The 230,686-nt window shown below is 46.8% G+C and carries 167 protein-coding genes, 3 tRNA genes, 2 other RNA genes and 8 pseudogenes (1 of these 180 only partly in view); 74 read left to right on the forward strand and 106 right to left on the reverse strand.

Annotation, left to right across the window (positions count from 1 at the left end; genetic code table 11):
• A protein-coding gene (locus AC0VXX_RS11135; RefSeq protein WP_475514290.1) for a DUF2057 domain-containing protein crosses the window boundary here: on the forward strand, window positions 1-540 show its 3' portion. It extends 144 nt beyond the left edge of the window; 540 of the gene's 684 nt are visible here — the last part of the coding sequence; the start codon falls outside the window, past its left edge; its stop codon occupies window positions 538-540.
• A gap of 267 nt (window positions 541-807) precedes the next feature.
• Complete coding sequence (locus AC0VXX_RS11140) at window positions 808-1,080, forward strand: late competence development ComFB family protein (protein WP_475514291.1); 273 nt, start codon at window positions 808-810, stop codon at window positions 1,078-1,080.
• 301 nt (window positions 1,081-1,381) lie between these two features.
• Here the strand turns inward: AC0VXX_RS11140 and ffs (AC0VXX_RS11145) are convergent.
• Window positions 1,382-1,474: signal recognition particle sRNA small type (gene ffs / locus AC0VXX_RS11145), an RNA gene on the reverse strand.
• A gap of 216 nt (window positions 1,475-1,690) precedes the next feature.
• On the opposite strand from ffs (AC0VXX_RS11145), the gene AC0VXX_RS11150 reads away from it, so the two are divergent.
• The gene (locus AC0VXX_RS11150) at window positions 1,691-2,854 is read left to right on the forward strand and encodes a nucleoid-associated protein (RefSeq protein ID WP_475514292.1); all 1,164 of its coding nucleotides are present in this window, start codon (window positions 1,691-1,693) and stop codon (window positions 2,852-2,854) included.
• A complete protein-coding gene (locus AC0VXX_RS11155; protein ID WP_475514293.1) occupies window positions 2,847-4,115 on the forward strand; it encodes a hypothetical protein in 1,269 nt (422 codons plus the stop codon). Before AC0VXX_RS11150 ends, AC0VXX_RS11155 begins: the two co-directional genes overlap by 8 nt.
• On the opposite strand, the gene AC0VXX_RS11160 is transcribed toward AC0VXX_RS11155, so the two are convergent.
• From AC0VXX_RS11160 to AC0VXX_RS11180, 5 genes are all read right to left on the reverse strand, one after another.
• Window positions 4,105-4,575: a hypothetical protein gene (locus AC0VXX_RS11160; RefSeq protein WP_475514294.1), complete on the reverse strand. Its 471-nt coding sequence runs from the start codon at window positions 4,573-4,575 to the stop codon at window positions 4,105-4,107. The genes AC0VXX_RS11155 and AC0VXX_RS11160 overlap by 11 nt on opposite strands.
• Before the next feature lie 12 nt (window positions 4,576-4,587).
• On the reverse strand, window positions 4,588-5,475 hold the full coding sequence (locus AC0VXX_RS11165; protein ID WP_475514295.1) for an IS982 family transposase: 888 nt from the start codon (window positions 5,473-5,475) through the stop codon (window positions 4,588-4,590).
• A 70-nt stretch (window positions 5,476-5,545) separates the two neighbouring features.
• Window positions 5,546-5,743 carry a DUF6538 domain-containing protein gene (locus AC0VXX_RS11170; RefSeq protein ID WP_475514296.1) on the reverse strand — a complete coding sequence of 66 codons (198 nt, stop codon included), beginning with the start codon at window positions 5,741-5,743 and terminating at the stop codon, window positions 5,546-5,548.
• Between the two features lie 73 nt (window positions 5,744-5,816).
• An RNA gene (gene ffs, locus AC0VXX_RS11175) (signal recognition particle sRNA small type) lies at window positions 5,817-5,913 on the reverse strand.
• 174 nt (window positions 5,914-6,087) lie between these two features.
• On the reverse strand, window positions 6,088-6,387 hold the full coding sequence (locus tag AC0VXX_RS11180; RefSeq protein WP_475514297.1) for a ComEA family DNA-binding protein: 300 nt from the start codon (window positions 6,385-6,387) through the stop codon (window positions 6,088-6,090).
• Between the two features lie 398 nt (window positions 6,388-6,785).
• On the opposite strand from AC0VXX_RS11180, the gene AC0VXX_RS11185 reads away from it, so the two are divergent.
• Complete coding sequence (locus AC0VXX_RS11185; RefSeq protein WP_475514298.1) at window positions 6,786-8,177, forward strand: SLC13 family permease; 1,392 nt, start codon at window positions 6,786-6,788, stop codon at window positions 8,175-8,177.
• A 56-nt stretch (window positions 8,178-8,233) separates the two neighbouring features.
• On the opposite strand, the gene AC0VXX_RS11190 is transcribed toward AC0VXX_RS11185, so the two are convergent.
• The 6 genes from AC0VXX_RS11190 to pspA form a co-directional block, all read right to left on the reverse strand.
• The gene (locus tag AC0VXX_RS11190) at window positions 8,234-9,412 is read right to left on the reverse strand and encodes a trans-sulfuration enzyme family protein (protein ID WP_475514299.1); all 1,179 of its coding nucleotides are present in this window, start codon (window positions 9,410-9,412) and stop codon (window positions 8,234-8,236) included.
• Window positions 9,413-9,518: 106 nt separating this feature from the next.
• Window positions 9,519-10,610 (reverse strand): YcjF family protein, encoded by a 1,092-nt coding sequence (locus AC0VXX_RS11195; protein WP_475514300.1) that lies wholly within the window; start codon window positions 10,608-10,610, stop codon window positions 9,519-9,521.
• 40 nt (window positions 10,611-10,650) lie between these two features.
• Window positions 10,651-12,093, reverse strand: a complete 1,443-nt coding sequence (locus AC0VXX_RS11200; protein WP_475514301.1) for a YcjX family GTP-binding protein — start codon at window positions 12,091-12,093, stop codon at window positions 10,651-10,653.
• Window positions 12,094-12,196: 103 nt separating this feature from the next.
• Window positions 12,197-12,592 (reverse strand): envelope stress response membrane protein PspC, encoded by a 396-nt coding sequence (pspC, locus tag AC0VXX_RS11205; protein WP_475514302.1) that lies wholly within the window; start codon window positions 12,590-12,592, stop codon window positions 12,197-12,199.
• Window positions 12,579-12,818, reverse strand: a complete 240-nt coding sequence (gene pspB, locus AC0VXX_RS11210) for an envelope stress response membrane protein PspB (RefSeq protein ID WP_110456720.1) — start codon at window positions 12,816-12,818, stop codon at window positions 12,579-12,581. Before pspB ends, pspC begins: the two co-directional genes overlap by 14 nt.
• 20 nt (window positions 12,819-12,838) lie before the next feature.
• The gene (pspA, locus tag AC0VXX_RS11215) at window positions 12,839-13,534 is read right to left on the reverse strand and encodes a phage shock protein PspA (protein WP_110456815.1); all 696 of its coding nucleotides are present in this window, start codon (window positions 13,532-13,534) and stop codon (window positions 12,839-12,841) included.
• A gap of 178 nt (window positions 13,535-13,712) precedes the next feature.
• On the opposite strand from pspA, the gene pspF reads away from it, so the two are divergent.
• From pspF to fabV, 7 genes and pseudogenes are all read left to right on the forward strand, one after another.
• Window positions 13,713-14,780 (forward strand): phage shock protein operon transcriptional activator, encoded by a 1,068-nt coding sequence (gene pspF / locus AC0VXX_RS11220; protein ID WP_475514303.1) that lies wholly within the window; start codon window positions 13,713-13,715, stop codon window positions 14,778-14,780.
• Window positions 14,781-14,868: 88 nt separating this feature from the next.
• Window positions 14,869-16,512 (forward strand): annotated as a pseudogene (locus AC0VXX_RS11225) (ABC transporter substrate-binding protein).
• Window positions 16,512-17,543: an ABC transporter permease subunit gene (locus AC0VXX_RS11230; protein WP_475514304.1), complete on the forward strand. Its 1,032-nt coding sequence runs from the start codon at window positions 16,512-16,514 to the stop codon at window positions 17,541-17,543. Before AC0VXX_RS11225 ends, AC0VXX_RS11230 begins: the two are co-directional and overlap by 1 nt.
• Window positions 17,530-18,420 (forward strand): ABC transporter permease subunit, encoded by an 891-nt coding sequence (locus tag AC0VXX_RS11235; RefSeq protein ID WP_475514305.1) that lies wholly within the window; start codon window positions 17,530-17,532, stop codon window positions 18,418-18,420. The genes AC0VXX_RS11230 and AC0VXX_RS11235 overlap by 14 nt, the downstream gene beginning before the upstream one ends.
• 12 nt (window positions 18,421-18,432) lie before the next feature.
• On the forward strand, window positions 18,433-19,446 hold the full coding sequence (locus AC0VXX_RS11240) for an oligopeptide/dipeptide ABC transporter ATP-binding protein (RefSeq protein ID WP_475514306.1): 1,014 nt from the start codon (window positions 18,433-18,435) through the stop codon (window positions 19,444-19,446).
• The gene (locus tag AC0VXX_RS11245) at window positions 19,421-20,206 is read left to right on the forward strand and encodes a peptide ABC transporter ATP-binding protein (RefSeq protein ID WP_110456726.1); all 786 of its coding nucleotides are present in this window, start codon (window positions 19,421-19,423) and stop codon (window positions 20,204-20,206) included. The genes AC0VXX_RS11240 and AC0VXX_RS11245 overlap by 26 nt, the downstream gene beginning before the upstream one ends.
• Before the next feature lie 104 nt (window positions 20,207-20,310).
• On the forward strand, window positions 20,311-21,513 hold the full coding sequence (gene fabV / locus AC0VXX_RS11250) for an enoyl-ACP reductase FabV (protein WP_475514307.1): 1,203 nt from the start codon (window positions 20,311-20,313) through the stop codon (window positions 21,511-21,513).
• A gap of 1,052 nt (window positions 21,514-22,565) precedes the next feature.
• Here fabV and AC0VXX_RS11255 read toward each other — a convergent pair.
• Complete coding sequence (locus AC0VXX_RS11255) at window positions 22,566-23,453, reverse strand: IS982 family transposase (protein ID WP_475514308.1); 888 nt, start codon at window positions 23,451-23,453, stop codon at window positions 22,566-22,568.
• Window positions 23,454-24,389: 936 nt separating this feature from the next.
• On the opposite strand from AC0VXX_RS11255, the gene AC0VXX_RS11260 reads away from it, so the two are divergent.
• Both AC0VXX_RS11260 and AC0VXX_RS11265 read left to right on the forward strand, forming a co-directional pair.
• The gene (locus AC0VXX_RS11260) at window positions 24,390-25,241 is read left to right on the forward strand and encodes a hypothetical protein (protein WP_475514309.1); all 852 of its coding nucleotides are present in this window, start codon (window positions 24,390-24,392) and stop codon (window positions 25,239-25,241) included.
• A gap of 559 nt (window positions 25,242-25,800) precedes the next feature.
• Window positions 25,801-26,876, forward strand: a protein-coding gene (locus AC0VXX_RS11265; RefSeq protein WP_475514310.1) for an IS3 family transposase whose coding sequence is annotated in 2 segments (ribosomal slippage) — window positions 25,801-26,053 and window positions 26,053-26,876 — 1,077 coding nt in all. Because the reading frame shifts where the segments join, the coding sequence is not laid out codon by codon here.
• A 593-nt stretch (window positions 26,877-27,469) separates the two neighbouring features.
• On the opposite strand, the gene AC0VXX_RS11270 is transcribed toward AC0VXX_RS11265, so the two are convergent.
• The 9 genes and pseudogenes from AC0VXX_RS11270 to AC0VXX_RS11310 all read right to left on the reverse strand — a co-directional run bounded on the left by AC0VXX_RS11270 (window position 27,470) and on the right by AC0VXX_RS11310 (window position 36,490).
• On the reverse strand, window positions 27,470-29,335 hold the full coding sequence (locus tag AC0VXX_RS11270) for a SurA N-terminal domain-containing protein (RefSeq protein WP_475514311.1): 1,866 nt from the start codon (window positions 29,333-29,335) through the stop codon (window positions 27,470-27,472).
• Between the two features lie 216 nt (window positions 29,336-29,551).
• A complete protein-coding gene (locus AC0VXX_RS11275) occupies window positions 29,552-29,824 on the reverse strand; it encodes an HU family DNA-binding protein (RefSeq protein ID WP_011866302.1) in 273 nt (90 codons plus the stop codon).
• Between the two features lie 257 nt (window positions 29,825-30,081).
• Window positions 30,082-32,439: pseudogene (lon, locus tag AC0VXX_RS11280) on the reverse strand (endopeptidase La).
• A gap of 126 nt (window positions 32,440-32,565) precedes the next feature.
• Window positions 32,566-33,846 carry an ATP-dependent protease ATP-binding subunit ClpX gene (gene clpX, locus AC0VXX_RS11285; RefSeq protein ID WP_475514312.1) on the reverse strand — a complete coding sequence of 427 codons (1,281 nt, stop codon included), beginning with the start codon at window positions 33,844-33,846 and terminating at the stop codon, window positions 32,566-32,568.
• An 82-nt stretch (window positions 33,847-33,928) separates the two neighbouring features.
• Window positions 33,929-34,540 (reverse strand): ATP-dependent Clp endopeptidase proteolytic subunit ClpP, encoded by a 612-nt coding sequence (gene clpP, locus AC0VXX_RS11290; RefSeq protein WP_110456621.1) that lies wholly within the window; start codon window positions 34,538-34,540, stop codon window positions 33,929-33,931.
• A gap of 89 nt (window positions 34,541-34,629) precedes the next feature.
• Complete coding sequence (gene tig / locus AC0VXX_RS11295) at window positions 34,630-35,934, reverse strand: trigger factor (RefSeq protein WP_475514313.1); 1,305 nt, start codon at window positions 35,932-35,934, stop codon at window positions 34,630-34,632.
• A 256-nt stretch (window positions 35,935-36,190) separates the two neighbouring features.
• Window positions 36,191-36,266 (reverse strand) — tRNA-His (locus AC0VXX_RS11300).
• A gap of 7 nt (window positions 36,267-36,273) precedes the next feature.
• A tRNA-Arg gene (locus AC0VXX_RS11305) sits at window positions 36,274-36,350 on the reverse strand.
• A gap of 63 nt (window positions 36,351-36,413) precedes the next feature.
• Window positions 36,414-36,490, reverse strand: a tRNA-Pro gene (locus tag AC0VXX_RS11310).
• Window positions 36,491-36,942: 452 nt separating this feature from the next.
• On the opposite strand from AC0VXX_RS11310, the gene folD reads away from it, so the two are divergent.
• Window positions 36,943-37,797, forward strand: a complete 855-nt coding sequence (gene folD / locus AC0VXX_RS11315; protein WP_475514314.1) for a bifunctional methylenetetrahydrofolate dehydrogenase/methenyltetrahydrofolate cyclohydrolase FolD — start codon at window positions 36,943-36,945, stop codon at window positions 37,795-37,797.
• Between the two features lie 78 nt (window positions 37,798-37,875).
• Here the strand turns inward: folD and cysS are convergent, their stop codons facing one another.
• Complete coding sequence (gene cysS / locus AC0VXX_RS11320; RefSeq protein ID WP_475514315.1) at window positions 37,876-39,255, reverse strand: cysteine--tRNA ligase; 1,380 nt, start codon at window positions 39,253-39,255, stop codon at window positions 37,876-37,878.
• A gap of 256 nt (window positions 39,256-39,511) precedes the next feature.
• On the opposite strand from cysS, the gene AC0VXX_RS11325 reads away from it, so the two are divergent.
• Together AC0VXX_RS11325 and AC0VXX_RS11330 are read left to right on the forward strand one after the other, a co-directional pair.
• Window positions 39,512-40,006 carry a peptidylprolyl isomerase gene (locus AC0VXX_RS11325; protein ID WP_475514316.1) on the forward strand — a complete coding sequence of 165 codons (495 nt, stop codon included), beginning with the start codon at window positions 39,512-39,514 and terminating at the stop codon, window positions 40,004-40,006.
• 48 nt (window positions 40,007-40,054) lie between these two features.
• Window positions 40,055-40,771 carry a UDP-2,3-diacylglucosamine diphosphatase gene (locus AC0VXX_RS11330; protein WP_475514317.1) on the forward strand — a complete coding sequence of 239 codons (717 nt, stop codon included), beginning with the start codon at window positions 40,055-40,057 and terminating at the stop codon, window positions 40,769-40,771.
• A gap of 78 nt (window positions 40,772-40,849) precedes the next feature.
• Here AC0VXX_RS11330 and miaE read toward each other — a convergent pair whose 3' ends face one another.
• Entirely contained in the window at window positions 40,850-41,614 is a 765-nt protein-coding gene (miaE, locus tag AC0VXX_RS11335) for a tRNA isopentenyl-2-thiomethyl-A-37 hydroxylase MiaE (protein WP_475517003.1), read from the reverse strand.
• A gap of 251 nt (window positions 41,615-41,865) precedes the next feature.
• Between miaE and AC0VXX_RS11340 the strand changes: the two genes are divergently transcribed.
• The gene (locus AC0VXX_RS11340; protein WP_475514318.1) at window positions 41,866-42,462 is read left to right on the forward strand and encodes a Yip1 family protein; all 597 of its coding nucleotides are present in this window, start codon (window positions 41,866-41,868) and stop codon (window positions 42,460-42,462) included.
• A gap of 197 nt (window positions 42,463-42,659) precedes the next feature.
• Here AC0VXX_RS11340 and glnS read toward each other — a convergent pair whose 3' ends face one another.
• The 3 genes from glnS to AC0VXX_RS11355 all read right to left on the reverse strand — a co-directional run bounded on the left by glnS (window position 42,660) and on the right by AC0VXX_RS11355 (window position 47,044).
• Window positions 42,660-44,330 (reverse strand): glutamine--tRNA ligase, encoded by a 1,671-nt coding sequence (gene glnS / locus AC0VXX_RS11345; protein WP_475514319.1) that lies wholly within the window; start codon window positions 44,328-44,330, stop codon window positions 42,660-42,662.
• A gap of 187 nt (window positions 44,331-44,517) precedes the next feature.
• A complete protein-coding gene (feoB, locus tag AC0VXX_RS11350) occupies window positions 44,518-46,812 on the reverse strand; it encodes a Fe(2+) transporter permease subunit FeoB (RefSeq protein WP_475514320.1) in 2,295 nt (764 codons plus the stop codon).
• Window positions 46,805-47,044 carry a FeoA family protein gene (locus AC0VXX_RS11355; protein ID WP_475514321.1) on the reverse strand — a complete coding sequence of 80 codons (240 nt, stop codon included), beginning with the start codon at window positions 47,042-47,044 and terminating at the stop codon, window positions 46,805-46,807. Before AC0VXX_RS11355 ends, feoB begins: the two co-directional genes overlap by 8 nt.
• A 400-nt stretch (window positions 47,045-47,444) precedes the next feature.
• Here AC0VXX_RS11355 and AC0VXX_RS11360 point away from each other — a divergent pair, with 400 nt between their 5' ends.
• The 9 genes and pseudogenes from AC0VXX_RS11360 (at window position 47,445) to AC0VXX_RS11400 (ending at window position 64,568) form a co-directional block, all read left to right on the forward strand.
• Window positions 47,445-48,407: a DmsE family decaheme c-type cytochrome gene (locus AC0VXX_RS11360; RefSeq protein WP_475517004.1), complete on the forward strand. Its 963-nt coding sequence runs from the start codon at window positions 47,445-47,447 to the stop codon at window positions 48,405-48,407.
• 15 nt (window positions 48,408-48,422) lie between these two features.
• Entirely contained in the window at window positions 48,423-50,531 is a 2,109-nt protein-coding gene (locus AC0VXX_RS11365; protein ID WP_475514322.1) for an MtrB/PioB family decaheme-associated outer membrane protein, read from the forward strand.
• Between the two features lie 32 nt (window positions 50,532-50,563).
• Window positions 50,564-52,486 carry an OmcA/MtrC family decaheme c-type cytochrome gene (locus AC0VXX_RS11370; protein WP_475514323.1) on the forward strand — a complete coding sequence of 641 codons (1,923 nt, stop codon included), beginning with the start codon at window positions 50,564-50,566 and terminating at the stop codon, window positions 52,484-52,486.
• A gap of 80 nt (window positions 52,487-52,566) precedes the next feature.
• Complete coding sequence (locus AC0VXX_RS11375; protein ID WP_475514324.1) at window positions 52,567-54,714, forward strand: OmcA/MtrC family decaheme c-type cytochrome; 2,148 nt, start codon at window positions 52,567-52,569, stop codon at window positions 54,712-54,714.
• Between the two features lie 601 nt (window positions 54,715-55,315).
• On the forward strand, window positions 55,316-57,592 hold the full coding sequence (locus tag AC0VXX_RS11380) for an OmcA/MtrC family decaheme c-type cytochrome (protein ID WP_475514325.1): 2,277 nt from the start codon (window positions 55,316-55,318) through the stop codon (window positions 57,590-57,592).
• A gap of 371 nt (window positions 57,593-57,963) precedes the next feature.
• Window positions 57,964-60,087: an OmcA/MtrC family decaheme c-type cytochrome gene (locus AC0VXX_RS11385; protein ID WP_475514326.1), complete on the forward strand. Its 2,124-nt coding sequence runs from the start codon at window positions 57,964-57,966 to the stop codon at window positions 60,085-60,087.
• 118 nt (window positions 60,088-60,205) lie between these two features.
• Window positions 60,206-61,153: a DmsE family decaheme c-type cytochrome gene (locus AC0VXX_RS11390; RefSeq protein ID WP_475517005.1), complete on the forward strand. Its 948-nt coding sequence runs from the start codon at window positions 60,206-60,208 to the stop codon at window positions 61,151-61,153.
• A 12-nt stretch (window positions 61,154-61,165) separates the two neighbouring features.
• A pseudogene (locus tag AC0VXX_RS11395) lies at window positions 61,166-63,265 on the forward strand (MtrB/PioB family decaheme-associated outer membrane protein).
• Window positions 63,266-63,413: 148 nt separating this feature from the next.
• On the forward strand, window positions 63,414-64,568 hold the full coding sequence (locus AC0VXX_RS11400; protein ID WP_475514327.1) for a sugar diacid recognition domain-containing protein: 1,155 nt from the start codon (window positions 63,414-63,416) through the stop codon (window positions 64,566-64,568).
• A gap of 59 nt (window positions 64,569-64,627) precedes the next feature.
• Here AC0VXX_RS11400 and AC0VXX_RS11405 read toward each other — a convergent pair whose 3' ends face one another.
• Window positions 64,628-66,310, reverse strand: coding sequence for an RluA family pseudouridine synthase (locus tag AC0VXX_RS11405; protein ID WP_475517006.1), 1,683 nt, complete (start codon window positions 66,308-66,310; stop codon window positions 64,628-64,630).
• Between the two features lie 613 nt (window positions 66,311-66,923).
• On the opposite strand from AC0VXX_RS11405, the gene AC0VXX_RS11410 reads away from it, so the two are divergent.
• The gene (locus tag AC0VXX_RS11410) at window positions 66,924-67,808 is read left to right on the forward strand and encodes a LysR family transcriptional regulator (RefSeq protein ID WP_475514328.1); all 885 of its coding nucleotides are present in this window, start codon (window positions 66,924-66,926) and stop codon (window positions 67,806-67,808) included.
• A 204-nt stretch (window positions 67,809-68,012) separates the two neighbouring features.
• Here the strand turns inward: AC0VXX_RS11410 and AC0VXX_RS11415 are convergent, their stop codons facing one another.
• From AC0VXX_RS11415 to AC0VXX_RS11425, 3 genes are all read right to left on the reverse strand, one after another.
• Window positions 68,013-68,579 carry a chalcone isomerase family protein gene (locus AC0VXX_RS11415; RefSeq protein WP_475514329.1) on the reverse strand — a complete coding sequence of 189 codons (567 nt, stop codon included), beginning with the start codon at window positions 68,577-68,579 and terminating at the stop codon, window positions 68,013-68,015.
• A 48-nt stretch (window positions 68,580-68,627) separates the two neighbouring features.
• On the reverse strand, window positions 68,628-69,467 hold the full coding sequence (locus AC0VXX_RS11420; RefSeq protein WP_475514330.1) for a hypothetical protein: 840 nt from the start codon (window positions 69,465-69,467) through the stop codon (window positions 68,628-68,630).
• Between the two features lie 117 nt (window positions 69,468-69,584).
• Window positions 69,585-70,550, reverse strand: a complete 966-nt coding sequence (locus tag AC0VXX_RS11425) for a DUF5692 family protein (RefSeq protein WP_475514332.1) — start codon at window positions 70,548-70,550, stop codon at window positions 69,585-69,587.
• Window positions 70,551-71,249: 699 nt separating this feature from the next.
• Here AC0VXX_RS11425 and AC0VXX_RS11430 point away from each other — a divergent pair.
• From AC0VXX_RS11430 to AC0VXX_RS11440, 3 genes and pseudogenes are all read left to right on the forward strand, one after another.
• Window positions 71,250-71,477 (forward strand): annotated as a pseudogene (locus tag AC0VXX_RS11430) (SDR family oxidoreductase); the annotation flags it as partial.
• A gap of 381 nt (window positions 71,478-71,858) precedes the next feature.
• The gene (locus tag AC0VXX_RS11435) at window positions 71,859-72,113 is read left to right on the forward strand and encodes a GlsB/YeaQ/YmgE family stress response membrane protein (RefSeq protein ID WP_475514333.1); all 255 of its coding nucleotides are present in this window, start codon (window positions 71,859-71,861) and stop codon (window positions 72,111-72,113) included.
• Window positions 72,114-72,169: 56 nt separating this feature from the next.
• On the forward strand, window positions 72,170-73,543 hold the full coding sequence (locus tag AC0VXX_RS11440) for a DUF2254 domain-containing protein (RefSeq protein ID WP_475514334.1): 1,374 nt from the start codon (window positions 72,170-72,172) through the stop codon (window positions 73,541-73,543).
• Between the two features lie 894 nt (window positions 73,544-74,437).
• Here AC0VXX_RS11440 and AC0VXX_RS11445 read toward each other — a convergent pair.
• The 4 genes and pseudogenes from AC0VXX_RS11445 to AC0VXX_RS11460 form a co-directional block, all read right to left on the reverse strand.
• Window positions 74,438-75,549 (reverse strand): IS3 family transposase gene (locus AC0VXX_RS11445; protein WP_475514335.1). Its coding sequence is split into 2 segments (ribosomal slippage): window positions 74,438-75,288 and window positions 75,288-75,549, totalling 1,113 coding nucleotides; the frame shifts between segments, so codons are not numbered across the junction.
• A gap of 73 nt (window positions 75,550-75,622) precedes the next feature.
• Window positions 75,623-76,024, reverse strand: a pseudogene (locus tag AC0VXX_RS11450) (IS91 family transposase); the annotation flags it as partial.
• On the reverse strand, window positions 76,021-76,302 hold the full coding sequence (locus AC0VXX_RS11455) for a tyrosine-type recombinase/integrase (protein ID WP_475514336.1): 282 nt from the start codon (window positions 76,300-76,302) through the stop codon (window positions 76,021-76,023). The gene AC0VXX_RS11455 and the pseudogene AC0VXX_RS11450, both read right to left, overlap by 4 nt.
• Before the next feature lie 496 nt (window positions 76,303-76,798).
• The gene (locus AC0VXX_RS11460; protein WP_475514337.1) at window positions 76,799-77,206 is read right to left on the reverse strand and encodes a hypothetical protein; all 408 of its coding nucleotides are present in this window, start codon (window positions 77,204-77,206) and stop codon (window positions 76,799-76,801) included.
• 293 nt (window positions 77,207-77,499) lie between these two features.
• On the opposite strand from AC0VXX_RS11460, the gene AC0VXX_RS11465 reads away from it, so the two are divergent.
• The 3 genes from AC0VXX_RS11465 to panP all read left to right on the forward strand — a co-directional run bounded on the left by AC0VXX_RS11465 (window position 77,500) and on the right by panP (window position 81,980).
• Window positions 77,500-78,858 carry a GntP family permease gene (locus tag AC0VXX_RS11465; RefSeq protein WP_475514338.1) on the forward strand — a complete coding sequence of 453 codons (1,359 nt, stop codon included), beginning with the start codon at window positions 77,500-77,502 and terminating at the stop codon, window positions 78,856-78,858.
• Window positions 78,859-78,981: 123 nt separating this feature from the next.
• The gene (locus tag AC0VXX_RS11470) at window positions 78,982-80,169 is read left to right on the forward strand and encodes a glycerate kinase (protein WP_475514339.1); all 1,188 of its coding nucleotides are present in this window, start codon (window positions 78,982-78,984) and stop codon (window positions 80,167-80,169) included.
• A gap of 167 nt (window positions 80,170-80,336) precedes the next feature.
• Window positions 80,337-81,980, forward strand: a complete 1,644-nt coding sequence (panP, locus tag AC0VXX_RS11475) for a pyridoxal-dependent aspartate 1-decarboxylase PanP (RefSeq protein WP_475517007.1) — start codon at window positions 80,337-80,339, stop codon at window positions 81,978-81,980.
• A 41-nt stretch (window positions 81,981-82,021) separates the two neighbouring features.
• On the opposite strand, the gene AC0VXX_RS11480 is transcribed toward panP, so the two are convergent.
• From AC0VXX_RS11480 to AC0VXX_RS11490, 3 genes are all read right to left on the reverse strand, one after another.
• Window positions 82,022-82,429 (reverse strand): thiol-disulfide oxidoreductase DCC family protein, encoded by a 408-nt coding sequence (locus tag AC0VXX_RS11480; RefSeq protein WP_475514340.1) that lies wholly within the window; start codon window positions 82,427-82,429, stop codon window positions 82,022-82,024.
• Window positions 82,430-82,568: 139 nt separating this feature from the next.
• Window positions 82,569-83,033: a GyrI-like domain-containing protein gene (locus tag AC0VXX_RS11485; protein WP_475514341.1), complete on the reverse strand. Its 465-nt coding sequence runs from the start codon at window positions 83,031-83,033 to the stop codon at window positions 82,569-82,571.
• Window positions 83,034-83,328: 295 nt separating this feature from the next.
• Complete coding sequence (locus tag AC0VXX_RS11490) at window positions 83,329-85,431, reverse strand: amidohydrolase (RefSeq protein WP_475514342.1); 2,103 nt, start codon at window positions 85,429-85,431, stop codon at window positions 83,329-83,331.
• A 191-nt stretch (window positions 85,432-85,622) separates the two neighbouring features.
• Here AC0VXX_RS11490 and AC0VXX_RS11495 point away from each other — a divergent pair, with 191 nt between their 5' ends.
• Window positions 85,623-86,270 carry a TetR/AcrR family transcriptional regulator gene (locus AC0VXX_RS11495; RefSeq protein ID WP_475514343.1) on the forward strand — a complete coding sequence of 216 codons (648 nt, stop codon included), beginning with the start codon at window positions 85,623-85,625 and terminating at the stop codon, window positions 86,268-86,270.
• 407 nt (window positions 86,271-86,677) lie between these two features.
• On the opposite strand, the gene AC0VXX_RS11500 is transcribed toward AC0VXX_RS11495, so the two are convergent.
• The 3 genes from AC0VXX_RS11500 to AC0VXX_RS11510 form a co-directional block, all read right to left on the reverse strand.
• The gene (locus AC0VXX_RS11500) at window positions 86,678-88,438 is read right to left on the reverse strand and encodes a phospho-sugar mutase (protein WP_475514344.1); all 1,761 of its coding nucleotides are present in this window, start codon (window positions 88,436-88,438) and stop codon (window positions 86,678-86,680) included.
• Window positions 88,439-88,650: 212 nt separating this feature from the next.
• The gene (hdhA, locus tag AC0VXX_RS11505) at window positions 88,651-89,412 is read right to left on the reverse strand and encodes a 7-alpha-hydroxysteroid dehydrogenase (protein ID WP_475514345.1); all 762 of its coding nucleotides are present in this window, start codon (window positions 89,410-89,412) and stop codon (window positions 88,651-88,653) included.
• A gap of 246 nt (window positions 89,413-89,658) precedes the next feature.
• Window positions 89,659-90,618: a sensor domain-containing diguanylate cyclase gene (locus AC0VXX_RS11510; protein WP_475514346.1), complete on the reverse strand. Its 960-nt coding sequence runs from the start codon at window positions 90,616-90,618 to the stop codon at window positions 89,659-89,661.
• Between the two features lie 398 nt (window positions 90,619-91,016).
• On the opposite strand from AC0VXX_RS11510, the gene AC0VXX_RS11515 reads away from it, so the two are divergent.
• Window positions 91,017-91,865, forward strand: coding sequence for an RluA family pseudouridine synthase (locus AC0VXX_RS11515; protein ID WP_475514347.1), 849 nt, complete (start codon window positions 91,017-91,019; stop codon window positions 91,863-91,865).
• A 59-nt stretch (window positions 91,866-91,924) separates the two neighbouring features.
• On the opposite strand, the gene AC0VXX_RS11520 is transcribed toward AC0VXX_RS11515, so the two are convergent.
• The 4 genes from AC0VXX_RS11520 to AC0VXX_RS11535 form a co-directional block, all read right to left on the reverse strand.
• Window positions 91,925-93,886, reverse strand: coding sequence for a monovalent cation:proton antiporter-2 (CPA2) family protein (locus AC0VXX_RS11520; protein ID WP_475514348.1), 1,962 nt, complete (start codon window positions 93,884-93,886; stop codon window positions 91,925-91,927).
• Window positions 93,886-94,509 carry an NAD(P)H-dependent oxidoreductase gene (locus AC0VXX_RS11525; protein ID WP_475514349.1) on the reverse strand — a complete coding sequence of 208 codons (624 nt, stop codon included), beginning with the start codon at window positions 94,507-94,509 and terminating at the stop codon, window positions 93,886-93,888. Before AC0VXX_RS11525 ends, AC0VXX_RS11520 begins: the two co-directional genes overlap by 1 nt.
• A gap of 245 nt (window positions 94,510-94,754) precedes the next feature.
• Window positions 94,755-95,696 (reverse strand): homoserine O-succinyltransferase MetA, encoded by a 942-nt coding sequence (metA, locus tag AC0VXX_RS11530; protein WP_475514350.1) that lies wholly within the window; start codon window positions 95,694-95,696, stop codon window positions 94,755-94,757.
• 122 nt (window positions 95,697-95,818) lie between these two features.
• Window positions 95,819-96,220, reverse strand: a complete 402-nt coding sequence (locus AC0VXX_RS11535; RefSeq protein WP_475514351.1) for a YbaY family lipoprotein — start codon at window positions 96,218-96,220, stop codon at window positions 95,819-95,821.
• Between the two features lie 205 nt (window positions 96,221-96,425).
• Between AC0VXX_RS11535 and AC0VXX_RS11540 the strand changes: the two genes are divergently transcribed.
• On the forward strand, window positions 96,426-97,220 hold the full coding sequence (locus AC0VXX_RS11540; RefSeq protein WP_475514352.1) for an SDR family NAD(P)-dependent oxidoreductase: 795 nt from the start codon (window positions 96,426-96,428) through the stop codon (window positions 97,218-97,220).
• A 292-nt stretch (window positions 97,221-97,512) separates the two neighbouring features.
• On the forward strand, window positions 97,513-99,252 hold the full coding sequence (locus tag AC0VXX_RS11545) for an AMP-binding protein (protein WP_475514353.1): 1,740 nt from the start codon (window positions 97,513-97,515) through the stop codon (window positions 99,250-99,252).
• Between the two features lie 207 nt (window positions 99,253-99,459).
• Here AC0VXX_RS11545 and AC0VXX_RS11550 read toward each other — a convergent pair whose 3' ends face one another.
• Together AC0VXX_RS11550 and AC0VXX_RS11555 are read right to left on the reverse strand one after the other, a co-directional pair.
• The gene (locus AC0VXX_RS11550; protein ID WP_475514354.1) at window positions 99,460-101,331 is read right to left on the reverse strand and encodes a methyl-accepting chemotaxis protein; all 1,872 of its coding nucleotides are present in this window, start codon (window positions 101,329-101,331) and stop codon (window positions 99,460-99,462) included.
• 523 nt (window positions 101,332-101,854) lie between these two features.
• Window positions 101,855-102,391 carry an N-acetyltransferase family protein gene (locus AC0VXX_RS11555; protein ID WP_475514355.1) on the reverse strand — a complete coding sequence of 179 codons (537 nt, stop codon included), beginning with the start codon at window positions 102,389-102,391 and terminating at the stop codon, window positions 101,855-101,857.
• Window positions 102,392-102,959: 568 nt separating this feature from the next.
• On the opposite strand from AC0VXX_RS11555, the gene AC0VXX_RS11560 reads away from it, so the two are divergent.
• Window positions 102,960-104,669 carry a proline--tRNA ligase gene (locus AC0VXX_RS11560; RefSeq protein WP_475514356.1) on the forward strand — a complete coding sequence of 570 codons (1,710 nt, stop codon included), beginning with the start codon at window positions 102,960-102,962 and terminating at the stop codon, window positions 104,667-104,669.
• A 378-nt stretch (window positions 104,670-105,047) separates the two neighbouring features.
• Here AC0VXX_RS11560 and AC0VXX_RS11565 read toward each other — a convergent pair whose 3' ends face one another.
• From AC0VXX_RS11565 to AC0VXX_RS11600, 8 genes are all read right to left on the reverse strand, one after another.
• The gene (locus AC0VXX_RS11565) at window positions 105,048-106,277 is read right to left on the reverse strand and encodes a phenylacetate--CoA ligase family protein (protein ID WP_475514357.1); all 1,230 of its coding nucleotides are present in this window, start codon (window positions 106,275-106,277) and stop codon (window positions 105,048-105,050) included.
• Between the two features lie 11 nt (window positions 106,278-106,288).
• A complete protein-coding gene (locus tag AC0VXX_RS11570; protein WP_110458636.1) occupies window positions 106,289-107,107 on the reverse strand; it encodes an ABC transporter ATP-binding protein in 819 nt (272 codons plus the stop codon).
• A gap of 66 nt (window positions 107,108-107,173) precedes the next feature.
• Entirely contained in the window at window positions 107,174-108,418 is a 1,245-nt protein-coding gene (locus AC0VXX_RS11575; RefSeq protein WP_475514358.1) for an ABC transporter substrate-binding protein, read from the reverse strand.
• A 185-nt stretch (window positions 108,419-108,603) separates the two neighbouring features.
• Window positions 108,604-109,677 (reverse strand): branched-chain amino acid ABC transporter permease, encoded by a 1,074-nt coding sequence (locus tag AC0VXX_RS11580; protein ID WP_475514359.1) that lies wholly within the window; start codon window positions 109,675-109,677, stop codon window positions 108,604-108,606.
• 57 nt (window positions 109,678-109,734) lie between these two features.
• Window positions 109,735-110,628 (reverse strand): branched-chain amino acid ABC transporter permease, encoded by an 894-nt coding sequence (locus tag AC0VXX_RS11585; RefSeq protein ID WP_110458633.1) that lies wholly within the window; start codon window positions 110,626-110,628, stop codon window positions 109,735-109,737.
• On the reverse strand, window positions 110,625-112,586 hold the full coding sequence (locus AC0VXX_RS11590; protein WP_475514360.1) for an AMP-binding protein: 1,962 nt from the start codon (window positions 112,584-112,586) through the stop codon (window positions 110,625-110,627). Before AC0VXX_RS11590 ends, AC0VXX_RS11585 begins: the two co-directional genes overlap by 4 nt.
• On the reverse strand, window positions 112,586-113,383 hold the full coding sequence (locus tag AC0VXX_RS11595; protein ID WP_475514361.1) for an ABC transporter ATP-binding protein: 798 nt from the start codon (window positions 113,381-113,383) through the stop codon (window positions 112,586-112,588). Before AC0VXX_RS11595 ends, AC0VXX_RS11590 begins: the two co-directional genes overlap by 1 nt.
• 155 nt (window positions 113,384-113,538) lie before the next feature.
• Window positions 113,539-114,579 (reverse strand): DcaP family trimeric outer membrane transporter, encoded by a 1,041-nt coding sequence (locus AC0VXX_RS11600; RefSeq protein ID WP_475514362.1) that lies wholly within the window; start codon window positions 114,577-114,579, stop codon window positions 113,539-113,541.
• Between the two features lie 352 nt (window positions 114,580-114,931).
• Here AC0VXX_RS11600 and AC0VXX_RS11605 point away from each other — a divergent pair, with 352 nt between their 5' ends.
• Window positions 114,932-118,429, forward strand: coding sequence for a sensor histidine kinase (locus AC0VXX_RS11605; RefSeq protein WP_475514363.1), 3,498 nt, complete (start codon window positions 114,932-114,934; stop codon window positions 118,427-118,429).
• A 203-nt stretch (window positions 118,430-118,632) separates the two neighbouring features.
• On the opposite strand, the gene AC0VXX_RS11610 is transcribed toward AC0VXX_RS11605, so the two are convergent.
• Complete coding sequence (locus tag AC0VXX_RS11610; RefSeq protein WP_475514364.1) at window positions 118,633-119,292, reverse strand: response regulator transcription factor; 660 nt, start codon at window positions 119,290-119,292, stop codon at window positions 118,633-118,635.
• A gap of 450 nt (window positions 119,293-119,742) precedes the next feature.
• Here AC0VXX_RS11610 and AC0VXX_RS11615 point away from each other — a divergent pair, with 450 nt between their 5' ends.
• The gene (locus tag AC0VXX_RS11615; RefSeq protein WP_475514365.1) at window positions 119,743-120,867 is read left to right on the forward strand and encodes a patatin-like phospholipase family protein; all 1,125 of its coding nucleotides are present in this window, start codon (window positions 119,743-119,745) and stop codon (window positions 120,865-120,867) included.
• On the opposite strand, the gene AC0VXX_RS11620 is transcribed toward AC0VXX_RS11615, so the two are convergent.
• Window positions 120,854-121,693 carry an SGNH/GDSL hydrolase family protein gene (locus AC0VXX_RS11620; protein ID WP_475514366.1) on the reverse strand — a complete coding sequence of 280 codons (840 nt, stop codon included), beginning with the start codon at window positions 121,691-121,693 and terminating at the stop codon, window positions 120,854-120,856. The two genes, AC0VXX_RS11615 and AC0VXX_RS11620, sit on opposite strands and share 14 nt — an antisense overlap.
• Before the next feature lie 70 nt (window positions 121,694-121,763).
• The gene (locus AC0VXX_RS11625; RefSeq protein WP_475514367.1) at window positions 121,764-123,713 is read right to left on the reverse strand and encodes a monovalent cation:proton antiporter family protein; all 1,950 of its coding nucleotides are present in this window, start codon (window positions 123,711-123,713) and stop codon (window positions 121,764-121,766) included.
• Window positions 123,714-124,003: 290 nt separating this feature from the next.
• Between AC0VXX_RS11625 and dgcS the strand changes: the two genes are divergently transcribed.
• On the forward strand, window positions 124,004-124,882 hold the full coding sequence (gene dgcS / locus AC0VXX_RS11630; RefSeq protein WP_475514368.1) for a diguanylate cyclase DgcS: 879 nt from the start codon (window positions 124,004-124,006) through the stop codon (window positions 124,880-124,882).
• A gap of 96 nt (window positions 124,883-124,978) precedes the next feature.
• Here dgcS and AC0VXX_RS11635 read toward each other — a convergent pair whose 3' ends face one another.
• The 18 genes from AC0VXX_RS11635 to rpsB form a co-directional block, all read right to left on the reverse strand.
• On the reverse strand, window positions 124,979-125,563 hold the full coding sequence (locus tag AC0VXX_RS11635) for a class I SAM-dependent DNA methyltransferase (RefSeq protein ID WP_475514369.1): 585 nt from the start codon (window positions 125,561-125,563) through the stop codon (window positions 124,979-124,981).
• Between the two features lie 83 nt (window positions 125,564-125,646).
• Window positions 125,647-127,017 (reverse strand): tRNA lysidine(34) synthetase TilS, encoded by a 1,371-nt coding sequence (gene tilS, locus AC0VXX_RS11640; RefSeq protein ID WP_475514370.1) that lies wholly within the window; start codon window positions 127,015-127,017, stop codon window positions 125,647-125,649.
• 1 nt (window position 127,018) lies between these two features.
• Window positions 127,019-130,492: a DNA polymerase III subunit alpha gene (gene dnaE / locus AC0VXX_RS11645; RefSeq protein ID WP_475514371.1), complete on the reverse strand. Its 3,474-nt coding sequence runs from the start codon at window positions 130,490-130,492 to the stop codon at window positions 127,019-127,021.
• Between the two features lie 119 nt (window positions 130,493-130,611).
• Complete coding sequence (rnhB, locus tag AC0VXX_RS11650; RefSeq protein WP_475514372.1) at window positions 130,612-131,232, reverse strand: ribonuclease HII; 621 nt, start codon at window positions 131,230-131,232, stop codon at window positions 130,612-130,614.
• A gap of 1 nt (window position 131,233) precedes the next feature.
• Complete coding sequence (lpxB, locus tag AC0VXX_RS11655) at window positions 131,234-132,382, reverse strand: lipid-A-disaccharide synthase (RefSeq protein ID WP_475514373.1); 1,149 nt, start codon at window positions 132,380-132,382, stop codon at window positions 131,234-131,236.
• A 212-nt stretch (window positions 132,383-132,594) separates the two neighbouring features.
• Window positions 132,595-133,362 carry an acyl-ACP--UDP-N-acetylglucosamine O-acyltransferase gene (lpxA, locus tag AC0VXX_RS11660; protein WP_475514374.1) on the reverse strand — a complete coding sequence of 256 codons (768 nt, stop codon included), beginning with the start codon at window positions 133,360-133,362 and terminating at the stop codon, window positions 132,595-132,597.
• The gene (gene fabZ, locus AC0VXX_RS11665; RefSeq protein WP_475514375.1) at window positions 133,359-133,820 is read right to left on the reverse strand and encodes a 3-hydroxyacyl-ACP dehydratase FabZ; all 462 of its coding nucleotides are present in this window, start codon (window positions 133,818-133,820) and stop codon (window positions 133,359-133,361) included. The genes lpxA and fabZ overlap by 4 nt, the downstream gene beginning before the upstream one ends.
• 38 nt (window positions 133,821-133,858) lie before the next feature.
• Complete coding sequence (gene lpxD / locus AC0VXX_RS11670) at window positions 133,859-134,875, reverse strand: UDP-3-O-(3-hydroxymyristoyl)glucosamine N-acyltransferase (RefSeq protein WP_475514376.1); 1,017 nt, start codon at window positions 134,873-134,875, stop codon at window positions 133,859-133,861.
• Window positions 134,876-134,881: 6 nt separating this feature from the next.
• The gene (locus tag AC0VXX_RS11675) at window positions 134,882-135,376 is read right to left on the reverse strand and encodes an OmpH/Skp family outer membrane protein (RefSeq protein ID WP_475517008.1); all 495 of its coding nucleotides are present in this window, start codon (window positions 135,374-135,376) and stop codon (window positions 134,882-134,884) included.
• Window positions 135,377-135,444: 68 nt separating this feature from the next.
• Entirely contained in the window at window positions 135,445-137,928 is a 2,484-nt protein-coding gene (gene bamA, locus AC0VXX_RS11680) for an outer membrane protein assembly factor BamA (RefSeq protein WP_475514377.1), read from the reverse strand.
• Window positions 137,929-137,959: 31 nt separating this feature from the next.
• Window positions 137,960-139,321 carry a sigma E protease regulator RseP gene (gene rseP, locus AC0VXX_RS11685; protein WP_475514378.1) on the reverse strand — a complete coding sequence of 454 codons (1,362 nt, stop codon included), beginning with the start codon at window positions 139,319-139,321 and terminating at the stop codon, window positions 137,960-137,962.
• Window positions 139,322-139,333: 12 nt separating this feature from the next.
• Window positions 139,334-140,527 (reverse strand): 1-deoxy-D-xylulose-5-phosphate reductoisomerase, encoded by a 1,194-nt coding sequence (gene ispC / locus AC0VXX_RS11690; protein WP_475514379.1) that lies wholly within the window; start codon window positions 140,525-140,527, stop codon window positions 139,334-139,336.
• Between the two features lie 2 nt (window positions 140,528-140,529).
• Window positions 140,530-141,387, reverse strand: coding sequence for a phosphatidate cytidylyltransferase (locus AC0VXX_RS11695; RefSeq protein ID WP_475514380.1), 858 nt, complete (start codon window positions 141,385-141,387; stop codon window positions 140,530-140,532).
• Between the two features lie 19 nt (window positions 141,388-141,406).
• A complete protein-coding gene (locus tag AC0VXX_RS11700; protein WP_475514381.1) occupies window positions 141,407-142,201 on the reverse strand; it encodes an isoprenyl transferase in 795 nt (264 codons plus the stop codon).
• 81 nt (window positions 142,202-142,282) lie between these two features.
• Window positions 142,283-142,840: a ribosome recycling factor gene (gene frr, locus AC0VXX_RS11705; RefSeq protein WP_110458612.1), complete on the reverse strand. Its 558-nt coding sequence runs from the start codon at window positions 142,838-142,840 to the stop codon at window positions 142,283-142,285.
• A gap of 48 nt (window positions 142,841-142,888) precedes the next feature.
• Window positions 142,889-143,635 (reverse strand): UMP kinase, encoded by a 747-nt coding sequence (gene pyrH / locus AC0VXX_RS11710; protein ID WP_475514382.1) that lies wholly within the window; start codon window positions 143,633-143,635, stop codon window positions 142,889-142,891.
• Window positions 143,636-143,768: 133 nt separating this feature from the next.
• Entirely contained in the window at window positions 143,769-144,617 is an 849-nt protein-coding gene (gene tsf, locus AC0VXX_RS11715) for a translation elongation factor Ts (RefSeq protein ID WP_475514383.1), read from the reverse strand.
• Between the two features lie 119 nt (window positions 144,618-144,736).
• A complete protein-coding gene (rpsB, locus tag AC0VXX_RS11720) occupies window positions 144,737-145,465 on the reverse strand; it encodes a 30S ribosomal protein S2 (protein WP_110458609.1) in 729 nt (242 codons plus the stop codon).
• A gap of 290 nt (window positions 145,466-145,755) precedes the next feature.
• On the opposite strand from rpsB, the gene map reads away from it, so the two are divergent.
• From map to AC0VXX_RS11740, 4 genes are all read left to right on the forward strand, one after another.
• Window positions 145,756-146,553 (forward strand): type I methionyl aminopeptidase, encoded by a 798-nt coding sequence (gene map, locus AC0VXX_RS11725; RefSeq protein WP_475514384.1) that lies wholly within the window; start codon window positions 145,756-145,758, stop codon window positions 146,551-146,553.
• Window positions 146,554-146,658: 105 nt separating this feature from the next.
• Window positions 146,659-149,229 (forward strand): bifunctional uridylyltransferase/uridylyl-removing protein GlnD, encoded by a 2,571-nt coding sequence (gene glnD, locus AC0VXX_RS11730; protein WP_475514385.1) that lies wholly within the window; start codon window positions 146,659-146,661, stop codon window positions 149,227-149,229.
• Between the two features lie 46 nt (window positions 149,230-149,275).
• A complete protein-coding gene (gene dapD, locus AC0VXX_RS11735) occupies window positions 149,276-150,100 on the forward strand; it encodes a 2,3,4,5-tetrahydropyridine-2,6-dicarboxylate N-succinyltransferase (RefSeq protein WP_475514386.1) in 825 nt (274 codons plus the stop codon).
• Window positions 150,101-150,384: 284 nt separating this feature from the next.
• A complete protein-coding gene (locus AC0VXX_RS11740; protein WP_475514387.1) occupies window positions 150,385-150,729 on the forward strand; it encodes a DUF3718 domain-containing protein in 345 nt (114 codons plus the stop codon).
• A 254-nt stretch (window positions 150,730-150,983) separates the two neighbouring features.
• Here AC0VXX_RS11740 and purU read toward each other — a convergent pair whose 3' ends face one another.
• From purU to AC0VXX_RS11765, 5 genes are all read right to left on the reverse strand, one after another.
• Window positions 150,984-151,817, reverse strand: coding sequence for a formyltetrahydrofolate deformylase (purU, locus tag AC0VXX_RS11745; RefSeq protein ID WP_475517009.1), 834 nt, complete (start codon window positions 151,815-151,817; stop codon window positions 150,984-150,986).
• Window positions 151,818-151,889: 72 nt separating this feature from the next.
• Window positions 151,890-153,323 (reverse strand): PTS transporter subunit EIIC, encoded by a 1,434-nt coding sequence (locus AC0VXX_RS11750; RefSeq protein ID WP_475514388.1) that lies wholly within the window; start codon window positions 153,321-153,323, stop codon window positions 151,890-151,892.
• Window positions 153,320-153,781 (reverse strand): flavodoxin, encoded by a 462-nt coding sequence (locus tag AC0VXX_RS11755; RefSeq protein WP_475514389.1) that lies wholly within the window; start codon window positions 153,779-153,781, stop codon window positions 153,320-153,322. The genes AC0VXX_RS11750 and AC0VXX_RS11755 overlap by 4 nt, the downstream gene beginning before the upstream one ends.
• 685 nt (window positions 153,782-154,466) lie before the next feature.
• Complete coding sequence (gene truC / locus AC0VXX_RS11760) at window positions 154,467-155,264, reverse strand: tRNA pseudouridine(65) synthase TruC (RefSeq protein WP_475517010.1); 798 nt, start codon at window positions 155,262-155,264, stop codon at window positions 154,467-154,469.
• A 22-nt stretch (window positions 155,265-155,286) separates the two neighbouring features.
• Window positions 155,287-155,607, reverse strand: coding sequence for a YqcC family protein (locus AC0VXX_RS11765; protein WP_475514390.1), 321 nt, complete (start codon window positions 155,605-155,607; stop codon window positions 155,287-155,289).
• A 149-nt stretch (window positions 155,608-155,756) separates the two neighbouring features.
• On the opposite strand from AC0VXX_RS11765, the gene AC0VXX_RS11770 reads away from it, so the two are divergent.
• Complete coding sequence (locus AC0VXX_RS11770; RefSeq protein ID WP_475514391.1) at window positions 155,757-156,770, forward strand: DUF3549 family protein; 1,014 nt, start codon at window positions 155,757-155,759, stop codon at window positions 156,768-156,770.
• Complete coding sequence (locus tag AC0VXX_RS11775; RefSeq protein WP_475514392.1) at window positions 156,767-157,156, forward strand: DUF3301 domain-containing protein; 390 nt, start codon at window positions 156,767-156,769, stop codon at window positions 157,154-157,156. Before AC0VXX_RS11770 ends, AC0VXX_RS11775 begins: the two co-directional genes overlap by 4 nt.
• Window positions 157,157-158,568: 1,412 nt before the next feature.
• Here the strand turns inward: AC0VXX_RS11775 and AC0VXX_RS11780 are convergent.
• A complete protein-coding gene (locus AC0VXX_RS11780; RefSeq protein WP_475514393.1) occupies window positions 158,569-158,892 on the reverse strand; it encodes an Mpo1-like protein in 324 nt (107 codons plus the stop codon).
• Window positions 158,885-159,535: a GNAT family N-acetyltransferase gene (locus tag AC0VXX_RS11785; protein ID WP_475514394.1), complete on the reverse strand. Its 651-nt coding sequence runs from the start codon at window positions 159,533-159,535 to the stop codon at window positions 158,885-158,887. Before AC0VXX_RS11785 ends, AC0VXX_RS11780 begins: the two co-directional genes overlap by 8 nt.
• A gap of 272 nt (window positions 159,536-159,807) precedes the next feature.
• On the opposite strand from AC0VXX_RS11785, the gene AC0VXX_RS11790 reads away from it, so the two are divergent.
• Window positions 159,808-160,038 carry a DUF2789 domain-containing protein gene (locus AC0VXX_RS11790; RefSeq protein ID WP_475514395.1) on the forward strand — a complete coding sequence of 77 codons (231 nt, stop codon included), beginning with the start codon at window positions 159,808-159,810 and terminating at the stop codon, window positions 160,036-160,038.
• 141 nt (window positions 160,039-160,179) lie between these two features.
• On the opposite strand, the gene AC0VXX_RS11795 is transcribed toward AC0VXX_RS11790, so the two are convergent.
• Entirely contained in the window at window positions 160,180-160,584 is a 405-nt protein-coding gene (locus tag AC0VXX_RS11795; protein WP_475514396.1) for a DUF3192 domain-containing protein, read from the reverse strand.
• 115 nt (window positions 160,585-160,699) lie between these two features.
• On the opposite strand from AC0VXX_RS11795, the gene AC0VXX_RS11800 reads away from it, so the two are divergent.
• The gene (locus tag AC0VXX_RS11800; RefSeq protein WP_475514397.1) at window positions 160,700-161,035 is read left to right on the forward strand and encodes a hypothetical protein; all 336 of its coding nucleotides are present in this window, start codon (window positions 160,700-160,702) and stop codon (window positions 161,033-161,035) included.
• Entirely contained in the window at window positions 161,035-161,808 is a 774-nt protein-coding gene (locus tag AC0VXX_RS11805; protein WP_475514398.1) for a Zn-ribbon-containing protein, read from the forward strand. The genes AC0VXX_RS11800 and AC0VXX_RS11805 overlap by 1 nt, the downstream gene beginning before the upstream one ends.
• 114 nt (window positions 161,809-161,922) lie before the next feature.
• Here the strand turns inward: AC0VXX_RS11805 and syd are convergent, their stop codons facing one another.
• The gene (syd, locus tag AC0VXX_RS11810; protein WP_475514399.1) at window positions 161,923-162,585 is read right to left on the reverse strand and encodes a SecY-interacting protein; all 663 of its coding nucleotides are present in this window, start codon (window positions 162,583-162,585) and stop codon (window positions 161,923-161,925) included.
• Window positions 162,586-162,645: 60 nt separating this feature from the next.
• Here syd and queF point away from each other — a divergent pair, with 60 nt between their 5' ends.
• Window positions 162,646-163,503 (forward strand): NADPH-dependent 7-cyano-7-deazaguanine reductase QueF, encoded by an 858-nt coding sequence (queF, locus tag AC0VXX_RS11815; protein WP_475514400.1) that lies wholly within the window; start codon window positions 162,646-162,648, stop codon window positions 163,501-163,503.
• Between the two features lie 222 nt (window positions 163,504-163,725).
• Here the strand turns inward: queF and AC0VXX_RS11820 are convergent, their stop codons facing one another.
• From AC0VXX_RS11820 to AC0VXX_RS11830, 3 genes are all read right to left on the reverse strand, one after another.
• Window positions 163,726-164,730, reverse strand: coding sequence for a 4'-phosphopantetheinyl transferase family protein (locus AC0VXX_RS11820; RefSeq protein WP_475514401.1), 1,005 nt, complete (start codon window positions 164,728-164,730; stop codon window positions 163,726-163,728).
• A 365-nt stretch (window positions 164,731-165,095) separates the two neighbouring features.
• Window positions 165,096-166,289 (reverse strand): NO-inducible flavohemoprotein, encoded by a 1,194-nt coding sequence (hmpA, locus tag AC0VXX_RS11825; protein WP_475514402.1) that lies wholly within the window; start codon window positions 166,287-166,289, stop codon window positions 165,096-165,098.
• Window positions 166,290-166,504: 215 nt separating this feature from the next.
• Window positions 166,505-166,861, reverse strand: coding sequence for a RidA family protein (locus AC0VXX_RS11830; RefSeq protein ID WP_475514403.1), 357 nt, complete (start codon window positions 166,859-166,861; stop codon window positions 166,505-166,507).
• Between the two features lie 238 nt (window positions 166,862-167,099).
• Between AC0VXX_RS11830 and AC0VXX_RS11835 the strand changes: the two genes are divergently transcribed.
• On the forward strand, window positions 167,100-167,576 hold the full coding sequence (locus tag AC0VXX_RS11835; protein ID WP_475514404.1) for a cupin domain-containing protein: 477 nt from the start codon (window positions 167,100-167,102) through the stop codon (window positions 167,574-167,576).
• A 140-nt stretch (window positions 167,577-167,716) separates the two neighbouring features.
• On the opposite strand, the gene AC0VXX_RS11840 is transcribed toward AC0VXX_RS11835, so the two are convergent.
• Window positions 167,717-169,885 carry an OmcA/MtrC family decaheme c-type cytochrome gene (locus AC0VXX_RS11840; RefSeq protein ID WP_475514405.1) on the reverse strand — a complete coding sequence of 723 codons (2,169 nt, stop codon included), beginning with the start codon at window positions 169,883-169,885 and terminating at the stop codon, window positions 167,717-167,719.
• 1,039 nt (window positions 169,886-170,924) lie between these two features.
• Between AC0VXX_RS11840 and AC0VXX_RS11845 the strand changes: the two genes are divergently transcribed.
• On the forward strand, window positions 170,925-171,779 hold the full coding sequence (locus AC0VXX_RS11845; protein WP_475514406.1) for a PA4780 family RIO1-like protein kinase: 855 nt from the start codon (window positions 170,925-170,927) through the stop codon (window positions 171,777-171,779).
• 108 nt (window positions 171,780-171,887) lie between these two features.
• Here the strand turns inward: AC0VXX_RS11845 and fusA are convergent, their stop codons facing one another.
• Entirely contained in the window at window positions 171,888-173,936 is a 2,049-nt protein-coding gene (gene fusA / locus AC0VXX_RS11850) for an elongation factor G (protein WP_475514407.1), read from the reverse strand.
• A 434-nt stretch (window positions 173,937-174,370) separates the two neighbouring features.
• Here fusA and AC0VXX_RS11855 point away from each other — a divergent pair, with 434 nt between their 5' ends.
• The 5 genes from AC0VXX_RS11855 (at window position 174,371) to pfaD (ending at window position 192,905) form a co-directional block, all read left to right on the forward strand.
• Entirely contained in the window at window positions 174,371-175,249 is an 879-nt protein-coding gene (locus AC0VXX_RS11855) for a transposase family protein (protein WP_475514408.1), read from the forward strand.
• On the forward strand, window positions 175,249-183,081 hold the full coding sequence (locus tag AC0VXX_RS11860) for an SDR family NAD(P)-dependent oxidoreductase (protein ID WP_475514409.1): 7,833 nt from the start codon (window positions 175,249-175,251) through the stop codon (window positions 183,079-183,081). The genes AC0VXX_RS11855 and AC0VXX_RS11860 overlap by 1 nt, the downstream gene beginning before the upstream one ends.
• A complete protein-coding gene (locus AC0VXX_RS11865) occupies window positions 183,081-185,285 on the forward strand; it encodes a PfaB family protein (RefSeq protein ID WP_475514410.1) in 2,205 nt (734 codons plus the stop codon). Before AC0VXX_RS11860 ends, AC0VXX_RS11865 begins: the two co-directional genes overlap by 1 nt.
• Window positions 185,285-191,191 carry a hotdog fold thioesterase gene (locus AC0VXX_RS11870; protein WP_475514411.1) on the forward strand — a complete coding sequence of 1,969 codons (5,907 nt, stop codon included), beginning with the start codon at window positions 185,285-185,287 and terminating at the stop codon, window positions 191,189-191,191. The genes AC0VXX_RS11865 and AC0VXX_RS11870 overlap by 1 nt, the downstream gene beginning before the upstream one ends.
• Window positions 191,192-191,282: 91 nt before the next feature.
• Entirely contained in the window at window positions 191,283-192,905 is a 1,623-nt protein-coding gene (gene pfaD / locus AC0VXX_RS11875) for an eicosapentaenoate synthase subunit PfaD (protein ID WP_475514412.1), read from the forward strand.
• Between the two features lie 118 nt (window positions 192,906-193,023).
• Here the strand turns inward: pfaD and AC0VXX_RS11880 are convergent, their stop codons facing one another.
• Window positions 193,024-195,324, reverse strand: a complete 2,301-nt coding sequence (locus tag AC0VXX_RS11880) for a penicillin acylase family protein (protein ID WP_475514413.1) — start codon at window positions 195,322-195,324, stop codon at window positions 193,024-193,026.
• Window positions 195,325-195,487: 163 nt separating this feature from the next.
• On the opposite strand from AC0VXX_RS11880, the gene AC0VXX_RS11885 reads away from it, so the two are divergent.
• The gene (locus AC0VXX_RS11885) at window positions 195,488-195,739 is read left to right on the forward strand and encodes a hypothetical protein (RefSeq protein ID WP_475514414.1); all 252 of its coding nucleotides are present in this window, start codon (window positions 195,488-195,490) and stop codon (window positions 195,737-195,739) included.
• A gap of 278 nt (window positions 195,740-196,017) precedes the next feature.
• Window positions 196,018-196,824 (forward strand): molybdate ABC transporter substrate-binding protein, encoded by an 807-nt coding sequence (locus AC0VXX_RS11890; protein WP_475514415.1) that lies wholly within the window; start codon window positions 196,018-196,020, stop codon window positions 196,822-196,824.
• Between the two features lie 98 nt (window positions 196,825-196,922).
• Here AC0VXX_RS11890 and AC0VXX_RS11895 read toward each other — a convergent pair.
• The 4 genes and pseudogenes from AC0VXX_RS11895 to AC0VXX_RS11910 form a co-directional block, all read right to left on the reverse strand.
• A pseudogene (locus AC0VXX_RS11895) lies at window positions 196,923-199,358 on the reverse strand (TonB-dependent receptor).
• 274 nt (window positions 199,359-199,632) lie between these two features.
• On the reverse strand, window positions 199,633-200,163 hold the full coding sequence (locus AC0VXX_RS11900; protein ID WP_475514416.1) for an outer membrane beta-barrel protein: 531 nt from the start codon (window positions 200,161-200,163) through the stop codon (window positions 199,633-199,635).
• 263 nt (window positions 200,164-200,426) lie between these two features.
• Complete coding sequence (locus AC0VXX_RS11905; RefSeq protein ID WP_475514417.1) at window positions 200,427-201,164, reverse strand: cytochrome b/b6 domain-containing protein; 738 nt, start codon at window positions 201,162-201,164, stop codon at window positions 200,427-200,429.
• A 123-nt stretch (window positions 201,165-201,287) separates the two neighbouring features.
• Window positions 201,288-202,121 (reverse strand): choice-of-anchor H family protein, encoded by an 834-nt coding sequence (locus AC0VXX_RS11910; protein WP_475514418.1) that lies wholly within the window; start codon window positions 202,119-202,121, stop codon window positions 201,288-201,290.
• Window positions 202,122-202,564: 443 nt separating this feature from the next.
• On the opposite strand from AC0VXX_RS11910, the gene AC0VXX_RS11915 reads away from it, so the two are divergent.
• The 3 genes from AC0VXX_RS11915 to AC0VXX_RS11925 are packed head-to-tail and all read left to right on the forward strand — an operon-like array spanning window position 202,565 to window position 205,118.
• The gene (locus tag AC0VXX_RS11915; protein ID WP_475514419.1) at window positions 202,565-202,885 is read left to right on the forward strand and encodes a PepSY domain-containing protein; all 321 of its coding nucleotides are present in this window, start codon (window positions 202,565-202,567) and stop codon (window positions 202,883-202,885) included.
• Window positions 202,886-202,912: 27 nt separating this feature from the next.
• The gene (locus tag AC0VXX_RS11920) at window positions 202,913-203,590 is read left to right on the forward strand and encodes a response regulator transcription factor (protein WP_475514420.1); all 678 of its coding nucleotides are present in this window, start codon (window positions 202,913-202,915) and stop codon (window positions 203,588-203,590) included.
• Window positions 203,591-203,597: 7 nt separating this feature from the next.
• Entirely contained in the window at window positions 203,598-205,118 is a 1,521-nt protein-coding gene (locus tag AC0VXX_RS11925) for an ATP-binding protein (RefSeq protein WP_475514421.1), read from the forward strand.
• A gap of 264 nt (window positions 205,119-205,382) precedes the next feature.
• On the opposite strand, the gene AC0VXX_RS11930 is transcribed toward AC0VXX_RS11925, so the two are convergent.
• Both AC0VXX_RS11930 and AC0VXX_RS11935 read right to left on the reverse strand, forming a co-directional pair.
• Window positions 205,383-206,939, reverse strand: coding sequence for a methyl-accepting chemotaxis protein (locus AC0VXX_RS11930; RefSeq protein WP_475514422.1), 1,557 nt, complete (start codon window positions 206,937-206,939; stop codon window positions 205,383-205,385).
• A 262-nt stretch (window positions 206,940-207,201) separates the two neighbouring features.
• A protein-coding gene (locus tag AC0VXX_RS11935) for an IS3 family transposase (protein ID WP_475514423.1) occupies window positions 207,202-208,277 on the reverse strand; the annotation gives its coding sequence in 2 pieces (ribosomal slippage) (window positions 207,202-208,025 and window positions 208,025-208,277; 1,077 coding nt in all).
• 608 nt (window positions 208,278-208,885) lie between these two features.
• Between AC0VXX_RS11935 and AC0VXX_RS11940 the strand changes: the two genes are divergently transcribed.
• Window positions 208,886-210,319, forward strand: a complete 1,434-nt coding sequence (locus tag AC0VXX_RS11940) for a DUF3300 domain-containing protein (protein ID WP_475514425.1) — start codon at window positions 208,886-208,888, stop codon at window positions 210,317-210,319.
• Between the two features lie 94 nt (window positions 210,320-210,413).
• Here the strand turns inward: AC0VXX_RS11940 and AC0VXX_RS11945 are convergent, their stop codons facing one another.
• Entirely contained in the window at window positions 210,414-211,157 is a 744-nt protein-coding gene (locus tag AC0VXX_RS11945) for a pseudouridine synthase (RefSeq protein WP_475514426.1), read from the reverse strand.
• Window positions 211,158-211,326: 169 nt separating this feature from the next.
• Here AC0VXX_RS11945 and AC0VXX_RS11950 point away from each other — a divergent pair, with 169 nt between their 5' ends.
• Window positions 211,327-211,677: a putative quinol monooxygenase gene (locus AC0VXX_RS11950; RefSeq protein ID WP_475514427.1), complete on the forward strand. Its 351-nt coding sequence runs from the start codon at window positions 211,327-211,329 to the stop codon at window positions 211,675-211,677.
• A gap of 109 nt (window positions 211,678-211,786) precedes the next feature.
• On the opposite strand, the gene nqrF is transcribed toward AC0VXX_RS11950, so the two are convergent.
• From nqrF to AC0VXX_RS11980, 6 genes and pseudogenes are all read right to left on the reverse strand, one after another.
• Entirely contained in the window at window positions 211,787-213,004 is a 1,218-nt protein-coding gene (nqrF, locus tag AC0VXX_RS11955) for an NADH:ubiquinone reductase (Na(+)-transporting) subunit F (RefSeq protein WP_475514428.1), read from the reverse strand.
• A gap of 51 nt (window positions 213,005-213,055) precedes the next feature.
• Complete coding sequence (gene nqrE / locus AC0VXX_RS11960; protein WP_119977828.1) at window positions 213,056-213,664, reverse strand: NADH:ubiquinone reductase (Na(+)-transporting) subunit E; 609 nt, start codon at window positions 213,662-213,664, stop codon at window positions 213,056-213,058.
• A 9-nt stretch (window positions 213,665-213,673) separates the two neighbouring features.
• Window positions 213,674-214,297: an NADH:ubiquinone reductase (Na(+)-transporting) subunit D gene (locus AC0VXX_RS11965; RefSeq protein WP_110458565.1), complete on the reverse strand. Its 624-nt coding sequence runs from the start codon at window positions 214,295-214,297 to the stop codon at window positions 213,674-213,676.
• A 1-nt stretch (window position 214,298) separates the two neighbouring features.
• Window positions 214,299-215,069 (reverse strand): annotated as a pseudogene (locus AC0VXX_RS11970) (Na(+)-translocating NADH-quinone reductase subunit C).
• 114 nt (window positions 215,070-215,183) lie between these two features.
• Window positions 215,184-216,398, reverse strand: a pseudogene (locus AC0VXX_RS11975) (NADH:ubiquinone reductase (Na(+)-transporting) subunit B).
• Window positions 216,398-217,759, reverse strand: a complete 1,362-nt coding sequence (locus AC0VXX_RS11980; RefSeq protein WP_475514429.1) for a Na(+)-translocating NADH-quinone reductase subunit A — start codon at window positions 217,757-217,759, stop codon at window positions 216,398-216,400. Before AC0VXX_RS11980 ends, AC0VXX_RS11975 begins: the two are co-directional and overlap by 1 nt.
• Window positions 217,760-218,155: 396 nt before the next feature.
• Between AC0VXX_RS11980 and AC0VXX_RS11985 the strand changes: the two genes are divergently transcribed.
• A complete protein-coding gene (locus AC0VXX_RS11985) occupies window positions 218,156-219,448 on the forward strand; it encodes an O-acetylhomoserine aminocarboxypropyltransferase/cysteine synthase family protein (protein WP_475514430.1) in 1,293 nt (430 codons plus the stop codon).
• A gap of 163 nt (window positions 219,449-219,611) precedes the next feature.
• Here the strand turns inward: AC0VXX_RS11985 and AC0VXX_RS11990 are convergent, their stop codons facing one another.
• Window positions 219,612-220,340 (reverse strand): DUF599 domain-containing protein, encoded by a 729-nt coding sequence (locus tag AC0VXX_RS11990; RefSeq protein ID WP_475517011.1) that lies wholly within the window; start codon window positions 220,338-220,340, stop codon window positions 219,612-219,614.
• Window positions 220,341-220,600: 260 nt separating this feature from the next.
• Here AC0VXX_RS11990 and AC0VXX_RS11995 point away from each other — a divergent pair, with 260 nt between their 5' ends.
• The 3 genes from AC0VXX_RS11995 (at window position 220,601) to AC0VXX_RS12005 (ending at window position 223,786) form a co-directional block, all read left to right on the forward strand.
• A complete protein-coding gene (locus tag AC0VXX_RS11995; RefSeq protein ID WP_475517012.1) occupies window positions 220,601-222,193 on the forward strand; it encodes a S41 family peptidase in 1,593 nt (530 codons plus the stop codon).
• 9 nt (window positions 222,194-222,202) lie between these two features.
• Window positions 222,203-222,613 carry a hypothetical protein gene (locus tag AC0VXX_RS12000; protein ID WP_475514431.1) on the forward strand — a complete coding sequence of 137 codons (411 nt, stop codon included), beginning with the start codon at window positions 222,203-222,205 and terminating at the stop codon, window positions 222,611-222,613.
• Window positions 222,614-222,769: 156 nt separating this feature from the next.
• Entirely contained in the window at window positions 222,770-223,786 is a 1,017-nt protein-coding gene (locus AC0VXX_RS12005; RefSeq protein WP_475514106.1) for an IS110 family RNA-guided transposase, read from the forward strand.
• Between the two features lie 345 nt (window positions 223,787-224,131).
• Here AC0VXX_RS12005 and AC0VXX_RS12010 read toward each other — a convergent pair whose 3' ends face one another.
• Complete coding sequence (locus AC0VXX_RS12010) at window positions 224,132-224,383, reverse strand: DUF2496 domain-containing protein (RefSeq protein WP_475514432.1); 252 nt, start codon at window positions 224,381-224,383, stop codon at window positions 224,132-224,134.
• 275 nt (window positions 224,384-224,658) lie between these two features.
• On the opposite strand from AC0VXX_RS12010, the gene AC0VXX_RS12015 reads away from it, so the two are divergent.
• From AC0VXX_RS12015 to AC0VXX_RS12030, 4 genes are all read left to right on the forward strand, one after another.
• The gene (locus tag AC0VXX_RS12015; RefSeq protein WP_475514433.1) at window positions 224,659-224,910 is read left to right on the forward strand and encodes a hypothetical protein; all 252 of its coding nucleotides are present in this window, start codon (window positions 224,659-224,661) and stop codon (window positions 224,908-224,910) included.
• Window positions 224,911-225,294: 384 nt separating this feature from the next.
• Entirely contained in the window at window positions 225,295-227,580 is a 2,286-nt protein-coding gene (locus tag AC0VXX_RS12020) for a hypothetical protein (protein ID WP_475514434.1), read from the forward strand.
• Between the two features lie 9 nt (window positions 227,581-227,589).
• The gene (locus AC0VXX_RS12025) at window positions 227,590-227,883 is read left to right on the forward strand and encodes a hypothetical protein (RefSeq protein ID WP_475514435.1); all 294 of its coding nucleotides are present in this window, start codon (window positions 227,590-227,592) and stop codon (window positions 227,881-227,883) included.
• Between the two features lie 210 nt (window positions 227,884-228,093).
• The gene (locus tag AC0VXX_RS12030; RefSeq protein WP_475517013.1) at window positions 228,094-230,370 is read left to right on the forward strand and encodes a toxin-antitoxin system YwqK family antitoxin; all 2,277 of its coding nucleotides are present in this window, start codon (window positions 228,094-228,096) and stop codon (window positions 230,368-230,370) included.
• Window positions 230,371-230,686: the final 316 nt, after the last annotated feature.

Consider the following 230,686-nt stretch of genomic DNA (forward strand, 5'->3'; position numbering starts at 1 on the left):
GCCGATTTAAGCCTAGATAACGGCACTCACAAGATTGCTATCCGTTATCACGATATGGTGCAAGATGATTTCAGTGACAGCGAAAGTTTTATCAAATCATCCCCCTTTATTGTTACCCTTAATGTCGACGGCGATTATCAGTACCAATTACAACCCGCCGAAGGCAAAGTGATTAAACGTCCGAAAGAGTTTGCTAAATCACCCGAGGTCATTATCACGCGTGCCGATGGTGGTAAAGTCAGCTACCAAGTAGCACAAACCGATATTACTGAGGCTTCGTTTGTAGGTCGACTATTGGGCGATGACAGCGGTCAAGATGTTGAAGTTGCTGCAGCCGTTGCAACAGGCAGTGCTATGGCAGCCAGTTCCGTACCCGCAAAGCCTATAAGTGCAATAGAAGCCGCGACATTACCCGCAACAGCAACGCCCACCAACAAGAGTGAAGCTGAACATGCTCAGCAAATGCTGCAATACTGGTGGTTACACGCCGATGAAAAAACTCGCAAAGAGTTTATGAGCTGGGCTATCAAACAGTTGTAATAAGGTTGTAAATACCACAGGCTGAGTCACGCTGGCAAGATGTTGGCGTGACGCTCCCCATATCGAAATCGCCCCCAATTTCGCCTCGAACAATATACCGCCTCACACCTTTCTCGCGTTTACACTTAATAACATTGTCAGTATTACCTTACTTTGCATCACGTACCTGACTATCACGCAACGCTAAATAGTTATTGCGGCTAAGCCAATATGATTGCAAACTAGACAAACGATATAAGCCAAGCCCCTCATCGTGGAGATAGATGCATGCAACTAGAAATTCGAAATTATTATGAAGTACTGTTACTCGAGATGCTGTCTGATGAAGGGCTGATGGATGAGTTACCTGAAGACTATCTCGCCGATTTATGCTGCGTAACACTCAATCAGCTACCGGTACGCTATATTCGTCATCTCGTCGATACCTATTTTTTTGAAGATTATGACGAACTCAAGCAGATGAAAGCTGAGATCCAATCCGCCTTAGAAAAATCTCGTGCATTTTTAAAAACCAAGCTCCCCCAACAAGAGAACCAGTAAGTCTAACCAAGGATTTCAATTAAAGGGGGGGGGCGCCTTGGTATTCACGCGCTCGCTACTTTCTAGACATACCCCAGGCATAGCCCAGACATCAAAAGTCACACAGATGGGTATTTCAGCATTTATAACGGCACGGCATTAAACAAAGATAAAACGGTGAATTTAAAACAAGATAGGGAAATTTAAACAAATAGGGAGAGTTTTTTTGCTAACCGATTTCTCATCGAGTGTACCACCAAGTGTACCACTTGCGGCCTTTCTGAGATAAGCCTTTGATTAGACTTTAATTTGGAGGTTTCCCTAGAGCCACACCCCGGCACATGAGTCGCCTGCTGCGGTTGCTCCCTTCCGGGCCTGGCCGAGTTCACAAGTTATCATTGCGGGTGATGCAAGGAAGCATCCATTAACTAGTTCAGAAATGACCCAAGGTGGATTAAGTCGATAATGTAGTGCAGGGGATCAGTCAACTATTCGCCACAAATATTAGACTGCAAGTGATTAACCATATAATATAATTATAAAATCATGGAAGATATTCAAAATAGGTGTATGGACACACTCCTACAACACCGCCTCTTCCTCTCTGTGTAGCTAAATGTGGACAATAAATATGCTTGATTGCACTGAATGCGGTGAAACCTTCGATAAATCACTTGATAACTGCCCAGAATGTGAAGCTTTAGCGCCCACTGAACGCCCTAAATTTATATCAATTGCAGCTATCACTGCAGAATTTATCACCCAAACCGGCAGCTCAAGCCTTTCATCAAAAATAGGCAATGAGTGGCCTCAGAATGATGACATCTGCTACAGGCTGATTGTAGAGGTAGAGAATAAATTTAAGCGCAGGAACAAGTATCACAGCTATTACGATGAAGACTTATCACCATTATCCACTCCAGCCAGACTAACATCCTACGTTAATGGAGCTTTACCATTTAAAGAACTTGTTAAGCTTCTTATGGACTCCTTAGTCAATGCGGCCAAAGAGGCGGGAGCTTACAAGGTTGCTGGGGGCAACATCGTATTTATGCACTACAAAGGGCATGAAGAAGATGAAATTGGTCGACTAATGGCCATAATGGTAGACAAGAAAGATGGATTCAATTTTGATGAAAACCTTGTACCAACGGACTCAGAGCATATAAACCTAGAGGCGATGCGGCAAGCCGCTCTATTTGACCTCACTCTTTTTGATTCAACTTACCCTGAGATTCCAAAAGAGGAGACCTACCTCAAGTTCATCAAAGGCGCTTCTAAAGGGTTGTTTTTTAGAGAAGCGTTTGGTTGCATCATTAGGGCTGAAAATGCTCATTCTATAAATCAACTTTTTGATGCTCTTAGTCAATTTCAACTAAAACATAGTTTACCTGAATCTTTTTATGACAAGGCTTGCGATGCTCTTGATGTTATCCTAGTGAAGGCAGCAAAAGATAAAAAACCGGTTCCGGCCACACTGCTATTTGAGACCATAGAAAGCGCGCTTGAAATAGACTCACCTTTACGCGGCACCTTTCAAACTTTCGTTAACTCGAATGGTTTTGAGATTAATCATCATATTGAGCCTACTGCAAACTCGGTAGAAGCGGAAAAGTGGATTAATATTGAAGCAAGTGATGAAAGCTTTGTTGCAAAGGTCTTCAAAAAAAGTGTTGGCAGATCGGGAACAGGTGAAGTAGTGCAGTACGATTCAGAGAACCACAAACTTATACTTCAAATCTCCGATGAGGCAACAAGAGCTTCATTGCTAAAACTCATGAATAAAGATGACTGAGATGACTGTAAGACCTGATTTATTTGAATCACTCAAAGCGTTAACATTACTTGACGAATCGACGGATGCTTTACTGATTTTTGATGGGGTAACGAGTCAAAATACTCCCTTTTTAAAAGAAGGCTTAACTTCTCTCGGTTTCAACTTTGATCCCAGACGAAGTATTCGTGGCACCCGTTTATACGTTCAATTGACAGCCCCTCAGTGGAGTGACAAGTGCCCAATATTTATTAGTTGGGAAGGCCTCTTCAAGAAAGTTAATGATACGCTTTCTATACCAGAAACTTTTCTGATTATTTCAGACTTACAACAGACCGAAAATCTTGATGAAGATAATATAAAAAGGCTTCAGATTCTATGTGGCACTCGCCGCATTCTCTCAACGTTATGTGACCACTGCGAACCACCTAAAGGGCCAGCTAAAGGCTCAGAGAGACTCTTGTTTTTAATAGAGTCAGAACAGGAAAACCCTTCACACCGTTACGACTTCAAACCCGAAACAACGTGGACAAAGCTATTAGAATTGACTCAGTTAAGTGAATCAATTGTCTCCATATCCAAACTTGAAGAAACGCTGGCTATAGACGATAAACAGGCTGATGAGCGTAAATCAGTAATGCGATCCTCTTTTGGTGAGTTCATCAATAAATGTGAGTCTTCCTCAACTATTTTTAACTATATGCTCAACTCATTAGTTCAATTTCAAAAGAAGTATGATGAGCATCATGAAATGTTTATTCAGCGCTTCAGTGTAAACAAGGTGCTTCATGAAATAAGCAAACAAGACCTCGAGTACACATCAAAAATCAATGAGATAGTATCCAGCGGTCAAGCGAGAGCTTTAACCATTCCAGCCTCATTGGCAGTGATAGGTGCGGTAATGAAAATAGACGCTATAAGTGACGCACTTGCTGTGGCTATTGGTTTACTCATCACCACCATAATGATTGTAAAATCTCTTGATGTACACAGTAAGACTTTTGAGCACATTGGGAAACGAATTAAAGCTGAATTCCAAAGGTATGATAGTTTAGCTGAGCAGGCTGAGGTCAGAAAGCAAGCCATCAAAATCCAAGATGACCTAACTGACCTCGTCATTAAAGCAAGCAACAACCTAACCTTCGTAAGACGCGTAGTGATTGGTACATTAATTGTGGGGTTCGCATACATCACCTACTCCACCTACAACTCGTTAAACCAACCGATTAAAGCTGAAAACTCAGTAGAAAAGGTACATGTTAAACAGGATTTTAAGATTTAGACGCCTTAACCTTAGCCGACACCTTAATACTTAAACCTGCCATAGGGTTATTAGTACCGTAATGAATAGTCGCCCATTGCAACAACGCTGAGACTCGCGTCAATCGCTTATTAACGGTAGATACCGCAAGGTCTGCTTTAGATGAGAAGTGTCGTTTATATTCCAATGCCTTAGCCAAGGTGAACTCATCTAAGCGTAAGTTACCTAAAAGACTGATCATATCCTTAAACGTCTGTCGATTGACCTGCTCACTATGTGGCGACCAAGCGCCTTGCTTAAGCTTCTCTTGGCAAAACTCTTCAACAACCTGACTGAGCCTAGGGAGCTTAGGGTGTTGATTATGAGAATTATTGCTTTGACGGGTAATAGTGGGCGCTGGAAGCTTAACTGGTCTTTGCTCTTGGCCCTTCTGGGCGCTGTCTTGAGATACCCCTTCGACAACACTTCGTAATTTACTCAACCTCAGATCGGTTTAACGTAACACTGAAATCACGTTGAATTCTGCTGATGTAATATTGAGTTGTGGCTTATTCTCTTTGAGTTGATAAGCCACTAAACCTCCTATCACATTAAGCATGAAACCATGTACGCTGCGGTGCCGCGTATGCTCTATTTGTGAGATGTTTTTTAGCTGGTCATTGATTGTTTCGATAATAAATCGTCTAGAAAGCATGGCTCTATCCCATAATGATAAAGCCTTTGCTTTCATGTTTTTACGCACGTTATTAACGATAGTTACCCCACGTTCTAATAGGTCGCCTGCTAACGCTTTGCCGATATACCCCTTATCAGCATAGAGTTTATCCATTGATTCAACGACCATACCTTTTACGGGTTTCGTGTCATGCACATTCGCAGGTGTTATTTTGGCTGCAACGATGCCGCCTCGATGGTTCACAATAAGATGAAGTTTAAAACCATAGAACCAGCCCATCGTGCCTTTTCCTCGGCTGGCGAGACCTGCTAGCGTTTTATGCCTTGGAATTCGTAAATTATGACAAACCTTAATGCTCGTTGAGTCAACGAATTCGATGCCTGTTGGGGCGCTTTTTAAAGAGGAAAAATAACTGCACATTGGAATGACTGTACTCGGCATGACTTCAAGAAATCGAGTGTAGCTGAGTAAGTTTGGAAAATCAGATTTGTAGAAACGAGCCAGATATCCTGTGTAAAAATTCTTGAAGTCACGATGATTAGACATATGGAAGGCAATGATAATTGTCATAATTTCACTCATCGTCATTCTGCCAGCGCGCTTACGCTTGCGGGTTCCATCAGTTAGACACTGTTGTTCCCATTGAGGAATAAAAGCATTACAAAAATCATCGACATCACAAAATACATCCACTAAATTATTCATATGCCCTCTGCGTGATTGATTAATCTTGGTCGAGAGATCTGATCACAAAGAGGGCTATTAGTTCAATTTCTTATCCCGAGTTCAGGTTACTCAACACTTGCCAAGACTTACGAATAGCTTCAAGACGGTCTCTCGTCGCTAACGACTTTCTAATTTCACGCTTACCAAGAGAGCTTTGCTGAGCTTCAGGTACGACTATACGCGCATACCAAATGCCATGACGAGATTGAAACAAATAGGGGGAGTTTTTTGCTAACCGATTTCTCATCGAGTGTACCACCAAGTGTACCACTTGCGGCCTTTCTGAGATAAGCCTTTGATTAGACTTTAATTTGGAGGTTTCCCTAGAGCCACACCCCGGCACATGAGTCGCCTGCTGCGGTTGCTCCCTTCCGGGCCTGGCCGAGTTCACAAGTTATCATTGCGGGGGGACCCTAGGGTCACCATAGATTCTTAAAGCGTGTTATCTCTAAGACGGGGGCATTATCTATCATGCAGGACATGCGATCAAGGGAATATCTGCATATGAGGCATTCTTTATGCCTGAGTGGTGAATCTATAAACAAATACCCACAAGCGCGGGTATTTTTTAATAAAACAAGTGTCAATCATTTACAATTTAATATTGGCGCGATTGTCCTCCAGTAGTTTGGGGCCTATGCCTTTAACTTCAGATAATTGATTGATATCTGTAAATTTACCGTGAGTATTACGATATTCAATAATCGCCATCGCCTTATTTTCGCCAATTCCTTTTAATTGACTTAACTGCTCTACAGTGGCGGTATTGATATTAACAGCTTGCGCCTGAACTGGTGCATTCACAGGGACTGGCTCCACCTTTTCGGCGCCATAAGCCGAACTGAGTGCCAATGTGGCCGCGATTAAACAGCCCAATAATGTTGCTTTCATAACCAACTCCTTGAGTATCCATTAGGGGATGACCAGCATTCCTTTTCCTTGGTCACGTTAAAAACATAGAACAAACTCATACCTTGCGCAAATACGTGACAGGCACCAATGACAGCTTAAGCACGCAGTGACGGCGATCACACAAAATAACTTTCAGTTTATTTCATAACTGGATGAAATCTGTTGCAAGCGATTCACTATGAAAAAAAATGTGATCCACCCCTTACTTTAAAGCGTGATTCAGGTAACATTAGGCCGCATTTTATTGCGCTACTGCACATATACAGCTGAAGTACAAAGTAATTTAACTACAAATAAAAAGCTTTGTGCCGATCTCACGCTGGGATAATGTTGTGCGCCTAACAACAAGTACTAACAACAAGAATATGGACCCTTTAATGTCTCACGAAACCACGCAGGCTCAGCCACTGCTTCCAGAAAAGCCGGCACAATCTAAAAATATGCTTATATTGTTTGCCGATATCTGTTTATTCATATTGATGTATCACTTTTTGCCTTTTGAGCAGAGCATTAATATCGGACTCGCTATTCTCGTTTTTGCCGCAATTTTATGGCTGACTGAAGCCATCCATATTAGCGTGACCGCAATAATGATCCCTATTCTAGGGGTCGTATTAGGTGTATTTGAAACCAAAACGGCAATGAGCAATTTTGCTAACCCGATTATTTACCTGTTTTTTGGTGGCTTTGTCCTTGCTGCTGCCTTGAATCATCAAGGTATCGACCGCCGCATTGCTCAGAAAGTGCTTACCGCCTCTAAAGGTAAACTGAGTATTGCTTGCATGATGTTGTTCGGCATCACCGCCCTACTATCGATGTGGATCAGTAATACTGCTACAGCGGCAATGATGCTGCCGTTAGCTCTGGGCATTTTGCAACAGCTAGACATTAAAGAGCATCGCAATACCTACCTCTTTATGCTGCTTGGCATTGCCTACTCGGCCAATATTGGCGGCATAGGTACTTTAGTGGGCAGTCCGCCTAATGCTATCGCAGCGGCTCAAGTGGGTTTAAGCTTTGCCGACTGGTTAGAGTTCGGTCTGATCACTGTGGCGCTGATGTTGCCCAGTATGCTTATCGCGCTTTATCTTTATTTGAAACCCAATCTTAATGTGGTTTGCGAGATCCCAAACGACAGCCAAAAATTAAATTTTCAAGGTAAACTCACCCTCATCGTCTTTTTAGCAACCGTATGTTGCTGGATATTCAGTAAGCCTATTTCTGGCGCTTTAGGCGGCATCAAACAGTTCGATACCATAGTGGCATTAAGTGCCGTGGTATTACTGGCTGGTTTAGGCTTAGTGCAGTGGAAAAAAATAGAAAAAACGACAGATTGGGGCGTGCTCATCCTCTTTGGTGGTGGTTTAACGTTAAGTGCTATTTTAAAAACCACAGGTACAAGTGTATTTTTGGCGCACTGGGTCACCGACATTTTTGGTAACACTCACATGGCGTTATTCACCTTTGCGGTGATCTTTTTTGTGGTGATGCTGACCGAATTTGCCAGTAATACCGCTAGTGCTGCTTTATTGGTACCTGTATTTGCCGCGATTGCTGAAGCTCTGGGACTATCACCTGTAATGCTGTCGGTATTAATTGGTATTGCTGCTTCTTGTGCCTTTATGCTGCCAGTGGCGACGCCGCCCAATGCGATTGTGTATGGGTCAGGTCACATTAAGCAATCAGAGATGATGCGAGCAGGCGCAATAATCAATTTTATCAGTATGTTGGTACTGTACATCATTGCTCACCTGTTCTGGACTATCTAAGCGTAATCCATTCACCCATCAGTGGCCTACTCGATAATGAGTTGGCCACTGATGGACTACGCCCCTTCTAACGCTTGGCGTAAATCGTCAAGAATATCTTCAACCGCCTCTAATCCTACCGATATACGCAATAGATTATCGCTAATCCCTGCCGCAAGTCGCTCCTCACATGAATAGGGCGAATGGGTCATCGAGGCCGGATGCTGAATAAGTGACTCAGGGTTCCCCAAACTGACCGCAATAGTAAATAACTTAAGTCGATTAACAAATGCAACAGCACCATCAAAGTGACTATCAAGTTCAAAGGCCACCACTCCCCCAGCTCGGCGCATCTGCGAGCCGATAAGATGATGACCACTATGATGACTTAAACCTGGATAATAAACTCGGCTAATTTGCGGGTGTTTATCCAGATATTCGGCAATCACCTGGGCATTATCACAATGACGTGCAAGTCTGACATCTAAGGTTTTTAGCCCGCGTAAGATAAGCCAGGCATCGTGTGGTGATAATATCGCGCCGATGTCTTTGAGGATTTCTGTTTTGAGTTTGGTTATCATCTCCTCGCTGCCACACACTATGCCGGCAATCACATCGCCGTGGCCATTAAGGTATTTAGTGGCGCTATGCACCACCATATCAATGCCCAACGAGATAGGTTGCTGCAGCAACGGGGTCATAAAGGTGTTATCGACAATACTCACCAGATGATGCAGCTTCGCTATATGAGCAATGGCGGTTAAGTCATAAACATCGAGATGGGGATTCACTGGAGTTTCACAAAACAGCACTTTAGTGTTGGGCTTAATGGCGCGCTTTATCGCATCAATATCATTAAAATCCACCAAAGTGGTTTCAATACCAAACTTACTCAACTGTGTGGTCATCAAGGCAAAAGTGCAACCATAGACAGCTTTGGCGGCAACGAGATGATCGCCACAGCATAAATGGGTTAATAATGCGGCCGATACCGCCGCCATCCCCGATCCCGTGGCAGCTGCGGTTTCACTGCCCTCTAGTATCGCTAACTTACGCTCCAGCTCAGCCGTGGTGGGATTACCTAAGCGGGTATAAATATAGCCTTGCTGCTCACCAGCAAAGCACGCGCTGCCTTGCTCTGCGTTATCGAATGCAAAAGTTGCACTTTGATACAGTGGTGAAACTAATGCACCCGTTGCATCCCTTTGATGCCCAGCGTGGATAACTTGAGTCGCCTGCAGCCATTTTTGTTGCATTATCTCTCTCCAAAGTGCTCATTGGTTGAATAAAGCTCAACACCCGCCTTGACCTACCTTGGACTGTTTTGCGCTTGAGAGTAAAGCCACGACAACAGATTAAGCCCTAACGTGATGTAAAATCTTTGTTACGGGTTGTGCGCTTACCTAACGCGGCTAGAGAGAAGTCTTTGAGTTCACCCAGTAGTGCGGTGTGGATCTTGGTTAACTTGGGGCGGGTCTCATGACTAAATACCACGGGCCGACACAATGCCATGGTCTGATAACCTAACCTTGCGGTGAGTAATCCCCCGCCTAAGCCTTGCGCCATCCGCGTCGATACCTTGCCGGACACTTCCAGTGACAGCAACTGGGTACCAATATCGGTTACCACCTCACTGGCGCCCGCATAAATAATATTGGTTATCACCGAACGAATAAGCTTAATGCGGCTCCAATAACCCAGCTCAATACCATAGCAGCTGGCTAATTCGCGGATCATCTTCTGGTTACGCCATAAAATAATCGCCATATCGAGCATGGCCAACGGGCTTGCGGCTAACAATAGTGCCGATTCTGTGGCATAACGATGCACTAATTTTTTAGCTTTTTTATCGATTTCAGTTAACACCAGCGACTCAAACAACAGCACTCGCTCGGCATCGTTATGCTCATCACGCACATGATCACGGTAGTTTTGGGTGTCGATATCTGTGGGTAATTTAGCCAAAATACGCTCGATAAACGGGTCGGCCTCACCAATCTGCATGCTGAGAGCTAAGCGCTCACTCACTTGCTGTGCCTCCTCAATCCCCTTTAATCGCTTCAGCTGACGCCATTCACTAAAGGTTATCCGCCCAGCCCACAAGATAACCAAAGCCAGAACACTGGCATATAAACCAAATAGCCAAGGGCTGTCGGTCCATGCTTGTGACAAGGACAACCCGGTTTGGGTCAGTACTAAGATGATAAGGCCAAGCAACATGCTTTTAGTCAACCATGACCAGCGGCGACGCTTACTCACCATCAAGGTGCGCTTCGCGCTATGGTCAATATCTAATAATTGTGCAAGCTGCTCCTCGTCACTCTCGCTGGATAGTATGTGTACAGGTTCAGCATCAAAATGCCTTGCCTGTTGTAGCCTTGGCTGAGTCGAGGGATCATCATCTCCTAGCTCGAATAACTGTTTTTTTTCTATCGAATCTGAGGGTTGTGTCATTATCGTTCCTATCATCAATCAAGATGTAAATCAGGGATAGCTAAGTTAGCTTATCGCCAATTAAATACTGCAATAGGTGATCTAAGCGAATATGCTCAAAATGCACATCCTTAGCAGTACTGGCGATTTGAGGCGGCGCAAAATTAACAAATTCAAACCCTTGTTGCTGCCAAAATTCACTGCGAGGCAGCTGCTTGGGCACTTCGCCAGGAAACAAAGTGACCGCTTTACCACTTGCCATATCGCGTCCCTTAACCACCTCTATCTGTTTAGTGTCAACTTGCACCATGCCATGTTGTGTGGCTTTTATAGCACTGATCGCCATCACCTCAACATCGCAACCTTCAAACTTGGCATGTTGCTGACTGCGGTTAACCAGCTGGGTCAATAGCGATAACACATTACCCTGCTGATCGCGGGTAATATGGTCCACTTTACTGGCAGCAAATAACAGCTTATCAATACGAGGAGAAAATAGCCTTTTCAATAAGTTAGATTGACCAAAATGAAAGCTAGCCATGATGCCGTCTAGCGCCTGACTCATATCATCAAACTGCGCTTTACCACGATTAAGCGGCGTAAAACAGTCAACTAATAATAATTGACGGTCAAACTTGGCAAAGTAATCGCGGTAGAAGGGTTTAACAACCTGGATTACATAGCTGTGATAACGTTTTTTAAGTACATGGTAATAGGAGTCTTTAGGGCTTTTTTCTAATGCATCGCACTGCCCCTCACTTAAGCCGAGTAGAGGAAAAAACGCTAACACTGGCGTATCGGCCAGCTCACCTGGCAATAACATGCGCCCAGGTTGGGCATTATAAAACCCATGGGTATGTACACTGTCACACAGCAGTTGTTGATACAGGCTCGACACCTGTTTGAGTTGCAGCTCTTGCGCCGGTGATGCTAAAGGCAGCTCGGCGCAAGCGTCGATAAAGGGCGTGTAATACTCGCTGAGCGACAACAAGCTGCTACGCAGACTTTGACGCTGACACCACTGTAGATAGGTGAGTTTTAACATAGGTAAATCGAGTAACCACTCACCTGGGTAGTCAACAATATCAACATATAAGGTGCTATGGTCAGTCAGTTTTGCCAGCAGCCCTTTTTGCGGCTGGTATTTAATCGCTAACCTCAGCTCACTGATATTACGCGTGGACGCTGGCCAGTGAGGTTCACTAGAGGTTAAGGCCGCCATGGCGCCTTCGTAATCAAAACTGGCAATGGTCATATCGGGCTGTAAGGTGCGCTTTACCCCATAAAGGCGCTCATCTCGCGCCACTTGCCACAAGGGCAACGCATTATGTTGCCCAACGGTACCACTGTGTAGGAGTTGATTCACTAATCCGGTGATAAAAGCGGTTTTGCCTGCGCCAGACAAACCCGTTACCGCTAGGCGTACATGATTGTCTGTGGTTCGTTTGACCAAAGATTTTGACTGTTGTGATAGCTTATGAAGTGAGCGATTGAGTGAGTTCATAGCACCTATCTTGGCCCCTATAATATCCGTATTCGAATCGTAGCCATGTTTAAGGGCGGTATTCACCGCCCTTATGCCTTATGTAAGTCATGATGAATCAAGCTTACAGGTTGTTGATCTCCCGTTTGAGATCGAAACTATCAGAGGTGACATGACGTTCAAGCTGTTGAAGCCTTACCTCTAATTGTCTAAATTGGCTGCTGACATCCCGTAACGCTGCCTTAGCGGGTTCGCCAGCCTGCCAGACCTTCTTTTTAACCTCAATCTCTTTATGCTGGTGTTTGTTCTTTGTGCTGCCAGGCTTGATATCTAATATCATCCACAGTAGCACATAGATGATAAAGATGATGCCCGATCCCCCAAGTAAAAATATCGATGCAGCCACCACCCTGACTAACCAGGTTTCAAAGTTAAAGTAATCGGCTATTCCGGCGCAGACCCCAGCGATTTTGCCTGATTCGGGAATGCGATATAAGGGACGTCCATTAGATGCGCTCATCTCGATGCCTCCATTGTGGCGCCTCGCTGTCTAAAATAGCTTCCAAGGTTTCTATGCGTTGGGCCATTTTATCGGCTTTGCTAATTAACTCATTTAGCTGAGTAAACTCTTCTTCAGTGAGTCCTTGGCTCACTTGGCGTTTACTACGGTAATGTAGGATCAGCCAAATGGGTGCCACCACTATCATGAAGATGATGATCGGGGCTATTAATAAATCCATATCCATAACTCACCTCTGAATCGTTTCTATTTAGTTGTTTTAGTCGTCTGTTTTTTCGCGTTGCTGGCTTTAACCTTGGCTTTTAATGCTTCCAACTCGGCGTTGACTGAATCTTCGGCTTCTAAAGCGGCGAACTCATCGTTAAGTGTTTTAGGATTACCTAAATCATAGGCTTCAACCTGTGACTCTAGCCCTTCAACACGGCGTTCATATTGCTCAAACTTACTCATGGCGCTATCTATTTTGCTTGAGTCAAGTTGACGCTTAACCTCAAGACGAGAAGAGGCTGTCTGCTTGCGCATGATAATCGTCTTCTGACGCGCCTTAGCATCAGCCAGCTTTTCTTGCAGCAGATTAACTTCCTCTTTGAGGCGAGTAATATGTTCTTCGACGACCATTAACTCCTTTTCAAGCGTAGCGGCCAGTTCGCTGGCTTTCTGCTTTTCAAGTAATGCTGCTTTGGCTAAGTCTTCGCGATCTTTCGATAACGCTAACTCAGCTTTATCTTGCCAATCTTGTACTTGCTCTTGCACCTTTACGATACGACGCAAGATCTCTTTTTTCTCTGCAAGTACTTTGGCAGAGGTTGAACGAACTTCGACTAAGGTATCTTCCATCTCCTGGATGATCAAACGAACCATTTTTTCAGGATCTTCGGCCTTATCGAGTAACGCGCTGATATTAGAATTGATGATATCTGCGAAGCGAGAGAAAATGCCCATAATACTGTCCTCTAAATTAACGTTGGTGTCGCAAACAATAATACATTTAGTGTGCCAACTTTCGATATCCATTACAATACATAGACTTAAACATTATTTTAACTTTTGCTTTATTTTGTAACCGCAGCCACATATTATAAATTTCACCAATTATTAGCGTGAAAGACTAAAACTTATCGTGGCGAATCAATTCCAACAAGATAATCTCATCGGCCAATCGAATGCGTTATTGGAAGTACTAGAGCACGTTTCAAAAGTTGCTCCCTTATCTAAACCTGTACTCATTATTGGTGAGCGCGGTACGGGGAAAGAACTCATAGCAGAGCGATTGCACTACCTATCGACGCGCTGGGAGCATAATTTTATCAAACTGAACTGCTCTTCCTTGAGTGAAAATCTACTGGAAAGTGAACTCTTTGGCCATGATGCAGGCGCGTTTACTGGGGCCAATAAAAAGCATGAAGGTCGCTTTGAGCGCGCCGATGGCGGGACACTTTTTTTAGATGAATTGGCCAATACCTCAGGGCTCATTCAAGAAAAGTTGCTCAGAGTCATTGAGTACGGTGAATTTGAACGAGTGGGCGGCAGTAAAACGGTACAAACCGATGTGCGCTTAATCTGTGCTGCCAATGAGGATCTTCCTTCACTTGCCCAAGCCGGAGAATTTAGACCAGACTTGCTAGATCGCTTAGCCTTTGATGTGATCACCTTACCGCCACTGCGTCATCGCCCCGAAGATATTATGCCGCTGGCAGAATATTTTGCTATCGGCATGGCGCGGCAATTAAAACATGAACTGTTTGACGGTTTCTCCCCCCGCGCTGTCGAGCAATTAATGCAATATGATTGGCCTGGCAATATTCGCGAACTCAAAAACGTGGTGGAGCGCAGCGTTTATCGTAATACTGATCTGCATACCGCTATCGATCATATCGTCATTGATCCCTTCGCTTCGCCCTACCGCCCCATGCACAGAGTAAAAACGACCTCGCGCCAAGCTATACCGCAGCCCAATGCGACGCCTGTCGCCCCCCTTGAGCCAGAATCAGCGCCGCAACCACACCAGGCTGCCGCAATTGAGTTTCCGTTAGACTTTAAAGAACACTGTGAATCCCATGAAGTGCAGTTACTCAGTAAAGCCTTGGAAGCTGGGCAATACAACCAGAAAAAAACCGCCGAATTACTGGGACTCAGTTACCATCAACTGCGAGGAATTTTGAAAAAATACAATTTATTGGATAAATAAATCTCGCTTAAAGCAGATGAAGTTTGCTCCTAGCTCTGTAGCACTGTTAAAATGAAATTATTCATTCAAACAACGATTACATCTACTGATGACAGAGCTGCTTAAGCGTCTCACATTAGGGTCGGTTCTTTGCTGCGTTGTACCATTATTAGCAGCCTGTGGCCCTTCTCGGGTTCCTTCTGGTCTGGTTTATTGTTCTGAAGGTAATCCAGAGTCCTTTAACCCACAATTAGTGACCTCGGGCACCACAGTCGACGCCACTTCACAGCAACTCTATGACGGACTTGTCGATTATGATGCGACCTCCGGCCAGTTAGTCCCCTCGCTAGCCACAGCGTGAACCATCAGTGACGATGAGCGCGTATACACTTTTTCGTTGCGCACTGGGGTGCGTTTCCATCATTCGAACATATTTACCCCAACGCGTAATTTCAACGCCGACGATGTCCTGTTTTCCTTTAATCGTATTATCAACAGCACTCATCCGTATCATGATGTGGCTAAAAGTGGCTACCCTTATTTCCAAAGTATTGGATTTTCAGAGTTAATCGACAAAATTGAGAAAGTAAACGACTATCAAGTTGCCTTTCATCTCACGCAAAAAGACGCCTCGTTTTTATCCAACCTTGCCACAGGATTTGCCGTCATACTGTCGCAAGAGTATGGCTTACAACAGCTACAAGCTGACGAGCCTGAACTCGTCGATAAACTGGCGATTGGCACCGGCCCTTTTAGGCTGGTCGACTATGTAAAAAATGATTTTATTCGTTATTATCGCAACCATCATTACTGGCGCTTAACCCCTGAAGTTGAGCAGCTAGTATTTGATATTACCCCCAAAAGTACCACGCGACTGGCTAAGCTCATTACAGGCGACTGCAACATTTCTGCGCTGCCTAAAGCCGGTGAGTTACCTGTGGTGATCGACAAGCCCAATTTAGAGGTCGATTCCATCCCAGGTTTTAATGTCGCTTTTTGGGCATTTAATACCGAACGTATTCCCTTTAATGATGTGCGGGTACGGCAAGCATTAGCCCATGCGGTGGATAAAGAAAATATCCTGCGGGCGGTATACCATCAAACGGCAGTCGAAGCCGTTGGCCTACTGCCCCCGCTATCATGGGCCTATTCGAGCAATAAAAGCTTAATCGACTATAACCCAGAAAAAGCACGTAAGTTACTCAGCGATGCCGGTATCAGTGACTTAAGTATTGATATCTGGGCAATGCCGGTTGCACGCATTTATAATCCTAATACCCACAAAACCGCTGAATTAATTCAAGCTGATTTGGCACGTATTGGGGTCAAGGTCAACATAGTCAGTTATGACTGGAGTGTGTTTAACCAGAAACTCAGTCGGCAAAATTACGACTCAGTGTTAATTGGATGGAACGCCGATAACAGTGATCCGGATAATTTTTTCACCCCCATTTTAAGCTGCGCATCAGTAGACTCTAACAGTAACCGCTCACGTTGGTGCGCACCGGAATTTGACCGTATTCTTCAGGCGGCTAAGTCAACCACAGATCGTGTAGAGCGCACTGCGCTATACCAACAAGCCGAACAATATGTCGCCGAGCAAGTTCCGATGCTGCCTTTTGCTCACGCCACCCGCATGGTGGTCAAACAAAAACGGGTAACGCAATCTAAACTAACCCCTTTTGGTGGTATCTCTTTCACTAATACCACTAAGGTGACACCAGCCATTGTGGCTATTGAGGAGCCGAACTGATGGCACGCTATCTTGCTCGCCGCTTAAATCTATTTCTTGCCACATCACTGGTGTTGTTTATAGTGATGTTTAGTGTCACCGCTCAATTTCCGGTCGATCACACCGTCGCCCTCACAGGTATCCACGCTCCTACGGCTGAAGAACAAGCCAGCATTAATGAGGCTTATCGTCTGGATAAAGGCCAAGTGAGCCAGTTTATTGCCTATTTAGAACAACGTTTATCTGGTAACCTAGGGATCTCTGTCACCTCGCAAAATCCGGTGTTTAATGAATTAACCGCCGTACTCAGCGCCAGTTTCGAATTGGCCTTTGTCGCCGGTGCAATTGCACTACTACTCGGGATCCCTCTAGGGGTTTTAGCGTCGTTAAGTAAACATAAAATTACCCAACACACCATTATGGCAATCACCTTAACGGGCTACTCAATTCCCGTATTCTGGCTCGGATTGAGCCTGTCACTGTGGTTTGGCGTGCGCCTAGGTTGGCTGCCCATCTCAGGTCAAATCAATCTACTTTATGAGATAAAGCCAGTAACGGGGTTTCTGCTCATCGATATTTTGCTATGGGACTCTCGCTATGCTTGGTCAGCTTTTGTTGACGCCCTGCAGCATATTGTCTTGCCCGCGGTCACCTTGGCTGTACTGCCTTTTACTGTGGTAGTGCGTATCACCCGCAGCGCCATGATGTCGATTATGGAAAAAACCTATATTAAGGCCGCCGAAGCTCGCGGCCTGAGAACCTATACCATAGTGATGCGCCACGCACTGCCCAATGCCTTTATTCCTGTTCTTAAAAATCTGGGGCTCATGCTCGGGGCATTTGCCAGTTACGCGATTGTGGTTGAGGTGATTTTTAGCTGGCCGGGGGTTGGTGCTTGGTTAGTCTCGGGGATCTACCAACGCGATTATACCGTGATCCAAGGGGGGATTTTGGCAGTGGCATTGATCATCATCTTTTTAAGCATCTTAATTGAAGTGTTACATACGGCGATCAATCCGCTCAGTAGGAAAAAACTCTATGCCGCCCATTAAAATTTATCAGGTGGGCCATATCCCCTCGCCTTTGCGACGCATCTGGAATGCGTTTACCGACAACCCATTTGCGTTTGCCGGTTTTTGGGCGATTTGCTGCCTCATATTACTGGCACTATTTGGACCGCTTATTGCGCCATTTTCTGCTGCACATCAAGATCCTCAGGCATTATTACTGCCTCCCTCTTGGGATCCTGCTGGCACGGTTGAACATTTTTTGGGGACTGACGATCTGGGCAGAGACATCTTTAGCAGATTGCTGCATGGGGCGCACCTGACCTTTGGTATGGCGCTAGCGATTGTTGCCACGGCCTTGGTGATAGGCTTTGTAATAGGGTCTATTTCGGGCATGATGACGGGCTTAAAATCGAGTATATTGAGTCATTTACTCGACGCACTTCTCTCTATCCCTTCATTATTGATGGCAATATTGGTGGTGGCTGTCACCGGACCAGGGCTGAGCAATGTATTTTGGGCGGTAGGCATTGCATTAACGCCTCAATTTGTCAGGGCAATCCACCAAGCGGTACATGAAGAGTTGCAAAAAGAGTATGTGACCGCCGCAAGGCTAGATGGAGCCAACCCAATACAGATTTTTTGGTATGTGATTTTACCCAATGTCTTGGACACCATGATTATTCAAACCACCTTAGGTATTTCGGCAGCAATTTTGGATATCGCCGCCTTAGGTTTCTTGAATCTGGGGGCACAAGCACCGAGCCCAGAATGGGGCGCCATGGTGGCACAAGGGTTAGATAACCTCTTAACGGCGCCATGGACAGTCACCATCCCTGGCGTAGCCATCCTATGCTGTGTACTGGCGATTAACCTCGTTGGCGACGGTCTGCGCTCTGCACTTTCACCCATTCGCCATTAATGAGAAACCAACATGCCATTATTGGACATTAGAAACCTCACCATAGAACTCGATACGCCCCACGGCCGAGTAAAGGCGCTAGAGCGAGTAAGCTTAACCCTTAACCCAGGTGAAATTCATGGTCTACTGGGTGAATCAGGCTCGGGGCGAACCTTACTGGCAAAAGCCATTATGGGGATCCCTGGGCATAATTGGACAATACAAGCCGATCGCATGATGTGGGATGGTCAAAACTTATTGGACATGAGCACTAAAGCACGCCGCGCCTTAATGGGCAGCGAAATGGCGATGATTTTTCAAGATCCCATTAGTAGCTTAGACCCCACCATAGTGGTCGGCGTGCAAATTATCGAAGCCATGCCCGAAAACAAGGCGTTACCTTGGTGGCGACGTGAGCAAGACAAACGTAAAACCGCACGGCAATGGCTACATAAGGTGGGCATTAAAGAAACCCAAAAAGTGATGTCAAGTTACGCCTGGGAGCTGTCTGACGGTGAATGTCAAAAAGTGATGATTGCCATTGCGGTCGCCAATCAACCACGATTATTGATCGCCGATGAGCCGACCAACTCGATGGAAGTCAGAACCCAAGCGCAAATATTTCGCCTGCTGAGTAAATTAAATCAATTACATAATGTGTCGATTTTATTGATTAGCCACGAGCTAGAAAACTTGTCGCAGTGGTGCGACCGTTTATCAGTCATGTACAGTGGCCAGATAATGGAATCGGGCCCCACTGCCGATGTGATTGCTCAACCATATCACCCTTATACCAAGGCGATACTGGACAATATCCCTGATTATTCTAACCCTGAGCTGCATAAAACCATGATGCAAACCCTGCGTGGCTCGGCGCCATCACTACAACACCAACCCATTGGTTGCCGTCTTGGTCCCCGCTGCCCTCAGGCGCAAAAACACTGTGTGAATCAGCCCAAATTGAGCCATCATAAAGATCGCTATTTTGCGTGTCATTTCCCTTACTATAATGAGCCAAGTCATGACGAGCCCCTTACTAAAAGTTAGCCAACTCAGTAAAACCTTTTTTGCTGGCTACAAAGGTTTTAAGCGTCAATATAATCAAGCGCTTGGGCCAATATCATTTGAGCTTAACAGCGGCGAAACACTGGCCATTGTGGGCGAAACGGGTTCGGGTAAGAGTACCCTAGCGCGCATTCTTGTGGGCGCAGAGCAGCGCAGCGCGGGGGAGATTTACTTTGAAGGTGAACGCCTTGATAGCCGTGATCTTAAACAGCGTTGCAAGTTAATTAGGATGATTTTCCAAGATCCCAACACTTCATTAAACCCTAGTTTGACTGTGGGTGAACTGCTCGATGAACCGCTACGCTTTAATACCGACTTAGATAAACACAGCCGCCGTGCACAAGTGATTGACCGTTTAAGGAAGGTTGGCTTACTGCCTGAGCACGCCGATTTTTATCCCCATATGATTTCAGAAGGGATGAAACAGCGCGTCGCGGTTGCCAGAGCCTTGATGTTAGACCCCAAAATCATTATCGCCGACGAAGCATTAACCGCATTGGATCTATCGGTGCGATCGCAAATTTTAAATCTGTTGCTCAAACTCCAGCAAGAGATGGGGTTGTCTTATATTTTTGTATCACACAACATGAACATTATTCGCCATTTTAGCGACAAAATTATGGTGTTACATCAGGGTGAAATGGTGGAGAAGGCCACTACGGAGAATTTATTTAATTCGCCGCAACATGAATACACCCAGCGACTGATCCAGGAGCAAACGATGTTCTCCTACAAACGCTAAACTGCTCCAACCACTAGGACTTATGTGCCTAATTATTAAAAAACATGTGCCATTTCATCTTGCTTTAATTATCCTAATGGCACTTTTTCAAGAGAAGCAGAAACATGATAATCAAACCCAAAACACGTGGCTTTATTTGTACTACCACTCATCCGGTCGGCTGTGAAGCAAATGTACTTGAGCAAATCAACCTAACTAAGGCAAACGGACCTGTTGCCAACGGCCCTAAAAAGGTACTGGTTATCGGCTCTTCAAGCGGCTATGGTCTATCTTCACGTATTGCAGCGGCTTTCGGTAGCGGTGCTGCAACCCTCGGCGTCTTTTTTGAAAAACCAGGAACCGAAACCAAACCTGGTACCGCAGGTTGGTATAACTCTGCGGCATTTGATAAATTTGCTAAACAAGCTGGTTTATACTCAAAGAGTTTAAACGGCGATGCTTTTAGCCATGAGGCTAAACAACGCGCCATTGAAATAATCAAACAAGATCTTGGCCAAGTTGACATGGTGGTCTATTCGCTGGCCTCACCAGTTCGAAAACTGCCTGATAGCGGCGAGTTAATCCGCTCGGCTCTTAAGCCGATAGGTGAAACCTATACCGCAACAGCGGTTGATACCAACAAAGATATCATTATCGAAACCAGCGTTGAGCCCGCCACAGAGCAAGAGATCCAAGACACTATTACCGTTATGGGCGGTCAAGATTGGGAGCTATGGATCAACGCCCTAGCCGATGCAGGTGTATTGGCCCCTAACTGTAAGACCGTTGCTTATAGCTATATAGGCACCGAATTGACTTGGCCTATCTATTGGCATGGCGCTCTTGGCAAAGCCAAGATGGATCTTGACCGTGCAGCCCATGAACTTAACGCTAAGCTGTCAGCTACCGGCGGCAGCGCTAATGTTGCCGTGCTTAAGAGTGTCGTCACTCAAGCTAGCTCTGCTATTCCGGTCATGCCCTTGTATATCGCAATGGTCTTTAAGAAGATGCGTGAAGAAGGCCTACATGAAGGCTGCCAAGAACAGATTAACCGTATGTTCAGAGAACGTTTATTCCGTGAAGATGGTACAGCACCACAACTTGATGAAGCTAATCGTCTGCGCCTAGATGATTGGGAACTCAAAGAAGAGATACAACAGCATTGCCGTGACTTATGGCCGTTAGTCACCACAGAAAATCTCTGTGAGCTCACCGATTATCGCGAATATAAACAAGAGTTCTTAAAGCTATTTGGTTTCGGCGTAGAGTCAGTTGATTATGACGCTGATGTTAACCCTGAAGTCAACTTCGACGTAGAACAGATATAGGACGTAAAACAGATCTAGTCGGGACTAATACATATAGTCCGGCGCTGACTAAAGTGTTTAGCTAGCAACACTGTCTACTAGCAATACTGTCTGCTAAAAACAGTGCTTTGTTAAAAACAGTGCCTAGCTAATAAAGTCTAACAAAAAACCACGATTGGTTACTATCGTGGTTTTTTATTTACCTGAATAGGTTCGAACTTCATCAGACAAAACTCCTTAGCCGAGCGCGATCAAATCTAATAGTCGTAGGGTGTTAGATTTGCTCGCTCCTGATCACGAGCGGACATTCAGGTATAACTCGTTTCTGCCCCAAAGTTTGTTACCTTCGAATGAAGGCTTGGCATTTTTTTAAGTTTACTTGAGCAGCGTTATGCTGAATTTTCATTTATTGATGTGCTATGAAAACGCACCTTAATGGCAATTAATAGCCTGCCGCAGGCTTTATGTGCAAGCGCTCTTTTGGCTCGGTGAGTGAAGCATAGCTTCGTGCTTATGAACGAGAGACAGGGATTGTCGAACTGGCTTTTAGATAGGGATATCGTTGTGCGCCATCCCTATACGCTCCACGGCGGCATCTGACCTCCATGGATGGAGGGAATGCCAAAAAATGTAAGGAACATTTTTGGCCATGCCGCCAAGGGCCAAAACCGCGCTTACACCTATCTCTAACGCTTCTTCGATTGGACTTCATTTGATACGACTAGTGAGTTAAAGGCTAAGAAGCTTTTGCCCCAAAGTGTGCTGGTCTTGGAATGAAGGCTTGGCATTTTTTTAAGTTTACTTGAGCAGCGTTATGCTGAATTTTCATTTATTGATGTGCTATGAAAACGCACCTTAATGGCAATTAATAGCCTGCCGCAGGCTTTATGTGCAAGCGCTCTTTTGGCTCGGTGAGTGAAGCATAGCTTCGTGCTTATGAACGAGAGACAGGGATTGTCGAACTGGCTTTTAGATAGGGATATCGTTGTGCGCCATCCCTATACGCTCCACGGCGGCATCTGACCTCCATGGATGGAGGGAATGCCAAAAAATGTAAGGAACCTCAGATCGGTTTAACGTAACACTGAAATCACGTTGAATTCTGCTGATGTAATATTGAGTTGTGGCTTATTCTCTTTGAGTTGATAAGCCACTAAACCACCTATCACATTAAGCATGAAACCATGTACGCTGCGGTGCCGTGTATGCTCTATTTGTGAGATGTTTTTTAGCTGGTCATTGATTGTTTCGATAATAAATCGTCTAGAAAGCATGGCTCTATCCCATAATGATAAAGCCTTTGCTTTCATATTTTTACGCACGTTATTAACGATAGTTACCCCACGTTCTAATAGGTCGCCTGCTAACGCTTTGCCGATATACCCCTTATCAGCATAGAGTTTATCCATTGATTCAACGACCATATCTTTTACGGGTTTCGTGTCATGAACATTCGCAGGTGTTATTTTGGCTGCAACGATGCCACCTCGATGGTTCACAATAAGATGAAGTTTAAAACCATAGAACCAGCCCATCGTGCCTTTTCCTCGGCTGGCGAGACCTGCTAGCGTTTTATGCCTTGGAATTCGTAAATTATGACAAACCTTAATGCTCGTTGAGTCAACGAACTCGATGCCTGTCGGTTCGCTTTTTAAAGAGGAAAAATAACTGCACATTGGAATGACTGCACTCGGCATGACTTCAAGAAATCGAGTGTAGCTGAGTAAGTTTGGAAAATCAGATTTGTAGAAACGAGCCAGATATCCTGTGTAAAAATTCTTGAAGTCACGATGATTAGACATATGGAAGGCGATGATAATTGTCATAATTTCACTCATCGTCATTCTGCCTGCGCGCTTACGCTTGCGAGTTCCATCGGTTAGGCACTGTTGTTCCCATTGAGGAATAAAAGCATTACAAAAATCATCGACATCACAAAATACATCCACTAAATTATTCATATGCCCTCTGCGTGATTGATTAATCTTGGTCGAGAGATCTGATCACAAAGAGGGCTATTAGTTCAATTTCTTATCCCGAGTTCAGGTTAAGGAACATTTTTGGCCATGCCGCCAAGGGCCAAAACCGCGCTTACACCTATCTCTAACGCTTCTTCGATTGGACTTCATTTGATACGACTAGTGAGTTAAAGGCTAAGAAGCTTTTGCCCCAAAGTGTGCTGGTCTTGGAATGAAGGCTTGGCATTTTTTTAAGTTTACTTGAGCAGCGTTATGCTGAATTTTCATTTATTGATGTGCTATGAAAACGCACCTTAATGGCAATTAATAGCCTGCCGCAGGCTTTATGTGCAAGCGCTCTTTTGGCTCGCCGCAAGCACGTCCGTGTGGGCTCTGCGAAATCATCCATGATTTCGAAGGCCAAAACCGCGCTTACACCTGTACTCATCGTCTCTTCGATTTAACTTCATCTGGTGTGAGTTGCGAGAGAAAAAAGTGAAAAACACAGATTAAGTGCTCGATAAGTATCCGTAGATTCAGTAAGACCTTGCTATGAACATCAGTGAGGCAAAGGCCTGCGGCCTTAGTGGCATGACTTAGTGGTATGAATGGTCTAAAAAGCACGGTTAATCACGAGTATTTGCCGTCAAGAGGCGCGAATGAAATATAAAAATACTAAAGAAGACCAATTAATTACCTTACCTAAGCTCAAAAAAACGACTACCACAGAAAAGCAAACTCCTATAGCATAATGCATACCAAATACATGGATGTGGCAGCGACCAAGTCCAACAAGCGATTTATGCCTTGCAGACAGCGCAACACATAAATACTAAGACGTTTTGAGACTCCAAGCTTCATCTCCATGCAAAGTGTATGGTGTACGAATCTATGCTATAGAGTGGCTATACTCAATTTTGCGATTAAGGTTATGATTTAATGGGTAAAATGCAGTTCAAGATCGATGGGCCAAAGTTAACGGAAGGTGTTCCTTTACATACCGCAGTAGCAGCACTTGATCACTTCCAAAAAATTGTTGACAAGTCCTACATGGGTATAACCGGCGTTCGCAAGATTACCGCTAAGGAGAGAGAAAAGTACTTTCTTCAAACTACAGAAATTAAGCATGGTTCTCTTCTAACTACATTTGACATCATGTTGCAGGGCGTGCAGCTCGGTCTTCCACTTATCTCTGTTTATGGCCCTCAAAATATTTGGGATGCTACCAAAGACACATTTAGCTTCCTTAAGACTGTTTGCACAGCAGTTCAGGAAGGAAAAACACCGAGTTATGAATTTAACAACGAAGGTGATGCAACAGTCAGAATTGGTGATGAAGTTCATCACTACAATGGAACAGTGATACAGATTGGCAAACTCTCGCTAAACAACTTTCAGGATCTCGCACACATGGCTGGCGTAGGGAAACTTGAAGAGATATCAGCGGGGAAAAGTGGTATCGAAGCAAAGGATTTATTTATCGGCGCAAATGACTCAAAGATGTTTGATGTTCCGACAAAATTAGAGCAAGAGATTCACAGTGTGAAGTGTGAGGTATTTGACTTTAATAAGTATAAAAACTCAGGAAAGCTCAGCGTATCAGAACTGGGACAGTACATACCCACCGGAGAGTTCAACTTCTCAATTTTCGGTAATCAAGATAACGTTGAATATATTTATTCAATGCTAAAGCCGGAAGTTGAGTTGAACTGCCTGATAGAACTAGCCATAAGTCCATTTGGCGGTGAAGAGATCCACAAGCTCCATGTGACGGGAATTAAAGTCTCATAATCGGGTAGCCAGAGGTGTCTAGCCTCCAGCCCCCACACCACCCTGCATGCGGCTCCGCACACGACTAAATGGATTTAGGAGTTAAGGCGAAGCAGGATGCCAGAGCCGAGGGCGGTTCATTTAGAACCCCTAACCTAAACTTTCTGGTTAGCTTCTTGGTTTCGAGAGTGAACTGCGATCCATCCATCCATCTCTCAGTGAATACAATCCTGCTTTCTTAAGATACTCATTGCTCAGCGCTTGCTGCATTCCTTATAAGGGGCGGAGGTAATTAGGAGATAAAAAAAATTTAGCTTTTAACAGCTATGTGGATACTAATTACGGCTAAATCGAAGAGAGTGATAGTCAGTGTAGGTATAGCGGTGGGGGGTGGTGGCATGGATGCCACCGTCGAGCGTATAGGGATATACTTGCAGCGCCCCACCGAAATACCTGCACGAAAGGCCTGCTGCAGGCAATTGGTTGCCATAAAGGTTAACGCTACCATCGGTAATCCCCCCGAAAAATAACAGCTGTTAAAAGTAGAGTTTTCTCGTAAGTTAAACGCAGGAGGTTCTATATGAAAAAGTCGCGGTACACGGATAGTCAAATTATGACGATTTTGAAGCAAGCTGAAGCTGGTACGCCCGCACCTGAGCTTTGCCGAGAGCACGGTATGAGCAGTGCAACGTTTTATAAATGGCGTGCTAAATATGGGGGAATGGATGCATCACTCATGGCTCGGATGAAAGAGCTAGAAGATGAAAATAGGCGACTTAAAAAAATGTACGCAGAAGAGCGTCTTAAAGCTGAAATCATTCAGGAAGCTATGGCAAAAAAGTGGTAAAGCCCTGTGAGCGAAGAGAACTCGCTCAGTTTGCGGTGGCTAACCACAACATCAGTATTAGTAAGGCCTGCTCGGCTTTCTTTATCAGTGAGACATGCTTTCGTTATCAAGCAAAATTATCGGCGGAAAATACACAGATTTCAAATTGGCTAATTAAGCTGACCGAAGATGAAAGTGATTGGGGCTTCGGTCTGTGCTTCGATTATTTACGTAATGTAAAAGGCAAGCCATGGAATCATAAGCGAGTGTACCGAATTTACTGTGAGCTAGCGCTGAACCTGCGTATTCGTCCAAGACGTCGACTCAAACGAAATGCACCGGAACCACTAAAAGAGCCGATAAAACCTAACCAAGTATGGTCTGTCGACTTTATGCATGACCAGTTATCAGATGGTCGAAATTACCGATTATTTAATGTCATAGATGATTATCGGCGTGAAGCTTTAGTGATTGAACCAGGATTTTCACTTCCTGCTGTAAGGGTTATTAGAGCGCTAGAGCAGGTATTTGAGTATCGAGCTAAGCCAACAGTTATTCGCTGTGACAACGGCCCTGAGTTTATCAGTACTGAGTTTACAACGTGGGCTAAATGCCAGAATATTCGAATTGAATATATTCAACCAGGTAATCCACAACAAAACGCTTATATCGAACGACATAACAAAACAATTCGGTACAGTTGGCTCAGCAAGTACCTGTTCGAATCAATTAAAGAGGTGCAGGACTATGCAACTAAGTGGTTATGGTTTTACAATCATGAAAGACCACATAAAGCTAATAACGGCAGGCCACCACTGATGGCTGCCTAACTTCTATTTTTAATTGCAGTTAAAAATGGGAGGATTACCGATCAGCGATGTAAAAACCTATTCCGGCAAATGCTACAAGCCAAACAATGCTAACACCTTCATTCGAAGGTCAAGATACTTTTGTCCAAAAACGATTTTGCTTTTAATGATTCTGTGGATACCAATTACGGCTAAATCGAAGAGAGTGATAAGTCGGTGTAGGTATGGCGATGGGGGTTGGTGGCATGGATGCCACCGTCGAGCGTATAGGGATATACTTGCAGCGCCCCACCGAAATACCTGCACGGAAGGCATGCTGCAGGCAATGGGTTGCCATGAAGGTTAACGCTACCATCAATAAATAAAAACCAACTCGACTAAATGCTACCAGCCAAAAAAGCCAACACCTTCATTCGAAGGTCAAGATACTTTTGTCCAAAAACGAGTTAGAGCGACCGTCTGCTTATCGCTCCTTTCAGACATTAATCAAGAAATGCTTCAATGTTAGATAAGGTCACATTCAAAATCTAAAAGTGTCAGTTCGTGTATGAGCTACTACACATAAAAAAAGCCAGAAGATCACGCTTCTGGCTTTTTATCAATTACTTGGTAATTTACTCTGCTGGGCTATAAACCACTTCGCTTTGTGCTTTTAATAAGGTTATCACTGCACGGTAATCGCTTTCAGCATACTGTGAATTAAGGCGTTGCTTAATGGCATTCGCCAAGTTGTCATCGACAGTCTCAGCGGTATTCACTTTATCGAGCACAATCACTGCATAGCCATTGGCTAGAGCAGCGGTATCAACCACAGGCTCACCATTTGGCTGTGCCATTTCAAACGCTTTAGCAGTAATAGCATTATCAATGCGTTGATCGAAACGCGTCAGTTGCACTTGAGTGGTTAACTCCGCAGTTCTATCACCCGCTTTAATCGCCGCCATCAGTGCTTGAGCCTGCTCACGAGCAATGTCGTTTGCCTTGTCTTGCTTAAGACGCTCAACAATACTGGCTTTAACTTGCTCTAGGGCTAGCGTTCCTGCTGGCGTATGAGATTTAACTCGCACAACCATCACATGGTTTGGACCTAGTTCGATAACGTCGCTGTTCATACCGTCGAGCAATACCGTTTCAGAGAAGGCAGCTTTGATCACTTCAGGCGCGTTAAGCGGCTCTGGCGCATTGTCACGTGAAAACGCTGGGCTAGTCTTAACTGCTACACCCACTTCTTGAGCCGCTTCAGACAAGGTGTCAGGTACTTCATAGCTCACATCGGCTAAGCGTTGCTGCAGACCGTAAAACTGATCCACTGCTTTCTTTTCCATTAACTGGGCGACAATCTGCTGTTTAACATCGTCAAATGATGCAGTTGATCCCGCTTGAACGTCGAGCAGTTTAATAATGTGAAAACCAAAACTGGTTTTTACCACATCTGAATACTGGCCTTCATCTAGCGCGAATAAAGCGCTGTCGAAAGCTGGATCCATAACACCTTGTTCAAACCAATCAAGTTTACCCCCCTGCTCTGCACTAAAGGTATCATCTGATTCAGTTTGGGCTAAGGTGGCAAAATCCTCACCCGCTTCTAACTTAGCATAGATAGCATCGGCTTTAGCTTTAGCCGCCGCGTCATCATCACCAAAATTAACTAAGATATGCCCTGCAAGACGTTTTTCAGGCTGCAGGTATTGCACCTTATGCTCGTCGTAATAGGTTTTAGCCTCTTCGTCGGTGACACTATGTCCACTGGCCATATCTGCAGCATTAAGCTCGATATAATCGAGTGACACAGTTTCTGGTCGCACAAATTGATGTTGGTTGGCCTGATAGTAGCTATCCACTTCCTCATCAGACACGCTTACTTGTTCAAGTAGCGGTGTTGCATCAACAACGTGATAACGGATATCACGGGTTTGCGCCTGAATATTGGCTAAGTAATTGACTTCACCAGGTAACACAAATTCAGAACCCACCAATGAAGCCACTAATTGGCGACGAGTCATATCGACACGCATCATGTCGCGGAAACTGTTAACTTGGTAACCTAGTTGACGAATCAAGGCTAAATAACGGTCATTATCGAACTGGCCGTCAGTTTGAAAGGCTGGCTCGTTAATAATCGCGTTTTTGATCTGCTCATCAGAGACGGTCAAGCCTAAATCTGCTGCCGCTTGATCAATAAGCTTATCGGCAACCAAACGCTCTAATACACTTTGTTTTACGCTTGCTAAGTAAGTTTCATTACTGGCAAGTGCATCATACATTTCACCCAGTTGCTGCTCTAATCGAGCACGCTCGCTTTGATAGGCTTGCTCCAACGCTGAGTTACTGATCTCTTCGCCGTTTACGGTGGCGGCTACAGGCTCAGATGATGATCCCAAATAGCTGCTCACACCAGTAAATGCAAAGGATAGTATTACAAGTACGAGAATGCTTTTTGCAATCACGCCCTGTGAGCCTTCGCGAATCTTTTCTAACATCAGATTTCTCGCTCGTTACTAAAAATAAAAAGGCGCATCACTTGATAGGATGCGCCTTCTATGTAAATTGTCAGACCTAGTTATACATTACGTAAGTTAGGCCAACGGCATGATAATGACGATTGCATTATCAAAACACTTACTCGGTAAAAAGCACTGCAAAACAGTGCTTATCGACGTGTAAGGTTTACAAAGGCCACCTTGACTAAGTTTATCTTAGTTTACAGCGTCTTTAAGTGCTTTACCTGCTTTAAACGCAGGAATGTTTGCCGCTGCAATCTTGATCTCTTTACCCGTCTGTGGGTTACGACCAGTACGCTCTGCACGTTGACGAACTTCAAAAGTACCAAAACCAACTAGAGAAATTTTATCGCCATCTTTAAGGCCGTCTGTCACAGCAGAAATAAAAGAATCTAGAGCACGGCCAGCTGCCGCTTTAGAAATATCAGCACCAGATGCGATTTTCTCGATTAGTTCAGATTTGTTCATGTCATCCCCTTGAATTTAATTTTGTGCGCCGCAACCAAATCCTTGTCTAGAGCGGTCTGCGGTGGCTTTTATAACAAGCTTGATCCTAAAGTTCAAGCCAAATAGGAAAACCTAAGAAATAAAATTGGAATAAGCTAAAAACCAGTAGCGCCAAGGCCTGTAGCTAAAAAGCTATCCACCGACCTAGGCTACCACAGGTTAGGATTTTAGAAAGCCCCTTTTTGCATTTTTTTAATGCAAATAAGCATTTTCTTGCGTTAGCCCAAATTTTTAACAACTTCAAAGCCTTCTATTGGTCGTTCTAACGCCAAAGCCAAGACTTCATCGACCCAACGTACCGGTCTGATGTCCAGATCGGCAATCACATTGGCAGGAATTTCTTCTAAATCGCGCTCATTCTCTTTCGGAATAAGCACTAATTTTGTCCCGCCGCGATGGGCTGCAAGCAACTTCTCTTTTAAACCACCAATAGGCAAGACTTCACCTCGCAAGGTGATTTCACCTGTCATCGCCACATCGGCCCGTACAGGGTTACCCGTTAAGCTAGACACTAACGCCGTACACATAGCGGCACCTGCAGATGGACCATCTTTAGGTGTCGCACCTTCTGGTACGTGAACATGGATGTCGCGCTTTTCGTAAAAATCAGGGTTAATGCCCAGTTGTTCGGCGCGGGCGCGAACCACTGTCATTGCCGCCTGAATCGACTCTTGCATTACATCACCAAGTGAACCTGTGTAAGTTAACTTACCTTTACCAGGTACCGATGTGGCTTCAATAGTGAGTAAGTCACCACCCACTTCGGTTCATGCAAGGCCAGTTACTTGGCCAATTTGATTATTTGACTCAGCTTTACCGTAATCAAAGCGCTGTACGCCCAAGAATGATTTCAAATTGTCTTGGTTTACATCGATATGCTTAACGGATTTATCCAGCAAAATTTGCTTAACCACCTTGCGACAAATCTTAGATAACTCGCGCTCTAACGATCGCACACCCGCTTCACGGGTGTAATAACGAATAATCCCAATAATGGCACTATCGTCAACCGTCACTTCACTGGCTTTTAGGCCGTTTCGCTCAATTTGCTTAGGTAACAAATGCTGCTTAGCAATATTTAGCTTTTCATCTTCGGTGTAACCTGAAAGGCGAATCACCTCCATACGGTCAAGCAATGGACCTGGGATATTCATTGAGTTAGAGGTGGCAACAAACATCACATCGGATAGATCGTAATCCACTTCTAAATAATGATCGCTAAAGGTCGCATTTTGCTCAGGATCGAGTACTTCAAGCAATGCTGATGCTGGATCACCACGCATATCTGAACTCATTTTATCGATCTCATCGAGCAAGAACAGCGGATTCTTAACGCCGACTTTCGACATTTTTTGAATCACTTTACCCGGCATCGAGCCAATGTAGGTACGACGATGCCCACGGATCTCCGCCTCATCGCGAACGCCACCTAACGCGACACGCACATATTTACGGCCTGTCGCTTTAGCGATGGATTGGCCAAGCGAGGTTTTACCGACACCTGGTGGTCCAACTAAACATAAAATTGGCCCTTTAAGCTGCTTAACACGGCTCTGCACCGCGAGATACTCTAAAATGCGCTCTTTGACCTTTTCCAAACCAAAATGGTCGGTATCGAGTACATCTTGTGCTTTGGCTAAGTCACGCTTAATTTTAGAGCGTTGCTTCCAAGGCACTGATATCATCCAGTCGACATAACTGCGTACTACTGTGGCTTCAGCCGACATTGGCGACATCATCTTCAGCTTATTCAGCTCAGCAACGGCTTTCTCTTTTGCCTCACTAGGCATGCCAGCTTCGTCAATTTTTTTCGCTAAGGTTTCAAATTCATCATGGGACTCATCGATATCGCCAAGTTCCTTTTGAATCGCCTTCATCTGCTCATTGAGATAATACTCACGCTGACTCTTTTCCATCTGTTTTTTAACGCGAGAACGGATGCGCTTCTCGACTTGTAACAGATCGATTTCAGACTCCATCATGGCCATCAGATATTCGAGTCGCTCAGAAACATTAACCATCTCGAGAATGGTTTGTTTGTCTTCAAGCTTTAATGGCATATGGGCTGCCATGGTATCGGCGAGGCGCGCGGCTTCATCAATACCTGACAGTGAGGTCAATACCTCTGGCGGGATTTTTTTGTTGAGCTTGATATAACCTTCAAATTGACCGATAGCAGAACGAACCAGAACCTCTTCTTCTTTGTCGGCAATTTGATCAGACTCTAAATACTCTGCAGTGGCAATAAAGTATTCGGTTTCTTGCGTATACTTTTCGATACGTGCACGTTGGCCACCTTCAACCAGCACCTTTACCGTACCGTCAGGCAACTTAAGCAATTGTAGGATTGATGCAACAGTACCCACCTCGAAGATATCATCACTAGTTGGCTCATCTAGTTCAGCATCGCGTTGTGCTACTAAAATAATCTGCTTATCTTGCTCCATCGCTGCTTCTAAGCAACGAATTGATTTTTCCCGACCAACAAATAGGGGAATAACCATATGGGGATACACCACCACGTCTCTCAGCGGCAGTACAGGGAGTTCGATTCGCGCTTCACGCTCTAAGGTCATAGCTCGATTCCGGTTGCTAACAATATTAATGAGTATATTGGGGTTGATTAATGGGTTTCAATGGCAAACATAAAAAAAGGAGCCCGTCGGACTCCTTAATCATAATTTAGTGCTCTGTTAGGCCAATTATTGTTCGGCAACAGCAGCTTGAGATTCTGTGTTCTCATAAATCAAGATGGGGTCTGATTCGCCGTTTACCACAGATTCATCGATAACCACTTTCACAACATTATCAAGTGATGGTAAGTCGTACATGATATCGAGTAACAAGCCTTCTACGATTGAACGTAAACCACGAGCACCCGTTTTACGGGTCTTCGCTTTTAGCGCAATCGCTTTTAACGCATCTTCTCTAAACTCAAGTTCAACACCTTCCATTTCGAAAAGCGCAGCAAACTGCTTAGTTAATGCATTTTTTGGCTCAGATAGAATCTGTACTAACGCAGCATCATCAAGCTCAGTTAATGTAGCTAATACTGGTAAACGCCCAATAAACTCTGGGATAAGACCGTATTTAACTAGATCTTCAGGTTCAACCTGCATCAACATATCAGAGATAGTCGCCTTATCCGATTCACCTTTAACTTCAGCACCAAAACCAATACCAGTACCGACTTGTGAACGTTGCTCAACCACTTTCTCTAAGCCCGCAAATGCTCCACCACAGATAAACAAGATTTTTGAAGTATCAACCTGCAAAAACTCTTGCTGAGGGTGCTTACGGCCGCCTTGTGGAGGCACAGCGGCAACCGTACCTTCAATCAGCTTAAGCAAAGCTTGCTGCACACCTTCACCAGACACATCTCGGGTGATCGATGGGTTATCTGACTTACGACTGATCTTATCAATCTCATCGATATAGACGATACCACGCTGGGCTTTTTCTACATCGTAATCACACTTTTGCAAGAGTTTTTGGATGATGTTTTCTACATCTTCACCCACATAACCGGCTTCGGTCAGCGTCGTTGCGTCAGCCATGGTAAACGGAACATTTAAGAACCGTGCTAGGGTTTCGGCCAATAAGGTCTTACCGCTACCCGTGGGGCCAATCAGCAAGATGTTACTCTTACCTAGCTCAACACCATCTTTAGGAGAAGCATGCTTTAAGCGCTTATAATGGTTGTATACTGCAACCGACAACACTTTCTTCGCTTTTTCCTGACCGATAACATAATCATCAAGATGTGCTCTAAGATCATGGGGTGTTGGTAGCTTATCTTGTTCAGGCTTAGGTGATATCTCTCTGATCTCTTCGCGGATGATGTCATTACAAAGTTCAACGCACTCATCACATACATACACTGAAGGACCAGCAATGAGCTTACGAACCTCATGCTGACTCTTTCCACAAAAAGAGCAGTACAGTAGTTTCCCACTATCACCGTTGCTTTTGTTGTCGCCCATTACTTTACCTCTTTTGCAGTGCTTGGCACTGCACAATTAATCTTACAACCTTTACTGATCATAGTTCAGCAACGGACAATTATCAGCTTCGCTTGTCTAACACAGAGTCAACCAGGCCATAGGCTTCGGCCTCTTTGGCGCTCATAAAGTTATCACGATCGGTATCGCGTTCGATAACTTCCAAAGGCTGACCTGTGTGATCGGCCAGCATTTGGTTTAATTTATTTTTAATTCCCAAGATCTCTTGCGCATGAATCGCGATATCAGACGCTTGTCCTTGGAAACCACCTAGTGGCTGATGGATCATTACCCGCGAGTTAGGTAAACAATGACGCTTACCTTCTGCACCACCGGCTAACAAAAATGCGCCCATGCTGGCAGCCTGACCGATACATACCGTGCTGACATTCGGTTTAATGAACTGCATAGTATCATAAATTGCCATACCTGCAGTGACCGAACCACCAGGAGAATTAATATAAAGATAAATATCTTTGTCTGGGCTTTCCGACTCTAAAAACAGTAGTTGAGCAACAATGAGGTTAGCCATGTGCTCTTCAACTTGCCCAACAAGAAAGATCACGCGCTCTTTTAAGAGACGAGAATAGATATCATATGAGCGTTCACCTTTGGCAGTTTGTTCAACAACCATTGGGACAAGTGCATTCAGTACTGATTCTGGTGCATTTAGCATTATTAACTTCCCTAAATAAAAATGGCTCGCATGAGGAGCCTCATACGAGCCATTATAAATGGCTAATAGCCATTTAAGTCAAGCATAGGTTATGCGCGACCGGTAGCCTTGTTCATAAATTCTTCGAAATTGACTTCTTTTTCGGTCACTTTCGCAGATTTTAACAATGCTTCAACGGCTTGCTCTTCTAGTGCAACGTTACGCATGTTCTGCATCATCTCTGGATTGTTGTTGTAATACTCAACAACTTCACTTGGATCTTCATATGCAGAAGCCATAGATGCGATAAGCGCTTGTACGCGATCGTCTTCAGCTTTTAGCTCGTTAGCTTTAATCACTTCACCAAGCAGTAGACCCACTTTTACGCGACGCTCAGCTTGTTCAGTGAATAGATCGGCTGGTAGCTCAGGCATATTAGCCGCTTGCTGACCAAAACGTTGCATCGCTTGTTGACGCAGTACGTTTACTTCACCGTCGATCAAGGCTTTTGGCAGTTCGATATCATTTTGCTCAAGCAGACCATTAAGTACTTGCTCTTTAACATTCGCTTTTAGCGCTTGTTCAAGTTCACGGCTCATGTTCTTGCTGATCTCAGCCTTAAGTGCTTCTAAGCCACCTTCAGCAACACCAAACAACTTAGCAAACTCATCGTTGACTTCTGGTAGGTTAGCCGCTTGAACTTCTTTAAGGGTGATTGCAAACTTAGCAACTTTACCTTTTAGGTTTTCAGCATGGTAATCTTCAGGGAAAGTCACTTCAATGTCGAACTCTTCACCGGCTTTGTGACCAACAACACCTGATTCAAAACCAGGGATCATACGGTTACTACCTAGTTGTAGCTCGAAATCTTCAGCTTTACCGCCTTCGAACTCTTCACCGTCGATTGAACCAACAAAGTCGATTTTCGCTTTGTCGCCATCGGCAGCTTCACGATCAACTACTTCAAACGTAGCGTGTTGCTTACGTAGAGTTTCGATCATTGCGTCAACATCAGCATCAGTCACTTCAGCTTTAGGCTGTTCAACTTCAATCGCATCTAGACCTTTTAGTTCTACTTCTGGGTAGATCTCAAAAGTCGCTACAAACTGGAAGTTTTCACCGTCAGTTTCGCCAGGAACGAAAGTAGGTGCACCTGCTGGGTTTAACTTTTCAGCGATGATAGCTTCAACAAAGTTACGCTGCATCACTTCACCAGTGATATCTTGACGAATCGCATTGCCGTAACGCTTATTGATCACGCTTACAGGTACTTTACCAGGACGAAAACCAGGAATACGCGCACGCTTGGCTTCATTCTTCAAACTATCAGAGACGGCTTTCTCGATCTGCTCAGCAGGAACAGAAATTGTTAGGCGGCGTTCTAAACCTTGTGTTGTTTCTACAGAAACTTGCATTGTTTTACCTCGAAATATGTCAAACGTCTTTTTGTAATAGCCGAATATTCAACTATTAAGGTATTCGTTTCTTGATCTAAAAAAACGACTAAAATGGCTTGGTAACTGAGTTTCGCAGTCGTCGCATATAGTTGAAATTTATCAAGACGCGACATTATAGCCACGGTTTTCTGCATAGTCGAGCCTCAAAGCTCGAATTACAGGCGTAAAAAAAGCGACTCAAGGTCGCTTTCTTTATTTTCTTCTATTAAAGAAGTGGGGTGACTGATGGGGCTCGAACCCACGACAACCGGAATCACAATCCGGGGCTCTACCAACTGAGCTACAATCACCACTGTTTGGTACGCCCGGCAGGATTCGAACCTGCGGCCATCCGCTTAGAAGGCGGATGCTCTATCCAACTGAGCTACGGGCGCTTCGTTATGAACTAGGTTCATATCCTAACTGGGCAAATAACGTTTACACGCTATTTAAAAATTTGGTCGGTGATAGAGGATTCGAACCTCTGACCCTCTGGTCCCAAACCAGATGCGCTACCGGGCTGCGCTAATCACCGAAAGTATTACTTTGTTCGCTGTTTGACTAAGTCTCCCTGAGAACGGAGCGCATCTTATCCCCTCAGTTTCATACCGTCAACGATTATTTTTAAAAGCCTATTTACTTGCTTATTTTAACGACTATACGCCAATAATTTCATCTAACAGACTAATAAAACATCTTGTTATAAGGGAAGATAGTAATATTAAAATCGCCCCAAAGTAAGCCAAGCCTTTACTGCTTAATGGCTAAAATTATCTGAAGGACTATTTTAGCGGCATTTTTTGCTATTGCTACTTCTAAACGACTTTTTCGCTCAACAGCCAAGATGCTATACGCAAATTAGTCATCACTGGATTATTCTTATTTTAAAACGGTCTGTTATACAGCTAAATCAATGACACCGACCTATGCCCCTGTTAAAATGTCGCCGTTTTTATTATCGCGCCATATTAAGGAAATCCACCCCTCATGACAGCCCAAATAATCGATGGCAAAGCGATCGCCCAATCCATTCGAACTCAGTTAGCTATAAAAGTAACCGCCCGCAAAGAGGCTGGACAACGTGTTCCTGGCTTAGCCGTGATTCTTGTGGGAGCCGATCCGGCATCACAAGTCTATGTGGGCAGCAAAAGACGCGCCTGTGAGGAAGTTGGCTTCCTCTCACAGTCATTTGACCTTCCCTCTGACACCTCTGAAGCTGATTTACTTGCCTTAATCGATCAGTGTAATGATGATACTGCAATCGATGGTATTTTAGTGCAATTGCCGCTGCCAAAGCACATTGAAGAGTCAAAAGTCATTGAACGTATTCGCCCCGATAAAGATGTCGATGGGTTCCACCCTTATAACGTCGGCCGTTTAGCCCAGCGCATCCCGGTGCTTCGCTCTTGTACACCAATGGGCATTATGACGTTAATTAAGTCAACTGGTGTCGATACTTATGGTTTAGATGCTGTAGTCGTTGGTGCATCTAACATAGTTGGCAGACCGATGACCTTAGAGTTACTACTTGCCGGCTGTACAACCACGACTTGCCATCGATTTACCCGCAATCTTGAAGATAAGATCCGCGCTGCCGATTTAGTGATCGTTGCCGTAGGCAAAGCCAACTTTATTCCTGGTGAGTGGATCAAACCTGGCGCTATCGTGATAGACGTGGGAATTAATCGCTTAGACGACGGTAAACTCGTCGGTGATATACAATTTGATGTTGCAGCCCAGCACGCTAGTTATATTACGCCAGTACCGGGTGGTGTTGGCCCAATGACCATTGCTAGCCTGCTAGAAAATACCTTGTATGCGGCAGAAAATTATCACGATTAATTGAGATTCGACAAAGATAAAAAAATGCCTGCACTCAACAGTGCAGGCATTTTTATTGGTACGTCTTAGCAGCAAGCGCTATTTTTTACGCCACGTTGTGCCTTCTGGCCCATCTTCTAAGATAACACCAAGGGCATTTAGGCCATCACGAGCCACATCAGCTGCAGCCCAATCTTTTTCTGTACGGGCGCGATTTCGCTCGGCAATTAACGCTTCAATTTGAGCAACTTCATCATCACTGCCCTCACCTTTGAAAAAGGCATCGACATCTTGATCTAAGATACCCAGCACGTCGGCAAGCTGCTTCATGCTAACACCAAGCGCTGAGGCCGCAGCCATATCATCGACCTTAAGACGGTTGATCTCGCGCACCATGTCAAACAACACTGAATAGGCTTCAGGCGTATTGAAATCGTCATCCATTGCAGCCTTGAATTTAGCAACAAATTCCTCTGCAGGTGCAGCATCGACCGTTAAGTCTAAGCCCTTTAACGCAGTATAAAGACGCTCTAACGCGGCCTTAGCCTGCTTAAGATTGTCTTCAGAATAATTAAGCTGGCTACGATAATGACCCGATAATAGGAAATAGCGCACTGTCGATGGTTCGTAATGTTCAAGCACATCACGAATGGTAAAGAAGTTGTTTAATGACTTAGACATCTTCTCTTTATCGACCATCACCATCCCAGTGTGCATCCAGTAGTTCACATAGGGCGTGTCGTGGGCACAGCATGACTGGGCAATCTCATTTTCATGATGCGGGAACTGCAAATCAGATCCACCACCATGAATATCAAAGTGCTCACCTAAATGCTTGCTGTTCATCGCAGAGCACTCAATATGCCAACCTGGACGACCCGGTCCCCATGGTGAATCCCACGTAGGTTCACCGGGTTTTGACATTTTCCATAAGACGAAATCCATAGGGTCACGTTTATTCTCATCAACTTCAACACGAGCACCCGCTTGCAGCTGATCTAAATTCTGACCTGACAAACGCCCATATTCAGGAAATGAGGAAACGCTAAAGAGGACATCGCCATCGTCTGCAACATAAGCGTGATCACGCTCAATCAAACGCTCAACCATCTCGATAATTTCAGGAATATGTAACGTGGCACGCGGCTCAAAATCCGGACGTTTCATATTAAGCGCATCAAAATCGCGGTGCATCTCGCCAATTAAACGTTCGGTTAACGACTCGCAGCTTTCATTATTCTCTGCTGCACGTTTAATAATTTTGTCATCGACATCGGTAATATTACGCTGAAAGTTAACGTCATAACCGCTATAGCGCAGATAGCGGACGATCATGTCAAAACTAACAAATGTACGTCCATGACCAATATGACACAAATCATAGATGGTCACCCCGCAGACATACATGCCAACTTTACCTGGCTGTAATGGCTTAAATTCCTCTTTTTGGCGGGTAAGACTGTTGTATAGCTTCAACATTGAGATTCTCTATATAAGTAATTGACAACAAAAATATGGCTTCAGTCTATCACCTGAAAACCAGCGCTTCCAGCTTGATAGCGCTAATCTACAGCGTTTTTTGCCCGCCAACACATTATCGACATTTTGCTGATTAAAAGCTGAGCCACTTGGTATTGTTCGAGGGGAAAAGTCTACAGAATGGCTTTAAGCTACAGGTGGAATAGGCTAGAATCTTGCGTTATCTATCCCGTTACACACGATGAGAATGAATCAAATGATCATAATGCAAACCAATCACGGCGAAATCAAAATTGAATTAGATGCCGAAAAAGCCCCTGTTACCGCGGCTAATTTCACTCAATATGTTAAAGATGGTTTTTATGACGGTACCGTCTTTCACCGTGTTATCGACGGTTTTATGGTGCAAGGCGGTGGATTCACCGAAGATATGGCGCAAAAACGCGTGAATGAATCTATCGAAAATGAAGCCAATAATGGTTTATCAAACACCGTTGGCACCATTGCAATGGCAAGAACATCTGATCCCCATTCAGCAACCGCTCAATTCTTTATTAACATCAACGATAACACCTTCCTCGATTTTAAAGCTGAATCGGCTCAAGGCTGGGGTTACTGCGTATTTGGTAAAGTGGTTGAAGGTATGGACGTGGTAAACAAGATCAAAGCCGTAGCCACTGGCAACCGCGGTATGCACCAAGATGTACCACTGGAAGCCGTTGTAATTGAAAAAGTGTCGATTGCTGAATAATCAGCCTCTCTTAAGCCACTTTTCATCACACCACCAGAGTATCACTTGTTGAATCACACTCTTTTCGTGGGCGATCTGCATCTTAGTGCCGATCGCCCCGACATCCTCGCTGCTTTTTATCGTTTCCTTGAGCAACACGCTGATCACTGCGATGCCTTGTACATTCTTGGCGATCTATTTGAGGTGTGGGTGGGCGACGATCTGGCCGAGCCATTTGCCCTTGAACTGGCTGCGACACTCAAGCGGTTTGCAGCGCATACCCCTATCTATTTTATCCACGGCAACCGAGACTTTTTACTCGGTAAAGAGTACGCAGCCTTAGCCGGCATGACCCTGTTACCTGAAGTGCACTGCATCGATTTGTATGGACAAACCGCAGTGTTGTTACATGGCGATAGTCTGTGCACCTTAGACAAGGCCTATCAACGATTTCGTTGGTTTAGAAATCAATCGTGGGTAAAATTTATTTATGGTTTACTGCCCAAAAAGCGCCGTGTCGATATCGCCAGAGGACTGCGAAATAAGAGTAAACAAAGTAATCAGCAAAAAAGCTACACTATTATGGACGTTGAAAACCATGCGGTGGCAGACTTAATGGATAAAACTGGTGCCAAGGTGATGATCCACGGTCACACCCATAGGCCCAATGTTCACTCACTCGCCGGAAACCGGCAACGTATTGTGGTCGGCGACTGGTACGATCAAGGCAGCGTATTAACGGTAAATCCCACCGAAACCACATTAAGCAGTTTACCGTTACGCTAAAATGAAGGGCGGCCTATCACTGCCGGCTAACTTAGCCTGTCATAACAACTCTGAATACCAGACCACACAACTAAGCTGTTAAACTGGGCAACCAGAGTGAAATTTAAATTCATTATCTGGTGCACAAATTAACTGCGCTTCTATTTGTGCAAAATGAGCAATTCGCTCACTAATATCCTCTGTTGCAATAGCTTGAGCCAAGGTCAAATAGTCTTGATAATGACGCGCTTCTGAGCGCAGCAATGAAACATAAAACTTTTGTAAGCCGTCATCTAGATGAGGCGCTAATTTTGAGAAGCGTTCGCATGAGCGCGCCTCGATAAAGGCACCCACAATCAGCTTATCGATAAGTGTGGCTGGCTCATGGGTACGCACCTGCTTCATCATCCCTTTGGCGTAACGCCCAGCGGTTAAGTTTTGATAAGGGATATTTCGCGCCTGCATGATCTCAAGGACCTGTTCAAAATGGTGAAACTCCTCTTTAATCAGCCTGACCATTTTTGCAATAAGATCGGCACTATAATCAACACCCACCTTAGGTGTTAGCTCCCCTAAGAGTTCATTTTTTTTGGCATCTCTTGCTAAAAATTCAGTAATAGAACGTTGCTTGTTATACACAAACTCTTCATAGGGTTTAGCCCAGCTCAGCAGTAAATCACCACTGGCTTTATCGATAGCGTATTTACGAATTAAAAACATCGCGGTCTGCGCCGCCTTAAGCTCACAATTACAATGATCAATTAATAAGGCTGGCAATTGTTCAGGTTTTATCGCCTGTGCAATCCAGGCATCAGGGGTTTCACATTGTAAAAACTGCTGTATTGGCGCTAATAAGGCTTGCATCATCGACTCTAAAAGGTGGTTTTGCACAATCGACCATTTTAACAAAAAATGACGCCAATAGGCATATTCTGGCAGCGAACATGACAAAGTCACCTTGACTAGTGGGGCTTTATGTTCAATAAATAAACTATGGCTGTCACAGTGACGTGACGGTTTGGAGCCTAGGGTCTATGGGTTGCCGACCAGAAGCCATAACAGGTTCGTCTGAAGTTTGGCGAGCGTAAGATTGAAGCTAAACAAGGATAACTATAATGATATTGAATCACTTAATGGGGTTATACACTCATCCTAAGGAAGAGTGGCACACTATTGAACAAAATCACGAGGCGGTAAAAAGTAGTCTTAGTCATGTGTTATTAATCGCGCTTATACCCGCTATTTGCACCTATTTTGCCTCCACCTCTATTGGCTGGGACTTAGGGGTATCAGATCCTCTATTTCTCACCAAGACCAGCGCCTTAATGATGTCTATCAGTATGTATTTAGGGCTGATTGTTGGGGTATTTGCATTAGCTTACTTAGCATTTTGGATGGCTAAAACGTTCGATGCTACGCCAAGTTTTACTCAAGCTCTCGAGCTTGCTGCTTACACCGCTACGCCACTATTTATGGTAGGACTGGCCGCCCTGTATCCATCACTTTGGTTTATTATGGTGGTCGGATTGGCGGGCCTTAGCTATTCGGTGTATTTACTCTACACTGGCGTGCCCATCATCATGAATATCCCCGAAGAGAAAGGCTTTATTTACGCAAGTTCTGTGGTCACTGCAGGCCTAGTACTCTTGGTTGCATTAATGGCCTCTAGCATCATTTTATGGAGCCTAGGGCTTGGCCCCATGTATCAATAAACTGACTTTATAATTGTTTGATAAGCCAAAATTGTATCGTCACCGGTAAGTAAAACCATGCACAGTGATTTACGACTCTAACCTTGTATAACTATCTGTGGATGAGACACCGATTAAATCACAAACAAAAAGGCCTTAGGATATCCTAAGGCCTTTTGTTAGATTCTCACGGTTAAATACCAGCGCATTTAACACGACTAATTTGATGAGTCTCTTAATGCTACCGTCAGGTTAAACACTAGGTTGTCAGGGGTAGAATCTTTACTGTCAGCACAGAAATACCCTTCGCGCTCAAACTGATATGCTTTCTCGGCAGGTGCATTTACCAAACCCGCTTCAACCAAGCCATGCTTAACCACTAACGAATCAGGGTTTAATACCTCATCCACGGTTGCTGCTGCTGCTGGATTAGGCTGACTAAACAGCTTGTCGTACAGGCGCAATTCGGCTTTCACTGCGGTAGTGGCTTCAACCCAATGGATCACACCTTTGACTTTACGACCATCCGCTGGGTTTTTACCCAATGTATCCCTGTCATAAGTACAGTAGATGGTGGTTACATTACCATCGGCGTCTTTATCACAACGTTCAGCTTTAATCACATAAGCATTACGTAAACGCACTTCTTTGCCTTGCACTAAACGTTTGTACTTTTTGTTCGCCTCTTCACGGAAATCATCAGCATCGATGTAAATTTCACGGCCAAAAGCAAGCTCACGTTGTCCCATCGACTCAATTGTTGGGTGCGCTGGTGCACTTAAACGCTCAATGTGATCTACTGGATAGTTCTCAATAACCAGCTTCACCGGATTAATCACGGCCATGGCCCGAGGTGCGTGTTCGTTCAACTCTTCACGAATACACGCATCAAGCATACCTACTTCGACCATATTATCTTGTTTAGTCACGCCGATACGGCGACAAAACTCACGGATAGAGGATGGGGTATAACCACGGCGGCGAAGCCCAGCAATGGTGGGCATACGCGGATCATCCCAGCCCGAAACCAAATTACGTACCACTAAATCGTTAAGCTTACGCTTAGACATCAGGGTGTATTCAAGATTTAAGCGTGAGAATTCATATTGACGCGTACGGTTTGGCGCCTGGAAATCATTTAAATTATCTAATACCCAATCATACAAGCGACGATTGTCTTGGAACTCTAAGGTACACAAAGAGTGAGTGATATTTTCAAGGGCATCAGAGATACAATGGGTAAAGTCGTACATCGGATAGATGCACCACTTGTCGCCCGTCTGATGATGATGGGCAAAACGAATACGGTAAATAATAGGATCGCGCATGCACATAAACGGTGATGCCATGTCCACCTTTGCACGCAGCGAACATTCCCCCTCTTTAAACTCACCTTTGCGCATCTTCTCAAACAGCTCAAGGTTTTCAGCAACCGAGGTATCGCGGTAAGGACTGTTTTTACCTGGTTCTTTTAAGGTGCCACGATATTCACGTGTTTGTTCACCATTAAGAAAACACACATAGGCTAACCCTTTGTTGATTAATTCAACCGCATACTGATGTAATTTATCAAAGTAATTAGATGAATAACGAACATCACCATCCCACTGAAATCCTAACCACTGCACGTCAGCCTGAATAGAGTTAACGTAATCGATATCCTCTTTCTCAGGATTAGTATCATCAAATCGTAAGTTACATAGCCCTTTATAGTCTTGCGCTAAACCGAAATTTAAACAGATCGATTTGGCGTGGCCAATATGAAGGTAGCCATTAGGCTCTGGTGGAAAGCGGGTATGCACCTGAGTGTGCTTACCGCTTGCTAAATCTTCATCTATGATATTACGAATGAAGTTACTTGGACGAACTTCAGTGCCCGCATGACTCATGGAAATCCTCTTTGCCAACAGTGCTATGACCAATCGAGAGTGTAGTCGATCGGTATCGATTAGGGAAAACCTGCATATTCCTACAGATCAGGTTGAGTTACAACGGCTGATAGGCAAAAAGCCCTATCATTTAACGCAAAAACAAAAAAGCAGCGATAATTCGCTGCTTTTTGAGTCAGAGCTAGCTTTATTCTGTCACGATATTAACCACGGGGATCAAGGTTTGCGCCTTTTTTCCTTTGTGCTTCAGCCACAGATAGAAGCTGATTAAAGCCACCACAAAGAAACCTATCCAAAGACTCGACTGTAGTGGATGCTGGGCAAATGTCGCCGCTTGATAAAACACAGTAGCAGTGCCATAGGCTAAGGCAAAGGTCCAAGTTGCGGCAAAGGTCGCCCAACGAGAACCAAACTCGCCGACTAACGCTCCCATTGCGGCAACACACGGCGTATACAATAAAATAAACAACAGGTAAGCAAATGCAGCAATCGTGCCGCTAAAACCAGCCTGCAGTGCACTAAAGGTAGAGCTATCAACCACTAATCCTTCTGCAGCAACCTCAACATTAGAAATATCTCCTACCGACATAGACAAGGGATCTTCAGGTGCAATACCAAACAGGTTTTCAGGTATGGTGGCTAATGCTTCACTTATGCTTGCAGATAATGGTGTTAATTCGCCCTCATCGTGACTCGCTGTCGAATAAAGACTATTTAGGGTTCCTACTACGGCTTCTTTAGCAAAGATACCTGTGATGATCCCAACAGTGGCAGGCCAATTATCCTGCTCGATGCCCATAGGTGAAAACAGTGGTGTTACCTTTTGGCTTGCCACACTTAACACCGACTCCGAGCTATCTTCATGACCAAAAGAGCCATCAACACCAATCGCATTAATGAAGTTGAGCAAGGTCACGACTATCACGATGGTTTTACCCGCGCCTTTGATAAAGCTCTTGGTACGCTTGCCCGTGCGGGCCATTACCGTCTTGAATTTAGGCGTTTCATAATTAGGAAGCTCCATCACCACAGCACTACTCGAACCAGGAAGCAAGGTAGAACGTAGCAGTAAGCCAGTGCCCACGGCAGCGATAATGCCAATGATATAGAGCAAAAATACTAGGTTTTGCCCAGATTCAGCAAAAAATGCTGCGGCAAACAAAGCATAAACAGGTAGACGCGCACCGCACGACATAAAAGGTGCCATCATGCCTGTCACGATACGCTCACGTTCGCTGCCTAAGGTACGGGTCGCCATAATGGCAGGGACTGAACAGCCAAACCCCACAATCATAGGCACAAATGCTTTGCCTGGCAGGCCAATGCGACGCATGAGCCCATCAACCACAAAAGCGGCGCGCGCCATATAACCAGAGCCTTCCAATACCGATAGCGCCAAAAACAGCGCGGCAATCACAGGAATGAAGGTGGCCACTGTCTGAATACCTTGACCTACTCCACCAGCAACAATTGTCACCAGCCAATCAGGCAGACTGAGACTGCTCATCAAAGCACCAAGGTGATCAACAAACACGGCACCGGCGACAATATCGAAAAAATCAATAAATGCACTGCCCACGTTAATACTAAACATGAACATCAGATACATCACCAACAGAAAAACGGGGACCCCCGCCACGGGGTGCAGTGCGACTTTATCTAAACGATCGCTTAAGGTAGGCACGTTGGTGCTAATAACTGATTGATCAAACACCCGCTGCACAAAATCAAAACGGGTCGCCGCAATCATGATCTCGATATCTTTACCTTGCGCAGCTAATGCTTCAGAACACTGGGAAACTTCAGACAGCATTTGACCATTTTTACATTGGCCACAGCCTAAACCATTAGCCAGCATCGCCAGCGCACGACCACGGCTAAGGTTGGCGTCACGGCTATGTAGCGCCTCAATACCACGTTCAATTTCATCATCGTATGATAATACTAATGGCGCTTCAGATACTTTACCCTCAAGTAAATCGACAACTTGGCTTTTTACCTGCTCAATATCGCCCGCTTCACGAGAACATACTGCAATCACCGGACAACCCAGTTGCTGACTCATTTCAGCCACGTTTATATCAATACCATGGGCTTTGGCGACATCAATTTTATTGACCACAACGACCATAGGGATACCCAGCTCACGCAGCTGGACGGTCAAATAAAGGTGGCGCTCAATATTCGTAGCATCAACCAAATTAATAATGGCATCCATATTGGTATCGGCTAAGTATTGCTGAGCAACCTGCTCATCGAGTGAACAGTCACAGCTACTGCCTGCCGGAAGGAGATCGTAAATACCAGGCAAATCAGTTAATAAAACATCGGCTCCATTGAGCGTGAATTGCCCCGTTTTCTTTTCAACAGTAACACCAGACCAATTACCAACCTGCTGATTAGCGCCAGTTAACGCATTAAATAAAGTCGATTTACCCGCATTAGGGTTACCGACTGTGACACAATGAAATTGGTTAGCCATTGGCAACATCCACCTCTATTACATCTGCTAATTCTTTACGCATACACAATTTACTACCACGAATAGCCAATTCTACACCAGTGCCTAATGGCGCTCGTCTAAGCATAGTGAAAGCGGTGTTAGGGGTTATGCCCATGGATAACAGCTTACGCTTGACAACGGAAGGCAGATTAATCTGACCTACTTCGGCGATAACAGCACTCTCGCCAGGCTTTAATTCGCTTAATTTCATATCGTATATCTACCTTTTCAGGCCTCGAAAGAGCTTAATTAACACCGATTTTAACGGAGCATCACTTAAAATAACTTTATCTAGATCAACATTTGAGACCGTAAACGATAATAGTTTTCAATTGTGTTTTGTATTATGTGACAGATCTCTCAACGAGTAAAACCCTTTATGCGATTGATAATGATTTTCATTAAGTGCGTATTTTCCCCCCAGCATCACACAAAGTTGTGACTAGCGTCACACTTAAGTATTCCTCCCTACCATAAGCCACCAAAAAAACCAGTAAATAACTATTTATTTACACATTTGTCACATTTTAGTTCTATCATTTACCTTTGGTAATTTAGTCAATAATGAAACATAACAACTAAAACAACTTATGTGCTTGGGACGAATAATGATGAATATGGACGCAACAGGGATAAAGCCCCTATTCCAAGGAAGTTTTATCGCTATTTTGATGCTATTAAGCATCAATGTAATGGCTACCCCGTCGGATCAACAATCGGCTCTAGAGGTAGAACAGATACTCGATAAGAAATTTGCTGAAGGTCAGTACTCATCCAAAGGCGCTGATAGCTGTTTAACTTGTCACCGTAAAAGCCAAACCGTGATGGCACTATTCGATGGTGTTCATGGTAGCACCACCATCAAGAGCTCCCCTATGGCCGATCTACAATGTGAAGCCTGTCATGGCCCAATGGGAAAGCATAACAAAGGCGGTAAAGAGCCGATGATCACCTTCGGCGCCAACTCTCCAGTCCCCCCAGAAAAACAAAATAGTGTCTGTATGAGCTGCCATAACGATGACCAACGCATAGCTTGGAATGGAAATCACCATGATACCGCCGATGTTGCCTGTGCTGATTGCCATAAAGTCCACACCGCACATGACCCAATATCCGATCGCGCCCAAGAAGTGGCCGTGTGCGCCAGCTGCCATGCCCAGCAGAAAGCTGATATGCACAAACGCAGCGCTCACCCAATGCAATGGCAACAAATGGTTTGCAGTGATTGCCATAACCCTCACGGTAGCCTCAGTGATGCCAGTCTCAAACAGATGAGTGTTAACGACAACTGCTACGCCTGCCATGCGGAAAAACGCGGACCCAAGCTGTGGGAGCATGCCCCCGTCACAGACAATTGTGCCAGTTGCCACAATCCGCACGGCAGTGTTAATGAAGCCATGCTAATCGCTAAACCACCACAATTATGCCAGCAATGCCATGCATCAGACGGCCATACATCTAACGCGGTGTTTGGTAACACGGCTAATGCCTTTAATGCAGGCCAAAGCTGTATGAATTGTCATAGCCAAGTCCACGGCTCAAATCATCCATCTGGCAAACTGCTGCAGCGTTAACAGGGAGTATGAGCAATGACATATTACACTAGAAATACCCTGCCGCTGCGCCTAAGCACGCTGGCGTTGGCAATCCTCAGCACTACGGCACTTGGCGAAGGATATGGCCTAGCATCGGTCAACCGTGACAATCTTAAAAGCGGAGCTTGGGAGTGTAAACGCTGTACCACCACAACTGGCACCAGTGGTGCTATCGGTATAGGTACTGCCTATAACGATGGCGAAGATAGCCATTTTGGCAATACCAGCGGTACAGATAAAGATGGTGCGGTGGCCAGCCTAGAAGCGGATATACAGCATAAGGCACCATCGGGTTATCAAACCCACTTTACCGCCGACAAACTGGGCTACGATAATGGTTCTGCCCAGCTTACAACCGGAAAACCGGGTCAATATAAAGTCTCGGCCGCCTATCGTGCTATCACCTACTATGATACGAACCAAGCTTTAACCCCCTATCGCACTCAAGCCGATACTTGGCTTCTGCCTCAACAATGGCAAACCGGTGCGACCACATCACAAATGACAGATCTACAAAGCAGCATACAGCCAACCTCATTGCAAATTGAACGTGATCGTTACAACTTAGATGCCAGCTATACAGGTAGCTTTTATCGCGCCGAACTGGGTTATCAATATGAGCAACGCCAAGGTCAGCGCCGCGCCAGTGGCAATCTACTCACTAACAGTACCATGCTGGCAGAGCGTATTGATGACGCGACCGATAATGTTACCGCTAAAATTTACCTTAACGGAACAAACTGGTTAGCAGGAATAGAAACGCAGCTCAGCCATTACAAGAACGATCAACAAGCCCTGCGTTGGCAATCGGCTTTTGCCCCCACCTTTGGCGCCGCATACTATGGCCAAAATGCGGTATCACCCGACAATAAAGCCTACCGCATCGCCGGGAATACACAGTTATCCAGTGGAAGCCAGCACGTATTGATGCATATAGGCTTTACCCGTATGACCCAAGATCAGTCCTATTTGCCCGCCACCATTAATGGTCCATCTCCTGCGCTGCCAACGGATAATTTAGCGGGCCAAGTTGATATTACCGAGATGAAACTCAATTATTCAGGCCGGGTCTCTCGAGCATTGTCGCTGCGTGCCAGTTATGACTACCGTGACCGCGACAACAAAACTCAAGTTGATCTTTATCCACAGATCATCACCGACAGCTACCTCAGTGGTTACGCACACAATCTCGAATATGATCGCACCGCACAGCAGGCCAAACTTGCGGCTAAATATCGACTAAATCGCGCCGCGTATATCGATATAGGCTACGACTATGATCACAATAATTACAGTGATTTAGACAGACAAAGCCTGCAAGAGTCGACGCTATTTGCCAAAATAAATTATCGCATTTCCACACAATGGCAAGTCTGGCTCAAAGCCAGCGGTAGCGATAGAACGGGTAGCGAATACTCACCAGTCATCACCACAGTAAGCCCTAGCAACCCTTTGTTAAGAAAAAGCTATTTGGCAGACCGTGAGCGCCAACGTTACGGACTATACGGCAGCTACGCCACTGGTGCCTTCTCAGCCAGCGCCAACGCACATTGGATGCAAGATGATTACACTGACACCCTTATTGGGCTCACAAAAGTGGACACACAAGGCTATGATCTGTCGGCACAATACGCCGTCAACGACAATATCAACCTCAACGCCTTTGTTAATCAAGATTGGCGCGATAGCGACCAAGCCGGCAGTAGCAATTTTGGCGCGCCTAACTGGTATGCCACTTCGGCCGCAAAATCAACTCTGATCGGCGCTGGATTAGATTACGCTAACCTACTAGATAACAAGCTTAAATTAGGAATCGATTACACTTATGCCGATGGGCAAAACGATACCGAGGTGATCCAAGGTCTGCGCTCCCCCTATGACAGTTACTATTCAACTAGGCACACACTCAATACCTTTGCTAACTACCAAATTAGCGACAAATTTGGACTGCGTTTCGATTGGATTTTTGAACAATACCAAGATGCTGACTGGGCAAATGAAGGGCTAGCGCCAAACAGTATCCCGAATGTGTTGAGCTTTGGCGATTTAAGCCACGATTACAATGCCCACTATTTTGGGCTGACATTAAGTTATCAACTCTAACTGATGCCAACGACCAAATTTCCAAGGAAGAGATGATGAAAAAAATGACCCACCTTAACCGTTACGCTGCCACGCTAGCAGTGGCTTTTATCCTCAGTGCCTGTGGTGGTGATGATGGTACCCCAGGTCAACCTGGAGAGCCTGGCGGCCCACCAGCAATGACGGTCGATACCTTAAAAATCGCTATCGATGATGTCAGTATGCAGTCTGGTATTGCCACCGTTAACTACCGTGTCACCAACCAAGATGATGAACCGGTTGTTGGCGTGGCAAGCGCAACCTTTATTGCCGCGCAGTTGCTGCCCCAAGGTTACACTAACGCGGGCAATAGCTCGCAATGGCAGTTTTTTACCTCACAAAACTGCCCTGCCAGCTGTACAGGTGATTATGTCGACTATAAAAATGGCGACTATAGCTACACCTTTGATGCCCCATTTGATGGTATGAATGACATTAGTTACCAAGCGGGAGCAACTCAACGACTCGTCATTAAGATAGGCGGCGACAGCCTAGCCGATGGCACAGTGCTCCCGGTGACCAACCAACATCTTGATTGGCAAGCCCCCACAACGGGGCCAAGTGCAGAGCCAGCTTACACCCGCAATATCGTGACCATTGCTACCTGTAATAGCTGCCATAATGACTTAGCCTTTCACGGTAGTAACTACAACCAAATAGAAACCTGCGTCACTTGTCATAATGCCGATAGAGTCAACAATCCTGACAATATTTTTCCACAGATGGTACACGCCAAACACTTATCGGGCTTCCCTGGCTCTTTGGCTAACTGCCAAACATGCCATGTGGCTGATGATGCCTTAAGTGAAAATCATAATTGGGCTCGAGTTCCGACCATGGAGGCTTGCGGTGCTTGCCACAACAATATCGACTTTAAAGCAGGCCAAGGGCATCCAGCTCAAGCAGACAATGCCAACTGTATCGCCTGCCACAACCCAGATTGGACAGCCAATGTGCACAACGACGGTGGTAATGATGAGGCCCTAGGCCAGTTTGCAGCCAGCATCACATCAGCATCACTCAGTGGCGATACTGTCTCCTTTACCTTGAGTTTACGTAACCCCGCATCGGGTGAGCTCTATACAGATAGTGCCAACAATCTTAACTTTGTCGCCGATCTACGTGTATACGCTAATTGGGGAACCAGCTTCGATTACGCCACACGTTCGCCACGCTCCATCCGCTTGCAAGAGGAAGCCCCCATCGCTGGCAGTAATGGCAACTATAGTTATCAAATTACTGGCGTCACGGTTCCAGCTGGCACTGAGATGGATTTAGGCGCCTTAGCCATACAAGGCAAAGTTTGCGCCGCCAATGGCGTATTAGGCGACTGTAGTGACACCACAAACAGTGAAGTTAACATCAAGTCGAGCCACCAATTCTTTAGCGCACAAGCACTAAGCGATAGCGGTCGACGAGTCGTGGTCACTAATGACACTTGTGGGAGTTGTCATGGCGATCAACAACTTAATTTCCACGGATCACGCAATGATTTAGAAGGACAATGTCAGCTGTGTCATAACCCTAATATGGTTGCCGATGCCACCGATAATCCCTCTACCGCCACCGCCGATTACAAGCACCTAGTGCATGGGATACACAGTGGCCAACGTGAAGGTTATGAGTCGATTAACTATCCTGGAAACTTAGGTAATTGTGCGCAGTGTCATAGCCAACAAGCTGGCGTATTAACCGCAGCATTGCCACTGTATGCGGGCGTAAAACCACTGGCTATCGCGGGCGATTTATACACTAGCCCTACCGCCGCCATCTGCAGCGATTGCCACGCCAGTGATAGCGCCACCAACCATATGGTGCAGCAAGGCGCCGTATTCAAGGGTTCCTTAGCAGATGCCAACGCCGGAACCGAAAGCTGCACCACCTGTCACGGTCAAGGCGCAAGCGCCGATGTACTCAAGGTTCACCCGATCAAATAATGACGATGTGCGCTAGGTGCTCCCTAGCGCACATCTCCTAAGCGACTTTTGAAAACGCACTATTTATGGAACGCATAATTATGGATATAAAAGCAAAAGGTACCCCATGGAGTGTTATCGCTCTGGCGTGTAGCACGTTATTAATCGGTTGCGGCAGTGACGGAGACGATGGCAAAGATGGCGTAGACGGCCCTATTGGAGTCAATATTGATTCAACATCGACTATCATGGCTGAATTTACCCAAGCCTCGATTGCAGATGGTATCGTCAGCGTTGATTTTAGATTAGAAAACGCCAATGGCGTTGCAGTGCTGGGCCTTAATAAAGACTACGATATCCGTTTTGGTATCGCGCAACTGGCGCCAGTCACAGAGACGATCGAGGGTGAGGTTTATGATAGGGGTATGCAATGGCAGGCCTATATTAATACCTTGAAAGAACCGGGCACACTGCCAAATGATGCTACCGGGCTAAATCCATCGCCACAATATCAAGCCAATGTCGAAGCCGCCAGCAACTGTGAAAGTTGCCTTGTCGACAACCTCGATGGCAGTTATAGCTACACTTTCCAGCAAAATATCGCCAACGTTACCGAGCCGCTGACGATTACTTATGGCGCCGACAATACCCATAGAGTGACGTTAGAATTAGAACTGGAACAAGCAACGGCCAATGCCCATCACGATTGGCAACCCTCAACTGGCGCTACCGACGACATTCAAACCCGTAATGTGGTGACTATCGACAGCTGTTTCACCTGCCATCAGCCAGAAAGCTTAGCACTGCATGGCGGTCGACGCATCGCATTAGAAAACTGCGCCAGTTGTCATACATCAACCTCAGGCGATCCTGAAAGCGGTAACAGCGTCGACTTTACCTACATGATCCATGCCATTCATAAAGGGCAAGACAGGCAAATCAGCACCCCTGATGGGTTAGTGCCAGCCCCTTATAAGATTGTGGGTTATGGCGGTAGTTTACACGACTATGGCAAAGTCACCTTCCCGCAAAAGCCTGCGGCGGATTGTGCCTCATGCCATGTTGAAGGCGCTGGCGCTCCGGCTAATGCGGATCTGTTTAAAGCCGATCTGAGCAACACGGCATGTGTCGCCTGTCACAGCGAAAAGCCCTCACAAAATCATACTGATACCAACTGTATGGCCTGCCATAACGCCACCAATACGTACCCTGGTACAGGCAATGCGGAAAAACGCCATGGTGACGTATTACAAGCGTATGTTGACGCCGAAGCCATGGGAGTCAGCTTTAGTAATATCGGGCTCGATGCCAACGGTAAACTGACGTTTGATGTACAAGTGATCGATGCCAGTGGCGCACCTATTGCCAGTGAGTTTGTCGACCAAAGTACCCGAGTCGTGGTCGCGTGGGATACCGATAAGGATTACCCCGCTTATGAGGATGCCTCTTATAGCGAGCGCCGCATACGTTTATCTGAAGGCACCTATGATGCCGCCACGATGACTTACACTCTTATTGGCAGCAACTTTGATATACCTGTTGATGCTGATGGTAAAACCTTCGAGTTATGGTCAACCATCGAGGTCTGTTTCAACAATGGCGGCTATGGCGTGGCCCAAGTGGTCATGACAGCTTGTAGCGATAACACCCGCAGCGTTGCCGTTAAAGAGCCGCCTTACCAGTTTGTCTGGGCAGGCTCAGGCCTCGATGCTAACGCACAAACGGCCATGCGCCGCAGTATTATCGACAGTGCTAAATGTCAGAGTTGCCATAATCAAGAAAATCATCACTATAACAACGGCTACAATTGTCAGACTTGTCATACCGCTGATAAAACTACCCGTTCTGACAGTGACTATCCAGGTGGCCAAAAGTCCACTAGCTATGCCTTTAAGGCTCATGAGGCGCCAGGTCACTATCTCAAATATGCCGGAGTGCAATCGGGCACTGTCTTAAAAACCGATTGCAGTACCTGTCATACCGACAATGGTATTGCACTGGGCCGCGCAAGTGAGCGCGTATGGCGCTATGGTGACACCACTACCGGAGCCGATATCTGGGTTTCGTCAGATGCAGGTACCTGTTTAAGCTGTCACCAGAAATACCTCAGTGACGCTGGCGCAAGTCATATTGAAACCAATGGCGGTATTCTCGATGGTACTAGCGTCGATGATGTCAGAACCCGAGCGGCCGAAGCCTGTTCGACCTGTCACACCCCCACGCAATTGCGCTCAATCCACGGTGGATAATCTACAACGTTAACCTGATGTCCTAGCCGCTAGGGAACTCCTTAGCGGCTAAAGCCAATACCTTAGCGGTTAATTGTGCTAGCTGATTCAGGCTAAAAAAGACATTAAATCCACAAAGGAGGCTTGCCCTCCTTTTTTACTGCCCAGCAATAAACTGTAACCCCAGCAATTAAAGCCACTAGAATAATCCACTTTATCTCAATCGGCTTTGCAAACAATCTTTTCACATAAGCGTCACATCACAGTTCACAGGATCGCTAAAGTGGCGTGACCACAATGCGATAGCATTTGCCCAAAACCTTTTACAAGTACAGCTCAGCTGTTAATTTTTATCTTTTGGGTAGGGTTTAATTCTGCATCGACCATTTATCTTATCCAATTCGACTACCTCTAAAGAAATAGTCAGATCTCAATCACATAAAGCAATTAAAACAACTGCTAAATCGTTGCGCCTTAGATAGCCTTAGAGGTGGAAATTTAATTCCACACACTAATTGAGTGTTTTACAAATTTATAAATAGAAATGGTTCTCAATTTTGAGGCCTGTTTTTAAAACAGAACAACTCAATAGTGATGATTAAAACTATTGCAGGGAATAATCATGATGAAAAAGTTCAATTTTAATGCAGCGACCAAAGCTGTATTAGGTGCAGGGCTTCTTTCTTTAGCACTTTCAGGTTGCGGCAGCGACGGAAAAGATGGTGAAGACGGAAAAGACGGCGTTATTGGCGTCAAAATCGATGCCGCTAAAAGCATCAATGCAGTATTTACTAATGCCACTGTCGATGCTGGTAGCGTCACAGTTGATTTCAAACTCGAAAATGACAATGGCGTTGCCATTTTAGGGCTAACCAAAGATCACGATTTACGATTTGGTATTGCACAATTAACCCATGAAACTCGCACATTTGGCGAAGGTGATGATGCTGTAGAGTTCGATAGAGGATTTCAATGGCAATCCTATATCAATGCAGAAAAAGCGCCTAATCCAGATTGGGTTCCAGAAGGTGAAGCTAACATCAATCCAACAACGCAGTTCCAAGCGAATGTTGAACAAGCTTCTAAATGTGACACCTGTTTTGTCGATAATGGCGACGGTACCTACAGTTATACCTTCCAACAGAATATTGCTGATGTGACTTCCCCAGTCGCAGTCACTTATAATGCCGACTACACTCAGCGTGCCACCCTAGAGCTTGAACTGAGCCCTCTTGCAGCCAATGCAAACTTTGACTGGCAGCCTTCAACTGGCTTAACAGAAGGTATTCAGAGTCGCGATGTGGTTTCAATCGAAACCTGCTATACCTGCCACCAGCCAGAGAGTCTTGAGCTGCATGGCGGCCGCCGTATTAACATCGAAAACTGTGCCTCTTGTCATACTGCCACATCGGGCGATCCTGAATCAGGTAACAGCATCGACTTTACCTATATGATCCATGCGATCCACAAAGGTCATGCAAGAACAACTTACGCACCAGACTCGACCGATCCTGTACCTGATGCAAACGGCAATATTCCTGCACCTTACAAGGTGATTGGTTATAAAGGCTCTGTGCATGACTATGGTAAGGTGATGTATCCCCAAAAGCCGGCAGCTGATTGTGCAGCGTGTCACGTAACAGGTGAAGATGCACCAGCCAATGCCGATCTATTTTTGGCTAATCAAAGTAATACGGCCTGTATTGCTTGCCACACTACCATGCCTAAAAAATATCACGATCCCCAAAATGAAAACTGTATCTCTTGTCATATAGAAGAGGGTTACGCTAGAAGCGGGGCTGAAGCACATGGCGATGTGATGAAAAGCTATAATGCTAGCCAAGGCTACTCAGCTAAGTTCAGCAACATCAAGGTTACAGCTAAAGTATTAACCTTTGATGTGCAAATCTTAGATGATAAAGGTGAGCCTGTAGCCAAAGAGTTTATTGCAGACCCAGGCCCATTCACTAAGTCAAGCATCTACTTCTCTTGGGATATCGACAAAGACTACCCCGCTTACAAAGATGGGAGTAAATACCGTGACCGCGGCTTTGCACTGAATGCTGCCAGCTATGATGCAACCACTAAAACGTTCAGCATAGATAGCAGCAACAGTACACTAAAGCTCCCTACCGATGATGTAACAGATGACTTAGTACTAGAAGGTAAGAGTGTTGAGCTATTTGCAGGCGTATCGACTTGTTTTAGAAAGGGAGGTTATGGCCGACCTGTTGTTGAGCCAGTAGCTTGTGATACGGTCGACGACTATGGTAATTCAGTCGTCACCAGCGCCTACATTCAAGATGAGCCACTGCGCTTTACCTGGAATGATACCGACACCAGTGAACCTGCTAAGGCTCGCCGGGCGATTATCGATTCAACTAAGTGTATGGGTTGCCACAATAAAGTGATTGCTCATTACGATAATGGTGTCAACTGTCAAGCTTGTCATACTCCAGATAAAGGCTTAACTCAGTGGGGAGATATTGCACCTACAAGCTTTGCTTATAAAGCTCATCACGCTTCAGGGCATGATATGAACGCTAAATGGGGCAGCGGTCTAAAATCTGAGACAGTCATGAAAACAGATTGTACAACCTGCCATGCTGACTCAGGCGTTAAACTAGGTCAAGCACCAGATCGCGCATGGCGCTACCCTGCTTTCGATGGAGATGACAGCCGCGATGAAGATGGCGATGGTGAAATTTGGGTCTCATCTGATGCAGGTACCTGCCTAAGCTGTCACCAAGCGCACCTAGATGATGCCGCTAAGTCTCACATCGAAACCAACGGTGGTATTTTAGACGGTGTACATGCGGTCGATGTCAACGCTCGTGCAGCAGAGACTTGCCAGACATGTCACACACCAGCAAATATCATGACAATTCACGGTAACTAATATTGAGATAATGATTCATCCCTAAGTGATGAGTTAACTTCAATAACACCCCAAAGGGAGGCTTTGCCTCCCTTTGTTTTTTCAGTAAAACAATATAACAACAATGCAAACAATTGCGTTAAGCTAATGTAATACGCCTGTTTTTTTGTTCACCCTCATGCTTTAGCTTCCAATCTAACTACCTCTTTAGAAATAGAAAGATCTCGGTCACACATTAGACTATGTTCGGCAGATTTTAGCCGCTTGTTACGTTACGATTTCGGTGGGGATTTCTATTTCCAGCATTGACTTAGGTTGCACTACTTATAATGAGAACGGTTCAGAAAACTGACCATGCACTTAAGACGATGCCAAACCTATGCAGGGAAAATATGATGAACGTACAAAATAATAAGTTTAAGCTGCTTCTGGCAGCAGGTGCAGTCTCTATGGCTCTTAGTGGTTGTGGCGGCAGCGATGGTAATGATGGCAATCCTGGTAACCCTGGTGGTCCAGCTGCGCCCGCAATCAATACACTTAACCTAGACGTGAAAAGCGTCACCTATGACAACGGCATCCCAACGGTGACCGTATTTGCCACCAACGAAGAAGATTTACCTATCGTTGGTCTTAAAGATCTTGAAGTCAAAAAAGTGGTTCAACTTATCCCCCAGGGCGCTACTGGTGCGGGTAACAGTGCCCAATGGCAAACAACTTATAGCTCTCCCCGAAGTGCTGAAGACAAGTTAACGCCTGTAGATCTGAAGAACGGTAACTACAGCTTCACAATTCCGCTAGAAGGCTATAATCCTGAGCTCACTCAACGCTACAACATTATTGCCAGTGCTTCGACGCTACAAGATGGTGAAACGCTTGTGCCTCGGACGGAAATCTCTAAAGATTTCTCAGGTGAAGGCTATGAGGCGCTTTATACTAAGGATGTCGTCGCAACGCAAAGCTGTAACTCATGTCACACTAACGGACAAAAAATTTACCACAATTATACCTCTTCAGAAACTTGTGCATCTTGTCATACCCAAGAAATGGCAGATGAAAAAGGCAAGCCGCAAGTTGCTTATAACCATTTAATTCATAACGTACACAATAACGCCAAAATGTACGGTAGAGAGATGGATAAAAGCGCCGAAACTGCTCATAACATCGTCCAAGACAACTGCCAAACTTGTCACGTTGCTCCTGAAGAAGGCAGCGACGAGCTAAGCGAATGGGGTAACTGGTCACGGGTTCCTACCATGGAAACCTGTACTAGCTGTCACGTCAATGTCGACTTTATTGCCGGCAAAGGCCACTCACAGCAAGATGACAACAGCAACTGTATTGCCTGTCATAATGCCAGCTGGACTGAAGAGCTCCATACCGAAGGCTTTGCACAGACTAAGGCTCTTATCGACACTTACGGCATGAACACTGCTTTAGTGGTAAACCAAGATAAGACAGCTACTGTGACGGTTTCAATAATTGATTCAAATACCACGGCCGTTAACGCAACAAATCTGCTACCACAGATTCAACGTGTTGAAGCGATAACGAATGTAGGTCCAAATAATGTTACCTTAGGTTACTACGGTAAAGATGGCCTAAATCTAGTGTTAAATGGCAAACTCGATCCTAAAGCGGCTATTGATGCTGATGGCAACATAGTCTACACCACTAAAAAACTCTCATTTGGTGCTGCGGGTGAAGATGCTGATACAGCGTTTACCTTCACTGGTTTATCAATGTGCTCTGAAAATGGCAAGTTCGTCAATTGTGACAAAGTCGTTATCGAGGAAAACTTAGATACAGATTATCAGGGCAACAAAACTTTAAATGCCAATTTCTTCACAGGCATGAAAGCTGGCCTTGCATTCGCGACGTTCTCTGGTGAGACACCTAGCAAGCGTCATGTCGACTCTGTTAACTTCGATACCTGTATTAGTTGTCACGGTGATAGTTTCGAAGTTCATAAAGGGGCTCATCATCCTGGTTTCGTGATGTCGGAACAGCTTTCACACACAAAAGATGCTAACGACAAGCCCATTGTAGGTGTCGATGGCTGTGTGGCTTGTCATACACCTGATGGCACCTATGCAAGCGGCGCTAACAAAGGCGCACTAGAAATGAAACTGCATAAAACCCATAGCCATGGCGATCATGCCGCGGTTTATGGTATGAACTGCAGCTCATGCCATAACGACTTCAATACTCAAGCGTTCAAGCAAAAAGGCGCTTTAGCAACATCTTCTCGTAAAGAGCAATCGACTGAAGATGAAAACAAAGATGGCGTCGTTGATGAAAAAGACCAAATCACCATATCTGCTTACACTACACCCATAGCAGCAACGTGTTACTCATGTCACAGCTACAGCGGTGACAAGTTTAAGAATCACGTTGAAGGCCAAGGTGCGATTGTAAATATGGAAAATAAAGGTGCTGTAAACGATGCCGCACAACTAGAAACCTGTTTCTACTGCCACGCACCGGTTATCGACGATCACACGGCTGTGAAGATGTAATTTGCTCATCTCAATATGAAAAACGGGGGAGTCCTCTCCCCCATTTTCGCTACCATTTGTGCAAATTAGGAAGTCTATTATGAAAATCACCAATAAATTAACCCGCTTTATACCAGCAATGCTTGCTGCTGCGCTGCTCTCGTTTGGCGCCAGTCAAGCAACCGCTGCCAAGTGGGACGCCAGCATGACACCGGACGAAGTGGAAGCCACCTTGGACAAGAAATTTGCCGAAGGTGACTATTCACCTAAAGGCGCCGACTCTTGCTTAATGTGTCACCGCAAGTCTGAAAAAGTGATGGATCTGTTCAAAGGCGTCCATGGCGCAATTGATTCAAGCAAAAGCCCCATGGCGGGCCTGCAATGTGAATCATGCCACGGCCCAATGGGCAAACATAACAAGGGCGGCAAAGAGCCAATGATCGATTTCGGTCCTACCTCTAGCTTGTCTGCTGAAAAGCAAAACAGTGTCTGTTTAAGCTGCCACCAAGACGATAAGCGTATGTCATGGAATGGCGGTCATCATGACAATGCCGATGTGGCTTGTGCCTCATGTCACTCAGTGCATACCGCCAAAGATCCTGTGCTATCAAAAAGCACCGAAATGGAAGTATGTACGAGCTGCCATACCAAGCAAAAAGCGGATATGCATAAACGCTCAAGCCACCCAATGAAATGGGATCAAATGGTGTGTAGCGATTGTCATAATCCTCACGGCAGTATGTCTGATGCGGATCTAGTTAAGCCCAGTGTCAATGAAACCTGCTACTCATGCCACGCCGAAAAACGCGGCCCAAAGCTGTGGGAACATGCACCCGTAACTGAAGATTGTGTTGCGTGCCATAACCCACACGGCAGCGTGAACGAAGGAATGCTCAAGACCCGTGCACCACAACTATGTCAGCAATGTCATGCTAGCGATGGTCACGCCAGTAACGCCTACATGGGTAACACTGAACTGGGTTCTGAAGTGGGCGCAAATGCCTTCACCGGTGGTCGCAGCTGCTTAAACTGCCACAGTCAGATCCATGGTTCAAACCATCCATCTGGCAAGCTGTTTCAGCGCTAAGGAGACGACAACATGAAATTTAACTTAAATTTAGTCACGCTCGCCCTCATCGCTAACGCCAGTGTGTTTGTGCCCAATATCGTGCTCGCCGATGGCTATAATATTCAACAGGCCAACACCAGCAAGGTGCAGCTAGACAAGTGGGAATGTAAGCGCTGTGACATTGAAACTGGCGTATCGGGCACGGTTGGCGCAGGCGTCGGCTATAACGACAGCGATGATATCCGCTCTGCCAATGCCTTTGCCGCAGAAAACGAGTTTGCCGGTAAAGTCGATGCCGATGTGAATTACATCGGTAAATCGGGCTACCGCGCCTCTGTCGAAGCACAAGACTTAGGCATGGAAAATGGTCGTTTAGAGGTGAATGCTGGTAAAGTTGCCCAGTACAACCTCAATTTGAATTATCGTCAAATTGCGACCTACAAAACCGACAGTGCCATGACCCCTTACCAAGGTATTGGTGGCGGCGATTTAACCTTGCCTAATAACTGGCAAACCGCCGGGTCGAGCCAAGAGATGAGCCAGCTTTACGCCAGCTTAACGCCGCAAGAGTTGTCGCTTAAACGTAAGCGCGCAGGACTTGGGCTAAGCTATCAAGGTGAAGAGTTATGGAGCGCTTACATCAAGTATCAGCGTGAAGATAAAACCGGGCTAAAGTCAGCATCTGGCAGCTTCTTTAATCAGTCGATGATGCTCGCTGAACCCGTTGATCACACCACTGATAACCTTGAGGCCGGCATTAAACTCAAAGGCGATAATTGGTTTACCGCGCTCAACTATTCAGGTTCGAGCTTTAAAAACCAATACAGCCAACTGACGTTTGATAACGCGTTCAACCCAACTTTTGGGGCGCAGACCCGAGGCACTATGGCGCTTGACCCAGACAACGAAGCCCATACGGTATCGTTGCTAGGCCAATATCACCTAGGGCAAACGGTAATGAGTGGCCGCGTGCACTATGGTCAAATGACGCAAGATCAAGCCTTTGTTACCTCGGGCTACGGTTATCAACTGCCTACTGAATCACTGGATGCGCAGGTCGATATGAGTGGCGCTAACCTTAAAGTGGTGTCGCGCTTAAATCGTACTGTGCGTGTTAATGCCAGCTACGACTACAGCGACCGTGATAATCAAACCGAGATTGAGCAGTGGACGCAGATCAGCATCGACTCCACCAGCGGTAAAGTGGCTTACAACACACCTTATGATATCACGACCCATCGCGGTAAATTGGGCGCTGATTTTCGCATCAGCCGCGGCATGAAGCTCGATGCGGGTTACGATTACCGTCGTGATGAACGCAGTTATCAAGATCGTGAAACTACCGACGAGCACACCTTGTGAACCAAACTGCGTATCAGCACGTTCGATAATTGGGATATGTGGGTCAAGGGCAGCTATGGCGAACGCGATGGCTCTGAGTATCAAGCGTCACAGTGGACATCATCTGAGTCAAATGACTTGCTACGTAAGTACAATCTAGCCGACCGTCAGCGCAGCATGGTAGAGGCTCGAGTGAGCCACACGCCTATCGATGCGCTGACCATCGATCTAGGTGCACGCTACGCACTGGATGATTACAACGACACCCAAATTGGCTTAACTGAATCGACAGATCTTAGTTACGATATCAATGCCAGTTACTTGATCACCGATAATATGATGGTTAACGCCTTCTATAATCGTCAAAATATCGACTCAGATCAGGCCGGTAGCACCAACTTTGGTGCCGCTAACTGGTTTAGCCAAATCGAAGATCAAGTCGATGTGGTGGGTGCGGGCTTTAGCTACAACAATCTGTTAGAAAATAAACTGCGTTTAGGCGTAGATTACACCTATTCAGATTCAAGCAGTAATACCCAAGTCACTCAAGGCATAAGTGGTGACTATGGCGATTACTTTGCCAAAGTGCACAACGTCAATGTCTATGGTCAATATCAGGCCACCGAAAAAATGGCGCTGCGTCTTGATTACAAAATGGAAAACTATCAAGACAATGACCCAGGCAATAGCATCGCTCCCGATGGTATCTGGAATGTGGTCAGCTTTGGTAGCAACAGCCATGATTACACCGCCCATTTGGTGATGTTAAGCATGAGCTATAAGCTATAAGGGTTATCGCCTTATGTAAAAAACCCGCTTAACGAGCGGGTTTTTTTATGCCCTATTCCACAGCTATCAACAAAACGGCGGCGCAGATCTAGTGCCACCGAGCAATTTACCGTAAGCTCGTGTAAAACCATAAGCGCGTAATAACACTGTGTACCTATTAGACTCCCCGCTCGCACAACAGATTGTCGATCGCACCATGGCGATTATCGGCCACAATATTAATGTGATGAATAACCAAGGGGTTATCTTAGGCTCTGGTGATAGCAATCGCATTGGCTCTGTCCACGAAGGCGCCTTGCTCGCCATTAGCCAAAATCGTACCGTCAAGATCCATCACGGCACCATAGCCAGCTTGCAAGGGGTAAAGCCAGGCATCAACTTACCCCTGCACTATCAAGGTGAGATCATCGGAGTCATTGGCATTACCGGTGAGCCCGAAACCCTGATGGCGTTTGGTAAATTACTCAAAATGAGCGCCGAGATGATTGTCGAGCAAGCCAACTCTATCGAGCTTGCTCAATGGCAAAATCGCCAACAGGAAGAGTTTATTCTGCAGCTGATTAAGGGCGAATATCAGCACCTAGGGCAACTGAGCGCCAGAGCCGAACGTTTGGGCATAGATTTAACCATGCCGCGAGTGGCCGCAGTGATTCAAGTGCAAGAGGACAGCCCTGAATCGAGTGCTAAATCGCTACTGAAACAGGTGCTGAATCTATTAGAAACCCCCTCGCGCGGCAATCTTATCGCCATGACCTCCATGGCAGAGCTGGTGATCCTCAAACCCGCCTTTCTCGATGGCAAACAGTGGCGCGCCGAACTTGAAAGCCAGCGTATCGACCAACTGCTTAAGCGTATTCCGCCAGAGATGAGCGCCCAGCTTAATATCGCCTTGGGGCATTATTTTCCTCGTCCAGAAGATATTCACCGCTCCTACCTAACCGCCAAAGAGACCCTAAAATTTGGCATGCAGATGCACCCTACACGGAATAAATACCTGTTTGAGGATTATGCACTGCTGGTGATGCTATCTGGGCTGCAAGAGGATTGGCGTGGTCAGCAACTGCTCACCCCTTTTCAAAAGCTGGTCGAACACGACAGTAACCAACAACTGCGTAAAACCCTCGCCGCCTATCTAAACCATTTTGGCGACCAAGGCGCTTGTGCTAAGCAGTTGTATATTCATCGCAATACCTTGCGCTATCGGCTCGACAAGATAAGTCAGATAACAGGCGTCGAGCTGAGTAACCTTAACGGCTTACTGCAGCTCTACCTAGGTCAAGCGCTATTCACCTCGCGCACCTAAGCTTCTGGGTCTGGGTCTGGGAGAATCAGGATGATGGCGCTAACTGCTATGCGTTAACCCTAAAATGCAGGCTCAGCCTCAAAGGTCATCCGGGCCTGTGTTGTAGGGTGATTAAGCACTAACTTCTGCGCATGTAAATGTAATCGGTCCGCTTTAGTGCCGTATAGATCATCACCAATAATCGGCAGATTAAGCCCATCAACATGGGCACAATGCACCCGCAACTGATGAGTACGGCCAGTTTGCGGATAGAGGTATAGCCAAGTATGTTTATCGTCTCGCGCCTTGACCTGCCATAGGGTGTGCGCCTGTTTACCATGTTCAAAACAGACCAGCTGACGCGGCCTATCATCAAGATCAACTCGCAGTGGCAAGTTAATCTCGCCCTGCTCACCCACGACAATACCCGCCAGTTTTGCCACATAGCGTTTCTCAACCGTGCGGCCAATAAACTGCTGCACCAGCGCCCTGTTGGCCTCTTTGCTTAAGGCTATAACCATTAGCCCCGAGGTCGACATATCCAAACGATGCACGATCAAAGGCCCCGTTGCAGTGGGAAACAACTGCTTCATGCGCGCATAAACTGAATCGGTAATATTTTTACCCGGCACCGACAAAAACTCAGCCGGCTTGTTGATCACCGCTATCGCCTCATCTTGATACAAGATATCGATAGTTTTACCTTCTGCCGGATTATTCAATAATGGATTGTCATCCATCTCGATGCCTTTAAGCATATGGCTCAAAATCGGTTGGCATTTACCATGGCACGCACCATAAAACTGCTTATGCTGCTTAACCTCTGACTTGGGTGAGGCGCCCCACCAAAACTCGGCTATCGCCAGTGGCGTTAACTGCTGGGCAAAAGCGTATTGCAATAACTTAGGCGCGGCGCACTCACCGGCCCCCGCTGGCGGCAGCTGATTGGGCGCATCGTTAAAAATCTGATTAAGATCTTGCAGCTCACCCGCTTGATTCAAAAAGCGATACTGAGCGAACAGTTTTTGCTGCAAGGCGTTAGACTGCTTTGCCCGCCGCGTTTTAAGTGATTCAATCTCGGTCTCTAACAATTGTAACGAGGCGCTCGCCGCTGCAATGAGGCTATCCCAATGCTGCTTTATCGCTTTTAGCTGGTGCTTTTCAGCCACACTCTCTTTGCCCAATTGCACATTTAACGCGGCTAACGGCTCTGGGCCTAACTCAGCTTCCGCCTGAGCGCGCGTTAATTTGCGCGCTTTGCGCCCTTCGATAATAGCCGCGCGCATCGCTTCAAGCTCATCATCAGCCTGTTGCATTAATGTGGTTAACTGCTCTCTCAATCTCGATAACTCTGTCGAGGCCTCAAGCTGTGTTAACTCATGGGTCAGCTGATTAATCGCCTGTTGCTCAGCATGAAAGAAGCTGTCTTTAGTCAACATATCAAAGACTGGCGGCACAAAACCATCGATAAGGTTTTGCTCAGCCAATTTGCCAGAAAATGCCGCCAAGTAACCAATCTCACCGCTCTTGTTGCGCACTAACAGCACACCAAACATCTTACCGATAACATTATTGGTATCGCTGCCTAAGCCAAAGTTATGTTGCCAATCCGTTTGGCTACTCAGATAAGCTTGTAGCTCCTCTGCCGCCAAAACGCACAAAGGGTGCGGCTCATAATAAAACGGAAAGGTAAAACGCTCGGGTAGTTGATAACTATCGATTGGCGATTTAAACGCGGTAAAACAGTGCTGAGCTTGATACATAGGAGCTTGGTGCATAAATTGTTGACATCTTAACTGTGACTGAGCGAAACAAGGCTGGTACGGCACAAGGCCTGCACAGCAATAATGAGGCGTGATTTTACGCTGTCATGGCAGTGAAGTCATTATTTAGCCGAGAGTGAACTTTACAAAGAAGGTCGATAACATTTTTACCCTTGCTGGAGTAACGTTGGACTGCATTTTTATTTGTTGAGTGTGCTTAAAGGTCGCACTTTCGTTGTTATTTATCGCCTCCCCTGCGCGGAATGTGCTGATACTTATGTTTCACTCCGTAAATCCAAATATTGACACCTCGATAAATTCAATAACTAATTTGGTAGTAGAAAACACTATTACGGTACCCCACCTTTTTATGGATCATTTTACTCTCAGAAATTGAGGCAAGACATCATTCATCGGACACTTACTTTGCTCGTTTGAGTTAACGTGTGTTGAATTATTGGCACCAGTGAGAAGTTTGCCGATTAATATAAATTATATTGATTATGAATAGACGGAGATCACAAATAAAGCTAATACTCTAAACTTACCCGCTCTAAAACTATTTAAATAGAGTTAGTATTGAGATCATTGATTTATAAATTGGATAGAAATCATGCCTAGTTTAGATGACCTGCATCTCTTTGTTTATACGGTACAATATAAAGGAATTAGTGCTGCAGCCACAAAGTGTGGCTTACAAAGGAGTAAAGTTAGCCGTCGCCTTCAAGAACTCGAGCGAAAACTCGGCTATCAGTTATTGATCCGCACCACCCATAGTATTGAGCTAACTGAGAATGGACAATGGTTATATGATCAAGTGGCCTCACGTCTTGGTGCGCTTGAAACGGCCATGGTTCATCTTGAAGAGCAAAATAGAGAGCCTAAAGGCAAGTTAAGGATTGCAATCCCTCCTGTGCTTGGCGTGACTGACTTTTTTACCAATGTAATTGAGCTATATACCAGTTTATACCCCGCTGTAAATATCCAGATTGAACATCAAAAACAGGCTATTGATTTAATTCGTACTAACACGGATATTCAGATATTACCTTCATATTGCCCACCGCTTAATGACGACTATATTCAACAATATTTTATTGATCTGCCTTGTTGCATGGTTGCAAGCAATGCTTATATTCAGAAAATGGGTAAACCTGAGTCTATTGAAGATCTTGATAATCATAAAATGTTAGGCAATCGTTATTGCAAAATGTGGTTGCCAAGCCATATCGATTACTATGTGTATAGTGAAGACTTACACCTTTTGCGGAATTTAGCTAAAGATGGCAAGGGGATTATTGTCTTACCGACAGTAATGTTACATAAAGGTATAGAGGAAGGACTATTTCAGCCATTGTTAGGTGAGCACTATTTTCCAGATTTAAAAATCACCTTAGTCTATGCATCTAAGCCTTACTTATCGAAAAAATGTAAGAATATGGTGAAGTTACTTCGAGAGACTGTTGTTGAAAAAGGAGTGATTAGGTATCCTTCATAATGATTGGGCCATAAATTATCAGAAATCGGGGACGGTTAGATAGGGCGTGGGTTTGGTGAGATATTGAAGTGTTGATAAGAGTCGGCAATATAATATCTGATGAAATCCATACTTATTTTCTTAATCATAAGGTTATTAGTCATAACCAGTACAGTTTTCAGTACGAAATAACATTGCCAACTCATGGCGTTACTACAATTTTAGTTAACCTTTTAACATATCTTTTTTAAGTTGTTTGTCTGTCGGTTTTTTACCTAACCAAATTAACATCAGTGCTTTTCGGAATGCTTCATCCTGTGTAAATGAGAGCTGATTACCATTTTTGTAACTGTAAACGCCTTCTTTAGGAATACTAACAAGTGTAAATTGATCCCCTTCTTTTATCTCTTCAGAGAATGTGAATTTGACGAAGTTTTTAATACTCTCATCAATGCTAGAAGTGTCACCTCCAGTTGCAAGATCAAACCCATCATTCAGTGCATTAGTGAGTTTTTCAGAGGTAATCATTCCAGAGGTAATATTGAGACGGATTGCTCCAGCCATATCACCATCGATAATAGGTTGTACTTCATTGATCTTTTCTAAGGTGAATAATGATCCTACGTATAAATCCATAAAGAACTTAGAGCGAACACCTGCGCCATTAAGCTGCATAACTTTTTGGTTTATTGTAATTGACTCTGGTACGTCTACGTCGGCTACTATTTTAGCCCAACTTGTTGGTGACATAAGCGTTAACAATACTGACGCTATAATAAGTTGTTTTTTCATCGTAACATCCATTCTATTTAGTCTAAAAAATACAGAGTAGCCGCAAAATTAAAATGCGTAGTTGTATTCAACCCACAACTTGTCACTGCTACCATCTCTTGAATATGAATGATAATTAAAACGAATATTTTGAGTGTTGGTGATCTGATAACCTAAAGTGAGTTCAATTTGTTGTGGGCTAATTTGCAGGCCACCTTTAGCAATGCTGTCATCCCAGCTTTTACCACTTAATTCATCGGTATAACTCCAAGCACCGAGTAGCCACCATGAGTCATTAAATTTGTAGCGAGCATATACTTTGGTGCTATAAATGATGGAGGCAATATCAATACCACTGCTAGACAAGTTAGTTAAGGATTCAGGTATACCTGCACCACCACCAATGGTGTCGCTAAAGTTATCTTCTACTATTACGCCCCCCACTAATAAAACCGGCCAGATATAACCGTTTGCTCCAACAGGAATCGTCGCTAATGCACCCGCTTGGATAACACTTGTTTGACCGAAAAAGGCATGGTCTTTGACGACTGCGTCCACCATATAACCCAAACCATTTTTGGTGTTTAATGAGCCGTAACGAAGGCGGTAGTTAGTATTGGTTGTTTCATAATCCATCGTCATCCTGCCGTCTTTAATGCCCGAAAACTGTGGATCGCCTCCTTTTTCATCAAAAATATCGTTTGCTTCAAAAATAAACCCTGATTTACGCTCTGATCCAGCCTCTGAAAGCATATACATCGCTTTAAGGTTCATCCCTTTGTTACCATAGCCAATCCCAAGAGCAGTGTAAGCTTCGGTTGGGCTAGACATGTCGATCTCTTCTTTTGCTAAGGCATAATTTGAACTGACAGCAGCGGTAACCGTTAAAGCTAAAAGATACTTGTTCATAGATAGTGACTCCACTAATAGTAAATTGTTGTTATTTATTGTTGTAACCTGCTGGTTGAGGTTGGTTACACCTCAACCAATATTGATTAAAAAGTAATGACAATGGGATTTAGGGGATTAAGCTGTTACAGCTTTATTTGCTACTGGTACAGCAGAATCATCCTTTAATTCTGCAACCTCTTTGTAAGCTGATAAGTCGGTATAAATCTCGTCACGAAGAGGATTAAGTTTACGAGCTCTTATCCGACGGAATTGATAAACGAATACAGCCACATTGACGACGAAGCTCAGCATTGAAACAACCCATAATGCTTCAACACTTCCAGACGATTTAACGGCAAATTGAGATGAATCTACAAATGAAGGGAAGGTCATCACGAACATCATCCAAAATGCTAGGGTGTGAGCGCGGTGTTGTAACCAAGCTCCTTTTTGAATGAAAAAGGCAGGAATGGTACATGAGATAAGTAATGCGCCAGCTGCATAGAATGCGTGATCTGGTACACAGTTATATACGTATGCAAAATTCCATAAGTCATAAGCGATGATCCAGAACCACAACATGTCAGGCCAAAGCATGTCTTTTGAACTTTTTTTGCTGACAAAAATACCAACCCAACCACATATGGTGACGATGTTTAGCAGTCCTGCCACACCATTAAAGATGTTCCATAATCCACCTTGGATCATCATCCCATCCTGTAGACTAGGCAAACCGAAAGTCGATACTTGGAAGTCTCGTAATACGGCTTCCAAAATGTTAATACCGAGAATTAAAGCAGGGAAAAACAGCATATATTTGTTGTTTACAACTCCTTTAATATAACGAAGTGCCATAAAACCAATACAACCTACTAAGCATGAATAAACTTTAGCCCAGTGAAACCATGTTCCCACGGTTGAACCTTCTGCGGATGTAGTGTCTTGCCAAACAGTAAATGTAAGTACTAAAGGCAGCACGATAAAACAGGCGATGCCTGCCCACATACTGCGCCGGGATATTTCATTAAGGAGGATTAATCCTCCCAATACCGCAAACCAGGCGATAATCTGGTTCGATGTAAGGGACTCAAATAGAAACATAGTGATACCTCTTATAGTTAAATAGAAAACCTAAAACCTTAGCCATCATATTGTTATGCAAAATAGCTTTTGAGGTTTAAGCGGTGTAAGTAATGTTAATTTAGTATTAATGCTTGCAGTAGATGTTAATATGAGGTGCAAATGTCCTATAAATAGGACACCAAATGTTTTGCTCAGCTGTAATTTGGCATTGTTGCTCAAATTGGCTCTCAAGTAAGCCTTCCCACGGCACAGCTAAATGTCATGTTTATGCCAAAATAACTAAGAAAAATACTGTTCCCTCCGCCCAAAAAAAACATTAAAAGCCGCAGTCATCACACATAACTTATTGTAAAAATTAACTTTTACCTTAAAAGCTATGCTGATAGTTATTTGAGGTGGGGGTTTAACGAGAAGTGCAGATAATACACAGTTACCTTGGCATCATATTTTGTGAGGTATAACTTCTCGAAGCGTTATTACGTCTCGCCGACACTAACCTGTGTGACAATGATTCAATTAAAAAATGACGAGTCGATCACAGATTTGGTAAGTCAAATATTAATAGTTGACACTAAACAGCATAAATATTGAATGCGCTATTTTTAAAAAAATGTATTTATAAAATAAACAGAGAAAGATAGGCTGTTGGGTTTAATAAAATTCATGCTTTACGATAAACATATTTACAAGCAGTAATCATTTTTCAATGCTTACTGCCCTGGCATTGTTGGAACAGATATGTGGGTTGAAATTGACGAACGCTTTGCAAAGCTTACTGGTGCGCCAAAAGGGTCAACCTACGAAAAATATGTGGAGGGCATTGCGCTGGGCCGAGCTGAGACACCAGAAGATGTGGCCGCTTTCGTCTCTTATCTGGCAGGTCCTGATTCAGACTATATGACCGGACAGGCACCAATCATCGATGGTGGGATAGTTTATCGCTGAGGATTTGTCGCTAGTCGCGAGGGGGTGTCGCTAATAGTTTCAGCCTCGGCTTGCTGTTTATCAGTGACAAAGCGGTGGCCTCATATAGCGGCAGCGCTCAAGACGCGAGTCATTGGCAGAAGAAGCTACACCATTGCCCGTCAAAATATACAACGCCCTATATACCCAACCACATCAAAAAGGAGAGTAACTATCAAGAGGCAAAGAGCGGCTAGCTCAACCTTACCAAACTTAAGGAAGCCAGCGACGATGCATGGCAGCATCTATAATTAAACATGCAGTACTTGGAGCTCGCTTAACAATGCGTTGACGTCGGCTACCTCCAGATTTAAACCAACACGTGACAAATAGGCTCATTAGCAATTTAGACTGGAGTACAACATGGATATTATTAATTTACTCATATTTTTGGTCATTGGTGCCCTAGCCGGATGGCTTGCAGGCAACATCATAAAAGGAAGAGGATTTGGTGTCATTGGCAATATTATTGTAGGGATTATTGGTGCAGTTGTGGGGGGATTTGTATTTAGCTTACTCGGCATCACAACAGGCGGTTTGTTAGGCTCTATCATTATGGCCACTATCGGCGCTGTTATTTTATTATTTATCATTAATTTGTTTCAAAACAAAGCCTAGCTAAAAATACGGCAAAGCGACCCTTAAATCCAAATGGAACGTGGCCACATGTACAGATGAATAAGTTAAGACAGTTATGGAATGATCTACGGTCGAGCTTCTGGTTCACGCCTTCGCTTATGGTCGCCATTAGCATAACCTTAGCGGTCGTGTTAATAGAAGTAGATTCAGCTGGTTTTAACCAATGGCTAATCCAGTGGCCACGCCTATTTGGGGTCGGCGCAGAAGGTGCGCGCCTAATGTTGTCCACCTTGGCAGGCTCGATGATAACCGTGATGGGTACCACCTTCTCCATGACACTGCTCGCCCTAGTATTGGCGTCGGGCCAATACACCTCTCGCATTTTGCGAAACTTCATGCGCAATAGTGTCACGCAAGCGACACTGGGGGTTTTTGCTAGTATTTTCGCTTATTGTTTGATTGTGTTGCGTACCATTCGCGGCGGCGGTGGTGTCGATGAATTCGTACCTAGCCTAGCGGTGTTTTTCGCCTTGGTGATGTCACTCGGTGGCGTGGGTATCCTTATCTATTTTATTCATCATATTGCTCTGTCAATCCAGGCATCTAGCATCATAGACTCGGTCGCAAAGGAGACCAACGCAGCCATTGACCGACTGCTGCCGACAACATCGGATAAGGCGCTCAATGAAGATGAAGACCGACACCAGATACTCGAGTCGCTTGATGAGAGGTCCTGGTATCCAGTACCAGCAGTCCGCAGTGGCTACATTCTCAGCGTAAACAACCATACACTCATGTGTTTGGCACAAGACAACAGCACCATAATACGTATGGAGCAAGGCATAGGCGCGTTCATTGTGCAAGAGACGGCTCTGGTGTCACTCGCCCTAACTTACCCGCCAGATCAAAAGATAATTGATGCACTGAATGGGGCTTACATCATTGGCGCCCATCGCACAGTGGATCAGGATCCCGCTTTCGGTATTCGACAGATTGTAGATATGGCCATGAAAGCGCTTTCCCCCGGAGTTAACGACACCTCAACCGCCGTGATGTGCGTGGATTATCTCACCTCAATTATGGCTCGGCTCACCCATAGGCAATTTCCGCCATCGTACCGTTACGAGGGAGAAGCACTGCGTGTGGTCGCGATTGTTCCGAACTTTGAGAGCCTATTATCTGTCTCTTTCGACCAGATCCGCAGTAGCGCAGAAAAGAATGTTGCCATACTGGTACACATACTCGGCGCCCTCGAAACAATAGGCAGTATGACAAGTAAACTCAGCCATTTACGCGCACTCGATGAACAGCGCCAGTGCATTGCTGAGTTAGCCGCTCGCAGCTTTGAATCTAGCTATGATCGCGCACTGCTCGAAAGCCGGCTATCCAAGGTGCGCGAAACCCTCAACGCACGGTTTGCCATAAGCTCAGAAGCCATAAGTTCAGAAGAGGTAAAAAGTCAGAGTTAGAGTTAGAGTCAGAGTTATGGAATATCCATTGCCGCCCTGCGGTTTCATCCCTGCCATCAACGTCCACAGCCCTATCTACACAGGGTTATTCTGTCTCTTCGATTTAGCTTCACTTGATACGAATAATGAGTAAAAAGCTAACTCGATTCTGCCCCAAAGTGTGCTGGCCTTGGAATGAAGGTATGGCATTTTTTTAAGTTTGGTTGAGCAGCATTATGCTGAATTTTCATTTATTGATGTGCTTTGAAGACGCACCTTAATAGCCTGCGGCGGTGATGTATATGGATATACGAATGTCGTGATCACATGGATGTGACGGAACGACCTAATGTGCAGATACTGCTTCGGGGCGCTTTGCGCCGTCCATGGCCGCTTAACGAAAACGTCCCTGTTTTCGATACCCTCAGCCGCATCTACACTGGGTTATTCTGTCTCTTCGATTTAGCTCCACTTGATACGAATAATGAGTAAAAAGCTAACGTGCTTTTGCCCCAAAGTGTGCTGGTCTTGGAATGAAGAACGATGACATTTGTTTGAGTAGCGGCTGGCTGTATTTTCATTTATTGAAAGTGTTTGAAGGGCGAACCTTCACTGTTATTAATCGCCTGTCCGGCGGGGAATGTGCAAGCGCTCTTTTGGCTCGCCGCAAGCACGTCCGTGTGGGCTCTGCGAAATCATCCATGATTTCGAAGGCCAAAACCGCGCTTACACCTCTACCTAACGCCTCTTCGATTGGACTTCATTTGATACGACTAGTGAGTTAAAGGCTAAGAAGCTTTTGCCCCAAAGTTTGTTACCTTCGAATGAAGGTTTGACATTTTTTGGCTTAGTAGCGTTGGGCTACACTCTCATTTATTGAAAGTCTTTGAAGGTCACACTGTAAACCTCCCTCTTTTAGTTCCACTTAAAACTAGAGCTTTCTCCCTGTTTCTTGTTCGCCAAATATTCCCACGGTGTGAGATCTCCTAGTGAGTCATGTGGTCGCTCTTCGTTATACTCATTCATCCAGTTATCAGTAATTTCACGTACCTCCCTCAGGCTCTTAAACAGGTACATATCCAGAACTTCTGTTCGATATGTGCGATTAAAGCGTTCGATATACGAATTCTGAGTCGGCTTGCCAGGTTTTATATGTTCCAGTTGTACTCGATTCCGCTCAGCCCAATCAGCCAAAGCCAGAGAGATAAACTCAGGACCATTATCCATACGCAGCTTTTGTGGCATACCACGCCAGGCTATTATTCGTTCTAGCACTCTGATAACGCGTTGAGCTGGGAGGCTTAAATCAACTTCGATAGCCAGTATTTCCCGGTTAAAATCATCGATGACATTAAACGTTCGGAAGCGATGGCCGCAGTGTAAACTGTCACACATAAAGTCCATCGACCAACATTGATTCATTGCCTCTGGAACCGCTAACGGTGCCGGATTGCGATTCGGCAGGCGCTTCTTGCCCTTACGACGGAGGTTCAATTTAAGCTCGCAATACACACGGTAAACACGTTTATGGTTCCATGACTTTCCCTTGCGTTTAAGCACTTTAAACAGCTTGCCAAACCCATATGCGGGGTGTTTCTCTGCATACTCCTGAAGTGCGGCAATAACATGGTTATCCCGACTCTTATCAGGCTGATAACGGTATACAGATGGACTGATGCCAACTACGCGGCAGGCTAGACGTATACTGGTTTGGTGCACACTGCGCACATACTCAACCAGCTCGCGCCTGACCGCTGGCTTCAGAGCTTTTTTTCGACGAGATCTTTGAGGATTTTATGTTCCAAACTGATGTCTGCAAACATCTGCTTTAGGCGTCGATTTTCATCTTCCAGCTCGCGTAAGCGCTTAATGTCTGAGGCATCCATACCACCGTACTTACTCTTCCAGTTGTAATAGGTTGCATCTGAAACACCATATTCGCGGCAGACTTCCTTGATCAGGCGACCACCTTCGACTTCTTTCAGGATCTTAATTATCTGAGTTTCGGTATAGCGTGATTTCTTCATTGTCGTTCTCCTTGAGGTTTCAGTGTACCGGGAGAGCTCTAATTATGCATGGGACTATTTTAGGGGAGGGTTACAGTGATTTTGAGTTGTGTGCAAAGTCTTTAAGTACACAGGCCGCTACTGAAAACATAGCTTGATAGATCAGCTCAGGTTGATGTTTTGCAATGACTCGAAGCTCAAAAGGTAAAGTGAACGTCACCATGTAATACTCAACGGGCAATAACTTAGTCTGTTGTTTAGCTAGCCAATCTGCTGTGGTGTTGTGCTGGCATTGAGGGCAGCTCCGGTGACCACATGAGAGTGGATAATCAGTGGTATGAGTACAACTCTGACATGCCCAATGACTCGTGCGTTCAGTATTGGTGCGGCAGCTGAGCATCGAATAAATGGCTTGTCGCATCGCGGTTGTTATCTGTTGCTCGTATGCCTGATTAAACGCATCAAGATGAGCATGTAAAATATCGACGAACTTCATACGCCACACTCCCATTTCAGCGCTAAACCATCCGTCAGCAGGTTAATTGCTTCGACCGTGTTCTTGCGAGTGATCTGGGTAAGTCGTGTATAGCGTGCAGTAGTATTTAGGCTGTTATGGCCGAGCAGACTTTGAACAGAGCGCAGATCTAATCCTTGTTCTAGCAAGTGAGTGGCATAGCTGTGGCGTAGATTATGCGGGCTGATAGATTTATGAATATTGCACTCAGTAATCACTTTTTTTAGTGCTTTCTGGATGCCGCCTTTGTCCAAAAACAATTTAGCTTTTAACGGCTATGTGGATACCAATGACGGCTAAATCGAAGAGAGTGATAAGTCGGTGTAGGTATGGCGGTGGGGGTTGGTGGCATGGATGCCACCGTCGAGCGTATAGGGATATACTTGCAGCGCCCCACCGAAATACCTGCACGAAAGGCCTGCGGCAGGCAATTCAAAATGATGAAGGTTAACGCTACCATCAGCGATGTAAAAACCAACTCAGCCAAATGCAAAAGCCAAAAATGCCAACACCTTCATTCGAAGGCAAACACACTTTTGTCCAAAAACAATTTAGCTTTTGATTGCCCGAGTGACACTAGTAAGGTCAAATCGAAGAGATTAAGAACTCGGTGTAGGTGCGGCTGTGACCTTCCGTGACATGGATGTCACGGCAGAGCCTACAGGGATTGTACTTGCGGCGTGTCACAGAAGCACCTGCACGAATAGCCTGCGGCAAGCAATTCAAAATGATGAAGGTTAACGCTACCATCGTTAACTAAAAACCAATCACGCAAAATGCCTCAACCTTCATTCGAAGGCCAACACACTTTTGTCCAAAAACAATTTTGCTTTTAACTGTTTTGTAGATACCAATTACGGCTAAATCGAAGAGAGTGATAAGTCGGTGTAGGTATGGCGGTGGGGGGGTGGTGGCATGGCCGCTCTTTGACATCCATGTCACTACGGCATTTGTGAATCCATTCACATCAGATGCCACCGTCGAGCTTATAGGGATATACTTGCAGCGCCCCACCGAAATACCTGCACGAAAGGCCTGCGGCAAGCAATTGGTTGCCATAATGGTTAACGCTACCATCAATAAATAAAAACTAACTCGACTAAATGCTACCAGCCAAAAAAAGCCAATAGCTTCATTCGAAGGCCTGCATTCTTTCATATCCATGTGATCACGACATTTGCGTATCAGTGAAATAAAAACAAATCAACAAAATGCCACAAGCAAAAAAGCGCAATATGGTCATAGCTAGCACACCAAAGCGCCAAAATATGTGCATCCGCACAAAATAGTCTTATAAATCCCTTAAAAATTCATCAAGTTTGCCGAAGCCTGATTATCTTTTTGTGCGGATAATAGCCGAAGCCTGAAATACCTTAGCCCTCACTTTAGGTGGTGCTGACTAAGCGGGTCATTGTTCGAACAATCAAATAAATATAACCCAAATACAGGGACACCCTATGAGCCTAGTACTGATCTTGCTCGCCGTGATCGCGTTTATCGTTATCGCCACGTCGAAATTTAAATTACATCCGTTTTTAACCCTTATTCTCGCGTCATTTATCGCTGCATTTGCCTACGGGCTACCAAGTGCTGATATTGCCAAAACCATCACCTCTGGCTTTGGTGGCATCTTAGGCTATATCGGCCTAGTGATTGTATTAGGTACCATTATTGGCACCATCTTAGAAAAAAGTGGCGCAGCTATCACCATGGCTGACGTGGTCATTAAGGTGCTGGGGCAACGCTTTCCCACCCTCACCATGTCGATCATAGGTTACTTGGTATCGATACCGGTATTTTGTGACTCAGGCTTTGTGATCTTAAACTCGCTGAAACAATCGATGGCCAATCGTATGAAGGTCTCAAGCGTGTCGATGAGTGTCGCCTTAGCCACCGGCCTGTATGCCACCCATACCTTTGTGCCGCCAACACCAGGGCCTATCGCGGCTGCGGGTAATTTAGGGCTCGAATCAAATCTTGGATTGGTGATTGGTGTCGGTATTGTTGTCGCTGCCGTTGCCGCTTTTGCTGGCATGTTGTGGGCCAACCGTTTTGCCAATGTTGAGCCCGACGGTGAAGGCGCACAAGAGCTTAAAGAGAGTGTCGACGATTTCGATAGCTTAAAAGCCGCTTACGGTAAACTGCCTAGCCCAAGCAAAGCCTTTGCACCTATCTTCGTGCCGATTCTGTTAATCTGTTTAGGTTCTATTGCTAAGTTTCCGTCACAGCCTTTAGGCGATGCTAATCTCTTTGCTGTACTAACCTTCTTAGGCCAACCGGTGAACGCCTTGATGATTGGCTTAATGTTGTCGCTGGCGTTACTTAAAAGTGATAATCGCATCAAAGAATTTAGCGAGCGGATCAGCCATGGCTTAGTTGTCGCCGCGCCGATTTTGCTGATCACCGGTGCTGGCGGCGCATTTGGCGCGGTATTGAAAGCCACCGAAATTGGTAACTTCCTTGGCAGTTCATTGTCGGCTCTGGGCATTGGCATCTTTATGCCCTTTATTGTTGCTGCGGCGCTCAAGTCGGCGCAAGGCTCATCCACCGTCGCCTTAGTGGCCACCTCGGCTATGGTCGCGCCTATGCTTGGCGATATTGGTTTAGCAAGCGAAATGGGCCGGGTGTTGACCGTCATGGCTATTGGTGCAGGCGCCATGACAGTATCCCATGCCAACGACAGCTTCTTTTGGGTCGTCACCCAGTTTAGCCGAATGAGCGTTAAGCAAGCCTATAAAGCGCAGACAATGGCTACTTTAATTCAAGGCGTTACCGCAATGCTCTTAGTGTATCTGCTGAGTCTTGTGCTGCTGTAAACAGTAAAAATTGGCATGTGCCTCAGCCATTAACTGAGGTCCATGCCGCTTATTACGCAAGATGGGCGCTCCATTTTACGCCCACGGCTTGTCACTCCCATTTTTAGATCACTGGATGTTTCAATGAAGATAGTTATTGCGCCCGATTCGTATAAAGAAAGCTTGAGCGCCATGGAAGTTGCTACCGAAATTGAACGTGGATTTCGCCAAGTGCTGCCCAATGCTAACTATATAAAAGTGCCAGTGGCCGACGGCGGCGAAGGGACGGTGCAATCTATGGTTGATGCCACAGGGGGGAAGCTTGTCACCTTGGCGGTTGTTGGCCCACTTGGCAATCGCGTCGAGGCTCACTATGGCATCTTAGGCCAACAGCGCCACGCTCTCGATAACAGCGCCAATAACATTGCCGCTAAACAGGCTCACACCGCCATCATTGAAATGGCATCGGCATCTGGGCTACACCATGTACCCATTGAGCAGCGTAACCCACAGCTCACCACCAGTTATGGCACAGGCCAGTTGATCCGCCATGCGCTCGATGCAGGCATTAACCATATCATTATCGGCCTTGGCGGCAGCGCCACTAACGATGGCGGCGCCGGCATGTTACAGGCCTTGGGCGCTAAGCTTATCGACCATAACGGTAACGAGATTGCCGTTGGCGGTGCTGCGCTCGCCACTCTAGAGCATATCGATATCAGCGGACTCGACCCACGCTTAAGTCATTGCCATATTGAGGTGGCTTGTGATGTCGACAATCCGCTGTGCGGCGATAAAGGCGCATCTGCCATTTTTGGCCCACAAAAAGGGGCGAGTCAGGCTATGGTCTTACAGCTCGATCAGGCGCTGGCTCATTTTGCCGACATCACTCGCGCCGCCGGACTGGCCGAATGCCGCGACATAGCTGGCGCTGGGGCTGCTGGCGGCATGGGCTTTGCGGTACTGGCTTACCTTAAGGGGGAACTCAAACCCGGTATCGATATCGTGATGCAAACCGTTAATTTAGCTGAAATCATTCGCGGCGCCGATCTGGTGATCACAGGTGAAGGCCGACTCGACAGCCAAACCCTGCATGGCAAAACCCCCATGGGCGTCGCTCGTGAAGCCAATAAACAGGGGATTCCTGTCATTGCCATTGCTGGCTGCGTGAGTGATGATGCCAATGTGCTGCTCAATCATGGCTTTTGCGCGCTCTTTTCTATCACCCCAAGGGCGATGCCGCTTAACCAAGTGCTGGCCAGCGCCAAACATAATTTATACTCCACCTCGGTGAGCATTGCCGCGCTTTATAATACCAATCGCACTCGTTAACCTTATGAGGGTAAAGGGATCGGCTCAATCCCTTTACCCTGATAAACAGCGGCCATTTAACTTTTCCCCTTGATGCGTTATAAAGCTTACAGTAAAGTGAGCTCCCATTTTTGACTGACCACGCCCCAGCAATAAGGGAGCGGGTCACAGTGAAGCGATGCACCTTGATGACATCTAAACAGACACGACAAGCAACGGCCTCTGAAGCAGCATTACTGCGTATTTTCACCTTGCCAGAAGCCCCCCACTCGACCTTGAGTCAGATTGAAAAAAATCTCTCTGAAAATCTCATGGGGTTCTTAAAAGAAAATATTGTCGCCGTCGAAAAACCCTTAACTGAAATCGAGAAAGATTTTCAGGCGCACCAAATTCCCGCATCACCGAGCTTTGTGTCCGATTACGCCGAGCAGATGATGCAAACCTTAATTGCTCACAGCGTGCACACCTCGGCGCCAAGCTTTATCGGCCATATGACCTCGGCACTGCCCTACTTTGTGCTGCCGCTATCGAAGATGATGGTGGGGCTTAATCAAAACCTCGTCAAAATTGAAACCTCAAAAGCCTTTACACCGTTAGAGCGCCAAGTACTGGGCATGATGCACCATATGGTGTATGGCCAAGATGATGATTTTTATGATAATTGGATGCACAGCGCCAACCATTCGCTGGGGGCCTTTTGCTCTGGTGGAACTGTGGCGAATATTACTGCGCTGTGGATTGCCCGTAACCGCTTGTTAAAAGCCGATGGGGATTTTCGCGGCGTCACCGCCAGCGGCTTACTGAGTGCGCTGCGCCATTATGGCTATGATGACTTAGCCATTTTGGTGTCGACTCGTGGCCATTACTCGCTCGGCAAAGCCGCCGATCTCTTAGGTATCGGCCGCGATAACATTATTCACATCCCCTGCGCTAAAGATAACAAGGTCGATGTGGCTAAGATGCGCGCCGCAGCGAATGAGCTCAAGACACGTAATATCAAGGTGATGGCGATTGTAGGGGTGGCTGGCACCACAGAAACCGGCAATATCGACCCCTTAAACGCCCTTGCCGATTTAGCCGCAGAGCTGGAGTGTCATTTTCATGTGGACGCCGCATGGGGCGGCGCGAGCTTATTATCCAACAAATATCGTCACCTACTAGCCGGAATTGAGCGCGCCGACTCGGTCACCATCGATGCCCATAAACAGATGTATGTGCCTATGGGCGCAGGCATGGTGCTGTTTAAAGATCCTCAGCTGGCTAATGCCATTAAGCACCACGCCGAATACATTTTACGTAAAGGCTCAAAAGATTTAGGTAGCCAGACGCTGGAGGGCTCTCGCCCTGGAATGGCGATGTTAGTGCACGCCTGCCTGCAGGTGATTGGCCGCGACGGCTATGAGATTTTGATAAACAATAGCCTAGAAAAGGCGCGCGACTTTGCCGAGCTGATTAAGCAGCAAGCGGATTTTCAGTTGGTGTCGGCACCCGAACTATGCCTGCTCACCTATCGTTATGTACCCGCTACAGTGCAGCGTTTGCTTAAACAGGCGGTGCTCGATAACGACCTTAGCAAGGTAAGCCAAATAAACGGTTTACTCGACGGCCTGACTAAATTTATACAAAAACGCCAGCGCGAACAGGGGAAATCGTTCGTGTCGCGCACCCGAATCACGCCAGAAGATAACCTTGAGCTCACCTCGGTGGTGTTTAGAGTCGTACTAGCTAACCCGTTAACCGGACATGATATTCTACAGCAGGTACTTGAGGAGCAACGCGAAATTGCCCAGCAAGATAACCCATTCTTACCGCAGCTATTAGCCTTAAGCTAAACCGGATATAAGCCCTATCTTATCTCCAACTAACAGCCGCTTCACTCAACGAAGCGGCTTTGGGTGTCATCATCGGGGAGCAAACAGAGCGGGCGCTGGCCAAATAAGCGGTAACGATAGCGCGCTACTAAATCATATATCCCATCACGCAACCATAAAGGCAGCCACCGCCCATAACGTAGCAGCGGCCAGTAACCCGCTAATAATTGGGCAATTTCAATCGCCGCCTCACTCTTGATATATACCCTATCATGTTGAAATAGATACACAGTGTCATGCTGCAATAATGTCGCATCACTTTGCGCCAGTATTGCCTGCGCGGCAGCGCTTTGCAGAGCGCAAAATCGAAACTGTTTGTGTGGATCGCGCACGATAATAAAAGTCACCGCGCCGTGACATAAATTACAACGTCCATCAAACATCACTAGCGGCTGCAGATGCGTCATCATGCTTACATCACCTTACTGATCTTAATCATCTTAATCATCTTAATCATTGTGCTCACTTTGCTCATGTCTCCGCAGTGGAGGGTGAGCCTATCTATACAACATCAAAACCGTTAGCCGCATCGAGATAAACGAAAAAGAGTTACACCTCAACATGGACACCGATATATATATCGACACTCTCACCTGAGGTATAACATTCAAAATCGGTCAGGTACTGGCGTTGATAAGGACAAGTTGCGGCGGCAAAATACGCCCAAATCTGTTGCCAGAGCTTAAATACAGTATGAGGCATTTCGCCCTTGGCACTAAAGCAGAGGTAATTGCCAGCGGCTAAGGTAACCTTAGTAAGCGCTGTATTGGTCAGCGAAGTGGGCAATGCCTCATTAGCAACCGCCGCCATAACGCTAAACTCACTGTTCATGTCCGATTGATAATCATAATACACCCCATAGAGCGGCTGATGGCCGAGGTGCTCGCCATATTGCGCCATAAACGCTTGCCACATAGGCGCAATTTTTTGAGTTTGACTGTCGGCCTCTGCCGCATTGGTGGTGCGAATGCTTAAGCCACTCACTTGCTGCGCCGCCCGTGTCACTGTTTTCATCTCAACTCCTGTCTCAGTCTCTGTCTTATCAGCCTAAGCCTTGGCTTAGCCATTGACGCTTATCTTTCTTAACTATTGGTGCGTAGTGATGACTCGCTGTTGTCGATAAACAAGCAACAAACACCCTGCAATGCCTGCACGCTACATCTGCGTGATTCATCATAGGGTAGTCACCTGAATATAGATATATAGGGATAAGGAAAGTTAAGCCGTCTTAAACTGGCACAGCGTATAAGTAAAAAAGCGCTATGTTAATAAAACCCTAAAGTTTATCAACATAGCGCTTACTCATTGCCTACTCATTGCTGGCGGCTTGATAAACCACTTCGCCATCAAAGACCGTTGTCAGTACCTGAGTGTCATACACACCATAAATCGCCTCAGGATCGTCGCTTTCAGCCAGCTCAACAATGTTACGGTCAATAATCACCAGATCCGCTCTTTTACCCACTTCGATTGAGCCAACAATGTCATCTTGGCGCAGCGCCTTGGCACCATTAATGGTATAAGCGGCGATCATTTGATGCACATTGAGCACCTGACTGGCATTGAGTGAATAGAGTTCATCGCCAATAAAATCGTTGCGCGTCATTCCCGTCGCCATATGTGAAAATGGCACTGGTTCTCTGGTATCAACCGGTGCATCACTCCCGGCAATTAATACCGCTCCCGCATCTTTTGTAGTCTTAGTTGGATACGTCGCCTGTATGTAGTAGTTGTTTTCATCGAACAAGGTGGCAGGTTCAAGATTATCTAGCTCATCTAAAAATGGCATCACACTTAAGTCATATAAGTAATCAGGGATAGCCCAACCATAAGTGAAAGCCAAGTAAATACCCAGCTCACCTAAGCGTTGCTGATCGTCCGGGTGCACCACCTGAAGATGGGCTATGGTATGGGGCAAATTACTCGAACTATTTTTGGTTTTAGCGATTTCAATAGCATCGATGCCAGAGCGAACCGCGCCATCTCCCACCGCATGCATGTGCACCACAAAATCAGCGGCATCCAATTCAGTGACAAAGGTATTTAAGAAATTAATGGGCGCGATATGATTCTCATTAAACAGAAAGGTGTCACCGCTGGCCGCTAATGTTTCGCCTTTTTCTTTGGCACATTGAGTGGGATGATAAGAGTAGATCGCCATAAACGCGGCGACCTCAGCCGTATCATTATAATCATCAGGCTGACTTCTCACGGCCTTACACTGATCACTTTCTAAGTCGACATATCCCTCTAATGTCACAATACCATCAGACAGTTGACTCAAATTAACAATGGGCTGTTTAAAATCGTCAATCATCACCGATGTGGGTAAGGTCGGTGGCACTTCAATCAGGCTGCCCTCCTGCACTCCGTCAATCATGATCTTAACCGCATCCGCTTTGATGTAGGGATAGCTTGTTACACTTTCACGCACCGCTTTCACGTCAGCGATCAAGCCTGCGTAGTTCACCACACCAGCATTGATATTCTCAGCGACACTGTATTTTTGCGCTGCTGTGAGCCTAAAAGTCATGTTGCCGTCATCGGCGAGCTGTTTATACAGGGCTAATTCATCGGGTCCAACCCAAGCATCTTGCACCGATGTAATGCCATACTTATTAAGCTTTTGCGCTATTTTTGGCAGCTCTTCAGGGTTCTGTTGCAACGGATAGAGAAAATTAGGCACGCCCACGAGATGCAGCGCCGATTCCGACAAATTACCATTAGGGTTGCCCGCCGCATCCACACCAACAAACGGCGCATATTGGCTAAATTCACCTTTGAGAGTCTCTTTATTTAAGCCAACCACTTCGCCCTTATCGTTTTTCACCTTTGCCAGCGCAAAGCTATTAGCGGCGCCCGTGTGGCCATCGGGGCCAGCAAGGTAAACCGCTTGTGTCGTTGAGATAGCATCGAGCGCGGCAACCAAATTCTTATAGTTCGCCGTCGGCTCGTTGCCAACATAGGAGTTCCACTGCAAGGCAAATATGAGCTCATCATCGCCATATTGATACTGCGCCTTACAGCCATTAAGTGCGGCAACTAATCCGTCTAAATCCATCTCTTCCACACCGAGATCACACATATCAACATCGACAATGCCGGTTGGATGAATATGGGCATCATGCAGCCCAGGTAACATCATTTTATTTTCTAACTCATTGATCTTTGTCTCATCGCCAATAAACGCTTGGACTCCTGCAGTATCGCCCACATAGATGATCTCTCCCGCCTTTATCGCTATCGACTGGGCAACGGATTGATTCCTATCGGCAGTATAGATGTAACCGTTTTGGTAAATGGTATCGGCAACCACTTGGCTATCATTGCTTTGCTCTGTGTCATCGCTTCCACATCCCGTCATCAAACAAAGCGTTGTCGCAGCTAACAGTGTTTTAACTAATTGCATCATTTCTCCTTATATTTAATTTCAGCAATTACTGAAATAAACTATAGGATCATGGTCAAATATCAAGCAGTAAATTCAATATTTTTTACAAAAGGATAACAAACCTTCATTTTGTTCAGTTTTTAAAACAGCGATTAACTTTAGAAAGCGTCTGATTTTTCTGATAAAGTATCTTTTTTAATGGGGGTTTAACATTGATTGAATTGCCAGTGCCAACACGCTTGCAATTACGTAAGCAGCCAAAACAAAAGCGCACCTTGGCGCTATTAGAAAAGGTGATCCAAAGTACCCAAACTTTGGTGCAACAGTATGGTTATCATGCTGTAAATACTAATGCGATCGCCCAGCACGCAAACATTGATATAAAGTCTCTGTATGAGTTTTTCCCCAATAAAGAGTCGATCCTTTATCTCATCGCCGACAGGTGGCTATTGTCACTTAGGCAAATGTGCCTCGATTTTGAATCAGAGCCCTATATGCAACTGCAATGGCGGGATTATTTCTATCAAATTTTAATCCGTTGTCGAGCCGATGGGCATTACGAAACCAACTATCACTCTTTACAAGGATTGTGGGAGCTGATCCCAGAGTTTACCGCTCTAGATGATTTTCATAGAGAGTTCTTAATTGCATTCCATATCAGGCAGTTTCGTCGCTTTGGTGCCACGGGATCGGATGAAGAGTTAACTATGCTATGTCTATTTTTAATGGGGATGGAAGATGGTGTTGGCTTGGCGTTTGCGCACCTTGACCCAAAACAGTCAAAGCAACTTTGGCAGCTGCAATACGATACCTATTGCTTTCATTTAGAGCGTATTTTACCTAACTCATCAAGCACATAATCTGGGGTAAATTCACCTGACAAAAGTGTATTATCAAAGGTAATTTAAGCCCTGCTCTGGGCTTAATTCACTTAGGCTTAACTCACAGGGATGACTGTCTCGTTTTATTGGCCTAGCCTTGATAAACCTAAGCTTTATTCAGATAGTTTCGTTGAAATAGCTTTTGATAACCTCACTATATTAAACGGCTTTATTGAGCCGCTTTATTGAATTAGCCACTGAATTAGGTGGCCTATTCGATCATTTCAGTCTTGTTTTGCTATTGCATTAGGTGCATTAAGGGCCGGACATTAGCCCGTCGCCTAAATGATAAAAGCCACCGTTCATCTTCGGTGGCTTCAACTGACGCTAAGCAACTAAGTTAATGTCCCGCTTCATTAACTGACCTTATTTATCAGCCACGTCAGTTACCTCAACTTCGATAGCTCAGCTTGATGCACGCTGATAATATCATCCATATGAGCCTGCGCTCTCTGCTGGGCACTTAGTAAATCATCATCTGCCGTCATAGACTCGACCACCTCGTAATAACATTTTACCTTAGGTTCGGTGCCTGATGGGCGAACAATGACCCTAGCGCCATCGTCGAGCTGATAAATAAGCACATCACTGCGGGGCAAGTCTATAACCTCCTCTTGACCATCAGCAAAGTAACGCTTGCCAAGGCTAATATCATCGGTTGATACCACGGCTCTGCCGGCAACCTTACGCGGTGCTAACGCCCTTAACTGCTCACCAATAGTCGGGCCGCCCACCTTACTCTGATCTAGGGCAATACTGACCTGTTGATTAAGATAAAATCCGTGCTGACGATAGATAGCTTCGAGCCTGTCCCAAAGGGTTTGCCCTTGGGCGGCGAGCTCAGCGGTTAATTGAGCAAAGGCCACTAAGGCCGATAAACCATCTTTATCCCACACCATGCTGCCTATGGTGTAGCCCAGCGCTTCTTCATAAGCAAACAAAAACTGGTTGTCTGCCGTTTGCTTAGCCATACCCACGTTGGTTAACCATTTAAAGCCGGTTAAGGTGGTTTCGCACACACCATTCATCGCCGCACTCACCTTAGATAACAAACTGGATGAAACTATGGTGCGGCAAGTAAGCCTTTGATTATCTTCGGCATGAGACAGTAAATAATGCCCTAACAACACCCCCACTTGATCGCCTGTGAGCATTTGATACGCCTCAGCTGCCGTCATAGTGGCAGAGGCATCGGGCTTTCTTACCGCCACCGCAAAGCGGTCGGCGTCGGGATCGTTGGCGCACGCTAACATGGCATTATGTTGGTGCGCTTCGGCCATCACCAAATCCATCGCCCCAGCTTCTTCAGGGTTAGGAAAATTCACCGTCGGGAAATCGCCATCCGGCTCACGCTGCGCAGCCACCGAATACACCTGAGTAAAGCCAGCATCTTTGAGCACAGTTTCCGCCATCTCAGCGCCGACGCCATGCATGGCGGTATAAGCTAGGCTCACTAATGTGGGTTGGGTATGGTTTTGCAATACTTTGGCCTGTTTAATGCCATTGCGGTAAGCCTGATAAAAATCGTCGCCGAGCATCATCAACAGCTCGCTTGCCAGCGCATCTTGAGTCGGCATTAATGACACTCGCTGCTGAGCAGCCTGTTCGATACGCGCCGCAATACCTGTGTCGTGCGGCGGAATAATTTGTGCGCCATTGCCCCAGTAGACTTTGTAACCATTGTATTGTGGCGGATTGTGGCTCGCGGTGACCACTATGCCCGCAGTCGCCTTAAGGTGCAGCACACCAAACGCCACTAAGGGCGTGGGAGCAACATGTTCGGTGAGATAAACCTTAACCCCAGCACTGGTCAACACGGCTGCGGCATCTTGAGCAAACTGCTTAGAATCATGGCGACCATCATAGCCGATTATCACGCCACGACTGGGGGCATCTTTGACCTGCGCTTTTAGGTATTCGGCCACCCCTTTGGAGGTTTGTTGAACCACTAAGCGGTTCATTCGCATCGGTCCTGCCCCAACCACACCACGGATCCCTGCGGTACCAAAGGTCAATCGCCCACTAAAACGCTGTTCAAGCTCACGATGTTCACCGTTATCGAGCATGGCTTGGATCTCGGCGTGGCTTGCGGGATCGCCATCGAGCCCTAACCAATGATGAATTTTTGCCTGTAAATGTGCATCCATAATAACCTCCCTTTTCACCTATTCATCCGCTGCGCGAATGCTGACAATGACGATTAACAGTAAGCCGCTGCACACCAGAGAACAAGTGAATTTGCATTAAGCTTACTATACGCAGTTACGCTATCAAACGTTCATTACAGGCTGCTATCACACGCTCATGATTTAAGCCTGTGGTAGCAACATCCCAAATGGCTAATGGCTCAAGTCAGTGCCTAATCCAGCTCCTGTACTCCGCCACCACTGATTGTTAACACTTGGCCACTCACCCAACTGGCCGCCCCAGAACAGAGGTAAAGGGCGCCATAAGCGATGTCACGGGTCTCGCCTAAGCGCGCCAATGGGGTATGTTTAAGCATAGTCTGCTCGATTTCTGGCGTTAGCACGCTGGCTAAGGCATCTGTCTTAATGGCGCCAGGGGCAATAGCATTAACCCTAATACCTTTGGGGCCCAAATCGAAAGCGATGTTACGCGTCAGATGGCTCAGCGCCGCTTTGGATGAACCATAGGCCGCCATATTGATATTTTTATTCTCGGCCGACATCGAAGAGATATTCAAAATGGCGCCACCATGGGCCGCCTCCATATGGGGTGCGCATAGCTGGCACAATCTAAATACTGAAAATACGTTAAGCTGATACGCTCGGTTAAACTCATCCATCGACATATCAAATGGTTTGGGGCCGCCACCACCGGCATTATTAACCAGCAAGGTGATTTTACCGAAAGCGGCTAGGGCCTTGTCGACTAACTCGGTTAGGGCGGTTTCATCGGTGACATCACACCCAACTGCGATGGCTTTGCCTCCGGCAGCGATGATCTCTTGTGCGACATCGGCCGCAGCTTGCTCTTTAAGATCGCTCACCACTACAGCCGCGCCGGCCTGCGCAAATAACTGCGCAATCGCTCGGCCAATACCAGCGCCAGCACCGGTCACAATCGCTACTTGGTTGTCGAGTTTAAATGCATCTAGCATGGATAAGTCTCCCTTATATCGTTAATCTAAAAAGTCACCGCACACCTTATCTTGCGCGCCTACATATCTTGCGCGCCTACAAAGGTGCAGTTAAGTTTGCATGTGATGATTTGCATATAATAATTTATTAAACAGTTGGTTAGCACATTAGGGGAATTTGGCGGCAATCACAATCCCTGTATCCAAAGCACGTCCAGGGGACAATACGACATAGGCACATAATGCTCCTCCTTGAGCCAATACTTATCACGCTGTGAGCACAACACAGTTTTTACCGGCACGCTTAGCACGGTATAAAGCTGCATCGGCACGCTTGAGACTATCTTGATAACCGCGGTCACTTATGGCCATACTCGCCACGCCAATACTGACCGATGCCGATAATCCAGCCACCGCAAGTTGCTCAAATCGCGCAAGGGCACATTGACGTAACCGCTCGGCAAATGCCAAAGCTTGCTCTGCGGTCAGGCAGGGTAAGGCCAATACAAATTCATCACCGCCAAAACGATAAACACTGTCTGTTTTTCGACATTGCACGCGGCAAATATCCGCCATGGCGACAATGATATCGTCTCCCATATGGTGGCCTAAGGTATCGTTTATCGCCTTTAGATTATCGAGATCGAGCATCAAAATGCTGCAAGGCATACAATGGCGAGCCCATTGTTCATAATGCTGACTTACATCTTGCTCCAGCCTACGCCGATTAAATAACCCTGTCAGTTGGTCTGTATCGCTATACTCTCGCAGTTGCTGCTCCATTTCATGCCGCTTAGAAATGTTACTCGCCACCCACAGCACCACACGCTCACCTTCTATAGTAAAATCCAGCGGTTGAATACGGCCCTCAAACCAAATGGGCTGCTCTGGCCCATCGTCTGATTCACCCAATACGTCTTTATCGGATAGCTCATACTCTTCAATTAATAATTTATTGGATTGTAATGCTTGGGTAATTTTATCGAGGAACCACTGTGCCTTTTCGGCAGAAATAAGATTGCTGAGGTGTAAGCCGACCAGTGCTGAGCCGTCGTGGTAGTAGCGTGAATCGTTGCCACCAAATACACCGAGGTATTTACCACTTTGTGACAAAATAAACGTAGGATCGGGCAAGGCCTTTAACACCGCATCCATGTGTTCAATGCGCACCGCATTCACCGCATGGGCTGTGGGATGGGGATTAAGTAGTGACTCGGGTAGATGCATGGTTTATGTCCCTCGAACAATTGAGGAATCCCGTGCAAGCATTACGCTTTCTCACCCAATAGACCAGCTATTATGGCCAATGAGGTGGCACTTTCATCCTGAAATTGTGCTCATATTTAGATTACGTTTTTCACAACATAACAACAAGACAATTTAACCTTTAATAATTGATCTAACGCCTATTTTATGCCTAAAAATAAAATCGATTATGCCCAACGCGATCAATGCTAAGCGATCTTGGGTATTCAACCGCTAATAAAACGCTTATCTAAACATTCAACCACACTAACGGCCCCTTTTTGACCTAAAACAAGGCCGATATCAGCCTCTCATGCTTGGCAAAAATAGTGTAAACTCGCCGATACAGCAGCTGCAACCATCAATAAATAGTCTAATCCATGACCCAAAGCAAATCTGAATATCACCTTACTATTACTCAACCCGATGACGATGCCGTCAGCCTCTTGGCGGCGCACAGCGGATTGTCTAAACAGGCCATTAAGCAGGCCATGGTAAAAGGCGCAGTGTGGCTAAGCCGTGGAAAATATACCCAGCGACTACGGCGGGCAAAAAAAGCGCTCAAGGTGGGCGATACATTACACCTCTATTATCATCCAGAGGTATTGGCACAAACGGTTGCCGATGCGCAGCTTATTGTCGACAAAGGCCAATACAGTATCTGGTATAAGCCTTACGCCATGCTCTGCCAAGGCTCGAAATGGAGCGATCACACCACGATTAATCGTTTTGTCGAAACCCACCTTACCCCCCAACGCCCGGCTTTTATTGTGCACCGACTCGACCGCGCCGCCACAGGCTTAGTGATCATCGGCCACAGTAAAACCACCACGGCGGCACTGGCGGCGCAATTTGAACATCGGCAGCTTAATAAGCAATATCGCGTCATAGTCAAAGGCGAATTTCCCAAGCAGCGCCAAACCATAGACACAGATGTCGATGGTAAAATGGCGCGCTCGCACGCCGAGCTTATCGAATACGATGCCCAGCATGATCGCTCGCTGGTGCAGGTAACCATTGAAACGGGGCGTAAACACCAGATCCGTATCCATATGGCCAGCATAGGTTATCCCGTAGTGGGCGACAGGCAACATGGCGATGCCGTTGCGGGCGATCCTAATCTGCAATTAACCGCCTGCTTTCTCGACTTTACCTGTCCGCTAACCCAAGAAAAGCTGCATATTGCCCTGCCCGAACACCTACAACCTCAGCTTGCCGCGCTCGATTAACCTTTAATCACAGCGCGGCTCAAGTGAGCACAGGGAACATCTCGCAGCCTCGGCGGCCGTTAAGGCGTGATATCGGCTTTAGCCGCCGCAGTGTCGATAGGCTCATCGCCTTCAAGTACCTCGTCGTAGCCTTTAGGCGGCGGTGTCCAGCCACGTTCACTGTTAGAATGCTTGTCACTTCTATCTCGCGTCATCGCAGTTTTAATGGTCTCTTCCAGCTCAATAAATAATTTGCGATAGTTATTGTCGAATCGCTCACCTGAGCTGTCATCACACCAAGCTTGATAGAGGATATCGGAACTGCGTTTTTCGATGCGCTTAAAGGTGTTTTTTTGCTGCTCAACGTGAAAGGGATGAAACCCTAAACATTTCATCGCATCGGCCCCTAACTCTAACGCCGATAATAGGGTCTCCTTTTGGATAAAATCCGCGCCCGCGCGGCGCAGCATATAAGCATGTCCACGGTCGAAGGCCCGCGCTAAGATCTTCACTTTAGGGTAAGCATGTTTAACGTATTTGACTAACTCGGTCGCACTTTCGGGGTTGTCCATCGACACCACTAGCAGTGAGGCCTCTTCAATTCCTGCGGTGTGCAGCAGATCGGGGCGAGTGGCATCGCCAAAATAGCTTTTAACATTAATACTGCGCAGAATATCCACTTGGCTTATCTGATGATCGAGCACCACAGTGTTAACCCCGTTGGCCGTCAATAACCGGTTCACCACCTGACCAAAACGCCCGACACCAGCGATAATAACCGGGCCTTGCTCCTCAATAACATCGGCCTCTCGGGCGTCAGGCGCGGCGCGGTAACGGGGTAAAATGAGCTTTTCAAAGGCGATAAATAGTCCGGGTGTAAGGAACATACTCAGCGCCACCACCAGCAATAATGTTTGGGCTAAGTCGGTTGGCAATACATTATTTTGTACTGAATAGCTCACCAACACGAAACCAAACTCCCCCGCTTGGGCTAGGCTCAAGGCAAATAGCCAGCGATCGCTTTTTCTAATCTTAAACAGCAGGCTCAGCAGCAGTAATACTAAGACTTTGAGCAGCATCAAGCCTAATGTCATCAAGACAATGACACCTAACTCTTGCCACAACCAAGCAAAATTCACTCCCGCGCCTACGGTGATAAAAAATAAACCTAATAACAGGCCTTTAAAAGGCTCGATACTCGACTCTAGCTCATGGCGGAACTCACTGTTGGCTAATACTACGCCGGCTAAAAAGGCCCCTAAAGCCGGCGATAACCCCACGAGACTCATCATCGCCGCAATGCCGATAACCAACATCAGCGCGGTGGCGGTGAATATCTCTCTTAAGCCTGAACTGGCGACAAAACGAAACAGCGGCCGGCTCAAGTAATGGCCGCCAATCACCAACAGGGCGATGGCCCCGGTTATCACCAAGGCGTAAGCCCAACCGGGTAAGCCAGCAACTAGGCTCACCTCTTGATGTTGCTGCGCAGCAGTACTGGCCAATTGTTGCGCTTTATCCACCAACTCAGGCAACGCCAATAATGGGATAAAGGCCAGCATGGGGATCACCGCGATATCTTGAAACAGCAACACCGAAAACGCACTGCGGCCACCGTCGGTTTTCCCAAGCCCTTTCTCATTGAAGGTTTGCAACACAATGGCGGTAGACGATAGGGTAAACACTAGGCCTATGGTCAAAGCGATGGTCCATTGCACTTTAAAATAGAGCGCAATCGCCATCACGGCAGCGGCCGTCAACACCACTTGCAAACCGCCCAGCCCCATTAAGCGATGACGCATCGCCCACAACATTTTGGGCTCGAGTTCTAACCCCACCACAAACAGCATCATCACCACACCAAACTCGGCAAAATGCTGAATAACCCCGGCCTCTTCGCCCACGAGCCCAACCACAGGGCCAATAACCACACCGGCTATGAGGTACCCCAGCACCGACCCTAAGCCAAAACGTTTGGCTAAGGGCACGGCAATCACCGCTGCCACTAAATAGATAAACGCCTGTAGAAAATAGCCTGTCATCACCTCTCCCCCTCGATAATGGTGTCCAAGTGATGATTTAAACAATCTAGCTTAGCCGCCTGATGCACATTAACCCTGTCTTCAACCAAGGCCTTAAGCAGGCGTTGCCATTGCTGCATATGGCGCATCATAAAGTCATCTTCAATAGCGGTTCGGGCACCAAACAGCACCAGAGGCGCTAGATAATGCATGCCGGTTAAGCTGGCGGTCTGCTCTAGTGGTGCCAACAACTGCCGCACAGTGAAATGGTTATAACCTTGGACTTGATAAGCATCTTCCTTACCACCAGCGCTGAGGGCGCAAAAAAAGGTTTTCCCCTTTAACTCAGTGCCATCGGCGCCATAAGCAAAGCCGTATTCAAGCACTAAATCTTGCCACTCTTTTAAAATGGCTGGGGTCGAATACCAGTACAGTGGAAATTGAAAAATAACAATATCGTGCTCAATCAATCGTTGTTGCTCGCGCTCAATATCAATATCGAAGGTGGGATATTCACCATAGAGATCAACGGCGGTCACGCCATCAATGGCCCTTGCCGCCTTAAATAGTGGCAGATTCACTTCAGAGCGATGCTGGGAAGGATGGGCAAGCAAGAGTAAAACACGTTTGTGAGTCGTCGACATGAGCGTCCTATAGGAGGCGGTATGACGCAATTGCCTTGCAATATTATCGCGTCAAAGGTCTAAATAAAATAGCCTGTAACGCCTTGAGTCTCAAGCACAGTAACGAGAAAGTTGCCGCCTAAAAATGGCGAGGTCAACCGCCATGCTGGCCTATTAATCCAGCCATAACTCTGAGCCGCATTGGCAAGTGTTAATGACAAAATACGCGCCCAGACAAACTCCTGCTATCGAGGCCGTCATCACGCTTACCTTGATTCCCATGGCGTAATGCCACTCATATCTTCAAGATTGTAGGGGGTCAACTGATAAACATAGTAGTTAAGCCAATTACTGACCAGCAGGCTACCGTGACCATGCCAGCGGGCGACGGGTTCTTGGTTTGGATCGTCGCCGCGATAATAATTTTGCGGAATGTCGGGATTAAGTCCAGCGTTTAAATCGCGCTGATACTCCTCATTCAAGGTCGACTTTTGGTATTCGGGGTGGCCCATCACAAACAGATTACGGTTACTGCGACTGAGCACCATATAGGCGCCCGCCTCATCCGATTCGGTCAGCACTTGCAACTCAGGATGTTGCTTTAATTGCTCAACATTCATCTCGGCAAAGCGCGAATGGGGCGCAAAAAACTCCTCATCGAAGCCGCGCAGCAGCGGAAAATGAATCGACGTACGCTGGTGACAAAATACCCCAGAGCGCTTTTTATCCAGCAATTGGCGTTGTAAACCATATAGATGATAGAGCGCAGCATGGGCGGCCCAACATAAAAACAATACCGAGGTAACATGAGCTTGAGACCAGTCGATGATCTCGCAAATATGCTCCCAGTAGATAACATCTTCAAACTCTACCTGCCCGAGGGGGGCACCGGTAATGATTAAGCCATCGTAATTTTTATGGCGCACATCTTCAAAATCGCGATAAAAGTTATTCATATGATCGATAGAAGTATGCTTGGACGCTTTGTCATGAATACGCAGCAGATCGACATCGACTTGTAGCGGCGTGTTGCCCAGCAGGCGCAGCAGTTGGGTTTCGGTTTCAATTTTGTTGGGCATCAGATTTAAGATCAGCACCTTCATGGGTCTGATATCTTGATTCGCCGCCCGGGTTTCAGACATGACGAAAATATTTTCTGATTCAAGGATCTCTGCCGCTGGCAGATTATCAGGAATTTTTACCGGCATAGCGCGCCTCTTTCAATCTTGTTAAGCACACTTAAAGGTGCACAATAATGAAATCGGCGCGATAACGGCTGTTTAGCGCTTTGTCAGTGCCAAAGTTTATGGCACTGAACAAACATTCAGGATTATCGGCCGACCTGCTGTACCAATACCGAAATGGGTTCTTGCGAGCCAAGATCGATAGGATACGCCTGAGTATTAATGAACATAAGCTGTTCGTTATGACTAATTTTCGCCCCTACCGCATAAGTATGCCCAGGCTCAAACTGATCACTTGGGATCACAAACTGAAACGGTGCAGGAGTAGTAATATCACTGCGCTGCAGCTCTGCTATCACCACCGCTGGTGCATCCATCTTAGAGACATCTTTCACCTGCACCGTTAATACCGCATCGGTAGGCAGCGCGATACGCTCTCTAAACCACACTTCGCCTTGAATTTCGACACTGGCATTAGGCGTCGCACAGCCACTTAGCACACTGGCCGCCATGGCCACAGGTAACAGCGGTTTTAACCATTTGTTCATTATCTAGCTCCTTATAATACATCAAGACATCTGGATGTCTATATGTCCAACCTTAATTACATCAAATAACTGATCTCACAAATAACCTAATCTCATCAAGAACTGTGAAAGCCCGCATATTTGTGCAATTCCCATAAGTGATACACCTTGTCCTAGGATCAATATGTCCATATCATAGAACGACCATTTGTTGCGAAATAGCCTAATGACCCAAGCTACAGCCATTATTGTGGGCGCAAGCTCACTGCTCAGCCAAGAAATAGCCAAACAACTGGCCAAACAAGATGTTGAACTCGTCCTACTGGCTCAAGATCCTGACTCAATTAGTGAATTTGCGCAATCCTTACCGACCAAGGTAAGGGTTCAGGCACTGCAAATTGACCAACCCGCGGCCATTATTGCCACCCTTGAAACGCTCTGGCAGCAACTTGACAGCGTACACTTAGTATTAGTCAATACTGGGCTTAATAGCTATGATGCCACGCTGCCTTGGCAGCCCGAAGCCGATATTATTACCGTCAATGTACAAGGCTTTAGCGCCATCTGTAATACTGCCTTTAGGCTATTTACCGAGCAAGGTTATGGCCAACTCGCGGCGATCAATTCTATCGCAGGCCTGCGCGGCGGCCCCAGTGTGGCTTACCATGCCTCAAAAGCCTACGCCAGCAACTACCTTGAAGGGCTGAGTATGCATGCTCAGCGACTCAAATTGCCCATTACCATCACCGATCTGCAACTGGGACTGCTCGATAAAGCCGCCCTGCAACGCAGTCGCTTATGGCTCTCGCCGCCGGATGAAGTGGCTCGGCAGGTGATAAAGGCGATGCAATCGGCCAAACGTAAAGCTTATATCACTAAGCGCTGGCGTCTGGTCGCCTGGCTCACTAAGTTACTGCCTGAATTTATTTATAACACCCGCCACTGGCGCACTAAAGCGCAGCGCCTAGCTGAAAAATCAGCCCAAAAAGCCACCCGCGATCAGCAGGACACGCCAGAGTAATTTCACCTTGGCTCGCCGATGCGAATTTAAGTCATCGGAGAGTCAAGCTACGCGCTTATCACTGCCTCATAATCCCTATCGGCAGGTAAATTGGGGTGTATATTCCAAAATTCAACGCCTTGTTGATAGGTCATTTTATCGCCACCTCACCACTAAGCTGCAGCCCTATTTATCACCTAACAGGCTATTAGTGCTTTAGTCTATAAATGCCAAAATGTGCTTGTGGCGTCTTACCAGCATTGGGTAGTGTGTTGACCTAATCACTCAGAACACTGTTATGCATGGAGGCCTCATGTCTGCCGTATCGACATTTGCAAACAACAACACTTTTCCGCTTACCCTCAGCCAATATGACGGCCACACTAGCTCGCCGTTAATAGAGCGCACCATAGGCCACTATTTCGATGACATCGTAAAGCGTTACCCAGATAAACTCGCCATTGTGATGCATCACCAAGGGATCCGTTGGAGTTACCAAGAATATCAAGCACAGATAAATGAACTGGCGGCTGGCCTGCTGGCTATCGGTATCCAACCAGGCGACCGCGTTGGTATCTGGTCACCCAATAACATTGAATGGTGTTTAACCCAATTTGCCACCGCCAAAATTGGCGCCATCATGGTGTGCATCAATCCTGCCTATCGCCCCGAAGAGCTGCAGTATGCCCTCAATAATGTCGGCTGCCGCGCGATTATCTGCGCCGAAAAATTTAAGTCGAGTAACTACCTCGAGATGCTGTATCAATTAGCGCCCGAGTTACACGACTGTCAACCGGGGCAACTCACCGCGGCGCAGTTACCCTCGTTAGAATGTGTGATCCGCATGGGGCACGACGCCTCCCCCGGCATGCTCAATTTCGACCACGTTAAGCGCCCACTGAGCAGCGCTGACAAGATACAACTCAATGCCGTCGCGCAAGGGCTCTCGCCCTTTGATGCCATTAATATTCAATTTACCTCAGGCACCACTGGCAATCCTAAAGGCGCGACCTTGAGTCATCATAATATTCTCAACAATGGCCTGTTGGTGGCTAACGCCATGCAGCTGAGCGCCGATGACAAGTTGTGCATCCCAGTGCCCTTATATCACTGTTTTGGGATGGTGCTGGGTAACTTATCGTGCATCAGCAAAGGTGCGGCGGCGATATTTCCAAGCGACTCATTCGATCCGCTCACCACCTTGCAGGTGGTTGAAGCAGAAAAGTGCACCGCCCTGCATGGGGTACCGACCATGTTTATCGCTCAGCTTGAGCACCCAGAATTTAATCAGTTTGATTTAAGTTCGCTGCGCACCGGCGTCATGGCCGGCGCCACCTGCCCCGAAGAGGTGATGCGCCGAGTACAAAGCCTGATGTATATGGAGCAAGTGCTTATTGGTTACGGCCAAACCGAATGCAGCCCAATTAACAACATGACCGAAATCGACTCTTCGGTAGAGAAGCGGGTCACCACGGTAGGCCGCGCTCTGGCCCATACTCAGGTTAAAATAGTCGACGAATTTGGCGACCTCGTGCCCATAGGCCAGCCTGGTGAAGTGTGCAGCCGCGGCTACGGGGTGATGCAGTGTTATTGGAATGATGCTGAAAAAACCGCGGCCACCATAGACAATGACGGTTGGTTACACTCGGGCGATATTGGCGAAATGGACAGCGAAGGATACGTTAAAATTGTCGGGCGGATTAAAGATATGATCATTCGCGGCGGCGAAAATATCTACCCGCGCGAAATTGAAGAGAAGCTTTATAGTCATCCCGATGTACAAGATGCGGCCGTATTTGGGGTGCAAAGTGACAAATACGGTGAAGAGGTGTGCGTGTGGATTAAAGTGCAGCCACGCACTCAAATTGATGAGGCGGCGATCCGCCATTTCTTAACCGAGAAAATAGCCTACTTCAAGGTGCCAAGGTACATCAAATTTGTCGAGCAATACCCAATGACAGTGACGGGGAAAATCCAGAAGTTCAAAATGCGTGAACTCATGTATCAAGAACTCTATCAAGACATTAACCGTGAGTCGGTAAGCTGCGCCTAAGCCTGATGGATAGCCGTGTATTAAGTTGCAGGCAAGGTTCATCAGTCACTCAAAGAGCAAGGCAAGCTGACTAAAACGAAGACTAAACCTTAGCGGTATGCGTAAAAATAGCGACCAAACAAAAAGCCAACCTGCATGCAGGTTGGCTTTTTTAGGTTATGCCCAGACGCTCGTTGGCAACCCCATTGATGACATGTCGTCTGACGCTTACAAAATAAACGTCGCGACCTTCTCGCTCAAATCGGTTGCCCGATCTTTGAGTATTTTTGCCTGAGTTAAATGGGTTCTGGCTGATGAGGTGATCTCATCGGTAACATCTTTTATCGCAACCGTATTTTGAGTGATCTCGTTGGTCACCTGCGTCTGCTCTTCTGCGGCAGTGGCAATTTGGCCTGCCATATCAGAAATCACATTCACCGCTTGAGTGATCTCCTCAAGTGCTTTCGCGGCCGCATTAACATCATTGACACTGTTATTGGCCAGTCCCTTACTGCTGTCCATCAAACTAACCGCCTGCTTAGTGGTATTTTGTAAGGTTTCGATTGTGGTATAGATCTCTTCGGTAGAATCTTGGGTACGGCGAGATAACACCCGCACTTCGTCAGCCACTACCGCAAAACCTCGCCCTTGCTCACCAGCGCGCGCCGCTTCAATCGCCGCATTTAACGCCAATAAGTTGGTCTGCTCTGCGATCCCTTGAATCGTGGTTAAGATGCTTGAAATCGCTTGAGCGTGTCGACTTAACTCACCAATCACAGTGGTTGCCTCGTCAACTTCTGATGCCAGTGCATTAATGGTTGTGCGGGTTTGATCCACCAACCCTTTACCCTGAGTACTGCTTTGCGCCGACTGCTGCGCCGCGGCGGCGGTACTTTCAGCATTGGCGGCAATTTCATGAGTCGCGCTCGACATTTCGGTGACCGCCGTGGCGACCATAGACACTTCTTGCTGCTGGCGTTGCAGCTCATCGACACTCGATTGGTTAGTGACTAGGCTCTGCTCGGCGTCAGCATCAAGCTCAATAGCGAGCTGACGAATATGACTGATTAGCTCATGCTGACTACTGACAAAACGGTTAAAGCTGTCGGCCAGAACGCCCACTTCATCTTGGCTGTCCACCTCGATGCGCTGGGTTAAATCACCATTACCATCGGCAATACGTGACAGTGCTTGTGATACGCGGCTTAATGGCCCCAGTAACAGACTTAATAGCCAAGAAATAGCTAACACACTGATGATTAAGGCTAGTGCAGCTAAACCTAACTGAGTTAGCATCAAGTTGCTCAATGGGGCTTCTAACGTCTCTTTATCGAGAACAAACACCAACTGCCAATCGGTAGTGGGGATCTCAACAGCCCAAAGCAGTTTATCGCGTCCTTCAGCCTCAAAATAGGCGGGCGCTAATTGCCCTGTTTGACGACTCATTTCAGACAAGCGCTGACTCAACTCATCATCGACATCTGTCACCTTGCCCATCAACTTACTGGGATCTTTATGGGCTATCACAGTGCCATCTTTGTGCATCATGATGGCGTAACCGTTAGCCGGCAGTGACATATTGTTGACACTATCGACCAAGCTGGCAATCGATACATCGCCCCCTACCACACCATTACGTGTCGGCTGGGCTATGGTTACCACTAATACATTGAAGGCCACATCTAAATATGGCTTGGTAATAATGGCGCCGCGCGCTTGTTGCGCTTGCTCATACCAAGGACGAGCGCGAGGATCGTACCCTGTGCGGTCGATACTCGGATCGGAGTCAACCATGACACCAGTGTTACTGCCCAAATAGGTTAACTGAAAATCGCCAGAGGCTTGTGCTTGTTGCAGCGCATTTAGCGTATCGCCCTCAACTTTCGTCGCGACCGATGCGATGACACGTTGACGATCGGCTAACCACTCTTTAATGCGCATCGCCTGTTGCTCGCCAGATTCACTCACCTGAGCGACACTGCTTTGCAGTAACAAGGCTTTTTGGGTGGAATAGCTGCGCCATGATAGCAGTGCAATAACAACCGCAAGGGCAAGTACAACCGATAACAATATTTTTTTCTTGAGTGAATATGAATTCATATTGGATGCTAATCTGATGTTTAATGAAACTAAGGGACAGGGATAAATAAAGCCATTTAGTCGCTAAATTTAGTGTGCGATTAGAGACTGAAAAACCACCTCAATCTTGGCGGGCATTCTCGCACACGTAATAAAACAACAAAAGAAAAAAACACTATTTTATAGCGAAACCCACGTCATTTTAACACTGGTAGTACAAGTTTAATTTACTCTTGACGAAAAAATCAGTGGAAAACACTAGAGATGTAAATTGATTGGGTTGGATGGGGCGAAAATGTAAAGCAAATACTGCACAGAGCAACACTTGATTAAACTTGCCGTTGCTAGCCTATTTTCATTAAACAGATCTTGGCTAACGATGCTCATTAATGGGTTATCAGGCGTTGGCCAATGATGTGCAATAATGGCGACAAACAGCATGAATAGGCACATTAGTGCTATTTTTACCATTCAGCATCCAAGGGAAAACGCAGTCAATTATCATACAATGTGTCCATCATTGTCCCCCATGACCAACACCGAGTTAACTACAGATGCGGCGCGACATCATGGTATACCCAAGAGAGCGACCATCGATGCGATACATATCATTAATCTGCGCACATTGAATAAAGTCATGACGTTGATACAGTTTGTAAGCAGACTGATTCTCCGTCAGCAACCATAAATCAATCACCTCACAGTCGGTGTGCAGCGCCGCCCACACAAACATGCTATTAAGTAATTGGCTACCAAGCCCCTGTCCACGACACGACTTATCGACGCCCATGCCGAGTAACACTCGATGCGGCGTATGCGGCTCTTGATGAGGACGAATATCGATATGCCCCACAACCTGCTCATTATCAAAAGCCAACAACAGACGACGCCAACCACCTTGTTGCAACGGCTTGTCTATTCCTTGTGTGAAACGGGCACGCATCTCATCATTAAGCTGCGACTCGGCCACCGACAATGGTAGAAATGGCACACTGTCATCGGCGCCATTCTCTTTAAGTTGCTTGGCCAGATAAACAAAAAAACGCGGTAAATCGTCACTGGTCGCTAATCGAATGTCCAAAACTCAGTATCCTTTTTATAGTTAAGCATGAGTTAATATAGGTCTCTATCACCGCAATGAATAACCCAGCAAGACGCACTATTAGCAAGATGCTACTAATATTTAGAGAAATTAAGGCAAATAGAATGCGTGATATTTTATCAACACAGGTTAACCGACTGATGTCAAATACACACTTAAAAATCACCTAACTCTGGGTTTATTTAAATTTGCCATAAAAAGAGCCGCGAGCAGCTTGATATGCCCGTAAGACTCGAGGCCAATACCACTAACGACTATCCCTTATTGGGCTTCACAAATCTACAGCACAAACATGCTTTTCTAAACACGGCATGACTCAAATCGCGACTGACTCATTACAGATAGCTGTTATACGCAAATAACGTCGGTTAAAGTAGGAACAACAAAACAACCGCAAAAAAGCACTCTAACGACGGTTAATGATCAAATTAAGCCAATCATTCACAACCAGCCCGTTTTCGCTGCCAGTGCTCAAACAAACTAGGTGACATCAACACACAGGGTGCTAAAATGTCGACCTATTTCACTACATAACTGGATATTGGCAATGCGAGTTAGCAAGTACCTGCTGTCAACACAAAAAGAGACCCCAGCAAACGCTGAGGTGGTAAGTCATCAATTAATGCTACGTGCGGGAATGATCCGTCGTAACGCATCAGGTCTTTACAGCTGGTTGCCGACAGGCTTACGTGTACTGCGTAAGATTGAAGCGATTGTGCGTGAAGAGATGAACAATGCAGGTGCTGTTGAGATCTTAATGCCCATGGTACAACCGGCTGATCTGTGGGTTGAAACCGGTCGTTGGGAAAAATTTGGTCCTGAGCTATTGCGCTTTCAAGACCGTCACAACCGTGACTTCGTCTTAGGCCCAACCCATGAAGAAGTGATCACCGACATCGTTCGTAAAGAAGTTAACTCATACAAGCAGTTACCACTTAATCTTTACCAAATTCAAACTAAGTTCCGCGATGAAGTACGTCCACGTTTTGGTGTGATGCGCTCGCGTGAATTCTTGATGAAAGACGCTTACTCTTTCCATTTAGATCAACAAACCATGGATGAAACCTATGAGGCGATGTACACCGCCTATAGCAACATCCTAGGCCGTATGGGTCTGGCTTTCCGCCCAGTACTTGCTGATACCGGCTCTATCGGTGGCAGCATGTCACATGAGTTCCACGTATTAGCCAACAGCGGTGAAGACTTAATAGCTTACTCAACTGAGAGTGATTACGCCGCTAACATCGAAAAAGCAGAAGCGCCAATCCCAACTGAGCCACGCGGCGCAGCTACGGTTGAAATGAGCATTATCGATACGCCTAATGCCAAAACCATTGAAGAGCTCGTCTCACAGCACGACATCGCTATCGAAAAAACCGTTAAGACCATTATTGTTAAAGGTGCAACCGAAGAAGCGCCGTTAGTGGCCATTATCATTCGTGGTGACCATGAACTTAACGAAGTGAAAGTTGAGAAGCTTGACGCCGTATTAGCTCCATTTGAGATGGCCGATGAAGCCGATATCCGTAAAGCCATTGGTGCAGGCCCTGGCTCATTAGGTCCTGTCGGGCTTAATATTCCAGTCTATATTGACCACAGCGTTAACATCATGAGTGATTTTGCCGCTGGCGCTAACCAAGATGGTAAGCACTATGTGGGCATTAACTGGGAGCGCGACCTACCGGAAGCCCCCGTTGCCGACCTACGTAACGTCATCGAAGGTGAAGCGAGCCCATGTGGCAAGGGCACTATCGGACTACTGCGCGGCATCGAAGTGGGTCATATCTTCCAGTTAGGTACGAACTACTCAGAGTCGATGGGCGCTAACGTACTAGACGAAAACGGCAAGTCAAAAACCTTACTGATGGGTTGTTACGGTGTGGGCGTAAGCCGCATGGTGGCGGCGGCAATTGAGCAAAACAACGATGATCGCGGCATTATCTGGCCAGATGCGATTGCACCGTTCAAAGTGGGCATCTTGCCAATGAACATGCACAAATCTCACCGCGTTAAGGATATGGCTGAGCAGCTATATCAAGACCTTAACGATGCCGGTATCGAAGTGCTGTTTGACGACCGTAAAGAGCGCCCTGGCGTAATGTTTGCCGATATGGAGCTTATCGGTCTGCCACACGTTATCGTGATTGGCGATCGCAACATCGACAGCGGTGTATTCGAATATAAGAACCGTCGCACAGGTGAAAAACAAGATATTCCATTCGATCAAATTATCGACTTTATTCAGTCTGCTAAATAAATAGGTCTGCTAAGTAAAACGGGATCTGAATCGATACTCAAAACGCCCAGCTCATGCTGGGCGTTTTTTTTATGGATGATGCCATTTAATACCATCGCCAGCTGATTGTGTCCGTTTAAGCAACTTGTTGAACGAAGCCGTTTGGCGGCAGAAGAGATAAAAAAGCTCTTTCCATCCCGATCCAAAATCATTTCTAGAAGCGACCCGCAACTATCAATGCGTACAGTCGCGCAGTTAGGCGCATTAGTACTTACTTTGACTACTGCCCATGTTGTCATCAACCCATATGCTTCATGGGCGTTAACCGACCTAATTAATTTAAAAAACTGCCGACCGACGAGTTAAATGAGCGCTACTTTTTAGCTCGACATCAACACGCTATCTTTTATCCTCAATCACCATGCCATCATTGGCTAATGTCCCTGTGGCAACCAAAGCCACCTCGCCGCTGAGCTGGGTTTCGGCTCGAATAGAGGCGCTAATGGCGGCAATATCCAGTTGCGAGCGCTGGGCGTCATCCACTTCACACAGTAAACACATAGTATCGTTATGGTTACTGCTCGCGATCACTAGCCGTACTTTAGCAAGCTCACTATGACGACGGCGAATGCGCTCAACTTGTTCTGGGTGCACAAACAAGCCTTTCACTTTACAGGTTTGATCGGCGCGGCCCATCCAGCCTTTAATGCGCATATTGGTGCGCCCGCAGCGACTTTCGCCACCCATTAAGGCTGACAAATCCCCTGTGGCAAGGCGGATCAGCGGATAATCACGATTAAAGCTGGTAACCACCACCTCGCCAACTTCGCCATCGGCAACAGGAACTTGCGTACCTGGGCGCACAATTTCGACAATAATATCTTCGGCAACCACTAAGCCATCATCGCTGACACTTTCAAAGGCGATAAGCCCCATATCGGCAGTCGCATAAGCCTGCTTAACGGCAATGCCCGCCTCGGCAAAGCGGGCTTTGAGCGGCGCCGTTAACGCCTCGCCAGAGACCAGCGCCTTAGTGATTGACGAGACATCGCAATCCAACTGCTGCGCCTTATCGAGCAAGATATTTAAAAATGAGGGTGTGCCGCAATAGCCATTGGGCTTTAAGGTGCCAATCAAGGCCAGTTGCTGCTCTGTCTGCCCGGGACCTGCGGGGATCACGCTGCAACCACAGGCCTTAGCGCCCGAGTCCATCATGAAGCCGCCGGGGGTTAAATGATAAGAGAGACAATTTTGCACCCGATCGCCCTGACGAAAACCCGCAGCAAAAAACGCTTGTCCCATGCGCCACCAATCATGGCCGTCACATTCGGGCTCATGAATTGGGCCCGGCGATTGAAATATGCGCCCCACGCTATGCTGATTGGGGGTCATGCCGGCAAAAGGCGGCTTCGCGGCCTGCAATTCAATCAGATCGGCCTTACGGGTGATGGGCAGGGTCGCTAGCGCAGCCCGGCTATTGATGTGGCTAACATCGATGTCGGCTAACCGCGCTGCATAATAGTCGCAGTGGCTTTTCGCAAAGCTCAGTTGCTCGGCCAGCGCCGACATAAGGTAGTCTTCGCGAACAGCGGCGCTTTGCCCTTCCAGTGGGTGATAAAAATGGCTCATGTCGGCTCCTATTACAACCAGCGTTTACGGCGTTTATACGACTTTAAATTTTTAAAACTTTTGCGAGTTTCATTGCCGCCCCCCAGATAAAACTCTTTTACGTCTTCGTTATTGAGCAGCTGCGCCTTACTGCCATCGAGCACTATCTTGCCCGATTCCATGATATAGCCATAGTTGGCTGCCTTTAAGGCGTAGTTGGCATTTTGCTCCACCAGCAGCATGGTGATCCCCTGCTCGCGATTGATCTTTTCTATGATGCCAAACACCTCTTTTACCAATAGCGGTGAAAGGCCCATCGAAGGCTCATCGAGGCAGATCATCTTAGGACGGGCCATTAACGCGCGGCCGATGGCCAGCATTTGCTGCTCGCCGCCCGACAGGTATCCGGCGAGCCCTGTGCGCTCTTTCAGGCGTGGGAAATAGTTAAACACCATCTCAATGTCTTGATTAACTTGACCGTCATGGCGGGTATAGGCGCCTAACTTTAAGTTTTCAATCACGCTCATATCTTCGATGATCCGCCGACCTTCCATCACCTGAAATAGGCCCGAGCGCACCACATCCGAAGCGTTTTGGGTATCGATTCGCTCGCCCATAAAATGGATATCACCACGGGACACCTCACCGTTTTCGGTCTTTAGTAATCCAGATATCGCCTTCAAGGTGGTCGATTTACCTGCGCCATTAGGGCCAAGTAGGGTGACGATTTCGCCTTGTGGCACATCGATACTGACGCCGCGAAGCACCTGAATGACATCGTCATACACCACTTCGATATTATTAATAGAGAGAATGGGGCTTTCTGGCTTTAACTGCACTGCTTGTGTCATAACAACTCCAGGGCGATAGGTGATGGCCTAGCAGGCAGAAGTGCCCTGCTAGGCCGAAATGGGTGATTAATAACCTAACCAATCAACGCGGCGCTCAATCGTGACTTGGTTGACCTTCTCAACTTTAATGTCTCCACCGTTGTAGTTGCCTTTGTAGATGTTGACCTGATTAATGCCGCGGTGATCATCAGGTGTCCACGTCGCCGCTAAGCAGACGCCTTCAAGCCCTTTAGGCACCCAGTTTTGCTGCACATACATGCCTTTTTTAACGTTAGGCCCAGTAATACCACCATTGGCCTTAGCCCACTCCATCGACTCTTTCATAAAGTAGGTAGAGCAAACACCGCGAATATAGTGGTGTAGACGAGGTTCTTGACCGCTAGCATCGGACATTTTTGAGATCTCACGTACCAGCGCCATGCCCGGTACATCATCCCCCCAAAAAGGGGTCATAGTAGGGAAGATATAGTTTTTCACCCCTTCACCCGCTGCCTGAAACACCAACTTATCGCCGCCCCAAATATTAGACATAAACTGAATATCTGTGCCAACCGTGTCGCACGACTTGATTAACGACTGCACCGAACCGCCTAAGTTGCCGATATAGCCATAATTGGTCCCCGAACTTTTAAGGCTTAAACATTGCGCTTTAAAGTCACCGGGTTTCATCGATATCACTACCGGCGGCTGTACATCAAAGCCAAGCTCGGTGGCGTATTCGGCGCATGCCTCTTTAGGGGCGTTAGGGAACGGATGGTTGGCACCAATGTGGGTGAACTTTGGCTTGCCCTGCCCACCTTTTGCTTGCCAATCCTCTGCGGCCCACTGCACCAAGCCACGACATGCATCAGAATAAGACGCGCCATAGAAGAAGTTATACGGCGCAGGCTTTTTGGTATTGGGGTTTTTACCTTGAGGATCGGTTAGATGCCCCGAATAGGAAGCCGAGAAGATCGGCAGTTCATCTTTAGCGGCAAAAGAGATCAACGCTTCGGTATCGGCCGTGCCCCAGCCCTGCATCGCCACCATATTTTCACGCGACAACCACTTTTTATAGGAGGCGATAGCCTGCGGCACCTTGTAAGCATAATCTATGGTTTCATATTCCAGCGTGGTGCCGTCGATACCGCCATTGGCATTGATATACGCCAGCGCATCACGCACACCATCGGCATACGGCTTGCCCACAAAGGCCGTGGGGCCAGACATATCGGCAAGATGGCCAACAAATACCGAATCTTCGGCTTGTACGCTCGCACTGACTAAGGTCATTCCAGCTAATGTTGAGCCAAGTAATAGTGTCTTATACATAATAATTTCCCTTCAAAAATGGTCCATCAGGTTGAACGCTGCCATCCCAAAGTGGGTTAGGCTAAGCCCGTTCTCATGTCAAACTGCGTGCTTCTTTAAAGGCTAAGAAGAGTATCTTGTTAACGCTGCTCGCCAGCGCCGTTAACCCCTGTGCCCGCTCTTGGGCACAGGTAAAACCGTCATCACTAGTAAGCAAATGGATAGCACTTCCAGTAGTTTTTAATTTGACCCCAGCGATGGGCTAATCCTTGCGGTTCAAAAATCAAAAATAAGATGATCACCAAGCCAATGGCCATCTCTTTGATATAGGCAAGGCCGTCAGTCACCATAGGAATGTCGCCCCACGGGGTATAATTCATTAACCCCACCATGCTCTCGAGCACTTCGGGCAGTAACACCATAAACACCACCCCCATTAAGGTGCCTTTTACCGAGCCCAGGCCGCCGATGATCACCATGGCCAGAAACTGAATCGACATAAAAATGGTAAAGCCTTCCGCCGACACATAACCCAAATAGTGGCCATATAGCGCGCCACCAATGCCGGCATAAAAAGAGGAGATACCAAAAGACAACAGGCGATATTTATTTAATTTAACGCCCATGATCTCGGCAGAAAGATAATGGTCGCGCACCGCCACAAAGGCGCGGCCATCGCGGCTACGCATCAAGTTACAGCCCCAGATGTACATAAACACTAAGGCGAACAGCGCGATAAAGTAGAAGCTCAAGTCGGTATCAAACTCAAAACCAAACAGGTTAACTGGCGCAGCCATCGCCCCCGACGAACCGCCAGAAAACCATTCGGCGCGGCCAAAGAAGTCCTGAATAATGAACTGCGCTGCCAAGGTAGCAATAGCCAAGTACAAGCCCTTAATACGTGCTGCCGGCATACCAAACATCATGCCAACCGCCATGGTTAAGAAACCCGCCAAGGGGATACAAAACACCACAGGAATATTAAAACTGGTATTGAGCCAAGCCGAGGCAAACGCACCAAAGCCAAAAAAGGCCCCGTGACCTAAGGAGATCTGTCCGGTAAAGCCCACCAGAATATTGAGCCCTAAGGCCGCAATGCCAAGATAGGAGATTTGAATAAATAGGGTTAAAAAGTAACCATCGAGCACCAAAGGTGCCGCGCATGCCAGTGCGATCACCATGATGGTTATTAGTCGAATGGTACTGGTTTCGAAAATGGTGTTATCCGCCTTATAACTGGTGCGGAAATCACCACAGGGGCGCATCGCCAAACTAGACATAACAAACTCCTTGGGCCAATAGGTCAATCTCAAATAATTGATTCATAATGCTATCCTCTAGATCCGCTCAATATCACGGGTGCCAAATAGGCCGTAAGGTTTAAACCACAAGATGATAAGCAGCACGTAAAAAGGGGCGATGTCGTACATGTTGCCGATATGCAGATATTGGCTGTCGAAGAACTCGGCCACGTTTTCCAGCACGCCAATCACCACGCCGCCGACAATGGCACCGACAATGGAGTCTAGCCCGCCCAAGATCACCGCTGGAAACACCTTAATGCCGATAGAGGAGAGTGAGTCTGATACCCCGTTGACCATGCCAATCACCACTCCTGCGGTGGCCGATACGGTGGCGGCAATGCCCCAGCTCATGGCAAAGACCTGCTTAACTGAAATGCCTAAGCTTTGTGCAACCTGCTGATCAAACGCCGTGGCGCGCATGGCTAACCCATGCTTAGAATATTTAAAGAACAGAAAGAAACTCACCATGATCAGCAGCGCAATCACAGTACTCATCAAGTAGGCAAATTCGATATTGAGGCCAAAGATGGCCACCGACTGGGTATCAAACACCTGCGGATAGCTCTGGGGCGACACCCCAAAAATCCACTTGGTTAACGACTGGAAGAAAATCGACAGGCCGATAGTCACCATGATCACCGAAATTATCGGTTCGCCAATCATGGGGCGCAGCACTATCATCTGCAGTAACACGCCAAAGGCGGCCATAAAACAGAGGGTTAATATAAAGCCTAAGAAAAAAGGTAACTGGAAGTAGGTTAAAAATGCCCAGCAGACCCACGCGCCCACCAGCAAAAACTCACCTTGGGCAAAGTTGACGATTTGGGTCGACTTATACACCAACACAAAACACATGCCGACAACCCCATACAACAGGCCGACTATCAGGCCGTTAATGATAAGTTGTAATAACAGTTCGAAATTCATGATGCTCTCCTTTGCGTGACATTGGCATCGGTAGCCGTAGGGCCATCGACCACGGTGGCGACCTTAAGTTGGGTTTTGATCCGCGACTGAGTGCCATCTTGGAAGGTGATCACTGTGTCGATATCCACATGGGGCTCATCGTTATAAATCGAGTCGATAATGTCGCCATACTTGTCGGCGATCACCCCACGGCGCACCTTACGGGTACGGGTGAGCTCACCGTCATCGGCATCGAGCTCTTTATATAACAAAATGAATTTGTTTATTTTTTGTGCATCTGGCAGGGTTTCATTGACCCGCTGCACTTCAAGGCTGAGCTGCTCATACACCTCAGGTAAACTCGACAGGTTGGTGTAGTTGGTAAACGCCAAGCCTTGCTGCTCGGCCCACTTGGCGACAATACTGAAACGAATGCACAATATCGCCGACAAATAGGGTTTATCTTTGCCCAAAATCACCGCCTCACCGATAAAGGAGGAGAACTTGAGTTTGTTTTCGATATATTGTGGTGAGTACTGGATACCGTTACTGGTTTTAGCCAGATCTTTAATGCGGTCAATCACCACCAGATGACCCGATGGCTTGAAGTAACCGGCATCGCCGGTGTGCATCCAGCCATCTTTGACATCTTCCTGATAAGCTTCATCGTCATCTAAATACCCGTTAAACATGCCAACGGTTTTGGCGATAACCTCACCCACCCCTTCACTGTCGGTGTTGATCACTTTGAGTTCGGCGGTATCAAAGGCGACCCCAACGCTGTCGTAATCCACATCATCTTGCTGATGAATAGTGTAAGCGCCACACATCTCGGTTTGCCCATAGAGCTGACGCAGCGGAACACCAATGCTTTGAAAAAACTTAAAGGTGTCTGGCCCCATCGCGGCGCCGCCGGTGGCTGCCGATTTTAAAAACGAGAACCCTAAACGATCACGCAGCGCCTTCATCAACAGCCAATCGGCAAGCTGAGAACGTTTGCCCTGCGTCAGCCGTTGTTCGGCGCGCGCCATGGCAAAATTAAACAGCTTTTGTTTAAAGGGGGTGGAGTCCATCATGCGCGCTTTGACATCGGCAAGAATGCCTTCCCACACACGGGGAGCGAGCAGCACAAAGCTAGGGCCTATCTCGCGCAGATCCGCCATCATGGTCTCTTGCTCTTCCACAAAATTGACGATTTGCCGGGCAATTAATGCCTGCCCCACGGCGTATACCTGCTCCATGATCCACGGCAGCGGCAAGACCGACACATAGTTATCACCAGGTGCCCTTGGATCGGCACGTAAATAGGAGCAGCAATGGTCGATAAATTTACTGCCTTGCAGCAACACAATTTTCGGCTTAGAGGTGGTGCCCGATGTGGTGCAATAGATGGCGATGTTGTCGGCCTTTCCGGCATCGACTAAGTTGTCATAATGGCGCGGTGAGGTGTTATCCACCTCCTGACCAATGCGGTAAATCTCTTCCACACTGATCAGGCGTGAATCGTCATATTTACGCATGCCTCTTGGGTCGCAATAGACAATGTATTTTACCGACGGGATCTGGTCGCCCAGCTCGAGTAACTTATCGCACTGCTCTTCATCTTCAGCCACCACCACCTGGGCATTACTGCGATTAAGCAGATAAGCCACCTCTTCGTGCATCGAGTCTTGGTAAATGCCCAGCGAGTAACAACATAAGGCGTGGGCGGCCACCTCGCCCCACACCCACTCGGGGCGGTTCTCACCCAGTAGGGCAATGGTGGTGTTGGCTGTAATGCCTAAATGGTTAAATGCGAGCGCCATCCACTTGACGCGATTGTGATAATCTTGCCAGCTAAACTCGCTCCAAATGCCAAACTCTTTTTCACGCATGGCGATATCGGCGCCCCAATTAGCGGCGTTATGGCGCAAGATCTTGGGAAAGGTATCCATGCTTCCCATATCAAAGGATTGCGCTGCTTGATTTGACCTACTCATTAGACGACCTCTTTTAATTGCTCATTGTCTTCAAGCCCTAAATAAGCCTGTCTTACGTGCTCGTCGGCCATCACCTCATCGGGGAGACCACAAATAAGCCGCTTACCAAAATCGAGCACCATCACTTCGTGGGAGATATCCATCACCACGCCCATATCGTGTTCAATCATCACCACTGTGATGCCAAATTCTTCATTTAAGTCGAGGATGTAACGCGCCATATCCTCTTTCTCTTCCAGGTTCATGCCTGCCATCGGCTCGTCGAGCAAAATCAACTTGGGGTTGAGTGCAATTGCGCGCGCCAATTCAACCCGTTTGCGCAGGCCGTATGACAAGGTGCCTGCGACAGATTTACGCACATGGGAAATGTCGAGAAAGTCGATGATCTCCTCGACGTGGCGGCGATGACTCAGCTCCTCTTTTTGTGCCGGAGATACCCAGTACAGCGGGCCCGTCAGCCAGTTATTTTTCATCAGGTGATGACGCCCAACCATGATGTTGTCGAGCACCGACATATGACCAAACAACGCCAAGTTTTGGAAAGTGCGCCCAATGCCAAGGTCGGCGCGATCGTTAGGGCGCATGTGGGTCACATCTTGGCCGTCAAAATGAATCGAGCCCTGCTGCGGGCGATAACGGCCTGAAATGCTGTTAAGCATCGAGGTCTTGCCCGCACCATTAGGGCCAATGATGGAGAAGACGGCGCCGCGATTGACCTCAAAACTGACATCGGTCAGCGCCTTAACGCCACCAAATGCCAGTGAAATCTGCTCGACTTTTAAAATGGTCTCTGTCACACCCATACTCCTTTTAAAAAAACGCTTATCTCGCCTTGAGCGCAGCGCGGTTTATCTCAACCCGCTAGCTCACTTAACTGGTAGCGCTGTATTGTGGTGTCAAAACTGATGTCAAAAAGGCGAGGGGCACATTGCCGCCTCGCCAAGTGGTGGGTCTAGAGGGCGTAGCGCATAGACAGTTGCACGTAGTCTGAATCGACGTTTTGCTCATCCATGGCAAAATTGCCCACCTCAACACCTATGGCTAGTGCTGGCGTGAGATTTTGGAACAAATTAACGCTCCATTGGCTGCGCTCAATATTGGTTTCATCGGTTTCTAGGTAGCCATAAAGCACGGTACTTCTGAGGGTATCGGTCCAGTAATGACGGTAGGCCGCTAAATACGAGGTGGTGCTTTCTACCTCTTCGCCCACTAAGTCTTGCACGGCGCCCACGCCCACATAACGCCCCACATCACCTAGGTGCACCTGAAAGCGAAAATCATCTTTGCCAAAGGTGTTAACCACGCCGGCGATAGAGCCACCAAAGGCGGTCTCACTGTTACCCGTTGTGGTATTAAGGTTGCGGCCTAGAGCCGAAAACGACACATTACCCCAGTCGCCTTTGACGTTGTAACGGGCGACCACATCGGGCAAGTCGTCATTAGCCGTATCCCCCCCGACACTCTCTGGGTTTTCTATCGACACTTGGAAATCGCCCATCTCGTAACGCACTTGCCCTTGGCGAATAAACGCCAAGCCTATGGTGGCACCGGCAAAGTCGGCCGTTTCAGGTATCGCACTGGTGTTCATAAAGGTGGTCCAGGTTTGCCCAGCCGTCAGCCCTTTGTATTTTATAAAGGCATGACGCAGGCGCGGATTGGCCGAATTAGACACCACCTCGTTACCGCCACCGCCATAAAAATCCATCTCAATAAAGCCCATCACATCGCCATGGACATATTTGGTATTAAAACGTGATTCGTTGGCAAAAATCTTAAATTGATTCGCACTTTCTGCGAGCGGCTGACCCGATCCTATCCAAAAGTCGCGGTAGGCAACGTCGCCAGACACATAGCGCGCATCGGCTTTGAGATAACCGCCAAATGACAACTTGCCCTCGTCGCCGACCTCAAAGTCAAATGCAGCAGCGGCAGAACCCGCCACGAGGCAGAGTGAAGTAGCAAGCGTGATGTTTTTTATGGTTGAAGTGAGCATCGTTTTTCCCCTGTTTAGTCTGCCTCCAAGATGGACATATAACCTTGAAGGCTCAATTGGGAATAGGTATTAATGCACAGGGCTTAGATCCCTTGGCTTACACCATGGGACTTAGTCACCAAGGCGTAATCAGCAAGCATTAACCAATAAGGGGTAACCCATAAGTCGTAAGACAAAAGTGTGTGTCATCTCAACTGCCCTCAAGTGGGCAAACTAAGCAAGCCCTTAAGACTTAAGTCGGTAGCCCATAGGTGATGCACAGAGCACAAAATGTGATAAGTTAATTTGCATAACAATCACAGCAGTGGGCACCTTTGCTACAACACTGCGCCGCAATAGGTTTAGCGCTACCATGTTTCCTAACTGGCTCTTAGTGACCATCAGCATCAGCTATATCGGTTTGCTTTTTTTGATGGCATTTATCGGTGACAAATACCGCGATAAGCTATTTAAACAGCAACATAAGATAATCTATTCACTGTCTCTTGGGGTGTACTGCACCTCGTGGGGCTTTCTGGGGACTGCAGGGCAAGCGGCTAACAACTCGTTTGCTTACTTACCTGTGTATATTGCGCCTATTTTACTGTTTATTTTCGCTTGGCCCTTTATTCAGCGGGTGATACGGGTCTGTTTGCGGCTCAATATTACCTCGATTGCCGACCTGCTCGCGTCCCGCTTTGGTAAATCGCCGCTATTAGCGGTAGTGGTAACCTTAGTCGCCCTGTTCGGCACCCTGCCCTATATTGCCCTGCAGCAAAAAGCGATTGTTAACTCCTATGAAATTTTGCGCCAAGACCACCTCTTATCATCGTGGCAGTTGGGTCTGGTGGTGAGTTTAATCTTGGCCGGTTTTACCATTATTTTTGGCGTGCGAGCCATCGATGTCACCGAGCGCCACCCAGGCATGATGCTGGCGATTGCCTTTGAATCTCTGGTCAAGCTTATCGCTTACCTCACCATAGGGATTTTTGTCTCATTTTTTCTCTTTGATTCGCCCCTGGAGATATGGCGTCAAGCCAGCGCGCTCTCCCCCATCACCACAGAGTTTGCCTACCCCAATATTATTTCGATGTTTGGCTTGCTGTTTATCGTGATGTCGGCGTTTTTGTGTCTACCACGCCAGTTTCAAGTGTTGATTGTGGAACTAAAAGAGCAAAAACACGCACTATGGAGCCGCTGGACATTTCCGCTGTATGTGTTGGTCTTTGCCTTTTTTGCCACCCCGCTGGGACAGGCGGGTAATATTCTCTATGGGGATTCGTTGCAAAGTGATGCTTATGTGCTGTTTTTACCCACGGTTAACGGCGATCTTTGGTTAGGCTTATTTAGCTTTCTTGGGGCAATTTCGGCGGCCAGCTCTATGGTGATCATCTCGACCATAGCACTGAGTACCATGCTCAGCAACGAAGTGGTGTTCCCCACCCTATTTAAGATCAACAATATCCACAGCGACGACTTTCATAAATTTCGCTCACACCTGCTCAATATACGTAAAGCACTGGTATTAGTGGTGATATTTATGAGCTATGGCATGTTCCTTATCGCGCCCCCCGACACCTTATCATCACTAGGAGAAGTCGCCTTTGGCGCCATCGCGCAAATTGGCCCTGCGTTCTTTGCCGCATTTTTATGGCGCCGCGTGACCCTGATTGGCGTGTTAGTGGGGATAAGCGCAGGCTTCAGCTTGTGGCTGACACTGAACTTACTGCCACAGCTTGGCTTGTATCCGCACCCCTTTGCTGGCAGCGACTACTCCATGACAACCATGGCGACCTTAGTGGGCTTGTTTGTCAATATCATGGCCATCTGGTTAGTGTCCTCCTTTACCCGCCAAAGCGTGCATGAGCAGATGCAAATAGCCCACTTTATCGAACGATCTGAGCTGGATAAATTACAGCAAGAGGTGCCCAAAAACGTTAATCCGACCGAGCTTGAACTCTTAGTGGCTCGCTTTGTAGGTAAAGATAAGGCCGCCCAAGGCTTTTACCATTTTTTTGCATGTCAGCCCCAGCCTATTGTCGATAAAAACGCCCATAACCAGGCGCTGATTTTCTATACCGAGAACATGCTTGCCAGCGTAATGGGCTCTGCCTCGGCGCGCTTGGTGCTCTCTTATGCCCTCAATGGCCGCGATATTGCCATTGAAGATGTGGCCCAATTGGTAGAAGTTGCCTCCAGCCATCGGATGGAGTTTAGCCGTTCGGTACTCCATAGCGCGATTGAAAATGCCAGTGAAGGGATTTCGGTGATCGACAGAGATCTCAAACTAGTGGCCTGGAACCAACACTATTTGAATCTGTTTAACTATCCGGACGACCTGATCTACATAGGTTGCCCGGTGAGCCAACTTATCGAATATAACCTCAGCGTGGGCAAACGCTACATTGCCAATATCGATGAGCAAGTAGAGCGGCGGTTGGATTTTTTACGTCAAGGCAGTCATCACAGCACAGAGCGCGTGCAGCCCGATGGTAAAACCATTCGCATTCAGGGCAACCCGATCCCCGATGGCGGTTTTGTGATGATTTTTTCCGATATCACTATCTATCGCGAAGCGGAAAAACTGCTCAAAGAAAAAAACCTCGATCTAGAGGCACGAGTCTCTGAGCGCACCAAAAAGATGGAGCAAGCCAACGCCCAGTTGGCCCAGTCCAACGCCGAACTGGCTCAGGCGCTGCAAAAAGTGGAGCAGGCTCACCAGAAAAAAAGCCAATACCTCAAGGCGTGCAGCCACGATCTCCTGCAACCCCTGTCGGCGGCCAGATTATTTTCCTCCGCCTTTGTACAAAATGGTCAGCTCAGTGCCAAACAAAAACAGCAGATAGGCTATATCGACAATGCCCTGCAGGTGGCTAACGAACTGCTACTGGATCTTAATGAGGTATCACGTATTGAAAGTGGCACGGTAGTGCCCGAAATTACCGCCTTCGCCCTGCAAGAGGTGCTGGACTCGCTTAAAGAAGAATTTAGTGCCATGGCGGCTGCATCTAAGGTCAAGTTCAAGTTGATTAACACCTCGGTGTGGATCAGCAGCGATAAAGTGTTGCTCAGGCGCATCCTACAAAACCTAGTCAGTAATGCGTTTCGGTATGCCGGGAATGGTAAAATAGTACTGGGTTGTCGCAGGCAATCAACAGGCGTGTTAGTGCAAGTGGTCGACGATGGCCCTGGGATCCCAGCCGACAAACAGGCGATGATTTTTGAGCAGTTCACCCGCCTGCAGCATTCGGGACATGATGGCGTTAACGGCTTAGGTTTAGGCTTAAACATTGCCCAAGGATTAGCCGGGTTACTGCAACATCAGCTGACTTTATCGTCCGAGGTGGACAGCGGCAGCATCTTCAGTTTGGCGGTGCAAACGGTCACGGCTCAGCCCTGTACAACAATTGCCACTCAGGCAGATATTTTGACTCTCAATGGGGTGCATGTCTTGGTGGTCGATAACGATCCTAATGTGCTCAATGGCATGACAGAGTTGCTGGCAGGCTGGCGCTGCCAAGTCTACGGGGCATCGACGCCAGAGCAAGCCAAAGCTCTGTTTAAGCAATATGCTGCCAATATCGATATTGTGTTGATGGACTATCAACTCGATGATAACCAAAATGGTTTGGATTTAATGAGTCAGCTACAAGCCCTGTCGCCCCATCCTGTGCCAGCGGTGCTGATCACTGCCACCATAGATGAAAGCGTGGTATTACAAGCTAAATCCCTAGGTTATGGGTATTTGCGCAAAATTATAAAACCCATCGCACTGCGCGCGGTGATGAGCGCCACATTGGCAAGCAGCCTGCACAATAACTACTCGGCGCCGACATCGACTAATTATGCCGCCAGCGAACGAGAGCCTTAAGGTCTCAAAGCAAGAGACTTAAGGCAAGGGCCTTTAGCCAAGGAGCTTCAGCAAGAGGCTCTAGCCTAAGACAAAGCTAGGACTAGCCGATGCTTGGGTTGCTGGGGAGTGACAGTCTGGAGTGACTGTCTGAGCTGAGCAGCGCTCCATTTGAGCATGCTTGGATAGTTGCATAGTTGCTTGTTTAGTCGCTCGCATGGTCGTTAGGCCTGTTCAGGCTGCGGCGTCTTATCCAGATATAACTGACTCATGGCAATCACCGCCTGAGTGCGAGTATGGACGCCTAATTTTAGGAAAATCGCACTGGCGTGGGCCTTGATGGTCGCTTCAGATAAACCCAGCTCGTAAGCGATTTGCTTATTGAGTAGGCCATCGGCAAACATCATTAAAATGCGGTGTTGCCGCGGCGATAAACTGGCAATTTTACTGCTCATACTGTCTAAGGTGACCGAGGCTAAATCGCCGCAACCCTGAGGGATCCATTGCTGCCCCGCTAGCACAGCCTTGATGGCTTTGACCATCTCATCGACCGCCGTTGACTTAGGAATAAAGCCCGCCGCCCCAAAGGAGATGCTCTTGCCCACGGTTAACTTATCTTCTTGGCCTGAAATCACCAGTACGCCAATTTGTGGGTAACTATTACGGATATTGACTAAGGTATTAAAACCATGCGCGTTAGGAATATTAAGATCTAATAACAACAGGTCGGCATCATCATGGGCCATTAACAGCGCTTCGAGCTGACCCACGCTTTCGGCTTCTAACAAGGTTACGCCGTCAAACTGACTGGTTAAGATATTGACTAATGCTTGTCTAAACAGTGGATGGTCATCAGCTATTATTATTTTTAGTGGCTGTAACATGTTTAATCCCTCAAATGTACATTTTTCCAGTCTACCCCAACCTCCGATATTATCAAATCAGCCCAGTTGGCAACAAAGCAGACATCACTTTACATTTAACATATCAATTACAAAGAGATAGGCTGATACCTCCCCTTGGAACACATTTTTTGCCCTAGGTAAATATAGACTTATTAACTAGACGATATTCGCCGCTTTTTATGTTAGAGCCACCACTTAGCCACCGCACCGCATCACAGGACAATCCGGCGCCAATATGACGGCACGGCAACTACTTGCCGCCATAAAAAGGTGCGTTATTGACTTGAACATCCACAGCCACTCACATATTCTTGACTGATAACAAAGTGATTACCTAACGCATATTTTATCAACACGCTTGCCAGAGATAATTTAAAAATAATTTTTATTTTTAATAAGATAGTAGCTTAACGATATTAAGGGGCAAACTTGCCAGACACAACAGCGTTAGTCTTGGGCGGTGGGGGCGCGAGGGCCGCTTATCAGATAGGTGTGCTCAAGGCGATTGTGCAATTTTATCCTCGCAATCATGGCATCCCTTTTAAGATCATTTGCGGCACCTCGGCCGGTGCGATCAACGGCACATCTATTGCGACCCACGCCTCCTGTTTTCATCTTGGCGTGCGTAAACTCGAGTGGATTTGGCGCCATTTTAATACCCATATAATTTACCGAGCCTCATTTACCGGCGTGTTTTCACATCTAGCTAAAATGGCGTTAATGGGTTTACAAGATAAGCGTATCAACCCTGAACCTGGCAGCCTATTTGATAATGAACCGCTGCGTGGCCTGCTCAATGAAGTGATTAATTTTGCCCGTATCGACAGAAATATTGCTAATGGAGCCCTGCACGCGTTAAGTATCGACACCTCTTGTTATAACTCGTCGCGTTCGGTGACCTTTTTTCAAGCCAGCCGCCAAATTGAAGAGTGGAATCGAGCCCGCCGCGGCGGTCGACGCACACATTTAAATACAGAGCATTTACTGGCGAGTGCAGCGATCCCTTTAGTGTTTCCCTCGATAAAGCTTAATCGAGGTTACTATGGTGATGGCTCAGTGCATCAACTCGCGCCACTGAGTAGCGCCATTCATTTGGGGGCGAAAAAAATCATGGTGATTAATTTAGAGAGCCCACATAAACAAGCCCACCAAGAGATGGAATATCACCCTAAAACCGCAACGATTGCGGGTCATCTGTTAGACACCATCTTCTCCGATACCCTCAACAGTGACTTAGAGCGATTACAACGTATTAACAGTACCTTACGTTTGATCCCAGAAGCGGCGCGCCAACAAGCTTCACTCAAACCTATCGACACTTTAGTGATTAAGCCCAGCGAAGACTTAAGCCAAATTGCCGCGCAGTACTATCATAAAATGCCACTGGCGGTGCGCACATTACTGCGCCTTATCGGCATTAATCAGCAGTCGGACTCCAGTATTGTCTCCTACCTGCTGTTTGAGCAGCCCTATTGCAGTGCCTTAATCAATTTAGGCTATCAAGATGCCATGTGTCAGGTTGATGAGATTAAGGCTTTTTTTAATCTCGATTAATACCTTGCAGTGCAAGCATCTGCTGCGCTGCCACCTCAGCCCACAGGCGATAACTCGACTCACTCGGATGAAATCCATCAACGGCCAGTGAATCCGCGCTTAAAGGTAATTGCAGCGACAGCAGCTGACAGCCAGCTTGGGCGTCGATGACTTGCTGCAACCGCCGATTAAACTCATCGCTTCGTTGCCCGACAAACCAGCGCAGTGGCTGTGGAAAAGCCAAGAACGCCCCCAAGGGCGGTACAGGGGTGAGCAGCAGCTGCGCCTTGGGCGAGTGTTGCCTAAGCTGACTAAGTAAACGCTCGGTGGTGCTAAGCCATCTCGTCACACTTAACGGGCTGAGTACATCATTCACTCCAAGAGACAATAACACCACATCATATTGTCCTTGGCGTAAACTGGCTTGCCAAGACTCACCGCTGAGATAGGTTATGGTTTTATCTGTGGTTAAGCCGCTGCGAGCAAGCAAGGTCCAGCGCACACTATAATGCTCGCTCAGCCGCGCGGTTAAATATCCGCTAAGTGCCTGTTGCTGTAAGACCACGCCGACCCCTGCCGCCGCAGAATCGCCTAAGATGAGTAAGTTGATGGTATTTACCCCCGAAGGGGCTGAGTGACTTGGACTTGCACACACAGATGTCGGCATGCTTAAAGCGGCTAAATTTGCCCCCTCTATGCTTGCCTCTTGCTCTCCTTTATCGATAAGCCCTTCGCGCGGCCCCTTAGCTTCAGGTAGCCTTGGCATAATGCGTTTTAGCCACAAGGCTTGCACCATTAACATTGGCGCCAGCACAGGCAGTAATAGTTTGGCTACACCTTGTTGCATTGTATTTTCCTTTTACCATGCCTCAGATAAGGCTGAGGGTCGCTTGGGTTAACTGATAAGGCGCGGCTTATTAGCCTTGTAGTAAAAAGTGCTCCGCCTTCTCGATGCGTCTTGGTTTTCCGAGCAAAATCAAGATGTCGCCGGGCCTAATAAGCCAGGTCAGATCGGGGCTTTCTACCTCGGCGCCCGCTCGCCTTACTGCACGTAACTCTACCCGCAGCGTCTGCCAGGGAATATCGGCTAAAGTCTGTCCCACCACCTGAGCCCCTTTGGGCAGCGCTACCGCATGCAGTAACTCTAAGGTGAAGTCGGTCTCCTCTCCTGAAAAAAAACCGTGCAGATATTGATAATGGTTACGGCGCTCATATTCGAGCCGTTTTAATATGCGCGTCAGTGGCACACCACACTGATACAGCACCTGCGACACCAACATTAAACTGCCCTCGAGCGATTCGGGGATCACCTGGCTGGCACCAGCTTGCTCAAGCTCTTCCATGCCTTCATCATCGCGCGTTCTGACTAAAATGTTGGCATCGGGTGCCAACTGGCGACACAAAGGCAATACCTCATCTAACACCCGCGCATTACTAAAAGTCACAACAATTAACTTGGCTTGGCGAATTTGCGCTTGTTTTAAAATCGCCCTTTTAGCCACATCGCCAAAATACACAGGCTCCCCAGCGCGGCGAGCCTCTGCGACCCGCGTGGGGTCAAGGTCGAGCACCAAATAGGGGATCGCTTCGGTTTTCATAAAACGGGCAATGGTTTGCCCCACCCTGCCGTAGCCTAAAATCAGCACCAGATCTTTATTATGTTCCATGGGCGGTATGCCCTGTATTTCCATGTCACTCTTAGGTCTACCGCCCTGTAAGCGCCGCGCAATATCGACGCTGTGTTTCACCAACCATGGCGCGACAGACATCGACAGCACCGCCACCATCACCAGCTTAGTGCTAACCGCGATCTCCAATAACTGGTAATTAACCGCCAGTGCCAGCACCACAAAACTGAACTCGCCCACTTGAGCTAAACTGATCGCGCTGGCCACTGATGTGCGAAACGACTCCTTAGCAGCGCGAAGTAAGCCATAAACAATTAATGCCTTAGCAATTATTACCGCCACCACCAGCAGTAGCACTTGCCACCAAAAATCAACCACCAGACTAAAATCGAGCAGCATACCAATTGAGATAAAAAACAGCCCCATCAATAAGTCCCGAAAGGGACGAATATCGGCCTCGAGCTGACGTTTGTACTGACTTTCGCCAAGTAACATCCCCGCCATAAATGCCCCTAAGGCCATGGATAACCCCAGCCATTGCGTCACAGCGCCGGTCACTAACGCCACCACTAGGGTCGATAATACAAACAGCTCATTGGAGCGTGAGCGCGCGACCTCATCAAACAACTTAGGCAGTGCCCACTTACCAAAGGCCATTAGGGCGATGAAGGCGAATACCCCTTCTACCATTGCAAGGCCGATGCTTTGCCAACTTAACAGCTCATCGTCTGAAGCCAGTAAGGGCATTAAAATCAATAAAGGGACGACGGCAAGATCTTGAAACAACAACACGCTGACCGACAGTTCGCCGTGGCGACGACGCAACCAGCCTTGCTCGTTGAGCAACTTAAGTACTATGGCTGTGGAAGATAAAGCGATAGCGGCGCCGACAATAATCGACTCATTAATGCTCAGCCCCAACATCAAGCTGACACACATACTGAGTACAACCGTGACAAACATTTGCGCACTACCAAGGCCAAAAACAGTGCGGCGCATGGCCCACAAGCGCGGTAAGGAAAACTCTAATCCTAAAGAGAACATCAACAGCACTACACCAAGCTCGGCCACCGAATGTATTTGCTGCTGGCTAAACCAATTAAATACCGATGGCCCACTGAGGACCCCGGTTACTAAATAAGCTAAAATAGCTGGTAAGCCCAAACGACGAAACATCGCAATGGCGACGATCGCTATCATGAGCATCAATAAAATTTTAATTAGAAAGCTATGTTCCATTTCGGCTCCAAATCAGCCTGTCCTCCCAGCCAACATGACAATGCCATGACGCGCTCCGCTCGATAACAGACCAAACACCGATGAAGCTATCTACGAGATATTGACACACGCAACACCTTACCTTGTCAGGGTTTATTGAGCTTGTCAAAATCCTGACACTATAAGAACCACATTTACGTAACTAAGATAACTAAATGACAAATATAGAGAAATAATCAATTGAAAATGTAGGCACGATAATTGCTTTATTTTTAGCATATCCCTAGTCCAATTTTTTGTGGAGTTAATACATGGACTTTGCCTTAGCAAGCGAGTTTTCACCCGGTGAATATCGTTACCAGCCGGCTTATCGTCATGCCAGTATGGATTCACCCAATATGGTGAGCATAGTGCAACAGCTACACCAACATTTAGACCCGGCATCTGTCTTTAGCTGTTACGGCAAAGTCGTCGGCCAATATTTGCCTGTCAACGGCATAAAGCTGCACTTTAAAGAGTATCAGCTAAGCTGGGGCAGTGAGCAAGGTTTGCAAATAAAACAACACCTGCCCATTGAAGGCAACAGTGCTGTTATTGAATATCGCCTCAATGCGCCGATGCTAAATTCGCAAACTGAATTACTGTATCAGCTACAGGCGTTATTATTGCGCCCGCTTTATAACGCGACGCAATATGAGCTGATGGCTAAACAAGCCATGTATGATGCATTAACTCAGCTGGGTAATCGTCGTTATTACATCGAAAGCCTAAAGCAATCGCTGGCCAGAGCCACTCGTCACGGTGAGCCATTATCATTGATCGTATTAGATTTAGATCATTTTAAGACGCTTAACGATAGATACGGCCACCACATTGGCGATGAGACGCTCATTACATTCGGACAAACCATTAATCAGGCGATCCGTGGTAGTGATCAGGCTTTTCGTATCGGTGGGGATGAATTTACTATTTTAGTGCAAGGCAACGCGCAAGCGGCAAGCCTCATTTGTCAGCGCATATTGACCATGATGCAGCAAAATAATCAGCAACATAATAGAGAGATTTATACCAGCTTGGGTGTCGCTGAGTGGCAAGCGATGGATAACGCCGAAAACCTCTACCTGCGCGCAGATAAAGCCTTATATGAGGCCAAGGTCGCTGGCCGTCGCTGTTATAGGGTTGCTGATTAAGATTAGATATCTGACGCAAAACAAAATATCTAATCTTGACTCGCTAACTCAGTGCCCCGAGAGGGCTCACCCGATGGCTGGCTTTGCCATAGGTTGTTAAGCACTTTTACCAAGGGCCATTAAGACTGGCATAACGCCATTTGAACTATTCATTTCAAATGTTTTTTTAACTTGTATATCAATAAAGTTATTTACTTGAAGGGCACATATTACTCGACTTTCAGACAGCCCGATTTCCGAGGCGTCATCCTCAGACAACCAGTCCAATTGTATGAATACGCCACCACTTTTTAACAAAGACTTTAGTCGCTTAAGTGTCATCTCATAATCGGCTAAAAACCCACAAACCGATGATGCCACAATCAAGTCAAACTTGTTGGTAAGATGCAAGTGGTGATCAATGAGCTCTTCAGTCAAGAAGCCTGCAATGGTTACAACATTGCCTAGGTTTTTGTTATCTACACGTTTTATCATTTCTGATGAACCATCAAGTGCGACAACCTCTTTAGCACTTGGGCTAAGCAGCTGCGTCAGATGGCCTGTTCCACACCCAAAATCTAAAATCGACAGACCATCAATATCAATAACCTTTAACAGCTCTTCAAACGCCTTATTGGCATACTCTTGTACTGAAGCATCGACATCCCACCCCTCAGCAAATTCGTCCCATTCATTGTCCATTCTTTTGACTCCTCATCAAATTTCACTCAACGACATCACCCAAAATTAACACCTAAACTGTTGTTCTATAAATGAAGTCGGTTTCAGGCGCGCGACTCAAAAACCACACCTACGTCATCGGCCATCGCGATATATCGCTTTTCTATCCAGTAGCCCACTGCGGCAACGAGATTGTCATCGAAATAGATAAGCGGCACTTGATCGCGCATCCACGGCGGTATGGCTAATTCCTGCCACAGTTTTTTTAATTCGCGTCCCTTATCTCGAAAATGGGGATGACAACGCAGCGACCCTGACGCACCAAAGCGCACGCTGACCTGCTCATCTGCCATAGGAAGGCGCAGACGAGCGCCGTGAAAACAGCGCTTAGCCTGCAATGAGACAGTGTCCGTTATCGGCCAATGTTGTAATAGCGCATCGCTAAAGCGAATATTAATTGGCGCGAACTTTTTATTAGGTTGATACCTATCAATATAGAGCTGATGACGAAAGCGGCGTAACACCATAGCGTTAAGCCTGATTTCGACCTTAGCATCTTCTTTAGCGTCAATAAGTTGCACCAGAATCTGTTTAAGCTGCGCTGCAGATGGCATGGCAAATCCTAGAGAGTCGATAAAACCCCTTAATAACTGCGCGCGCCACGGCGCTGATTGCTGGGCTAACAAACGTAAATCTAATACAGGCTTGCTTGAGTTAGCGGTATCTTGCAACATGGCGGGTAAGCGAGAGGCTACCTCGTCATCAATCAAGGCTTGCTGCTCGGCGCACAGCTGCGCGCTGCGAGCACTGGTGGCGGCAATGGCTGGCCAGCGAGCACGCAAAGCGGGGATCACCTCAAGACGCAGGAAGTTTCTGTCAAAACGATTATCTAAATTGCTCTCATCTTCGATATGTTCAATGGCGTGAGTGGCCGCAAATTGCTCGACCTGTTGCCGGCTAATATCGAGCAAGGGACGTAGCAACCACTTATCTTGATGAAATGCTTGTATTGCGCCCATGGCGGCCAGTCCCTTGGGGCCCAAACCGCGCTTTAACGCCAATAATAAGGTCTCTAGCTGATCGTCTTGATGATGCGCCGTCAATAGCAGATCGCCTGCAGTTAACTCTTGGGCTAAGGCGTGGTATCTGGCGTCGCGCGCCGCGGCCTCTAGGCTTACTCTAGGCCCAGTGTTCACCGCAACTTGCTTAACCTTAATGGGTAAACCGTATGCTAAGGCGCGCCCTTGGCAATGGGTTGCCCAGCGATCGGCATTGCCACTTAACCCATGATGCACATGCACCAACAGATAACGATACTCGGGATACTGCTTGGCAAACTGAGCCAAACCATAAGCCAAAACTTCAGAATCGACGCCGCCACTGTAGGCCAGCACCAGTTGAGTGCCAGGCGGTGGCGTTAACTGCGCGATTAATGCCGCAATTTGCTCTGCGGGCTGCCAAGCGGTGGCGTTCATATTAAAATAAGATCCTGACTTTATCTGAGCCCGTCAAGGTCTCCAGTGACAGCATCAGCTCATCGGTTGGATTAACCCGCCATTCATCGCCCAGCTTAAATTGGGCTTTGGCTTGCGGCTGCGCATAATTAATCACCACCGGCACTGCGCCCGCTTTCCACGGCATTAATGCCTGATGAAACCGGTTGAGCCAGTCACTGTCGACTTCGCAGGCATCGACATCCACCTCTACCGCCTGGGCAAAATGGCTACGCGCCTCACCCATATCGATAATGTTACGTGCCGTCATGCGGTTGCCGCCAGAAAAGTCATCAAAACTGACTTCGCCTTCGACAATTAAGATGCGATCTTTTTCGAGCAGGTGGCCAAATTTCTCAAAGGCTTCGGTAAATAGCATCACCTCTAGGCGCGCACTCTTATCGTCTAAGGTGACTAAGCCCATCTTTGAGCCGCGTTTGGTCATCATCACTCGGGTGGCGACCACCAAGCCAGCGGCCTTAGTGGTTTTACCGCGCTCGGTCGGATGCACATCTTTTAAGCGTCCCGAAGTGTAGTGTTTCAACTCTTTAAGATATTGATTAATCGGATGACCCGTAAGGTACAAGCCCAAGGTATCGCGCTCCCCTTCGAGCCAAACTTTATCAGGCCACGGGGTGCATTCGACAAATTGCTGTTTGCTGTCTTCGGGCTCGTTATTGAGTAAGCCAAACATATCGTGCTGGCCAATCGCTTCGGCTTTCGCATGTTGGTCGGCGGCGCGAATGGCCTCTGGCAAGGTGGCCATCATTGACGCGCGGTGCGGTCCTAAAGTGTCGAGGGCACCAGCACAGATAAGTTTTTCGATAACCCGTTTATTGAGCTTTTTCAGATCAATTCGCGCACAAAAATCGAATAGGTCGATAAAGGGGCCATCTTCACGCGCCTTGAGAATCGAGTCGACAGGGCCTTCGCCCACCCCTTTAATGGCACCAATGCCGTAGACGATGTTCATATCGTCATCCACGGTAAAACGAAACAGCCCTTTATTCACATCAGGTGGCAACAGTGGCAAGCCCATGCGCTCACACTCATCAACTAGGGTGACGATCTTGTCGGTGTTATCCATATCGGCCGACATCACCGCCGCCATAAATTGCGATGGGAAATGGGTCTTAAGCCACAAGGTTTGGTACGACACCAAGGCATAAGCGGCCGAGTGGGATTTGTTAAAACCGTAACCGGCAAACTTTTCCACCAAGTCGAAAATCTTCATCGATAGCTCGCCATCGATGCCGTTATTGACTGCGCCCTCTTTAAAGATACTGCGCTGCTTGGCCATCTCCTCGGGTTTTTTCTTACCCATAGCACGACGCAACATATCCGCGCCGCCCAAGGTATAACCAGACAAGACCTGGGCTATCTGCATCACCTGTTCTTGATACAAAATAATGCCGTAAGTGGGCTCAAGCAGGGTTTTTAAAGACTCATGCTGATATTGAGAGTCGGGATAGGAGACTTCTTCTCGACCGTGCTTACGCTCAATAAAGTTATCTACCATGCCTGACTGTAGCGGTCCGGGACGAAACAGCGCCACCAAGGCGATCATATCTTCAAAGCAATCGGGTTGCAGACGCTTAATCAAGTCTTTCATACCGCGAGATTCCAGCTGGAATACCGCCGTGGTTTCATAACGCTGCAACAGCCTAAATGAGGCCGGATCATCTAGCGGTATCGCTTCGATTCTAATGGGCTCTTTGCCGGCTTTTTCTAGGCGCGGATTGATCATCTGCAGCGCCCAGTCGATGATGGTTAAGGTTCGCAGCCCCAAGAAGTCGAACTTGACTAATCCTGCGGTTTCGACATCATTTTTATCAAATTGGGTAACCGGATTCTGCCCTTCGGAGTCGCAGTACAGTGGTGCGAAGTCGGTGATCACCGTTGGCGCGATCACCACGCCACCGGCGTGCTTACCCGCGTTACGCGTCACCCCTTCTAAGATGCGGCACATGTCGATGAGATCTTTAACCTCTTCATCGGCGTGATAAGCTTCAGGAAGCGCAGGTTCCACCTCAAAGGCTTTAGCCAGCGTCATGCCTGGCTCGGCAGGGATCATCTTTGAAATACGGTCAACAAAACCATAAGGATGCCCCAGCACGCGGCCCACATCGCGCACCACGGCTTTGGCAGCCATAGTACCAAAAGTGATGATTTGCGATACCGCATCTCGGCCATACAGCTCGGCCACGTGATCGATCACCTCATCGCGGCGATCCATACAAAAGTCGACGTCGAAATCGGGCATCGATACCCGTTCTGGGTTCAAGAAACGTTCGAACAGCAGGTCAAATTCTAATGGGTCAAGGTCGGTGATCTTCAGCGCATACGCCACCAACGAGCCCGCTCCTGAACCACGACCCGGGCCAATCGGAATACCATTGTCTTTACCCCACTGAATAAACTCCATTACGATAAGGAAGTAGCCGGGAAAACCCATGTTGTTAATCACGGTCAGCTCGATATCGAGACGCTCATCATATTCGGGACGGCGCTCGGCTCGATCCTTAGGGTCGGGAAACAAAAACTCGAGACGCTCTTCAAGCCCCTTTTTAGACACGTCAACGAGAAAGTCTTCGATGGACAGATCGCCGGTGGGGAAATTAGGCAAAAAGTATTCGCCAAGGCGCACAGTGACATTACAGCGCTTAGCGATCTCTACCGAGTTTGCCAACGCTTCAGGAATATCGGCAAACAGCTCACACATCTCATCTTGTGAGCGGAAATACTGCTCTTTGCTGTAGGTTTTAGGGCGGCGCGGATCGGCGAGTGTATAGCCATCAGAAATCGCCACACGGATCTCATGGGCCTCAAACTGCTCGGGTTGAATAAATACCACTTGGTTGGTCGCGACCACGGGCAAGTCTTTTTCAGCAGCCAGTTCGACCGCCATGTGCAAATAGCGCTCTTCGTCGGGACGACCCGTTCGGATAAGCTCCAGATAATAGCGCTCAGGAAAATGGATCTGATAAAATGCCACCAAGGAGTCAACTTGGCCTTTGTTGCCTTTAAGCAACGCCTTACCGACGTCGCCATCTTTGGCGCCCGAAAGTAACATTAACCCTTCGCTGTATTTAATCAGCCACTCTTGATCGATCACCGCGCGGTCGCGTACATGACCACGTAGATAGGCATCGCTTATCAATAAGGTGAGGTTTTTATAACCTTGATTGTTGATGGCCAATACCGTAATCGAGCAAAACTCGTCGTCAAAGCCTGGCACCAACATCGAAAAGTCAGTGCCAATAATTGGCTTAATCCCCGCCCCATGGCAGCCGCTGTAAAACTTGACCAAACCACATAAATTGGTTTTATCGGTCAGGGCAAGCGCCGCCATTTCAAGCTCAGTCGCCTTAGCTAGAATGGGCTTCACTTTCGAGAGGCCGTCGGACATGGAAAAATCACTGTGAACGCGCAGATGCACGAAACGAGGTTCTGACATAGTTGATAGTATCTTTTTAGTTGGGCGGCAAGCGCCCATTGAGATTAACAGACTGAGATTAACACATAGCGAAACACAGCGTCACCCTTTCAGCTCGGCTTTGCCTATGCTGATAAGGATTAATCATCCCGTGATAAACGTGCCTGTACGGGGCGAAAACTCTTACGGTGTTCGGCTAATACGCCATGTTGTTCTAGCGCCTCAAAATGCGCTTTTGTCGGGTAGCCCTTATGCTTAGCAAAACCAAACTGTGGGTACCTGGCATCGAGCGCGTCCATCTCTTGATCTCGCACCACTTTGGCAATGATCGATGCGGCGCTGATGCCAGCGATCAGGCCATCGCCTTTGATCACCGCATGGCTTTCAATACCAAAGTCAGGCACACGATTACCATCGACCAGTATCCGCTCGGGGCGAGCCTTAAGACCGCCCACCGCGCGCTGCATTGCCAGCATAGTGGCGTGCAGAATATTAAGCTCATCTATCTCAGCAGGACTGGCACGCCCCACACTGACATCGAGGGCTTTTTGGTTAATCTCGGCAAACAAGGCTAAGCGTTTTTTTTCTGACAATTTTTTCGAGTCATTCAGCCCAGCGATAGGATTATTAGGGTCGAGCACCACGGCTGCGGTCACGACATCACCAACTAAAGGTTCGCGCCCCACCTCATCGACACCGGCGTAAAACCCTTGGCACAATAGGCTGATTTGCGCTTGAGTGATATCTTTAAAGGTCGCCATATTACGCCTCCTCAATTAACGCGACCACCGCATCGGCGGCCCGCTGACTGGCATTACATTTGAGTTGTTGATGCAAGGTGGCAAAACGCTTCATTAACGGGCGATGATCGCTATCGAGTTGTTGCGCTACCGCATCGGCAATCTTCTGCGCGGTGCAGTCGGCTTGGATCAACTCAGGAATAATTTTCTCACCAGCCAATAGATTAGGCAGTGAGTAACTGTCTATCTGCATCATACTTTTGGCAATGCTATAGGTGATCGGACTCACGCGATACGCCACCACCATCGGCCGTTTAACCAACATGGCTTCTAACGTCGCCGTGCCTGACGCCAGTAAAATGGCATCAGCAGCCGCCATCACCACCCGCGACTGACCTTCAACCATATGAATCGCCAAATCGGGAGCAAATTGTTCAAGCGCTGCCTCAAATTGGGCGCGGCGTTTGGCATTAACCAGCGGCGTGATGAACTTAAGATCGGGATAACGTTGTCGTAGCAGCAATGCCGCTTTCACAAAAGGCTCTGCCAACTGCTTTAGTTCGCCACCGCGTGAGCCCGGCAATAAGGCTAAGTATTCATCTTCGGCATCTAACCCCAGCTGAGCTCGGGCTGTTGCTTTATCATTCTCCAGAGGGATGTCGTCGGCTAAGGTATGACCGACGAAAGTGCACGGCACCTGATGTTTATCATAAAACGCCTTTTCAAACGGCAACAACGACAGCACCATGTTGGTTGCTTTGGCAATTTTAAAGATGCGCTTAGGCCGCCATGCCCACACAGATGGGCTGACATAATGCACGGTTTTAATGCCACGCTGCTTAAGCTTTAACTCAAGGCCGATATTGAAATCGGGCGCATCGATACCGATAAAACAATCGGGTGACAAGGCGGAAATTTCATCGATGAGGGTTTTACGCACCTTAAGCAACCGAGGCAGACGCGACAAGACTTCCACTATCCCCATCACCGCTAACTCTTCAAATGAGAACAGCGACTCAAAACCCAATTCGTCCATCTGTGGACCACCAATGCCGACAAAACGCGCGTCAGGATAACGCTGCTTTAGGGCACGGATTAAACCTGCGCCTAAGATGTCCCCAGACAGTTCGCCTGCGACCATGGCAAATATTTTTTGTCTACGTTCAGTCATAACCCGATTCTTATCCGTTGTTTCCGACTTACGATTAATCACATTAACTCAATGACTATTCATTGATGCCTGCAATGGGCTGAAACCATTTACACCAGAGAAACAGCCTATTTTAGCCATCAAGATCGAGCTGATAATTAATGCGATTGGTTTAATTTCACTCATAAAAAAAAGCCCGTCTAAACGAGCTTTTGATTTTCAAGACCAGTGTCTTAACGAATAATGCCTCGACTGGAATTGGCGATGAAATCAGTAAATAGCTTCACTTGCTCATCTTGAGACTCTTCACTCAATGCGGCAATGGCTTCATCAACCGTCAACCCTTTGCGATACACAGTTTTATAAGCTCGGCGCACTGCAAGTTGGCTCTCTTTAGAGAAGCCACGACGCTTGAGCCCTTCGGCGTTAAGACCACGCGGTATCGCAGGCTGGCCTGAGGCCATCACAAACGGAGGCACATCTTGCAAAATAAGAGAGCTACCTGCGGTAAAAGCATGAGCGCCAATATGCACAAACTGATGCACCCCAGTCATACCACCTAAAATGGCCCAATCACCGACATGAACATGACCTGCAATCGAAGCATTGTTAGCCATGATCACATTATTGCCAACCACACAGTCGTGGGCAATATGCACGTAGGCCATAAACAGGTTGTTAGAACCAATAACGGTTTCGCCCTTGTCTTGAATCGTGCCGCGATGAATGGTCACCGATTCACGGATCACATTATTATCGCCGATAATTAAGCGCGTGGGTTCGCCCGCGTACTTTTTATCTTGGCAGTCTTCACCCACAGAGGCGAACTGGAAAATGCGATTGCCTTTGCCCATCACTGTCGGGCCTTTGACCACAACATGAGAACTCAGGTGGCAATCGTCACCAATTTCGACATTGGCACCAATATAGGTCCATGGGCCTATGGTTACATTGTTGCCAATTTTGGCATCGGGATGTACAAACGCTAAATCATCAATCACTTACTAATCTCTCTACGGGCACACATAATCTCGGCAGAACAAACTAGTTCGCCATCGACCTTTGCTTCACCAGTAAACACCCCTATCCCGCGGCGTTCTTTAATCATTTTCACTTCAAAATGCAGTTGATCGCCTGGCTCAACCACACGCTTAAAACGTGCTTTGTCGATACCTGCGAAATAGTAGAGTGCATCATTTGATGGTTCGTCACTCATGGTCTTAAATGCCAATAAGCCAGTGGCTTGCGCCATCGCTTCGAGAATCAACACGCCAGGCATCACAGGTTGAACGGGAAAATGGCCTTGAAAAAATGGCTCATTAATAGTGACGTTTTTGATCGCGTGTAGTGTTTCGCCTGGGGTAAAGTCGAGGACTCTATCGATCAATAAAAACGGATATCTATGGGGTAAAAACTTTAGGATCTCTTTGATATCCATTGTGTTTAATTGATTTGACACTCAATAATTTCCTTAGCTGCCAAGGGGCACTTAATCTTCTATTTTAACGTTTTTTCTAACTTTTTAACGCGCTGGAATAATTCATCTAGCTGTCTAAACCTCACGGTATTTCGACGCCACACCTTATTTTCCATCGCTACAGTAGCCGAGGAGTATACACCAGGCTCCCTGATAACACTCGTAACGTTTGTGCCACCTGAGACATGGGTACCATCTGCAATAGATAAATGCCCTGCCACGGCACTACAGCCGCCAATGATACAATATTTACCTATGGTGACACTACCGGCAAAAGTTGAACCACCGGCAAGGGCACTGTTTTCACCGATAACCACATTATGGGCAATTTGCACTTGGTTATCGATGATCACCCCGTCATGGATAACGGTATGATCCAATGCCCCACGGTCAATACTGGTACAAGCACCAATTTCAACCCGATCGCCAATGCGCACGCCTCCCGTTTGCGGAATGCGGATCCACTGCCCACGTTCATTGGCATAGCCAAACCCGTCTGATCCCAGTACTGTCCCCGAATGCACAATACAGTCTTGACCAAGGTGAACATTGTGGTACACAGTCACATTGGCCCACAAGATGGTATTGGAGCCGATGATAACATCTTGCCCAATAACACATCCTGCGCCAATCTGTACCTGCTGCCCCAAAATTACATTGGGGCCGATAACCGCATTAGCGCCAATAGCAACGCCTTCGCCTATAGTGGCACTGGCATCAATCACTGCACTGGGATGAATAGCTTCAGCGGCTTTAGGCGTCGAGTCGAGTAACTGCGCCACTCTTGCAAATCCCACATAAGGATCATTAAGTACAATAGCGTTGCCGTTAAACTCAGCCGCCATTTTGGGCGACAACAATACCGCAGACGCCGATGTACCCGCGAGCTGATGCTGGTATTTTGAGTTGGCTAAAAAAGAGATCTCACCCTTTTGCGCTTTTTCGAGGGTGGCAACCCGGTTAATTTCAACCGTGTCGTCACCTTGTACCGCAGCATTTAAGTAAACAGCGATCTCTTTTAATGTATAGCTTTTCATTAATCGTTAGCCTTTGCTCAACGCTTCAACAACTTTACTGCTGATATCTGAAGTGGGCTTAACATAGATAGCAGCACCACGCTGCAGCACTAGGTCGTATTGTTCTTTTTCAGCAATAGCGGTGATCGCTTTTTGCACTTCAACTAACAGTTTATTTTGCTCTTCACCGTTACGACGACGCATATCTTCATCTAAAGCTTTGCCTTTTAATTGCAGCTCAGCTTTGAGTGATTCCATCTTACGCAACATATCGGTTTTTTGGCTTTCGCTCATCAGCGCGGCATCACGCTGTTGCTTCTCAAGCATGCCACGTAGCTCGTCTTGCATCTTTTGCACGTTAGCCACACGGTCGCCAAATTCAGTTTTGAGTGTTTTACTCACGGCTTCGCGCTGGGGTAACTGCTCAAATACCGCTTGCATATCTACCACTGCAATTTTCTCTGCTTGTGCAGCAATAGGTGCACCTAACAGAACCAAAACCATCATTGCGCGATTAAACATCTTATTCAAAATAAACTCCTTGTTGTCAGCAAAACTTGCCGATTATTTTTATTTAAATTAGTTCTAACTTAGAAAGTTTTACCAATGTTGAACGAGAAAATCTCTGTTTCATCATCTTCATACTCTGTGATTGGCCACGCAAGGCTAAATACCATTGGCCCCATTGGCGACAACCACTGAACACTCATACCCGCTGACGCACGAATGCGAGAAGGATCTGAGTAATCTGCCAGCTCGGCAAACTCTTCAGCTGGCAAGCCGCGATATGAATCATAATCAAATTCAGTATCCCAGACATTACCCGCATCGACAAAGAAGCTGGTACGCACAGAGTTAGTATAGGCTTCGTCCAAGAATGGCGTCGGCACAATCAGCTCAATACTGGCGGTCGCGATAGCATTACCACCGATAGAGCGACCTTGGCTTACTTCGATGCGATTTGGATCGCCAGGCAAGGTACAACCATCACCCGATGGATCTGGTGAACACGGCTCACTACCACGATACAAGTAGAATGAACGAGGGCCAACAGAATTGGACTTAAAGCCACGTAGTGAACTACTACCACCCGAGTAGTAATTTTCCCAGAACGGTAAAATCTGATCGTTATCACCAAACTGACCATAACCATTGCCGTAGCCTACACGCGCCTTAGTCAATAGTACGAAGCTATGGCTACGGTCAAAGGGCCAGTAGAAGCTGGTGTCAAAGTCAGTTTTAAAGTATTGCAGATCCGACCCTGGAACCGTCATCTTGCCGCTTAAGCGCTGTGACGAACCGTCTGTTGGGAAGGTACCGCGGTTTAACGTACTGCGATACCAGCCAAGATTTAATTCGAAGTTATCAAATGCTAGGTCAGCATTTGGGTCATCTTGGTCACGATAGATATTGTAGAAGCGCAGTGCCTGTTCATACGCTGAAATCTCTGAAATTTCGTTATGACGATAGCCAATGCCACCGTTAATACGGTTATATTCGTTGATCGGAAAACCCGAATTCAACGCCACACCGTAAGAACTGTTTTTATAACGCTCAAGGTTGGCCTCTTGCGCATCAAACTCATTCCAGAAAACACTGCCGCCTAAGCTCACGCCGTCTTTGGTAAAATAGGGATCGGTATAAGAAAAATTAATGTTCTTCGAATACTTGTTAGTATTTAAGTTAATTCCTGCCTGATTACCGGTACCCAAGAAATTGCTTTGCTGTACACCAAACTGCAAGCTGATACCTGATTCAGTACCATAACCTACACCGGCGTTAAATGAGCCAGAAGGTTGCTCTTTAACATTAAAGGCGACATCAACCAAATCATCGGTGCCAGGTACTTGAACCGTTTGAGTATCAACAGTTTCGAAATAACCTAGACGATTAAGGCGCGCTTTAGATTGTTCTACTTGCGCGGCATTTAGCCATGCCCCTTCCATCTGGCGTAATTCACGACGCAGTACTTCATCTTTAGTAACTTGGTTACCAGTGAAGTTAATGTTACGCACATAAACCCGTTTGCCCGGCTTAATATTGACATTGAGAGTCACCTCTTTGGTGTCATCATTAATTTCAGGGTAGGTTTTTACTTCAGGATAAGCATAACCAAAACGACCAAGATATTTACCATACATCTCTTCGGTAAAGGTCACATCGCCGCCATTGTAGGTATCACCCACTTTGATCGGCAAAATGGCTTGCATCACCTCTTCGCGGCCCATAAGGTCACCAGTGAGATTGACCTCTTTCACTTTGTACTGTTCACCTTCATCGACGTTAATCGTGATGTACAGCCCTTTGCGATCTGGGGTCATCGCAACCTGAGTCGAGGTCACATCAAAGCGAATATAACCACGGTTATGGTAGAAGGTTTTGATGGTTTCAAGGTCGGCTTGCAACTTCTGCTTTTGGTAGCGACGCTCACCAAATAAGTCCCACCAGGCCACATAATCTTTTAATTCCAGCATGCCGATCAGTTCGGCGTCACTAAACACAGTGTTACCCACTACGTTTATCTGGCGAATTTCAGCGGCTAAGCCTTCGGTAAACTTAAACTTAAGTTCGACACGGTTACGCGGTAAGTTGATCACCTGTGCTTCGACTTTTGCGCCGTACTTACCCACGCCGTAATAAAAGTCTTGCAGGCTTTTTTCAATCCCGCTGAGCATGGTGCGGTCTAATGACTCACCGACTTTAACGTCGCTGCCATCGAGACTCTCTTGCAGCTGCTCATCTTTAATGTCTTTGTTGCCTTCGAAGGTCACGGCGCTAATTGTCGGGCGCTCTTTGACCGTCACCACAAGGACATTGCCATCGCGACTGACTTCGATATGTTCGAAGTTGGTTGACGCGTACAAGCTTTTAATCGCTTGCTGCAGACGCGTTTCATCAACGGTATCGCCCACCTTAATGGGGATGTTGAGGAGTGCTGCACCTAATGCAACACGTTGTAAACCTTGTACTTGGATGTCTGTAACTTCAAAAGGCTGGAATGTTTCGGCCCAACCGTTCCCTGATAAAGACGCACCGACTAATAACATCGAGGCAAAAATTTTATTCAATCTCATAGAGCACTTCTAATTATGTGTGTGTCCTTGCTCAGAGTCGGGAAAAATCGTTGAAAAGGGCGATACTCATCAACATTAGCAGCATAGCTGCCCCAAATCTGAATCCAATTTCCTGTACCTTCTCTGGTACAGGCCTGCCTGTGATCACTTCGATGAAGTAATATAATAGATGCCCACCATCTAGCACTGGTAAAGGCAATAAGTTAATAATGCCTAAATTGACGCTGATTAATGCTAGGAATCCTAAAAAGTAAACTAAGCCATAATTAGCACTACTCCCCGCACCTTGTGCGATTGAAATAGGCCCGCTTAGGTTTTTCACCGACACATCGCCAGTAAATAATTTGCCAATCATCTTAATGCTGACTGACACAAGTTGCCACGTTTTATCGGCAGCAACCACAAAAGATTCGCCTAAACCGTATTCTAACTGCAAACGCATATTATCTGGCCAAGGTGCTTGAGTGGGCGCAACACCGATCACCCCCTCTATTTGGCCATTCTCGCCAGAGCGAGATTTGGGCGTCACCGCAAGCTTAAGCTGCTTACCATCGCGTAGCACAGTCATGTTGACAGTCTTACCCGCTGCCGCTTTTATTTGTTCAACAAATCCATCCCAGTCACTATAGCGCTGCCCATCGATAGCAACCAAGGTATCACCGACCCGCAGCCCTGCAGCATAAGCGGCACCGTCTTCGCTAACAAATGCCAAGGTTGGACTCACGTCTGGTTGATAAATGCCTAACCCCAGCGAGGTGATAGGTGATTGTTTTTCTGGGTCAAATTGCCACTGACGAGTGTCGAGGCGATAAGTACGCTCTTGGCCCATAACACCTGATAGTGGGGCTAGGGTTATGTCGATATTATCATCGCCAATATGCCCAACTAAGGCATAGGTCACCTCCTCCCAGTTGCGGACGGCTTGGTCGCCAACGGCAATCACTTGCTGCGGCTGTTTAACCTCAATGATAGCGGCAGGCGTATTAGGCTGGGTGGTTTCAATAACTGGTTTTAATGACGGCACTCCAATGAGGTACATGATGTACAACGCAAAAATAGCGAAGATGAAGTTGGCCATAGGGCCTGCGCCGACAATGGCAATGCGCTGCCAGACGGACTTACGATTGAAGGCTTGAGATTTTAATGCATCTGGCACATCGTCTACACGCTCATCAAGCATCTTCACGTAACCACCAAGGGGGATCATCGCGACCACATACTCAGTGCCATCGGCGCCGACTTTACGCCAAATCGCTTTACCAAAACCGATGGAGAAGCGTTCCACTTTGACGCCACAGCGACGTGCAACCCAAAAGTGGCCATATTCGTGGGCCGTGATTAATATGCCTAAAGCAATGATAAAGGAACCTAGGTTCCATAAAAAATCTAGCATTGAGCTCCTTCTTTACTGCTGCACACGTTTAACATGTTCAGCAGCCACTCGGCGAGTTTGATTATCTAGCGCCAAAATATCTTCAATCGTGTTTAAATTTTGCTTGGCCACCTTGGTTAAGCAAAATTCGTTGATATGAGCAATATCGGTAAACCGAATGGTGCCCGCCAGAAACGCATCGACCGATATCTCATTGGCAGCATTGAGCACAGTAGTAGCTTCTTGGCCTTGCTCACAGGCATCAATGGCTAATGCTAAGCAAGGGAATCGGTTAAAATCGGGTTCAAGAAAGCTTAACTGTCCGACTTTGAAAAAATCTAAAGGTTCAACTCCGGCTGAAATTCTTTGTGGATAGGCCATACAATGTGCAATAGGCGTGCGCATATCGGGATTGCCCATCTGCGCCAGTACCGAGCCATCTTTATATTGCACCATAGAGTGAATGACACTTTGAGGATGTACCACGACTTTAAGCTGCTCTTTACTGGCATTAAACAACCAACGAGCCTCAATATATTCCAACCCTTTATTCATCATGCTAGCCGAATCGACAGAGATTTTACGTCCCATCGACCAGTTGGGATGTTTACAAGCTTGATCTGGCGTCATGTGCTGCAAAGTGGCAAGGTCAGTACTAAGAAAAGGACCACCCGAGCCCGTTAGCAAAATATGAGAAATGCCAGCGTCGGTTAGTTGGCATACACCGATTTGCTGCTGCACCTCAAAGGGTAAACATTGAAAAATCGCATTATGCTCGCTGTCCACAGGCAGCACTTGTGCGCCAGAAACTTGCATCTGATCGATAAATAAACGCCCCGACATCACCAATGATTCTTTATTGGCCAGCAACACTCGTTTACCCGCTTTAACTGCAGCTAAGGTTGAGGGTAACCCTGCAGCGCCAACAATCGCCGCCATCACGGTATCCACCTCACTTGCGGCAACTAAGTCGAGCAGTTCATCTTCACCGCTGGAAACTCGGGTGCGCAGTGACGCGGGCAGTTTTTCGGCTAAGGCTTTTGCAGCATCGGCATCGACCATGTGCGCCACGCAAGGCTCATGGGTGATGCATAACGCTAGCATCTTGTCGACGCTACGATTTGCCACTAGGGCGTAAACCTCATAATCAGCCGGATTACGCTCAATAACACTGAGCGTGCTAGCACCAATTGAGCCCGTGGCCCCAAGAATCACCATTTTTTGCATGGTTACATCCAAAATGCGATATAAATGAGTGTGAATACTGGCAGCGCAGCGGTGAGACTATCGATTCTGTCGAGCACACCACCGTGGCCTGGCAAGATAGTACCTGAGTCTTTGATATCCGCGACACGCTTAAACATACTTTCAGACAGATCGCCCACTGCAGACACTAAGGCAACAAACAAGGTGACCACAATCACCAAGCCTAATTCTTGTTCGGGTGACAGCAACATCACAACTGCGACAACAATCATAGTGGTCAGCAAGCCACCAATGAGGCCTTCCACGGTTTTAGCAGGGCTGACATTAGGCATTAATTTATGTTTACCTAAGGTTTTACCCGCAAAGTAAGCGCCAGAATCGGTTGCCCAAACGGTCAACATCACCAAGAAAACCAAGGTCCCGCCATAATAGGGATCAGCCTGTGAACTTAATGCCTTAAGCGCAACTAATGCAGTAAAACAGGGGATTAATGTTAACTGGCCAAACATCGACTTAAACATGTGGCTCTTAGCCCACAGGGTCGAACTTTTAGGGTATGACAATATGAAGAGTAAAGAGATGGCCCACCAAAATGCACCAATCACCAATATCGCCAGAAAGATGGGGTGTAAATGGCCTTTAAACCACACCTCATCACTAGGCACAAACAGATTAAGCGCTACCAATAAAATACCGATAGTCAGCGTGAAACTCCACTGGGTGATGTTACAGCGCTTATCGATAATTCGGCCCCACTCTTTAGCAGCGATTAAAAACACTGCCACCAGTGCCCATGAAAAATACTCCACAGGGAAAAAGAATATGGCACCCATCACTAATGGGATTAACCATACTGCTGTTATTATTCTATGCTTTAGCAAAAACTTTCCCTCTTATAATTTATTGCTCAGCCTGTAGCGTCTCAATTTGCGTTCCCGTTAATCCAAAACGGCGCTGACGTGAAGCAAATACTGCGACGGCTTCTTTAAAGGCTTGCTCGTCAAAGTCGGGCCAAAGCACCTCAGTAAAGACTAACTCTGCATAAGCTGCCTGCCAGAGTATAAAATTACTGATGCGAAAATCCCCGCCCGTACGGATCATTAAATCAACTTCCGGCTGATTTTGCATGCATAAATGCTGACTTAACGCCTCTTCGGTGAACTGACTGCTGTTCATTTCGCCAGATTCAACCTTTTGGGCTAAGGTTTGTGCCGCTTGCATGATGTCCCAGCGACCGCCATAGTTAGCGGCGACGTTCAAGATTAAACCGTCATTATCCGCAGTTTGCGCCATTGCCGAGGCAATTTGCTTTTGCAAGCGCGCTGAAAAACGACTGGTATCACCAATGATATTGAGGCGTACACCATTGTTATGTAGCCGCTTTAACTCCCGCTGCAACACGGTAAAAAATAGCTCCATTAGCAAGCTAACTTCTTTGTCAGGTCGGCGCCAATTCTCACTGGAAAACGCAAATAAGGTCAATGAACCGACCCCCATTTCACGCGCGGTACTCACCGCTCGACGGACCGCTTTTACCCCTGCTTTATGCCCAATCACCCGCGGCTTACCTTGAGCTTGCGCCCAACGCCCATTGCCATCCATGATAATAGCAACGTGCTTAGGTATAGACAGCTTAATCAGCTCAGCGAGTGTTTCATCAGCTAACTCTGAGCCAGATTGAGATTCGATTGACATCTATTACAACCCTTAAAAATAGCAAACGCCGTGTAGTATACCCCTACACGGCGTGTTAACTCTAGTGACTAAGGCAGCAGATTAGACTTCCATCAACTCTGCTTCTTTTGCCGCCAAAATTTCATCGATCATTTTAATGTGCGCATCGGTAAACTTCTGAATTTCATCTTCGCTGCGACGTACATCATCTTCGGTACATTCTTTTTCTTTCTCTAATGCTTTCACATCTGAGTTTGCATCACGACGCACGTTACGTACCGCAATACGACCGTTTTCAGCTTCAGCACGAACCACTTTAATCAGATCTTTACGACGCTCTTCAGTCAAAGCTGGCAACGGAATGCGGATAGTGGTACCGGCAGACATAGGGTTAAGCCCCAAATCTGAGCTCATGATCGCCTTCTCTACCGCTGCTATCATAGTTGAGTCAAAAACGCTGACCGCTAGGGTTCTTGAATCTTCAATCGATACGTTACCCACTTGCTTTAGTGGCGTTAGTGAACCGTAATAAGGTACCTTGATAGAATCAAGTAGGCTTGGGTGTGCACGACCTGTACGCACTTTAGCCATTTGTGCTTTAGTCGCTTCAACACATTTACCCATGCGTAGTTTCGCATCTTCTTTGATTTCATTAATCACGTTTAATATCCTTTTTGCTTACTAAATTTACGTTAGTATAAATCGTATTTATTCGGCTGATTTTACGCGGCTACTTTTGATCATGGTGCCTTCATGGTCACCCATAATAACACGGCGCAGCGCACCAGGCTTATTCATATTGAACACTAAAATAGGCATGTCGTGATCTCTTGCCAGTGTGAATGCAGCAAGATCCATCACTTTTAATTCTTTGTCGAGTACTTCATCGTAGCCCATTTCGTCATATTTAACGGCTTCAGGATTCTTCACTGGGTCGTCAGAATAGACGCCATCGACTTTGGTGCCCTTAAGCACCACTTCGGCTTCAATCTCAATACCGCGTAAACACGCCGCAGAGTCTGTGGTGCAAAATGGATTACCCGTACCGGCCGCAAAAATCACTACTCGACCCGATTTAAGCAAGCTAATCGCTTCAGCCCAGTTATAATCGTCACACACACCTTTAAGCGGTATCGCTGACATCAAGCGTGCGTTTACATAAGCACGGTGCAATGCATCACGCATTGCCAAGCCGTTCATTACAGTGGCCAACATGCCCATGTGGTCACCAACGACACGGTTCATACCGGCTTTAGCCAGTCCTTCACCACGGAACAGGTTACCACCACCGATCACAACACCAACTTGAATACCAAGCTCAACCAACTCCTTGACCTCTTGTGCCATACGATCGAGTACTTTAGGGTCGATACCAAAGCCTTCTTCGCCCATCAGGGCTTCGCCACTCAATTTAAGAAGAATACGTCGAAAAGCGGGTTTGGGGTTTGTGCTCATAGTTATTTGTCCTGATAAATGCTGGTGGGTATGTTACCAATTATATCGAAAAAAATGCAGGCTGTGACAATCTAATTGGCATAATAAAACCGCAGCGATTGCTGCGGTTTTTAGGGTATCTAAAAAGCGGCGATTACGCCTTTGAAGCAGCGATTTGTGCAGCTACTTCAGCAGCAAAATCTTCTTCTTTCTTCGCGATACCTTCACCAACTTCTAAACGAATGAAGTTTGTAACAGTAGCGCCTTTCTCTTTAAGAATTTCACCAACTGTTTTCTTTGGTTCCATGATGAAAGCTTGACCAGTAAGAGAAACTTCACCGGTGAACTTCTTCATACGACCCGCAACCATCTTCTCAGCGATCTCTTGAGGCTTGCCTTCATTCATCGCGATTTCGATTTGAACGGCTCTTTCTTTCTCAACCACATCAGCTGGAACGTCTTCAGGGTGAACGTACTCAGGCTTAGAAGCCGCTACGTGCATTGCGATGTGCTTAAGCGTTTCTTCGTCTGCATCACCAGTGACAACAACACCGATACGCTCGCCGTGACGGTATGAAGCAGTGTTAGTACCATCGATGTACTCAACGCGACGTACGTTGATGTTTTCACCGATTTTAGCAACTAGTGCAACACGCGTTTCTTCGAACTGTGCTTTTAGGTCTTCAACAGTTACTTTAGATGCAGCTGCAACGTCAAGTACTGCGTTAGCGAATGCTAGGAAGTTACCGTCTTTTGCAACGAAGTCAGTTTGACAGTTAACTTCTAAAAGTGCAGTGAAACCTTCGCCTTGCTTGATAAGGATAGTACCTTCAGCAGCGATGTTACCCGCTTTCTTAGCAGCCTTAGCAGCACCGCTCTTACGCATGTTTTCAATCGCTAGCTCAATGTCACCATTGGTTTCAGTTAGCGCTTTTTTACAATCCATCATGCCAGCGCCAGTGCGCTCACGTAGTTCTTTAACTTGGGCAGCAGTAATTGCCATTGTTAAATCCTCTATAGGTAAATCTACAAATCAAATGATATAAAACAGGGGCCTTAGGGGCCCCTGTTCACCAATCATGTATCTTGGTTAATAAGGGCGATGAAATTCATCTCGCCTTATTATTCAGCTTCTACGAAACCGTCTTGTTCAGCTTGAACCGCTAGGTCTTGACCGCGACCAGCTTTAGCAGCTGCAGCAACTGACTCAGTGTACAGACGGATAGAACGCATAGCATCATCGTTACCAGGAACGATGTAGGTGATGCCGTCTGGAGAAGAGTTAGTATCTACAACAGCAACAACTGGGATACCTAGGTTGTTAGCTTCTTTAATCGCGATGTGCTCATGGTCAGCACCGATAACGAAGATAACGTCAGGTAAACCGCCCATGTTCTTGATACCACCAAGAGACTTTTCTAGTTTCTCAAGCTCGCGAGTACGCATTAGCGCCTCTTTCTTAGTTAGCTTGTCGAAAGTGCCATCGATTGACTGGCTTTCTAGATCTTTTAGACGCTTGATTGATTGACGAACTGTTTTCCAGTTAGTCAACATACCACCTAACCAGCGGTTATCAACATAGTACTGATCACAAGAAATTGCTGCTTCTTTGATAGCTTCGCTTGCAGCGCGCTTAGTACCTACGAAAAGAACTTTCCCTTTCTTAGATGCTACGTTGCTGATGAACGCTAATGCTTCATTGAACATAGGCACAGTGTGCTCTAGGTTAATGATGTGAACACCATTACGAGCGCCGAAGATGAATGGCTTCATCTTTGGGTTCCAGTAACGAGTTTGGTGACCGAAGTGAACACCGGCTTGAAGCATGTCGCGCATTGAAACTGTAGTCATTTTATTACCTTAAAATTGGGGGTTAGACCTCCACGCATCCCATATCTCCGACCTTTTATAGGCACCCCGGAGAACGTGTCGATACGTGTGTGATTTAGTATTTAGTAATTGCCATGTATAATGGCCGCCAGATTCGCTCTTAACCAAACGTCAGAAGACCTGGTCAGATGACAAGTAATCAAGAGTCAAACGTAACGGCGCGCTTTATACCATGAAATCAGCGAAAACACAAATTTTTAGCATAGCTGGCGCGCCAAAAATAAGACTACCGAGAAACAAGAGAAAGCCTAATGAGTATAGTGATTAAAACAGCCGAAGAGATCGAAAAAATGCGCGCTGCGGGCAAATTAGCCGCCGATGTTCTAGAGATGATTGCCCCTTACGTTAAGGCGGGCGTCACCACGAATGAGCTTAACGATATCTGTGCTAAATATACTGAAGAGCAAGGTGCAATTTCAGCGCCACTTAACTATCACGGTTTCCCAAAATCTATTTGTACCTCTATTAATGAGGTGATTTGTCACGGTATTCCCAGTGACAGAGCCTTAAAAGATGGCGATATCCTTAATATCGACATTACCGTGATTAAAGATGGCTACCATGGTGACACCTCAAAAATGTTTCTGATTGGTGATGTCAGCGCCAAAGATAAACGTCTGTGCCGCGTCGCCCAAGAAAGCCTGTATGAAGCCATTAAAAAGGTGCGTCCAGGTATGAAGCTAGGTGAAATTGGTACCATCATTGAGAAATACATTAAGGGTAAGAAAACGGGTCTCGAAAAATACAGTATCGTGACCGATTATTGCGGCCATGGTATCGGCGCTGGTTTTCACGAAGAACCTCAAGTCATGCATTACAAAAACAATGACAAGACCGTACTGCGTCCCGGCATGTGTTTTACCATCGAGCCGATGATCAATGCGGGTCGTCACACTAGCGTGTTAGACAAAGACGACAACTGGACCGTGACGACCTCTGATGGTAAAAACTCGGCCCAATGGGAACATACCCTATTAGTGACTGACAAAGGTGTTGAAGTATTAACACTGCGCTCAGAGGAAGACTTTCCGCGCATAATCAATCACTAATTACTGTACTTTTTGTTTAAGAATTGCGTAAAGTGGAGACCTAAATTGCGATAATATCAGGCAGCGAGTCAGCAATGCTCGCTGCTTTTTCCCCTAAGGATATCAATGAATAACGCACTGAGCGCCAAATCAGCCTTAAAACTGCAAAACGAGCAACTATTAGAGCGATTTAACGCCGGCGAATCGGTCACCTTGCTAGTTAAGCAACGCTGCCGCGCCGTCGATGCGTTACTGTGTAAACAATGGCAATGTCAACAACTCGACCAACACCCTGTGGCACTGATCGCGGTGGGCGGTTATGGCCGCGGCGAACTGCATCCCCATTCAGACGTGGATCTGCTGTTTTTGATTGACGGTAAATTATCTCAAGAAGGTGAACACCAATTGGGACAATATATCGCTTTTTTATGGGACGCAGGCTTAGAAGTCGGCCACAGCGTACGCAGCGTCGATGACACCATTAATCAAGGGCGTAATGATATTACTATTGCCACCAACTTGCTCGAAGCACGGCAGTTATGTGGTCCACAGTACTTATTTGATGAGTTATATCACCGCGTAAGAGAAGCGGACTTCTGGCCACCCAGCAACTTTTTTGTCGCCAAGCGCGATGAACAGATGCTCAGGCATGCTAAGGCCAGTGCCTTCGATCTCGAACCCAACATTAAGTCATGCCCCGGCGGTTTACGCGACATTCAAACGATTACCTGGGTAGCAATGCGTTACTTTAATGCCAGCTGCACCGAAGACTTAGTCGCCCACGGCTTTTTAGAAAAAGAGGAGTTAGATGAGCTTCTCGAATGCCAAGAATACCTGTGGCAGTTGAGATTTGCACTTCACCTTATCTCGGGCCGTGACGAAAACCGCTTGTTGTTTGATCTGCAGCGTCAAGTCGCCACACTGCTTGGCTATAAAGATGAAACCCAGCTTGCGGTAGAACAGATGATGAAACGCTACTATCGCACGGTGCGCCGTGTGATGGAGCTCAACCAAATGCTGTTGCAACTGTTTAAACGGGCAACCTTAGGTCACACTAAGGCGCTTGAGATCTTCCCTATCGATGAAAACTACCAACGCCGCAGTAGTTTTATCGAATGCCTTAAGCCCAATGTATTTGACGATCCCGCCGAGATCATGGGGCTCTTTTTACAAGTCGCACGTAACTCCAATATTAAGGCGATTTATGCGCCGACCTTGCGCCGACTTCGCCGGGCACGGCGGGCACAAACCCAACCGTTAATGCATCATGAGGCGTGCCGCGCGATATTTCTTGAAATTTTACGTCATCCACGCGGTATAGCGGCCCTCTCCTTGATGCACAGCCACGGGATCATGTCCGCCTATTTGCCTGCTTGGCGCAGCATTGAAGGGCAAATGCAGTTTGACCTGTTCCATGCTTATACGGTCGATGAACATACCCATAGATTAATCTTAAATATCGAGCGGTTTTCTCAACCCGAGCAAAAAGAGGAATTTCCACTCGGTTCAGTGCTGATTAATCAGCTACCTAAAAAAGGTTTACTGGTATTAGCAGCCATTTTTCACGATATTGGTAAAGGCCGCGGCGGCGATCACAGCAAGTTGGGCGCTGTCGATGCCCAAGCATTTTGCGATCTACACGGCTTAAATAAACATGATGGCAGACTGGTTAGCTGGCTGGTAGAGAACCACCTTATCATGTCGGTAACGGCCCAGCGCCGAGACATTTCCGACCCTGATGTGGTCGCTGAATTTGCCGATAAAGTGCGTGATGCTGTGCATTTAAGCTATCTCTATTGCCTGACGGTGGCTGATATTTGTGCCACTAACGAAAAAACCTGGAACAGCTGGAAAGGCTCATTACTGCGCGACCTTTACTTTTCAACGCAGCGGGTGCTAGCACGCGGTAAAGAGAAGCCGGTTGATATTCGAGCTCGGGTTCGCGAGCACCAAGCCAAAGCGAAAAAAGAGCTACTCAGACGCGGCATTAAAGAAAAAAGCCTCGACCAATTATGGCTACGCTTTAAAGCCGATTACTTTCTACGTCATCAGCCCAATCAAGTGGCTTGGCATGCCGAGGCTATCCTTAAACATAAGCATGATGAAGCCTTGGTGCTCATCTCCAAACACACCACCCGTGGTGGTACAGAATTATTTGTCTATACCCCAGACAAACCGAGATTATTTGCCACCGTTATGGCGGTACTCGACAATAAAAACATCAATGTGCATGATGCTAATATCATGAACTCAAAAGACGGATATGCACTGGATTCTTTCGTCATTTTAGAGCAAGATGGCAGCCCAGTTTCGCAGTTATCTAGGATTCAGAGCTTAAGAAAAGCCTTGGTGAGAGCCTTAAGCAGCGATACTGCCAAACTACCCAAGTTTAAAAAATTGCCGCGCAAGATGAAGCCCTTTAGGGTACCGACTCAAGTGAGTTTTTTACCCGCGCGCAAGCAAGGCACCACTATGATGGAGCTTATTGCACTAGATAGCCCCGGCTTATTGGCTAAAGTCGGTGATATTTTTTACCGTTGCCAAGTCACGCTGCTGGCGGCCAAGATCACCACGATTGGTGAACGCGCAGAAGACTTTTTTATGTTGCAAACAGCCGATGGCAAACAGTTAGACCCAGTTCAACAAGAGGAGCTCAGCGCCGCATTAATCGAAGCGCTCGCCGAGCCAAGTAACTAAATACTTTTATTCAGCAATCATCTTTAATGATAATCGGGAGACGTTAATGGAGGCTTTACGCCAACGTATTGAGGCAGCTTTTGAAGCTCGCGCAGAAATTACCCCTACCACGGTCGATGCCAGCGTGCGGGCCGACGTAGAAAAAGTCATCAGTATGCTTGATAAAGGCGAGGCGCGCGTCGCCGAAAAAATTGATGGTCAGTGGCATGTGCACCAATGGTTGAAGAAAGCCGTTTTACTCTCTTTCCGTATTTTCGACAACCAAGTAATTGACGGTGCAGAGACTAAGTACTTTGACAAAGTGCCAATGAAATTTGCCGACTATGACGAAGCACGTTTTAAAACCGAAGCCATTCGCGTGGTGCCTCCTGCCGCCGTACGTAAAGGCTCTTATATCGGTAAAAATACCGTATTGATGCCATCATATGTCAACTTGGGCGCTTACGTCGACGAAGGCACTATGGTCGACACCTGGGCCACTGTGGGCTCATGTGCACAAATTGGTAAAAACGTACACCTGTCTGGCGGCGTTGGCATTGGCGGTGTGCTTGAGCCGCTGCAAGCTGGCCCAACCATTATCGAAGATAACTGTTTTATCGGCGCGCGCTCTGAAATTGTTGAAGGCGTGATAGTTGAAGAAGGCTCGGTTATCTCTATGGGTGTCTACATTGGCCAAAGCACACGTATTTTTGACCGGGAAACTGGCGAAGTGCATTATGGCCGTGTTCCTGCCGGCTCTGTGGTTGTGTCGGGTAACTTACCGTCAAAATGTGGCACTTACAGCCTCTATGCGGCAATCATAGTCAAGAAAGTCGATGCAAAAACCCGTGGCAAAGTGGGCATTAATGAACTACTGCGTATCGTTGATTAATCCCCGTTGCACCTAATATTAACGCCAGCTGCGCTATCAGCTGGCTTTTTTATGCCCTGAGCACAAGCATAGCCTTATACTCATCGCCCTATTCTAATCCCCTTAATCTTTGGGCCTATTATCTGACCTATTAGCAGCCACAAAGACACATTTATTTACCTGCAGATACCATTCGATACATGCTTCACATTCAGATACATTTTCAGACAATTTACTCACAGCTTTTGGCGCTAAAAACGACTTAACTCAACTTTAACCGCCATAAAAGATGCTAGGAGTTCAACATGAAAAAGTTACTCTCAATCGCTGTCATTGCCTTAGCGCCGCTGGCTTTCTCAACCCAGGCCACCATGACAGTGCAGATGGAAAACGCCTTAATTGCCGTATGCAAAGCAGGCGCCAGCAACAATGTAGTTAAGTTCAATGGCACCATGCAGGAATACCGCATTAATAAACAGCGTATTTTCCCAAGGCTCGTCTGTAATCAGCAGAGCTTTTACCAGTTCGCACAGTCCCAAGGAGCCGAGCGTACCGCACAGCAGATATTACGCTACACCAAAGGGAATGTGACCATTACAGATATTGCTATGCATTATGAGGATGTACAGATGCTTGCCGTTAACTATTAACGTCTCATCATTAACCATGGAGCGCTAACCTAGCGAGATTATCAGCAATCAACAAACCAGTGACGAAAGCTGAAGCTACATAGCCAATAGGTTAGCCATTCGAAGTGAAAGAGTTGAGACTGGAGCTTAGTTGACCTCGTCGACCAGCGACGGGTCAACAAGTGGCCCAAATGATAAAACAAGTGATCCAAATGATATTGATACCATCATCACTGTTGATGTCATTCAATTGCAGCGGAGCGAGAGTAATACTATCAAAACACTACCGTCTTATTGCCATAAACAATCACGCTTTCTTGCAGTACTAATTGCAACGCTTTACTCAACACGCTTTTCTCAACATCACGACCACATTGAGCCAGATCATCGGCGCTAAAACTATGATCCACTGGGATCACATCTTGCTTAATGATCGGCCCTTCATCTAAACAGTTATTGACAAAATGCGCAGTGGCTCCAATGATTTTCACCCCACGTTCCCACGCTTGTCGGTAGGGCGCAGCGCCCACAAAAGCGGGTAAAAAGGAGTGGTGAATATTGATGATGCGATTGGGGTGTTGCTCAACAAAATCAGGTGTTAACACCCGCATATATTTGGCTAATACCAAGTAATCGGGTTGATATTGGGCGATAATATCCAACATGGTTTGCTCATGTTCTTCACGGGCCACCCCTTCATGAGAAACATGGTAAAAAGGGATATTAAATTTTTCAGCTAACGGCTTGAGTATGTCGTAATTACCAATAATAGCTGAAATTTCAACATCCAAAGCACCGTAATACGCTTTCATAAGCAAGTCGCCAAGGCAATGAGCCTCTTTGGTTACCATCACGACAATCCGTTTGGTGCTTTTGGTTACCAATTTTAAATGGCGCTGGGGCGGTAACACTTTACCGACATCAAACAGTAACCCTTGCTCATCCTCGCAGCCTTCAACCTCAGTGCGCATAAAAAATCGTCCCTGAGCATTATCAACAAACTCGCTGTTCTTGACGATATTTAAGCCGTGGGCATAACAGACACCGGTAATTTTAGTGATTAAGCCAGGCGCATCGGCGCAGTCGGTGATCAATATTTTACGTTGCATCATTTTTCTCCACTAACCTAGTTCTAAGCCGATAATGACATTTTTTTACTAACTAGCCCGATAACCTAGTCGTTATGATGACGGTTTTCGCCGATCTAAATACTGCTGTAACAGGCGGCGAATACTCTCTGCTTTAGTACCGTAAACCAGTTGCACACCACTTCCTACCATCACCACACCCTTAGCGCCAAGTTGTGATAGGCGTTGTTTATCAACAAGTGCAGCCTGCTTCACACCGATCCGCAGTCGAGTTAAGCAAGCACTCAATTCACTGATGTTATCTTTACCACCTAAGGCCGAGATCATGGCAATAATCCCAAGACGCTGCGCCGCTTGCCCGTCGACTCGCCCAGGGGTTTTCAAATTAAAGGTCATAATCGAAATACGAAACACCAGATAATAGATCACTGCCGTCAGCGGGCCTAATATCCAAAACCAGTCTGTATTACGTGACAACCCAAACAGTAAGGTAAAATCAACCAGTCCATGGGAAAACACCACACTGTGGTGAATGTCTAAAGCTATGGCCACCGCATAGGCAAGTCCGGTCATCAAAGCATGTAATAAAAACAATAACGGCGCGACAAGCATAAAGGCAAATTCGACCGCTTCAGTCACCCCCGTTAACCAGCTAGCCCCCGCAGCGGAGAGCATGATCCCTGCGACGCGATTACGCTCACTCTTATCCGCGCAGCGCCAAATAGCCAGCGCTGCAGCAGGTAACCCCCACATTTTAATCAGATAGCCTCCAGCCAGATGCCCCGCTTTAGGATCGCCCGCTAAATAACGTGCCACTTCGCCCCTAACCACCTCGCTTTGTGTCACATATTGCCCCATTTCAAGATAAAACGGCGCATTCCAAATATGGTGTAATCCAAACGGGATTAATAGCCGCTCAACACTGCCGTAGATAGCAAAGGCTAATATGGGATCTTGATACACGGCCCAATCTGAGACGCCCTCAATCCAGTGAGATAGTGGCGGCCATAGCAAAAGGGCGCCATAGGCCAACCCCATCGCAATAGGTAACATTAACAAGGGGGCACTACGATGACCTTCAAAAAAAGAGAGTACTGCAGGCAGTCGCAGTCGCTCGCTAAACCTAACCGCGATACACGTCAATGCGCCAACAACAATGCCACCTGCGATACCGGTATCGAATGTTTGCGACCCTAAAATGGTCTGCGCCTCAAGTTGATATATATCGACCCACGCCGATAAACTGGCAAAAAACACCCCATAGCCAAACACCGCTGTAAAGGCGGCAATCCCTTGATCACGACAAAATCCTATCGCGATGGTCACCGCAAACAACATCGGCATCATAGCGAAAATCAACTCACCTATGGCTAACATCACGATGGCACTATTAGGCGAAATAAATGGAATGGGGTTAATGGCCAAGCCAACCATCAACCCCGCTGCAGGTAAAATAGCAATCGGGAGTAACAATGATTGGCTCAGTTGCTGGGCTAATTTAAACCACTGATGGCGAAGTTGTTTCAATCGACATTACACGGTGAGGTAAGTAACCATTGACTCAACCAGGCTTTGGCTTCAACCTCTGGTTCCATGGTTTCACAAGCATCAAGCTTAAGTAGCTCACCGATCCTAGTAGCACCTAATTCAGTTAATAACTCATCAAACTTAATTCCTGCATGGCAGAAAGTCTCGTAACTTGAGTCACCCAAGGCTATGACCCCGTAAGCTAACTTAGGTAGATAAGGCGCTACCTCTCTGAGCGTCTCAAACCAGACGTTAAGCTCATCAGGAATATCCCCCTGTCCTGTAGTCGATGTAACGATGAGTAGCAACTCATCTTCTGGCGGCACAAATCCCGTCAAGGTTTCAGGGGCGCTAAGCGTCACAGGCCATTGGGCCTCGACAAGTTGTGCTTGTAAGGTTTCGGCCACGAACTGGGCGTTGCCATAAACAGTTCCAAAAACTAGATTAACTTTTTTCATTTTTTCTTTAGCCCTCGGCACAGAATTTACATATAATTCAAACATACTTTATTGAAAGCTTGATAGCTACACTAGGTTATTGAGTTTCAAGGATCAATTAGATGCGACACTCTAGCCGAAAAAAACATCTAAAGCATGTTCAGCGAAGCGCTCATATTAGACGCATGTGTTATTTCAGAACCATCCACTCCCTCGCTCCACCTCATTCCTGCGTACTGGATATTAGCTATGAAACGCAGTTATTAATCTGCCAAGCTGCCGAGGACAAAGATAAACAAGAGAGTAAATAGTCAACTGACCATCAGCCATACTCTAATGGTAAAGATAAACCTTACTTGCTCAATTTAGTCACGACAATCGCGACTGTGGGTCAGCTGACGCTTGAGAGACAATACGATTGAAAAACGCCTTACGAACCAGCACTTGTTGTTACTCAAGGTGGCATAAGGCGTTATATGGTGATGCAGCGGAGCATTTGCGTAATACCAATCACATTAATGATCTGGCCCCTTTGGTGATAAAAATGTACTGGAGTTTTATTGTCAATTTTATAATATAAACAGCTCACTACTTCAATTAACACCTTATTACAAGCGCATTTTCCTCATCAATATATAGATAGCGTATTTGCTGATCACTTATTGAATGTGACTGGGATAAATTAGCGGTATTTCACCAAAATGAATCAGCGAGCGATGAGTAAGCTTGGCTTATCAGACAACAACTCATCATTCCAACCAAAGGCGTCAAACAAGGTCAACCACTCAGGTTCTAACTCGGTTTCGACACTCATAGGCTCACCCGTTCTTGGATGAGTGAAGCTTAATTTTTTAGCAATTAACCACAGACGATTGATACCAAAGTGATCCCTAAAAAAGCGATTCTGCTTACCATCACCATGAGTCGTATCACCCACAATAGGATGACGCAGATGTGCCATGTGCCTACGAAGTTGGTGCTTACGCCCGGTATGAGGCGTTAACTGCACCAAAGCATAGCGACTGGTAGGGTAACGTCCTGAAGCATAAGGAATTTCACAGTTTAGCAGTGGCTGGTAACTGGTTTGCGCTTCTTGAGCCGCCTTATTAGTGTCGACATCTTTATCGCCCAATTCATCAAACTCCTGTTTTAGCGGATAATCCAAGGTATCACCATGCAACATATTTCCGCGCACTATGGCTAAATAGTGCTTTTCAACCGCTTTAGAGGCGAATTGCTGACATAACATATTGGCCATTTCACTGCTTTTAGCAAACAGCAATACACCCGATGTTGGCCTGTCTAAGCGGTGTACAGGAAACACATGGCAGCCGACTTTGTCACGCGTCATCTGCATCGCAAAAAAACGCTCTCGGCGAGCAAGGTAACTGCGATGCACCAATAAACCGGCTGGCTTATGGATCACGACCAGATCTTCATCCTCATAAAGAATAACTATCTCTGGCGCTGAGTCTGCGGCACTACAGGTTTCATCACAGGGCATCGCTTGCGGATCGACTATTGGATTATCTTGGTTCACTTAAACACTCATCTAATTGATTAATAATGCTAATTAACGTTCGCAGCTCAATGCGGTGCTGCCATACGTATTCAGCCATCGGTGCTAACGCAATATTAGTTGGCAAAGGAGCTCGCTGGGCCACAAGCTCATTCATCTTGGGAATAAAAATAAATTGCAGCCAATGCTCAAATGGCATTGACTCACAAGCAAACGGCGTAGGATCGGCCATGGCCTGCGCTGACGGTGGCTCATCAGCCCATAACGCCTGCGCTTTTAGTTCCTGCGTAATGAGAGCTAATTGCTTTTGGGTAAACCGGTACAACATTGTAATTTCCTAGCATCATTGACTATGGATCTTGTCTCTAGTGACGGATATCTTGGCTATTTTGCGCCAAATTATACCATCTCGGTAGAGTTCTCCCTATAATAACGGCCATTGAAATCTAGTCCTCACATGTAACGGCATTCTAACTCATGACTGAAATCACCACTCTCACCCAATTTTTAACCACGGCCAACTCTCAATTCGAAATCTATGATCTAGGCCGCCGGGTACAACATATCGATAAGTTAGCATTTTCCCAAATTGAGCAGCTAGCAACGCCTTACCCTTCACCTATTCAAGGCCATGCTCAATTTGCATTGGTTTTTTGGGACGCATCAAAACAGTATTACATCTGGTTTTTAAAACTCCCTCTTGATGAGCGAGGCTTGCTCTCTCCTGCGCCAAGAACCCAATTTATTCGTATGGTGCTTGAGGCGTTGGGCAGCGATCCCACCCAGCCCATATCTGAAGAGCAACAAAATAGACTGGCCAATCACCCTTTCGCCTTTAAGCCTAGCGCCGAAAAGCTGGCGCTGTTTAATGCTCTAGTGAGAAAGCAGCTCGGCCAAGTGGCTTCTGCGCAATATGAATTTGCCTATCAATACCTCTCCGGCCAAGCGGATACCAGCCGCTGGCAAGATGTGGGTTTGCAAGGGATTGCCGATATTTGTGTTCACGCCGATGAACTCGATCACCAAGCTCAGATTGAAAACGCTTTAGAGCACGGTGCCATAGAGGTACAAATCGCTATATGTCAGCAATTAGAACATTTAACCCTTTCTGCCGAATTTGCAGAGCGCTTACTGGAGAAACTCTATAGCGTAAAGGCTGAACATAAACTCTACTTTATGCGCGCTTTAGCCTCCCAAGCTAAATATTCTCAAAAAGCCATTCACTACTTTGCTCAGCACGACCGTTTAGATAAAGAGACACTAATTACCATTGCCGCTCGCAATTGGATGGCCCTAAAAGATGATCAGACCCGCACTCTTTATCTCGAAGCCCTTGCAAAACAAGATCAACACTTCTTTAACCAAATTTTTGCTGATATCGTAGCTATTCCAGCGATTAGAGCCGAGCTATTAATGGAACTCCGTAATCCTAATCGCAGCACTGCATTGTCTGCCGCAATTGGTGGATTATTTAAGGTAACGAAAGCATGATGACAGACTTTTTATTGATTGCGGCGCTCGTGATCATTGCCGCCTTTTTCTGGCAATTAAGACAGATGGCTGAAGTAAGCCGTTTGTTTGCCAATAGCGAATGCAAAAAACAACGAGTGCAGTTTTTGGCTATCGCCATGGAATCGGCTCGCCCCAGCATAGGCGGTAATAGTGGTCTCACATGGAAAGCTAAGTTTCTATTGGATTTTAGTACCGACGGCCTCAATCAATATCAAGCAACTATCTGGATGCATGGAAAAAAGATCCAAAAAATTCAGTGGCCAATATTTCCTGAACCCGAATGGTTAGATGCACCACAAGCCAGCGGCTCTATTGGCGGCGGTTGCGGTAGTCGTGGCGGCTGTAAACCCAATGGCTGTAAATAGCACTAAGCCTATAAAACAGGCTCAAAAAAGATAATGTGAAGCTGAACTCAATCCAGGCGATATGTGAAAGTCTCCAAAAAAAAGCGCGGCTCAATAAAGAGTCGCGCCTTGTGTCTTTCGCTAAGCTATCCTGCTATGCCTGTGCTCCCTGCACCATCCATGGGTTCGAATTGCTCCTTGCCTCTTCCCTGTATCCCTTTCGTCCGTGTACTTGACGTACTGTCCCTTTACTTGGTCATCCTTTTACCAAGTTTGCTTACTCCTTAAGCATGTCCTTTGTCGTCCTTGTGCTTCCTTGCTACACACTCCGTGTCTACTGCCATCCTAGGCAGAGCGCGTTCATCCATGAATATTCGGCCTTCCTTAGTCTGCTTGCACTCATCCTAAGTGCTACATCCTTACCACTCCTGTGTACTATCGATCCTGATAGCACTGAATCATCCTGACTCTTTGTCCATTAGCCTTCATCCCTGAACATGATTAATTGTAAAACATCGACGATCATTTAATGGAAGATGAATAATTCCGCCTGAAGATTTACGATGTTCCTCACAGGCCACAAGACAAGCAACATATTGTTTAAAAAGGATAAAAATATTCTAGCGCAGACTTTACTACATTAACAAACACCTTTTATCCTACGTGCTTGTAAGAGATAGCTTACAAGGTAATGAGTAGATACAGGCCTGTGATAAAAAGAGGATAAAAAATGCTTGTTAACCACACAGTAAAACACCTAACCATGCTTATATTTAGATTGTGAGCTCAACTGGTTATGCTATTTTAGGTAAAAAGAAAAAGGCGCACTAAAAAGTGCGCCTAATATACTTTTTTGTTAGCCTTCCTGCTATCAAAATGCTCCCTGCTTCATCCTTAATGCTACAGCGTCCTGCTGACTCCAAACCTGTCCTTTAACGTCCTGGTTGTCACTCCTTAGTTCAGTTATTCCATTAACTGAGACACCCATTCCCTTGAATATTTGTGCGTCCTGCAAGACAATCCTTGTACCAAAGACTTAAGTCGTTATTCCTTGCGGTAACATCCAATGTCACTAGAGTCAGTCCTGACTCTTTCCAATACTTTATTCCAAGTACTTCATCCTGAAGTGTCTTAAAGTATGACTTAAGTTAAATCTATAAAGTGACAAGAGTGTAGTCATAACTGTTGAAGAATGTACGATGAGCAAAACAATCATAATTCGCAGGTTAAATCCCACCCACCAACACAAAACATAAGGCATTGTTTTATAAAGAAACAAACTAAACTTCAGTAATGAAACACTCAGTTTAAAAGTGAATGACGCACATCATTGTGAGAGATCTCTTACATGTGGATGAGAGATCAGGAGCTAGTCGACATTACCGCTAAATGGATTAAACAAGATGTTTCACTCATAGCAACAGCTGAACTCACTACTCCCGCTGTTTTGGCTTAAACCTGAATAACCCTGTTACCCACTGCGTAAACATCAGCCAATCTGCCAAAAAACTGTATATTGGGTGAGTAAACGTCGCGGGGCGATTATGCTCAAAAGCATAGTGTCCTAGCCAAGCTGAACCATAGCCCACAATAGGAAGCAGTAATAACACCCAAACGTTACCCAGTGAGATTGCTAAGGCGATTAATAGTAATACCAAAGTACTACCAACATAATGCAGCGCACGACACATAGGATGCTGATGTTGTGATAAATAAAACGGGTAAAAATCGCTAAAACGGTGTAAAGGCTTATTCACTTTCGGCGCTGCGATAAAATAACAGTTCGCCCTCTACACCGTCGATATCCAAGCTTTCTATTGCGGCAAACCCCAGTTTGGAAAACAGATGAGCATGTTTATCTTCGGTTACAAACACACCAATGCCATCAAGCTTTGGTTGTTCATCACACCAACTAATCACCGCCTCGACTAACCACACTCCTAAGCCTTTATTTTGTTCTGTTGGTGTCAACGCAATAAATTGCAAGATACCACAATGAGTACTGGGTAAGTGTTCTAGAATGGAGTCTTCTTTGTTCATTAACGCTTGAGTTGAGCGCCAGCCAGTACTGATTAACATTTTTAGTCGCCAATGCCAATATCGTGCTTCACCCAGAGGCACTTGCTGAGTCACAATACACACTAACCCAACAAGTCTTTGATCATCAAACAGGCCAATTAACGCTTGCTCTTCTTGCCACAATGTATGTAATTCTTCGCGAATTGCCCCGCGCAACTTTTGTTCATATTGCGCTTTGTCGCCTTGATATAAAGCGGCCATAAAAAAAGCATCATCATGGTAAGCGTTATATAAGATGGAAGCGGCGATGCGAAGATCTTCAGCGGTTAAATATACAGCCTTATAGCCATTGAGGGTCTGTATGGGGGCTTTGCTATTCATTTCTGAATGTCCAAATTAGCGGTCAACCTTTCCAATGTAACAAAAGTGTTAATTAGTGCAAAGCATAATCTTTGTCCGCCTAATCTGACTAATATCTGCATCCACTTCGAAATGTAATAAAAATTTTCAGTAGATAATTTACTGGCATACTGATTACGCGCTGCAGGCTACAGTGCATAGGGTACTGACAAACAGGTTCATAATATTTCAGTAACTTAATCATTTTGTTCCATACTCAATGAACTGATTCGATATTAATTAAGGAGCCCAAAATGGATATCACTACACCCAATCTCAATAGTTTATTTGCACAGCTAGGACTACCTAATAGCGATCAGGCGATAGCAGACTTTATTGCGCAACACAAAATGGCAGACAATATCCATATTGCTAACGCCGACTTTTGGAACCCATCTCAACGCCATTTTATTAAAGAATCACTCGAAGAAGATGCGCAGTGGACAGAGGTGATCGATCAGCTAGATGCGCAGTTAAGAGCATAAACTTGCAGGTAAAGAGTAGATAGACTTGGCTCGATATCGTATAACGAGCCAAGTGTCTAATAGTCGTTATGGCCTTTATCATTTCGCCATGTGACGTATAGCGGGATCAAGATGATTAACCCTTTAACTGAGTAGCCATGCTTAGAGGTTAGCATAGGCCGCATCGCCCCAACCAGTAACCTTGTTATCGGCTAAGACTATCGGCGTACATTCATCTTTAGTAGTCGTACCATCTCCTCTGATGCGCTGGGTACGATAATAGAGTATGGCGACCTCTTGGCCTTGTTTAACATAGGCTTCAGTAAAATCAGCCGTGCCCATTAGTGAAATCACTTGCTCTCTATTCATGCCGATGGCCAACTTCGACAAATTTTCCCGATTTTGTGCTTGCGTGGCTTGCCAGCTATGGCCCTTATCCCAGCCGCCCTCTTCGTCGCCAATATTGATCACACAACCTGACATTCCAATGGTTGATGCTGTCAAAATAATCAAACTCAGTAATTTTGTTTTCACTTTAACTCCCTGTTTATCTATTATAATCGACATTAATTACAGCAAAGTGCATGCCAAACAACTATCTATATGAATAATAATGTTTTTTATTTGGTCGGTTCTTTTAATGGATACCATAATTGCTAAAAAGTAAGGAATTTCACTCATTATGACTCCGATCGAACAGGTCGTTGCAGTGGCAAAAGCGATTGTCGACTCCGGCAAGACACCTAGTCTGGCACTGATAAAATCAAAGCTGGGAAACGCATTGCCTATGCCAGTGCTCATTCAAGGCATACAACGTTTTAAGGCGTTATCTAAGGAAGAAGTGGCGGCGCTTGATGCAAGCTATCACCTGCCCGCCGTGGTAGAGCAGTCCGCCAGTGCCGAGACCGCCTTAGCGCAATTGCAGCAACAAGTGCATGCCTTAACACAACAGCAACAGGAGTTAATCAATAGGATCTCCGCCCTAGAAGCCAAACTCACACAGCGAGATAACCATTAATGCACGTCGTGGAATTAAGATTTGAATGCTTCGATAACACCACCATCACCGCAGCAGAACAGGCTATCAATGGGCTTCTCGAAGCTTACCGTGCTAACGGCCAAGTCCTTGGGCGCGAATTTGCCGTGGCATTTAATGACGGGGAATTTCGCGTACGTCTGCTGATGCCAGAAAAAAGCAGCCTAGCAAAACGCTATAATAGCCCATGGGTCGAGCACGCCTTAGCTCAGCTGACCGAAGCAAAACTGTTGCACCCTCGCGAAAAGTATATCGGCCAAGATATCAATTCAGAAGTGACCAGTACAGAGACGCCCAGTTGGCAGCTAATTTACACCAGTTACGTGCATATGTGCTCCCCACTTCGCAACGGTGATACCTTACAACCTATCCCGCTATACCAGATCCCAGCCACCTTTAATGGCGATCATAAACGTATCATTAAATGGCAAACTGAATGGCAAGCCTGTGATGAACTGCAGATGGCTGCGGCCACCAAAGCCGAATTTGCCGCACTTGAAGAGTTAACCTCGAGCGACAGCGACCTGTTTAGACGAGGTTGGGATCTGCGCGGCCGCGTTGAATACCTAACACACATCCCCACCTACTATTACTTATATCGCGTTGGGGGCGAAAGTTTAGCGTCTGAGCAACAACGGCCATGCCCGCGCTGTGGCAATCAAGACTGGTTACTCGATGAGCCCTTATTAGATATGTTCCACTTTCGGTGTGATGACTGCCGTATTGTCTCTAACATCTCATGGGATCACCTTTAACTATTTAAAAAATAGCTTTAGTGAACTCACCTCAACAGGCTCATCAATGGGGCATACATTGATGAGCCAGATTGACTTAGCAGTACTGTTAACGTTAGCCTGCAACATAAACCTTTAGCTTTTACCTCTGAGATTGGCCCACATGGTTTTAATCCGCTGCCATATCCCCGGATGGTCAAGCTCGGGCAGAGACTCTTCAATATGCTTAACCGGCGGGCATACTCTGGGAGATAACGCATCGATAAACTCATTTAAACTCTCGGCTAACCGTTGATGAGGCACCTGCCCAGGGATCTCCAGCCAGACACTGCCGTCATTATTATCGACCACCAACATCTGATCGCCTTCGTTAAGCACACCAATAAACCAGGTGGGACTCTGTTTCAATTTTTGCTTCATCATTAAATGCCCAATCAAGTTTTGCTGTAAATATTCAAAATCTTGATGGTTCCACACCTGTAGCAGTTCGCCTTGCCCCCAGGCAGAATCAAACATTAACGGCGCCGCATAGTAAGCCCCATAAAAGGCATTTATGCTGTGATGCAGGCTCAACTCTAAGGCATGTTCAATATTATTAAAGCCGCCGGGGGATTGCCGCTCAACAGCCAGCCAACGCACAGCAACCTCTGGACGATTCACCACATGGGCTTTATCTTCGCTTAAAATGCACTCAGAATCTTCACCTTCAGGGTAATATCTAGGCGGTTCAGCTAGCTTTTCAATATAACTTTGGTGGTAAACGTCAAAAAAATTATCTAAAGCAGGTAAAGAAGACACTTAGCAGCAGTCCAAAATGTGAGTATAATGTATGGCTATTTTGACATGGAAATCCACTCGATGACACCAGTTCATGACCCATACAGTGATGCTCCCGCCCTTGCAGAATTAACCTTAGGTAAATCGACGGGCTATCAAGCACAGTACGATGCCAGCTTATTACAGGGCGTGCCGCGTAAACTTAATCGTGATGCTATTGATTTAAGCGATCAATTACCATTTCATGGGGCCGATATTTGGACAGGTTATGAACTTTCATGGCTCAATGCCAAAGGTAAACCTATGGTTGCCATTGCCGAGTTCTGCTTAGATGTGAATAGCGCCAACTTAATCGAATCTAAGTCGTTCAAGCTGTACCTCAATAGTTTTAACCAAACTAAATTCAACAGCATTGAACAGGTGCAGCAGACATTAACTGACGATCTTTGCGCATGTGCTCAAGGAGAAATCTCGGTTAAAATTATCGAGCCAAAGCACTTTGGTAGCCAAAGAATCGTTGAGCTTCCCGGTACCTGCATCGATGATTTAGATATCGAAGTCGATGATTATGATTTTAGCAGCGACTACCTTATCGACAGCACCGATGACAAAAGTATTGTCGCAGAAACCTTAACCTCAAACTTGCTCAAGTCCAACTGTTTAATCACCTCACAACCGGACTGGGGCACAGTGATGATTCGCTATCAAGGCCCTAAGATTGATCGTGAAAAACTGCTGCGTTATTTGATTTCGTTTCGTCAGCACAACGAGTTTCATGAACAGTGCGTTGAGCGTATTTTTGTGGATCTCAAAAAGTTATGCCACTGCGCTAAATTAACCGTGTATGCTCGCTATACTCGCCGAGGAGGGCTCGACATTAACCCTTATCGTAGCGACTTTGAAAATCCACCGGAGAGCCATCGCCTCGCGCGCCAATAGTCACTTAGCCGCTTGCTAGCAAAAGCGAGAAGCCAATAACCGTGACGGTTATTACCCAACGACGTGACTACTCAACGATTTGATTTATAAAAAGCCCGTATGACTAACGGGCTTTTTTACTACTCTACTCCACACCAGTATCCAACACTCGCTAGATCCTTGGCGACAGAATTCACGCACAGCCAATGCCGCGTACTAACAAACACACCCATGATAAAGAGCTTAAGAACAGCGTAATAATTGCTGCACGTTCAGATGCCTTGCCAGCAGCATCGGTCTGTCTTTAGCCTCAGATTGAGCATCTGTAGCCTTAGCGCGCTCAAGGCTTAGTGCAAAGCGATACTGCGCATCTAAGTGGCCTAACACCAACTGCCAACTGTCGCTCGACCGTTTCCCCTGCTCATCATGAAACGACAAGGTAATATTGCGCTCAATCTGAGCTTGCATCCCCTCACGTAAAGCACGGCTTGCACACGCTTGATTATCGACTTGCAACTGACTATCTGGCGCTGAGTCCTGTTGGTGAGCAACTATCTGTATATTTTCAGTTTGAGTAACCCTTGGTAGCGAAGTTGATTCAGCATTCATAACATCATCATGCTGTCGCGAGTCAAAGGCAAAACTAAAGGATTTAAGTGATAATGCTAGCCCCAAGCCCTTAGCCTTGATATATGACTCTTTAAGCGCCCACAGATCGAAAAAGCGGGCTCGTTGCTGCGCCTGCGGTAAATCCAGCAGGCTATCGGTTTCATCGCAAGTGAAATAATGGTTCAAAATAGGGTAGATATTGGTGCTTTCGCGTTGGCGCTCAATATCGACACCAAGCGAGAGCCAGTGGTTAGCATGAGCGATGGCCACCAGCAGATAATCGCCACTGTGGCTGATATTGAACAATAACGGACAACGGGCGAAACAAGCCGTGGACAACACAGGCTTGCCTTTATCAAGATAGGTAAACTGCCATTGTGAAGGAGCGATTTCAACTCCCATGTCACGGGCGCACTGCGACAATATAGCGCGTAAATAACTTCGTACCAGTAAGCCTTTCACACGCGCATCAGGCTGTAAAAAACGGTCGGCTTTGGCTTGCTCGTCATCGGGTAGCCAAAGGCGCAATTGCTGCAACTGTGTTTGGCTTACCCCTTGAGGAGCCAAATCACAAAAATAGAGGGTCACCGCCGATAATGGCTGAGGTAAAGCAAATGCGGGCACGATAGCAAACACCATGAGAGAACATATGCCCTAGTATAACCTCCTCCAGTGGCATTAATCGCGATGAGTTTGCAGCAAAAAGCGCTAATAAGGATTAAGCACACCGAAAGATTAATGCGTTTACCCCCTCGCCTACATCGGCTCTCGTGCTCGGCGCTCTACATTAAGCGGTGGTATAAACACTTTATCAGCTCAGTGGCGGGTCAACATGAGTGATGGGATAAAAATAAGTGATGAGATAAAACGAGTGGCGCTCTTAAGCAAGATTAAGCTAAAGCGACGCTCCCTTAAACGTGACGGGCCCAGCGCCGTGTTTTCAACGTGCTGGGCCCTTTATTTTTCTAGCCTATTTTTTATCTAGCCAATCGAGCAGCGATTAATTACAAGCTTTGATGCGGGCCAAAGACCTCGTAATGCAACTGACTAGGCGCTATGCCAAGTGCTAACAATTGTCGCTTTACCTCAGCCATAAAGGGCACAGGCCCACAAAAATAGTACTGTGCATTAGGGAGTAATCTGCCTGCAACCTTGTCCAACTCGATAGTACCAGTAAACTGATAATCCTCACCGATACGGTCATCACTGCTTGGCTCGCGGTACCAGGTATAGGCCGCTAAAGGCTCATAACTAGCCGCTTTTTGCTTAATATCTGACTTAAAGCCATGAAACGCGCCAAATTCACAGGCATGTAACCAAGTGATGTCGCTGTGATGTTCAGAGCCCATCAACTGATTAAGCATGCTCATCATTGGGGTCAGTCCCACACCCGCTGAAATCAACACCACTGGCGTATCATCATCTGCCGCCAGCACAAAGTCTCCCGCGGGTGGGATCACCGCCAGTTCATCACCCACATTAAAGCCATCATGCAGTTTAGATGAGACTAAGCCACCCACTTCACGCTTAACACTGATCCGATAACTACTGCCATTAGGAGCATCTGACAACGAATACTGGCGAATTTCTTGTTGCTCAAAATCGCTATCTTGTACCTGCACACTTAAATATTGCCCTGGCACAAAATCCATAACCGCTTGGCCATCATTTGGGGTAATGACAAATGAGGTGATCACCTCAGACTCTTGCTGCTTGGCTGTAATGGTAAAAGCCCGTGTACCTTTCCAGCCACCGACTTGCTCGGCACGAGTTTGATAAAGCTGACTTTCACGACCAATAAAAATATCAGCTAACACACCATAAGCACGGCCCCATGCATCGAGTACTTCATCGGTCACAGCCTCGCCGCCCAACTCTTTTAGCGTGGCCAACAGATGATGCCCAACAACTTGGTACTGCTCTGGTTGGATTAAAAAGCCGGTATGTTTTTGCGCGATACGCTCCACTGCGCTGCTGAGCACTGCTAAGTTATCGATATTTTTCGCATAAGCCGCAACCGCATTGAATAGCGCGACAGGCTGGCCACCATTATGTTGATTGGCTAAGTTAAATGTATCTTTTAATTCGGGATTATGCTTAAAAAGACGCTGGTAAAAATAGCTGGTTAACGCGGGACCTGCTGATTCTAATAGCGGAATCGTGCTTTTAACAACTTGGATAGTATGCTTGTCTAACATAGTGCGACACCTTAACATGCAAATAATATATACTTTAGCCAATGATAAAGATGCATTTGATTTAGATCAATCTTTTTAATCTACCTCGACAGAGTCATTTCAACTGAGTATCGATAAAAAGGTCATCAATGCGCCATTGTTTGATAAGGAAAACATCAACGATGTCGACAAACAAAGCGCTGCTAATCGACACCGTTTCACACCAGCTAACCCTGTTACACTGCAGCGACAAAAGCAATTTCAACCAAATAGTTAGGGTCGGCAAGCTCAGCTTTTATACAGGCTCGACTTGGCGCACACCCTGCTGGTAACCAGGCATCCCACAGTGCATTAAAGGTGGGGAGATAAGTAAAGTCTGTGATATAAATCGTCGCCGACAGTAAACGGGAATTATCGCTGTTTATTTGCGCTAATGTTGCTTCTGCTTGGGCAAAAATCTGTGACACCTGACCTGCGATATCCGCGTTGGTATCGGCTGCAATTTCAACAAAATGACCAATACCGTTATACACGGTGGCATCTGACCAACGTATTGTGGGATTGAGGCGTTCAATTTTCATACTCTGTGTCATTAATGACTCCTTTAATCGATTATTAGCTCGCTATGGTAATGTCATTAACTGACTTGGGCTAGCGGCCGTATAAAAATAGCGCCTTAAGTAACATCAAAGCGGGATTGGCTTTGACAAGTATTTTAAGAGCGCGTTTAATGGCGCAGTACAAGCATACCTCATAAGCAAATGGCATGACCCATGCCACTAACACACGCTATGCCCTCTACATAATTTAGACATTTAATAGGTACTTTACATGCAAACAGCCGATGACTTTATTCAACAACTCGAACTCGAACGACATGTTGAAGGTGGTTACTATCGCTCCTCTTTTCGCTCACAGAGTGATTTCGATGCCACGCGCTCACTGTGGAGCAGCATCTACTTTTTATTGCGTACTGGTGAGGTGTCGCATTTTCATCGCTTAACTTCTGATGAGATGTGGTATTTCCATGCGGGGCAGTCATTAACTATCTATATGATCGATGAACAAGGGGAATTAACCACGGCCCAGTTAGGTCTCGATATCGCCGCAGGTGAACGTCCACAATTTTTGGTGCCCAAAGGCTGCATTTTCGGCTCGGCCATGAATCAACCCGGATTTTCACTGGTCGGTTGTATGGTTTCACCTGGGTTTACTTTCGATAATTTTGAGCTGTTTAGCCAACAAACCCTACTCGCCCAGTACCCGCAGCACCAAACTATTATTGAGCGCCTGAGTCGCCCTGAATAACGCCTAACTAAACGCATAAGCTCAAATAAAGCGCATAAAAAAGACCCGAGAATATCGGGTCTTTTACTTTTATTTACATCATCACTTTGCAGGGAAATGATGTTACGGCATCAGGGTAAAGCATCACCTTGCCCTACTCACTAAAACTGATGTGACTCAGCTAACTTGTTGGTTGAGTGACATACAGAACACGACTCTCTTGGCAAATTAACATCAACCACAACATCACCGTCAAACGTGGCATTGCTGCTGTCGACTTTGACTTCAAATGTGGCACCATTACTTTGCATATGGGCCTTCAATGAATCACCACCATAAGGGCCATGACAAGACCAACACGTTGCCGCAGCTGGGCTGGTGGCAAAGAAATCGCTATTATCAGCATAGTCGTGACGAGTGATCAGTGCATTAGCCTTTTCAATCTCATTTAGACTAGCGCTGCCATCCACATGACACTGGGCACAGTCATTAAGCCTTGCTGGATACTTGAATTGACGTTTAGCGCCCACTTCCAGTTTCTGCTCATCACGGTTTTGCGCGTGCAAAGCATGCACAAAGGTGTTCCACGAAATATGGTTTAGCACCGTATCTTTTGGCGCCACCTGCTCACCCATATGGTACTTGTCCCACTCGGCATTGCCTAAGTTATGACAAGCGACACATTGCTGCTCAAGATCATTACGACGGCCATGATACCCATAAGCTTGGTCGCCATGACACGAAGCACATAAGGCATTATCGACCACTTGACGGCGCGGCGTATCGCTCAGTCCGGCTAACGTAAAGAAACTTGAGCTTGAACGCAAACGCTCAGTCAAGGCCCCATCAGCATCAGGCTGACCTGTTTTCTCATCGGCTTTCAACGTCGTTTCGATGGCTAAAATACCCGTTTGGCTATCGGTACTATTAGGAATGATGAGTCCTGTACTACCTTTGCTCAAATCATCCACTAAATCCCCAGATATTACATAGGTATATTCACCTGTCGCTGGATCGCCACTGATGGGATCGACGCCAACAAACTTGTAGTTAATCGCATGGTTGGCCATACGGCTCAAGCCACCATCTGGTTTAGTTTCTGTGGTCAAAGTGCGGTAACCCGCTTCCATGTCCCATGCCACTGTAGCGCGCATGTCCGCAAAGAAACCTGCATCTTTAGGTGACACAGCTAAAGGCTTACCAGCATGGTCTAACACTTTAATGGTGAAAGTAATTTCAGCCGTTTCGTAGGTATTACCATTACGCATAGATGTTACTGGTGCCACCGATACTTGGGTAACATCTACACTGTATGCGTCACGAGCCGTTTTCTTAGCATCTTGTTTAACCAGATGCATTTCAGCCACGTCATGGCAACTTGCACAACTTAATGGTAAATCACTACCATGCTTAAGTGTGTCAGCACTGTGACAACTCAAACAGGCTTTATCATTAGCTGTGCTACTTAACCATTCCGCGCCATTCATTAAGCTATCGCTATTTTCGGTCACATGACAGCTAGTACAATCATAAGAGCTGGCCACTAAATTATTAGGTAGGCCACTGTGCCAACGGTGAGCCCGCTCAACCATGGTACCCTTACCCTCTTTTTCCCCTGTGGTATGGCAGGTTGAACACGCTTCAACATTGTTGCCATAATGGGGCGAACGATAATAGTTGTCATAACGTGCATAAGCGATATCGGTATGACATGCATTACAGCTTTCGGTGCTCACCATAGCGCGAGTCAAGGTCACTGCTGAACCGTCGATCATAAAATCAACTTCTTGCATAATATCTTGCACACTGCCAATACCTGGAATACCGCCATAGGCCTGCACGCGCACCATAAAGCGTTGCGGCGCAGTTTCATCAAACACATAAGATTTATCGGTAAAATCCAGTTCGCCTATTTTTGTTGTACTCACCACGGTATAGGTACCGTCGTTATGATCGGTTAAGCAACTATCTGCTTCGGTTGTACAGGTTTCATAGCCAAGTCCCTGTCGTTCGCTGTAGCCCTGCTCACTCTGAACCAATTGCGAACTCAAGAAACGTACCGAGGGCACACCAACAACAGGCAAGCCCTGTTCATTAGTCACTTTAAATGTGGCAGAACGCACCCCATCGGCATCGAAGCCATAAGTGATATATTCTAAGCTTAATGACTCGGCTGAAGTCGCGATAACAATGCCATTCTCACCGTCACTACCATCACTGCCGTTAGTCCCGTCTTGACCATCTTTACCATCATTGCCATCGCTGCAACCCATCGCTAGGCCAGCAATTACTAAGCCACAAATAATCGACTTATTAAATGACTCACTCATAGTCTCTCCCATTTATGTTTAAAACATAGAAAATTTATTATTTTATTTAAGTTGGTACTTAATCATTACCTGCTAATTATTTAAATACTGTTAAATACAACTAACGACTTAAATTGAAACAAATGTAAAGATTAAGTGAATCAACCGTACTAAGCCAACCTTAATTTAAAATGAATTAACATTTATCATACCAAGTTAAATGCAATGCCGTGATCAACTTAAAAATTATCAATAACAACCACCACATTTAAATTTTTCACAAAAAAAAATAATAAAAGCCCTGATTTTAATTTATAATAAATATCTATAAGACCTTGGTAGCAAGCTCTATGTAAAAATAGAACAGATAAAAAATGACATATCAATACGTGGATAAAAATAGCAACACCACAAAACAAAAGCCAAATAAAAACGATTAAATACAGCGCTTTAAATGAAAAACACAAGAATAGCTATATTAAAACAAGCAAGCCCCCCTGAACTCAACTAATAACAAAGAGAACTCATCAAGAAGAATTAAATTGAGCGACAAAAAATAGTAAAGAACAATAAAAACAACTTGAAAATTGATAACTTAACAATAAATAATTTTATGACGGATAAATTAACAATGAGGAAATTAGCAATAAAAACCTGACGATAATGACTTTACCCTCAAAAAAATAACTAACATATAAAACTGTAAATAAAAATCAATACCAAATAAAAAGCCTCATTTAAACAACATTAAAAACCTACAAACCACTAAAATCACATTGTCGCTATTAACATATGTCACCTACCATATGCTAATACCATCAAAACGAATAAGGAGTGTTCGAAAGTTCATAAAAGTGAACATGATAATAATTACGTCAATAGCGTAAAGCTTACAGACATGATTAATCAGAATGAAATCGATGCCCCTTACTAGCGTTAACAAAATCGCCCATTATTGATAACCAAAACAGGTAACAAACATTCCCCCTTATTGGCCACTATCGGCTTATTTACTGGTGTAGAGGTACCATCCGAGGCTGAAGTAAGGTATAACGACGCAATGAAAACTCCCAAACGCATACAACCACTCGTTGATGACGGTCTCGTCGACGAAGTCATCAGTCAATTGATGAGCGGTAAAGAAGCCACTGTCTACATCGTTCGCTGTGGGACAGAGATCCGCTGCGCCAAAGTCTATAAAGAAGCAACTCAACGTAGTTTCAAAAAAGCGGCGCAATATCAAGAAGGTAGAAAGAGTCGAAATAGCCGTCGCAGCCGTGCAATGGAAAAAGGCTCAAGCTATGGACGCGAGCAACAAGAGCAAGCCTGGCAAAATGCCGAGGTTGATGCCCTGTATAAATGTGCCGCCGCCGATATTAGAGTTCCCACTCCCTTTGGCTGTTTCGATGGTGTGTTATTAATGGAACTCATCACGGATGCCAATGGGGATGTGGCGCCGCGTCTCAATGATGTGATGCTAACCCCCGAGCAGGCAATAAAAGATCACGACACCATGATGGGTTACATCACCCGCATGTTGTGTGCTGGCATAGTCCATGGTGATCTATCCGAGTTTAATGTATTACTGGATGCCACAGGTCCTGTGATCATCGACCTGCCCCAAGCAGTTGATGCCTCAGCCAATAATAACGCCAAAGCCATGCTCGCTCGTGATGTTAACAACATGACAGGCTACTACTCTCAATTTGCCCCCGAGCTAAAACAAACCAAATACGCCAAAGAGATGTGGGCCCTGTATGAAAAAGCTAAATTGACCCCTGACACCCAGTTAACCGGTCAATTTGCAGAAGATACCCATACTGCTGACGTCCATTCAGTGCTCGAAGAGATCCAAGCTGCCTTTGAAGAGGAACAAGAAAAACACGAGCGTATAAGAGAAGCTAACGAGCTGTGATGAGGCAAAGTTAAAGAATAAGGCGTTAGTAATAACGCCTTATCTCATCACAGGATCTCCATTAACCCCACCGTAAAAACCATGCTCCAACACAACCAATAGGCTTAACTAATCACGCTTGGCACCAGCCACCAATTCCCGCTGTATATGCTCTGGTACCACATCATAACGACTAAAGCTGACTGAAAATTGCCCATCACCACCAGTAAGCGATTTAAGCCGAGTGGAATAATCATCCACCGTGGCCAGAGGTGCTTCTACTGCCACCTCGACCTTGTTGTTATCGAGTGCTTGCGTGCCACAAATAATGCCGCGATTGGCACTGATATCACCTGTGATATCGCCGACGTGCTCTTGCGCTACTTGCACTTTCATCTCCACTATCGGCTCTAAAATAACCGGACTGGCTGCTTGGACCGCTTCAATAAAAGCCTTTTTGCCGGCCATGACGAAAGCGATCTCTTTCGAGTCAACACTATGATGCTTACCGTCAAGTAGCGACACGCGCACATCTTGCAAAGGGTAACCCGCCAAGACGCCGCTACTCATCGCTTCTTTTACCCCTTTTTCCACCGCCGGAATGTATTGGCTAGGCACGGCGCCACCCACCACTTTACTGACAAATTCAAATCCTGTACCACGGGGCAAGGGCTCAATGGCCAGCATCACTTCACCAAATTGGCCAGAACCACCGGACTGCTTTTTGTGGCGATAACGCGCCTGCGCTGTCGATGTCACGGTTTCACGATAGGCAACGGCGGGCACATCGGTATCCATATCGACATTAAACAGGTCGTGGGCTTTTTCGAGCGCGATTTGCAAATGTAAATCACCTTGCCCTTGCAAAATGGTCTGGCCTTCGGCTTCATTCTTGGCGATCTGTAAACTGGGATCTTCCACCACCAACTTATGCAACACCTCGGCAATTTTTTGTTCATCACCGCGACGCTTGGCCGACACCGCTAGGCCAAAGATAGGCTCAGGCAGATGCAATTCCGGCATGCGAAATTCATCCTCATCATGGCTGTCATGTAAAACCGCCCCCACCATCAATTCATCGACTTTAGACACAGCGCAGATATCACCAGGGATAGCCGAGGTCACTGCGATCTGTTTATCCCCTTGTAACTTAAATAAGTTACTGACTTTGAAAGGTTTGCGCTCATCACCAATAAAGAGCTTCATGCCTAATTGAATCGTACCTTGGTGCACTCTAAACACGCCCATCCGACCAAAGAAAGGATCGATCGCGACCCGAAATACATGAGCAAGTACATGATCATCGGCAGCTTGCGTGACCTCTACAGGCTTAGTTTTGTCGGCAAATCCTTTTAAAAACTGCGGTGGATTGGCTTCCAGCGGATTAGGGCATAGCTTAATGATCAGTTCGAGTAGCTCGGTAATACCGATCTCAGTTTCGGCGCTAGTAAAACAGATAGGCACTAAATGCCCCCGTCGCAATGCCATCTCTAACGGCCCATGCAACTGCTCGGGAGTTAACGTCTCTCCCTGCTCTAAATAGAGTGCCATTAACTCATCATCTTCTTCCAATACCGTATCAATCAGCTCATCACGGGCACTGGCAATATCATGAAATAGCGCTTCACCTTGCAGCTGTGGTTCGGGATGCAGATAACAATCAATCACCTTATCAAGATCTGTATTAGGTAAATTAACCGGTAAACACCCTTGGCCCCACTTAGTTTGAATATCGTCTAACAAGGCAGCAAGTTTATCGCCATTACCATCGATATGATTAATGGCGATGAGTACCACTTTGCCCTGAGCCCTTGCGGCTTCAAAGGCACGTTGGGTGATGGTTTCAATCCCTGTGATGGCGTTAATCACCAACAACACAGTCTCGACGCCTGGCAGAGGTAATAGTGCTCGTCCAAAAAAGTCAGGAAGACCTGGGGTGTCGATAAAGTTGATGTGCTGATTGTCAATGTCGAGATAGAGAAAGGAGGGTTCGAGGCTGTGGCGATGATCTTTTTCTTGGGCAGTGAAATCGGCATGATTTGTGCCCTTATCCACCCTGCCTTTTTGAGGGAACGCTTTACCCTTAAACAGTAATGCCTCGAGCAGTGATGATTTACCTGCCCCCGTGTGTCCGAGCACCGCTAGGTTACGGATCTGCTCCGTCATGAACTCAGCCATATAGGCCTCCTTTTGTTAATGTTATCCCGATACAACCGCGCGATGGTGTGATCATGGGGTACACGCAAAAAGTGGAGACTGCATCGATGCTACTGCCACCCTAATGTGATCATTGCTAACGATTTGTTAACCAGTATAGGCGTCTCAGGCACAGTAACTTTTGATCGAGATCACGGATTGATAAACACTCAAGAGTGATCCATACGGGAGCCTCTCAAGACTGATGTTGAGCGCACATGAGTACGCTAAAACAGTACTCATACGAGACTTTTAAGTCCCAGGTGATTGTGTTGACCGTAAACCTACTGTAGTCTGCTGGCAAATAATGATGAATCATCGATAAATATGTGACCTAGGGTGTCGTTGTTTCGGCATCAGTACGCAAAGATTTGGTGGTTGTCCCAACTGATTATTAATGGAATTTAACTGAGCCTATGGTTGAACCTCAGGATGAAAACCCGCTTGTGATAGATGAAAGGTTACCAGCGCGCCCTGTACGCCTTGAGGCCAGCAGATTAAGTGAGTTAAGCCATAAAAATGCTACGACGACGCCCGAGATGCGCCGCTTCATTCAAGGCTCTGATCTGCCAGTAAGTCAGCTGGCAAAAGTGCTCAATATTAGCGAAGCCACGGTACGCAAGTGGCGTAAACGTGATTCGGTCAATAACACGCCTAATACACCCCATCATCTCAATACCACCTTAACGCCCATGCAAGAGTATGTGGTGGTTGGGCTGCGCTACCAATTAAAGATGCCGCTCGACAGGTTATTAGAGGTGACGCAGCAGTTTATTAACCCTAATGTGTCACGCTCTGGGCTCGCTCGCTGCCTCAAGCGTTATGGTGTTTCCCGTGTTAGCGATATTGAAAGCCCTAACGTGCCTGAGCGCTACTTTAATCAGTTGCCTATCGCTCAGGGGAGCAATATCGCCACTTATACGCTAAACCCTGAAACATTAGCCAATACCTTGGCGCTGCCCAAGGCCGATGGCGACACTGTGGTACAAGTCGCATCATTGACCATTCCGCCACAACTAACCGACTCCACCCCTAGCTCTGTGCTACTGGGTATCGACCCTCACAGTGACTGGATCTATTTAGACATATACCAAGATGGCAATACCCAAGCCACAAGACGCTATATCGCCCACGTATTACAACATGGGCCGTTTCATTTGCGTAAGTTATTAGTACGCAACTATCACCTATTTTTACAGCGATTCCCTGGTGCCAAGCTCACTCATGGCACACACACAGACGCTGACATTCACAACAAGACGCCTGACACTCAGGCATCTACTGGAGACTCATAATGAGCCAGACCGCTAAACCTACAGCCGAACAAGCCGCTGAGCAGCGTGACACACGCCTCAATAAGCGACTGAAAGATATGCCAATTGCCATCGTTGGCATGGCCAGCATCTTTGCCAACTCTCGCTACCTGAACAAGTTTTGGGACTTAATCAGTGAGAAAATTGATGCGATAACGGAAGTGCCAGACACCCATTGGAACAGCGAAGACTACTTTGACACCAATAAGAGTGCGCCCGACAAAAGTTACTGTAAGCGCGGCGGCTTTATGCCAGAAGTCAACTTCAACCCAATGGAGTTTGGCCTACCGCCAAATATCCTCGAGTTAACCGATACCTCGCAGTTATTGTCACTCATCGTCGCCAAAGAAGTCTTAGCCGATGCCAATCTGCCAGCCGATTATGATCGTGACAAAATCGGGATCACCCTTGGGGTCGGCGGCGGTCAAAAGATCAGTCAAAGTCTCAATGCACGCTTGCAATACCCTGTACTTAAAAAAGTATTCAAAAACAGCGGTATCAGCGATGCAGACAGTGAAATGCTGATCAAGAAATTCCAAGACCAGTATATCCACTGGGAAGAGAACTCATTCCCTGGTTCCTTAGGTAACGTGATTGCAGGCCGTATTGCCAACCGTTTCGACCTAGGTGGTATGAACTGTGTTGTCGACGCCGCGTGTGCTGGTTCATTAGCCGCTATGCGTATGGCGCTGAGTGAGCTCGTTGAAGGCCGCTCAGAGATGATGATCACAGGTGGTGTGTGTACCGACAACTCTCCTTCGATGTATATGAGCTTCTCAAAGACCCCCGCCTTTACCACCAATGAAACCATTCAGCCCTTTGATATCGACTCTAAAGGGATGATGATTGGCGAAGGCATCGGCATGATAGCGCTTAAGCGTCTTGAGGATGCGGAGCGTGACGGCGATCGTATCTATTCAGTGATCAAAGGCATAGGTGCATCGTCAGACGGCAAATTTAAGTCTATCTATGCACCGCGCCCTGAAGGTCAAGCTAAGGCACTTAAACGCGCCTATGATGACGCAGGCTTTGCGCCCCACACTCTTGGGCTTATCGAAGCGCACGGCACGGGCACAGCCGCCGGTGATGCGGCCGAATTTAGGGGCTTAAGCTCAGTATTTGCAGAGGACAATGACAGCAAACAACATATCGCGCTGGGTTCGGTAAAATCGCAAATCGGTCACACCAAATCAACCGCGGGAACCGCAGGGTTGATCAAGGCGGCACTAGCGCTGCACCACAAGGTGTTGCCAGCTACCATTAATGTCAGCGAGCCAAATCCAAAACTGGATATCGAAAACTCACCGTTTTACTTAAACACTGAAACTCGCCCTTGGCTGCCTCGTCCCGATGGCACGCCGCGCCGCGCGGGGATCAGCTCATTTGGTTTTGGCGGCACTAACTTCCACTTTGTATTGGAAGAGTACAACAGTGAACATGCGCGTACCGATAGCCAGCTGACCCAATACCGTCAGCGCAGCGTTGCTCAAAGCCTGCTATTTAGTGGCACGAATAACGCTGAGTTAATCGCAAGCCTCAATAGCGCCCTCAGCGCCGCCAACAATGGCACTCGCCTAACCGACATCGCCAGCGGTTATGGTCTACGAAAACTTGAGGCTAATGCCCCGCGCCTAGGCTTGGTCGCTAGCAGCAATGACGAGCTCATTAAGCTGATAAATCAGGCGCTAACCAAGCTGCAATCTAGTGACGAGGCTCACTGGTCACTGCCAGGTGGTATTCATTACCGCGCCGCAGCAATGACAGAGGGTAAAGTGGCCGCCCTCTTTGCAGGGCAAGGCTCACAGTACCTCAATATGGGCCGTGAACTCGCTTGCCACTTCCCAGAGATACGCCAGCAATTTGTACGCGCTGACAAGGTGTTTGATGCCCACAACAAGACACCATTGTCTCAGGTGGTTTACCCAATCCCAGTATTTAACAGTGCAGATCAACAAGCCCAAGCCGCGCTACTGACCAACACAGCTAACGCACAAAGTGCGATTGGTGCCATCTCAATGGGCCAATACGCGTTACTGACCGCCGCAGGTTTTGAAGCTGACATGGTCGCTGGCCACAGCTTTGGTGAACTCAGTGCGCTTTGTGCCGCAGGGGTTATCAGCAGTGACGATTACTACAAGCTCACCTTTGCCCGCGGCGATGCCATGGCGACTAAGCTTGATGACGGTGTGGATAGCGGCGCAATGTATGCCATTATCACCAAAGCTGCCAGTGATCTTGAATTACTTGAATCAACTATCGCCAAATTTGATGGCGTAAAAGTGGCAAACTACAACGCGCCAACTCAGCTAGTGATTGCAGGCCCTACCGCCGCAACTTCAGAGGCAGCAAAAGCCTTAAGTGACATCGGCTTTAAAGCGATCTCACTGCCGGTTTCGGGTGCGTTCCATACGCCATTGGTTGGCCATGCTCAAGCTCCGTTTGCTAAGGCTATCGATGCGGCGAAATTCACTAAGCCACAACGCCCGATCTACTCAAATGCCACAGGCCAACAGTATAACTCGGCCGCGAAGACCATTAAGAGCGAGTTTAAGCAACATATGCTGCAATCGGTTCGTTTTAGCGAGCAGTTGCAAGCCATGTATGATGCGGGTGCCCGTGTATTTGTTGAGTTCGGTCCTAAAAACATCTTACAAAAATTGGTTGAAAACACCCTTAGCGACAAGATGAGCGAACTGTGCACTGTCAGCATCAACCCAAATCCTAAAGGCAATAGCGATCTGCAACTGCGTCAAGCGGCAGTTCAACTAGCTGTTAATGGTATTGCATTAGAAAACCTCGATCCTTATGCGGCGCCAATAGCGGCCGAAGAGCAGCCATCGGCAATGAACATCAAGCTGACAGCGACCAATCATATTAGCCCAGCAACTCAGGCTAAGATGGCCAAATCGTTACAGACAGGTGCGATCTCGAGTCAAATAGTTGAAAAATTAGTTGAAGTTGAGAAAGTGGTCGAAGTCGAGAAAATTGTAGAAGTAGAGAAGATTGTAGAAGTAGAGAAGATTGTGGAAGTTGAGAAAGTTGTGGAAAAAGTCGTAGAAAACAACGGCGCGGTAAACCGTTCGCCTGTAAACAATACCCCAGCACAAGCGGCTGCGCCCAAAATGGCTACCACCATGGCCACGCCAGTGAGCAACGATGCCCTAAGCCAGTTCTTTGCAGCCCAAAGCCAAGCGGCGGCATTGCATCAGCAGTTCCTGTCAATTCCTCAGCAATATGGTGAAACCTTCACTAGCTTGATGACCGCGCAAGCACAGATGGCAGCCTCTGGAATGACTATTCCAGAAAGTCTGCAACGCTCAATGGAGCAGTTCCACCAGCATCAGGCGCAAACGCTGCAAAGCCATACACAGTTCCTTGAACTGCAAGCACAAAGCAGTACTGCTGCGCTTGAACTGTTAAATCATGGTGCAATCGCTACAACTCCGCCAGCGCCAGTACAAGCAGCGCCAACCCAGTCAGCCCCAGTCGTTACCGCTGCACCATTGGCTAGCACTGCGGCAACCTCAATGACAAAGGCTGCACCTACCGTTGCCCCTGCGGTAGCACCAAAAGCTGTAGCGCCTGTCGTGGCAGTTACTGCACCAGCCGTTATAACGCCAGTTGTTGCAAGCCCAGTCGTTGAACCAGCGCCAAGCAACGCGCTTTCTGCTGATAAAGTGCAAGCGACCATGATGTCGGTAGTGGCTGAAAAAACCGGTTACCCAACCGAGATGCTTGAACTTGAGATGGATATGGAAGCCGACTTAGGCATCGACTCTATCAAGCGCGTTGAAATTTTAGGCACAGTGCAAGATGAGCTACCAGGTTTGCCAGAGCTCAGCCCAGAAGACTTAGCTGAGTGTCGCACCTTAGGTGAAATCGTTGCTTACATGAACAGTAAACTGCCAGCCGTTGGCAGTGCACCCGTTACAACAAGCGCGTCGGCTCCAAGCGGTCTAACTAACGAGCAAGTGCATAGCACCATGATGAACGTGGTAGCCGAGAAAACCGGTTACCCAACTGAGATGCTTGAGCTTGAGATGGATATGGAAGCCGACTTAGGCATCGACTCTATCAAGCGCGTCGAAATTTTAGGCACAGTGCAAGATGAGCTACCAGGTTTACCAGAGCTCAGCCCAGAAGACTTAGCCGAGTGTCGCACCTTAGGTGAAATCGTTGCTTACATGAACAGCAAGTTACCAGCGACAGCCGCTGCGCCCGTTGCTGCAAATGCGCCAGCTGCCCTCACTCCTGCCACGACTGCTGCGCCTGTTCAAAGCGGTCTGACTAACGCGCAAGTGCAGAGCACCATGATGAGTGTGGTGGCCGAGAAAACCGGTTACCCAACTGAGATGCTTGAACTTGAGATGGATATGGAAGCCGACTTAGGCATCGACTCTATCAAGCGCGTGGAAATTTTAGGCACAGTGCAAGATGAGCTACCAGGTTTGCCAGAGCTAAATCCTGAAGACTTAGCCGAGTGTCGCACCTTAGGTGAAATTGTTAGCTACATGAACAGCAAACTGCCAGTGGTTGCCACTGCGCCAGTGGCCGCAAACGCACCAGTCGCTAATACAGCGACTCAAAGCGGCCTGACTAACGCGCAAGTGCAGAGCACCATGATGAGTGTGGTGGCCGAAAAAACCGGTTACCCCACTGAGATGCTTGAACTGAGCATGGATATGGAAGCCGACTTAGGCATCGACTCTATCAAGCGCGTGGAAATTTTAGGCACAGTGCAAGATGAGCTACCGGGTTTGCCAGAGCTAAATCCTGAAGACTTAGCCGAGTGTCGCACCTTAGGTGAAATTGTTAGCTACATGAACAGTAAGCTACCAGCGGTTGCCACGGCGCCAGTTGCAGTAAACGCACAGGTAAATGTCGAGCCAGCTACTCAAAGCGGCCTGACTAACGCGCAAGTGCAGAGCACCATGATGAACGTGGTCGCCGAGAAAACCGGTTACCCAACAGAGATGCTCGCCCTCGAGATGGATATGGAAGCCGACTTAGGCATCGACTCTATCAAGCGCGTGGAAATTTTAGGCACAGTGCAAGATGAGCTACCGGGTTTGCCAGAGCTAAATCCTGAAGACTTGGCCGAGTGTCGCACCTTAGGTGAAATCGTTAACTATATGAACAGCAAACTACCCGCTGAAGGCTCTATGAACAGCAAACTCGGCGCTGCATCGTCAGCCGCTGCGCCTGTAATGTCAGAGCCCTTAAATGACAAGCCTGCTGCGATCTCAAGTGAGCCCAGTGTTGAACTGCCACCTCATAGCGAGGTAGCGCTAAAAAAGCTTGATGCGGCGGAGTTAGTTAATAACTGTTTCGCCGCTAACACCAACATTGTGCTCAAGGATGATGGTCACAATGCGGGTGTACTCGCCGAGAAACTGGTTAAACAGGGCTTACGAGTTGCCGTTGTGCGTTTACCAAAAGGTCAACCACAGTCACCGCTAAACAGTGATATCAAAAGCTTTCAAGCTAACAGTGCCGATGAAACTGGCATCGCAGCCGTGATCAAGCAGATTGAACAGCAGCTAGGCGTTATCGGTGGCTTTATTCACTTGCAGCCGCAACAGGCGCAAGTAGCGAATAATAACGGCGTGCAACTTAGCGACGACAGTTTCAATCACTTGAGCCAAGCCTTCCTGTGGGCCAAACTGTTGCAACCAAAATTAACCCAGGACACAGGCGCGCGACGTGCGTTCATCACAGTGAGTCGCATCGACGGTGGCTTCGGTTATTTAGACGCTGAGCAGCTAAAAACCGCAGAGCTTAACCAAGCAGCACTGGCTGGGCTCACTAAGACCTTAAGCCACGAGTGGCCAAGCGTATTTTGCCGTGCATTAGATATCGCACCGACGCTGGATGCCAGTCGTTTAAGTGATGCCATCGCTAACGAATTATTTGATAGCAATGCCACGCGCAGCGAAGTGGGTTTAAGCCTGAATGATCAAGGTAACGTGCAGCGCACAGCCTTAATTGCAGGCGATGCGAACGTAAAAACAGCGAAAAGCGACCTAAACAGCGCAGATAAAATACTGGTGACCGGGGGAGCAAAAGGCGTGACCTTTGAGTGTGCCCTAGCCCTAGCTAAGCGTTGTCAGTCACACTTTATCTTAGCCGGTCGTAGCCAACATGTGAGCCTCAATAACCTGCCAAGCTGGGCGCAAGGTAAAGCTGCAAGCGAGCTCAAGTCAGCGGCCATTGCCCACATCATTGCCTCGGGTGAGAAACCAACGCCTAAACAAGTGGATGCACTCGTGTGGCCAGTGCAGAGCAGCCTAGAGATCAATGCGGCACTGGATGCGTTTAACGCAGTAGGCGCTAGCGCCGAATACATCTGTATGGATGTTAGCAATGCTGATTCGGTAAATGGTGCGCTGAGCGCCATTACCCAAATAACGCCAATCACAGGTCTTATCCATGGCGCTGGCGTTTTGGCTGACAAACATATTCAAGACAAAACCTTAGATGAACTGGCACGGGTTTATGGCACCAAGGTCAACGGCCTTAAGGCGCTACTTTCTGTCATCGATACCAGCCAGTTAAAACTGGTTGCCATGTTCTCATCGGCAGCGGGTTTCTATGGCAATACCGGCCAAAGCGACTACGCCATGTCGAACGACATTTTGAACAAAGCGGCACTGCAGCTCTCAGCTAAGCACCCTAACGCTAAAGTGATGAGCTTTAACTGGGGACCTTGGGACGGCGGTATGGTTAACCCAGCGCTGAAAAAGATGTTTACTGACCGAGGCGTGTATGTGATCCCACTGCAAGCAGGCGCTGAGCTATTTGCGACCCAACTACTCACAGAGAGTGGCGTACAACTGCTCGTTGGCACCGATATGCAGGGCAACAGCAAAAGTGACACAACCGCTAAGGAAGCGACGGTAAAAAAGCCTAATGCGGGTGAGGTGCAACCTGCACAGCGCCCGCAGCGTGACGTCACAACATTGACTGAAGTGACACTTAAGCGAGTGCTAAAACCTGATGCATTGACCTTTGTTCAAGATCACCGCATTGGTGGCAATCCCGTATTGCCTACCGTTTGCGCTATCCAATGGATGCGCGAAGCGGCGCTTGAACAGTATGGGCTAACGCTCATGGTGCAAGACTATAAGTTGCTCAAAGGCATAGTGTTCGATTCAAGTGATAGTCAAACCTTAGTGATGAGCTTAACCCCGCAATATGAAGCGGGTGCACTCAAAGGCATTAAGGCGTTGATCAGCTGTGAAGGGCGGCCTCAGTACCAAGCACGCTTGGTAAAAATAGGCGACATGCAACATAGCACTAAGCAGTTTGATGAACTTAGCCTAGTCACGCCAGTGACCGACAAAGCTGCGCTTTACACCGACGGTACCCTATTTCATGGCCCGCGTTTACAAGGCTTAGATAAGGTACTGCGCTTTAGTGAGCAAGGCTTAGTGGTGAGCTGCAAGCTACCTACTGTCGACCAACAAGATTGTGGTGATTTCGCCCCAAGTTTGGTCGCTAAAGGATGTCAGCCATTTGCGGAAGATCTGTTACTGCAAGCGATGCTAGTGTGGGCAAGGTTAACCTATGGCGCGGCCAGCCTACCCTCGACCATTGGCGAGTTCGTCAGTGTGCAACCTATGGGCTTTGGCGAGCAGGGTTATATCGAACTAACAGTTGTAAAAACCAGTGGTCGACAGCTCGTCGCCAATGTCGCCCTATATCATCAAAATGGTGAATTCAGCTGCGCGATGACATCAGCCAAAGTGACCATTAGTAAAAACCTAAATAGTGCATTTGTTAACGACCAACACATTAAAGAGGATCATGCATAGTGGCACTCGATAATGGCGCACTCAATAATGGGAGCGTAACCCAAAGTGATAGTGAGCTAAACCAAGATGAGGCGACGCCACTGCGCGTCGCCGCGCTCGTGCTTAATAAAGGTGATGCATCGCTCAATGGGCTAAGTGATGAGTTAGCTAATGACTCACCACTAGTGATTGAACTAGCCCAGTTCACAACAGATCTTGAGATGGCACTCAATCTTGTGGCCGCAGGCGAAGTCGTCACCATTGAATCGAAACAAAGCACCTTGTTATTAATGCCCGCGCTCATGGCCGCCCAGCGTAAGTTGCATCCGCACGCGTACCTCGCAGGGATGCAATACGACCAAACGGCTCAAGGCGCATCGGTTAAAGCCCTAGGGCAAGCAAAGCGCGATTTGGCAAAGGTTAACTGTCAGCGTAGCCTCGTTATTGATAGTGAGCAAAGGCATCGGCAGCTCGATAACAGCCAAGTGGCATTTGACGCACTTTGCCAACTGATTAACGATATTGCCCAGCGCACCATCACCCGTGACGATAACTCCCGCCATTACTGGTTTACTGAGCGTTATCAAGCACGGGTTGCCACATTAAATTTGCAGCTTAAACCTGAAAATGAGCCAATGAGCCATGTCACCATGGTACTCACCCAAGGTACTGGGCGCTTAAAGGCAAGATCCTTGCTGAATGCTGATCGCTTATTCTTCATAATTTCTGGCACCAGTGAAGCTGAGTTAAACCAAGGCTTATGGGCGCTAGCGGCTAAACTAGATAGCATTAAGATGATGGCTGATGACTCAAAAATGAGCTCAGCTTTGCTGGCGTTAATGCAGCAAAATTTACATCAGTTTGAGCTAAGCACCAGCCCACGTTTTGCGCTGACACTGCAAGCAAGCAACATCGAATCGCTAGCACAAGAGATAGCCTCGATGAGTGATGCGCTCAGCCGTGTGTTTAAAGAAAAGGGGCAATATAAAACCCCAGCCGGCAGCTATTTTACTGCGGCGCCCCTTGGACAATCGCATCTGGCCTTTGTTTATCCCGGTGTTGGCACTGTCTATCACGACATGCTCAGCGAACTGCATCACTATTTCCCTGCGCTATTTGCCCGCTTGGAGCAGCAAGGCGATCTCAAAGCCATGCTGCAGGCTGATGCGATCTATCATAGCGACAAACAGGTGACGGAGCAGATGTCACTGGGCGATATGGCGATTGCTGGCGTAGGGGCGAGTTATCTGCTGAGCAAACTATTGATGGATGAGTTTGATGTTAAGCCACAATATGCCCTAGGTTACTCCATGGGAGAAGCCTCCATGTGGGCTAGCCTCGATGTATGGCAACAGCCTCATCTATTGATCGATAAAACCAAAAGCGATCCGCTATTTACCTCAGTAATATCGGGTGATCTCACCGCGGTGCGTCAAGCATGGCAACTTACCCTTGATGAGCCGATTGAGTGGAACAGCTTTGTGGTGCGCAGTGCGCCTGAGCCAATAACCACTCTGCTCGACCGTTACCCTAGGGTTTACTTGGCCATTACCCAAGGTGATACCTGCGTGATTGCGGGCTGTCAGCATAGCTGCCAAGAGCTGCTTAAGGAGCTAGGTAAACGCGGCATTGCTGCCAATCGTGTCACTGCGATGCACACTTCACCTGCGCTCAGTCAGCATGACAATGTGATCGCTTTTTATGAGCAAAATATCATGGCTGAAGCGGTTAATCACCCGGTGACATTTATCAGCGCCGCCGATACTGGCAAAGGGATAGACAGAGGCGTTGGCGATCAGCAGGGGCAGTTGAGTCCAAAGCTTATTGCGACATCGATTGCCGATACCTTCTGCCATAGCTTAGATTTTACCGCCCTCGTCCAGAGCGCTACGCGCCAAGGCGCAAGGCTCTTTGTCGAGATCGGTGCCGATCGGCAAAACTGCACGCTTATCGACAAAATATTGAAAAACAGCGATAGAGAGCAACGGCTCGATAATCTGTTATCCCCATCGGCAAACCATACATCTCAATGCTGCACCGTACCGCTAAACGCCAAAGGGAGTAGCGATATCGCGACTCTGCTTAAGGCGATCGGACAGTTGATCAGCCATCGTGTCCCCGTCAGCCTAACGGTGCTGCAACTGGGACTCAAGCGTCAATTAGCACTGCATCAGCAGCTAAACAGCACTGATGACGCCAATACCTTATCAAGAGGGGAAGCTTAATGCCTTCAAACGAAGTGCCTTCTCAAATGTCTGCGCCAACACCTAAAAGAGCGACTAAGATCGCTATCGTCGGACTGGCCACACTGTATCCCGATGCCAAAACGCCAGATCAATTTTGGCAAAACTTGCTCGATAAACGCGACTCAAGAACCATTCTCAGCAATGAGAAACTGGGCGCTAACAGCGCTGACTACCAAGGCGTTCAGGGGCAATCTGACCGATTTTATTGCGATAAAGGCGGCTATATCGAAGACTTTAGCTTCGATACCACAGGCTACCAACTGCCTAGCGAACAACTAAATGGCTTAGACGATAGTTTCAAATGGGCACTCGATACCAGCCGCAAAGCGCTGCTCGATGCTGGCGTAGCGTTAGACTCGGCTATTCTTTCGCGTACAGGCATTATCATGGGGACGCTCTCCTTCCCCACCGCCAAATCGAACGAACTGTTTCTACCGCTGTACCACAATGTGGTCGAAAAGGCGCTGCAAACCAAGTTGGATAGCCGCGATTTTCGCTTGCAGCCCTTTAACGGACAAACCCAGCACTCACCATCAATCGATTGTGCCAACGGCGCTATTGCCCACAACGCCTCAAAGGTTGTGGCCGATGCGCTGGGGCTCGGTCGCGTGCAACTAAGCCTAGATGCGGCCTGCGCCAGCTCAGTCTACTCGCTAAAATTGGCCTGTGATTACTTAGCCACGGGCAAAGCCGATTTAATGCTGGCAGGCGCCGTATCGGGCGCCGATCCTTTCTTTATCAATATGGGCTTCTCCATTTTCCATGCCTACCCAGATCATGGGTTTTCAGCCCCCTTTGATAAAAACAGTAAAGGCTTGTTCGCCGGTGAAGGTGCTGGCGTACTCGCGCTCAAACGACTCGACGATGCCGAGCGCGATGGCGACAAAATTTACGCCGTGGTTAGCGGCATTGGCCTGTCTAACGATGGTAAAGGCCAGTTTGTATTAAGCCCCAACAGCAAAGGGCAAGTTAAGGCCTTTGAACGCGCCTATCGTGACAGCGATATTGAGCCAGAAAACATCGAAGTCATCGAATGTCATGCCACCGGCACACCACTAGGCGATAAGGTTGAACTCGCCTCGATGGAGCAGTTTTTTGCCCCAAGGCTTAACGGCTCGGCCGTACCTATGATTGGCTCGGCAAAATCTAACTTAGGCCACCTACTCACGGCTGCTGGCATGCCTGGGATCATGAAGATGATCTTTGCCATGCGCCAAGGTGTATTGCCACCCAGTATCAATATCAGTGAGGCAATCGGCTCGCCAAATGGTCTGTTTGGCTCTCATACTTTGCCAAATCAAGTCACCCCTTGGCCGGTAAAAGCCAATAATCAAACCCGCCTTGCTGGCGTGTCGGTATTTGGTTTTGGTGGTTGTAATGCTCACCTGTTATTAGAGTCTTACGAGCCTTCTCCTTACGTGCCTTCGCCTCAAGCGGCAACTCAGGCTGCAGACATAACCCCAAGTCAAACACAGATCTGTAGCAATGGCTCCAGCCCCCAATTTGCCATCAGCGGTATCGCCGCTCACTTTGGCCCATTAAGCACCATCAATGCACTTAATGACTTTGTTACCCAAGGTAAAAACGCCTTTATCGAGCTCCCCACCAAGCGCTGGAAGGGGTTAGATAAACACCCCGAGCAACTGGCTAAGCTTGGGTTACATGGAGTACCACAAGGGGCTTATGTCGACAGTTTTGAGCTGGACTTTTTACGCTTTAAACTGCCGCCGAATGAAGATGATCGCTTAATTTGTCAGCAACTGATGTTGATGAAAGTGACCGATGAAGCCATTCGCGACGCCAAGCTAAAACCCGGTCAAAAAGTGGCGGTGTTAGTGGCGATGGAGACAGAGCTCGAACTGCACCAGTTCCGCGGCCGCGTCAATCTGCATACTCAATTGAAACAGAGCCTAGATACCATGGGCGTGACACTCACAGACAGTGAATATCAAGCCCTTGAAACCATCGCCATGGATAGCGTCCTCGATGCCGCCAAGCTCAACCAGTACACCAGCTTTATTGGCAACATCATGGCGTCGCGTATCGCTTCCCTGTGGGACTTTAACGGCCCAGCCTTCACCATCTCAGCCGGTGAGCAATCGGTGAGCCGCGCACTCGATGTGGCCGAAAATATGATGGTGCAAGAACAGCTCGATGCCGTGGTGATTGCCGCGGTCGACTTGTCTGGCAGCATTGAGCAGGTGATGCTTAAAAATGCCATAGCGCCAATGGCTGCTACATCAAACGAAGCAGGTTGGAGACTGGCTGAAGGCGCGGGTGCTTTAGTACTCGAACCGCTTAATCAAGTCGACCAAAGCCAAGCCCGTCAAGCCCAAGCTAGACAGAGTTATGCCACCATTGAGAGTTTAAACTTTGGCGCTACCAGCACGGTTAGCCGTATTATTGATGAGCTACTCACGCTCACTGGGACTCATGGCGAGCAGATAAGCTTAGTCGAGCAGAGCATAGCGCCAGGCAGCGCACTGACGTCAAGCCAGTTGCAACAGGCTTTACCCTTAACCCATGCGCGTTTTGAGCAGGGTCAGCAGCAACTTGGACACAGCTTTGCCGCTGCAGGCATGACCAGCCTTATCTATGGACTGTTGCGCCTCAATCAACAATGCAGCCAACAAAGCAATCAACAAAGTGCGCAAGGCGCAAGCCAACATGCTGTGATAGCCAACGTCAGCGAAAATCAGTGCGCCCTCACCCATCTCAGTCAAAGTGCTGCCCAGCGCAGTGCCCTGACTCAACGCTTGGCCCACACTTTAGGCACCCACACTGAGCGCAGCTTAGTGAAAGAGGTCCGTTTAGGTGGCCGTGATATCTATGCTCATATTGTCGACGCGCCACTGCCAGCGCTTGAGACCATTAAAGCCAAAGTGGCCGCAGCGCATGGCGCGCCGGTAAGCGAAAGTGCTCCTGCGCTGATCAGCTATCCACTGCCACATGGTGAACCGTCAGCGAATAAACCCTCTTCTACCACAGCGCCATCATCGGCCCAGATTGCAGCAGCAATAGGTACACAGAACATAATGACAAGCAAAACACCCAGCGCATTTGATGCGAGCCACTTAAACCTGCCCCAAGGGGAGTTAGCGGCATTTCAGCATAACCAACAGCTCGCGCAGCAGGCCCATCTTGCCTTCCTTAAGAGCCGTGAAACCGGCCTAAAAGTGGCTGATCAACTGCTCAAGCAGCAGCTTGCTCAAGCCATAGGTACAGCGCCGACTCAGTCGCAAGCTCGGACTCAAGAGCCGTCTCAAGTGCTGGCAGCGACGCCTCAAACTATGACTCAGGCACCCCTTAAGCCACAGCATGACCAAGTCGAGCCTTACCGCGCCCCTGTGCCAGCACACAAGCCATGCATCTGGGATTACCATGATTTAGTCGAGTATGCCGAAGGCGATATTGCCAAAGTATTTGGCCCAGAATATGCCCCTATCGATAACTATTCGCGCCGCGTTCGCCTACCGACCACCGACTATCTGTTGGTGTCGCGGGTGACGAAACTCGACGCCAACATTAATGAATACAAGCCAAGTTCAATGACCACTGAGTATGACATCCCAGAGGATGCCCCTTACTTAGTCGATGGCCAAATTCCTTGGGCGGTTGCGGTTGAATCGGGTCAATGCGACTTAATGTTGATAAGCTACTTAGGCATTGATTTTGAAAACAAAGGCGAGCGCGTCTACCGCCTACTCGACTGTACGCTCACCTTCTTAGGCGATCTGCCTCGGGGCGGTGACACATTAAGATACGATATTAAGATCAACCACTACGCCCGTAACGGCGATACCCTGTTGTTCTTCTTCTCTTATGAATGTTTCGTTGGCGATACCATGATCCTCAAGATGGACGGGGGTTGTGCGGGTTTCTTTACCGATGCAGAGCTGGCAGACGGCAAAGGCGTCATCCGCACTGAAGATGAGATCAAAGCCCGCAACAACGCTATCAAGCAGCGCTTTAATCCGTTACTGGATTGCCCTCAAACTCAGTTCGATTACGGCGCGATCCATAAGCTATTATCGGCCGACATTGCAGGCTGCTTCGGCCCGTCACACACAGGTCATCCTCAACCGTCACTGTGTTTTGCCTCTGAGAAGTTCTTGATGATCGAGCAAGTCAGTAAGGTCGACAGAACGGGCGGCGCATGGGGGCTCGGGTTGATTGAAGGTCATAAGCAACTTGAACCTAATCATTGGTACTTCCCTTGTCATTTTAAAGATGATCAAGTGATGGCAGGCTCTTTGATGGCCGAAGGCTGTGGCCAGTTACTGCAGTTCTATATGCTGCACTTAGGCATGCACACCCAGACGAAAAATGGTCGTTTCCAACCACTTGAAAATGCCTCACAAAAGGTACGTTGCCGTGGTCAGGTTATTCCGCAGTCGGCCCAGCTCACCTACCGTATGGAAGTGACCGAAATTGGTTTCAGCCCGCGCCCTTATGCCAAAGCCAACATCGACATATTGCTTAATGGCAAAGTGGTGGTGGATTTCCAAAATCTTGGCGTGATGATCAAAGAGGAAGATGAGTGCACCCGCTATAACGCCCCATTGACGCTTAGCAATGCCGTGCTGGTTGACTCAGCAAGTGCTAAAAAGGGCTATCAAGGTGCGTCCATTAACGCCCCCTTGATGGCACAAGTGCCTGATTTGAGCGCCGCGCCTAACAAAGGCGTGATCCCGCTGTCACATGTAGAGGCACCACTCACACCTGATTATCCCAATCGCGTGCCTGACACAGTCCCGTTTACGCCGTACCACCTATTTGAATTTGCCACAGGCAATATTGAAAACTGCTTTGGCTCTGAGTTTTCAATTTATCGCGGAATGATCCCGCCACGTACCCCGTGCGGCGATCTGCAGTTAACCACCCGCGTAGTAGAAGTTAACGGTAAACGTGGGGAATTTAAAAAGCCGTCAAGCTGTATTGCCGAATATGAAGTGCCAACGGATGCGTGGTATTTCGATAAGAATAGCCACCATGCTGTCATGCCTTATTCGGTGCTGATGGAGATCTCTTTGCAGCCTAATGGCTTCATCTCTGGTTACATGGGCACCACATTAGGCTTTCCGGGGCTTGAGCTGTTTTTCCGCAACCTAGATGGTAGTGGCGAACTGCTGCGCGATGTCGACCTACGCGGTAAAACCATTGTCAACGACTCGCGTCTGTTGTCGACGGTGATGGCTGGCACCAACATCATTCAAAGCTTTAGTTTTGAGCTGAGCACCGACGGTGAGCCCTTCTATCGCGGCACCGCAGTATTTGGCTACTTCAAAGGCGATGCGCTTAAAGACCAGCTGGGCTTAGACAATGGCAAAGTGACTCAGCCTTGGCATGTGGCCAAAGGCATTAGTGCCGACACCAAAGTGAATTTGTTAGATAAAGCTGGGCGCCACTTTAATGCGCCGGCCAATCAGCCTCACTATCGCCTTGCTGGCGGACAACTCAACTTTATCGATAGCGTCGAGATTGTCGATAACGGCGGCACCGAAGGCTTAGGCTATCTCTATGCTGAGCGCACTATCGATCCTAGCGACTGGTTCTTCCAGTTCCATTTCCACCAAGATCCTGTGATGCCAGGTTCGTTAGGCGTTGAAGCCATTATCGAAACCATGCAAACTTACGCCATCAGTAAAGATTTGGGCGCTGGATTTAAAAACCCTAAGTTTGGCCAGATTTTGTCAAACATTAAGTGGAAATATCGCGGTCAGATCAACCCACTCAATAAGCAGATGTCGATGGATGTCAGTATTACCTCGATAAAAGATAAAGGTGGCAAGAAGGTGATCACGGGTAACGCAAGCCTGAGTAAAGACGGGCTGCGTATCTACGAAGTCACCGACATTGCTATCTGTATCGAAGAAGCCTTGTAAAAAATAGATCACTTGAGGTATTTGGCCACCCGCCAATACCTCAAGTTAGACAATCGAATAAAGCATAAAAAATGATAAGGGTCTTATTTAAATGAATCCCACCACAACCAGCGACAAATTATCGCCATGGCCTTGGCAAGTCAGTGATGCCGACATCCGTTTTGATACGACAACCATGGCCGCGCAGCTGAAAGATTTCAGCCGCGCCTGTTATGTCATCAATGACAGCGACAAAGGGGTGGGCATCGCGACACAAGCCAGCCTAATGACGACTAACAACACTCAAGGCCATCCAGTGAGCGCTTTCACCCCAGCACTGGGCACCGAAAGCCTTGGCGACAGTAATTTTCGCCGCGTTCACGGCGTAAAATATGCTTACTATGCTGGCGCGATGGCCAACGGCATCTCCTCAGAAGAGCTGGTTATCGCCTTAGGTAAAGCGGGCATTCTGTGCTCATTTGGCGCAGCAGGGCTCATACCCAGCCGCGTTGAGGCCGCCATTAACCGCATTCAAGCCGCGCTGCCCAATGGCCCTTACATGTTTAACCTTATTCATAGCCCAAGCGAACCCGCCCTAGAGCGTGGCAGCGTCGAGCTGTTTCTTAAGCATAAGGTACGCACTGTTGAAGCATCGGCTTTCTTAGGCCTCACACCACAGATTGTTTACTACCGCGCAGCAGGTCTGAGTCGTGACGCTCATGGCAACATCGTTATCGGCAACAAGGTGATCGCTAAAGTGAGCCGCACCGAAGTGGCAGAAAAGTTCATGATGCCTGCGCCCGTGAAGATGCTACAAAAACTCGTGGATGAGGGTTTGATCAGTGTCGATCAGATGGAGATGGCCCAACAGATCCCCATGGCTGACGATATTACTGCCGAAGCCGATTCTGGCGGCCATACCGATAACCGTCCTTTGGTTACGCTGCTCCCCACCATTCTAGCGCTAAAAGAGGAGATCCAAGCCAAGTACCAATACCCAACGCCACTTCGCGTGGGTTGTGGCGGTGGAGTGGGCACCCCTGATGCGGCATTGGCGACCTTTAACATGGGCGCCGCTTATATCGTGACAGGCTCAATCAACCAAGCCTGCATCGAAGCGGGCGCCAGTGAGCATACCCGCAAGCTGCTGGCGACCACAGAAATGGCCGATGTCACCATGGCGCCTGCCGCCGATATGTTTGAGATGGGCGTTAAGCTTCAGGTGGTTAAACGTGGCACCCTATTTCCGATGCGCGCTAACAAGCTGTATGAGATCTACAGCCGTTATGACGCCATTGAGTCCATCCCCGCCGATGAGCGTGAAAAGCTTGAGAAGCAGGTGTTTCGCTCAAGTCTCGATGATATTTGGGCGGGCACCGTCGCCCACTTTAATGAGCGCGATCCTAAGCAGATAGAACGCGCCGAAGGTAACCCAAAACGTAAGATGGCACTGATTTTCCGCTGGTATTTAGGACTGTCGAGCCGCTGGTCAAACTCAGGTGAAGTTGGCCGTGAGATGGATTACCAAATTTGGGCAGGTCCTGCACTTGGCGCCTTTAACCAGTGGGCCAAAGGCAGTTATTTAGATGACTACCAAAATCGTAATGCGGTGGATTTGGCGAAACACTTGATGTACGGCGCGGCTTACCTCAATCGCATTAACAGCATCACCGCCCAAGGCATAAAACTACCTAGTGAACTACTGCGCTGGAAACCCGTTGAGCGCATGGCCTAAGAGCTAAATTCAAACTCTAGCTTCAAACTCTAGCTACTAGAGTTCAAGCCGCGAGTTCGATAGATAGTCAAAAACCAGCTTAAGCTGGTTTTTTATTATCTAGCACTCTGTATCTTGGTCAGTTTGCGGGTTGCAGCACTAAACGCGCCTGAATCGCTCCAGGTAATAACGGCGTGGCGGCCTGCTCTGTATACTCATCGAAGCCGGCGCGGTAATAAGGCGATAGCGGATGCCCCGACTGCCCGCCGGGTATGGTTAAAATAGCGTGCGACTCAAGCCCTGGCTGCACAATAAAGCGCTGTGATGCACCAAAATTAGGGCGCTGCACCGCAGGCATAAAAGTATCGCCAAAGCCTACCACCTTAGGCATATCTAGCCAACGGCTCAACAGCGGCATCTGCTTACTAAACGGGTGCTGAATATGCAAGGTATTCACCTTACCCCACGCCAGATCTTGATAATTATCGGCGTCGCTATATTTAGCTAATAAGGCATTGGTTGAATTAACATAAGTTGCTATTACAAGTTCATCCCAAGAGGCATATTCAGGCCCTAACCAGCTTTGAGGTTGCTCGTTTAACAGCTGCCATATTGCAGGTTCAAGATAACGCTTTAATACCGACAAGCTAAGTTCATGTTGTTGAAGCGCGCTTTCAACTGGTGAAAATGCAGCATCGATAAGCCGATTTCTGAAGGATTTAACCAAGGTGAAGCCAATTGAATCACTACAGGCACACTCTTTCCACTGTCTAAGATACTGAATATCCTTTGCAAATCGTTGAGGTTGAGACATTAACGCATTAACAAGATACTCCTGCCACGGATGGTAAAAACGCGCCTGATTATCTAGCTGAATTCGATAAAAATCAGCCTCGTTAAACTGTTTCTGTTGTTGTAATCGGTCGCGGATCTGAGCACTTCGGGCGCCAAGCGCATAGCCACCATCACCAAAACGCAAAGCATCGGTTGTTGACATTACCCTTGCGTTTGCGCTCCACAGCAGGCCATTGTCTGGGTTATATACCTTGGGAAATTGGGATTCATCCTTACGCCAATTAACCCCTTGCACCTCGGCCGAAGGTTGCGCTACATCTGCAGGATTGGTTCTGGCGGGTATCGCTCCAGCTGGTTGCCAGCCAGCATTGCCTTGGTTATCGACAAGCAATAAATTTTGTACGGGAACGCCAAATGTTTTAGCCAGCTCAAGTCCTTGATCTACGCTGCTAGCCGTCTCTAATCCCATAAGCTCCATGTCGACGGCATAATTTTGGTGCGCTACCCAAGAGAGTGCATATTGCTGATCGCCATAAGTCTTAACCGGACCAAAACGTGATATTGAGATCGGATAATCCACAACGGAATCGGGCAGACGAACCGCTTCATGTTCTACCGTTAGCGACTCACTATTATCGATAGCTATCCAATCGGCCGTGTCGATATACGCGTTGGTAAAGCCCCAGGCAACTTTACCATTTGTACCCACCACAATCGCAGGGGCTCCCGGCAATGACACGCCTGTCACTTGTACATTTTGGCCTGCGGCATCTGGGTAATTGAGCTGCGCCCGATACCAAATAATCGGTACGGCAAATGAGAGATGCATATCATCCGATAACATGGCGCGACCAGACTCTGTATGTGCGCCTGTGACCGCCCAGTTATTACTACCCACCTCTTCAAGCTCAGCAATCTCAACATCAAATCTATTAGCGAGCATGCTCGGTTCTATCAAAGGGATAAGCGGCGGGTCCGATGGAAATAGACTGTTATCCAACGCGGCCTGATAATTGGAGGTCTGAGTAATAAACTGCCGCATCGGCTGACCAAATAGACGCTCGACCATAGTCAGCGTCATATCTCGATGAATAGTGTTGCCTTGAAGATCTAAATACATGCTGTAAATAACAAGCAAACTATCGGCTGGTTGCCACGGTTTAGGTGACGCCCCAGTTAAGATATATTCAAAAGATTTTAAACTCTGCTCTGCAATTGCCAGGTTTACGCCATCGCTGTAACGGGCAAGTAACTGCTGTTGAGCCGTCGGCAATTGAGCAAAAATCTGCTCAGCCCTTTTTCGTAGCTGATGAAAACGATGACGCTTATCAAGTTTTAGTGCTGCTGGGCCGAAGATCTCAGCTAGCTCGCCAGCCGAATTACGCCGCAGCAGATCCATCTGAAAAAAGCGGTCTTGCCCATGGGTAAAACCCAGCGCAAAGGCCACATCTTGGCGGTTTTTACCACTGATCACCGCCGTGCCTAAACGATCTCGCTCGATTGCCACTGGCGCAGCGATCTGATGGGTCTTTAGTTCACCGGAAAGTTTAGGCAAACTAAGGTGTAAACTGACATAGATAGCGACCATTGCCAAAAATAACGAGGTAAGTAATCCGATAATTGTAATTTTTATTATTTTAATCATAGAGTAACGCCAATATCCTTTTAACTTACGTTACTATATCTAAGTTACGTAGATGTTAGAAATCCTTTTTGATGCCACTGTGCTATTAAGCGCTCAGTCATTGAGATCTCAGTCATTAAGCAATAAGCCGTTAAACCATAGTCATTAAGAGCAAACCATCATTATGGCAAAACCTAATAAAAAAGGGCCTAGTAGAACTGTCGACATCCTCTGTGGTCAGTGTAAAGCTAAGCTATTTAAATACCGTAAAGGTGGAAAGGGAGCACTAGTTAAATGCTTTAAAGAACGCATCGTCGAAGACTATACCCAAGTCCCCTGCATTTGCCCTGATTGCCAACAGCTCTTTGCTAGAGAAACCTTGGTCAGAGGCGTCCCCGCTTTTAAAATTATCGGCACCAAGGCCCTTATGAAGTAATAGCCATGATGAAATGATGCTACTTTTTTAGCACACTGCCACTCTTACTTTCATTACCCAAAATGCTGTCATTGTTATAAATAGAAGCTGTTGGCGCTCCCAGTGAGAACGATAGCCAATTAATCGAACAATAAGCTAGTCTGCGACATTTTGTCTGACACAATCACTAAGTTAACGATCTCTACTGCAAGTTATCAACTCCGTCAATTATGCCTATTGTTGCAGACCAGAAACTAAGGTTTGATAGCTACCAATAATAGTCACTGGAATGATTGAACATGAAATATCAATGGATCTTAAGCCCTCTGTTTCTCGCGGTATTTAGCGGTAACATTGCAGCTCAGGAAGCACCAATAGAGTTTAGAGCCGCTGGCAGCTTGAAAGCAGCAATGACAGATATCGTCGATACATACCAACACAGCAGTAAGAATGATGTCTCTGCCCAATTTGCCCCCTCGGGGTTGTTGCGTAAACGAATAGAAGGCGGTGAGAAGGTTGACCTATTCGCATCAGCGAATATGAAACACCCCACAACCCTTAATAAAGCCAAATTAAGCGGTAATGTGGTGATGTTTGCCCGTAACAAACTGTGCGCGATTACCCAAGCGGAAGTCGCCGTTACATCGGAGACATTATTGAAGCTGATGTTAAATCAGAATATCCGCCTAGGTACCTCAACCCCAAAGGCCGATCCTGCCGGTGATTATGCCTTTAAGGTGTTCGAACGAGCAGAAAAACTGTCACCCGATGCGCAAAAAATACTGAGTAGCAAAGCATTACAATTAACAGGCGGTCCAACCAGCGCTAAAGCACCCGAAGGACGCAACCCCTATGGCTGGGTGATGGAAAACAAACAAGCCGATATGTTCCTAACCTACTGTACTAATGCGGTATTAGCGCAAAAAGAAGTCAAGCAACTTAAAATAATTCAATTACCTGAAGCGCTTAGTGTCGGTGCAAACTATGGCTTGACTGTTGTTAATAATGCTCAAGCACATGCTTCCGAGTTAGCCTTATTCATCTTATCTCCCGAAGGACAATCTATCTTAGCCAAATATGGTTTTGATACGCCCACACTGCCCTAGTGGTTTCGTCAGCTAAGATACTATCTTCCGAGTAAGACATAAAAAACGCAGTCTACTGACTGCATTTTTTATCTATCAAAGCAAATACTTAAGAATAACTACAACCGATAACTTAAACTGAGTTTAGCGTTACGCTCCGCTCCAGGCATTCCGCCAAGGAACATAGCCTTATCGTAATAGGCCTCATCAAATAAATTATCCACGTTGAGCTGAATACTCCAGTCGTCGGCATGGTAACTTACCGCGGCATCGACAACCGTATAACTGGGTACATAACCATCGGGTATACCAAATGATGTTGAATCCGTACTGCGCTCATCGACATATTTTGCACCAAAGCTAATATCAAGTGGACTCGAGAGTGTAAACCACTCAGCCCCATAAGTTACCCAAGCACTGGCGGTAACATAAGGCACCCCCTTTTGACGAGTGTCATAAGTGGTTTTATTGGTAGGATCTTGTTTATTACGCGCATCTTGATAAACCCCGTTGACATTGACCGACCACTGCTCATTTAGATGCGCGTTGAGATCTAACTCAACGCCAGAGGTATCCTCTGAACCATCATAAAAATAGCGCGAAACATCAGGACCCGAAGTATCATCATAATCGGGATTAGTGTAAGGCAAGTTGGTTCGTGAACTCTTAAACAGCACCAGAGATGCTAATAATTGATCATCAAACGCTTTCACACGAAGACCCAGATCGTTACTTACAGACTCAGAATCTTGCCTGTCTTTCTCATTACCAGTGACATCACCTAATACACTATAGGCTGTGCGTCCTTTAGAGTGATTAATAAACACAGAGATATTGTCTGTCGGCATATACGTTACCCCTAGGTTATAGGTAATGCCATTATCAGAGGTATCCGCCTCGGGCTTGGGCTCAGCTAAGCTTTCGCGATACCTAGGGTCAACACCAAAGTGCTCATAGCTTTGTTTTATCTCATTAAAAGCCACACCCACTCGAGTGGTAAACCCATAGGGAAAATAACCAACATGTTGCACGCCAACGCCCCATGCCTTGACCTTTTTATCATAATTACTGGTCAACAAGGGATCATAGTCAGCAAACTCGCCATCGGCCCAATTAGGTGAACGCAGATCAAAGATGTAAGGCAATTTCCCTTGGTAAATGACCTCACCCGCTTTATTTTTATTAACCTGATCAGCATCATAAATCGAGTACTGCTTAAATCGAATATTTCGATCCTCATAATTGGCGTTAACTAAAAGCTCGTTATCTATACCTGCCAACTCAAAATCGTAACGTAAATCTGCAAAATATTGCCAAGAGGTTTCATCCGCCGAAACTTGGCGATACTCCTGACGACGAGCAGCAAATGGATAAAGAATATCATCGACAACCAGTGGCGCTCGAGGATCGGCATTGATAACGCCACTCCGCTTCCAATAAACATAGTTGTAGGCGCCGGTTTGACGAGCAAACCCTGATTGATAATTGCGATATTGCACTTACTGATTTAAGAAGAGGTTATCATCAAAAAATATATTGTGGGTGAGTTTAAATCTTAACTCTTCACCTTCGTTGTCTTTCGCCATCGGCGAGATAATCCCCGCGTTACCAAAGTCATATGGGGTTAAACCATCAGTTGCAGACAAAGAGTCGGCCAATTGCTGACGCTGAGTATCGCTAAGCTGCAAGCCTGCTGCAGTGGGATCGTTAACTAGGTCTTGCCAGGTCACGTCACCAGCACCTAAACCATTAACAGACGCCGCATTATATATACGGATGGGATGACCAATAGAATCTACCGCGATAGCGTCCTTAATATAAGCTGTGCTCAACATGATATCTTGACTATCGCCTAACAGATATTTAAGTGAACCATAGACTTCATCTCTATCAGTGCCAATATCACGATAACCATCGCTGCGAGCCGATTTAGCCACCAGTCGATAAGCCAACTTGTCGGTGATACCCGCAGTTGAGTCAAGTCCAAACGAATGGGTATTCCACTGGCCAACCTCTGCAGTAAATTCATGCGCGGCATTAAACTGTGGTTTCTTTTCAATCAAGTTGATGACACCACCAGCACTTCCCATCCCGTAAAGCCCTGTTGCAGGGCCTTTAAGCACTTCGACTGACTCGACATTCGTTAGCGAACGAGTGGGATTAAAAGTGTTACCTAGCCCAGCGCCGCCGTACATGCCATCATAGGTATAGTTTGCTCCTAGTCCACGGATGACGATATTGTCACCAATACCATAATTATTGCCCGCCTGAGTAACCCCGCTAATATTACGTAGTAGATCTTGAAGATCGGTGGCGCCTTGAGTACTGATAAGTTGTTCGTCGACTATCACCACTGCCGCAGGCGTTTCCATTAATGACATATCGGACTTGGTCGCCAAACCAGAATTCATCACTACCTGATTTTGCCGTCCATAAACGGTAATCCGTTCAACCTCGGGCGATAAGCTGCCTGTAACTTGTTGAGCCTGTTCTGCCGACACCTGTAAAGATAAGATGCAAGCAAGCGCGACTGCTGAAAAGCGCATATGTTTCATTGTATTGTTATTCCCCCATAAATAATCCGCAAATGATAATGATTATCAATAAGATTACAATGCAGGCAACATCAATCAATACAAATGAAAACGTTTGTATCTGTTTTAATAGGCTTTTATTATAATATTTTACATTGTAAATACCGTTCTAACACCATATTGGTTATGGTTTGATTTAGCATAAACACAAAAAATGCAGCCTGTTGGCTGCATTTTTAAGCTAATCGACTTTTTAAGCCTTGGGTTAATGGCTATCTATCGTGAAAACTCGACACTAGAACTGGTAATGTATCCCTAAATAAACATTACCAAGATCACTGTCAACGGTTTCATCTAGCCCTGAGGCATCTAAATCGGTGTAAACCATTTCATAAGCGAGTCGCACATTGACTTTGTTGCTAAAAGCCATATTAAATCCAGCTCCCCATAACCAACCAATACCATCATATTGAGTGTTGGCGTCAATTTGCGTCGAAGCCATACCCGCCTTAATAAACATCGAATAGGTATCATTAAAATAATGGTGAAACTTAGCTGCAAGTGAGATGTAATCAGCCTTAACATCACCATTATCAACATAGTTGTCTGTCATGATATAAGCCGTTTCTAAAGCGAAGTTTTTACTCGTATAGTAGCCACCATATACACCGTAACTCAGGGCTGACTCATCGAACTCACCCGCCTTTAGCTGTGAATTACCCACCATAGCGCCAAGATAGTAGCCTTTAATATCAGCAACCGCTGAAGCGGGGCTTGATGTTAAAGCGCCCACCAATGTAAGTGCAAGTATCAGAGTTCGCTTCATTATTCCCCCAAAAAGATATTTAACAATTACCCAACATACTAGCCTAAAAATAATGATTAATTAAGTCTTTAAAGTATGAATAATGGTACTTTTTATCTAATTCGATTGTTGATGTTTAACGCATTCAAGTGCTATTTGAACCGTGCTCATAATTTAGGTTAAATCACAGCATAAAAAAATTGGGCACAGCCTGCACTGTGCCCAACACATTAATTAAAACACTGACCTTTAGTTTGACTTTATAATAAAAAGCTCAAGCCTTGCTAGTCTTCTGGTGGTCGATTCAACCACTTTTTACCCGATATCATTGCCGAAACTAAACCAGGTTGGTGCTTAAGTTCTGCGACGATAACCCCTGCAATATGCAGTAATATCATAAAAATAAGTAAGTAAACGCTATAAACATGCACTTCGCCAGCCAGGGACTTAAACGGTTTTATCTGTGCCAATTTTTGTTGATCGACACCTGTCTCATCATAAGCCTTTAATGAAGATCCATCGACACCACTCTGAGCAATATAGTCACTGACAAGCCCTCCTAGTGGGGGATAATAAATATCGGTTCCTGCGCGAATAAGACCAGTACACATAATAGTGACCATCAGAATCATCATGGCAAAAACCGCCAAATTACCAATGGGATTATGATGTAGGTACTGAGGTGATGCCCCCTCTTTTAGCTTAGCTTTATAAGCAGAGACTGCGGACAAATTGGGCAGCATTTTAGATAAACGGGCACTATTTGAGCCAATGATGCCCCAAACTAATCTCACGACTAAATTAAACGCAAATAGATAGCCGACGGTCACATGAAGCTGCTTAAGCTTAACCTTGGCCTCTAAACCACTAATCCCCAAATCGCTTTTAAACATCATAATGGCACCAATAAAAATAAGCCCCATTACACACAATACATTTATCCAATGAAACAGACGTGTAGGTTTATCCCAAACACGATAAACTTTAACTTGTTCACTACTGACTTGTTGCACCTGACCCATACCTTCCCCCGGCATACAAAAATATTCTAAACCCTAATATACGCCTAAATAGGAAAATTTTTGTGAAATATCATTTACCCTATAAAAAATAAACGATATTGCTATATTTCCAATCTATACATGTTACTGGCTAGACGTTGAAATAACCCGCCTGGAGATTGCAAACGCCAATAGAAGCAACATAGCAAACATAGATATCGCGCCGCCAACTATCACTTCAGTGCCTTCATCTGCATAAAAGTCGCGGTCGGCACTTTCTAACGGCAAGCCATAAAGTTCATCGAGATCATCGCTACTGATGGTGGCCACAATATCACTGTAGCCAACCTCATAAAGGTCAATTAACACATCGTAATGGTCCGTTGGGTACCCCGCATGCAATGTGGTCAATACTTCAAAATCGTCACCACTGACATCATCAAAAATAGTGAAGATGTCAGTGGTGTGGTACAGCTCCCAAGGCCCGCCATTACGACTCAAATACAACATGGCATACACATCGGCATATTGATTAAGGTTACTACTGTGCACATCGGCATCAAATGTCACGCTAAAGGTTCGATAAAAACCATCATAATCAATATCCTCAAACAGGCGCGTACTGGCATCATAGATAGCAAATTCATAATAGATGGCCGCATTCAAACGGGCGGCACTAGAGCGCAATCCGCTGCGGGTATCGACATTAATTTGCTTATCGGCAATGACTTGCTCACGGGTTTTTCGCGGGGTCTTCACCACAGGGATTTGTTTGAGTCTATTGGCCCCTTCAAGCTGCGCCGCATTCATTGCTTGGCCGCTGCGACTCAATACGGGGGGCAATGCTTGTCCCTGTTGCTTGACGCTAACCGATACCGCGCTGATCTGCAGCAAATTGCCAGGCTCACTCATCTCACTACCCGCTGCAACACTGCCAGTACCGGCAGCCAACAAGGTAGCAGCTAGCAATATATTCATCGCAAAGCTCGGCTTTATCATCAGCCCAGATAACGCCATCGCTGCGCACATCATTCGCGGTAATATTAATCTCGGCAACGTCAAGCAACTCCCCATCGCCGCTTTAGTATTAAACCGTCTCGTTACATGCCCCACCTGCCGGGCTGCATTCATACTTGTTAATGTAACCATAATTCCATCACCTTAATCGGTTCAATTGCATAGGGGCATTTAATCCCATTGAAAATGAACACAAGCTGAATGCTAAAATACAGATATTCAACGAGATATCATTTAAGTGACATTCAGCGAGCATTCATATTCAGCTCGCAATAATGTTCACGGTAATCGCGTGATGCTTACCCATACTGGCCTGCTCAACTTAGGTTGAAGCACCTTGATATGTTTCTTATTTTTAGCGGATCTTTTACACTGGGTCGATAACAGCAATAAGAGTAAAGTTGATGAAAATTGCAGTCATGTTGATGGTCGGTGTGTGTTTATGTTTGCCCCAATTAGGGCAAGCATCGAGCCTTGGCTTATCGATATTGTCCAGTAGCAGTATGATGCTGGCCGCAGAAAAAAGCGGCCCACAGCAACTGCGAGTCAAAAACCGCCAACAAGCGACCCAAATGGTAAAAAGCCAATACGGTGGCAAAATACTTAGCATGCAATCAACTAAGGTCAATGGTAATTCAGGGTATCGCGCTAAACTGCTCAGCGCCGACGGTGTGGTGTTTTATGTCTCAATCGATGCCGTTACCGGGCAGATGTTCAGGCGTTAAGCCACAGGACAGCATAAGGAGAGCCCAATGCGCTTACTACTGGTCGAAGACGATTTAGCCCTACAAGCTAATTTAAAACAGCACTTAATCGATGCCCATTACACCTTAGATGTGGCCAGCGATGGTGAAGAGGGATTATTTCAAGGCCAAGAACATGCCTATGATGCGGCGATTATTGATGTAGGCCTACCTAAACTCGACGGCATCGCCTTGATAACCCAGCTTCGCGCCAGTGGCATTGAGTATCCTGTGCTGATTTTAACGGCGCGAGACAGCTGGCAAGATAAGGTTGAGGGGCTCGATGCCGGCGCCGATGACTACTTAACGAAACCGTTTCACCCAGAGGAGTTAGTTGCGCGCCTTAACGCGCTTATTCGACGCTCGGCGGGTAAATCGAGCCCACTCATTCAAAACGGGCCCTTCAGCCTAAATACGAGTAGTCACGACATCAAAGTTGGTGAGCAACCCATAAATTTAAGCGGCTCAGAATACAAGCTGTTTGAATACTTTATGCTGCATATCGGCGAGGTAAAATCTAAGACGGTATTAATTGAGCATATTTACGATCAAGACTTTGATTTAGACTCCAATGTCATCGAAGTTTTTATCCGCCGGCTACGTAAAAAACTCGATCCTGATGGTCAATATGGGCTAATTGAAACCCTGCGTGGCCAAGGTTATCGCCTGCGCCAGCTGCAAGATTAGGTGCGCCATGAAAAGCAGCAAGTTACACACCTCGCCAAGCATACTCAACTCTCTTCGTATCCGCTTGATATTAAGTGCACTGCTGCTGATCGTCCTGTTACTGCCCAGCATTGGCATCGCCCTGAACAACGCCTTTAAACAACAGGTATTAAGCAACACTCAAGATCAGCTCAGCGCCTATCTCTATTCGGTACTAGCGGTAACAGAAATGGAACAAGGCGAGCTATTTATGCCTGAGCGTCTACTCGAAAACCAATTTAATGTTATCGGATCTGGATTATATGCACTGATTTCGAAGCAAGTGTTACCCCAACCTCTGAATAATGATATTTCAGCGGACAACATTTCTGGGCTAAAAAGCACTCAACAACAGAATGCGCAAATCACCCAAGTCACACCACCAGCCGTGCAGCCTAGCAAGCTCTCAGCAACCCAAGTATTGTGGTCATCCAATTCGTTTCTGGGGCTGCCACTGCCCACGACACTGCCTCACCCCAATGTCGGCAAGGGGGATTTTAGTGAAATAAACCTCGATGGTGAGCCCTACCTCATTTACAGTTTTAGTGTACGTTTCGCCCCAAGCCCAACGGCCTCGAATGATGAGTTGACCGTAGCGAGTAATCAGCTACAGCCCATTACTGTGCATATTATCAAAGACTTTGCCAGCGTCAGCGAGCAACAGCAGGCTTTTAGTCAACACCTATGGAGTTGGCTATTTATTCTAATGGTAGTGGTGGTCGCGATACAGTTAGCTTGGCTCAGTTGGACACTTAAGCCGTTGGCCCGCTTTAAGCAAGAGTTACAAGCGGTGCAACAAGGGAACTCTTATCAACTGATGGGCCAATATCCAACAGAACTACAAGCCGTTGCCAAACAGCTCAATACCCTGCTAAGTACTGAGCAACACCAACGTAGCCGCTATCGAAATGCATTATCGGATTTAGCTCACAGCCTAAAAACACCGCTGGCGGTAATACAAAGCCAAAAAGAGTTAAGCCCTACCTCCATTGAACAGATAAGTCACATTAACCGCACTATTAACCATCAACTTAAGCGCGCACAAAGTGCTGCGGGCAATGCCTGGCATCTTGGTATTAAGGTGCTTGAGGTGTCGGATAAGTTACTGCGCACCTTAAGTAAAATTCACCCTAGTATTGATATAAAGTATGCCAAGTCTCCCGAGCCAAACTGCATTTTTTATGGCGATCAGAGTGACTTAACTGAGTTACTCGGTAACCTGCTCGATAACGCCTGCAAAGCTGCAACCTCGCGGGTGAGATTGTCGGTAGTTCAACAAGAGGCAACGCTACGCTTTATCATTGAAGATGACGGCAAGGGGATTAGTGAGCAGCAACGTGATGCCATATTTGAGCGAGGCAAGCGGGTCGATACCTATGAACAAGGCCACGGCATTGGGCTAGCGATTGTCCGTGACTTAGTCGATAGCTATCAGGGCCATTTAACCATTAGTTCCTCATCACACCTTGGCGGCGCATGCTTTGAAGTAAGTTTTAATCAAGCTGCGTAATAGGGATAAGTCGCCTAGCTGGCAGTAACTGATGGACTGAAACAGATCAGGCAGTAACTTAGCGTAGGATTAGGCGTAAGATTAGCCGTGAGAACTAGTCTTAAAACCTAGGCTTAAGAACTAAACCCGAAAACCACTAGAATGCGACAGCCTCCAGCGCAAGTTTAAAGCGTTAAACACACATAAACATTATCAGTACCTCTATGACTTAACGCCGTCATAGAGGTATTGGGCGATAATGAGCCTACGTCTTGATGAGGGTAATTAATGAGGCTTAAACCGCACCACTAATTCATGTAATTCATCAGATATCGACTTAACCAAGGTCATTGATGCCGTGGTTTGCCCTGAGCTGTCAGAGCACGCCGAAGCCAATTCTGAAATATTAACAACTTGACGATTAATATCTTCAGCAACATGGGCCTGCTCTTCTACCGCAGCCGCCATCTGAGTCGACATATTGGTTATCTGCCCCAGCGCATCGAAAATACCATTGAGCATGGTGCTACTTTCTTGCACCCGCTCTAATCCTTCTTCTGCCGCATCGGTGCCCAGTTTGGCGGTATTCACCGCCACTTCCGCACTGGCCGTTAGCTCATGCACGATAGCGTAAATATCGCGCGTCGACTCTTGCGTGCGCTTGGCTAAGTTTCTAACTTCATCAGCCACCACCGCAAAGCCTCGTCCCTGCTCTCCAGCCCGCGCCGCCTCAATGGCAGCATTAAGTGCCAACAAATTAGTTTGGTCGGCTATCTGCTCAATATGTTGCGCGGCTTTAGCGATTAACGTGGTCTGATCGGACAACTGGCTCACTGAGACACTAATGTCCGATACTGTTTCATTAAGCTTTTGAATAGATTGATGGGTTATCTCAGCGACTTTATTACCATTCACGGCCAAGTCATTGGCAATACCAGCATGGCTTGCGGTATCAGAAACGTGCCGCGACACCTCGGTAATGGTGGTGGCCATTTGATTCATCGCGGTAGCCACCTGAAGCGTTTCAGCCTGTTGCTTCTCTATCTCTTGCGCGGTTTTAACCGTTTGTTGGAATCCCCTGTCCGACTCTGTAGCGACTCTTAAGGCTGCCGTTTCAATTCGGGCGATCACGGTACCTAAATGCGCAATTTGGCTCAAAATGGCCACCTTTAATAAACCAATAGCTCCCGTTGAATCTGAGTAGGTTTGTGCGGCGAGCGGATGAGAAAAACTATTTCCCAGCATCGCATTTAAGCTATTAATCGTGGTGTTTTTGCTGTATCTCATCCAAGCAGCATAAATAAAGGCCGTACATAACAGTGGGATTTGAATAAAGGACCAACCAACAGTTAAAAATAAAATAACAAGAATAATAGAGGCGATGATTAAGAAGATATCTTCTGCAGCGAGTGAGGCTAATTTTGACGGGGTTTTACCTTGATTAATTTGCGCATATAACCTTTCGGCTCTGATAATATCCTCTCTTTTAGGACAAGATCTTACCGATTCATACCCCACTATCTGACCTTTATCGGTTATGGGAGTGACATAAGCATCAACCCAATAAAAATCGCCATTTTTACAGCGATTCTTTACTAAGCCCATCCAAGGCTTCCCCTGCTTTAAATGCCACCACATCACTTTAAATGCCTCAGCAGGCATATCTGGATGACGCACTATATTATGGGGTTGTCCAAGCAGCTCATCTTTAGCATAGCCACTAATCTCAACAAAATCGTCATTACAGTCTTGAATATTTCCTTGTAAATCGGTGACGCTAACAAGTTTACTACTGTCACTAAACTTACGTTCATTATTGGTTGTATAGCGAATATTTTTCATTGATACTCTCAACTGTCCCTTTGAGTGATGTTATATAAAGGTGTATTTGTTCTAATTGTTATGGCACCTCATAATAAATTATAATTAATCGCTTTACTATATAGCGAAAAGTAATAACAAGACGCTCCGCGTCGTTCAATAAACAAGCAATATAATGTAATTGCATAATCAGAAAACAGAGTGCTCAATTAACACTCCATCCTGGTTCAAAAACACGCCAAACGGTAATCCTCCCATTTTTAACTGCAATTAAAAATAGAAGTTAGGCAGCCATCAGTGGTGGCCTGCCGTTATTAGCTTTATGTGGTCTTTCATGATTGTAAAACCATAACCACTTAGTTGCATAGTCCTGCACCTCTTTAATTGATTCGAACAGGTACTTGCTGAGCCAACTGTACCGAATTGTTTTGTTATGTCGTTCGATATAAGCGTTTTGTTGTGGATTACCTGGTTGAATATATTCAATTCGAATATTCTGGCATTTAGCCCACGTTGTAAACTCAGTACTGATAAACTCAGGGCCGTTGTCACAGCGAATAACTGTTGGCTTAGCTCGATACTCAAATACCTGCTCTAGCGCTCTAATAACCCTTACAGCAGGAAGTGAAAATCCTGGTTCAATCACTAAAGCTTCACGCCGATAATCATCTATGACATTAAATAATCGGTAATTTCGACCATCTGATAACTGGTCATGCATAAAGTCGACAGACCATATTTGGTTAGGTTTTATCGGCTCTTTTAGTGGTTCCGGTGCATTTCGTTTGAGTCGACGTCTTGGACGAATACGCAGGTTCAGCGCTAGCTCACAGTAAATTCGGTACACTCGCTTATGATTCCATGGCTTGCCTTTTACATTACGTAAATAATCGAAGCACAGACCGAAGCCCCAATCACTTTCATCTTCGGTCAGCTTAATTAGCCAATTTGAAATCTGTGTATTTTCCGCCGATAATTTTGCTTGATAACGAAAGCATGTCTCACTGATAAAGAAAGCCGAGCAGGCCTTACTAATACTGATGTTGTGGTTAGCCACCGCAAACTGAGCGAGTTCTCTTCGCTCACAGGGCTTTACCACTTTTTTGCCATAGCTTCCTGAATGATTTCAGCTTTAAGACGCTCTTCTGCGTACATTTTTTTGAGTCGCCTATTTTCATCTTCTAGCTCTTTCATCCGAGCCATGAGTGATGCATCCATTCCCCCATATTTAGCACGCCATTTATAAAACGTTGCACTGCTCATACCGTGCTCTCGGCAAAGCTCAGGTGCGGGCGTACCAGCTTCAGCTTGCTTCAAAATCGTCATAATTTGACTATCCGTGTACCGCGACTTTTTCATATAGAACCTCCTGCGTTTAACTTACGAGAAAACTCTACTTTTAACAGCTGTTATTTTTCGGGGGGATTACCAAACACTTACAACTAAGCAACACATGTATACCGATGAATGCAGCTTATAAATGATAAATAATTTAAATTATTTATCATTTAATCCAAACTGCATCGTTAACACTAAGCATGATCATATAGTTAAATAATACTGTATCTATGTTTTAAGCCAACACAGCGCTTTCGGCCACATTTAATCCACATATGATGCAAAAGACGTACATGTGCTTTCTCACTGCTCCTGCAATAAAACGACACAAAATACGTAAAAATGAAGTAGTAATATCATTTTTTTCTCATATTCGATTGCTTTTTTATCATCAGCACACATCAAGCCACTAGTACAAAAGATTAACTACATCTATTCTACTAAGGGAATAGATGTAGTCATTCCACCCTGTTTAAGACTTCATTTAATACATCAATGATGCATCGAAGCTGTTTGTCAGAGTCATACACTATACAATCCAGCTGCGGGACTTACGCTTTCAGCTTATGTTCATCTTCACTCTTCTACTATCGAGATAAATCACCTACTCAATATGAATTGGAGTCGATATGAACAGCATACAAAACTGGCTTGCCATCATGCTTGTCGCCTTATCGTCGTCACTGTTTAGCGTCTCGCTAAGCGCGGCGCAGACATCATCGCAAGAGAAGGCACTCAACGATGCTGAACTGGCGCAAATATTGGCCCCTATCGCCTTATATCCCGACAGTTTACTCACCCATATTTTAATCGCATCAACCTACCCATTAGAGGTGGTACAGGCTAGCCGCTGGCGTGCTCAACATCAAAAACTCGAGGCCAGCCAGGCGGTAAATCTTGCCGAGCAGCAAGACTGGGATCCAAGCGTTATCGCCTTAGTGGCATTTCCTGCGGTGCTTGAAAAGCTCAGTGATGACTTAGACTGGACTCAAAAGCTTGGCGATGCCTTTTTACAAGATGAACAACAAGTCCTTGCTAGCATTCAGCTTTTACGTCATCAAGCCGAAGAAGCTAACAGTTTTAATGCCATGGATAATATGAAAATCACTAAGGTGAAACAGCAGATCATTATCGAGCCTGTACAGCCACAGATTATTTATGTGCCAGTTTATGACACTCGGGTAGTGTATGGTCCTTGGCGTTGGCATAATTACCCACCCATCTATTGGGCTTATCCACCACGTTACGCTGCTCATTACCCTAGCCATGTTTCGGGTCATTTTTATTGGCAAAGCGGCATACATATTAGCTTTAACTATTTCTTTAGCGCATTTCGTTGGCATGACCGTCACATCGTTGTGACCCATCATCGCCATTCTCATCACTATCGTCCACGAGCCCGTATCGTCTCAAACAGTGGAGCGCAGCGCTGGACACATAAACCGCATCACAGACGAGGTGTCGCCTATGGCTCTACTCAGGTAAAGCAACGTTATAACAGCCTGAGACCAAGTACACTGCAAGCTAAGCAACTAAGAAATGTTGAGCGCCGCGGTAACAACGTACAATCTAAGCACTACAGCACAGCTCAAGTAAAGCAGAGCCGTGAGCTACGTTTCAGCCAGAAGCTGGCCAAAGCTGAAAGGAGTAAAGCGAATACCCCTCAGCAATTCACCACACAAAATAAGCACGATAGCAACTATCGCAGTGACAACAGTCAGTATAAAAGCGATAAGCAGCGCAGCAAACAGAGCCGCCAGCAGCAAGAGTTGCGGGACAAAAACCAGCAGCGAGATAAGAGTCTTCAACAGGTAAAGAGTCATCAACGGGTAAAAAACTATCAGCTAGACCAAAGCCCTGAGCGGCTGAAAAGTCCTCAACAGGTAAAGAGTCATCAACGTGATAGGAGCCTTCAACAAGAGAAGAGCCATCAGCAGGTAAAAAGCTTTCAACGGGAGAAGGTCTATCAGCGGCAAGTTAAAAGCCCACAGCGAACTCAGTCGGCTCAGGCTCGCCCATCACAACCAAGTCAACACTCCCGCCCTAAACAGCGCGACAAATAAGCGCTGCAGCTTGGCTCAAACATCCCCTTTGAGCCGAGCGTTATCAAAACTGTGCGTATCTAAATGCTATCCAAGATTGGGCCTGACACTTATCTCAAGTTCTGGTATCCAGCTCACTGAGTGGCGAAAAACCAAACCCTTGCACCTCTTCATCGCTTAAGTACCGCCATGTCCCACTGGCAACATCGCATTGGATCTCACCCACACGCTCTCGGTGTAGGCCGTTGACGCGATTACCCACAGCGGCAAACATACGTTTAACCTGATGATAGCGCCCTTCGCTAATCGTCAGCAGCACCTCGCGCTCACTGACATATTGGAGTTTGGCAGGCAAGGTAGGCTTAGCCTCACCGGGTAACACTAACCCCTGCGTAAACCGAATCACCAACTGTCTATCAAGTTCGCCGCTACGTTCACCTTCAATGCTATCCCTTAACATGACCCGGTACACTTTCTGGCAATGATACTTAGGATTAAAAACATTAAACGACCAGCGGCCATCATCGGTGATCAGCACTAATCCCGTGGTGTCGGCATCGAGCCTGCCAGCAATATGCAGCTCATGAGGATTGGGGACATCAATTAAATTAAAGATGGAGGGATAATCGCCATCAACATTAGAACAAAGTGTGTCCACCGGCTTATTGAGCAGCAGATAGCGAAAAGGTCTCAATACGAGTCGCGTGCCCTCTAGCTCAATACAATTACTCTCATGCACCTGTATGTTGGCATCAACAATCGTATTGCCATTGACCGTGACATCACCTGCAGCGATAGCCAATACTGCTTGTTGGCGATCAAGCCTTGTACTCTTGCACACAAATTTGTCTAGCCGCATAGTCAGGCAATATCTCATTTTGTTTTATAACCGCATTATCCAGCACTGATATAACAGTACAAGCCAATGTATAAATTTAGCTAAACACCTGCATAAAAACTCACCGACCATCTAGGGGATCACTCATGGATGATTTACACTCTCATTTTTCCAAGGAGAAGGTTACGCTATGTCATCACGTATTTTTGTTATTGCTCAATTTCGTCCAAAGGTAGGTAAAGAGGCACAATTATTTGAAGTACTGAAAGCGTTAGAGCCTGATGCGCTGCGTGAACAAGGCTGTATTCAGTACATCTTGACCCGTCAAATCGACCACCCTAGTGCCACTCGTACCGACTATCCAATTATGTTTAATGAAATTTGGATGGATGCCGCTAGTTGGGCTGCCCATGGACGACGTAAGCAGATACAGCACTTTTTTGATACCCAAGTGGCCGCCGCAGACGGTTTAGTTGACGATGCCATCGTGACCGCTTACAGCGATGAAGGCTACGATTACGATGCGCCAGTATTTAGTTAACTGAGTAAATCCAATCAAACCTGCCTCAGCTAATCCCCTAATCCAATAAAAAACGCAGCCATTGGCTGCGTTTTGATAATGACGTCGACACGCTCAGTGCCAATAATAACTAGTCACCAAAGTCATCGAGTAAGATGTTTTCTTGCTCAACCCCTAGGCTCTCAAGCATGTTAATGACTGATGAGTTCATGATTGGAGGGCCACACATATAGAACTCACAATCTTCTGGCGCCTTATGATCTTTAAGATAATTTTCATAAAGTACGTTATGAATAAAGCCTGTGTAGCCGTCCCAATTATCTTCAGGGAGCGGATCAGACAGTGCCACATGCCATTCAAAATTGTCATTTTCCGCCGCTAGGGTATCAAAATCTTCTTTGTAGAAGATTTCACGCCGCGAACGCGCACCGTACCAGAAGGTCATCTTACGTTTGGTCTTTTCACCTTTAAGCTGGTTAAAAATGTGTGACCGCATCGGCGCCATCCCTGCACCACCGCCAATAAACACCATTTCAGCGTCGGTATCTTTGACGAAGAACTCACCAAAGGGGCCCGAAATAGTCACCTTATCGCCCGCTTTGAGGTTAAAAATGTACGATGACATTTTACCCGGTGGTAAACCGGGGGCTGGCGGCGTCGCGATACGCACGTTAAGCATGATAAGGCCTTTCTCATCTGGATAATTGGCCATCGAATAGGCGCGTAATACCTCTTCATCTACAGTCGATACTAGGTCAAATAAACCATATTTTTCCCAGTCATCACGGTACTGCGCTGGAATATCGAAATCACTGTATTTAACTTGATGCGCGGGCGCTTCAATCTGAATATAACCACCCGCCTTAAACTTAACGTCCTCGCCTTCAGGTAATTTAAGCAGTAACTCTTTAATAAAGGTGGCCTGATTGTTATTGGAGATCACCTCACATTGCCACTTCTTAACCCCGAAGATCTCCTCTTCGATCTCTAGCTCCATGTCGGTTTTAACCGCCACTTGGCAAGCCAAGCGACATCCCGCTTTGGCCTCTTTCTTATTAATATGATCGAGTTCTGTCGGTAAAATATCACCGCCACCCGATTTAACGGTAACTCGGCATTGACCACAAGTGCCACCACCGCCACAGGCCGAAGGGATAAAGATATTTTTACTCGCAAGTGCCCCAAGCAGTTTACCGCCAGCAGCTGTGATAACGCTTTTTTCCTCGTCATCGTTAATATTGATTTTTACATCACCATTGATGACTAATTTGCTTTTGGCGAGCAGTATCACCATAACCAGCACACACACCACTATGGTGAACATGCCTATGCCTATTGCCATTTCCATCTCAAAACCCTTTTGTATAATGCATCTGATTTAAATGGGACAAACCACCATTTAAAACGAAATCCCAGAGAACGACATAAAGCCTAACGCCATCAGCCCGGTGGTAATAAAGGTGATCCCTACGCCCTGAAGCCCCGCGGGAATAGCATGAAACTTCATCCGCTCACGCAGGCCTGCCAACATCACAATCGCCACCGCCCAACCAAAACCTGAGCCAGCAGCAAACACCGCCGATTCAACAAAGTTATAATCGCGGTTGGCCATAAAAATCACCCCAGCAAAAATGGCGCAGTTGACCGTTAGCAATGGCAAGAAAATCCCTAAACTTTGATAAAGACTCGGAATGTATTTATCTAAGAACATCTCTAAAATCTGCACTAAGGCAGCGATCACGCCAATAAAAGTGATCAGTTGCAGGTAGCTCAGATCCAGCTCAGGGTAGCCGGCCCACGCCAGCGCACCAGGGGCTAACACATTGACATAAATTAGCTGATTTAACGGCACGGCTAACATCATCACCACGATCACCGCAACACCTAAGCCAAAAGAGGTCGAAACTTTTTTCGACACCGCAAGGAAGGTACACATGCCCAAGAAAAATGACAGTGCCATGTTGTCGATAAAGGCCGCTTGAACAAAAAGATTAATATAGTGTTCCATATCCGTTCCTTACCCTCGCTTACGCTGTGCAACATTGATGGTCCAAATCATCAAGCCAATCAAGAAGAAGGCGCTTGGTGGTAACTTGAACATCTCGTTGGCCAGATACCAGCCACCGTTTTCGATAGTGGTAAATATTTCATGACCAAACAGGGTGCCGCTGCCCAGTAGCTCACGCACAAAGGCAACGCCTAACAAGATAACGCCATAACCTATGGCGTTGCCAAGGGCATCGACCACGGCTAAATGCGGCGGCATCTTCATCGCAAAGGCTTCAGCACGGCCCATGATGATGCAGTTGGTGATGATAAGCCCCACAAATACCGACAACTGACGCGACAGCTCATAGGCGATATCTTGCAAAATCATGTCGACGATAATCACCAAGGAAGCGATAACCGTCATCTGCGCAATGATCCGCACACTGTTAGGTATAAAGTTGCGAATGGTGGAAATAATCAGGTTAGAAAACACCAATACAAAGGTCACCGCCAGTGTCATCACCAATGCCGTTTGCATTGAATTACTCACCGCCAGCGCCGAACAGACCCCCAGCACCTGCATCGCAACGGGGTTGTTAGCAAAAATAGGACTGGTTAATAGCTCCCGAGTCGCTGTCATGCTCTTACTCATGTTAAACCTCCGATGCTTTTAGCTTGTTTAGGAAGGTCTCAAAACCTTCATTGCCAAACCAGAACTCAATAGCACGCTGCACGCCGCGTCCGGTCATAGTGGCGCCACTGATGGCATCGACGCCATGTAGGTCGCCCGGCTTAGCGCCGCCTTTCACCACTTTGAACGAGACCTTGCCTTGTTCGTTAAACAGTTGCTTACCCTTAAAAGTATCGGTTCAGGCGGTATCATTGAGGAAATCACCAATACCTGGGGTTTCACCATGTTCGTAAAACACCACATTCTCGATGGTATTGAAATCGGGTTTAACCGCTACATAGCCATAAATCATCGACCACAGTCCTTTACCGTAAATAGGCAGTACCACGGCGCGCAGCTCACCATTGTCATTAAACACTTTAAATACCCGCGCTTTGTCGGCGCGGCTTTTGATCTTAGCGGTGTCTTTTTTAGGCTTACTCGAGGTCTCGGGGTTAATCGCCGCCATACGCTCATCAAAGTCGAGCACATCGCTGCTGGTATCAATCTCACCGCTATCGAGTTCAACTAATAATGGGGTGACAGACTTAGCAAAAATTTGTCGAAAATCTTGCTCACCAGAGATATCCACATCGGCCGCCATCAGCACATAACGCTTTAACTCGTCACGTTTTTTGGCCAATTTACGCTCTTTAAGGATCTCGGCGGTACCTGTGATCATAAATGAACAAGAGAGGCAGAGAATGATAGTGAAGATCATGGTCCCCACGACGGTGTCTTTCTTAAATGCCATTAGGATTTATCTCCCATATCGACGCGCGAATCGCGACTGGACAGTCGAAATAAAAACGATGCGATGATCGATGACCATAAATTGGCCGTCTGCACTTGTAACATCTGCTGTGATTTATGCGGCATTACGTTTTAGCCTCCGCTTCATATTGCTACGGGCAACGACATAGTCGAATAAGGGTGCCCACAGATTGGCAAACAGGATAGCCAACATAATGCCCTCTGGCATTTTGAGGTTAAGCACTCGAATGAGCACTGTCATAAAGCCAATCATCAAACCGTAAAAGAACTTGCCCTGACGGGTGTAAGCTGTGGTCACTGGATCGGTCGCCATAAACATCATCCCCAGCGCAAAACCGCCAGTCACTAGATGCCAGGTTCACGGCATAGCAAACATCTCGTTTTTATCCGAGCCAATCAGATTAAACATCACCGCCGTCAACACCATGCCTAGCATGACACCCACCACAATGCGCCAATCGGCCAAGCGGGTTAAGATCAGCATTAAACCGCCAAACAAAATTGCCAAGGTGCTGGTTTCGGCAATGGTGCCCACCGTAAAGCCAAACAGGGCATCCCACCATAACGGATCACTAAAGGCTTGATACCAGCTCTGATCGACAAAGCTCAACTTACCCGCAGCCACTTGCGTTAAGGTCGTCGCCCCGGCAAACCCATCAACCGCCACAAACTGCGACAACTGCGCCACCTCAGTGGGGTAGGCAAAGTAGATAAAGGCGTAACCCGCAAGCGCTGGGTTAAGGAAGTTATACCCCATGCCGCCAAACACCTCTTTGGCCATGATCACCCCAAAGGTAATGCCCAAAGCCACAATCCATAAGGGGGTCGACACCGGAATGATTAAGGTAAATAGCAATGCGGTAACGAAGAAACCTTCGTGCAGTTCTTGGCGACGCACCTTGGCGAACACCACCTCCCAAAAGAGGCTAACCGACAAGGCGGTCAAATAGATAGGCACATAGAAGCTCAGGCCATAAGCAAAGCGGCTTAACAGCCCAGATTGCTCAGTAAGCCCACCGGTGACGGCATTAAAGGCCAATAGCTGCCACACGTCAGGCGTAGTCAACCCTGACGCCATTGCCAGCTGCGCCTGCAGACCCAAGTTATAGACACCGATTAAGATGGCAGGCAGCAGACAGAGCCCAACAATCGTCATAGTCCGCTTAACATCAATGGCATCACGCACATGCACTTTGCCTTTGGTACTGCGACCATTGGCATAGATCAAAGAGCGAAAAAAGCTGCGCATCGACTGACCGTGAGCATAGTAGTCAGTGTGTTTGTCAGGCGTGTTATTTGGCTTACTCATTACCCTTCCCTCTCAATAATATCTAGGCAGATGCGCAGCTCTTGGCCAAAATCATATTTGCCAGGGCAGACAAATGTGCACAATGCCAAATCTTCTTCATCGAGCTCTAACGCCCCAAGCAGCTGCGCTTCGTCGGTGTCGCGCACCACAAGATCGCGCATTAATAGTGTGGGTAAAATATCCAGCGGCATAACGCGATCGAGTTGACCAAACGCCATCATGGCGCGGTGTGAACCGCCCGCCTGGGTGGTTAAATTAAACAACCGCTTAGCGCCTTTAAAGCGTGACGTCACCGCGCGGGTAATAGAGAACTTATCAGAGCCACCACGTACCCATGGCAGCAGCTGGTGGCCATCATCTTCAGCCAAAATAGAAATTTGTTGGTGGAAACGTCCGAGGTAATCGTGAGGGCCATCGGCAGTGTGTCCAGCAAGAATAGAGCCTGACACCACCCGGTTGTTACCCGGCTTCATTTCATCTTGCACAAGCTGACTTAACTGAGCGCCCATCTGAGTGCGCAGCAAACGCGGATTCGCCACCATTGGGCCGCCAAGGGCAACCACACGGCTGGTGTATAGCTCACCCGTTAAAAACAGTTTGCCGTAGGCAATCACATCTTGGTAACCCAAGTGCCATACCGGCCTTTCGATGCTCGCGGGTTGAATAAAGTGAATGTGAGTACCCACTAAGCCTGCAGGATGTACTCCGGCAAAGCGATGACTGGTCACTTTGGGTAGATCAGCACCTGGCAGTGCCTCACCAGCATCGTGACACAGATGTATCGGGCCATCAGTTAAATAGCCCAGCACAGTTAAACCTGCGGCAAACGCTTGTGGCTGCTCGGCAATGATAATGCGCGGATCGGCCGCCAACGGATTGGTATCCATAGCATTGACAAAAATGGCCGTCGGTTGGCTATCAAGCTGGGGGACGCGAGAAAAAGGACGCGTTCTGAGCGCCGTCCACAAACCACTCTTGACGAGGTTTTGCTGCACGGCTTCGCGGCTTAATTGGCTCAAGTCATTGAAAGATTCAAACGTAAGCTTGTCATCTCCTTCAACCGCAATCACAACAGATTGCAGGCGACGACGTTCGCCACGATTAATTTCGACCACCACGCCGCTAGCGGGCGCCGTAAATAACACGCCGGGGGTCGTTTTGTCTTCAAACAGCGGCTGACCTTGCTTAACGCTGTCGCCAACCTCAACCAGTAATGTGGGTTTTAATCCCACATATTCTTCACCCAGTAACGCTACCCGACTAGGAAACGCTGCTGTTTCAATCTCTTGCCTTGGCTCACCGGCGATGGGCACATCTAAGCCCTTCTTGATTGTCTTAATCTTGTCTGAGAAACCTGCCATCGCAAACATCAACCATTAAAATTTTGGGATGCTCAATAGTAAATGATTGTTAACTAAAATACCGATAGTAAAGTCACACTCCGACACCATTTGGTAACTAAGCAACGCAGCTTTACCCGATAATGTGACATCGATCGGCTAAAACTGACTCAACATCGACACTCTGACCCAACAATGTAGTTTTATAACAATAAAAACCATCTTTAGTGCTAAGCATGCTGGATAAAACTGGCCTACAAAGGGCGCACAAGCCCTGCTGCTGAGTCGTTACGCGATATCTCACCATGAAAGTCAGCTTACTGATGACCCAGACAATATGTCCTAAAAAACATTTAGACATCTAGACGGCCGAGTGCTATGTTCATCATTCACTCAAAGGAATAGGAACCCCATAAGATGAAACTCGAATCATTAGCACTGCACCATGGATATGAGTCAGAAGCGACCACCAAAGCGGCGGCCGTCCCCATCTACCAAACCACCTCCTATACCTTTGATGACACCCAGCACGGGGCCGACCTATTTGACTTAAAAGTGGCCGGCAACATCTACACCCGCATCATGAACCCTACCACCAACGTGTTAGAGCAGCGCTTAGCGGCAATCGAAGGGGGCATTGGTGCCCTTGCTGTGGCTTCGGGGATGGCCGCCATCACCTATGCAATTCAAGCCTTAACTCAGGTAGGCGACAACATTGTCAGCACCAGCCAACTCTATGGCGGCACCTATAATCTGTTTGCCCACACATTGCCGCGCCAAGGGGTTGAAGTTCGTATGGCGGCATTTGATGACTTTGACGGCTTAGCAGCACTCATTGACGACAATACCAAGGCCTTATTTTGCGAATCGATTGGTAATCCGGCCGGTAATATTGTCGATATTGAACGTTTAGCTGAAATCGCCCATAAATATGGCGTGCCACTGATCGTCGACAATACTGTGGCAACACCTGTGTTGTGTCGCCCGTTTGAATTTGGCGCCGATATTGTGGTGCACTCACTCACCAAATACATTGGCGGCCACGGCACCACGATTGGTGGTGCCATTATCGACTCGGGTCAATTTGACTGGGCAGCGCAGCCCAAACGCTTTGCCGTGCTCAACGAACCTGATCCCTCTTATCATGGCGTTGTCTATACCGAGGCCTTTGGCCCTGCCGCCTTTATTGGCCGATGCCGCGTGGTGCCACTGAGAAATACTGGCGCGGCGCTCGCCCCGCAAAGTGCCTTCTTACTACTGCAAGGGCTTGAAACCTTAGCGCTGCGAATGGAACGCCATTGCAGCAACGCACTGACCTTAGCGCAATATCTCAGTCAGCATCCGCAGATAGCTTGGGTCAATTATGGTGCATTGGAGGAGAGCCCCTATCGCGATAACTGCAATAAGATCACTGACGGCAAGGCCTCGGGCATAATCAGCTTTGGCATTAAAGCGCCCTCGCCAGAGGAAGCTAAGGCCGCAGGCGGGCGCTTTATCGACGCGCTGCAGATGATCTTACGTTTGGTTAATATTGGCGATGCGAAATCCTTAGCTTGTCATCCCGCGACCACCACGCACAGGCAGCTTGACGCTATCGAACTGGCTAAAGCTGGGGTATCAGAAGACTTAGTACGTATCTCGGTGGGCATTGAGCATATTGATGACATTATTGCAGATGTGGCACAGGCATTGGAAAAGGCCAGTCACTAGATGACGGCGCGGGGCTTAAGCTGGCGTGTGAACGCTAGTATCACTTCATAAATCGAAGTAGTGATGTCAATCGAAGTAGTTAAATCAATCTAAATAGCTACACAGATCAAAAATGGCTGACGACGCTTAATCGTAAGCCATTTTTTTGTTCACCCATACAGGGTTAAGCACGTGATTTATCTTGAGCAAGCCGCTCGGCATCGAGGATCTGCATGCCCGCAGTGATCGCCACGACCGCCTTAGATTTAAACTCGCGACGGTAGAGGGTATACACCACCACCACACTGGCAGCAATAAACAGCAAGGGATGAAAGAAGCCACATAACACGGCCATGGCAAAATAATAGGAACGCAAACCGTAGTTATAGGCATGCGCGGCACGGTCTTGCACTATCGCCATCTGCAACGCATAGTCTTGCAACGGCTTATTGGTGCCACTTTTATCCACTGGCGTTGCCCCAATCATCACGTTTAAAAAGCCATATTGGCGCATCGACCAAGTAAACTGAAAAAAGGCCATCACAAAAATAAATGCCAATAACGTCAGTTTCAATTGGATCAGCAAGTGTTCCGGCGGTGCCGTTAAAGGAATCGATGCGATCACCGATTCTAAGCGCTCTACTTGGGCAAATAGGGTAAGCACACCGGCGAGAACCAGCATGGTGGTCGAGGCAAAAAAGGTAATATTACGCTCTAAATTGGCCAATAATGCCGCCTCTGCCACCCTCACCTCACGGCCCACTAACTGGTTCATCCAATGAATACGATGTTGATGCATGCATTTGGCGATACAATTGCTTGTTTTAGCCTTAATGCGTGCAAATCGGCTATAGCCCGCCCAGCAACTAAAAAAGCAGAGGGCAGCAATCATGTCGAGCAGATAATAGGTCATCACAGTTAATCGTCCTTAACGCACATCATCCACCGAGTGCTGGCCACGTCACAGCATACCTGCGACGACAACTCATTAAATCATATGCCATTAGTATTGCAAAGAGGCGACAATCCCACTCGCTCAGCCTTTATCCACCTCTGGTAAAACACTCCACACTAATTACTGAAACATATGTTAAATAATTGTTTTTCAATTTAATGGGTTGTAGAATCCTGACCTAGTAAGAACGACTAATAAACAGTAAAGGATTATTTATGATGTTATCCATTAAACACAACTTGCCAAGCTTGTTGCTATCGGCACTTTTGCTCACCGCATGTGGTGGAGGTGGTAGTGGCAGTACAACAGGCACCTCTGGAGGCACTATCGATACTGGTGCCAATAATGGTGGCTTGGCTTGGGTTGAGGGTGAGTTTATCCCTTATGCCCAACTGGCTAAGCAATGCGTTGCCGATCAAAGTGGCTCAGCGCTCAGTGAAAAGTTGTGGCTGCGTTCATGGAGTAACGACACCTATTTATGGTATGACGAAATCGTCGATACCGATCCTGCCCCTTATACGGTACTCGAGTACTTTGATCTGCTTAAAACCAATGAGCTATCGGCATCTGGCAATATCAAAGACAAATTCCATTACGCTATGTCCAGTGCCGAGTGGGAACAATTAAATCAGGCGGGAGCGTCGCTAGGTTACGGCTTTAATTTATACTTACAGCAGGCCAGTGCCGAGGTGGATAGAAAAGTCACCGTCACCTTTAGTGAGCCAAACTCTCCTGCGGCGTTGGCCAGTATTGGCCGCGGCGCGGTGCTCGTCAGCGTCGATGGCGTCAGTATTAAAGATGCAAATGACAGCGACTCAATCAACATTCTTAATGCCGGCCTATTCCCTAGTGTGTCAGGTAAACAGACTGACTTTGGCGTACTCGACTTAGGCGCCACCGAGACCCGCAATGTCACTTTAACCGCCACAAGCGTGGTGTCGACACCTGTCCCTATTGCCAGCGCCATCCCCACATTTAGCGGCAATGTCGGCTATATCCAATTTAACGCCCATATCGCCACTGCAGAGCGTCAATTGGTTGATGCCATCAACGGCTTAAAGAATTCAGATGTACAAGATCTGGTGTTGGACTTACGCTACAACGGCGGTGGCTTACTCGCCCTAGCAAGCCAATTGGGTTACATGATTGCTGGTGAGCAAGCGACCCAAAATCGTACCTTTGAACGACTCACCTTTAACGACAAATACCCTAATCGCGATCCTGTGACAGGTGAAGCCTTAACCCCAATCCCCTTTATTGATCAGAGCATAGGTTTTGATCCCAACACACTTGCACAAGGGGAAGCCCTCCCCTCACTCAACCTGCAACGAGTGTTTGTACTTACCACTAATAATACTTGTTCTGCCAGTGAAGCCTTAATGAATGGCCTGCGCGGCATCGATATTGATGTGATCCAAATCGGCGGCACTAGCTGTGGTAAGCCCTATGGTTTTTATCCAACGCCTAACTGCGATACCACCTACTTTAGTGTGCAATTTAAAGGGATCAACGACAAAGGCTTTGGCGATTACTCTGACGGTTTTGTCCCCAGTAGTAACCCCACTTTAGCCAGCGATCTTCCAGGTTGTGCCCTTAATGATGACTTTAGCCAGCCGCTAGGGAACATCAATGAACGCTTGTTATCTGCCGCGCTCTATTATCGCGACAATAACCGTTGTCCAGCCCTTAGCACATCATCAATGGGCAGAGTCGCCGCTCAGGCACCCTTTATCGATAAAGGGTTTACCCTCGAAGATACTCGAGTGCAAAGTAAGCTTAGTAATAACCGTATTTGGCCTACTGGGCTATAAGGAGTACAGATGCAAGCTCATGCTAAATCTCATCCTCGCGTACGGCCTGGTTGGTGGCTGATGACTTACTTGCTGCTTGCAGGCTGTAGCCTACAAGCCGAAGACAGTCAGGCCGAAGCCTTGCCAGCAGTTATCGCTGAACCTAGTGCCGCCAGCACCTTAGAGTTAGAGCGTACTATTGCCACCCTGCTGCAGATGCAAAAGGTGACTCTGGCTGCGGGGGCTTTTACTCAAAACCCCAACCTGACACTGGCACGCCTAGAGCATAAGGATGCCAACGGCGTGCTTATTATGGGGCGTGACTATGAATCGCCACGCATTGTGCAGTTATTAATAAAAGACGGCCAGTGTCTGCTGGCCGATGAGCAAGGTAAGCAAAGCCCGCCTCTAACTGATACTCGATGCAAACGAGCCAAATAGCATGGCGAGCTCCTGCCAGCAGCAATAGCCCACTGCGATAAGCCAAAGCCTTGCACTAAAAAAGCCACTGTCTTATTAAACACAGTGGCTTAATTAGATGGTCCGCCTCACCCCTAAGCTAAGCTTAGGGTTAGGCAATCAAAGAGGCGAACCATCATGTCTACTATTAAAGTCATTGGGATCGATTTAGGCAAATCTTCTTTTCACCTTGTTGCTCATGACCATAGCGGTCGAGAGCAATTTCGAAAGCACTTATCTCGTACAAAACTTATTGCGTTTTTAGCTCAAACACCCGCCACCATCATCGCGATGGAGTCATGTGGTGGCTCACACTGGTTAGCCAGAAAGTGCCAGTCTTTTGGGCACGAAGTTAAACTCATTCCCCCGCAGTACGTTAAACCTTACGTTAAAACCAATAAAAATGATTATATTGATGCCGATGCGATAGCGGAAGCATCAACGCGCCCATCGATGCGCTTTGTTGGTGTTAAAACTGAAACTGCTCAGGTTATCTCAGTGCTCCAACGTATTCGTTCTAGTTACGTAAAAGAGCGTACCGCGTGCATGTCCCGTATTGGAGCTATCTTGCTTGAATTTGGTATGAGCTTCCCTAAAGGACATAGCAAGATGAAAGCCTTGTTTCAATGGCTTGCCGATAATAAAGAGCCCATTCCTCCGATGTTAATGCAGGAGCTAATTGAACATCATGAATACTATGAACAACTTAATGAGCGTATTGCAGGACAAGATAGAAAGCTGAAACAGCTTGTCGAGCAAAGTGAAGACGCTCAATTGCTGAAATCTATTCCTGGTGTAGGAGATTTAACAGCAAGCCAGTGCTTAGCCGATATCTCTGATGTGAGTCACTTTAAAAACGGGCGCCAGTTAGCTGCGTGGATAGGATTAGTCCCACACCAATACTCAACTGGCGGTAAAAGCACGTTATTAGGAATAAGTAAGCGCGGCAATAAAGCGCTAAGAACCTTGTTCATTCATGGTGCTCGGTCGATTTTATCTAGGCCTGAAGTCGCGGTGGCGGTATTTGGAGAATGGATACTTGAGCTTAGAGCGAGAAAGCCATTTAATGTAGCAGTTGTTGCTTTGGCGAATAAATTAGTGCGGATAGCGTGGTCAGTGTTATCGACCAAGCAAGCATTTGAAGTAAGAGTTTAACCCGAGTTTGCAGATGATAGAGAAGATGACAGAACGGTCAGACCACTAGATTGAAGACCTGACATAAAAAACAGCAACGCAGTATGCTTTTGGCTTTTTGAGGACAATCTAGCGCGGAACTCATCGTGGAGCGGGTGGTAAGCACCTAATGAAGACTCCGAATACATTAGCGCAAACCAACCTCGTTATCGAAAATATCATTTGCAATAACGAGGCGGACCATACATTTTTATGGGCGGCAATGTTAACGCCTGTTTTGGCTCACAACGCAGATAACCATCTAGGCGCAGATAGCATAATTTTGTATCTGTGGCCTTTTACCTATGACAAGTTATCTGCCACATTTCACGCCGTATCATCCTCGCTGGCTGCAATTTTGGCTCGCAAATCGGCACTGACAATGGCGAGCGCATCCAGCGCAACTTGTGGGGCAATGGCGTGCGTTTCAAATAAGTAGATCAGATCCACCGCCAGTTTAATCTCATCGCTAGCATCCGCTAAGGGGCTTGCTGTCACAGATGGCGTCTCGACGCTGACAGCTTGTGACTGATGTTCTTGAGGGGGATGTTCTTCTGGGCGATAGGCCTTAGGTGACATAGCTTAATTTAAGTTAACCAAAGTGAGCCGATATTTTTACATAGCCGCTAGGACACAACAAGCCTGGGTGGCGATAAGTAAAGTGAAGCGTCGCCAGTCAGGCTCGACAAATTCGACGCTAAATGGCTGACAACCCCTACTTAGCAACAATATAAACGGCTTGTGCAAAGTATGAATATTTAACCGCTTAGCGACAGGATCAAACAGAAAGACTTTAGTGTTGCCCCCAGACTGAATATACTGCCCCTATTGTGGACCGACAACGAATGGTAGATATGAGCGAAAATAGCGCCCCGAAAACCCAAAAACTGGATTTTTCAGCCATCAATAAAACGACGGCAAAATCCTTTAATGAACAAAAAAATCTGATCAAACGTCTATTTAAAGGCAACAGTGTTGCTTGCGAAGTCTGTAAGCAACCACTGCAACTTGTGGTGCCTAGCGATAATCAAACCAATGGCAAATACGGCGTATTTTGTAAAAAAGGCTGCACCGATATTGAACTTGAGATGGAAGTGATCGCCTAACCCTTCCTCATCAATCCCCAAGCCTACTGCAAACGGTTGCCACTAAGATGGCAACTGAACTCTGGGCTCCGCTGTCCCGCTGTAAAAGTTCGCCATTCAAGCTCTGAATTAAACTGGCTCGGCATGAGCGCTAGCCTGCCGGCTATGAATCACTAAACAAAGACTCACTAAGCTATTGCAGCCCCTTGCTCACTTTATCGTGCTGCGCCATGGCCAACATAGGTACAGGCCAGCACCTGCTCAATCCGACATTTTTCACTAAAACCGCCCAACAATCTGCCCATAAGGTTTTATTTTTTCAGCGGCATTCAAGTATAATGCTGACGCAACAATATTAATTTATTAACATACATTTCAGCAACATGTGTAGCAAGGACTGCTAAGATGACCAACAAAAAATTCGCCCTAGGGCTGTGGGCGATGGGGCTACTGCTCCACACTATTAATGGTTACAGCACGCCTGCAGTAAACGCGGCCGCAACGCTGCACCAATACCAGTTGACCACCAGTACACTGCTATCTCTGGGCGATGACACTTATGTCACTCAACGCGCCAGAATGTTGCTCGATTACCGTGCACAAGACACGGACTCAACCCAACCGCTTGGCGATAGCGCAACGTTTTTAATCACTCCACAAATGCTGCAATATAAAGGCCACATACTAAATATCAGCAGCTTAGATAATGCCCCTGCGAGCACCGAACTGGCTAAGGTGTTGCGCGCTGGATTCAAAGTCAGCTTTGTTCAGGGCAAGACAGGGGCATTAATAGCGCAAGATGAAACTCGATGGCAACAATATGCTCAAGCTAGATCACCACGCCAAAAGGCACTATTAAACCAAGCGTTAGCCCCTTTTAAACAGGCACCTATGTTACCTGTTAACCTAAAACCTGAAGTGGGCTACAGTGTTGTATGGCCAAGCGAGGCGACTCAGGCAATAGTGCAGCAGCGCTGGACAGTGACCCACGTTACCGAAGAGACATTGCAGGTGACAATGCAAAGCCAGCCTTTTCCAGTGCAAGACAGTGGTAAACTGCAACTTACTACCTATGGTCAATTCGAGGTCGATAGGCAATCAGGCTGGCTAAATGCCATGGTATTAATTGAGCAGAAAACCCAAGGGAAAAAGACCCAAACTCAGCGCTGGGTAATGGCTCCCATAACGACCCAATATGTGAGTGACATGCTGTGGTTTGATGAGCCACTCGATCCTATTGGCCCAGACGAAGATCCCTTTTTCCCTATCACCCCATTATCGTTAAAGCATCAGAGCATAGATGCCGACTTTTCTGTGCCCATGCTTGCCGCCGACCAAGGCGTTATCATACCCGATGATAATGGATTTTCACTGCGCTATATACATGGGCTCAGCCAGCGATTTTATGCCGCACAAGTAAGCTATAACAAGGTGCAACTGAGGGATAAGCACCATCAAGCTATCCCACTGACCTTATGGCAACACAGCCATTATGATGCAAGTAATCTCGACGGCGCGATTGAATCACAGCTCAATATTATCCCACTCATATGGGACGATAATCGTGCGGCGCTGCAAGCGCTAGACACTATTAGCGCTGACATCACCTTGACCCCCAGCACCAGCGAAACGGTCACTCTCTCTTGGTCACAATTATTAGCCGCCCCCTATCACTCCGGCGACGCCAGCATGCGCTTAACACGCCTCAAAACAGGAGCCGAACATTATCGACTCGAGATATACAACAGCGCGCAACATACCCTTGATGTTGACTTAGCCCAATTTAGCGGTGATATGGCGGTCATACCACCTCGCTATACCACACCCACTTGGCTGTCATTAACCGAACAAGAGTTGCTAGGCGCTCTGTTTCCTAAGCAAGATAGCGCCCAAGCTCCAGACCATGTGTTTGAACTAAGACTGCACCATACGCCTAGCGACATCACCTTATTACAAGCGCGGCTTCGCCCTGACTTGGCGCGCCACAAAACCGTCACCTTTGTCGATAAAAATCGTTACCAAGCCGACCTCCGTAATCCTCCGCTAGCGGTTAATCAGCTTGATTATGATGCCAATGAAACAGATAAATTCATAAGCGACAACACACCGTTAGCGCTGCAAGCAGAAGCAGCGCCCTATGCCCTCGCTCCTGTCTCAAATAATGGCCATGATCTGCTGATTAACATGCCAGGCGCCCTCGCCACAGCCTGCCAGCCCACGATCACGCAAGGATTTGACGAGGGTGATAATCCGATCACATGGCGATTAATCCAAGGTATTAACGGCGATGCCACCTATCAACTGAGCACTGAAGATGGTTTGCGCCGCGACTTTTATGATCGCAATATCAGTGGTGACATACATTGCACAGGGAACATTCGCTGGCACAAGCTACCCAAAGGGTTAACGCAAACCCCTTGGCTAGTCGATGTGAGTACTTGGTTGACGGCCTCCAACATGGCTGATGAGCCCAGCCAACAACTGATGCAATATATCAAGGTGTGGGACGAAAACCTGCGCCCCTTAAGCCTACGTTTACCCCACAACAGTGAGCAACTCACGATAAAACAAGTGCTAGTTGATGGTCATCTGCTCAGTGTTAACGGCGCCGCCACCCATGTGCGTTACCTCACTATCACAGGTGAGCCCACTCGTTTTCCCTATCAATTTCGCTTTAAACCACTGCCATAAGGAGCCAAGATGCCTCGAACGACCCTATTGGCCTTAGCCCATAGCTTGATCACAGCACAAGCCTATGCCAAGCGTATTTGGCTCGATAAAAACTGGCAGCCGGTCACCAGCAAACAGCAAGCCCGTTTCTATTTACCAGAGGAGATCCATGTGGCTAACGGCCGCCTCGCTGGCGAACAATATGATGCGACAGGACGCAAACAGGGCAAGCTGTACCAGTTTAACGCCAATGGTTCACTGCGTTATATGGAAGGGTATCAGCATGATGAGCGGCTTCACCGCACAGAGGTCGCAAGCGCATGATCAGCAGTTAGTGGCTGATTTTATTGACCGAATAATAGATACACCAAGCGACGACTCACTATGGTTAATGCGTAAACGCGTTAACCCATAATATTTAATAGTTACAGGACACAGTAAATGACTCTTTCTCGAAACATCTTTTCTCGAGTGGCTTTTTTTAAAGTACCTTTTTTTCAATCTAAGCTGAGTTTGTACACGCTCACTACTGGCATGACCCTCAGCGCAATGACGCTTGTTGGCCAGCATGCCTATGCCGCGCAAAACTTGTCATCAATGATGCTAGAGATCCGCCAGCAAGATGGCATCGCCTATTACTACAATATCGCCAACGGCATGCCGCTCAGTGGTGACATTACTATCGTTCGAGAAAACCAAGGCTATACCATAGGCCAATTCTCCCAAGGACTGCCAAATGGTCAATGGCAGGTGTTTCTGTCCAACAACAGTAAATTATTAGCCGGCCAATACACCCAAGGTTACCAAGATGGCCAGTGGCAAATATTCGATAGCAGCGGCAGTCTCACCGAAGAACAGCAATTTAGTAAAGGCGTGCCCAGTGGCGAATGGAAACAATACAATACCCGAGGCAACATAGCGCAAACCACCCAGTACGTCGACGGCCAAAAACAACGAATACAGCGCTTTTATGACAGTGGCAAGCTGCAAGCCGAAGAGCGCTATGTCGATAATTTACGTCATGGGTTATGGCAAAGCTTCCATGCAAATGGCACTGTGGCCGAAAGCCAGCAATATGCAAATAATCAACTCTCTGGCCCTTACCTCAAGCAAAATGAGCAGGGACAAGTGTTGCTAAAAGGTCAATATAACGCCAACGGTGAACGTCAAGGCGTTTGGTTAAGTTTTTATCAAGATGGCACCTTAGAAAGCGAACGAACCTACAACCAAGGCCTCATTGAAGGTGAAGAGTTAGAGTATCACCCCAACGGCGAGCTATTAAGTCAATGCCAACTGCGCGGCGGACTCCGTCACGGCAGCTGCCTGCGTTTTAGTGATACCAATGTGCAGCTTGAAGAGGAGCATTATACTAAGGGACAGCGTGATGGCCATCAGCGCTATTTTAATGACGACGGTGCCCTGTTAAGCGACTTTTACTACAAGCTAGATCTGCAAGCGGGAACCCAAAAGACCTTCCATGACAACGGCAAACTCAGAAGCATTATCAATTATCATCCAACAACTTTAGCCGACAACGGCCAATACCCCTTAGATGGCTTGCAAGAACGTTACGACAGTGACGGTAAGTTAATTGAACAGAGCCACTATCGTATGGGGCGCAAACATGGCGACTTTACCTATTACCGTAACGGCCAACTGCAAAAGAGCGAGCAATGGCAAGAAGGCCAACGACATGGCGATTTTCGCCGTTATTACGCCAACGGCCAACTTAAAAGCTTCAATCAATATCAATTTAATCAACAAACTGGGATCGCTACCAGCTACTTTGAAGATGGCACCCTGCGCGAACAGGGCCAGCGGATTGAAGGAGCTTGGACAGGCCTTTATGAGTCTTTTTATGATAACGGAAAAGCTCGCGAACGCTTTAATTACGCCCAAACCCCAGACAGCGCCAAACGCTATCCATTAAACGGTGAATATGCTCGCTGGTATGAAAATGGCGATCCTAACGAAGCGGGTCACTATGCTAACGGTAAAAAAGAGGGGTTATGGGTTCAATACCGACAAGGGGTAAAAAGCCGTGAGCAAACCTATAAAGATGGCAAATTAAACGGCCATTATGCTGAGTATTATCAAGGTCGACGCCGAGTGGTAGGCGAATATACCGATAATAAAAAATCAGGTTTTTGGACAGATTACCGCTATCAAGAAAACGATCCCACTTTCGGCACGATTGAAGAGGGCAACATTTACCGTACCAGTGAATACCGCAACGATAAATTAAATGGCGAGGTTAACTACTACAGCGTCAAACAGGTGCTCTATCGCCAAGAAACGTATATTGACGATGAACAAACCGGCCCGTACGCCGAATACTTCGTCAACAATGGCCAAGTCAAACTTAAAGGCAACATGAAAAGTAAAGCACAAACAGGCCTATGGCAAAGCTGGTTTGAAGATGGAGTGTTGGCCCAGAGCAGTCAATTTTTAGAGGGTAAACAGCATGGAGCAAGCCAAGAATACTACCCCAATGGCCAAATAAAATTAGAAGCTAATTACGATAATGGTCAGCTCAGCGGCGAGATAACGCAGTACTACCCCACAGGTAAAACCCAGCAAATTGAGCTGTGGCACCAAGGTCAAAAAGAGGGCTCAGCCCGCTATTTTCATCAAAATGGTCATTTGGCAGAGCAAGGCCCCTACCTCAGAGATCGTAAAGAGGGTTTATGGATAACCTATTGGCCAAACGGTGAAAAACGCAGCGAAGGCAGTTATATCAGTAACCGTCAGTCTGGTGATTGGCACTATTTCGATCAGTTCGGCAAGTTGATCAAAACGGAGCACCACTAAATCCCTACCAAATCAACATTGATTTGGGAAACACTCCTGCGAGCAAGCATTAGCAGCTTGCTCACAGGCTAACAGTCGGTTGATCGTTACCATAGGGGCACCGAACACGGACGGTTCGAAAGCTTATGTTGTAATGGTCAACTTAAAACACGCTAAACCTACGTTAGCGGTATCGTCACAGAGAAACAGCTCGCTACCTTTGCCGATAAGGGGAAGCGATTAATTCGCAGCATATTCGACGGTAAAGGTAAGCGACTAAAGCGCCGCGATGACACGAAACAGGCACAGTGACCTACTTAGCGTAAACGCACCACAC

The sequence above is a fragment of the Shewanella sp. QJM3NY_23 genome, from assembly GCF_056173105.1.

Bases quoted from the DNA above. Each gene is read 5' to 3' on its own strand.
- AC0VXX_RS11995 (WP_475517012.1), top strand. From the start codon at position 220,601: ATGTTATCCATTAAACACAACTTGCCAAGCTTGTTGCTATCGGCACTT.
- AC0VXX_RS11545 (WP_475514353.1), top strand. From the start codon at position 97,513: ATGTCTGCCGTATCGACATTTGCAAACAACAACACTTTTCCGCTTACC.
- AC0VXX_RS11230 (WP_475514304.1), top strand. From the start codon at position 16,512: ATGGCACGCTATCTTGCTCGCCGCTTAAATCTATTTCTTGCCACATCA.
- AC0VXX_RS11910 (WP_475514418.1), bottom strand. From the start codon at position 202,121: ATGAATATATTGCTAGCTGCTACCTTGTTGGCTGCCGGTACTGGCAGT.
- AC0VXX_RS11990 (WP_475517011.1), bottom strand. From the start codon at position 220,340: ATGACCTATTATCTGCTCGACATGATTGCTGCCCTCTGCTTTTTTAGT.
- fusA (WP_475514407.1), bottom strand. From the start codon at position 173,936: ATGGCTGAGTTCATGACGGAGCAGATCCGTAACCTAGCGGTGCTCGGA.
- AC0VXX_RS11180 (WP_475514297.1), bottom strand. From the start codon at position 6,387: ATGAAAGCAACATTATTGGGCTGTTTAATCGCGGCCACATTGGCACTC.
- AC0VXX_RS11820 (WP_475514401.1), bottom strand. From the start codon at position 164,730: ATGGTGTTTGCTATCGTGCCCGCATTTGCTTTACCTCAGCCATTATCG.
- AC0VXX_RS11830 (WP_475514403.1), bottom strand. From the start codon at position 166,861: ATGACACAGAGTATGAAAATTGAACGCCTCAATCCCACAATACGTTGG.
- AC0VXX_RS11375 (WP_475514324.1), top strand. From the start codon at position 52,567: ATGGATATAAAAGCAAAAGGTACCCCATGGAGTGTTATCGCTCTGGCG.
- tilS (WP_475514370.1), bottom strand. From the start codon at position 127,017: ATGAACGCCACCGCTTGGCAGCCCGCAGAGCAAATTGCGGCATTAATC.
- AC0VXX_RS11625 (WP_475514367.1), bottom strand. From the start codon at position 123,713: ATGGAACATAGCTTTCTAATTAAAATTTTATTGATGCTCATGATAGCG.
- AC0VXX_RS11535 (WP_475514351.1), bottom strand. From the start codon at position 96,220: ATGAACAAATGGTTAAAACCGCTGTTACCTGTGGCCATGGCGGCCAGT.
- truC (WP_475517010.1), bottom strand. From the start codon at position 155,264: ATGCCCTGTGATGAAACCTGTAGTGCCGCAGACTCAGCGCCAGAGATA.
- AC0VXX_RS11635 (WP_475514369.1), bottom strand. From the start codon at position 125,563: ATGGACAATGAATGGGACGAATTTGCTGAGGGGTGGGATGTCGATGCT.
- dnaE (WP_475514371.1), bottom strand. From the start codon at position 130,492: ATGTCAGAACCTCGTTTCGTGCATCTGCGCGTTCACAGTGATTTTTCC.
- AC0VXX_RS11575 (WP_475514358.1), bottom strand. From the start codon at position 108,418: ATGTATAAGACACTATTACTTGGCTCAACATTAGCTGGAATGACCTTA.
- AC0VXX_RS11950 (WP_475514427.1), top strand. From the start codon at position 211,327: ATGTCATCACGTATTTTTGTTATTGCTCAATTTCGTCCAAAGGTAGGT.
- AC0VXX_RS11845 (WP_475514406.1), top strand. From the start codon at position 170,925: ATGAAAACTCCCAAACGCATACAACCACTCGTTGATGACGGTCTCGTC.
- AC0VXX_RS11500 (WP_475514344.1), bottom strand. From the start codon at position 88,438: ATGGATGCACATTTACAGGCAAAAATTCATCATTGGTTAGGGCTCGAT.
- AC0VXX_RS11360 (WP_475517004.1), top strand. From the start codon at position 47,445: ATGAATATGGACGCAACAGGGATAAAGCCCCTATTCCAAGGAAGTTTT.
- AC0VXX_RS11570 (WP_110458636.1), bottom strand. From the start codon at position 107,107: ATGACACAAGCAGTGCAGTTAAAGCCAGAAAGCCCCATTCTCTCTATT.
- AC0VXX_RS11550 (WP_475514354.1), bottom strand. From the start codon at position 101,331: ATGAATTCATATTCACTCAAGAAAAAAATATTGTTATCGGTTGTACTT.
- nqrF (WP_475514428.1), bottom strand. From the start codon at position 213,004: ATGGAAATGGCAATAGGCATAGGCATGTTCACCATAGTGGTGTGTGTG.
- AC0VXX_RS11200 (WP_475514301.1), bottom strand. From the start codon at position 12,093: ATGAACTCACTCAATCGCTCACTTCATAAGCTATCACAACAGTCAAAA.
- purU (WP_475517009.1), bottom strand. From the start codon at position 151,817: ATGCAACGTAAAATATTGATCACCGACTGCGCCGATGCGCCTGGCTTA.
- AC0VXX_RS11185 (WP_475514298.1), top strand. From the start codon at position 6,786: ATGTCTCACGAAACCACGCAGGCTCAGCCACTGCTTCCAGAAAAGCCG.
- cysS (WP_475514315.1), bottom strand. From the start codon at position 39,255: ATGTTGAAGCTATACAACAGTCTTACCCGCCAAAAAGAGGAATTTAAG.
- lpxD (WP_475514376.1), bottom strand. From the start codon at position 134,875: ATGAAAAGCTATACATTAAAAGAGATCGCTGTTTACTTAAATGCTGCG.
- miaE (WP_475517003.1), bottom strand. From the start codon at position 41,614: ATGCAAGCCTTATTAGCGCCAATACAGCAGTTTTTACAATGTGAAACC.
- bamA (WP_475514377.1), bottom strand. From the start codon at position 137,928: ATGAGATTGAATAAAATTTTTGCCTCGATGTTATTAGTCGGTGCGTCT.
- AC0VXX_RS11785 (WP_475514394.1), bottom strand. From the start codon at position 159,535: ATGAATAGCAAAGCCCCCATACAGACCCTCAATGGCTATAAGGCTGTA.
- AC0VXX_RS11485 (WP_475514341.1), bottom strand. From the start codon at position 83,033: ATGAAAACAGTGACACGGGCGGCGCAGCAAGTGAGTGGCTTAAGCATT.
- AC0VXX_RS11770 (WP_475514391.1), top strand. From the start codon at position 155,757: ATGACTGAAATCACCACTCTCACCCAATTTTTAACCACGGCCAACTCT.
- AC0VXX_RS11940 (WP_475514425.1), top strand. From the start codon at position 208,886: ATGAACAGCATACAAAACTGGCTTGCCATCATGCTTGTCGCCTTATCG.
- AC0VXX_RS11675 (WP_475517008.1), bottom strand. From the start codon at position 135,376: ATGTTTAATCGCGCAATGATGGTTTTGGTTCTGTTAGGTGCACCTATT.
- AC0VXX_RS11805 (WP_475514398.1), top strand. From the start codon at position 161,035: ATGCACGTCGTGGAATTAAGATTTGAATGCTTCGATAACACCACCATC.
- AC0VXX_RS11170 (WP_475514296.1), bottom strand. From the start codon at position 5,743: ATGAGAAATCGGTTAGCAAAAAACTCCCCCTATTTGTTTCAATCTCGT.
- AC0VXX_RS11275 (WP_011866302.1), bottom strand. From the start codon at position 29,824: ATGAACAAATCTGAACTAATCGAGAAAATCGCATCTGGTGCTGATATT.
- nqrE (WP_119977828.1), bottom strand. From the start codon at position 213,664: ATGGAACACTATATTAATCTTTTTGTTCAAGCGGCCTTTATCGACAAC.
- AC0VXX_RS11155 (WP_475514293.1), top strand. From the start codon at position 2,847: ATGACTGAGATGACTGTAAGACCTGATTTATTTGAATCACTCAAAGCG.
- AC0VXX_RS11600 (WP_475514362.1), bottom strand. From the start codon at position 114,579: ATGCTCACTTCAACCATAAAAAACATCACGCTTGCTACTTCACTCTGC.
- dapD (WP_475514386.1), top strand. From the start codon at position 149,276: ATGGAGGCTTTACGCCAACGTATTGAGGCAGCTTTTGAAGCTCGCGCA.
- AC0VXX_RS11980 (WP_475514429.1), bottom strand. From the start codon at position 217,759: ATGGCAGGTTTCTCAGACAAGATTAAGACAATCAAGAAGGGCTTAGAT.
- AC0VXX_RS11255 (WP_475514308.1), bottom strand. From the start codon at position 23,453: ATGAATAATTTAGTGGATGTATTTTGTGATGTCGATGATTTTTGTAAT.
- AC0VXX_RS12030 (WP_475517013.1), top strand. From the start codon at position 228,094: ATGACCCTCAGCGCAATGACGCTTGTTGGCCAGCATGCCTATGCCGCG.
- fabV (WP_475514307.1), top strand. From the start codon at position 20,311: ATGATAATCAAACCCAAAACACGTGGCTTTATTTGTACTACCACTCAT.
- AC0VXX_RS11900 (WP_475514416.1), bottom strand. From the start codon at position 200,163: ATGAAGCGAACTCTGATACTTGCACTTACATTGGTGGGCGCTTTAACA.
- AC0VXX_RS12015 (WP_475514433.1), top strand. From the start codon at position 224,659: ATGAGCGAAAATAGCGCCCCGAAAACCCAAAAACTGGATTTTTCAGCC.
- AC0VXX_RS12010 (WP_475514432.1), bottom strand. From the start codon at position 224,383: ATGTCACCTAAGGCCTATCGCCCAGAAGAACATCCCCCTCAAGAACAT.
- AC0VXX_RS11460 (WP_475514337.1), bottom strand. From the start codon at position 77,206: ATGGATATGAAAGAATGCAGGCCTTCGAATGAAGCTATTGGCTTTTTT.
- AC0VXX_RS11270 (WP_475514311.1), bottom strand. From the start codon at position 29,335: ATGTTAGAAAAGATTCGCGAAGGCTCACAGGGCGTGATTGCAAAAAGC.
- AC0VXX_RS11775 (WP_475514392.1), top strand. From the start codon at position 156,767: ATGATGACAGACTTTTTATTGATTGCGGCGCTCGTGATCATTGCCGCC.
- queF (WP_475514400.1), top strand. From the start codon at position 162,646: ATGACACCAGTTCATGACCCATACAGTGATGCTCCCGCCCTTGCAGAA.
- AC0VXX_RS11880 (WP_475514413.1), bottom strand. From the start codon at position 195,324: ATGATTAAAATAATAAAAATTACAATTATCGGATTACTTACCTCGTTA.
- pspC (WP_475514302.1), bottom strand. From the start codon at position 12,592: ATGAGCGCATCTAATGGACGTCCCTTATATCGCATTCCCGAATCAGGC.
- ispC (WP_475514379.1), bottom strand. From the start codon at position 140,527: ATGCAAAAAATGGTGATTCTTGGGGCCACGGGCTCAATTGGTGCTAGC.
- AC0VXX_RS11800 (WP_475514397.1), top strand. From the start codon at position 160,700: ATGACTCCGATCGAACAGGTCGTTGCAGTGGCAAAAGCGATTGTCGAC.
- metA (WP_475514350.1), bottom strand. From the start codon at position 95,696: ATGCCGGTAAAAATTCCTGATAATCTGCCAGCGGCAGAGATCCTTGAA.
- AC0VXX_RS11150 (WP_475514292.1), top strand. From the start codon at position 1,691: ATGCTTGATTGCACTGAATGCGGTGAAACCTTCGATAAATCACTTGAT.
- pfaD (WP_475514412.1), top strand. From the start codon at position 191,283: ATGAATCCCACCACAACCAGCGACAAATTATCGCCATGGCCTTGGCAA.
- AC0VXX_RS11420 (WP_475514330.1), bottom strand. From the start codon at position 69,467: ATGAACAAGTATCTTTTAGCTTTAACGGTTACCGCTGCTGTCAGTTCA.
- AC0VXX_RS11605 (WP_475514363.1), top strand. From the start codon at position 114,932: ATGTTTCCTAACTGGCTCTTAGTGACCATCAGCATCAGCTATATCGGT.
- hmpA (WP_475514402.1), bottom strand. From the start codon at position 166,289: ATGTTAGACAAGCATACTATCCAAGTTGTTAAAAGCACGATTCCGCTA.
- AC0VXX_RS11355 (WP_475514321.1), bottom strand. From the start codon at position 47,044: ATGAAATTAAGCGAATTAAAGCCTGGCGAGAGTGCTGTTATCGCCGAA.
- AC0VXX_RS11245 (WP_110456726.1), top strand. From the start codon at position 19,421: ATGACGAGCCCCTTACTAAAAGTTAGCCAACTCAGTAAAACCTTTTTT.
- AC0VXX_RS12025 (WP_475514435.1), top strand. From the start codon at position 227,590: ATGCCTCGAACGACCCTATTGGCCTTAGCCCATAGCTTGATCACAGCA.
- AC0VXX_RS11385 (WP_475514326.1), top strand. From the start codon at position 57,964: ATGATGAACGTACAAAATAATAAGTTTAAGCTGCTTCTGGCAGCAGGT.
- AC0VXX_RS11410 (WP_475514328.1), top strand. From the start codon at position 66,924: ATGCCTAGTTTAGATGACCTGCATCTCTTTGTTTATACGGTACAATAT.
- AC0VXX_RS11965 (WP_110458565.1), bottom strand. From the start codon at position 214,297: ATGAGTAAGAGCATGACAGCGACTCGGGAGCTATTAACCAGTCCTATT.
- AC0VXX_RS11370 (WP_475514323.1), top strand. From the start codon at position 50,564: ATGATGAAAAAAATGACCCACCTTAACCGTTACGCTGCCACGCTAGCA.
- AC0VXX_RS12005 (WP_475514106.1), top strand. From the start codon at position 222,770: ATGTCTACTATTAAAGTCATTGGGATCGATTTAGGCAAATCTTCTTTT.
- AC0VXX_RS11610 (WP_475514364.1), bottom strand. From the start codon at position 119,292: ATGTTACAGCCACTAAAAATAATAATAGCTGATGACCATCCACTGTTT.
- AC0VXX_RS11240 (WP_475514306.1), top strand. From the start codon at position 18,433: ATGCCATTATTGGACATTAGAAACCTCACCATAGAACTCGATACGCCC.
- pspB (WP_110456720.1), bottom strand. From the start codon at position 12,818: ATGGATATGGATTTATTAATAGCCCCGATCATCATCTTCATGATAGTG.
- AC0VXX_RS12000 (WP_475514431.1), top strand. From the start codon at position 222,203: ATGCAAGCTCATGCTAAATCTCATCCTCGCGTACGGCCTGGTTGGTGG.
- AC0VXX_RS11140 (WP_475514291.1), top strand. From the start codon at position 808: ATGCAACTAGAAATTCGAAATTATTATGAAGTACTGTTACTCGAGATG.
- AC0VXX_RS11525 (WP_475514349.1), bottom strand. From the start codon at position 94,509: ATGTCGACGACTCACAAACGTGTTTTACTCTTGCTTGCCCATCCTTCC.
- AC0VXX_RS11325 (WP_475514316.1), top strand. From the start codon at position 39,512: ATGATCATAATGCAAACCAATCACGGCGAAATCAAAATTGAATTAGAT.
- AC0VXX_RS11755 (WP_475514389.1), bottom strand. From the start codon at position 153,781: ATGAAAAAAGTTAATCTAGTTTTTGGAACTGTTTATGGCAACGCCCAG.
- AC0VXX_RS12020 (WP_475514434.1), top strand. From the start codon at position 225,295: ATGACCAACAAAAAATTCGCCCTAGGGCTGTGGGCGATGGGGCTACTG.
- rpsB (WP_110458609.1), bottom strand. From the start codon at position 145,465: ATGACTACAGTTTCAATGCGCGACATGCTTCAAGCCGGTGTTCACTTC.
- AC0VXX_RS11795 (WP_475514396.1), bottom strand. From the start codon at position 160,584: ATGTCGATTATAATAGATAAACAGGGAGTTAAAGTGAAAACAAAATTA.
- AC0VXX_RS11490 (WP_475514342.1), bottom strand. From the start codon at position 85,431: ATGATGCAATTAGTTAAAACACTGTTAGCTGCGACAACGCTTTGTTTG.
- AC0VXX_RS11425 (WP_475514332.1), bottom strand. From the start codon at position 70,550: ATGTTTCTATTTGAGTCCCTTACATCGAACCAGATTATCGCCTGGTTT.
- AC0VXX_RS11415 (WP_475514329.1), bottom strand. From the start codon at position 68,579: ATGAAAAAACAACTTATTATAGCGTCAGTATTGTTAACGCTTATGTCA.
- pyrH (WP_475514382.1), bottom strand. From the start codon at position 143,635: ATGAGCACAAACCCCAAACCCGCTTTTCGACGTATTCTTCTTAAATTG.
- AC0VXX_RS11855 (WP_475514408.1), top strand. From the start codon at position 174,371: ATGGTTGAACCTCAGGATGAAAACCCGCTTGTGATAGATGAAAGGTTA.
- AC0VXX_RS11740 (WP_475514387.1), top strand. From the start codon at position 150,385: ATGAAAAAGTTACTCTCAATCGCTGTCATTGCCTTAGCGCCGCTGGCT.
- AC0VXX_RS11195 (WP_475514300.1), bottom strand. From the start codon at position 10,610: ATGACACAACCCTCAGATTCGATAGAAAAAAAACAGTTATTCGAGCTA.
- AC0VXX_RS11465 (WP_475514338.1), top strand. From the start codon at position 77,500: ATGAGCCTAGTACTGATCTTGCTCGCCGTGATCGCGTTTATCGTTATC.
- AC0VXX_RS11890 (WP_475514415.1), top strand. From the start codon at position 196,018: ATGAAATATCAATGGATCTTAAGCCCTCTGTTTCTCGCGGTATTTAGC.
- AC0VXX_RS11915 (WP_475514419.1), top strand. From the start codon at position 202,565: ATGAAAATTGCAGTCATGTTGATGGTCGGTGTGTGTTTATGTTTGCCC.
- AC0VXX_RS11405 (WP_475517006.1), bottom strand. From the start codon at position 66,310: ATGTATCAAGCTCAGCACTGTTTTACCGCGTTTAAATCGCCAATCGAT.
- dgcS (WP_475514368.1), top strand. From the start codon at position 124,004: ATGGACTTTGCCTTAGCAAGCGAGTTTTCACCCGGTGAATATCGTTAC.
- AC0VXX_RS11945 (WP_475514426.1), bottom strand. From the start codon at position 211,157: ATGCGGCTAGACAAATTTGTGTGCAAGAGTACAAGGCTTGATCGCCAA.
- AC0VXX_RS11440 (WP_475514334.1), top strand. From the start codon at position 72,170: ATGAATAAGTTAAGACAGTTATGGAATGATCTACGGTCGAGCTTCTGG.
- AC0VXX_RS11340 (WP_475514318.1), top strand. From the start codon at position 41,866: ATGATATTGAATCACTTAATGGGGTTATACACTCATCCTAAGGAAGAG.
- AC0VXX_RS11190 (WP_475514299.1), bottom strand. From the start codon at position 9,412: ATGCAACAAAAATGGCTGCAGGCGACTCAAGTTATCCACGCTGGGCAT.
- glnD (WP_475514385.1), top strand. From the start codon at position 146,659: ATGAATAACGCACTGAGCGCCAAATCAGCCTTAAAACTGCAAAACGAG.
- AC0VXX_RS11510 (WP_475514346.1), bottom strand. From the start codon at position 90,618: ATGCATCTACCCGAGTCACTACTTAATCCCCATCCCACAGCCCATGCG.
- AC0VXX_RS11565 (WP_475514357.1), bottom strand. From the start codon at position 106,277: ATGAGCCATTTTTATCACCCACTGGAAGGGCAAAGCGCCGCTGTTCGC.
- AC0VXX_RS11620 (WP_475514366.1), bottom strand. From the start codon at position 121,693: ATGCAACAAGGTGTAGCCAAACTATTACTGCCTGTGCTGGCGCCAATG.
- AC0VXX_RS11165 (WP_475514295.1), bottom strand. From the start codon at position 5,475: ATGAATAATTTAGTGGATGTATTTTGTGATGTCGATGATTTTTGTAAT.
- clpP (WP_110456621.1), bottom strand. From the start codon at position 34,540: ATGCTAAATGCACCAGAATCAGTACTGAATGCACTTGTCCCAATGGTT.
- AC0VXX_RS11585 (WP_110458633.1), bottom strand. From the start codon at position 110,628: ATGAATTTCGAACTGTTATTACAACTTATCATTAACGGCCTGATAGTC.
- rnhB (WP_475514372.1), bottom strand. From the start codon at position 131,232: ATGGCGACCTTTAAAGATATCACTCAAGCGCAAATCAGCCTATTGTGC.
- AC0VXX_RS11920 (WP_475514420.1), top strand. From the start codon at position 202,913: ATGCGCTTACTACTGGTCGAAGACGATTTAGCCCTACAAGCTAATTTA.
- map (WP_475514384.1), top strand. From the start codon at position 145,756: ATGAGTATAGTGATTAAAACAGCCGAAGAGATCGAAAAAATGCGCGCT.
- tig (WP_475514313.1), bottom strand. From the start codon at position 35,934: ATGCAAGTTTCTGTAGAAACAACACAAGGTTTAGAACGCCGCCTAACA.
- AC0VXX_RS11560 (WP_475514356.1), top strand. From the start codon at position 102,960: ATGCGAGTTAGCAAGTACCTGCTGTCAACACAAAAAGAGACCCCAGCA.
- glnS (WP_475514319.1), bottom strand. From the start codon at position 44,330: ATGAGTCATGCGGGCACTGAAGTTCGTCCAAGTAACTTCATTCGTAAT.
- AC0VXX_RS11930 (WP_475514422.1), bottom strand. From the start codon at position 206,939: ATGAAAAATATTCGCTATACAACCAATAATGAACGTAAGTTTAGTGAC.
- AC0VXX_RS11470 (WP_475514339.1), top strand. From the start codon at position 78,982: ATGAAGATAGTTATTGCGCCCGATTCGTATAAAGAAAGCTTGAGCGCC.
- AC0VXX_RS11840 (WP_475514405.1), bottom strand. From the start codon at position 169,885: ATGAGTGAGTCATTTAATAAGTCGATTATTTGTGGCTTAGTAATTGCT.
- AC0VXX_RS11870 (WP_475514411.1), top strand. From the start codon at position 185,285: ATGCCTTCAAACGAAGTGCCTTCTCAAATGTCTGCGCCAACACCTAAA.
- hdhA (WP_475514345.1), bottom strand. From the start codon at position 89,412: ATGCTAGATGCATTTAAACTCGACAACCAAGTAGCGATTGTGACCGGT.
- AC0VXX_RS11520 (WP_475514348.1), bottom strand. From the start codon at position 93,886: ATGACAGGCTATTTTCTACAGGCGTTTATCTATTTAGTGGCAGCGGTG.
- AC0VXX_RS11700 (WP_475514381.1), bottom strand. From the start codon at position 142,201: ATGTCAATCGAATCTCAATCTGGCTCAGAGTTAGCTGATGAAACACTC.
- panP (WP_475517007.1), top strand. From the start codon at position 80,337: ATGACATCTAAACAGACACGACAAGCAACGGCCTCTGAAGCAGCATTA.
- tsf (WP_475514383.1), bottom strand. From the start codon at position 144,617: ATGGCAATTACTGCTGCCCAAGTTAAAGAACTACGTGAGCGCACTGGC.
- rseP (WP_475514378.1), bottom strand. From the start codon at position 139,321: ATGCTAGATTTTTTATGGAACCTAGGTTCCTTTATCATTGCTTTAGGC.
- AC0VXX_RS11835 (WP_475514404.1), top strand. From the start codon at position 167,100: ATGCAAACAGCCGATGACTTTATTCAACAACTCGAACTCGAACGACAT.
- AC0VXX_RS11580 (WP_475514359.1), bottom strand. From the start codon at position 109,677: ATGTCTAGTTTGGCGATGCGCCCCTGTGGTGATTTCCGCACCAGTTAT.
- AC0VXX_RS11260 (WP_475514309.1), top strand. From the start codon at position 24,390: ATGGGTAAAATGCAGTTCAAGATCGATGGGCCAAAGTTAACGGAAGGT.
- AC0VXX_RS11380 (WP_475514325.1), top strand. From the start codon at position 55,316: ATGATGAAAAAGTTCAATTTTAATGCAGCGACCAAAGCTGTATTAGGT.
- AC0VXX_RS11390 (WP_475517005.1), top strand. From the start codon at position 60,206: ATGCTTGCTGCTGCGCTGCTCTCGTTTGGCGCCAGTCAAGCAACCGCT.
- AC0VXX_RS11515 (WP_475514347.1), top strand. From the start codon at position 91,017: ATGACCCAAAGCAAATCTGAATATCACCTTACTATTACTCAACCCGAT.
- AC0VXX_RS11885 (WP_475514414.1), top strand. From the start codon at position 195,488: ATGGCAAAACCTAATAAAAAAGGGCCTAGTAGAACTGTCGACATCCTC.
- AC0VXX_RS11365 (WP_475514322.1), top strand. From the start codon at position 48,423: ATGACATATTACACTAGAAATACCCTGCCGCTGCGCCTAAGCACGCTG.
- AC0VXX_RS11985 (WP_475514430.1), top strand. From the start codon at position 218,156: ATGAAACTCGAATCATTAGCACTGCACCATGGATATGAGTCAGAAGCG.
- AC0VXX_RS11540 (WP_475514352.1), top strand. From the start codon at position 96,426: ATGACCCAAGCTACAGCCATTATTGTGGGCGCAAGCTCACTGCTCAGC.
- AC0VXX_RS11480 (WP_475514340.1), bottom strand. From the start codon at position 82,429: ATGATGACGCATCTGCAGCCGCTAGTGATGTTTGATGGACGTTGTAAT.
- AC0VXX_RS11925 (WP_475514421.1), top strand. From the start codon at position 203,598: ATGAAAAGCAGCAAGTTACACACCTCGCCAAGCATACTCAACTCTCTT.
- AC0VXX_RS11860 (WP_475514409.1), top strand. From the start codon at position 175,249: ATGAGCCAGACCGCTAAACCTACAGCCGAACAAGCCGCTGAGCAGCGT.
- AC0VXX_RS11590 (WP_475514360.1), bottom strand. From the start codon at position 112,586: ATGAGTAGGTCAAATCAAGCAGCGCAATCCTTTGATATGGGAAGCATG.
- folD (WP_475514314.1), top strand. From the start codon at position 36,943: ATGACAGCCCAAATAATCGATGGCAAAGCGATCGCCCAATCCATTCGA.
- AC0VXX_RS11765 (WP_475514390.1), bottom strand. From the start codon at position 155,607: ATGTTGTACCGGTTTACCCAAAAGCAATTAGCTCTCATTACGCAGGAA.
- AC0VXX_RS11905 (WP_475514417.1), bottom strand. From the start codon at position 201,164: ATGGGTCAGGTGCAACAAGTCAGTAGTGAACAAGTTAAAGTTTATCGT.
- AC0VXX_RS11235 (WP_475514305.1), top strand. From the start codon at position 17,530: ATGCCGCCCATTAAAATTTATCAGGTGGGCCATATCCCCTCGCCTTTG.
- pspA (WP_110456815.1), bottom strand. From the start codon at position 13,534: ATGGGCATTTTCTCTCGCTTCGCAGATATCATCAATTCTAATATCAGC.
- feoB (WP_475514320.1), bottom strand. From the start codon at position 46,812: ATGGCTAACCAATTTCATTGTGTCACAGTCGGTAACCCTAATGCGGGT.
- clpX (WP_475514312.1), bottom strand. From the start codon at position 33,846: ATGGGCGACAACAAAAGCAACGGTGATAGTGGGAAACTACTGTACTGC.
- lpxB (WP_475514373.1), bottom strand. From the start codon at position 132,382: ATGACTGAACGTAGACAAAAAATATTTGCCATGGTCGCAGGCGAACTG.
- AC0VXX_RS11790 (WP_475514395.1), top strand. From the start codon at position 159,808: ATGGATATCACTACACCCAATCTCAATAGTTTATTTGCACAGCTAGGA.
- AC0VXX_RS11435 (WP_475514333.1), top strand. From the start codon at position 71,859: ATGGATATTATTAATTTACTCATATTTTTGGTCATTGGTGCCCTAGCC.